Below are 227021 nucleotides of genomic sequence, written 5' to 3' on the forward strand. Positions count from 1 at the left end.
GCCGCTGTCCACCGAAAACCTGAACCGCGACGCCGAGGAATTGCGCGGGCTGCTCGCGGTGATCGCCGACGTTTTCGACGAGCTCGCCGCCAGCGGCCGCTGGCGCCTGCACGTGATCGGCGACCTGACGAAGCTGCCGCCCGACACGGCCGAACGGATCGACGCCGCGCAACGACGCACGGCCGATGCGCGCGGGCTCGACGTCAACATCGCCGTCGCGTACAGCGGCCGCCTCGACCTGCTGAATGCGATCCGGTCGCTGATCGAGGAGCACGTCGCGGCCGGCACCGTCGATCAGTTGCTCGCGCAACTCAGCCCGGAAATGATCGCGAGCCGGCTCTGTACGGCCGGCCAGCCCGAGCCGGACCTCGTGATCCGCACGTCCGGCGAGCAGCGCCTGTCGAATTTCATGCTCTGGCAAACCGCCTTCTCGGAGTTCTATTTCACGCCGACCTGCTGGCCCGATTTCGGACGCGACGATTTCGATCAGGCCATCGATGCGTACGGCAAGCGCGCGCGCCGGTTCGGCAAGTAAGCCGGACTCCCTTCACGACACCCGTTGTCACCCGCTATCCGCGAGGTACGCCATGTCCGCCGTCGAAACCGTTGCCGCCGCGTCCACGCTGGTGCTTCCGCACCTGTTTCACTCGTTCCGGACGCCCGTGCACCCCGACGCCGACCGCGCCGAAGCCGACCTGCAGGCCTGGATGAACGGTCATGGCCTGCTCGAGGATCCGCGCTGGGCCAGCGGCATCCGTCACGGCAAGATCGGCGAATACTGCGCGCGGGTCTATGCGTACTCGACCTTCGACGGCCTGTGCTCGGCGACCCGCGCGTACGGCTGGATTTTCTCGATCGACGACGGCCTGTGCAGCCTGCATGGCGTCGCCCGCTCGCCGGGCGATCTCGGGGCGCTCTACCTGTGGCTGTACGAGATGATCGCGGACTCGGCCGGTCACGATCCGGTGCCCCTGCGCGATGCGCTGGTCGCGCGCCTGCCGCACATGGCCGCGTTCCTGCCCGCGCTGCAACGCGCGACGCAGGACATCTGCACGCGCATCGCGGCCGCGTCCACGGCCGCGCAATACGCACGCTGGACGGCCGGCATGATGACGTTCCTGTTTTCGACGCTGTGGGAGGCCGGCCGCTACGCGACGGATGTCGTGCCGGGCGAGGCCGAATACCTTTCCGGCCGCACGTACAACGGATGCGGCGAAGGCGCGTTTGCACTGATCGACATCGCGGCCGGGTACGAAGCGCCCGTCGCATTCTATGCGGACGAAGAGGTCCGGCGCCTGCGCAAGCTGTCCGGCCTGATCCTGTGCCTCTGCAACGACATCTTTTCGTATCCGAAGGAAGCCGGCGAATCGAGCAGCAATCTCGTCTGCGTCCTGATGCACGAGCGCGGCCTCGCGCCGCAAGCCGCGCTCGACGCGGCGGCCGCGATCCACAACGGGTATCTGATGCGTTATCTGGAACTGGAGGCCCGCGTGCGGGCGCGCACCGACGATCGAACGTCGCTGCGCCTGCTCGAAGGCGCGCGCTCGTACATCCGCGGCAACTACGACTGGCATTTCGGTTCGCCACGCTACGGTGCGGCCAGACACTACGACCTGTCGCGCGCGCTGCGGCCCGGGGAAACGAGTGCCGCGGCGTGACAGGCACGGCGGCGGCGCGTGAAAATCCGGCAATACAAAAAAATCAGCGGACATCCACTCGGGGCCGGTGCACAGCCGCATGGATGTCCGCTCAGGGCTCCTGAATTCCCGATGGGGGTTGAGAATCCAGGATTCGCTTCCTGCGTGCCATGGACATATGTGCGTCGGAAGCGGAATCGTTGCGCGCATTTGTCGCCGCGCCATGAACTGCACTATAGGGAAACTTGCGAAACCTATCTGTCAAGCATTGTCAGACGCGCGGCGGCAGCGCATCGCACGCGTACGCCGCTTTCGCGCTAAAGTGGTCCCCGATCACCACCCTCGACCGCCCTTCCGATGCTTACGCTCTCGCCCGCCGCCGCCCGCGCGCTGCATCTCGCCGCGCAGGGCCTGCTGACGCCGCCCCGCCGCAAGGCAACCAAAACCGACGTGCTCGACACGATCCGCCGCATGGCGCAGTTGCAGATCGACACCATTCACGTCGTCGCGCGCAGCCCGTATCTCGTGTTGTTCAGCCGCCTCGGCGATTTCGCGCCGCAGTGGCTCGACGAACATCTCGCCGAAGCGCGCCTGTTCGAGTACTGGTCGCACGAGGCATGCTTCCTGCCGGTCGAGCAGTTCGGGCTGATGCGCTACAAGATGCTCGATCCGTCGGGGATGGGCTGGAAATACGCGGCCGAATGGCATGAGCGCAACCGGCCCGACATCGAGCGGCTGCTCGCGCGGATTCGCGACGAGGGCCCGGTGCGGTCGGCCGATTTCGCGCGCGAGGATGGCGCGAAGGGCAACGGATGGTGGGATCGCAAGCCGGAGAAACGGCACCTGGAGGTGCTGTTCACGACGGGTGACCTGATGGTGTCGGAACGCCGCAATTTCCAGCGCGTGTACGACGTCCGCGAACGCGTGCTGCCCGGCTGGGACGATTCACGCGACCTGCCGCCACGCGAAGCCGTGCTGCCGGCGCTGCTCGACTACACGTGCCGTGCGCTCGGCGTCGTGCGCGCGGACTGGGTCGCCGACTACTACCGGCTGCCGCGCCGCTCGTACCGCGACGAACTGGAGCAGCTCGCGGCAGCCGGCGACCTGATTCCGGTGCGGATCGACGACTGGAAGGAACCGGCCTACGTGCATCGCTCGCTCGAAGCCTGGCTGCCGGCCGCCGAGGCCGACACGCTGCGCTCGACGGTCACGACGCTGCTGTCGCCGTTCGATCCGGTCGTCTGGGACCGGCGGCGCGCGTCGACGCTGTTCGGCTTCGACTACACGATCGAGTGCTATACGCCCGAGCACAAGCGGCGCTACGGTTATTTCTGCCTGCCCGTGCTGCATCGCGGCCGGCTGGTCGGCCGCGTCGATGCGAAAGCGCATCGCACGCTGGGTACGTTCGAGCTGAAGGCGGTGCATGTCGAGCCGGGCGTGCGCGTCGGTGCGGGGCTCGCGGCCGACGTCGCGAAGGCCGTGAAGAGACTCGCGGCGTGGCACGGCACACCGGAGGTGACGGTCAGACACGCGCCGCCCGAGCTGGTGAAGGCGCTGGCCGGCGCGTGACGGATTGGCCGGTTCGCGCGGCGGCGGCGCACGCGCCGCCGGCACGGATCAGTCGCGCAGCTTGCGAAAGCGCGGCGTACCGTCCTCGAGGTTCCCGTTGAACATCGCTTCCGGGCGCACCCACAGCCCGCGCGCATGCGGCCACAGATGCTCGTACACGACCACCGATTCCTCGGTTTCGGAGTGGCGTGCAACGCCGATGTAGCGGTACAGCCCGCCCTTGTAGTGACGGTGCGTCGCGAGCTGTTCGGCTTCCTGTTCGGTCATGATGGGCTTCTCTTCGGCAAAAAACGGAAAGCGCGTATTGTATGCGCTGCGCCGCGCGTCAGCGTTTCGCGTAGATGTCGGGGCGGCGGATCTCCATCAGCCGCTCGGGATTCGCGGACGGCCCGAAGCCGACCGGCCGGTACAGTTCGTGCGCATCGGTCGTCACGAGCATGATGCGGCGCAGCCGCTGCACCATCTCCTGCGCGAACACGTGATCGATCAGCGCACGGCCGTAGCCGTTGCCGCGATCGGCCGGCAACACGAACACGTCGCACAGGTACGCGAACGTCGCATGATCGGTAACGAGCCGCGCGAACCCGACGAGCCGGTCGCCGACATACGCACCGAAGCACAGCGAACCCTCGATCGCCTTCTCGACCACGTCGCGCGGAATGCCCTGCGACCAGTACGCATCGCGATGCAGGAAGTCATGGATCGCGTCGATGTCGAGTTCGCGCTTGTCGGTGGAAAATCTCAGCGTGGCGGGGGCGGCTGCGGGCACGGCGGTTCTCCGGTCGAGGTCGGAAGGCGGAGCATCGACGATACCGCGCCGTGAAGCGGCGGACAAGGTACACCATCGATCCGCCGCGGCCGAATCGGCGACAATGTCACCCGCCCCATGAACCGGTCACGTCGCCTCATGCCCTTCCGCCTCATCGCATTCGACTTCGACGGCACCCTCGCCGATTCGCTCGACAGCTTTCTCGCGGCGCTGTCGGAAGCGTCGCGCCTGCACGGCTTCCGCGACGCGACGCCCGAACTGCGCCCCGCGCTGCGCGGCATGTCGGCACGCGACATCATTCGCGCGCTCGAGGTGCCGATGTGGAAAGTGCCGCGCGTGACGATCGACATGCGCCGCCTGATGCGGCCGCGCGTCGCGCAGGTGACGCTGTTCCCCGGCGTCGACGCAACGTTCGACGCGCTCGCCGCGCGCGGCATCCGTATCGCGATCGCCACGTCCAACACGGAAGACATCGTGCGCGACCGGCTCGGCCCGCGTGCCAGTGCCCACGTCGACACGTTCGCATGCGGCATTCCGCTGTTCGGCAAGGCGCGTCGCCTGCGCGCGCTGGTGCGCGAGGCCGGCGTACGTGCCGACGAAGTGCTGTACGTCGGCGACGAAATCCGCGACGCCGACGCAGCGCGACGCGCACGCATCGCGTTCCAGGGTGTCGCGTGGGGCTACACCGCGCCCGATGCATTGCAGGCACATTGCGCGACACCGCTGCTGCCGCGCCTCGATGCGTTGCTCGATCGCGTGTGACGCTTGCTCGCGCATCGCATGCGCGACCCGACAGCACGACGCTCAACCACCGATGACACGCGCGTGCGTCCCATGCATCGCATGCGTCACGCGCACGCAAAAATTGCCGCCGCCGCAGGGGCATCAGGTACGCACTACCTGTCCGCCGGCGCGCGCATCGTTTCGTCTTACCAACCGTTACACAAGCCACATCGCGGTTGCACCTGCTACCCGACCGCCCTCCTAGAATCAGTCGGGCCGGGAAACACTTCGACCGGCGCCGCGGCAGAGCGGTGGTCGAATCCGGTCCGGGCGCGCCCGGTCTCTCGCACAGCGACGGATCACGTGATCCGTTTTTCAACCAGAGCCCCGATTGACAGGAGGTCCTCATGAACCGCTTCCCCCCATCTCGCGCCTTGCTTTGTCTGCCGCTGGCCTGCTTCTCGTCGCCGTGACGGCGACCGCGCAAACCGCGCAACCGGCACCGGCTGCGCCGGCCGCCGCCGCGACGCGCATCCACGAAGCCGACCAGGCCTTCATCACCGACGGCACGAAGACCGTGTCGACGCAGCACGACGCGGCGCGCATCGCCGATTCGCGCACGTCGGACAGCCAGGTCAAGGCATTCGCGCAACGCGTGTCGACCGACGATGAAAAGATCATCCAGGCGATGCGCGCGGCGAGCCCGCGCGGCGTCGACGTGCCGGCCAACGACCCCGACACGGCCGTGCTGAGCAGCATCAAGAACCTGCGCGGCGCCGAGTTCGACAAGGCATACATCGAGCAGGTCGCGCTCGCGGGCCAGCAGAAGGCGATCTCGGCATTCCAGGCCGAAATCGCCTCGGGCCGCGACACGAAGCTGAAGGAAGTCGCACGCCAGTCGCTGCCGATCCTGCAGGCGCACTACGCGGACGCGCAGAAGCTCGCGCAGCGTCATCACCTCGCTTCGGCGCAGTAACGCGATACAGCGCCGCGCCTCGCGCGCGGCACACCACTTCCCCCGTCGTCGCGCTGCCGCCGCTCCCGCCGGCGGCGCGACGCACGTCACGCGTCAGCTCGCGAGCTTCGCCACCAGCCGCGCGCTCACTTCCGGCCATTCGTCGTCGATGATGCTGAAGCGCACCGAATTGCGCTTGCGGCCATCCGGCATGATCCGTTCGTGACGCACGATGCCCTCCTGTTTCGCGCCGATCCGCAGGATCGCCGCGCGCGATTTCTCGTTCAGCTCGTCGGTCGTGAACTGCACGCGCACACAGTGCAGCGTGTCGAACACATACGCCAGCAGCAGCCACTTCGCCTCGGTATTCGCACGCGTGCGCTGCGCCGATTCGCTCAACCACGTATGACCGATCTCGAGCTTGCGATTCTTGCGGTCGATCTTCCAGAAGCGCGTGCTGCCGATCACGCGGCCCGATGCGCGATCGACGATCACGAACGGCATCACGGTGCCGGCCGCGCGCCCCTGCAATGCGGTATCGATATACGCGTCGATCGTCCCCGCGCCCGGCACGACCGTGACCGTCAGGTTCCACAACTCGCCGTCGGCGGCGGCATCGAGCAGCGCCTGCCGGTCGGATGCATCGAGCGGCCGCAGGACGACGCGCTCGCCGCGGAGGGTCGGTGGTTCGAGGGAAGACGATGCGGCGGTCATGGCGAGATTCCGGGAAACGAGGACGATGGCGGCGAAACGCCCATCATACGGGGCCGCTAGCCGAGGTGCGCGGCCAGCCGCCTGCGGATGGCCTTCGCCTCGCCGCGCAGCGCATCGGCGAACGCATCGACGAGCAGATTCTTCGGCCGGTGCTCGGGCACGATCATGCTGACGCGGTACGGAAACGATCGCGTGAGCGGCCGCACGTGCAGGTCGCGCCCGACGAAATCGAGCGCGGTCAGCGGATTGACGATCGCGGCGCCGAGCCCCTGCCGCACGAATGCGCACACCGATACGGCCGACGGCGTGTCGACCACCGAGCGCGGCGCGACGCCGAGTTGCGCGAACGCCTCGTCGATCAGGATGCGGTACGGATCGTTCAGCGACAGGCTCACGAACGGTCGATCGGCGAGATCCAGCAGGTCGATCGCGTCCTGCGCGAGCAGCGGGTGACCGTCGGGCAGCACGCATACTTCATCGACTTCGAGCAGCGGCGTGAGCACGGTGCCGGCCGGCGCGACGTCGTGCTCGGTCAGCCCCAGGTCGTAACGCTGCGCGGTCAGCCACTCTTCGAGCATCGGCGATTCCTGCGTTTCGACCGACAGGCTGACACCCGCATGCGCGCCGTGAAAACGGCGGGCCGCGCCGGGCAGGATCGCGTGCGCAAACGCCGGCAGCGCGATCACCGACAGCTGGCCGTCGCGAAACTCGCGCAGGCGCGCGGCCGTCGCCGCGACGCGTTCGAGCCCCACATACGCGAGCCGCACGTCGTCGAACAGCGTGAGCGCGGCCATCGTCGGCCGCAGCCGGCCATGCGCGCGCTCGAACAGCGCGAAGCCGACGACCTGCTCCATCCGCGCGAGTTCGCGGCTGATCGTCGGCTGCGACGTGTACAGCATCTCGGCCGCGCGCGTCGTGCTGCCGGTGACCATCAGCGCGCGGAATACCTCGATGTGACGGTGCGTGAGCATGACTATCTATATCAGAACTGAATCGAATGTCGAAAAACAGGCATTTTACTGTATAGACGATCGAGTGCATCATCCACGCTATCCGTTCATTCGATCCGATTCATCCACCATATGTCACTCGATTCCCGCCAGCTCGCGACGCTCGCGCAGCAATACGGCACCCCGCTGTGGGTGTACGACGCCGACGTCATCCGCGACCGCATTGCCCAACTGCGCCAGTTCGACGTGATCCGCTACGCGCAGAAGGCGAACTCGAACGTCCATATCCTGAAGCTGATGCGCGAGGAAGGCGCGTGCGTCGACGCCGTGTCGCTCGGCGAGATCGAACGCAGCCTCGCGGCGGGCTTCAGCCCGGCCGGCGAGCCGGAAGGCGTCGTGTTCACGGCCGACCTGATCGACCGCCCGACGCTCGCGGCCGTGCTCAAGCACGGCGTAACCGTCAACGCCGGTTCGCTCGACATGCTCGCGCGCATCGGCGAGCACGCGCCGGGCCACCGCGTGTGGCTGCGCGTCAATCCCGGCTTCGGCCACGGCCACAGCAACAAGACCAACACCGGCGGCCCGCAGAGCAAGCACGGCATCTGGATCGACGACGTGCCGCGCGCGATCGAGATCGTGCGCCAGTACGGGCTGAAGCTCGTCGGCATCCACATGCACATCGGCTCGGGTGTCGACTACGGCCACCTGTCGCAGGTGTGCGATGCGATGGTCGATCTCGTCACGTCGCTCGGCCACGACATCGACGCGATCTCGGCCGGCGGCGGCCTGTCGATCCCGTATCGCGACGGCGAACCGCGCGTCGACGTCGGTCACTACTTCAGCCAGTGGGACGCCGCCCGCAAGCGGATCGAGCGGCACCTCGGCCACCCGGTGCGCATCGAGATCGAACCGGGCCGCTTCCTCGTCGCGGAAGCCGGCACGCTCGTCACCGAAGTGCAGGCCGTGAACCGCCGGCCGAAGCACGATTTCGTGCTGATCGACGCGGGCTTCAACGACCTGATGCGGCCGTCGATGTACGGCAGCTATCACGCGGTGTCCGTGCACGCGCACGACGGCACGCTGCCGGCCGGCCGCCCGGCCGTCGATCTGGCGATCGCGGGCCCGCTGTGCGAATCCGGCGACGTGTTCACGCAGGACGCGGGCGGCGTGGTCACGCACCGCAAGCTGCCGCAGCCGCAGATCGGCGACCTGCTGTTCCTGCACGATGCGGGCGCATACGGCGCGTCGATGTCCTCGAACTACAACAGCCGGCCGCTCGCGCCGGAAGTGCTCGTCGATCACGGCACGCCGCGACTGATCCGGCGCCGGCAAACGATCGAGGAACTGCTCGCACTCGAGACGTTCGAATAACGCCGCGCATCGCGGGACGGGGCGCGCGCCCGCGCGCCTCGATCACCCCGCGCGCCGCACGGGCGCCATCTTCGAGAAATACTTCGCGCCCGCCACGCAGCCGACCACGACCACCGTCACGACGATCATCGACGGCGGCACCGTTTCGTGCAGCAGGCCGGCCGCCAGCAGGAAACCGAAGAACGGCTGCAGCAACTGCAGCTGGCCGACACCGGCGATCCCGCCGAGCGCGAGCCCGCGATACCAGAACACGAAGCCGATCAGCATGCTGAACAGCGACACGTACGCGAGCCCCCACAACGCGGCGGCATCGACGGCGTCGAACGACGCGGGCCACGTGAGCCATGCGAGCGGCCCCATCAGCGGCAGGGACAGCACGAGCGCCCACGAGATCACCTGCCAGCCGCCGAGCTGGCGCGACAGGCGCGCGCCTTCCGCGTAGCCGAGCCCGCACGCGACGATCGCCGCCAGCATCAGCGCATCGCCGACGACCGACGCCTGCCCGCCGTTGCGCAGCGCAAACGCGGCCACCGCGCCGCTGCCGACGATCGAGAAGATCCAGAACGGCAACCGCGGCCGCTCGCCGCCGCGCCATACGCCGAACAACGCGGTTGCCAGCGGCAGCAGGCCGACGAACACGATCGCGTGCGCCGACGTGACATGCTTCAGCGCGAGCGCCGTCAATAACGGAAAACCGACCACGACGCCGAGCGCGACGACGGCCAGCGACACGATCTCGGCACGCGTCGGCCGCCGCTGCTTCAGCACGGCGAGCAGCAGCAGGCCGAGCGCACCGGCGATCGTCGCCCGCGCGAACGTGAGAAACAGCGGATCGAGCCCCTGCACCGCGATACGCGTCGCAGGCAGCGAGCCACTGAAGATGATCACGCCCAGCAGGCCGCTGAGCCATCCGTCGGTCGTCTTTTGCACGGGAAATCCTGAACGGGAAAAGTAGATCACCGATGATCCGCCGCCCGCGAAAAGCGCGTAAGCTACAGCCCAATACAATCCGGACGAACTGTACTGGACAACCGGCCGTACAGTTCATTTTTCGCCATGAGCCAGGTCGCCCCGTCTCCCGTTCCGCCCGCGGCGTCGCGTACACGCGTCGAAACCGTGATGGATACCTTGCACGCACGCATCGCGAGCCGCGCGCTGATGCCCGGCGCACGCGTGCCGTCGATCCGGATGATGGCCGACAGTCTGGGGGTATCGAAATCGACGGTCGTCGATGCGTACGAGCGGCTCGCGAGCGAAGGCGTGCTGATTGCGCGGCGCGGTTCGGGCTTCTACGTGTCGGGCCACGCGCCGCCGCTCGCGCTCGCCGATCTCGGCCCGCGTCTCGATCGCGAACTCGATCCGCTGTGGCTGTCGCGCCAGTCGCTCGAAGCGGCGCCGACTTCGGTGAAGCCCGGCTGCGGCTGGCTGCCGTCGTCGTGGCTGCCGGACGAGAGCCTGCGCCGTGCGCTGCGCGCCGTGTCGCGCGACGACGCCGACGCGCTGACCGACTACGCGACGCCGCTCGGCCTGCCCGCGCTGCGCCAGCAGCTCACGTGGCGGCTCGCGCAGCACGGTGTCCATGCAGAGCCCACGCAGATCATGCTGACCGACGGCGGCACGCATGCGCTCGATCTCGTGTGCCGCCTGCTGCTGGAACCCGGCGACACGGTCGTGCTCGACGATCCGTGCTACTTCAATTTCCAGGCGCTGCTGCGCGCGCACCGCGCACGGATCGTCAGCGTCCCGTACACGCCGACCGGCCCCGATCTCGGGCGCTTCGAGCAGGTGCTCGCCGAGCATCGCCCGCGCCTGTACATCACCAACGCGGCGCTGCACAACCCGACCGGCGCGACGCTCGCGCCGCCCGTCGCGCACCGGCTGCTGACGCTCGCGGCCGAGCACGGGCTGCTGATCGTCGAGGACGACATCTTCGCGGATTTCGAAAGCACGCCCGCGCCGCGCCTCGCGGCATTCGACGGGCTGTCGCGCGTCGTGTCGATCGGCAGCTTCTCGAAGACGCTGTCGGCCGCGATCCGCTGCGGCTACGTCGCCGCGCGCCCGGAATGGATCGACGCGCTCGTCGACCTGAAGCTCGCGACGTCGTTCGGCAACGCGCAGATCGGCGCGAACGTGGTGCACCGGCTGCTGATCGACGGCACGTACCGGCGCCATCTCGACAGCCTGCACGCGCGTCTCGCGGATGCGATGGGCGAAACGATCCGGCGCCTCACACGGGCCGGGCTCGGCATCTGGACGGAGCCGCGCGGCGGCCTGTTCGTGTGGGCGGAACTGCCCGACGGGCTCGATGCCGCGCGCGTGGCGCGCCACGCGCTGGATCACGACGTGGTGCTCGCGCCCGGCAACGTGTTCAGTCCGTCGCACGGCGCGACGTCGTACCTGCGCTTCAACGTATCGCGCTGCAAGGGGCCCGCCGTGTTCGATGCGCTTGCGCGGGCGATGGACGCAACGCGTTCGGCGGCGCACGCGATCGCACGGCCGGTTGCCGGCCCGCGTTGACGGCAGGCGGGCACGCTAAGGGCCGGCCGCCACGATCTCCGCGACGAAATCGACGAACGCCCGCACCTTTGCGGGCGGCAGGTGACGCGACGGATAGTAGGCAAACAGCGGAAACGACTCGCCGCGCCAATCCGCGAGCAGCTCGACGAGCCGCCCCTGCTCGATCAGGCCCGCCACCCCGCTCGCCTTGAAACGCGCGACACCCACACCGGCCAGACACGCGCCGAGCATCGTGCCGGCGTCGTTGACGAGCAGCCGGCCCGCCGTCTTGACCGGCACGCGCTTGCGCCCCAGCCGATAGACCCATTCGAGCGGCTGACCGGTCAGCGTATTGCGCATCTGGATGCACGCATGGCCGGCAAGATCGGCCGGCACCACGGGACGGCCGTGCCGCTTCACGTAAGCGGGCGAAGCGACCGTCAGTGCACGGGTTTCCAGCAGTTTGCGCGCCACCAGCGACGACGAGGGCGGCTCGCCGAACCGCACCGCCACGTCGAATCCGTCGGCGACCAGATCGCCGAGTTGCTCGCGCGCCGCCAGTTCCAGCGACAGATCGGGATGGCGCGCCAGGAACGCCGGAAGATGCGGCGCCAGCATCCGCCGCGAGAAATACGCATCGACGTTCACGCGCAACCTGCCGCGCACGGCGGCGGCCGAACCGGCGGCCAGCGTGAGCGCATCGCCGATGCCGGCAAGCAGCGGGCCGATCTCTTTGTACAGCCGGCGCCCTTCGTCCGTCAGCGTGACCGACCGCGTCGTGCGATCGAGCAGCCGCACGCCGACGCGTGCCTCGAGCCGCCCCACGGCCCGGCTGACCCCGGAGGGCGACAGGCCGAGTGCGTCGGCCGCGCGCGCGAAACTGCCGCTTTCGACGATCGCGGCCAACACGCTCACGTTCGCCAGAATGCGCCCGTCGATACCCATGATTTCACTCATGACTCAAGATCACCAATCCAATGACATGAATTCGATTCCATCAGGAATCGCCAGTCCCTATCATGCAACCCGATGCATCGCGACGGCAAGTCCGAACGCCGGATGCAGTCCCGGCGCCCGACCGAATCGGTGCGCCCGCTCCCTTCTCGATGAGGATGTCGAACCATGTATGCCATTACCGGTATCACCGGGCAGGTCGGCGGCGCGCTCGCCCGAACGCTGCTCGCCTCCGGCCAAACCGTACGCGCGGTCGCGCGCGCCGCACACCGCGCCGCACCGTGGGCCGAGCGCGGTTGCGAGGTCGCGGTTGCCGACATGACCGACGCCGCCGCGCTGACGGCGGCCTTCGCGAACACCGACGGCGTCTTCGTCCTGCTGCCGCCGTACTTCGATCCGTCTCCGGGGTTCCCCGAAACGCGCGCCGTCATCGATGCCGTCGGCACGGCGTTGCGGGCGGCGCGTCCGCGCAAGGTCGTCTGCCTGTCGACGATCGGCGCGCAGGCGACACAGGTGAATCTGCTGACGCAGTTGACGATGATCGAGCAGGCATTCGCCGATTTGCCGTTGCCCGTCGCGTTCCTGCGTCCCGCGTGGTTCCTCGAGAATGCCGCCTGGGATGTCGCGACCGCCCGGGACACCGGTGTCGTCCACAGTTTTCTCCAGCCGCTCGACAAACCGGTGCCGATGGTGGCGACCGACGACGTCGGCCGGACCGCGGCCGCGCTGATGCAGGACGAATGGACCGGCACACGCGTCGTCGAGCTCGAAGGGCCTCGCCGCGTCAGCCCGAACGACCTCGCGGCCGCATTTGCCCGCGTGCTCGGGCGCCCGGTGCACGCCGAAGCCGTGCCGCGCGACACATGGGCGGCGCTGTTCGATGCGCAGCACATGCGTTACCCCGAACCTCGCATGCGCATGCTCGACGGCTTCAACGAGGGCTGGATCGATTTCGAGTCGGCGCGCGCGGATGTCGTTCGAGGCGAAATCGACGCCGACGCCGTGCTGCGCCGGCTCGTCGCCCGCGCCGGCGAAGCGTAAACGGAGCGCCGGCGGGCGCGGCGGCCTTGCCGCGCCCGCCGTCAGTTACGCCTCGCCCGCATGCGCCCGCGCGCGCACCTCGGCAAACGTCGTATCGACGAGCAACCGCCCCGTATCGAACACGGTCTCGAGCGCGTCGTCCCACTCGCCTTCCAGCATGCGGTCGTCCCACGCGACGGGCAGCGTCACGGTCCGATACTCGCCGGTGCGCCGATTGCGCAGCAGCGTGAGCCGCCCCTGCTTCGAACGCTTGCCCCGGTCGGTGACCGGATCCTTGCGAACGTCATGCCACACGCCGCCGCGCCGGACCGCCGAGCACTTCATCGCGAAGCGCTGCGTATCGCGGTTCACCTGCTGCAACAGCGCGCCGCCCATGCCGAACACGACGTTGCCGGCCGCATAGCCCGCGTCGTCGAGCGCCGTCAGGATCGCTTCGATCGACGCCTCGTCGACACCGTCGCCCTGAATCACGCGCACGCGATTCAGCACGCGACGCCCCTTGCCGTTTACGGTCGAACCGAACGACGCGTCGAGCGCGCGCACGGTCTGCAGCACGATCGTCACGGGATCGCCCGAATCCGGCCGCACGACGAGCGTCGCCCCCGAATCGATCACGGCCTGCCGCAGTTCGCCGCCCCACAGATCGAGCGCGGCGAACAGATCGTAGGAATCCGACACGACCGACACGATTGCACCGGGCAACCCGAAGCGGCGGATCATGTTGCGATACGCATCGGCCTCGCCGTCACGGCCCCACGACGTGATCGTGCTGTGCTCGGCGGCCGGCACCGAGTACGCGGCCATCGGCTCGCGATAGAAGCGGTTCGCGGCCAGCACGCCGAGCACCGTGTCCGAGCCCATGAAGTTCACGAGGTGCGCTGCGCCGCCGATCGCGGCCGATTCCGCGCTCGATACGCCGCGCGCGCCGAAGTCGTGCAGCTTGAACGGCAGTTGCGCGAGATCGTCGTCGGCCTTTTCGAGGAAGCGGCGAATCGTCTGCCGCAGATGCCAGCTGCGCGTCGCGACCGTCACCGGATACCAGATGCGCAGCAGCATCGTCTCGAGATAGGACGCAAGCCAGAACACCTGCGGATCGTCGCATTCGACGGTCATCAGCACGTTGTGCACCGGCACCACCGCGCCCTCGGGCACCGCGCGGATCTTCACCGGCAGGTAGCCGTCGTAGCGTTCGACGATGTAACGCCACCCGGCTTCGTTGAACGGCTCGCCGTGTACCGCGAAGAAATCGCGTGCGTCGTCGATCATCGCGGGCGTGACCGGCTTGCACAGATATTCCTTCAGCAGCATCTGCAGGCCGAAGAACAGCGTGCGGTCGTATCGGCCGCCGCGCGATTCGACGTACGAGAACATCGCCGACGCATCGGGCGGATACTGCAGGAAGTGGGAAGCCTTGTAGGAATCCGTATTGAGAATCGGATTGGCGAGAACCGCGGCAAAGCCGCCGGGATCGTTTTGCATGGCTAGAGCTCCTCTAGGCCGTTGAAGTGCCGCCGCGTCTGTCGCGGCGGACGGAATGCGGGGAATCAGCGGATCACAGCTTCCCCAGGAAGTGGTACGCGATGTCGAAGTGATCCTCGAACATCACGTTGCGCATCTGCGCGAACTCGTTGAGCGGCACCCAGCGCGCCTTGTCGGCGTCGTCGCTGCCCTTCACGCGCGGCAGTTCGCCGGTCGGGAAGTTGAACAGGCATGCGTGCGTGATCGTGCGGCCGCGCAGCGAGCGCGTCGGATGATCGAATACCTGGCGATCCTTGATCGAGCCGCGCAGCACGGGCTCGGGCAGCTTGAGGCCGGTTTCCTCGCGCAGCTCGCGGATGCAGGCCGCGTCGAGCCGCTCGTCCTGGTTCACGAACCCGCCCGGCAGTGCCCACAGGCCGCGCCCCGGCTCGCTGCGGCGACGCACCAGCAGGATGTGGCCCGAGTGCACGACCACCGCGTCGACCGTCACGAACGTGACGGGATACGGTGCGGCCGCCCACGCCTTGCGATACGCGGCGATGAATTCGGCTTCCGACTTCAGCTGCGCGAATTCCGGCTGCGTGCGAAAGCGCTCGAGCCAGCCGAACACGGGTTCCGGCACGGCCCACTGCACGAAGCTGTTGGTGCGTTCGGCGAAATACTGGTCGCGGATCTCGGTGGCGGAAATGTCTTCCGTCGCATCGACGTCGACGAGCTCCCATTGCGGGAACATCCGCAGGTAATACGACGTGGCGTCCTTCTCGTGGCCGATCAGCCCGACCTTGCGCTGCGCGACATCGCCGAGCGTGACGGCCACGGCCTCCTGCACCCAGCGCACCCAGTCGCCGTCGTTGTACGTCGAATCCTGCAGCGGCGCGATCGTCACGCGGTCGCGCTCGGACGCGTCGAGCAGCGAAGCCAGCATCTGCCGGCGCTCGTCGAACGAAAACGGATCCTTGATGGTGCGGGGCTTGTCGGTCGACCCGATCAGCACGCACACGCGCTCGGCCCGGCTCAGTGCCGACTTCAGCACGTTCAGGTGACCACGATGCGGAGGCTGGAAACGACCAATGAAAACGAGCGCGTCGAAGCGCCGGTTCTGTTGCGTACTCATGAGGCTCCCTCAAGAGATTGAAACGCTCCGGGTCTGTCCCGAAGGGTTGGAATGAATCCTAGGGGAAATCCCGAGGTGCGTCAATCACACGCAGTCGAGCGCATGCTCGACTTGACGAAGTATGACGAAACGCAGGTTATTGGCGGGGTACACTCGATTGCATCCCAATCCACGCCTTCGCGCCCGCCATCATGAGGATCTCAGTCAGCCGGACCGTCGGCGTCGATCGCAGGCGCCTCTTCACGTGGTCGCAGGATTATGCGCGGCGGCTCGTGTGGGACAGCTTCCTCACCGACGCCTACCTGCTCGACGGGACCACGGCCAACGTGGGCGTCGACGCATTCTGCCGCAGCCAGTCGGGCGCGACGATGGTGTCGCGCTACATCTCGTACCGTCCGCCGCAGGTCGCCGCCGTCGAAATGGTCGAAGGGCCGAAGGTGCTCGAACGCTTCAGCGGCAGCTGGAACTTCACCGAACACACGCCCGGGTCGACCGAGGTGAAGTTCACGTACAACTTCCGCGCGCAGCCGTCCTGGCTGCGCTGGCTGCTCGAGCCGCTGATCGGTGCGTTCTATCTCGTGCAGACGCGCCGGCGTCTCGATTCGTTCAAGCGCTGGGCCGAAGCCGAAGCGCTGCCGCACTGACCGCGGGAGCCGCGCACGCGCCCTGTCACGGTATCGACACGAACACGATCCGGGGAGCCCGATATCCCGAACCGCGTGCGGCAACGTCACATGACGGCTGCGTGACAGCCGTCGGCCCACCTGATGAGGAGATGATCGTGTTCGGCATTTGCGTTGTTCTCACGCCGGCCGCGACCCTGTACCGCGTGTCGACGTCCGGTTCGACCGCTAACGCGTCACGAACGCTTCGGTGCCCGATTCGCGGCGCAACGTCACTTCCATTCCGGTCAGCCATCCTGACGATTTCAGGATCGGGCGCGCGATCGCGTACAGGCGGTCGGCGCTGGCGCCATGGAAATACAGGTAGCCGTCGTTGCCGTCGCGATGGAGCTCGGTCTCGCCGAGTTCACCGGCCCCCGCCCGCCGCACCGCGCGATCGAGCCGTTGCTCGAGCCGGTGAAGGCGTGCGTCGTCCTTCGCGTCGTAGTCGAAGTGGATCATCACGACCGGCCCGGGCGTTTTTGGCGGCGACTGCGCGGCAACGTTGCCAACGAAGCAGGCCAGGCCGATCGATGCGGTCATTCCGGTTCTTTTGAGCATGTCGATAACGGTTGGGCAACGCCCTTTCAGGTCAACGCCCCGCCACGCGCCACCTGCTGACGGACCTGCGCGTGCGTGCCGAGCGCCGCGGCGATCGCGTCGACGGCTTCGGCCGCGCGCGCCGCGCCGCACATGAACGCGTCGACGGCCGCGAAGCGATGCTCGGGCCACGTATGGATCGTGATGTGCGATTCGGCGAGCAGCACGACCCCCGTCACGCCGTGCGCGCCGCCGAAGTGATGGAAATGCGCGCCGATCACGCGCGCGCCGGCCCGTTGCGCGGCGTCGGTGAGGATCGCTTCGAGCCGTGCCGCGTCGCGCAGCAACGCCGCGTCGGCGCCGGCCAGGTCGGCCAGCACGTGCGAGCCGAGCATCGCGCGTGGCGGCTCGATCCCGTCGCGCGCGGTCATTTGTGCGACCCGTACGACGAGTAGCCGCTGCGGGCTGACGAACTGCCCCAGCCGCTGCCGCCCGACCCGCTGCCGCCGATCGATGCGCAGCTGAACAGCGTGACGACGATCAGGCCGTAAATGCCGTAGAGGATGTACCGGATCACGACTTGCCCCCGTCCGACGCAAAACCCTTCCACAGCCATTCCGGCAGCCACAGCACCAGCAGGCCGATCAGCACGTAGACGGTACGGCCGCTGAACGCGAACAGCGATCCCATGTTGAAGATCACGAGCAATGCGCTGAACACCCACGGCAGCGGCGCGAAACTGTGCGGACCTTTCCCGCCGAACAGGCCCGTCGATGCGGCCGCGCCTGAAGCGGCCGCCGCCGTCGCCAGCGCCGGCGTGCCGAAACGTTCGGCAAGCGCGCTGCCCGACAGCGGCCGTGCGCGCGACCAGACGATTTCCGCGTCGCTGCGCTCGCGCGTCAGCTTGTCCTTCTGCCAGCCATAGTCGACGATCGACGTGCGATCGCCCACCTGCACGCGCCAGTTGAACGCACCGACCACGTAGACGACCTCCGAGTCGTATGCCTCGCGCAGCCGGTAGGTCTTGCCGCCGTCGATCACGTCGGACTCGCCGCCGATCGTCGGCCATTGGTCGAGCACCTGCACGCGCTCCCAGCGCCCTTCGCTCTGCACGAGCCACAGGAAGCCGCGCTTCGGGTTCAGCAGCAGGTATTCGTCCCAGGTCTCGGCGTCGCCCGGCACGCGGCACCGCATCATGCCGATCACCGTGTACTTCACGCCGTCGAACGTGCCGATCGCGCCGAGTTCCAGCGCGCCCTTCACCGCATCGAGCTTGCGCTGCGCGGCGAACACGGTCTGCTGCTCGGCCGTGCATTGCACGCCCGCGTGGCAACTGCCGCACACGACGTAGTCGGCCACGTTCGGCAGATACGTCAGCGGCGCGCCGCAGCTCGGGCACGCGAACGGCACCATCTCCGCGCCGCGCTTCTCGCGCGTGTCGTGTTCGGTATCGCGCAGCCCGGTGAATGCGAGCGCATCGAATTCCAGCGCTTCGCCCGTATAGACGGCCGGACTGCCGCCGTTCGAATCGGCGTCGGAATAGTCGTAGGTCGCGAATGCATTGCCGGTCCGCAGGTCGACGACGCGCGCCTCCCAGCCGGCGTCGACGCGAAACGGCAATTCGCCGTCGCCGCCCGTGCAACGCGCGGTACGCACGTCGGACACGAGATACGCCCGGCCGCCGTGGTCGATCCGCATGCCCGGCTCGAGCGTGCCGAACGCGGGCCACGCGCCGCCGGATGCATCGTCGGGCTCGCGCACCGTGACCGCGTACTGGCCCGACGCATCCGACAGCCAGCCGAACGCGCCGTCGTCGAACACGACGTACCACTCGCTCCACGCGCCGGCGTCGTAGGTCATCTGGATGCGGCCGAGCACCGTGAACGCACGTTTGCCGTAGCGCCCGGCCGTACCGATCTGGATCGGCGACGCATCGTCGATCACGGTAGCCAGCTCGCCGATCCGCTCGACGTCGGCGCCGCGCTTGAGCAGCGTGCTGCGGCAGAACGCGCAGACGGCCATCACGGCCGCCGCCGAGCGAAACTCGACCGGCGCGCCGCACTGGGGGCACGAGGTACTGAACATGCGCGAGGCTTACCGGGTGAGCTTCGCGAGGATCTCGGCCTTCGCGCGCGAATATTCGTCTTCGGTCACGAGGCCCTTGTCGAACAGCGCCTTCAGCTGCTCGAGCCGCTGCACGTAGTCGGTACCCTCTGCCGGCGCGGCGGCGGGCGCGGGCGGTGCGGGCGGCGCCGGTTGCGCGGCGCCCGCGATCTGGCCGGCCATCGCCTGCCCGATCGCCGCGCCGGCGGCCAGGCCCGCACCGACCCCGGCGATGCCGCCCGGGTTTTGCGCGGCGAGCGGAATCGCCTGCGCCGTCTGGTATTGCGTGGCGCGTGCGAGATCGCCGGCCATCCCCGCGCCGATCCGCAGGTCGAGCGCCTTCTGCAGCTCGGCCGGCAGCGACACGCTTTCCACCGCGAACGCGTCGAGCGCGAGCCCGTAGCGCGTGAACACCGGCACCAGCGCCTCGGCCACGCGCTGCGACAGCAGCGACTGGTTCGCGGCCATGTCGACGAACGGCACGTCGGCCGAGCCGAACGTCGTGCTCATCGCGGTGACGACCAGGTTGCGCAACTGCTGCTCAAGATCGTCGACCGTGTACTGCGCACGCGTGCCGCTCACCTCGCGGTGGAACGCGGCCGCGTCGACGATCCGGTACGAGTAGATCCCGAACGCACGCAGTTGCACGAAGCCGAACTCGCGATCGCGGATCGTCACCGGCTGCGCGGTGCCCCAGCGACGGCCGAGCTGCAAGCGCGTGCTGAAGAAGTAGACATCGGACTTGAAAGGCGATTGAAAGAACTTGTCCCAGTTCTTCAGGTACGTCAGCACCGGCAGCGTATTCGTTTCCAGCGTGTACAACCCCGGCTGGAACACGTCGGCCACCTTGCCTTCGTTGACGAAGATCGCGACCTGCGTTTCGCGCACGGTCAGCTTGCCGCCGTACTGGATCTCCTGGTCTTCCATCGGGTAGCGCCAGGCCAGCACGCCGTCGGTGTCTTCCGTCCATTGCAGGACGTCGATGAACTGCTTGCGGATGAATGAACCCAGACTCATGTCGGTTTCCTCGGACGCGTGGCGCGTCAGGTCAGGCAGGCGGCATTGATGATGCCGACGACGAGCGACGCGGTGCCCATCAGGCCGCCCATCGCGATGTTGCGATCCTCGATTGCATGATTCATGCCGGGCATCAGGCGCGTCAGCGCCGCATAGGTGATCAGTTGCACGATCATCGCGCCGACGGCCCAGACCACGACTTCGCCAAGCGTCGAGTTGTGCGCGATGCTGGATGCGAGCGTCAGGCAGAAACCGATCAGCGCGCCGCCGAACGACAGCGTCGCGGCCGCGTTGCCGTCGCGGATCAGCGCCAGTTCGTCGAACGGGGTGACCTTCAGGTACACTGCCGCGAACACAAGAAGCAGCACGAACGCCGACAGTAAATGAACCGCATAGAGATAGGCACTATTCATTCTTTCCCTCGGATTTTGTGCTCGGTTCGCCGCCCCGTCGCCGGCCGGCCCGCGCGGGGCCAGCGGTCAAAATTCCGCGCCAGTATATCCACATTGCCGATCGCTGCACAACGGACGCGCCATGCTGCATAAGCGCGCGCTCGTCCTGTCGATTCTCGTGCTCGCGTCGTGCGGGCTCGGCTACGAACTGATCAGCAGCGCGCTGTCGAGCTACCTGCTCGGCGATTCGATCCTGCAGTTCTCGTCGGTGATCGGCTGCTACCTGTTCGCGATGGGGATCGGCTCGTGGCTCGCGAAGTTCGTCGAGGACGACGACGTGCTCGACCGCTTCGTCGATATCGAGCTGCTCGTCGGCCTGCTCGGCGGCGTGTCGGCCGCGCTGCTGTTCGCGGTATTCGCGTGGCTCGCCGCGCCGTTCCGCGCGGCGCTCTACGCGCTCGTGCTCGCGCTCGGCCTGCTGATCGGGATGGAGATCCCGCTCGTGATGCGTGCGTTCCAGCAGCGGCGCCAGGCGTTCCGTCATACCGTCAGCGAAGTGCTGACCTTCGACTACCTCGGCTCGCTCGCCGTGTCGCTGATCTTTCCGCTCGTGCTCGCGCCGCGCCTCGGCCTGCTGCGCACGAGCTTCCTGTTCGGCCTCCTGAACGCATGCGTCGCGCTGTGGACGACACACCTGTTCCGCGACGAGATCCGCAACGTGCGCGGCAAGCTGATGCGCGCGTCGCTCGTGATCGGGCTGCTCGTCGCCGGCTTCGCCCTGTCGGACCGCATCACGCACTGGGCCGAGCACGGCGTGTACGGCGACGAGACGATCTATTCGGAAACGACGCCGTACCAGCGCATCGTGCTCACGCAGTGGCACGACGACCTGCGGCTGTACCTGAACGGCAACCTGCAGTTCTCGTCGCGCGACGAGCATCGCTATCACGAAGCGCTGATCCATCCGGCGATCGAGGCGCTGCCGTGGGCGAAGCGCGTGCTCGTGCTTGGCGGCGGCGACGGGCTCGCCGTGCGCGAACTGCTCAAGCATCGCAACCTCGAACAGATCACGCTCGTCGATCTCGACCCCGCGATGACGAAACTGTTCTCGACGTCCGCGCCGCTCGTCAGGCTGAACCAGGGCTCGCTGAAGGATCCGCGCGTGCGTGTGATCAACGACGATGCGGTACGCTGGCTCGAATCGAACGCCGACGTGTACGACGCGATCGTCGTCGACTTTCCCGATCCGACCAACTTCGGGCTCGGCCGCCTGTATTCGGTGCCGGTGTTCCGCCTGCTTGCGCGCCACCTGTCGGAGAACGGCTATGCGGTGATCCAGTCGACGTCGCCGTACTTCGCGCCGCACGCGTACTGGACCATCATCGCGACCCTGCACGAAGCCGGGCTCAACACGTGGCCGTACCACTGCTACGTGCCGTCGTTCGGCGACTGGGGCTTCGTGATCGCCGGCAAGCGCCGCGACTTCACGGTGCCGACGCGTTACTCGGTGCCGACCCGCTGGCTCGATGCGCAGACGGCCGCCGAGATGTTCCACTTCCCGGCCGACATGCCGGCGCTGCCGATGTCGCCGAACGAACTCAACGACCAGCCGCTCGTGCGCCGCTTCGACGACGACTGGAAACACGTGCTGCGCTGATGGACCGCCGCACGTTCCTCCTTGCGTCGGCGGCCGCGTCGCTCGCCGCATGCGGCCGCACCGGCTGGATCGAGACGACGCCGCGCGTCGGCTACCCCGGCATGCGCGAAGGCCACGCGTTGCGCGATCATGCCGCGCTGCCGCCGCCGTCGGGCACGATCGACACGGATGTCGCGATCCTCGGTGCCGGCGCGGCCGGACTGTCGTGCGCATGGCAGCTCGCCCGCGCGGGCCACAAGCGCTTCACGGTGCTCGCGGGGCCCGAATTCGGCGGCAATGCGGCCGGCGGGCGCTTCGGCGAACTCGGCTATCCCAAAGGCGCGCACTACCTGCCGTTGCCGTCGCTCGAATCCACGCATCTGCGCGACATGCTCGCCGATCTCGGCGTGATCGAATCCGCGCCGTTCTCCGCCCGCCCGGTGTACGACGAACGCGCGCTCGTCCATGCGCCGGACGAGCGGCTCTTCATCGCCGGCCAGTGGCAGGACGGCATCGTGCCGACCGCCGGCCTCGACCCCGACGCGCTCGCGCAGCAGGCGAAGTTCTTCGCGTACACGGACGGCCTGCGGACCGCGCGCGGCGCCGACGGCCGCAAGGTGTTCTGCATCCCGCTCGCGGAATCGTCGCGCGACCCGCGCTGGCGCGCGCTCGACCGGCGTTCGTTCCGCCAGTGGCTGCTCGACGAGGGCTACACCGCGAAGGCGCTGCACTGGTACCTGAACTACTGCTGTCGCGACGACTACGGCGCGGGCTACGAGCATGTATCGGCCTGGGCCGGCCTCCACTATTTCTCGTCGCGCGGCGGCCATGCGGGCGATGCGGGCGACGGCGCGGTGCTGACCTGGCCCGACGGGCTGCACACGATGGTGACGAAGCTGGGCGATTCGATCACCGCACGCACCGGCTCGAACGCGTGGTCGCGGGAAGGGTTCGCGGTGCGCGCGACCGAGCGCGCGGGCGGCGTCGACGTACTGTGCGCGCACCTCGGCGAGCACGGCACGCTGTCGACGTTCACGCTGAAAGCGCGGCGCGTCGTCTGCGCGATGCCGCTGTTCGTCGCGGCGCGCGTGTTTCCGCAGCTTGCCGCGTATGGCTTCGAACCCGCGCGCGACCTGCCGCCGCGCGCGCCCTGGCTCGTCTCCAACTTCCTGCTCGACGGCATGCCGGCCGAAGCGGCCGGTGTGCCGCTCGCGTGGGACAACGTCGTCTACGACGGCGCGGCGCTCGGCTATGTCGTGTCGACCCACCAGCTGATCCGGATGTCGCCGCCGACGCGTTCGGTGTTCTCCGCCTATCAGGCGTTGAGTACGCAAACGCCGGACGACACGCGCCGCTGGCTTGCCGACGCCAAGCCTGATGCGTTGCGCGAACAGGCCGCGATCGACCTGCAGGCCGTCTACGGACGCGAACTCTGGAAGCATGCGACGGCGCTCGAAATCACCGTGCGCGGCCATGCGATGGCGACACCCGACGTCGGCTTCCTGAGCCGGCCGGGCCTGCTTGCGCTGCGCGACGCCGACGGCCCGGTCGTGTTCGCGCATGCCGACCTGTCCGGGCTGTCGCTGTTCGAGGAAGCGTCGTACTGGGGCATGCTCGCGGCCCGGCGCATGCTCGCCTGACCACCGTCGTCCGTCATTGCGGTACCGCCGCCAAACGCTATAATCGCGCGACATTCCGACTGCATCGAGCAGGCCGACGGTGCCGCACCGTGCGACGCACCGTATGTCCTCCGCGACAACAACAATGACGAACCGAATCCATCGACGCCTTCGCCCGTTCGTGCGCGCCGCCGCGCGCGTGCTCGCGTGCGTCCCGCTGCTCGGCGCGCCGCCCGCGCTGCATGCGGCCGGCACCGCAGGCACCACCGGCACCGAGGCGGCCTCCGGGCGCTACATCGTCGTCGACACCGGCCATACGCCCGCGCACCCCGGCTCCACGGGTGCGAGCGGCCGCGTCGAATACCTGTACAACCTCGACCTGTCCGGCGCGGTCGCCGACAGGCTCGCCGCGCACGGCGACCGCGTGCTGCGCACGTCGGCCGACGGCCGCGAGATCAAGCTCGATCAACGCTCGACGCAGGCGCCGGATGCGAACCTGTTCGTGTCGATCCATCACGACTCGATGCAGCAGCAGTTCATCGACGCGGGCCGGCAGCGCGAATTCCGCGGCTTCTCGGTGTTCGTGTCGGAACGCAATCCGCGCTACGCGGAAAGCCTGCGTTGCGCGAAGGCGATCGCCGAACGCCTGGTCGCGGCCGGCGAACGGCCGTCGCTGTATCACGCGCAGCCGATCCGCGGCGAAAACCGCCCGCTGATCGACCCGTCACTCGGCATCCACCGCTTCGACGATCTCGTCGTGCTGCGCACCGCGCCGATTCCGGCCGTGCTCGTCGAAGCCGGCGTGATCGTCAATCCGGACGAAGAGGCACGGCTCGCGCGGCGCGAGACGATCCAGCGCCTGTCCGCCGCGATCGCGGGCGGGATCGACGCGTGCACGACGCTGCAATAAATGACGGGTTCGCCCGTCGGGTTCAACGGTTTTCACCCAGCCAGGAGCATCACGATGAAAAAGAAGACGCTGTTCGCATCCTGCGCGCTGCTCGCGCTCGCCGTTCCGTTCGCCGCACAGGCGGCTGGCTGCGGGAAGCCGCGCAGCGCGTTCGACCAGGTGTACTGCACCAGCACGCAGTTCTCGCAATCCGATCGCGATCTCAACGACGAGTACGGTCGCCTGCGCAAGCAATTGAGCGGCGACCAGCAGGCCGCGCTGAAGGCCGGCCAGCTCGCGTGGCTGAAGCAGCGCGATGCGCAGTGCAGCGAAACGCGCAACAACAGCTACCTCGTGGATATCCAGTGCGCGAACGACATGACGCAGTCGCGGCTGTCGTTCCTGCGCGAGCGTGAGCGCGAATGCTCGAGCACGGGGTGCGTGACGTCGAAGCTCGGCGAGTAAGCTCGTCGGACGCGGTGTGCCGCCGTGCAGGTCGCGGCACGCCGCCTTTGGAAGACACGACGATGCGGCATGAATTCTCCGAAGTCCTCAACGACCTGATCGACTGTTTCCTCGTCGGCGATCTTCTGCTGCTGAAGCGCTACAAGGAAACACATCGGCTGCCGGATGACGTCGCGTCCGCGTTCACGACCGGCGACAGCGGCGACAACGCCGTGCTCGAAGGCGTCGTCATTCCGCTGGCCGGTATCGAGAACCATCCGTATACGGTCATCTTCACGCTGGACGACGACACGCCCGAACTGCTGAAGGCGGGAAGCCGTCTGCAGCATCGGCGCGGCGGATACGTGCTGCGCGTCGAACACCGTTCGGTGATGCTTTACACGTGGCGCATTCTCGAACGCTTCAACGACGAATCGGTGAACGCGCTGCTGGCGCGTTATCGCGAACCGGGCCGGCCCGTGATCGACCTCGACAACGGCTGGTACGACGTCGAAGTCCTCGGTGGCGAAGTGCCGCGCAACGGCTGGTTCGAACCCGCGTTCGAGTTCGTGCTGAAGAAAACCGACACGCCGAGCGACGCGTCACACGTGGATCTCGGCTACAGTTTCGCCATCGACAGCAGCCTGGATCCGGCGGAATGAATTCCGTGCAGGGCAACGCTGCGCACGGCACACGATCAGGCGAGGTACGCATGGCACCGAACACGACGACGATCGACATCCGCGCCGCCACCGCCGCCGATGCGCCCGCCATTGCCGGCATCCACGTCGCATCCTGGCAAGCGACCTACACGGACATCATGCCGGCTCCGTTCCTCGCCGGCCTGTCGATCGAAAAGCGCACGGCCGGGTGGCGTTATGCACTCGACGCAGGACGGCCGTGCGTCGCGCTTGCGCTCTCGGGAAACGCGTTGACGGGCTGGATCGCCTACGGTCCGACCCGCGACACCGACAAGGATCGCGCGTGGGGCGAAATCGAAGCGATCTATCTGAATCCGTCGCATTGCGGGCAAGGCATCGGCGCGGCGCTGGTCGATCATGCGTGCCGGTCGCTGCATGATGCCGGCCATGCCTGGGTGTCGCTGTGGGTACTGATCAAGAACCGCCGGGCCAGGGCATTCTACGAACGCGAAGGCTTCGTCGCCGAAGACGACATCAAGACGTTCGAGATCGACGGGACGCCGATCGAGGAGGTGCGCTACTGGCGCGCGCTTCCCTGACCGGCTCTAGCCGCCGGCACGGCCGTCAAAGAAACCACCGATACTCCCGCGCGCCGATTTCATTGCGAAAATCCAGCTCTTCCTGCCGCTTGTTCTCGCAATACACCATCACGAACTCGCTGCCGAGCCCTTCGCGCACGGCCGGATGATCCTGCATCGCCGCGACGGCCGACAGCATCTCCTTCGGAAAATCGATCCCGCTGCCGCGATCCTCGTTGAGCGGCGCGATCGGTTCGATCCGCGCGTCGAGCCCGTGTTCCATCCCCGACAGGATCGCCGCGAGCACCAGATACGGATTCGCATCCGCGCTCGCGAGCCGGTGTTCGATCCGCAGGTTGCGGGTATCCGACTCCGGAATCCGGATGCATGCATCGCGATCCTCGAAGCCCCAGCTTGCGCGGCTCGCCGCGTTCACCATCGACCCGTAGCGCCGGAACGCATTGTGATTCGGCGCGAACACGGGCATGCAGTGCGGCAGCAACGCGAGGCAGCCGGCCACCGCATGCCGCAACGGCCGCTGCCCGTCCGCCGCGAGCAGGTTGCGCCCCGCGTCGTCGTACAGGCTCACGTGCACGTGCATCCCGCTGCCCGGCGCATGCAGGTACGGCTTGCCCATGAAGCTCGCGCGATAGCCGTGCTGCAACGCGACGCCGCGCGTGCTGCGGCAGAACAGCGCCGACCAGTCGGCCGCGCGCAGCGCGTCGTCGGTGTGGCCGAAATTGATCTCGAACTGGCCGGGCCCGAGCTCGGCGGTGATCACCGTCGCGTCGACACCCTGCTCGCGCGCGGCATCGACCATCTCGTGCAGCACGTCGGAAAAGCGCGACAGGCGCTCGATATGCATGTTCGGCTGATCGTCGCGGTCGTCGCTCAACCGGTCGCGCGGATACTGCGGCATCCCTTCCGCGAGCTGCGCGGCGAACAGGTAGAACTCGAGCTCGAACGCGACGACAGGCCGGATGCCGCGCGCCGCGAACCGCCGCAGCACGCGCGCAAGCACCTCGCGCGGCTCGAACTCGATCGGCGCATCGGTGCCGTCGGAACTGATCAGCATCTGCGCGAGCGGCTGCCGCTCCCAGCGCACCGGCTTCAGCGTGCCGGGAATCAAGCGGCGCGGCGCGTCGGGATCGCCGTCGTTGAAGCAGTAGTCGCCGATCTTGTAGAGGCCGCCCTGCGTGCCGAGCAGCACGCAGTTCTGCGGCAGCTTAAGCAGCGAACCGGCCGCGACCTTTTCGAGCGCATCGATCGGGTAACGCTTGCCGTAGAAGTGTCCCGGCAAATCGAGGCAGATCAGGTCGACATAACGGATCTCGGGGTGCGCCTGCCGGAACGCGCGGACTTCATCGACCAGCGCGGGAACGACGTCAGCCATGTCTCATCCTTTCCATGTCCTGGTATGGCGGTGCCGCGACGCGGCGAACCGGATTCGCGCGGCACGCGTGATCCTGCACGCCGCATTTCAATCAGTACTGCAAACAGGCTGCGTGGCGCGGCGGCCCGTAACACCGCGTGCCCCGCCGACCACTCAGGTGAATACCCAGATCACGCGCGTCGGCACGTCGGTCAGGTTGGCGTAACGGAAGCGCTTGTGCGCGGGCAACTGGAATGCGTCGTTCGGGCCGAGCGTGACCGGCGTGTCGTCGCCGTCGATCCAGATCGTCAGCTCTCCTTCGAGCACGAAACCGCCCTGCTCGTCGCTGTCGTCGACCGGCCGCTCGCCGCTGCTCGCGCCCGGCGCGAGATGGCTCTCAAGGATCGAGAAGCGCGAGCGCATGTTCGGCGACACGAGAATATCGGTGATGCCGGCCGCGTAATACACGGTGCGCCTTTCGTCGGGCCGCGTGACCCACGGCACGCTGCGCGGCTTGCTCAGGCTGTAGAAGTACGTGGTCGGCACGCCGAGCGCCTCGCCGATCGCGGTGAGATCCGCGACCGTCGGGCGCGACAGCCCGCGCTCGACCTGCGACAGAAAGCCGACCGAGCGGCCGATCCGTTCAGCCAGATCGTTGAGCGTGACCTTGCGGTGCTTGCGCAGGTCGCGGATCAGGATCGCCAGACTTTCTATCTCTTCCTGTTCGTTCATGACGGGTTCCGGTGGGTCAGACGGTATCGCGCAAACGGTACCAGGCCTTGCCGATCGCTTCCAGCGGTGCGGCGAGCCGGTCGCCGCCGGGAAAACGCGGGTTGCGGATGCGCTGGTACTGCGCGAGCAGGCGTTCGTCGCCGAGCACGGCGTCGGCCACCGCGCGCGCGCCGGCCAGCGTCGGCAGCACGCCGTGCCCCGAGAAGCCCTGCAGCCAGAAACGCTGCCCGTGTCGGCCGATGTCAGGCGTGCGGCGCATGCTGATGTCGATATGGCCGCCCCATGCGTAGTCGAGCGGCACGCCGGCCAGTTGCGGGAACACGCGTTCGAGGTGCGGCCGCGTCGCCGCCGCGATATCGGCCGGAATTCCGCCGAGATACGTGCAGCCGCCGCCGAACAGCAACCGGTTGTCGGGGCTCAGGCGGAAGTAGTCGGGCACGAACTGGTTGTCGATCACGCAGCTGTTCTGCGGCAGCAGCGCACGCGCGACGTCGGGCGCGAGCGGTGCGGTCGCGACCTGGTAGGTGCCGACCGGCAGCAGGCGGCGCGCAAGCTCGCGATCGAGGCGGTCGACGTAGGCGTTGCACGCCAGCACGAGTACGTCGGCACGCACTTCGCCGCGTAACGTGCGCGCGACGTGGCCGCCGGCCGTCTCGCGGCAGTCGAGCACGCGGCTCTGCTCGAAGATACGGCCGCCCGCGCGCTCGATCGTCTGTGCGAGGCCGAGCGCGAGCTTCAGCGGATTCAGGTGGCCGGCCTCGGGATCGTGGAGCGCGGCGAGATAACGCTTGCCGCCGATCCATTCGGGCAGCTCGTCACGGCCGATCACCCGCAACCGGTCGTAGCCCCAGCGCTCGGCCGCCTCGTCGCGCGCCTGCGCAAGCATCGCGACGCGACGCGGCCGTACGGCCGCCCACAGGCTGCCCGGCCGGTAGTCGATGTCGAAACCGTGCCGCGCCGGCAGTTCGCGCACCTCGGCCGCCGCCCAGCGCATGCTGTCCCACAGCAGGCGCGCGCCGTCGCGGCCGAGCGAATCCTCGAGCGGCTGCATGTCGCACGACCAGCCGAGCAGCGCCTGCCCGCCGTTGCGCCCCGACGCCGCCCACGCGACGCGGCTCGCTTCGAGCACAACCACGCGCTTGCCGGCCAGCGCCAGGCGCAACGCCGTATGCAGCCCGCTGAAGCCCGCGCCGACGACGAGCACGTCGGCATCGATGCGTTCGTCCAGTGCGGGACGATGCGGGATCGGCGCCGGGTAGGTGCCGGCGTAGTAGCTTGCGACGTGACGGTCGGACTGCACGAACATGCGCGCTCCCGTGAAAATTACGCCGAGAAATTTCATGAAAAATTAGCACGGCAATTTCACGGAAGCAAGCGGGCGGAAACCCGGTCGGATGAACCGGCATGGCTGTCGAGATGCATCCAACTTGGAATTTTTTTCGTTCAAATCGGAACTTGCAAGGACCCACACCGGCTGCGAACGCCCGCGAATGTTCCTCAATAAAACAATAGCTTGAAGAGGTCGCCACACGCCCTCGGCGCTACAGCGTGATCGACCACCGACCGATGCACCGGCTGCTGCGCGCTGAAGTCGCGTATGGGCGACTGTTGACTGCATCAAGCCGGCGTTTCCTTACTCCACCGCCCGCTCCTGCAGTGCAGCGGTACACACCTGACCAGGAGTGCACGCGTACAGAACTCGGAATTCCCTATGGCTACCACAGACTTTTCGGCGCCATGTTAATTATGTCAAATTAATCTGACACGCTGACCTTTCATTTGATGCCAGGTTGACGATCACGCATCCGGCACTTTGTCGCGTTTATAAGACAAAGACACCGTGTCAGGGGCCTTCTTAGGCCGCTCAGGTTGCGAACACCGGCGTGTTCGCTCCAAAGCACCCACTCGACTGAAATCGGTTTCAACGAGAATTTAATTTCGATGACCGCGCTTTTTATTATCTCTAAATTTAATATTTAGCTTCTGTCGCGCGGAATAATCTCACCTATACCACCAATAAAAAATTCACAATGAATTCATTCGTGAAAATATTCTAAAAATACCTTCACTTTGCTTCGTATGAGAAATGCAGAATTCGAACTCCACGCAGGTGATTTCGAGCGTCAAATGCGGAATGCATCCGCAATCTTTCGTTAATATAACTGAAATTCTTGGCGATCGCAAGATCCCACATAGTGCGATGGGGATTGATGTAATCCGCCTGTACAGGCGAATCGCGGCGGGGACACGTGAAATAATCGACCGACAAAAAAACCATGAATGATTCCAACCTGAACAGGCGGGCCGCGTTACGTAATTTAATTGAGTCGAAATGCATATTTCGCGCACCAAAATACAAGCTTGTATCGTCAAGCGGAAAGTCCCTTAAATGGCTGATCGATTTGCGACCACTCCTTCTTTCTTCGGAAGGACTCGATACGCTTGCGGATTTATTCTGGAATCGCTATGCGGATCAACTGCCGTTTCAGGTCGGCGGCATGGAAATGGCCGCCGTCCCGCTCGTGGCTGCGATTCTTATGGCCGGCGCACGCAAAGGGCACCATCTCGGCGGCTTCATCATTCACAAAGAGCGTAAGCGTTATGGCCGGATGAACGCGATCGAAGGCGAGGTTTCGGATGCACCTATTCTGCTCGTGGATGATATTTTCAACAGCGGCGCGAGCATTGAACAATCACGCGTTGTATTAGCGGAAATTGATCGCCCCATCTGGAAAGTGTGGAGCGTGATCGACTACCAGTCCAATACGGGTGAGGGCTGGCAAAAGCGACATGGCGTTACAGTAGAGTCCGCATACGTTCTAGGTGATTTCGGCCTGAAACTGTCGGTTCCGACTAGCCATTCGACGCAGCTTTCGTTCCTCGTGCGCTGGCTCAGCAAAGCGACCTCCGCGAATCACCACTATGTCGTACCGAAATCCGCACCGCGCGCGCAAGGCGGCTTGATCTATTTCGGAACCGACAGCGGCGAAATGCGCTGCATCGATGGCGCAAGCGGCGAAACGCGCTGGAGTTTCAAGATCGAGGCGGCGCGCTCAAAAGGGATTTGGTCTACGCCGTACGTGACGCCCGGACGCGTTTTCTTCGGCGGCTACGACGGTAACCTGTACGCGTTGTGTGCCCAAAGCGGCCGGGAAATCTGGCGATACGTCGAACCCGATTGGATTGGCTCTTCACCGGCCTACGCATCAGACCTGAATCTGGTCTTTATCGGCGTTGAATACGCCAGTCCAACGCGAGGCGGCGGCATAGCCGCGATCGACGCTGAAACCGGTCACAAGGTCTGGGAATGCCCGGTCCGTTGCTACGTCCACGGCTCCCCGCTCTATGCCGCTGATGATTCGCTTGTGCTCTGCGGCACGAACGACGGTGCTCTGCTGGCGCTCGACGCACGTACCGGCGCACTCCGTTGGCAATTTCAGACGAACGGCGCGGTCAAGCATGCGCCCGCACTCGATCCCGATCGCCGGCAAGTCGTGTTCGGATCGTTCGACGGCGGCATTCGCGGCGTAAGCCTCGATAGCGGCGAACTGAAGTTCTGCATCCAGACCGGCAACGCCGTCTACACAACACCGCTGATCGACGGCGCTCGCGCCTACTGCGGCTCTACGGACAAGTACCTGTACGTGATCGATTTGGCGACCGGCGAAGGCATCGCGAAGATCGGCGCGCACTCCAAGATTTTTTCGTCTCCTGCCCGCATCGGCCCATGGATTTGGTTCGGAAGCACGAACGGGCGCGTACGTGCAATCGATCCTCAAACGTTTGCGCTCGCTGGTGTGTTTCAGCTTCCTGATGCCGTGACAACCGCCGTCGAATATGACGCGGTTAATCAGATGCTCACGGTTGCGACGACGGCCAATCGCCTGTACGGCGTGTCCGTGACGCCGCCAGTCGTGCGCGAACCAGCACAAGACGGGCAGTCGACGGTCGACGTGACCGCATTACAGCTTGCGCGGCGTGCTGTCGATGCAATTGCGAATCGCACCGCTCTGCCTGATCCGCTAGGATACAAATTGACCGGCGCTCTCCCGCAAGGTGGTGTCTTCGTGAGCCTGCGAAATCGCGCGACTTTGCAGCGCATCGGGCGCGGCGGTCAATGGACGTTCGACTCAAGCGACCTATCACCGGAATTGTCGGTCATCGTGGCGGTGACGAAGGCGTGCGCGAACCTGGCCGTCGATTCGCTTCGCGATACCGCCATTGGCGTAAGTCTGTTCGGACCGCTTGAGCAAGTCGCAGTCGATCAGTTGGATCACGAGAAATTCGGAATACTCGTGCGCGCAACGGCAGGCGGCAAGCTCGGCGGTGGGCTGCCGAACTCCCCTGAATACTGCAACGAACACGGCCAGTATCTGCACGCGCTGCGCAACGCCAAACTGACGCCCAGTGAAGGGCACACGCTTTACCGTCATACCGTTAAACGACAGACCGATGACATGTCGTGGCCGGCCTATGGCGTTCCGCTTCCATACGACGCGACGACACTGACGCGCTTCGTGTCGTGGTTGCTCGATCCGCGAAAGCAGGATGAGCTGGAAGATTCGCTCTCGGGCGTGGTAGATCGACTTTCCGCTCTGGCCGTCACTCGGTACATGGATGCAGCGTTCACAACGCAGCTTGTGCCGGCACCCAAGATGGCGAACTTGCGTGATCTGCAACAGTCCCTGCCGGACCAAGGTGCCGGTGCATCGCACATGTTCCTGTCACTGATATTCAGAGGCCGTCCTGTTGATCGCTCGCGCTGTCGCGGTCACTTCCGCATGGATCGGGATGCACTGATATGCCGAAATGGCAATCAGACGCAAGCTTTCTTGCCTGTATCGACATTGCATCGATGGACGGACGAAGAGTCGTTCATCGCGGCGCTGCCGGATATTCCGGCCTCAACCTGGGAAGTCGCTCCTTGCCTGACGTGGGCGATAGCAGACGACGCAAATCCCCTTCCAGTGCGCGGCGCATTCATCGAGCAGGCGCACACGCAACCGCCGTCGCAAGTGCTGCAACGCTCGGAATCCTGACGCACAACCTTTTCGCGTCAGCTGTTTCGACAACCGATTGTGAATCAATGGCTGCGCGGGTGCCATTGTGGATGTAGACGTCAAACCCGCATACTTCAGGAGTGAATCACATGCAAACGATTGACGATCTGGATTTGCTGCGCTACGTGGCTGGTGGTGATGGTGATGGCGGCGGTGACGGCGATGGTGATGGTGGCGGATACGGCGATGGCGATGGCGACGGGGATGGTGACGGCGACGGTGATTCCGCAGCCGATTCGGCAGTAGGCAGCGACGCGACGTCGTTGGCCGACGCAGGCTTCAACTCCGATGCCAACGATGCCATCGGGCAGGCTGAAAACAACGGTCAACTCGCGGAAGCCACGAAGGGCTTGCAGGACGAATCAATGTCCACGTGGGGCGGTGCGGCCGTTGCCGGATATGACGCCGCGCAACAGGGTCTGTCGTTAGGTCAGGCTGAAACTGCCAACCTCGGCTCCTTCCAATCTTCTCCGATTGGTTTCGCCGCAGGATACGCGGTTGGCGCTGCCGCTCACGGGCTCGGTATCGGCGGCGGCGGTCACAACCACTAAGCAACGCTCTGGTGTACAGGCTATGAACCAAGCCTGATCGATGAATGACGGCGCGCTACTGGTCCCGCGACTGGACGCGTTATCTTCATCGGTATAGCACCACACAGCGCACCGAAAATTGCGTCGCCAAAAGCAAGCAACCATTGTTTCACTCGATCATAATTCCATGAAAAATGAAGACAATATAGCGCGTGCGTTTATTGATCTTGCCAAGCTTGGCCGAACTGATTGGCGAGCAACAGCATCGACGATCCTTCTTAGCGCGATCGTCAGTATCATCGGCACGCTTGGAGTCCTGATGTTTTCAGGATGGACGCTGTATTTCAAGAATTTTGATGCCGCTCGGGCAGCTATCTCGCTGTACACCAATACAGCTAGCACCACGGGCATCATAGGCTTCTGGCTTGCATGCAAGATCGTCTTGCGACGCCCGTACCTCTCCCTGATTTCCGTCGACCTGCGTTTCCGACTTCGGCGTTGCCTGTTCGGCGCGGTTCTTTATCTTCCTGCCTTCGTGATAGCAGCCTTAGTCATGTCCATCTATACGTCGATTCGAATTGGCGCATGGACGCTTCCGTTCGGGCATCTTCAACCGCTGCAGGACATTCTAAGTTTTGGTCGGATTCTAGGGATGCTTGGCGCGTGGCTCGGCATTCTCGTTCTCGCGTTCGCCGAGGAATTGTTTTTCCGTGGGTGGTTGACGCAAACGCTCGGGCAATATGTGCGTTCCCCGCTCATCGTCGTCGCAATCGTTGCCGCCCTCTTCGCGATCTACCACACACATTACGACTGGCCCATCAAAACGACACTGTTCTTTTGCTCGCTTGGGTTTTCTGCATTGAGTTTACGCGATCGACGACTGGAACTGTCGATCGGGGCGCATACGATGATGAACATCTGCGCAATGATGCTGCCGATCCTGTTCTCCCACGCGCAGCAACATGCGCAAATTTCAACGTCCGGATTCGTAAACAATCCAGTCCTGATAGCTGACGCGGTTGTCTTTGCCATGCTCAAAGGTGTCCTGCCTTTCGCTTTGATGTACTGGTTTTTGAAGAAGACGAACGGCTGGTTTGTATCTAAAGAAGCCGCAAGCGCCATCGATGCTCAGCGCGTGTGATCATCCGCTGACAACAAGATAAGCATGAGCGAGACATCGACCGTCCCCAACGCAGAGCAGCCGGAAGAGAAACAGCCACGGCAAAGTAACCGTGCATTGCTATTCCGCCCCGCTGCGCTCGAATTTCGTCAGCATCAATGGCTCGGTGAGGTTGTGCTGACGGGTTCGGCACGCAGCCTCACGACCAGCATCGTGTTCTTCGCAATCGCGACCGCCGTCGTGTTGTTCATGATCTTCGGCGAGTACACGCGAAAGGAGGAAGTACAAGGCCGGGTCATGATCGACAACGGCGCGGCGGAGATATTCGCGCCAACGGTCGGCACGGTTATCCGCGTGCTCGTCAACGAAGGAGACGTGGTTAATGTCGGCCGGCCTTTGGTCGTCGTGTCAACAGAGCGCACTATCGCTGGCGGCAACTCGCGGCAGCAGATCGGTGTTGAACTGAATGCGCGGCGTTCCAGCCTGGAAGGCGACTCGCGGCATATACAAAGCATCGTCGAACAGAACATTGCGATGCTCAAGGCGAAGGCCATCGAACTGAGCGCGGGTATTCGGCATCTGGAGACGGAAATCACGACCCTTGAGGCGCGATCAAAGCTGGCAGAAATCGACAGTGCGCGGTTCGAACAATTGCGGCGTGACGATGTGGTGTCCCAATCCGAATTCGAGCAGCATGAGCAAAGCATGCTGATGAGTCAGGCGCAACTCGAAGACCTGCGAAAGCAACGTACGGCCTCTCAAGTGGAACTCGCGCAGGTTAAGGCTGATCTTCGAAATGCACCGCTTGATGAACAAAACCAACTGGACTCGATCCGTCGGCAAATGCTACAGGTGGACGGCGAAATCGCTGACAACGAATCCAACCGAGAAATCACGATACCGGCGCAAATCGCAGGCACCGTAACGGCTCTGCTCACTCGTCCCGGCCAGTCGGTCAACGGATCAACACCTTTGATGTCGCTACTGCCGCAAGGCGGGAGCCTCGACGTGAAACTGTTTGCGCCGAGCAAGGCAGTCGGTTTCGTCAAGATCGGCGCGCCCGTCGAATTGCGATACGAAGCGTTCCCGTATCAGAAATTTGGGGCCTACGCGGGCAAGGTCACGCAGATCGCTCGCACCGCCTTGAGCCCGTCGCAATTGCAGACCGCAACCGAAACGGGCGATGCCGACAGGTCCGAGAACCTGTATCAGATTACGGTTGCGCTCGATTCACAGACCATCAACGCCTACGGCGAGTCGATTCCCTTGCAGGACGGGATGCGCGTCGACGCAGACGTAGTGCTCGATACGCGCAAGCTGTACGAATGGGTACTGGAACCGCTGTACACGCTAACCCGCCGCTCACCCTGACCGCAGTTCACGCTTTACCCTAACCAGAGCAACCATGAACCGCCAACTTCAATTCGGATTTCGGCGTAGTGTTGACGTGCATTTGCAAACCGAAGCAACGGAATGCGGACTTGCCTGCATCAGCATGATCGCAACGTTTCATGGCTACGACACCGATCTGCCAACGTTGCGGCGACGCTTTTCGCCATCACTCAAGGGGCTTACGCTGCTCGATCTTGTCAAGATCGGCGCATCCCTCGATCTTGCCGGGCGCGCGGTTCGACTGGAGCCGGAAGAGCTTCACCTGCTGCGGCTGCCGTGCATTCTGCATTGGGATTTTCGGCATTTTGTCGTCCTCGAACGAGTTGGCCGCGATCATGTGATGTTGGTTGACCCCGCGCTCGGCGCGCGGCGCATGCCGCTCAAGGAATTGTCGCTGCATTTCGGCGGCATGGCATTGGAACTCTTGCCGACGCCGGCCTTTCAGCCTCGCCGGGACAAGCAGGAAATCGGTCTGCGTTCCCTGATGGGTCGTGCAAGTGGTGTCGGGCGCGGGCTGCTCAGAATCTTCCTGCTCGCCCTTGCGCTTGAAGTCTTCACCATCGTTGCACCTTTCTATCCCGAGTGGGTCACGGACCAAGCCATTACGACCGGCGATCGACACCTACTTCTGATTTTGGCGCTGGGTTTCGGGTTGGTGCTGGTGATCCATATCGCGACAGAGGCAATGCGATCGTGGGCTGTCACGACGTTCAGCACGCTCGTGAATGTGCAATGGTTGGCGAACGTGTTCAGACATCTGCTGAATCTGCCGCTCGACTATTTCGGCAAACGTCACATCGGCGATATCGTTTCCCGCTTCGATAGCGTCAACACGATCCAGCAAGCGCTGACGGTCGGCTTCGTTGAATCCGTGCTCGATGGTCTCATGTCGATCGGCACCATCATTATCATGATCGTCTACAACGCCCGGCTATCGCTTATCAGTGTGGTTGCCGTGGTGCTCTACGCGATCTTGCGCGCCTGTATTTATGGCGCACTGCGCATGTCGAACCAGAAGCAGATTGTTTTCGCCGCACGAGGCAAAAGTCTGCTCATGGAATCAGTCCGAGGCATTCAGAGCGTGCGCCTGTTTGGTAAGGCGGAGGACCGGCTAGCCCGCTGGCTGAATGTGATCGTAAGCGAGAAGAACGCCGATCTGCGAACGCGACGGCTTCAACTGATCGCCACCATAAGCAATCATTTCATCTTCGGGCTCGAAGCGATTCTCGTAACCTACTTCGGCGCGCTTGCCGTCATTGACCGGTCGCTCTCGCTCGGGATGCTGTTCGCCTTCCTGTCCTATCGTGGGCAGTTCACCGCACGCTTTACTGCGTTGATCGACAAAGTTTACGAGCTGCGAATTCTCAAACTTCACGCGGCGCGACTGGCGGATATCGTGCTCACGAAACGGGAGCCGGATGAAGTGATGCGAGCGCCGGACGTGGATGAATTTGTGCCGACGCTCGAAGTCAAGAAATTGTCATACAGCTATTCGAAGAACGGACCGAAGATCATCGACAACCTCGATCTGCGTGTTGAGGCCGGCGAAGCTGTTGCAATTGTCGGGCCATCTGGCCAAGGCAAAACCACGTTGCTGAAACTGCTCGCAGGCTTGTTGGCACCGTATTCTGGGGAAATTATCGCGGGCGGAATACCGATTCGGCAAATGGGGCTTGCGAACTATCGTTCCCTGATCGGCGTCGTGATGCAAGAGGATCGACTGTTCGCCGGATCGATTGCCGAGAACATCAGTTTCTTCGATCCAACGCCCGACTTCGCGTGGATCACGGAATGCGCGGAAATGGCTTCCGTCAATGCTGATATTCGTGCGATGCCGATGGGCTACTACACCTATATCGGAGACATGGGGTCTGCCCTGTCCGCAGGTCAGCGGCAACGCGTGATGCTCGCACGCGCCCTTTACCGCCGTCCGAAACTGCTCCTGCTCGATGAGGCGACGAGCCATCTTGACGTGAACAACGAGCGCGCCGTGAACGCGGCGATGCGCAAGCTGAACATCACGCGGATCATTGTCGCGCACCGTCCTGAAACCATCGCAACAGCTGATCGCGTCATCGAACTTGGGCAGGTTCGGGAAACAGCATGAGAAAGAAGAATGTCGCGCTTCAGACGCTTTCATACCGTTGTGCGCTCGTTGTTGCCTGCCTCGCGGTCGCCATGCTCGTCGTTCCGCTGACGCATGCGCAACTCGATCCTTTTTCGACGCGAAGAGGACTGGAAGACGTGTCGCCCTATTTGAACCGGATGGCACGCGCTACAGGCGCCTGTAGCGACGCGAGCCTTCATTCGCCTGTTTCCCTGTATGACGCAGTCAGCCGCGCTCTGTGCAGCGATCCGACCGTGCGCGAGAGCTGGGCGAACATGGTCTTGAACGCGGCTCAGGTGGGTGTCGCAAAATCTGCGTGGTTGCCGACGCTAGACGCCAGTGGCACACGTTCGCGTACAGTTGAAACCGAAACCCTATCTGGTCCGACACTGCCTGATGCGATGGGCCGCGCATCGGATCGTTATGGCGAGTTGCGGCTCTCGTGGGTGCTCTTCGATTTCGGAAGGCGTGACGCGAATCTGGCCTACTATAACGGTCTTCTTGAGCTTTCCAAGGCGAGCCATACCGAAGCGCTGCAATCTGTGTTCGAACAGGCCGCAGCGGCGTTTTACTCAGTCTGGACTGCACAAAGCACACTTGATGCTGCGGGCAACGCCGAGGCGAATGCCGAACGAAGCTTTCAGATTGCCCGGCATAAACACCTTGCAGGCGCCGCTACACTGAACGATGAATTGCAGGCAAAGGCCGCGTGGCAGGAAGCAATTTACACACGCGTGAACGCGACAGGTGCGCTCAAGGCAGCGCAGGGCACCTTGTGTCTACGCATGGGAATTCCCGTCGAAACCTCCATTGAAGTCGATGTGAGCGCGGGCGCTCAACCGGACGTGAATTTCACGTCTTCGATTGCTGATCTGCTGGCGCTCGCAAAAGCTGTCAACCCGAAGGTACGCGAGGCGCAAGCACTGATCGAAGCTGACGACGCGAACGCGAAACTTGCACACAGGGAGGAACTGCCCACGATTTCCTTGTCCGGCTCGTTGAGCAACGACAAGTCATTAGGCGCATTTCCACGCGACACGCGCACGTACAGCAAATATGTGGGAATTCAGATCAGCATCCCGATCTTTTCAGGGTTTGGTCAGGAGTATCACCGTCAGGCATCGGAAGCTCAAGTTGATATCGACCGCGCAAGCCTGCACAAAGCCGAACTGGAAGTCGCGTCGGCAGTATGGCGCAACTATCAGGACGTGATAACGAAGACGGCCAATCTACAGGTCGCCTCTTCGACGCAGGAAAGCGCGCAGGAAGCGTACGACGTGGCGAGCAAACGCTACAGTGCCGGCGTCGGTCCCCTGCTCGATGTTCTGAACGCCCAAACTACCCTCGCAACGGCGCGACGTCAGGTCGTGCAATCTCAGGCCGATTGGCGTGTGTCGAGGCTAGTGCTGGCATTTTCGATTGGGACGCTCGACGGCGTGCGTTGGACGCCGCACGCTGAAGCGCCATGACGATATTCGTCGTCAACAACGCTACGACGGAGATTTTTCTTGCCTTCTCTGCGACTTCTTATCCGGGCCTTGCCTGTGCCAATCACTGCATCAATGTCATCCGTTGCCGGACCGATGACCAAGACGGCCACGATGCCTGAACGTCAGCTTGTCGATACGCCAGTACCGGTCGTGCAACCAGGGCGCTTGGTCGGCGCAGGCGATCAAGCGACGCAGTCGACGCGGCTTGACGCCTCCTTCAGCATCGGATGCTCGACGCACGGCGCATCGAAGGCGGAAAGACGGACGTCCGCCGGACTGCCGCCGTCGCCGCTCATACGCGGTCGATCACCCGGCACGATCGGCACGCACCGGGAAACCGACGCTCAGTCGTAGTGCTTGTTGCGCTTCTTCTTGTGCTTGTTGCCGTGATAGTGGTCGTTGGAACGGGCGTTGTTGCGCGACACGTGGCCGCCCAGCGCCGCGCCCGCGCCGCCGCCCACGGCTGCGCCGACGAGACCGCCCGCCGTACCGCCCATCGCATTGCCCGCTGCGGCGCCCGCGCCGCCGCCCAGTGCGCCGCCGACGACCGCGCCCGTGCGCTCGCGCTTGTTCGACGTGACCGCACCGCCCGCGCCGCCGCCTACCGCACCGCCGATGACCGTGCCCGTGCTGCCGCCGATCGCATTGCCGACCGCCGCACCCGCGACGCCGCCCAACGCACCGCCCAGTGCGTTATTCGTATCGCCTGCCACGGCAGGTAACGACACCATCGCCGTCACGCCGGCCACCACTGCCATCACACCCAGTTTCTTCAGCATCTGTCCGCCCTTCTGATTTTCGAGATATCGACGGGAATTTAGCACCATTCCGTTAAGCCTATCGTAATGAAGCGTTAAATCGGGCGTGTTCCCGGCTCGAACGCCACGCGCACGGCGGCGCCTGCGCACCCGGACCGCGCTCGCACCACGAGGCGGCGAAGCACCGAAGAGCGCGATCCTGCATTACCATCGGGCGTCCACCGCGCCTGCCCGTATCCGGCAAGCGGGCCTGCCACCTCCCTCGTTGCGCTCCGATGCTCGCTCTCGTCATCCTCGCCGGCCTCTGGGCCGGCCTGCAGAACACCCTCGCCGGCGGCGGCTCGTTCGTCACGCTGCCCGCGCTGATCGTGTCGGGCATGTCGCCGCTCGCGGCGAACATCACGTCGACGGTCGCGCTGTTTCCCGCGCAGGTCTCGACCGGCTGGGCCAGCCGAAAAATGGTGCGCGGCGCGGGCAAGCTGTCGTTTCGCGCGCTGTTCGCGATCAGCGTGGTCGGCGGCGCACTCGGCGGGCTGCTGCTGCTGAAGACGCCTTCGTCGATCTTCTCGCGCCTTGTACCGTGGCTCGTGCTGTTCGCGACCATCGTGTTCGCGTGGGGCAGCTTCTTCCGGAAGCCGCGCGAAGGCGCGGCGCACCTCGGCACCGTCCCTGCCGCGATCTCGCAATTCATGATCGCGATCTACGGCGGCTACTTCGGCGGCGGACTCGGCTTCCTGATGATGGCCGTGTTGACGATGGCCGGTCTGTCGCCGCGTCACGCGATGTCGACGAAGAACGCACTCGCGGGCGTGATGAACGCATCGGCCGTCGTGCTGTTCGTGACGTCGCCGCACCTGCACTGGGGATCGGCACTCGCGCTCGGCGGCGGCGCGATCGTCGGCGGGCTGCTCGGCACGTGGGCGCTGCATCGCGTGAACGAACGCATCCTGCGGATCGGGATCGTCTGCATCGGCGTCGTGCTGACCATCGGATTGTTCGTCAAGCCGATCTGACGCACGCGCTTCCCGCCCAACGATAACGAGAGGCAGGAGAGGCGGACAACGCGTTGAGGCAAAGCCTCAAGCAACGGCACATCACGATGATCGCGCTTGGCGGCGTGATCGTGCGCGTGATGGTGTGCTACGTCGGCTCGGTGTCGATTCTGATCCTGTGCATGCCGTGGACCGACAAGGCCAACCAGAAATCGCCGCGAGTGCGCTGTTCAACATCGCGGGCTTCACGGGTGCGGCCGTCGCGATGAAGACCGTGCTGTTCGAATCGTTCATGTCGGTGATGAACTCGTTCCTGGCGAGGATGCGTTGACCGGCGGCCGGCGTGCGCGTTCAGCCGAACGGCCGCACGCCGATCAGCGGGCCGTGCAGGAACCGCGCGAACACGGCCCAGACGACGATCCCGCCCAGCACGGCGACGATGTCGCCCGACAGCGCGCCGGCCGGGTAGCGGACGCCGTCGCGGCGATCGCGCGCACGCGACACGACGAAATCGACGATCGACCACACGAAGAACGCACCGAACAGCACGACCGCATGCACGGTGCCGTTCACGAGCAGGTGCGCCACGGCCCAGACCATCACGCCGGCCAGCATCGGGTGTCCGACGAGCGTCTTGATCCGGTTGCGCGGCACGTACGACGCGGCGATCAGCACGAACGCGACCGCGGTCAGCATGCCCGTCAGGTGGCGCACGCCGACCGGCGACACCCACAGCAGCGTCGCGCCCGAGCGGGCGATCCCGTACCCCCAGACGATCAGCACGAAGCCGACGACCGACGCGATCGAATAACCGCCCTTCCAGCCCTTCTCGCCGATCCGCTCGATCGTCGTGGAGCGCCAGCCGCCGGCGACGATCCGGATCGAGTGCACACCGAGGAAGATCGCTAAACCGAGAATCAGGACGAGCATCGACTGTCTCCGTCTGGAATGATGAGTGGGGATACGTTCCGCGCGACGTACGATGCGCCGTTCGCGGAGCCGGCGGCAAGGCCGGCGCGGGCCGCGCCCGGCGGCGCAACCCGCGCCGATCATAAACGCCGGGACTGCCGTTGTGAAGCATGCAGGATGTGCGGCGCGTCAAGCTTGACGCGTTCGTACGTCCGGTCGTGCGGGCCTGCGGCCGTACGACGCACCGGTCGCCCGGTGATGGGTACGCCTGAAAGAAAGGAAAGCGAACATCGCGCGGCTGTCGCTTCGCGCGGCCGGTATTACGTCTGCTTGCGCTTCGCCGGCGGTTTCGATGCCGGTTTCGGCGCAGGTTTCGATACGCGCGCGGCTTTCGGCACGGAGAGCGGTTCGGCCGTGGATTTCGGCGCGGATTTCGCCGCCACCGTGGATGCCGTCTTCCGCGCCGGGTTCGGCGCAGGCTTGGGCGCGGATTTCAGTGCGGCTTTCGGCGCGGCTTTCGATGCCGATTTCGATGCCGATTTCGCTGCCGTCCCGGCACCCGCCTTCGACGCCGGCTTCGGCACGGCCCTCGCCTTGCGCTTCGGCGGCCCGGCCAGCAACGCCGCACGATACGCGCCGCGGCACCAGTCGAACAGCGCACCCGCATCCTCGAGCACGTCGGCCGGCGTTTCGTAGTAGCCCTCGAGCGCGACCGTACGCGTGGGCCTGGTATACGAGAACGGCCCCATGCCCGCCGCGACGAACGCCGGACGGTTCACGTCGTCGACACGCAGGAACAGCGACCCGCGCGACATGAAGCCGAACATCACGCCGTCGAGCCGCAACGCCGCGCCGCTGAAGAACCGGGCGACCGCGACCGTGCCGAGCGGCGCGAGCTGATACGCGATCTCCTCGCCGTGCGCCTTCTCCGCTTGCCAGCTCATGCGCGGGCCTCGCAGCGCCGCGTCCACGCATCGAGCTCGGCGTCGTCGAAACCGACGGCCGTCGCACTCTCGCGGATCTGCCGCCACGTCGCGCGGTCGACCGGGATGCCGGCGGCCCCGCGTGCGGCACGGCTGGCATCCTCCGGCTCGCCGGGCATCCGCACCGGCGCATCGCCGGCCTGCGGCGATGCCTTCGCCCACGCGACGAACGCATCGGCCTCGCGCTCGGCGTCGGCCGCGTCGAACGCGTTCGGGTCGATCAGCACCGACAGCATCCCGTTGACGATCGCGCTCGTTTTCTGCAGCGTATCGCCGTACGTCGTATGCCCGCCGACCAGCGCCCCGCCGAAGATCTCGCACATCGCCGCGAGCGCATACCCCTTGTGCAGCCCGAACGGCAGCAGCGCGCCGAACGGCTGCTCGTGCATCACGGCCGGATCATCGGTCGGCTGGCCGCGATGGTCGATCAGCGACCCGGCCGGCACATGCTTGCCCTGGTTGTACGCGACGCGCGTCTTGCCGTACGCGATCGCGCTCGTCGCGAAATCGAGCAGCAGCGGCGGTTTGCCCGCCCGCGGATACGCGGCGCAGAACGGGTTCGTGCCGAAGCGCGGATCGGTGCCGTGCAACGGCGCGACCAGCAGGTCGCCCGGCACGTTGACGAAATGGAACGACACGAGCCCCGAGCGGGCGCACTGCTCGGCCCAGTGCCCGATGCGGCCGAGGTGATGGACGTCGCGCAGCCCGATCGCACAGATCCCCATGCGCCGCGCACGCTCGATTCCCTCGACCATCGCCTCGAACGCGATCACCTGGCCGAAACCGCGGCCGCCGTCGATCGTCAGCACCGCGCCGCCGTCGCGCACGATCGACGCGTGCCCGTTCAGTTGCAACTGCCCTTCCCGCCACGACGCGACGTAATTCGGGATCATCCCGATCCCGTGCGAGTCGTGGCCCGCGAGATTCGCGCCGACCAGGTGATCGGCGACGAGCGCTGCCTCGCGCGCACTGCTGCCGGCCCGCTCCCAGAGTGCCGCGACGAATGCGTGCAGCGGTTCGGCGCGCATGCGCAGCGGTTCGGTAGCGGGCGTCGGCAGGACGGTCATCGGCAACACTCCATCACGTCGGATCGGGCAATCGATGCTTCGGACGCTGCGACGCTCAGCGCGCGGTCGCGATCACGTCGGCCACGGCCGCGGTCAGCTTCTTCGCGTACGGCACATGCAGGAACTCGTTCGGGCCGTGCGCGTTCGACTTCGGCCCGAGCACGCCGCACACCATGAACTGCGCGGACGGGAAGCCTTCCTGCAGCACGTTCATCAGCGGGATCGTGCCGCCGAGGCCCATGTACGCGCAGTCGGCGCCGAAGTGGCGGCGCGACGCGGCGTCGAGCGACGACGCGAGCCACGGCGCGAGATCGGGCGCGCTCCAGCCCGTCGCGGCGCCCGCGTCCGGCTTGAACGTGACCTTCGCGTTGTACGGCGGATCGAGTTCGAGCAGTTCCTTCAGCTGCTGCACGGCCTGGGCGGCATCGACGAGCGGCGGCAGGCGCAGCGACAGCTTGAACGCGGTGCGCGGACGCAGCACGTTGCCGGCATCGGCGAGCGCCGGCATGCCGGCCGCACCCGTGACCGACAGCGACGGACGCCATGTCGAATTCAGCAGCGCCTCGCGCGGATCGGTCGTGGTCGGCAGCACCGGCTTGCCGTCCGCGCCGCACGCCCACGGCAGCCCCTTCCATACGGTGTCGCCGAGAATCGCGGCGGCCGCTTCGGCCTCGCGCACGCGGCTCGACGGAATCTCGCAATGGAACACGCCCGGCAGCAGGTTGCCGTTCTTCGCATCTTCCAGGCGCTCGAACAGCTGGCGCATCACGCGGAAGCTCGACGGCGCGATGCCGCCGTAGACCCCCGAGTGGATGCCTTCTTCCAGCACCTCGACCTGCAGGTCGCCCGACACGAGGCCGCGCAGCGACGTGGTGAGCCACATCTGGTCGTAGTTGCCGGCGCCCGAATCGAGACAGACGACGAGCGACACCTGGCCGAGCCGGTCGCGCAATGCATCGACGTACGGCAGCAGGTCGTAGCTGCCCGACTCCTCGCAGGTCTCGATCAGGCCGACGCAGCGCGGCCGCTCGATGCCCTGCTCGTCGAGCGCGCCGAGCGCCGCGAGGCTCGCGTAGATCGCGTAACCGTCGTCCGCGCCGCCGCGGCCGTACAGCTTGCCGTTCTCGAACTTCGGCGTCCACGGGCCGAGGTCCGCGCGCCAGCCGTCGAATTCGGGCTGCTTGTCGAGGTGGCCGTACAGCAGGATCGTATCGGTGCTGCCCGAGCGCGTGGCGGGCGTCTCGAAGAAGATCACCGGCGTGCGGCCCGGCAGGCGCACGATTTCGAGCGTCAGGCCCTTCACGGGCTGCCGTTCGGCCCACTGCGCGGCGTCCGTGACGACGCGCTCGAGATAGCCGCGCTTCGCCCAGTCGGGGTCGAATGCGGGACTCTTCGCGGGAATCGCGATGTAGTCGGTCAGGGCATGGAGGATTTCATCGTTCCACTTGCGCTCGACGAAGGTAACGAGCTTGTCATGGTCGAGGACGGGGGTCGTGTCGACGGAAGTCATGATGGGGGGGCCTGGATCGGGCTGACGAAAACCCAGATCATACGCCGATGCTCCCCCGCCGGCGCCCCCTCCTGGCCGTTCAGACGACCTTCGGGAACGCGTCGCGCAGCCCTGCCGCGCAGGCCAGCGCGTCGTCCCACAGGCGTCGCGTCAATGTGCCGGCATCCGCCTCGCGCGCGAGCGCCGCGGCCTCGCCCGACCACAGCAGCGAGAAATCGTCGCGGCCCTGCCGCTCGAACGCGCTACGCAGCGGATCGACCGCGGCCGTCGCGAGCGGGAACGCGGGCGCAAGGGCACTCATCGGCCCCTGTTCGCGCATGAAGCGCGTCAGCAGCCCGCGCGCGGGGCGGCCGGTATACAGGTTGGTCATGCGCGTGCCGTCGTCGCGTGCCGCGCGCACCGCCGCGCGATGCTGCGCCGACCGGCCGGCCTGCGGCGTCAGCAGGTAGGCGGTACCGATCTGCACCGCACGCGCGCCGAGCGCGAACGCGGCCGCGATGCCGCGCCCGTCGGCGATCGCACCGGCCGCGATCACCGGCGCGCGCACCGCGTCGACGATCTGCGGCAGCAACGCGAACAGGCCCGGTTGCGCATGGATATCGTCGGTCAGGAACATCCCGCGGTGGCCGCCGGCCTCCGCGCCCTGCGCGACGATCGCGTCGACGCCGCGCGCATCGAGCCAGCGCGCCTCCTCGACGGTCGTCGCGGAAGAAACGACTCGCGCGCCCGTACGCCGCACGCGTTCGAGCAGCGTGTCGTCCGGCAACCCGAAATGGAAGCTCACGACGGCCGGCCGCCATTCCTCGACGACCGCGCACGTCGCATCGTCGAACGGCGCGCGGCCCGGGCCGCCCTTCACGCCGGCCGGATCGACTCCGGCTTCCGCGTAGTAGCCGGCGAGCGCCGCGCGCCAGCGCGCGTCGACCTCGGCGTCGGGCGCGGGCGGCGTGTGGCAGAAGAAGTTCACGTTGAACGGCGCGGGCGTGCGGGCGCGGATCGCCGCGATCTCGTCGCGCAACTGCTGCGGGCCGAGCGCCGCGCACGCGAGCGAACCGAGCCCGCCGGCTTCGCACACGGCGATCGCGAGCGGGCTCAGCGAACCGACCATCGGGGCCTGGATCAACGGCAAACGGGAAGGCAGTGTCGTCATCGGAATCCTTTTTCGCCATGCATGGTCGTCGCCACGCGGGTTGTTCTTCGTCTCGTCGCGCACAACCGGCCTGATGCCGCGTGCGCTACGTGCCGCCGCGATCCATGCCGCGCCGGTATGCGGCCGGGCTGGTCGCCGCGACGCGCCGGAAATGCCGGCGCAACGATTCCTCCGAGCCGAACCCCGCGCGCGCCGCGACCTGCGCGAGCGGCAGCGCGGGCTGCGCCTCGAGCATGTCCTTCGCGACGTTCACGCGCTCGCGGATCAGCCACGTGAGCGGCGACATCCCCGTCGCATCCGCGAACTGGCGCTGCAGCGTGCGCGTGCTCATCGCGGCCTGCGCGGCGAGCGATGCCAGCGTGTGCGGCTCGGCCGCATGGGCGCGCATCCAGTCGATCAGCTTCGCGAGCCGGTCGGTGCCGCCCGGCGCGACCGGGCGCGGCACGAATTGCGCCTGCCCGCCATCGCGGTGCGGCGGCAGCACGAGGCGCTGCGCGACCCGGTTCGCGATCGCGCCGCCGTGGTCGCGCCGCACCAGATGCAGCAGCATGTCGAGCCCCGCCGCCGAACCGGCCGACGTGACGATCTGCCCTTCGTCGACGTACAGCGCATCGGGATTCACGCGCAGCGCCGGATAGCGCGCCTGCAGGCGTTCCGCGTAACGCCAGTGGGTGGTCACCGTGAGCCCGTCGAGCACGCCGGCCGCCGCGAGCACGAACACGCCCGAACAGATCGAGCAGAGCCGCGCGCCGCGCCGATGCGCGGCCCGCAGCTTCTTCAGCAACGGCTCGGGCGGCCGTTCGTCCGGATCGCGCCAGCCGGGAATCACGATGGTGCCCGCGCGATCGAGCATCGCGAGCCGGTACGGCGCGGCGACCGTGATGCCGCCCGCCGCGCGCACCGGCCCAGGCTCGCTGGCGCATACCGCGAAGCGATACCAGTCGACGCCGAGTTCCGGGCGCTCGAGCGCGAACAGTTCGACCACGCAGCCGAATTCGAATGTGCAGAGGCGATCGTAGGCGAGCGCGACGACGAGATGATCATGCATGGCGCAATGTTACCGGAACTTGTCGATCGCGCCACTGCCGCAAAGCGGGCCGAACCGCGATACTGCCTCTCATCCCGGCGCGCTCCGCGCCCCTTCCACCCGGAGAACCTGCCCATGTCCTACGTCACCGACGTGCCCGCCGCCGACAGCCCCGCCGCCCTCGCCCATTTCGAGGCGTCGCTGCGATTCGAGACCGATTGCTGGGACGTGCACGACGCGCTCGCGTCCGGGGCACCCGACTTCGTGCTGCTCGACGTGCGCGGCCCCGACCAGTTCGCCGCCGGCCACGTGCCCGGCGCACGCAACCTGCCGCGCCGCAAGATCATCGAGAGCAAGCTCGCCGGCTATCCGGCCGGTACGCTGTTCGTCGTCTACTGCGCGGGCCCGCACTGCAACGGCGCCGCACGCGCGGCGATCCAGCTGGCGCGCCTCGGCCGGCCGGTCAAGCTGATGATTGGCGGCGTGACGGGCTGGCGCGACGAAGGTTTCGCGTTGAGCAACGAAGTGCAGCCGATCGGCGCCGAAGCCGACTGATCGTCATTAAAAACGCAACAATCAATTGCCAGCACACGAACGAAAAAAGCGCGACAATCAGCCACATTGCAGTTCGGACGGAGCAGCACCATGCATGATGCAGTCCTGATTCAAGTGGCCGGTTCAGTCGCCGCGATCGCGATCTATTTTCTGCCGGCCGTCATTGCCGACCGGCGCGGCCGGCACGACAAGCTGACGATCGCGATGTTCAACGCGCTGTTCGCATGGACCGGCATCGGCTGGCTGATGACGCTGTACTGGGCGTGCCAGCCGAACCCGCGTACCGACGTCGCGCAGACGATCCTCGCGAAGCGCCGCGGCGTCAGCATGCGGACGTTCTCGTCCGGCCTCGTCGAACGCGTGCAGCGCCGCGTCGCGGCCCAGGAGCAATGGGCCGAGAAGCAAGGCTGCCGTTAAGTCCCTTTTTCCCTTTCACCGTGCCGCGTCGAACTTCGGCATCCTGACGTTGGTCGACGCGCGGTAAGTCCAGTGCAGTCCCTCGTGCGGCGGCCAGCCGCCTGCGCGCAAGCACGCCCCGAACGCCCCCGCCGTCACCGCCCGCGCGATCCGCTCGCCCGGGCACGCGTGCGGCCCCGTGCCGAAGCCGAAATTCGGCCCCGCCGCGCGACCGGGCATCAGCCGGTGCGGTTCGCGATGCACGGCCGGGTCGCGGTTCGCCGCGGCGAGCACGACGAGGATCGCGTCGCCGGCTTCGACGGTCGCGCCGTCGATCGTCGTGCGCGCCGCGACGAAGCGGCGCGTGTTCTGCACCGGTGAATCGAAGCGCCCGACTTCGGCGACGAAGGCGTCGAGCGCCGTGTCGTCAGGCACGGCGCGCGCGGCGTGGGCTTCCCCGTGCCATGCCACCAGCATGTTGCCGAGCCACGCGGCCGTCGCTTCACAGGTCTGCGACAACAACCCGACGAGATTCGCCACCAGCGCGCCGCTTGCCTGCCAGCCCGACGCGCGCGCTGCCTGCTGCACGGCGGCGACGAGCGTGCCGTCGTGCGCACGCGTCTGCGCGACGCGCTCGGTCATCCGGTCGAGCAATTGCCGCGCGCCTTCGCTTGCGCGCGCCAGCGCCGCGGCATCCGACAACGGCGACAGCGCGGCGACGAAGTCGACGACCCGCGCCGCGATGTCGTCCAGCTGCGCTTCGTCGAAGCCGAGCAGATCGGCAACCGCACACACGGGCACGGTCATGCACCACGTATTCAGCGCGTCGGCGTCGCCAGGCGCCGGCAACCGTCGCGCGGCAAGCTGCGCCGCGCGAGCGCGCAGCGCCTCCGTGTCGATCGGTGCGAACGCCGCGCGCAACGCCTGCTTCGGTACGTCGTGCCGCGACGCGCCGTCGTTCATGCGCACGAGTTCGCCGAACAGCGCGCCGGCCGTCGTGCCGCGCAACGCGGGCGGCACCGGCATGTCCAGCGGGCGTACGCGGCAGGCCGGATGGCCGAGCACGGCCGTCACGGTCGACGCGCGGCTCGCGACCCACAGGCCGAGCGCGGCGTCGAACGCGAGCGGCGGCCCGTCGACGAGCGTCGCATAGTAGGGATAGGGATCGCGGTGCGTCACCGCTGCAATGGGATCGGTCGGGTTCATGCGCTCAGTATCGATGGCGTGCACCGCCGCATGTTTCGGGTTCACGTGAAATGTCGCGGCACGGGCGCCACGCGCCGCGGCCTCGCAACGCGAGGCAAGGCAACGGTCAGGCGGCCGACCGGTCGCGGTGCGACTGCATGCGCATCCGGACGCGCCCGGCCGAAATCGCGCGCGGCTCGGGCAGCACCGTGTCGTGATGGAACATTTCCTGCCGGAATTCGCCGTTTTCGTCGAACCACTGGCAGATCAGCCAGTCGCCGTCGTCGAACACGACCGGCCCCGCATAGGTGACGGTCATGCGCGGCCCGCCCGTTTTCAGCGTCACGACATCGCCGACGCGAAACCTGACGCGCTGATTTTCTCGGATCGTCATCGCTCTCTCGGATTTTATATATTGATATTCCCGGCGGCCCGCCAACCGGTCATTTGAATGTGCCGCAGATTATCAATCAAAAAAACGGCCGGCAACTGCCGCACACGAAAATACATTGATCGAGAAAATGCAACGATACGCGCCATCGACACGCGCGGCGGGCCGCCGATCGCCCGATCCGGCGCGGCCTGCACGGCGGATCGGGGCAACCGGGGGAAATGCGGAGAATAAACGATGGTTTTCGCGCCGTCATCGACGGTTAATCAAGACGCGAAATAGGTTGATTATTGTCAATCGACGTTTCCGCTGGAAACGATCCCATGTTTAATTGGCCGTCATTCTCCGAACAAAACCGGCGAATTATCGGGTGCCGCAAACCAGCGGTTGATGTCGCGCCCCGACACGGCCGCCTGTGCGAACGTAAACGTGCCGTCGCGCGCCATCTCGGTCGCGGCGCGCAGGAACGCGCCGAGCGCGGCCCGCGCCAGCGCGCCGCCGACGCTGACGCGCTTCACGCCGAGCGCCGCGAGTTCGTCCAGGCTCAGCAAGCCGCCCTGCAGCCCCATCACGACGTTCACCGGCGCGCCGACCGCCCGCGTCACGGCCGCGATTTCGTCGGCGTCGGTGATGCCCGGCGCATACAGCACGTCGGCGCCCGCGTCACGATAGGCGACGAGCCGGGCAATCGTGTCGTCGAGATCGCGGCGGTCGTGCAGGTAGTTTTCGCAGCGCGCGGTCAAGGTGAACGGAAACGGCAGCGCGCGCGCCGCGTCGACGGCCGCCGCGATGCGCTCGACCGCCGCGCCGCGCGGGTAGATCGGCGCGTCGGCGCGGCCCGTCGCGTCCTCGATCGAGCCGCCGACCGCGCCGGCCTCGGCCGCGAGCCGGATCGTTTCGGACACCGTGTCGGGTGCATCGCCGAAGCCGTTCTCGAGATCGGCGCTCACCGGCAGGCCGCCCGCGGCGACGAGATCGGCAATGTGGTCGAGCATCGCGTCGCGGTCGATCGCGTTGTCGGGCTGCCCTTTCGAAAACGCGTAGCCGGCGCTCGTCGTGGCGAGCGCCTCGAAACCGGCCATCGCCAGCAGGCGCGCGGTGCCGGCGTCCCACGGGTTCGGGATGATGAACGCGCCGGGGCGCGTGTGCAGCGAACGGAAAACTTCGGCGTGGCGCGCCTGCAGGTCGGAACGGGTCATCGTGGACTCCCGGATGGTGATGACGGGTGAGCTTACGCCGGTCGTGCGCGCGACGTTTCAGCGATGGCCGAAATGTCGTCGCGCGACCGGAAAAAAACCGACGCGCGGGACGCGCGCCGGCAGCCGGCGCTTACGTCGATGCAGCCGGCCCGCCGTCGATGCCGAGCAACACGTCGGCGACGGCCTCGGAGAACTGCATCGTGCGGCCGTCGATCAGCACGGCGTCCGGATGCGACGGATCGCGCACCGCCTGCGGCACGCCATGTGCGATCAGCACGCGTGCGCACGCTTCCCAGTCGGGTACGTCGACGCCCTCCGGTTCGTTGACGGACGCCCAGGACAACGTGCCGAGCGCGTCGCTCCCGAATCCGTGCGGCTCGCGCCAGCTTGCGCCGTGCGCGAGCAGGAACGCCAGCAGATCGGCATCGCCGCGGAACACCGCGTGATTGAGCGCGCTCGCGTCCCAGTCGCCGCCGCGCACGGCAATCGGCCAGCCCAGCTCGACCATGACCTTCACCGCGTCGCGCGACCCCCATGCGGCGGCATCCGGCAGTTGTCGCAGCCGGTCCTCGGTCAGCGCGCCGGGCAGTTCCGGATGGCGCGCCCGGATACGCCGCGCGGTGTCGGCGTCGGCACGCGCACAGGCCGCCACGAATGCGTCGTCCGGGCCGAGCGCCTCTTCCGCGCCGGCTGCGCGCAGCAGCGCCGCGACGTCGGTCAAGCCGGCCTGCATCGCCAGCCGGTACGCACTGACGCCCGCCGGCGTGCACGCGCGCGGATCGGCGCCGGCCGCCAGCAGCGCGGCGACATGGCGCGCCGAGCAGCGCACGCCGATCGCGCGCAGCAACGGCGCGCCCCAGGTCCGCGCGAGGCCCGCGCCGGGCGGCTCGTTCGCGTCGCCGCCATGCGCGAGCAGCAGTTCGAGCGCCGCCGCGTCGCGCATGTCGAACGCGCGCCGCAACGCATTCGTGCCGCCCACTTGCGCGCCGTGCTCGAGCAGCACGCGCGTGCAGGCCGGATTCTCCAGCGAGTGATACAGCGATTCGCCGTCGTTCGGGTCGGCGCCGGCTTCCAGCAACATCGCCGTGAGCGCCGGATCACGATTGACGCCCGCGGCGCCGTACAGCGCCGACAGTGGCGCCGACTCGTCGGGCTCGGCAAGCGAAGCCGGCGGAAACCGGTTGCCGATCCGCTGGTTCGGATCCGCGCCTGCATCGAGCAGATGACGCGCGCAGTCGCGCAGCCCGATGGCGAACGCCGGAATCCGCCCGAGCCGCGAATGCGTGACGGCGACCAGCGGCGGCAGCTTGAACGCACCGCCGGCGCGCGCGATCCAGCCGGGATCGGCAGCCAGCGCCGCCTTCACCGCGTCGAGATCGCCCGCCGCGCATGCGATGGCCGGATCGGCCGACACGAGATCGGGATGGTCGAGCAACAATTGCGCGGCGACACGCGGCCGGGGCGCATCGACGCCGCCGGTCACCTCACCGCCGTAGGCGAGGTGGAGCCAGCGCCGGATCAGCGCCGACCGCGGTTGCCGCGCGAGCGCGCGCATTTCGACGAACGCGCCGAGATCGGCCCACGACGCGAAGCCGTACTCGCGCGCGATGCAGGACTGCGCGTCGTGCAGGCGGAGCCCGAGCGCGCGTGTTTCGTCGTGCGTGCGGTTCGCGGCGGCGGGGAGCGACCGGACAAAGCGCGCGACGGCACCGGCGTCGCCTTGCCGGTACAGGCGCAACAATGCCTTGGCCTGCTTTTTCAGATGATCGGGATGGGCGTTGGGAGGCAGCGTGTTCATGCGGATCCTCGTGCATGGATGGCCGAAGGTCCGCAATACCGCCAGCACAAAGGATGGGGAAACCTCGAGTGGATGCGACACAGGTGGGTTCAACCCTTTCCGCGGACCCGGAAGCGACCTGCATCGCTGCCCGGTATCGTAGGCGACGGCCGGCGACATCGTCAACCTGCCGACGCTGCGCCGCTCAGCCCGCGAGCCGCTTCGTCAGGAAAATGCGCGTGTGCCCGACCGGATAGTCCGGCAGCTCGCCGAAGCGGACATAGCCGCGCTTTTCGTAGAACGGTCGCGCCTGGAAATCGAACGTGTCGAGCCACGCGCTGTGGCAGCCGCGCGCGAGCGCCTCCGCTTCGGCCAGATCCATGATGCGCGTGCCGGCGCCCTGGCCGCGCGCGGCCTCGGGCACCACGAGCAGGTCGACGTGCAGCCAGCCGAACGCCGTGCCGCCCCACAGGCCGCCGACCACCGCGCCGGCGGCGTCGGTCACGACCACGGCCAGCGGCCGGAACTCGGCCGGGCCGGCCTGGCTTTCGTTGAACCGGACGAGCGGCGCGACGATCTGCTTGCGTACGTCCGCGTCGCCCGCGTCGGTCACTTCGTAGGTGAACGTCATCGGTTGCGTCGGGTTGAATCGTGAACGGGAATTGGCTGGAGCCGCACGCACCGCGCGCGTCAGACCACGTAGGCGCCCTTCGCGTGCAGCGCCGCTTCGGTGCGCTCGAGCGCCGCGATCGCATCGCTGCCTTCGAGCGCGAGCAACTGCGCGACCAGCGCCTCGGCCATCGCATGCGCGGCCACCAGCGACGGGAAGAACGACGGGCTGTCGTGCGTGAAGATCAGTTGCGCGTCCGCGTGCAGCGCGATCGGCGCCACCGCGCTGTCGGTGATCGCGACGATCTTGCTGCCCTGCTCCTTCGCGGCCTGCGCGACGCGTGTTGCTTCCGCCGAGTACGGCGCGAAGCTGACGACCACGGTCACGCTCTGCTTCGCGATCGTCCGCAGCTCCATTTCGAGCGAACCGGCGACGCCGTTGAGCAGCGACACGGTCGGGCGGAACAGCCGGTAGCCGTACACGAACCCGAACGCGACCGGATAACACGAGCGGAACCCCGCCACGTGAACATGCGATGCCTTGCGGATCAGCCTGGCCGCGTCCGCGAGCGCGTGCTCGTTCTGCGCGGCGGTGGCCGACAGGTTGTGCTGCTGCGCGGCGAGCAGGTCATGCGCGAGCGACGCCCTCGCGTCGGGCCGCACCAGCGAGCGCGCGCGCTGCGTGAGCGGCTCGGGCCGCGCGCGCACGCGCGCGACGCACAGATCGCGCAACTCGTTCCAGCCGGGAAAACCGAATTGCTGCGCGAGCCGCACGAGCGACGCAGGCTGCACCTGCGCGCGCTGCGCGACCTTGCGCATCGACGACGTGGCGACTTCGTCGGGATGGTCGAGCAGGAAGGCGGCGCCCGCCTGGAATTGCGGGCTCAGCTCGGAAAATTGCGCCCGGATCCGGGACGCGAGTTCGTCGAAATTGGCAGCCATCGTGATGGGAACGGGAACCGGTCGCTCATGGTATCACCGGCCCCGCGCGCACCGGTCAGCGCAGCACTTCGACGTGATCGGCGTCGACCTTCACGCTGCCCGACCATTTGCGCTCGAATTCGCCGGTCACCTTCACTTCGTTCTTGTCGCTGACCGGCTGGCCGGCCGCCCACAGCTTGTGGTCGATCTCGACGCGGATCGTGCCGGTGGCGTCGGCGAACTCGTAGTCCTCGCCGCCGACGCGCTTGACGATGCGCCCTTGCAACTGCACGTGCTGATCGTCCTTGCCGTTGGCGAGCAGTTCCTTCACGGTCGTCGTGGTCAGCGCGGATGGCCCCGTGTATTGCGCATAGACGGCGGCGGGCAGCGTGGCGAGTGCAACCGCCAGGATTCTGGCCAGGTGTTTCATGATGTCGGTCCTCTTCTTGGATGTGACGCCGCGCTCCGTTGAACGCGACGGCACCAGATTACGGACCGTAAGATTAAGCAAACCTGAAGGGTGCGCCGAGGCGACACGGTGCCGCATTGGACAGGTACGAAATGGCGGCGGCGCCCTCCGCATTTAAGCTTGACCTAAGACGCGCGCGCTTATCATGGGAATCCCGGGCGTTGCCGCGCCCTGCTGAAGAGACACGAATCCATGCGCGTACTGCTCGTCGAGGACGATCCGCTGATCGGCAGCGGGCTCGAACAGGGCCTCAAACACGAAGGCTTCGCGGTTGACTGGGTGAAGGACGGCGATGCCGCGTCGCTCGCGCTGCGTTCGACCGGCTACGGCCTGCTGCTGCTCGATCTCGGGCTGCCGAACCGCGACGGCCTGTCGGTGCTCGCCGCGCTGCGCCGCCGCGACGAAAACCTGCCCGCGATCATCATCACCGCGCGCGACGGCGTGCCCGACCGCATCGCGGGCCTCGACAGCGGCGCGGACGACTATCTCGTCAAGCCGTTCGAACTCGACGAACTGCTCGCCCGCATCCGCGCGGTCAACCGCCGCCACGCGGGCCGCGCGCAGACGACACTCGCGATCGGCCCGCTGCGGCTCGATCCCGTCAAGCACCTCGTCTGGCTGGACGATGAGGAAGTGCCGCTGTCGCCGAAGGAGTTCGTGCTGCTGCACGAGCTGATGCGCGAACCGGGCGCGGTGATTTCGCGCGAGCAGTTCGAGGAGCGGCTGTACAGCTGGGGCGAGGAAATCGAGAGCAACGCGGTACAGGTGCATATCCACAACCTGCGCAAGAAGCTCGGCCACGACATGATCCGCACGGTGCGCGGCGTCGGCTACCGGATCGGTGACGGCACATGACGCACGTGCAACGCGCGATCGCACGCTGGCGCAACGCGTCGCTGCGGCGACGCCTGCTGACCTGGCTGCTGCCGGCCGCGTGCGTGATCGGCCTGGTCGCGAGCGCGGGCACCTACTGGGGTGCGTTGCGCGAGCTCGACGACCTGCTCGACGACCAGATGCGCAGCATGTCGAAGCAAATCGTCGTCGGCCCGAACGGCGAGCTGTCGTTCAGCGACCGTGCAAACGGCAAGCACGGTTTCGAGGCGAGCGATCCCGATGCGGTGCTGCTGCAGGTGTGGCGCAACGGCACGCTGGTGTATTCGACCGACCGCGATTCGAAGTTGCCGGCACCCGCGCAGAAGGGTATCGCGAGCGTCGACGTCGGCGGCCAGTCGTGGCGCACCTACGTGACCGAACGCGGCGGCACGACGATCCGGCTCGCGCAGGCGCGGCATGCCCGCTGGGAAGCGATCGCCGGGATCGCCGTGCATCTGCTGTGGCCGGTGTTCTCGATGCTGCCGCTGCTCGCGATCGGCCTGTGGTTCGGCATCGGCGCCGGGTTGCGGCCACTGCGCACGATCGCATCGGGCCTGAAACGCAGGAATGCGAACAACCTCGAGCCGGTCGACGTCGCGTCGATGCCGAACGAGGTCCGCCCGCTCGCCGAAGCGATCAACGACCTGCTTGCGCGGCTCGACCGGTCGTTCACGCTGCAGCGGCATTTCATCGCCGATGCCGCGCACGAGTTGCGCACGCCGATCATGGGGCTGTCGATCCAGTCGCAGTTGCTGCGGCGCGCGGCGACCGCCGAGGAGCGCGAGCACATTCTCGCGCAGATCCAGGCGGGCACGACGCGCCTCGGCCACCTCGCCGAGCAGCTGCTGACGCTCGCGCGCCTCGAACCCGATGCGCAGGCGGCCGCCTCGACGTCGGAGCCCGTCGATCTCGCCGCGCTGTGCCGGTCGGTGGTGTCGGACCGCGCGCGCGTCGCCGACGCGCACCGGATCGATCTCGGCGCGATCGTCGCCGCGCCCGTGATGGCCGCGGGCAATGCCGACACGCTGCGCGTGCTGCTCAACAACCTCGTCGACAACGCGATCCGCTATGCGGGCGCAGGCGCGCGCGTCGACGTGTCCGCGCGCGTCGACGGCACGACGCCCGTGCTCGAAGTCGCCGACGACGGCCCCGGTATTCCGGAAGCCGAACGCACGGACGTGTGGGAACGCTTCTATCGCGGCGAAGGCGCGCAGGCCGTCACGTCGTCGGGCAGCGGGCTCGGGCTGTCGATCGTCAAGCGAATCGCCGAACAGCATCGCGCGACGGTCGCGCTCGGCACCACGCAGGGCGGGCGCGGGCTGACCGTCACGGTGCGGTTTCCCGCACCGGTCTGATGCGCACGTGACCGGAAGCTTGTCCACAGATTATGTTGGCAAGCTTGTGGACAACCTTCCATTAACGACACCAAGCCCTTGATCGGAAAGGATTTGTCGGGCATGCGCGGCAAATGCGCCAGCCCGGGGCAGCCGCGCGCCCGTCGATCGTCGTAGACGATTCGTTTGATCCGCGCATCCAATTTGACAACCAGTTGTCTATTTTGTAAAGTGGTTGTCAATTCATGATGCGAGCGGGATATGACGAAATCCGAGAAATTGACCACCGTCGCGCTGTCCGTATTCCGCTTGAACGGGCTGCTGATCGAATGGGGCAACACCTTTTCCGGCCCGCACGGCCTGACCAGTGCGCGCTGGCAGGTGCTGGGCGCGATCTCGATGGCGCCGGACGCGCCGACCATCCCGCAGATTGCCGATGCAATGGGCATCACGCGGCAAGCCGTGCTGAAACAGGTCAACGTGCTGACCGAAGAAGGGCTCGCCCTGTCATTGCCCAACCCGGCGCACAAGCGCTCCCCTCTGTATGCGCTGACGCCGCGCGGCGAAGCGGCCTATCGGGCCGTGGCCGAGCAGTGGCAGCAGCATGTCCGCGACATCGCCGGCGACTTCAGTGCGGCCGACCTCGATGCCGCCATTCGCGTGCTGTCGGCGATGTCCCGGGCGCACGGCCAGGACGGCCACGCGTAACCCCGCCAGCCCGCCACCTCACCAGGAATTCCCATGCCCCACTTCAAGCCGATGGATCCGGCCTTTCCGATCCAGCAACAGATCGCGATCGACGCGGAGCCGGTCGTTCTCGTCAACGTGTTCACCCTGGCACCCGCCGACGAAGCGGACTTTCTCGCCGCCTGGAAGGACGACGCGGCATTCATGAAGCAGCAGCCGGGGTTCATCTCGACCCAGTTGCATCGCGCACTCGGCGACAGTCCGACCTACCTGAACTACGCGATCTGGGCATCGACCGCTACGTTTCGCGCGGCCTTCACGCATCCGGCGTTCGTCGCCAAGCTGTCGGCCTATCCGTCGTCCGCCGTCGCCAGCCCGCACCTGTTCCAGAAAGTCGGTGTCGCCGGTATCTGCACCGCGTAAGTGCGCGTGCGTCACGTGGCAACGCGTGGCATCCGCCGGTATCGCACCGGCCGATCGCGAACGCGGACTTCTCCACAGAAAATGTTGGCAAGCTTGTGGATATCCTGCGCACCGCGACGCTAAACCCTTGATCCGATGGACTTTGGCACGCGTGATGCAGACGAGGGCCGGGCGATGGCCGTCGCGCTCGCCACTTCGCCCCAGTTCGCATCACGACGCCACGACGATGCACGCAACGACCGCCGCATGCACGCCGGCCGGCTGCCGTGCCGGCCACTTACCCACAGATTGTGTTGGCAAGCTTGTGGATATCCTGAGCACGCATGCGCTAACCCGTTGATCGGCCTCAGGTTCGTGCGCGGGGTCACCGTTGCGGCAACGCGTGGCGCAAGCGTGCACGAACGATCCGGCACGACGGCTACGCTCAACCCGCGCCTTGACGCCCGCGCAGGTCACGCATCAAGATCATGCGAGCCGCACCACGACGCATCACCATCACTCCGAGGAAGACCATGGAACACTTCACCGCGTGGCAGTTGCTCGTCTCGCTCGTGCTCGTCGCCATCGTCGTCTATCCGTACGTCCGCATCGTCCGGCGCACCGGACATTCGGGCTGGTGGATCCTGACGATGTTCGTCCCGGTCCTGAACTTCATCATGTTGTGGGTATTCGCGTTCGCGCGCTGGCCCGCGGTCGACGATCGGCAGCGCTGACTATCGCGGCGACGGCCCGCGAGTTTGTCCACAGATTGTGTTGGCAAGCATGTGGATAGCCTGCGCATACCGCGACCAAGCGCTTGATCCGAAAGACTTTGTCCGCGCCGCCTCAAACGCGGCACGCAGCCGGCAAATCGCCGGTTGCGTGCCCTCGCGCGGCGTGACGCGTCGCCACCGGCGCCGGCCGGCGCGCTTGTCCACAGATTGTGTTGGCAAGCGTGTGGACAGCCTGCGCATACCGCAGCCAAGCGCTTGATCCGAAAGACTTTGTCCGCGCCGCCTCAAACAGGGCACGGCCGCGCACGCCGCGCCGAACGCGGCCGCACGCGGGCTTGTCCACAGTTTTTGTTGGCAAGCATGTGGATATCCTGAGCATGCGCGACCTAAGTCGTTGATCGCACAACGTTTGGTCGCGCGGGTCACGACTGCGGCACGGCGTGCATGCGGATCGCGTTCACGCTCGCCGCGCCGCCCGACTCAACCGAACGTCCGCGCCACGATTTGCGCGACCGACGCGATCACGCCGTCCTTCGCCCGCGCATCGGCTTGCGCCTGCGTGTAGTACACGACCAGCACGATGGGCGCGCCCGACGCCGGCCAGATGACGCCGGCATCGTTCGTCGTCCCGTAGTCGCCGGTGCCCGTCTTGTCGCCGACCGTCCACCCTGCCGGCACGCCTGCGCGGATCCGCTTGTCGCCAACCTTGTTGCCGCGCAGCCACGCGACGAGCTGCGCACGCTGCGCGGCCGGCAGCGCGTCGCCGAGTGTGAGCACGCGCATGCTCGCCGCCATCGCGGCGGGCGTCGTCGTGTCGCGCGGGTCGCCCGGCAGCGCGGTATTCAGTTCGGTCTCCCATCGATCGAGCCGGAACGTGTCGTCGCCGATCGAGCGCGCGAACGCGGTCACGGCGGACGGGCCGCCGATCAGCTTCATCAGCAGGTTCGCGGCCGAGTTGTCGCTGTACTGGATCGCGGCCTCGCACAGCGCGGCAACCGTCATGCCCGAACCGACATGCTTCCCGGACACCGGCGAATAGTTGACGAGATCGGCCTTCGTGTACGTCACGCGCTGCTGCAGCCAACCCGGGCGATCGACGCTCTGCGCGAGCACCGCCGCGCTCAGCATCGCCTTGAAGGTGCTGCAGAACGGGAAACGCTCGTCCGGGCGATGCGCGATGACCCGGCCGCTCGCGGTGTCGATCGCGCACACGCCGAGACGGCCGCCTGCGTCGCGCTCGAGATCGGCCAGCGCCGCCGCGGCCACCGCTGCCGGATCGGCCGCGTCCGCCTTCGCGGCCTGCCGCGACGCGCACGCGGTGACGGTGAGGACGAGCGGCGCCGTCGCGGCGGCCAGCAACAGGGTTCGACGTTTCGATGAGTAGGTCATGTCGGTTGTCTCGGAGTGGAATGGCGGCGAATCGAGGTTGAAACGGCGGCGCCGAGACAGCACTATCGAGACTTTACGGTTAGCCGACAAGCAACGATAATTGAGCGCTGACAAAAGAAATTCTTATGACTAAGCTCCGCCCTCATCTTCCGCTCAATGCGTTGCGCGCGTTCGAATCGTCGGCGCGCCACCTGAACTTCACGCGCGCCGGCCTCGAGCTGAGCGTGACCCAGGCCGCGGTCAGCCAGCAGGTGCGCTCGCTCGAGGAGCGGCTCGGCTGCACGCTGTTCACGCGGCTGCCGCGGGGCCTCGGGCTCACCGACGAAGGGCGGGCGTTGCTGCCCGTGCTGAGCGATGCGTTCAGCCGCATCGAGACGGTGCTCAAGCAGTTCGACGGCGGGCGCTTCCGCGAGGTACTGACACTCGGCGTCGTCGGCACCTTTGCCCTAGGCTGGCTAATGCCGCGACTGAAGCAGTTCGGCGACACGCATCCGTTCGTCGAACTGCGGCTGCGCACCAACAACAACGTCGTCGATCTCGCCGCCGAGGGCCTCGATTTCGCGATCCGCTTCGGCGAAGGCAACTGGCCGGCGACGCGCAACGAACGGCTGCTCGATGCGCCGCTCACCGCGTTGTGCGCGCCGGAGATCGCGCGGCGCCTCGCGCGGCCGGCCGATCTCGCGAACGAAACGCTGCTGCGCTCGTACCGCACCGACGAATGGCACGGCTGGTTCGACGCCGCGCAGCTCGAGCCGTGGACGGTCAACGGGCCCGTGTTCGATTCATCGCGGCTGATGGTCGAGGCCGCGATGCAGGGTGCGGGCATCGCACTCGCGCCGGCCTGCATGTTTGCACGCGAACTGCAGCTCGGCCTGCTCGCGCGACCGCTCGACATCGACGTGTGCGCGGGCGGTTACTGGCTCACGTCGCTGAAATCGAAACCGCTGACGCCCGCGATGACGCTCTTTCGCGACTGGATCGTGGCCGAGGCGGCCGACACGACACCGGACGCGTAACGCAACCGCCCTTGTCCACAGAAAGTGTTGGCAAGGATGTGGATATCCTGGGCACCCGGGACCTAAGCCCTTGATCGCGCACGAATTTGCGTTCCGACCCACACATCGGGCAGCCTTTGTGCACGCGCCTCGCGCGCATGCCGCATTCGGGCCCGATACTCAACCCATGCGACGCAATCGATGGCAAGTTGTCCACAGAATTTGTTGGCAAGCCTGTGGATATCCGCCGGATCCGGCGCGTAACATCTTGATACACAAGGGGATTCGATATCAGGACCTTGACCGGTCAATGGTGTGGCACCGCACCATCATTCGAACGGCCTCCCGGGCACACATCGGGAGCGCAGCGCACGTGCGGCCGAAGGCCGGCCGGTTCTCCACAGATTGTGTTGGCAAGCTTGTGGATATCCTGCGCATCGGGCGCCTAACTCATTGAGCGCACGGGGTTTTGTGCTTCATCCGCAGAATCGGGCAGCGCCGGCGCGGCCCGTGCGGCTCGCGTCGGCGCACGCCGTGGATCAATGCCGGTCGAGCCCGCCGCGCAATTCGCTGGCCTTGTCGCGCAACGCTTCGTAACCCGAACGCGCATGCTCGGGCAGGTCGGGATCGCCGATCAGCGCGCCGAGCGTTTCGATCAGGCTGAACAGGATGCCCTTCGCCGCGCCGACCGCGATGCTCTGCGATTCGATCGACTTGTGCAGGTGGTCGACCGCCGCCTCCAGGTTTTCGAGCTTGTGCTCGCCGTCGTCGGGCCGGTTGTCGGTCGTCATCGTCTACCTCCTCCATCGTTCAAGGGTCATGTCACGATTCTATGCCGCTGCGCACGAACGTGGCGCGACATCGCGCAACGTTCGTGCAGCACGGCGCTACAGCACCGCGACCACCTTCACCCGCCCCGGCTGCTCCGCCGCCGCGACGACCTGGCCGTCGACACGGCGGAACGTCAACGACACGGTTTCGTCGCCGACGCGCAGTGCGTCGATCCGCAGCCAGTCGACGCCCTCCGGCAGCGCCGGACGCTCGACGCGCACCTCGTGGCGCGTCGCGTCGATGCTCACACCGAGGCACGCCTGCAGCATCATGAATGGCGCACCGGCCGCCCATGCCTGCGGCAGGCAGGCCACCGGATACGCGGTCGGCGGTTCGCCGCGCCGGCGCGGGAACCCGCAGAACAGCTCCGGCAAGCGCATCTCGAAGCTCACCGCCGCCTCGAACAGCGCGCGCAACAGGTTCACCGCGGCCGTCTTGTCGCCGTAGCGCGCCAGGCCGCGCGCGATGAGCGCATTGTCGTGCGGCCATACCGACCCGTTGTGATAGGCCATCGGGTTGAAACGCGGCTGCCCGGCCGCGAGCGTGCGGATGCCCCACCCCGTCTGGAACAGCGTCGAGCCGAGCACGCCGGCCATCGCCGCGCCGCGCTCGGCATCGGGCAGCCCGAACGCGAGCAGGTGCCCCGCGTTCGACGCGAACACGCGGCACAGGTCGCCATGGCCGTCGAGCGCGATCCCGTAGAAATGGCCCTCGGGCATCCAGAACAACGCGTCGACCTGGTCGCGCAGCGCCTTCGCGCGCAACGCGTAGCGCGTCGCGTCGGCCGCGTGGCCGCGCCGGTGCGAGCACGCCGACATCGCATCGAGCGCCGCGCACGCATAGGCCTGCACTTCGACGAGCGCGATCGGCCCGTCGGGAAAACGGCCGTCCGCATGGAACACCGAATCGTGGCTGTCCTTCCAGCCCTGGTTCGCGAGGCCGCGCTCCGACGTGCGCTGGTAATCGAGCAGTCCGTAGGGATTGCGGTCGCACTTGTCGATCACCCATTGCGCGGCGCGCTCGAGCGCGGGCCACAGCTCGTCGATCAGCGCATCGTCGCCGGTGCGTTCGACATAGGCGCCGGCCAGCACGATGAACAGCGGCGTCGTGTCGACACCGCCGTAGTACAGCGCGAACGGCACTTCGCCCGTCGCGGCCATCTCGCTGCGGCGGAACTCGTGCATGATCTTGCCGGGCTCCGCGTCGCGGAAGGCGGAGGTTTCACGCGCCTGGTGCTCGGCAAGAAAACGCAGCACGCCGCGCGCGAGCGACGGCTGCAGCCACAGCATCTGCAACGACGTGATCACCGCGTCGCGGCCGAACGGCGTCGAGAACCACGGAATGCCCGCATACGGGTAGGGCCCCGTATCGAGCTGCGTCGTCAGCAGCCCGAGATCCGCGAGCGAACGATCGAGCCACGCGTCGAACAGCGGATTGCCGGTGTTCACGCGCGCCATCGACTCGCGCCGCGCACGCATCTCGCGATGCACGCCGACGAGCGCGGTGCGCAGCGCGACGCGGCCGCACCCGGGCCCTTCGCCGTGCGCCGGGCCGAGCGTCGCATCGACGGTCAGGTAGATCGACACGCAGGCCTGCGCGGCGATCGTCAGCGTGTAGTCGGCACGATCGACCGACAGCGCGTCGGGCGCCGGCGAGAAATGCACGGTCACGTTGCGCTCGACGCGGTCGAGGCCGTCGTAGCGCAGCCGCACCGCGCCGGCATCGACGCGCGGAGCAACGACCGTGCCGCGCTTCGGGCGCTGCGTGCCGCGCACCTCGAACATGTCCTTGAAATCGGCCGCGAACGACAGCGACAGCGGCACCTCGGCCTCGCTCGCGCCGTAGTTCGTCAGCGTCAGCGCTTCGTAAAGCACGTCGCCCGCGAGCACGCGCATCCGCTCGATATGGATCACGCCCTCGGGCGTCTCGTGGCCGCCGAGCGGCGGCAGCGGGCGGTTCGTCAGGTGCGCGGTGAACGACGCGTTGTCGGCGCTCGTCGCGCCCGACAGCAGCGACGGCGCGCGGCCGCCGAACGTCAGGCGCCACGTCGACAGCACGCGCATGTCGTCGACGAACAGGCCGTCGTCATGCCCGCCGATGTCGCCGAGCGCGTCGCTCACCACGAACGCGTCGCCGGATTTCAGCACGTACTGGTTGTTGCGCGCGAGCGCCTGCGGATCGGCTTCGGGCGCGATGAAGGCGGGGCCCGACGCGGCGGTCGGGGCGACGGGCGCGACTTGCGGCGCCTGCGTCGTCGTGGCTTCGGCGTGATTCGGCATCGATGCTCCTGTGTCGAGGCGCAACGCGCGGCGCGCGTCGCGTGTTTCGCACAGGATAGGCCAGAACGGGGCACGTGCGCAGCGACGAAACGGCCGCGGCGCCCGCGACGTTGCCGTCGTCGCGGGCGCCGCGTACGGGCACGTCAGTTGCCGGTCAGAACTTCCACAGGATGTTGCCGAGGATCGCGTTGTCGCGCACGCCGCTGCCATACTGGCCGCTGTACGTGAGGCCGAGCGTCAGGCGCTTCGTGATGTTCGCGTCGATGCCGGCTTCGAGCACCGCGCTGTCGCGCGCGATCGGCACGCCCGACACCTGGAACGACGTGCCGCCATTCGCGAACGTGAACGCCGACGACGGCCGCACGTTGCCGAACGCGTGGCGCCAGCCGACCGTCCCGCGCGCGGTGAACGTGCCGCTCCCGATCGCGCCGAGTTGCGACGCCGCGCGCAGGCCGAGCGTCGAGAAGCCGACGTGGGTCGTCTCGCCGCCGGCGCGCAATGCGGACGCGCCCCCGGTTTCCGTATAGCCGTCGGTATGCAGGTTCACATACGCGAGGCCCGCGAACGGTTCGATCGCGACGGGCCCGACCGGCAGCGCGTAGCCGACTTCGCCGAACACCTGCGCCGAATTCGCGTTGTAGCCGGCCGAGTCGTGATCCGAGAAACCCGCGAAGCCGGGATAACGGTCGCTGTTGATCCGGTACCACGTGTACGACGCGCCGCCGCGCACGCCGAGCGCGCCGTACTGCGCGCCGCCATACAGCGACAGGTAGTAGCTGTTCACGGCCGCCGACGAGCTCTGGTCGTTGTCGAGCGAGCTGTGCGTGACGCCTGCCGCCAGGCCCGCACGCCACTTGTCGTTGAGTGCCATGTCGGCGCCGGCGATGAAGCCCGTCATGCTGCGGTTGATCGTCGACGCGTTGCCGTCGCCGGTGAGCCGGCTGCGGCCGCCGAATGCCTGCCCCCAGACGACCGGCTGATAAGGCGTGCCGCCGTAGCAGCCCTCGCGCGAACCGATCCGGCGTTCCGGCGGCAGCATCGGGTCGACCGCGCCGGCCGTGTTGTCGCCGCACAGCGCGGCGCCGCCCGACGACAGCGCGGCAAGCGGCCCCGCCCCGGGCGCGAGGCCCTGGCGGACACGATCGGTCACCGCGTCGCGCACATAACGGCTGTCGAGCAGCAGCATGCTCTTCAGGCTCGCCTGCAGTTCGCCGTCGAGCAGCCCGTACGCGCGCCGCGCGGTGGGCGCGTCGGTCGTCAGCACCGCGTCGTACAGCGGGTTGCCGGCCCCGAGCCCGCCGAGCGCGGCCGCGACCGAACGCTGGTTCGGCGTCGTCGCGACGTCGGGCAGCGACGTGCCGTTCTCGACGAGCCGCAGGTACACATGGCCCGGATCGTAGCTGAGCGTCGGCATCAGGAACGCGTAGTTCGCGCTCACCTGGCTGAAGGTGCCCTGCACGCCCGACGCCGCCGTGAGGATCGTGTAGGTCGTGCTCGGCTGGTAGCCGCTCTGGTTCGCGATCACCTGCACGGTGCCGCCGTTCAGCGTCGCCGTGCCGCCCGCCGCGAGGCTGCCGCTTTGCTGCGGCGCCGCCGCGACCTGGAACGTCGAACCCGGCTGGAACGTGACGTTGCCGCCCACGTTCAGCGCCGCGCCCGGCTGCGAGGCGGCCGCCGTCGCGCCGCCCTGCACCACGAGGCCGCCGACCGTGCCAGTGCCCGTCAGCGTCGCGCCGCTCTGCACGGTGACGTTCGACTGGCCGAGCGAACCGTTGACGGCAAGCGTGCCCGCGCTGACCGTGGTCGGGCCGCTCAGCGTGTTCGTGCCCGTCAGCGTCAGTTGCCCGCTGCCGGCCTGCGTCAGCGAACCGGTGCCGGACAGCACGCTCGCGATCGTCACGTTGCCGGATTGATTGACGACCAGCGCCCCGTTGTCGACGACGTTGCCGGCCACGCTGCCCGACGTGCCGCCGTTGCCGAGCTGCAGCGTGCCGCCGGCCGCGATCGTGGTGCCGCCCGTGTACGTGTTGCCGCCGGTCAGCACCTGCGTGCCGCTCGCCACCGTCACGCCGCCCGAGCCGCCGATCGTGCCGCCGAACGTGCTGTTGCCGCTGCCGTTCAACGTCAGCGCGTTGCTGCCGAGGTTCACGTTCGTGCCGGCCGCGCCCGACAGCGCGCCGACCGTCTGCGCGCCCGATGCGCCGCTCGCGTCGAACGTCGCACCCGCGCCGGCGAGATTCACCGCGCCCGTCGATGCGAGGCTGCCGCCCGCACCGAGTGCGAGTGTGCTGCCTGCGTTGATCGTCGTGCCACCGGTGTACGTGTTCGCGCCCGTCAGCGTCTGCGTGCCCGCACCGGCCACCGTCACGCCGCCTGCGCCGCCGATGGTCCCGCCGAACGTGCCGCTCGCGCCGCCGTTCAGTGTCAGCGCATTCGTGCCGAGCGTCACGTTCGTGCCGGCCGCGCCGGTCAGCGTGCCGATCGTCTGCGCGCCTGTCGCGCCGCTCGCGTCGAACGTCGCACCCGCGCCGGCGAGATTCACCGCACCGGTCGATGCGAGACTGCCGCCCGCGCCGAGCGTCAGCGTGCTGCCGCCGTTGATCGTCGTGCCGCCCGTGTAGGTGTTCGCGCCCGTCAGCGTCTGTGTGCCGGTGCCGGCGAAGGTCACGCCGCCCGTGCCGCCGATCGCACCGCCGAACGTGTTGTTGCCGCCGCCGTTCAGCGTCAGCGCATTCGCGCCGAGCGTCACGTTCGTGCCGGCCGCGCCGGTCAGCGCGCCAATCGTCTGCGCGCCCGATGCGCCGCTCAGGTTGAACGTTGCACCTGCGCCCGCGAGATTCACCGTGCTGCCCGATGCGAGACTGCCGCCCGCACCCAGCGCCAACGTGCTGCCGCCGTTGATCGTCGTGCCACCCGTGTAGGTGTTCGCGCCCGTCAACGTCTGTGTGCCGGTGCCCGCGAGCGTCAGGCCGCCCGTGCCGCCGATCACGCCGCCGAACGTGCCGTTGCCGCTGCCGTTCAACGTCAGCGCGTTCGCGCCGAGGCTCACGTTCGTGCCGGCCGCGCCGGTCAACGTGCCGATCGTCTGCGCGCCCGACGCGCCGCTCAGGTTGAACGTCGCGCCGGTGCCTGCCAGATTCACCGAGCCGGTCGATGCGAGGCTGCCGCCCGTGCCGAGCGCCAGCGTGCTGCCGCCGTTGATCGTCGTGCCACCGGTGTACGTGTTCGCGCCCGTCAGCGTCTGCGTGCCCGTCCCGGCCAGCGTCACGCTGCCCGTGCCGCCGATCGCGCCGCCGAACGTGCTGTTGCCGCTGCCGTTCAGCGTCAGCGCGTTCGCGCCGAGCGTCACGTTCGTGCCAGTTGCACCGGCCAGCGAGCCGATCGTCTGCGCGCCCGATGCGCCGCTCAGGTTGAACGTCGCGCCCGTGCCGGCGAGGTTGACCGCGCCGGTCGATGCGAGACTGCCGCCCGCCCCCAGCGCCAGCGTGCTGCCGCCGTTGATCGTCGTGCCACCGGTGTACGTGTTCGCGCCCGTCAGCGTCTGCGTGCCCGTCCCGGCCAGCGTCACGCCGCCCGTGCCGCCGATCGTGCCGCCAAACGTGTTGTTGCCGCTGCCGTTCAGCGTCAGCGCATTCGCGCCGAGACTCACGTTCGTGCCGGTCGTACCGGTCAGCGCCCCGAGCGTTTGTGCGCCCGTCGCGCCGCTCACGTCGAACGTGGCCCCCGTACCCGCGAGATTCACCGCACTGCCCGATGCGAGACTGCCGCCCGCCGCCAGCGCCAGCGTGCTGCCGCCGTTGATCGTCGTGCCGCCCGTATACGTGTTCGCCCCCGTCAGCGTCTGCGTACCGGTACCGGCGAACGTCACGCCGCCCGTCCCGCCGATCGTGCCGCCAAACGTGTTGTTGCCGCTGCCGTTCAGCGTCAGCGCATTCGCGCCGAGACTCACGATGGTGCCGGCCACACCGGTGAGCGGACCAACCATCTGCGCGCCCGATGCGCCGCTCAGATTGAACGTCGCACCCGTGCCCGCGAGGTTCACGGCCCCCGTTGCCGCGAGACTGCCGCCTGCGCCGAGTGCGAGTGTGCTGCCGCCGTTGATGGTCGTGCCGCCCGTGTACGTGTTCGCGCCCGTCAGCGTCTGTGTGCCGGTGCCCGCGAGCGTCACGCCGCCCGTGCCGCCGATCGCACCGCCGAACGTGCTGTTGCCGCTGCCGTTCAGCGTCAGCGCATTCCCGCCGAGATTCACGTTCGTGCCGGTCGTGCCGGTCAGCGCCCCGAGCGTTTGTGCGCCCGTCGCGCCGCTCACGTCGAACGCGGCCCCCGTGCCCGCGAGATTCACCGTGCTGCCCGCCGCGAGGCTGCCGCCCGCGCCGAGTGCGAGCGTGCTGCCGCCGTCGATCGTCGTGCCGCCCGTGTACGTGTTCGCCCCCGTCAGCGTTTGCGTGCCGGAGCCGGCGAAGGTCACGCTGCCGGTGCCGCCGATCGCACCGCCGAACGTGTTGTTGCCGCTGCCGTTCAGCGTCAGCGCATTTCCGCCGAGGCTCACGTTCGTGCCGACCGCGCCGGTCAGCGCGCCGATCGTCTGCGCGCCCGTCGCACCGCTCACATCGAACGTCGCACCCGGGGCTGCAAGATTCACGCCCCCCGTCGCCGCGAGGCTGCCGCCCGCGCCGAGTGCGAGCGTGCTGCCGCCGCCGATCGTCGTGCCGCCCGTGTACGTGTTCGCACCCGTCAGCGTTTGCGTGCCCGCGCCGGCCAGCGTCAGGCCGCCGGTGCCGCCGATCGCGCCGCCGAACGTGTGGTTGCCCGCCCCGCTCAGCGTCAACCCGTTGCCGCCCAGGTTCACGTTCGTGCCGGCCGCACCGGTCAATGCGCCGATCGTCTGCGCGCCCGTCGCGCCGCCCAGGTTGAACGTCGCGCCCGCGCTGGCCAGATTCACCGTGCCGGTCGACGCCAGGCTGCCGCCCGCCCCGAGTGCGAGTGTGCTGCCGCCGTTGATGGTCGTGCCGCCCGTGTAGGTGTTTGCGCCCGTCAACGTCTGCGTGCCGGTGCCGGACAGCGTCACGCCGCCCGTGCCGCCGATCACGCCGCCGAACGTGCCGCTGGCGGTGCCGCCCAGCGTCAGCGCGTTACCGCCGAGGTTGAGGTGGGTCCCCGCGACGCCCGACAGTGCGCCGAGCGTTTGCGCGCCCGTCGCGGCGCTCAGATCGAGCGTCGCGCCGGCACCCGCGAGGTTCATCGCGCCGGCCGACGCGAGGCTGCCGCCCGCGCCCACCGCCAACGTGCCGGCGTTGATCGTCGTGCCGCCCGTATAGGTGTTCGCGCCGGTCAGGGTCGTCGTCGCCGCACCGTCCTTCACGAGCGCACCCGCGCCGGAAATCGTGCCGCTCAGCCCGAGCGCATTGCTGCCGCCAAGCGTCAGCGTCGCACCCGTGCCGAGATCGATCGTGTTGGCCACCGACAGGTTCGCATTCGTGTCGAGCGTCGCCGCGCCGCCAACGCTCAGCGCGCCCGTGCCGAGCGCCGTGTTGTTGCCGAGCACCAGGCCGCCGCTGTCGAGGTTCGTGCCGCCCGAATAGGTGCTCGCGCCGTTCAGCGTCTGCGTACCGGTGCCGGCGAGCGTCAGGCTGCCGGTGCCGCCGATCGCGCCGCTGAACGTGCCGCTCGCGGTGCCGCCCAGCGTCAGCGCGTTGCCGCCGAGATTGAGGTTCGTTCCCGTGACACCCGACAGCGCGCCGAGCGTCTGCCCGCCCGTCGCGGCGCTCAAGTCCAGCGTCGCGCCGGCATTCGCGAGGTTCATCGCGCCGGTCGATGCGAGACTGCCGCCCGCACCGACCGCCAGCGTGCCGGCATTGATCGTCGTGCCGCCCGTGTACGTGTTCGCGCCGGTCAGCGTCGTGGTCGCCGCGCCGTTCTTCACGAGGCCGCCCGCACCGGAAATCGCGCCGCCCAGCGTGAGGGTGTTGCTGCCGCCCAGCGTGAGTGCCGCGCCCGCGCCGAGGTTGACAGCGTTGCCGACCGACAGGCTCGCGTTCGTGTCGAGCGTCGCCGCACCGCCGACATTCAGCGTGCCGGAGCCGAGCGCCCCGTTGTTGCCGAGGACGAGGCTGCCGCTGTTCAGGTTCGTGCCGCCGGAGTATGCATTCGCGCCGTTCAGCGTCTGCGTGCCGGTGCCCGACAGCGTCAGACTGCCGGTGCCGCCGATCACGCCGCCGAACGTGCCGCTGGCGGTGCCGCCCAGCGTCAGCGCACTGCCGCCGAGACTCACGCTCGTGCCGACGCCGCCCGACAGTGCGCCGATCGACTGTGCACCGCCCGCGCTGATGTCGAGCGTGGCGCCCGGATTGACCAGGTTCACCGCGCCCGTCGACGACAGGCTGCCGCCCGCGCCGATCGCCAGCGTGCCGGCGTTGATCGTCGTGCCGCCCGTATAGGTATTCGCGCCGGTCAGGGTCGTCGTCGCCGCACCGTCCTTCACGAGCGCCCCCGTGCCGGAAATCGCGCCGCTCAGCCCGAGCGCATTGCTGCCGCCAAGCGTCAGCGTCGCACCCGTGCCGAGATCGATCGCGTTGGCCACCGACAGGTTCGCATTCGTGTCGAGCGTCGCCGCGCCGCCGACGCTCAGCGCACCCGTGCCGAGCGCCGTGTTGTTGCCGAGCACCAGGCCGCCGGCGTTCAGCGTCGTGCCGCCCGTGTAGGTGTTCGCGCCGGAAAGCGTCGTGGTCGCCGCACCGTTCTTCACGAGACCGCCGCCGCCCGAAATCGTGCCGCCCAGACCGAGCGACGTGCTGCCGCCGAGCGTCAGCGTGGTGCCCGTCGCGATGTTGACGCCGTTCGCCAGCGACACGCTGGCGGTCGCATCGAGCGACGACGAGCCGTTCACGTTCACCGCACCGCTGCCGAGCGCCGTATTGCTGCCGACGACAACGTTGCCGCCGTTCAGGTTGGTGCCGCCCGTGTACACGTTCGTGCCCGTCAGCGATTGCGTGCCCGTACCCGACAGCGTCACGCTGCCCGCACCGCCGATCGTGCCGGCATAGGTTGCATTGATGCTGCCGTTGAGCGTCAGCGAATTGCCGCCGAGGTTCACGCTCGTCCCGGCCGCCCCCGCCAGCGCGCCGATCGTCCGCGCGCCCGAGGCGCCGCTCACGTCGAGCGCCGCGCCCGCCCCGGTCAGGTTGACCGTCCCGGTCGACGCCAGGCTGCCGGCGCCGCTCAGCGCAAGCGTGCCGCCGTTGATGGTCGTGTCGCCCGTGTACGTGTTCACGCCGGTCAGCGTCGTGGTCGCCGCGCCGTTCTTCACGAGGCTGCCGTTTCCGTTGATCGCGCCGGCCAGCCCGAGATCGTTGCTGCCGCCGACCGTCAGCGCCGCACCGTTGGCGAGATTCACCGTATTGCCGAGCGTCACGTTCGCGCTCGTGTCGAGCGACGCCGATGCGTTGACGTTCAGCGCGCCCGTGCCGAGCGCCGCGTTGTTGCCGAGCACCAGGCCGCCGGCGTTCAGGTTCGTGCCGCCCGCATAGGTGTTCGCGCCCGACAGCGTCAGCGTGCCGCCATCGTTCTTCGTCAGCGCGCCGGCACCCGACACCGTGCCCGACAGCGCGAGCCCGGTCGCGCCCTGCACCGTCAGCCCGCCCGCACCGAGCGTCACGTTGTTGGAGACGTCGAGCCCCGCCGCACCTGCCTGCAGCGCGCCGCCGGTGGCCGTGACGTTACCGGTGCCGAGCGATCCATTGTTGTTGATGATCGCGACGCCGCCCGCCAGCGTCGCGTCCTGCGCGGTCGACGCGCCGTTGATCGTCCAGTTGCCGTTCTGGACGTTCAGGTGATTGAAGTTGATGTAGTTGTTGGCCGCGATCGTGCCGTTCGCGCTGGTGCCCTGCTGCAGGTTGAGCGTGTTGTTGCCGCCCGCGCCGCCATCGACGACACCCGTCGCCGCGACGCCGATCGTGACCGGGCCGACGGTGATGTTGAACGCGCCGCCGGTGCCGCCCGCCGTGTTGACCGACGAGCCCGTCACGGCATTGAACGTATTGTTGCTGTTCGCGCCCATCGACACGCCGCCGTTGATCGTGCCCGAGTTGGTAAACGTGTTGCCCTGCCCGGGAGTGCCGTTCGTGCCGAGCGACACGCGGCCGTTGATCGTGCCGCTGTTCGACATGTTGACCGTGCCGCCGCCGTACGCGGCGACCACGGGCGCATCCGCGCCGGAGAGGGTCGCGCCGACCAGCGGATTGGACCCGATCGTGCCGGTGTTCGTGATGGTCGACGTCCCGCCCGTGCCGTTCTGGACCGACAGCGCCATGCCCGTCACGCCGCTGATCGCCACGCCGGTCGTGCCGTTCATCGTGCCGTTGTTGGTGACGGTCGTGTTGCTCGCGGACGCATTGCCGACCACCGCGCCGCTCGACAGCACGCCGAGCCCCGAACCGAGCGCGGACGGGTCGATCGTGCCGTTGTTGGTCAGCGTGTTGTTGTTGCCCGTCAGCGACAACGCGGTACCGCCGACGCCGAGCAGCACGCCCACGCTCGCGCCCGGGTTGACCGTCGCGTGCAGGTTGTTCGCGCTGTTCGCATAACTGGGCGCCAGCGGATTCGCGACGCCGGAGCAGGTCACCGTCGTGCCCGCCGTGCTGCAGACCGCATGGGCAGGCACGATACCCGCGCCGGACAATGCCAGGAAAACGCCCGTGGGCAACAGCAGTCTCGGAAACGGCTCACCGGCTTTTTTCGAACGCGCAAGGTTCATGCTTTCCCTCGTTTTTAGCTTTGGTTTTTGATATGGGTATTGCGGTATTTCGGCCGCACCGGACGGCGCGCAGCAGAAAATCACGGACAAAAGCGGCCGCCCCGGCGGTCGCGATGCGACGCCGGTTTATTCATGGCTGATTTTCAATCAGCCCGGATTCGAGATTGCAGACGCAAGACTAGTCGAATGACATGATGGCGGCCCCTGTTTTTCTGCAGCGACTTTCTGGTTTATTTGATTACTACCCTGCTTTTGTCAGACAAGGCTATATCAAACTCAAACCGTTTTCCAGTCGATGTTTACCCATCAGATCAAGGGATAGCGAGCCTGTATTTTTTACCCACCGCAAGATGTCCGGCGACGACGTTACGCATGTTTTTCGTCTTTCCGATTTGATTTTTCGCAAAAATAACGGAATCACCGCATCAGTGAAAACGCTGATGCGCAACTTCGATTCAAGGTATATGAATTCCGCAGCGCAGTATTTTAATTATCGAAATTGTAGAACTGAAAATCAGCGCTTACTTAACAATCAAATAAACCCCTGATTTTCAGGCAATCGGCCAAATTGCTTCGATTTTCGCCCCTGCGTTCAAACTGCAATGCGGATCGTTATCGCTTGCCACGCGGCGAATACATCCCGTGCCGGGGGGAGAGAAAAGGACAGGAAAACCGGAAGAAAAAACGGAACCACGTGCACCCGAAGCGTTCGCCCCGCGGCGCGCGCGTTACGAAAACAGGCTCATCAGATAAAGCATCGGCCGGAACGACCGCGGCTGCGCGTCGGGATTCGCCCACAGCCGCACCGCATACATCGCGTAAGCCGGCACCTCGCGCCAGCTCGAATAGACATCGCGCCACTGGAAGCGATGCGGATACGCGGCGGAGATGTTCGCGCGCGCGATGCCGACGCGCTCGAACGCGAGCCTCGCCCGCGCGAGGTGATAGTACTGGCTGACGATCAGCACGCGCGACACGTGGTGCGCCTGCATGTAAGCGAGCGTGTGTTGCGCGGTCGCGAGCGTGTTGTCGCCCTGGTCGTCGACGGCGATCCGGCCGGCCGGCACGCCGCGCGCGACGAGATAGTCGCGCATGGCCGTCGCCTCGTTCAGCCCGGGACCGTCGATCGCGCCGCTGACCAGGAACGCCGGACACTGCCCCGCGCGGTAACAGCGCACGCCGACTTCGAGCCGGGCCGCGAGCACGGGCTTCGGCGCGCCCGTCTCGTCGAGCGCGTTGCCGAAGATCACGGCGACATCGGCCGGTTCGCCCGGCATGCGCATCCCGTACGCGACGATCGCAATGGCCGCCGCGCCCCAGAGGCACGCAAACACGGCCAGCAGGCGGCCCGCTCTGGCCGCAAGGCTCCGTCTGGTTCGATATTTCAAGGTGGTCGGTCTCTCGGGTCGTCAGGTGTATCGGCCGTTTCGGACGGCCCGGCCCTGGATGGGCGCAACGCGCCGGCACGACACGCTCGCGCATGGCCGCACGGCGAACCGATGCCGGACGATCAGCGGCCGGTCGGCACGATGACCGGCGATACGCGCCGGCAACAGGGAGATCGAAAGAATGTGACGGTCCGCACCGCGCAACGATGCCCGGGCGCCCCTGGCCCGGCTCAATCGACCGGACACATCGACAGCCGCCCCATCGCCTCGCCGGCGCCGCGCACCGCGCAGGTGGCCGGTTCGTCGGCAATCCGCGCGACCAGCCCCGTCTCGTCATACAGCAGGCGTTCGAGGTCGGCGAGCAACGCGCCGCCGCCCGTCAGCACCACGCCGCGATGCGCAATGTCGGTCACGAGTTCGGCCGGCGCGTTTTCCAGCACCGACTTCACCGCGCCGATCACCTGCTTGAGCGGCGCGGCCAGCGCGTCCGCGACGTCGTGGTTGGACAACTCGACCGAGCGCGGCAGGCCGTCGCCGATGCCGCGCCCGACCGCGCGCGTCGACGTGCGCGGCACCGCGCTGGTGGCCGAGCCGATTGTCTTCTTCACGTGCTCGGCCGTCTGCTCGCCGAGCAGCACGCCATACAGGTTACGGACATGATTGACGATCGCCGCGTCGAACTGGCTGCCGCCCACGCGGATCGCCTCGCGGTAGACGATGCCGCCGAGCGCGATCACCGCGACTTCGGTCGTCCCGCCGCCGATGTCGATGACCATCGAGCCGACCGGCTCGGTGACCGGCAGGCCGGCGCCGAGCCCGGCCGCGAGCGACTCCTCGATCAGTTCGACGTCCGATACGCCGGCCGCGAACGCGGCTTCGCGGATCGCGCGGCGCTCGACGGCCGTCGCGTCGGACGGCACGCACAGCGTGACCTCGACACGGCGGCCGAAGCGCGACCGGGTGCGCGACATGTCGATGAAGCTGCGGATCATCTGTTCGGCCGCGTGCGCGTCGGCGATCACGCCATGGCGCATCGGCCGCACGGCTTCGAGATGCCCCGGTTCGCGGCCGAGCAGCGCCTTCGCGAGTTCGCCGACGGCCTCGAGCGTCGGCCGCGCGTCGGTCGCGCCGCCCTTGCGGAAGCAGACGACCGACGGCTGGTTCAGCACCACGCCGCGCTCGTGCGTATAAATCCGCGTACTCGCCGTTCCAGGGTCGATCGCAACGGGTTGCGCAAACAACTTTCCGAACAGCGGTGTCGACATATCAAACCTTTGTGAGCGAACGGGCCGGGACAGCCGCGCCGCATTGTCGCGGCGCGTGCGTGCCGCCCCATCACGAGCTTAGCGGCAAATCGTTCCGATACTTTAGGCAATTCCGATGATTTTTTCGCGGCGAATTTGCCGAAAATGACACTTCGCGGGCATCGGACTCCGAAACGGCCGCTCGCGTTGCGCCTGTAAAACACGGTAATCTCTCGGTCTTGCCTGCTCCCGGCAGGCCTCAGACGCCCGATCACGCCAGGTATTTCCACCATGACAGCGACCGTTTCCTCCCGCTGGGCGCGGGTGCGCCCGCTCTGCACGACGCTCGTCGCCTTCTGGTGCTGCACGGTCGCCGCGCAGCCGCTGCCGGCCACCGAACCCGCCGCCGCCCCGACCGTTACCGCTGCCGCGGGCGCACCGGCGGCGCTGCCCGCCGCGCCCGCTACGCCCGCGAACGCCTGCACGGCCGACGGCGGCCCGGACGGCCGCCCGTCGGTCGGCCTCGTGCTGTCCGGCGGCGGCGCGCGCGGCTACGCGCACCTCGGCGTGCTCAAGGTGCTGGAAGACAACCGGATCCCGATCGACTGCATCGCGGGCACCAGCATGGGCGCCGTGGTCGGCGGCCTGTATGCGAGCGGGATGGCGGCCGGCGAGATGCAGAAGCGGCTGTCGGAGGTCAACCTCGCGGACATCGCGTTCGACGTGACGGACCGCGCGGACCTGCCGCAAACCAGCCGGGAAGACGAACGGCTGTACATCAACGGGCTGACGCTCGGCTTCGGCAAGAAAGGCGTGAAGGCGCCGGTCGGCCTCGTGCAGGGCAACCGGCTGCAGGCGCTGCTCGCGAACTGGACGGCCGCCGTGCCGACCAACCAGCCGTTCGACCGCCTGCCGATCCCGTACCGCGCGGTCGCCACCGACCTGCAGACGGGCCAGATGGTCGTGCTCGACCACGGCTCGCTGCCGCTCGCGATCCGCGCGAGCATGGCGATGCCGGGTCTGTTCGCACCGGCCGAGATCAACGGGCGCGCGCTCGTGGACGGCGGGCTCGTCAGCAACCTGCCCGTCGACACCGCGCGGCAGATGGGTGCGAACGTCGTGATCGCCGTCGACATCGGCTCGCAACTGCGCCCGCTCGACGCGCTTGCGTCGCCCGCCGACGTGATGCAGCAGATGGTGGGCATCCTGATCCGCCAGAACGTGACCGCGCAGCGCAAGCAGCTCGACACGCACGACGTGCTGCTCACGCCCGATCTCGGCGGGCTCGCGTTTACCGATTTCCAGAACGCGAAGCAGGCGATCGCCGCCGGCGCCGCCGCCGCGACCGCCGCGCTGCCGAAACTGCGGCGTTTCGCGCTCACGCCGGAGCAGTACGCCGCCTACCGGTCCGCGCACGCACAGCCGCTGCCGCCGCCGATCCGGATCACGCGCATCGACATCCAGACCAGCGGCGGCGTGCCGAAGCGGGTCGTCAGCAACGCGCTGCACGTGAAGCCCGGCGACACCTACGATCCGCAGACCGTCAGCCAGGACCTGCTCGGCCTCACGACGGGCGGCAATTTCGAGAGCGTCACGCAGCAGATCGTGAGCCACGGCGACGACAACGTGCTCGAGATCAACGCGCGCGAGAAGTACTGGGGGCCGAATTTCCTGCTGTTCGGGCTCGGCATGTCGAGCAGTTCGACCGACGAGGGCGGCTTCCGCCTGCACGTCGGCTACCGGCGGCCGTGGCTCACCGAATCGGGGCTGGAATTCCGCGCCGATACGACGATCGGCAGCGACCTGCAGTCGGCGCGCGTCGAATTCCGCCAGCCGCTGTCGATGGCGTACGGCGTCTACCTGTCGCCGTACGCGGAGTATCAGCGCCGCTACGCGAACCTGTACGACGACACCGGCGACGTGAAGATCACGCAGTACCTGATGCAGACGGCGCGCGCCGGGATCGATTTCGGCCTGCCGATCGCGCGGCTCGGCGATTTCCGGATCGGCATCGGTTACGTGACCGGGCACGGCTCGCCGACCTACAACCTGCCGTTCGACGACGGCAGCGGCCAGAACCTGCTGTGGCCGAGCTTCACGTCCCAGGCGCTGACCGCGCGCGCGCGGTTCGTCATCGATCAGCTCGACGATCCGATGTTCCCCCGCAAGGGCTACTTCGGCGAACTGCGCGTCGAACGCTCGCTGGTGTCGCGCAACGGCCGCTCGGCATCGGCATTCGACGACGGGATCAACAACGCGCCGTACACCGAGATCTACGGCAAGGCGATGATCGCGCAGCAGTTCGGGCGGCACAGCGTCAGCGCGACGATCGAGGGCGGCAAGAGCATCGGCGGCACCAACCTGATCAACGCGTTCAACTTCACGCTCGGCGGCTTCCAGCACCTGTCCGCGTATGCGGCCGACCAGCTGAACGGCAACGAGCTCGCGTACGGTCAGATCACCTACATGAACCAGTTGATGACGTTCAACGCGTCGCCGATCAAGGCGCTGTCGGTCGGCGCCAGCGCGGAAGTCGGCAACGTCTGGTCGAGCGGCCAGCAGATCGGCGGCGGTGCGCTCAAGCAGAGCTATACGTTCTTCACGAGCCTGTCGACCGCGTTCGGGCCCGTCTATATCGGCGTGGCGCTCGCCCCCGGCGGCCGCCGCAACTTCTACCTGCAGCTCGGCCGCACATACTGAGCGCGCGGCGGCGTATCGCTAGACCGGCCAGCTGATCTCGAAGCGCGCGCCGCCGAGCTCGACCGGATCGACGACCGCGATCCGGCCGTTGTGCGCGTGGAGCACCTGCCGCGTGATCGACAGGCCGAGCCCGTAGCCGCCCGTGCGGCGGTCGAGGCGCACGAACGCGTCGAAGATCCGTTCGCGCTCGCTCTCCGGCACGCCGGGGCCGTCGTCCTCGACGAAGATCCCGATGTTGCCGTGCACGAGCGAGAGGCCGACGACGATATGCGATTTCGCGTACTTGCTCGCGTTGCGCAGCAGGTTGCGCATCGCGTACGACATCAGCCGCCGGTCCATCTTCACGCGCAGATCCGACGCGATCGCGATGCGCGCCTCGATCGCGCGCTCCGGATACAGCAGTTGCGCGTCGTGGATCTGGTGTTCGAACCACGCGACCGGCGCGGTCATCTCGAGGTTCGACTGCAGCGAACTGTATTCGAGCCGCGCGAACGTCAGGCTCATGTCGATCAATTCCTCGAGCTCGGTCACGTCCTGCGCGATGCTCTCGAGCGCGCCCTGGTATTCCGCCGCCGAAGCCGGTTCGCGCAGCATTTCGAGCGCGAAACGCACGCGCGCGAGCGGCGTGCGCAGCTCGTGCGAAATGCCGTTCGTCAGATCGCGCTGCGCGGCGATCAGGCGCTCCATGCGCATCGCGAGCGCATTCAGCGTGCGGGCGAGCGGGCCGATGATCACGCTGTGCGATTCGCGCGCGCGCGTGTTGAACCGCCCGCCCGTGAAGTCGATCGCGCGTTCGCGCACCATCACGAGATCCGACCACACCGGCCGCATCCACCGGTACGCCGCCAGGGCGGGCGCCGCGAACACGAACGCGAGCACGATATAGATGTCGCCGGGCAGCGCGTCGAACGCATGCCACACGACCTGCGGCGACAATTCGACGCACAGCGCGAGCGCCGGCACGAGCGCGGTCAGCAGGACGAGGCCGAGCAGATGCAGATAGGTGCGCACGTAGAGGCGCGACCAGCTCGGAATGCGGTCGGCGCGCGTGTCGGTCCACGCGCGGCGGAAATGCAGCCAGCGCCATTTGACGTAGCGCAGCGTCGGCAGCGGCGGTGCATCGGGGTGCGAACGGGTTCGTCGGATCATCGCGGCTCCCGGCCAGCGGGCGCAATGCCCGCGCGGAACGTGACGGCGTCGCGCGCTGGCGGCGTCATTCCCACGCGTGCTTGCTGAATTGATAACCCTTGCTGCGGATCGTCTTGATCCGCTGCGGGTTGCTCGCGTCGTCGCGCAGCTTGCGGCGCAGCTTCGAGATGCGCCCGTCGATCGTGCGGTCGAGGCCGTCGAATTCGACGCCGCGCAGCTGCAGCATCAGGTCGTCGCGGCTGACGACTTCGCCCGCATGGCACACCAGCGCCCACAGCAGGTCGAACTCGGCCGACGTCAGGTCGGGCGTGCTGCCGTCGGGCAGCACGACAGTGCGGTCGGTACGGTCGATCGAGAACTTGCCGAACGCGTAACGCTCCGGCTGCGGCGCGGTGCCTTCGGCCGCGCGCACGGGTGCGCGGCGCAACTGGGCCTTGATCCGCGCGAGCAGGATGCGCGGCTCGACGGGCTTGTGCACGTAGTCGTCCGCGCCGAATTCGAGGCCGAGCAGCTCGTCGAACGGCTCGTCGCGCGCCGTCACCATGATGATCACGCCGTCGTATTGCTTGCGCGCCTCGCGGCAGATTTCGAAGCCGTCCTTGCCCGGCAGGTTCACGTCGAGGATCACGAGATCGGGACGAATGGACAGGATCGCCGGCACCGCGGCGTCGCCATGCAGCACAGTGTCGACCTCGTAGTCGTTCTTGCGCAGGTAGCCGGCGATCAGCGTGGACAGGCGGGTGTCGTCTTCGACGAGCAGGATACGAAAAGACATGGGCAGCGGTCGGATCATCAGGGAAGCCGCGGCGGCACCGGCCGGTGCCGGACGCCGGCCATCGGCCGAAACGTACCGCATGATACTGCGACCGCCGCTTGCCCGTTTGGCGGTCTTGAAAATAAGGGCGCGATGTCGGTTGCGCTTGACGAATCGGCGCCGGGACGGTTCCATACGGGCTCGCCGGAATCCGGGACATGCCTCTACCCGCCTGACTTGATGAATTACCAGCCGATCCTCGAACGCATCCATACCGAACTCGCCCCCTGGATTGGCCAGGGACGAGTTGCCGACTACATTCCCGAACTCGCGAAAGTGCCTGCCGACAAGTTCGGGATGGCCGTCGTGACACTCGACGGAAACGTTTACACGGTCGGCGACGCGCACGAGCGTTTCTCGATCCAGAGCATTTCGAAGCTGTTCGCCTGCACGCTCGCGTTCCAGTTGCTCGGCGACGAACTGTGGGAACGGGTCGGCCGCGAGCCGTCCGGCAACGCGTTCAATTCGCTGGTGCAGCTCGAAAGCGAGCGCGGCAAGCCGCGCAATCCGTTCATCAACGCGGGGGCGCTGGTCGTCACCGACGTGCTGTGCCGCCGCTTCGTCAAGGCCGAAACGGCGCTGGTCGAATTCGTGCGGCGGACGATCGGCGCGAACGACATCAACTACGATTCGCGCGTCGCGCTGTCGGAGTTGCAGCACGCGGAACGCAACCGCGCGATGGCGCATTTCATGGCGAGCTTCGGCAACATGCAGATGCCGCCCGATACGGTGATCGACGCGTATTGCCGCCAGTGCGCGATCACGATGAACTGCGTCGAGCTTGCCAGCGCCGCGCTGTTCCTTGCGAACGGCGGCGTCGCGCCGGTGACGGGCGAGCGGATCGTCGATCCGAGTTCCGCGAAACGGCTGTCGGCGTTGATGCTGACCTGCGGCACTTACGACGCGGCCGGCGATTTCGTGTATCGGGTCGGGTTGCCGGCGAAGAGTGGTGTCGGCGGGGGGATCGTCGCGGTGCTGCCGGGTGAAATGGCCGTGTGCGTGTGGGCGCCGGGGCTGGATGCGAACGGGAACTCGCTGGCGGGGACGCTGGCGCTGGAGTGGCTGACGACTTATACGGGAAGGTCGATTTTTTGACGAGGTGACGTTGGATGTGCCTCATCTGGCGCGACGACAGCAGATTCATATCGGCGCACGCCAGAACGCTCAATGGGGAATTCGGCCATCGGCAGCAATCGACCCATAGCGGACCGACCGCCCACCCGATAGCGGCCATTCGGCCAGTGTTTTACCGATTGTGGGCGGTAGCAACCGGCCCGAGCTTCAGGCTACGCTCGGCAACGCAGTCGATCATCGGTACGTAAGCCAACTCCAGTCCACGCCATGTGAGATGGTCAGACGACGATGACGTCTCCTTGGACGCTTGTGATCGCAATGGTCCCAGCGCCAACGACCAGCCTACCCGGCAGGTGCAAAAGGTGTCTTTGCCAGGCATTCGCTGATGAAAGCTGCAAAGGCGCGTGCTTTCGCAGTCGCCTGGCGTCCTGCTGGATAAACAGCCCAAAGATCAAGTGAGGGGAGCGTCCAATCGCGCAGAACTGTCTCAACGCGATGGAGATCGATCTCCGGCTGGAACATCCACTCCGTAGAGACAGCCAACCCCATGCCTGCAAAAACAGCCTCACGCACCCCCTCGGCTGCGGTAGTGCTGATCATGTTCTTGAGCGTCACAACTTCCGACTTCGCGCCCTTTCTAAAAGTCCATGTTTCTCCTCCACCGCCTTGCGTATAGATAACGGCAGGAAATTTGGGTAGATCACCTGGCCGTTCAGGCGTGCCATGTCGATCGAGATAGTTGGAAGTCGCGACGACCATGCGCCGGGACGTGGCAATCCGCTTTCCCGTTACGGTCATCGACTTTGGGTCTCCCATCCGCAGCGCAATGTCGATGTTCTCCCCGATCAGATCGACGCTACGGTCGTCGAGAATTGCTTCGACTGTGAGTGCAGGATGCGCCTCAAGAAAAGCGGGTAGCAGCGGCATGACGTGTAGCCGGGCAAACGTCACCGTTGCACTGAAGCGCAAGCGTCCTGTCAGTCCAGTCCCGGCTCCAGTTGCAGCGAGGTCCGCTTCGTTTGCTTCGTCAAGCGCGCGCTTCGCCCGCTCGTAAAAACCCTGACCTGCTTCAGTCGGCGTTAGCCCCCGTGTCGAGCGTGAGAGAAGTCGTGTTCCCAGTCGTTCTTCAAGCTGTGCAACAGCTTTTGATATCGACGGCTGACCAACCCTGAGTTGCCGAGCAGCTGCCGAAAAGGAACCCGTTTCAATGATGCGCACGAATGCTTCCATGGTCGCGAATCTGTCCACAGATCATTCTCCATTGGAATGAGTGTTATCAAAAATAACAGTCTACTGCTTTCTCGGGGAATAAATTAACTTACTGACTCAGCACATCAACTCGGTGAGTTTTCATGAGCAAGCTTTTCAGCCCAACCGCAATCGGTCCGTACGAGATTGCCCATCGCGTGGTTCTGGCGCCCCTGACAAGAATGCGCTCCGAGGCGGGCGACGTACCCGGAGACTTGATGGTTCATTACTACCGGCAGCGTGCGAGCAAAGGCGGCTTCATGATCGCCGAAGCATCGCCGGTCTCGAAGCGTGGGATTGCCTACGCCGGCGCACCAGGAATCTATGGCGATCATCAGATCGCGGGATGGCGCAGGGTCACAGATGCCGTACACGCGGCTGGCTCGACCGTCTTTCTGCAGCTTTGGCACAGTGGCCGGCAGTCTCACCCCGATATCATCGACGGCGAAACACCGATCGGCCCATCCGCATTACGCGCCGAAGGCGTTGGTTTCTCGAGGAATGGAGAAATCGAATTCGCGATGCCACGTGCGCTCGAACTTGACGAGATACCGGACCTCATTGGTCAATTTCGTCGGGCATCGGAGCGTGCGATGGAAGCAGGGTTCGACGGCGTCGAGCTGCACTCGGCGAACGGCTATCTTGCCGATCAATTCCTGCAGGACGGCAGCAACATCCGAACCGACGCTTACGGTGGAACAAAAGAGAATCGTGCGCGATTTCTGTTGGAAGTCGTGGAAGCAATGACATCCGTCTGGGGCGGAGACAGAACCGCCGTCCGGCTTTCTCCAAGCGGTAAATTCGGTGGAATGTTCGACAGCGATCCGAAAGCGACCTTCTCCTACGTGACGGAAGCGATGAACCGCTTCGGTCTCGCCTATCTTCACGTCATCGAGCCGCGCATCAAGGGCACCGAGGAAATCGAAGACGACGCTCAACCGATCGCCGCAGCCATGCTGCGGGAAATCTTCAGGGGTTCCGTCATGGCAGCCGGTGGTTTCGACCGCGACAGCGCCGAAGCCATCATTGAGTCCGGTGTTGCTGACACAGTCGCCTTCGGACGCTCCTTCCTCGCAAACCCCGATCTTCCGGAACGATTCCGGAGAGACCTTCCGCTCAATGCCTACGACCGCTCGACGTTCTATGGCGGAGATCACCGCGGCTATCTCGACTATCCCTTTTACGCTGATCTGCTGTCCGCGTAATTTCTTATCACTTGAAAGAGGTCTTATCATGTCACTGCAAGACAAGCTCGACGCATTCCGTGCCAACTTCGAAGCCGGCGGCCCTCCTGACCCTGAACCAGAATTAGTCCCGGTCGGAAGTGGAGATTTCCGGCTTGTGACCCTGAACCAGAATTAGTCCCGGTCGGAAGTGGAGATTTCCGGCTTGGTTGAGTTGTCAGGCGAGGCGGATTCCCTTGCCTGACGGGCGAATTCGGCGGGCGTCATCCACTGCAATGCAGAGTGGGGACGCACCTCGTTATAGTACGTGCGCCAGTCGTCGATTTTGCTCTGCGCGTCGGCCAATGACAAGAACCAATGCGCGTTCAGACATTCTTGCCGGAAGCGCCCGTTGAAGCTTTCGACCTTGGCGTTGTCAGTAGGCGTGCCCGGCCGGCTGAAATCCAGTTCGACGCCATGTTCATACGCCCAGCGATCCATTGCCTTCGAGATGAACTCGCTGCCGTTGTCGACCTTGATCGTGGCAGGGTGCCCGCGCATGGCGGTGATACGCGTCAGCGCTTCGACCACATGCTCTCCCTTCAGGCTTTGTCCAACCTCGATGGCCAGGCATTCCCGTGTGTAGTTGTCGACGACGGTCAGAGTCCGAAGGCGTCGCCCATCGAACAGTGCATCCGCAACGAAATCCATGCTCCAAATTTCGTTGATCGCGGTCACGATATGCTTGGGCTGTCGCAGCCGAGCCGATTTGTTACGTCGTGGTCGCTTATGCCGCAGTGAAAGGCCCTCCGCCCGATACAGCCTGTAGACGCGCTTGCAGTTATCTCGCCAGCCTTCCCGTCGCAGGACCACGTGAACGCGCCGATACCCATAGTGCACGCGCGTGGCGGTGATTTCCTTGATACGCATGAGCAGCGCCGACGAATCGCGCGCAACCGACTGATACCGATACAGCGAACGAGACATGCCAAACAACGCGCAAGTCTTCGTCAGGCTGGTTCGATAGCGATCACGCAATTCATCGATCAACATGCGCCGACGGGCAGGCTTCAGAGCTTTTTTGCGAGTACGTCCTGCAACATGGCCTTGTCCAGGCTCAGGTCCGCCACGAGCCGCTTCAGCTTCGCGTTTTCCTCTTCGAGCTGGCGCAAGCGGCGCAGCTCAGAAGGCCCCAACCCTCCGAATTTCTTCTTCCAGTTGTAGAAAGTCGCCTCGCTTATTCCGAGTTTGCGGCAGATCTCTTCGACCTTCGTACCCAGCTCGGCTTGCTTCAGGGCAAATGCGATCTGCTCTTCCGTAAACTTGCTCGTCTTCATGGCATGGCCTTCGTGTCCGCTTGGACACATCATGCCGAATTTCTCTACTTTTGCACCGGACTATTTCTTGGGTCAGGGTCACCGTTTGGACCTGACGATGATGTTCCGGCGCTGCTCACAGCAGAACTCAATCTGCACGCCCCTGCTGGGGCCAGGTGGGGACACAACAAGGTGAAGGCGTGGCTAGCCGACGTTGTGGTGCCGGCAATGGACGCTCACATGCTTGGCCAGATTGATCCGGCCGGGGAGATGCGCGGATGGTTGTCGGACATTGAGCTGATGCTTGCCCCGCCTCAAATACCGCAGGTCGGTTGAAGTCGCGCGAGTTCTTTGATCTTTAGAGGCCAGTTCAAAAACTCCGGAGAGGGGTTGTTTACTTCCTCGGCAAGCTGTTAACCTTGGGCATCAGAACAAGGGAAGTCCAAGGATGGAAGCGCCAATCATTGACGACGAACTGTGGATACTGATCGAACCATTGCTGCCACCTGCGAAGCTTCGCGCGAAGAGCGATCCTGGTCGTCCGCGCGTGTCCGATCGTGCGGCGCTCAACGGTATCCTGTTCGTGTTCAAAACGGGAATTCGTTGGAACCACTTGCCGACTCGTCTGGGCTTTGGCTCGGGCGCCACTTGCTGGCGGCGATTGAGCGGCTGGCAAAAGGCTGGTGTATGGGACCAACTGCACGAGTTGCTGCTCGACAAGTTGCGTGCGACCGGCCAAATCGATCTGTCATACGCTGCGGTCGATTCGTCGTCCGTGCGCGCCGTTGGGGCGGGCGAAAAACTGGCCCGAACCCCACGGATCGCGCGCGACCCGGTTCCAAGCACCACATCCTCGTAGACGCCAACGGCGTTCCTCTCGTTGCGATCCTGACTGGCGCGAACACCAACGACGTCACGCAGTTGCTGCCGCTCGTTGATGCGATCCCACCCATCCGCGGCGTTCGTGGCCGACCGCTTCAGAAGCCCGGCGTCGTCTACGCCGATCGCGGCTACGATTGCACCCGACATCGTCGCGCGTTGCGCGAACGCGGTATCAAGCCGGTGATCGCCAAGCGCCGGACCGAGCATGGCAGTGGTCTGGGCAAGTATCGTTGGGTGGTCGAACGTACGCATTCCTGGCTCCACAATTTCCGTCGCCTACGCACTCGCTTTGAGCGACGTGCCTACATTCACGAAGCATTCCTGAAACTTGGCTGCTCGCTCATCTGTTGGAACATCTTCCGACGAGCTGAGCAGGGGTTTTTGAACTGGCCTCTTAGGGACGCATCCTTGCGCGCAGTCGGGATGCCCCAATGAAGTCACGCGCGCATGACTGCTACTGGCGGACTACAGCCCGCGTTCTCATCCCGTCGGCAACCCCAACTCATGAAGAATTCGCCTTTCATAGGCGGGCCAGTCCCTCCCCGAGTTTTCAATAGCGAGCTTGGCTAACGGCAGCTCCTGAAACAAGCCGTCGGTGAGTTGGCGGTAATCATGGTACAGGGAAATCAGCCCGTCCAGTCCCACGTACCCCTTGCTCACACAGTAGGGAGCCGCCAGCTTCCAGTTGACCTGATAGTCGGTCCATTCAGGCCCTCGTTCTACGCAGACCCTTCTGATGGCTTCTTCAACGTCTTCCTGCCAGAGGTAAAGGACCAGCGGATTGAGCGGGGTAACGACCGTTGCCAGCTTCCGTATATAGCCGAAAATCAACGCGGTATCAGCCTTCATTAGGAGCAGGTGGGTCAGGTCCCCGTGGAAAAGTTGACCGTCCAATACCGGAATCTCGGCATTTGATAGCGTGTACTCAACGAAGGCGGCCCATCTCGCCAATGCGCGGCCCGCGAGATCCTCTGGTGTTGCGTCCCTCCACGGTTCAAACCAGTGTTCGAGTTCGTCCGTCGCACGCACCGGATGCGGGTCGGTCCTTTCATGGATAGGCACCGCCGGTAGTCCCGCTTCTTGTAGGTGTTTTGCGATGAACCGCATAGCCGTAGACTTGCCTGATCCCATGATGCCCTCGACGATCACCAGCCGATGCACATTAGAAGGTTCTGCGTCGCAGGATTCCGACAGGCTTGACATGGTTCACTCAAGGTCGAGGTTCGTTGAGAGAGCTAACGCCCTAATGTACGGTCCGGATTGTCGACGATTGGCGTGTGGTTGTCGAACGGCCGTTCCTGGCCGGATGCCGCCCGATGCGTTCGACTGTAGCCGACACGAAGCGGACGTTCGCCGAATCGGTGCCACGCTTAACGTGGTTTGCTTGTGCCAAGGAACTGCATCTCACTCAACAACGCGGCGCCAATGCTTGAAGTTTGCACTTCCTTGAAGCCCACCGCCTTGATCCCAGAGCGCTCCTCAGCCTGCAGCACAATGACCGCGGTCTTCTTGCCCGTAGTGCTATCAACGTGAAACGCATACTGCGGAATTTGGATGTTCAGTGGCATACCCACTGATCTTTCGGGGCCCCCAATCAAAAAGGCGGCGCATCCCTTGCTCACGTCTTCCACGCTTGCCGGCCGCTGGCTTACGAAGCACGTCTTGGGCAACTCCGGCCAATTGACATCCTCGGCTAGCGAGGAAGCGCTGGTTAGCCCGCAGGCGAGTGCGATCAATGGGACACGCAACCCGTGCAAGGAGGGCACTGGGAAAGCGACGACAAGAGGAGCAAAAACGCGCATGGCATGGACCGGATGTTGACCTGAGCGAGAGCATAGCGCAATGAACTCAAGCCCTCGTTCATCAGCTCGTTGTGGCAAAAACATCGGATGGCTGATCCTGGCCGAACCCGGTCCTCGCAAGCACCACGGCTGCCCGCCCGCACGATGGACGCCGGGACGGCATGCCGGATTATCTTGCCGGAGTCCCGGCACGTTGGCGTTGTCCGGGTTGGCGACTCGCACGATACGATCGATTTTCTGACACCCCCAGCGGTTACTGGAGAACATCAAGCATGCATCCGGACAACGCACCAGCAATCGTCACGACAGCCTGCACGAACGCCGACGCCTCCGCATCGATTCCCGCGATCGTGCCGTCCCGCACCGCACTGCTCGTCATGCATTACCAGACCGACATCCTCGGCCTCTTTCCGTCGGTCGCGTCCGAACTGCTCGCCAACACGCGCCGGTTGTGCGACGCGGCGCGGGCTGCCGGCGTCGGCGTCTGGTTCGCGAATCTCCGCTTCCGCCCCGGCTATCCGGAAGTCAGCCCGCTCAACAAGAACGGCCAGGGCATCAAGCAGCTTGGCCTGTTCATCAACGACGACGTCTGCCCGGAATTGGGCCGGCAGGCCGACGAACCGCTGATCGTCGCGCACCGCGCCAGCGTGTTCTTCGGCACGGATCTGCAGGCTCGGCTTGCCGCGCGAGGAATCGACTCGCTGATCCTGGTCGGCATCGCGTCGACCGGCGTGATGCTGTCCTCGATCGCCCATGCGAGCGACGCGGATTTCCGCCTCTATACCGTCAAGGACTGCTGCTACGACCCGGACCCGGTGGTTCACGAGCATCTGTTCGCCACCGCGTTCGAATCGCGCACGACGGTGCTGTCGCTCGCCGACGCGTTGCACCTGCTCGCGTAACAAACCGGCGCCTCACCGGGAACCGCCCGCCGCAGGCCGGCTCACTGGGCCGTTCCGATCCCCGCCAGAATGAGGTCGATGCCGACCGGAAATTGCGCGCGCTGCGCCGCGCCGTGACCGGCGGCGACGTGCGCGATCCCGCCCGCGTCGCGCCGTGCCCCGTTACCTGGCGATAAACACGCCCGACGTCGGGCACGTGCCCTGCGTGTTGCCGTCGGTCACGAGCGACGCCGCGCTCGGGAACTGCGCGGCCGCATTCGTCTTGACCGCGATCCAGGCTTCCGTGAAGTAGCTCACGCCGTTCGTCTTCGTGCACTTCAACGACACCGCGCTGCGCGTGTTGCTGCCGAACGCGCCCTCGAACGCCGACAGCAGCTGGTTACGCGTCACCGTCTTGCCCGCGTTCGCCTGCAGGAAGGCGTTGAACGACGTGTTGCCGAGCCGGCTGATCATGCCCGACGCCTGGTTCCAGTACGCGTCGGGCGTCGCCGAGTTCGAGCAGGTGCCGTGCTTGAACCATTCGTGCTTGTCGAGACACGACGCGACGCCCGGCATGTACGTCGACAGCGTGTTGCGGGTCGCGCTGCTGATCGGATAGGCGTCCATGCTGCACCACTGGTGCGCGTTGTCGAGGTCGATGTCGTTCTGCGGCACGCCGCAGTAGAACGGCTGGTTGCCGTCATAGCGGTTCGGCCAGAGCCCATGCAGCGACAGGCTCGTCGCCGCATACGAGCCGGCGAGGTTCGTGCATTCCGGCGTATCGTGCGACGCGCAGAAGCCGGGCTCCCACGAGGCGGCGAGCAACAGGTAGTCGTAGCTGGTCTGCGCGGCGGCGTGCAGTGAAACGGAAGCGACGGCGAGGGCGGCAGCGGCGCGGGCGAGCGTCTTGAGCATGGCGTGTTTCCTCGGAAAAGGCATGCGGTCGCGGGATGCGCCGCAAGGTTGTCGAATGTCTGCCCACGATTGTTGCTGTCGCAACGTGGCACGAATGTGAAGGTGGACGAAAGAACTCGCGGGTCGCCGCCCACCCTGTTACAAGCGGTACCGGTACCACCCGTTGCCTTCCGCCACGGGCGCAGCGTCGTGCGTGCGGACACGCACAAGGAAGGCCAAGGCGACGACGCAGGCATGCGGCCGCACGAGCTGCTCGAAAGCGCGCTCGCGGCGTGCGTCTGCATGTCGATCGACCTGGCCGCGCAACGCGCGGGCGTGACACTGCCCGCCTGCACGGCGGACGTGACCGTCGACCGCCTCGACCACGAAACGGGTTTCGATATCGCACTGCGCTTCGCGGCGCCGCTGTCGCCCGCACAGCAGACGCTCGTGCGCGACGCGGTGCGGACTTCTCCGGTCGCCCGGACGCTCGGCAAGCCGATACGGGTCAGGCCGGCCACGATCGCGAGCGGTTGACCGTCCCGGCATGCGCCGAACGCGGCACTATCGATGCCGGCACATCGACGGCGGCACGGCTCGCACCTGTGGCATCCGGGCGCTCACGACCCGGTGCCGAGCTGCGTGCACGCGCGGGCGGACGCTTCGGGGCCCTCGAGCGCGAGAATCTGCCACACACCGATACTGACGCGCTGGCGCGCGGCCGTCGACGCGTCGGCCAGCAACGCCTCGACACGCGGCGCGGCATCGGGCGCCTTCTGCCGCAGCGCCGCGTGATGCCGCGCGCGGGACGCCGGCTCGGATTCGTACACGTCGCAAAGACGCACCATGCCGGCGAGCCCGGCCACGTCGTCGTCCTTGTCGATCGCGCCGGGTTCGACGGGCGCGAGACCCTTGCGCTCCTCCGGCGGCAGCTTGTTGCGCGCGCCTTCGTCGATCGCCGTGGCGGACGCCGGCGGCAAGCCGCCGATCGCCGCGACGATCCGGCTGCCCGCGGCGATCATGTCGCCCTGGCACGCGATCTTCTCGGCGGCCGCGACGTTCGAGCAGAACGACACCGACGTCCGGTACACGTCGTTGCTCATGCGCGGCACTTCGTCCGAACTCGCCTGCGCGAAACCGGCGCCGGCCAGCACGAGCGCAGCGGGAATCAGGATGCGTAAAGCTCTCGTCTCGTTCATTGTTGTCGTCTGTGGGTCGTGATGGCGGGCACACTCGCCGGGTCGCGCGGTGGCGACCCAAGTGACGCCGGGCCCTCGTCCGGCGCCACGCGTTTCACTTCATCGACGCGGCCTCCGATCGGCCGGGCGACAGCGCCGCGCTGTCCTGCTCGCGCCACGCGCGGCGCGACGCCATGATCGCATTCACCGCCGAGCGCGCGACCTTCCACCACGCGAACGGCCGCGGATCGGCGAGCATGCTGAGCGCGCGCGCATAGTCGAGCGTGAGGCCGGGCGTCCACGCCATCGTCACCGCACGCTTGCGGATCTGCGCGGCCACCCACAGCTCCGGCGTCAGCAGCAGCCGCACGAACGCGCCCCACCCGGCCCGCGCCCCCTTCAGTCGCCACACCGCGCCGTCGAGCGCGGCTTCGAGCGCATTCGATACCGTGCTCGAGCAGTTGCGGTGCGTGAGGTTGTACGTGACGTTCTGCCGATACGACGACCAGAAGGCTTCGAGCTTCGCCGGATCGTAGTTGCGGATGCGTACGCGCACGGTCGACGGGCACCACGCTTTCGACTCCGTCGCATAGTCGGGCTGGAACAGGCCCGGCACGTCGTTCTCGCGCGTCGCGCGCAGGATGCGCGTGAATTCGTCCGGAGAACGATCGATTTCGACGCCCGGGTACAGGCTGATGTAGATGCCTTCGGGCGACTCCAGCGCCGCGTGCCCGGTCGAGATCACGCCGTTGACGTCCACCGCCGCGATGTAGCGGTCGATCACCGGATAACGCTGCGCTTCGGCCTTCGACGTGCCGGTCGGCGTCCACACGTGCACGGTGAGCGCGTGCTCGCCGTCGGCCGGCGGGCCGTCCCATTCGGCTTGCGCGAACCGCGGCTGCTCGCGCGCATCGTCGAGATCGGGTACGAGCGCCGGCGCGGGCGACGTCGCGAACGCGGGATTGCGCGTCAGGCGCCGCACGCGCGCGGCGAGGCTCAGCATGTGCATTCCGCCGAACATCAGCAGCAGGCCGAGGCAGTACGGCACGGTGCCGACGTAATGCGTCGGGTACGGCTGGAAGAAGAAGACCGCCAGCAGGATCTCGACGATGCCCCACGCGAAGGCCACGTTCCAGCGCCGGTAGCGCACCATCCACGCGGACGTGCACTGCAGCAGCCCGTCGACGAGGAACAGCGTGCCGAAGATCATCGACAGCAGGAAGTGGCCGTGGTGATGGCCGGCGAACACGAGCCCCGCGGCCACGACCACCACGATACCCTTCACGTAGCGCAGGATGCGCTGCCCGCCGACGCCGCTGCCGGCCATGGCGAGCGTCGCGAGCCCCTCGATCAGGAACAGCCACGCGAACAGCTCGATCGGGAAATGCAGCGCGCCGTCGAGCGCGTCGACGAAGATCCCGACGCCTGCCGCGACCCACACCCAGCCGAGCACGGTCAGCCCGCGCCAGCGGGTTCGCAGATATTCGATGCCCAGCAGCAGCAATACCAGTCGTACCATCGCGCCCTCGTGTCATTTTTCGGGATACGCGCGGCCTCGCGTGCCCTGTCATGTCGACCACGCGCCGTGCGACGCGGCGGCCGAAAGTCGGTCATCGTTGCCGGCGCGTCGTGCCGTCGACATCACCGACGGCGGCCGGCATGCGCCGCTCTCGCCGAATAATAAGATATGGCGGAGCCGGTTGAAAGCATGGCGAAAACGTTTTCGGCGGGGCACGAAGCGATCCGGCCGCCCGCTGCCATGACAGATTTCCCTTCGACAACCTGCCGCCGATACGCGAGAATCGCGCTTCCGAGGGCGCAAGCCACTGAACCGAACCGCACAGACGGGACAACAACAAATGAGCACATCGATCACGCGCCGGCGCCTGCTGGCCGCCGCCATGGCCGCGAGCAGCCTGGCGCTGTCAGGCTGTTTCACGCCGAAGCTGTACAAGGACGACGCATACAGCGAGTACGTCACCAGTTTCATGATCACCCAGGACGGCAAGAAGCTGGTCGTCCTCGGCACGCGCTACCATTACATCTTCGATCTGCCGACCCAATTGCGGCCGGTGCTGCTGTCCGGCTACCGGAAATCGCTGCATACGACGTTTGCCGACTTTCACGCGAGCGGCGGCATCACCGGCCACTACCGGATCGTGTTGCCGAAGGACGCGTCGGACGACGATCGGCAGGCTGCCCGTGCCGACGGCTTCACCGCCGCGCCGGCCGGTCTCGTGCTCGAAGGCGACATCGGCGGCAAGCGCTATTCGACGGAAGGTTTCGCCGAGCAGGACAAGGGCGCCGCGCAAGCGTTCAACGAGCAGTACCGGGTATACATCCGGGAATCGCCGTCCGTCGTCGGCATGGGCCTGCGGATCCTCGCCACGCCGATCACGGTGGCCGCCGACGGCGTGCTCGTGCTGGGCGGCATCGTGCTCGTGCCGTTCGCGGCCATCGCGATCCAGGCAAACGGCGGCATCCGGATCATGTAACGGCGCGCGCGGCACGCGCCGCCACGGGAGCATCGTCATGACCGCCTCACCGCTTCACACGCCGCCGCTCGGCCCGCAACTCAAGCGCTGGCGCGCGCTGCACCGCGTCAAGCAAAGCCATGCGGCCGAACTGTTCGGCGTCGCGCAATCGACGATCTCGCGCTGGGAAGCCGGCCGCCAGCAGATGTCGCCCGACGAGCGCGCGACGGCCGAACGGCTGCTCGCCGCGCGTCTCGATTCCGCCGGCGACCACGCGCTCGCGCGGCTGATCGCGGGCAGCGCGGGCCGCCTGCATCTCGTGTGCGACCTCACGCATCGGCTGCTCGCCTGTTCACCGGCGCGCGCGGCCGAGTTCTCGCAGCCGCTTTCGATGCTGCTCGGCACGTCGCTGTGGCGCTATGCGACGCCGGAAATCGTCCGCATGGAGGCCGCGCTCGATCCGCTCGGCTGGCACGAGCGCGCGGGGCCGCCGAGCGTCGAGTTCGACACGGGCGCAAACGCATCGCGCGTCGTGCCGATCCGCGGCAGCCGGTGCCGGTGGACGCGCATGACGCTGTCGGACGGCTCGGCCGCGCGACTCGTCGAGACGCTTTAGCGCGCGCCGCGCATATTTCATGCGTGGACGAACCGCGATCGGGCGGCGTACGCTGGACGGCTCATCGCAAGGACGCCGACCATGAACCCCGATACGATCCGCGCACGGCTCGATTTCCTGCGCGAAGCCGAACGCCTGAAGGACGTGCTGCGTAGCGGCCATACGTCGAACGGCCGCCCCGAAAGCACGGCCGAACACAGCTGGCGGCTGTGCCTGATGGCGCTCGTGTTCGCCGACGCGCTGCCCGGCATCGACATGCTGAAACTGCTGAAGCTGTGCGTCGTCCACGATCTCGGCGAGGCGCTGCACGGCGACATCCCCGCGATCGAGCAGGCCGCGCATCCCGACAAGAGCGGGCACGAACGCGACGACCTGCTGACACTGGCCGGGTCGCTCGACAATGCGCAGCGCGACGCGATCGTCGCGCTGTGGGACGAATACGAAGCGGCCGCATCGCCGGAAGCGCGCGCGGCGAAGGCGCTCGACAAGCTCGAAACGATCCTGCAGCACAACCAGGGCAGCAATCCGCCCGATTTCGACTACGCGTTCAATCTCGGCTACGGCCGGCGCTACACCGACGCCGCGCCGCTGTTCAGCGCGATCCGCGAGATCGTCGATGCCGACACGCAGCGCAGGATCGACGCGGGCAGGCAGCACGCGTAAGCTCGCGGGTTCGGGCGCACCGCACCGCGTGCCCCGCTCGCACGAGGCGCGCCGCATGACGCAGAACATCTACGACGACCCGGCCTTCTTCGAAGGTTACAGCCGCCTGAACCGCTCGATTCACGGGCTCGACGGCGCGCCCGAATGGCCCGCGCTACGCGCGCTGCTGCCGGATCTGCGCGGCCGCCACGTGCTCGATCTCGGTTGCGGCTACGGCTGGTTCAGCCGCTGGGCGGCCGATCAGGGCGCGGCCGGCGTGCTCGGCGTCGACGTGTCCGAACGCATGCTCGAACGAGCGAACTCGACCGCCGCGCATCCGGCCATCACGTACCGCCGCGCCGACCTCGAAACGCTCGTACTGCCGGACGCCGCATTCGATCTCGCCTACAGCTCGCTCGCGTTCCACTACATTGCGCACCTCGACACGCTGCTGCGCACGATCCACCGCGCGCTCGTGCCGGGCGGGCGGCTCGTGTTTTCGATCGAGCATCCGGTCTATACGGCGCCGCGCCGGCCCGGCTTCGTCATCGACGCGCAGGGTAACCGCACCTGGCCGCTCGACGGCTACCAGCGTGAAGGCGAACGCGTGACCGACTGGCTCGCGCCGGGCGTCGTCAAGCAGCACCGCACGCTCGGCACGCTCGTGAACCTGCTGATCGGCTGCGGCTTCACGCTCGCGCATCTCGGCGAATGGGGGCCGACGCCCGAGCAGGTCGACGCGATGCCCGCGCTCGACGAGGAGCGCGACCGCCCAATGATGGCCATCGTCGCTGCACATCGGTAGCGCGAACGTCGGGTCGTTCACACATCGCCACAATCACGCGGCCTGGCCCCCTTGCGACACGGCGCTCGCACAATTCAGCACAATTTCCACACGATTCGGCGCGAATTCCTCGCTTACCATGGGCGCCTGATTCGGCCCGGCACGCCCGCGCGATGCGTACGCGGATGCCGTCGCGGGCGACATGCCCGGCATGCGACGCCGGCCGGATCGTCCCGCCCGGCCGCACGCATCGCCGGCATCGCTTCATCCTCGCAGTGTTCTCATGGCCCAGAAGACCCATTGCCGCCGGCGCATCGTGCTGGCTACCCTTGCCGTCGTCGCGATCGCCACCGGCGTCACGCTGAAAGCCTGCGCGCCCGACAAGCACCCGCAGTACCTGTCCGCGCCCGTCACGCGCGGCGATCTCGAGAACGCGGTGCTCGCGACCGGCGCGCTGCAGGCGTTCAGGCAGGTCGACGTCGGCGCACAGGTGTCGGGGCAGTTGAAGACGCTGAAGGTCAAGCTCGGCGACAAGGTCACGAAGGGTCAGTGGCTCGCCGAGATCGATCCCGTGATCTCGGAAAACGCGCTGCGCCAGGCGCGCGCCAGCGAAGAAAGCCTGCGCGCGCAGCAGCAATCGGCGGCCGCGCAGCTGACGCAAGCCGAACTCGCGTTCCGCCGCCAGCAGGCGATGCTGCCCGACGACGCGACGTCGCGCGAATCGTTCGAAGCCGCGAAGGCGACGCTCGACGTGCAGCGCGCGACCCTCGCGTCGCTCGCCGCGCAGATCCGTTCGGCCCGCATCCAGATCGAGACCGCGCAGGCCAACCTCGGCTACACGCGCATTGTCGCGCCGATCGACGGCCAGGTCGTCGCGATCGTCACGCAGGAAGGCCAGACCGTGATCGCGCAGCAGCAGGCGCCGGTGATTCTGAAACTCGCGAATCTCGACACGATGACCGTGAAGGCGCAGGTGTCGGAAGCCGACGTGATCCGCGTGAGCGCCGGCCAGACCGCGTATTTCACGAGCCTCGGAGAACCGGACAAGCGTCATTACGGCAAGCTGCGCGCGATCGAACCGGCGCCGCAGAACTACGCCGACGTACAAAGCCCGCTCGGCGGAGGCGGCGCGAAACCGAATGCCGCGGTGTTCTACAACGCGCTGTTCGACGTGCCGAATCCCGAGCACCGGCTGCGCATCGCGATGACCGCGCAGGTCAGCATCGTGCTCGGCAACGCGCGCAACGCGCTGAGCATCCCGGCCGCCGCACTCGGCGAGAAACGCAAGGACGGCACCTATGCGGTGCGCGTGCTGCGCGCCGACGGCAGCACGGACACGCGCAACATCCGCCTCGGCATCAACAACAACGTTCGCGTCGAAGTGCTGGCCGGCCTGAAGGACGGCGAGCGCGTGGTGCTCGGCGAAGCGTCGGCGGACGACCACGCGCTGCTGTCGGACGCGGTGTGACGATGCGCCAGCCCCTGCTCAAACTCGCCGCCGTGACACGACGCTTTCCGGCCGGCGACAAGGACGTCGTCGTCCTGAACAACGTGAACCTGTCGATCGACGCGGGCGAGATCGTCGCGATCGTCGGCGCGTCGGGCTCCGGCAAGTCGACGCTGATGAACATCCTCGGCTGCCTCGATCATCCGAGCGAAGGCACGTACACGGTCGGCGGGCGCGACACGCACATGCTCGACAGCGACGAGCTCGCGCAATTGCGCCGCGAGCACTTCGGCTTCGTGTTCCAGCGCTACCACCTGCTGCCGCACGCCGACGCGGTCGCGAACCTCGAAATGCCCGCGATCTATGCAGGCACCCCACGCGCGGCGCGGCACGCCCGCGCACGCGAACTGCTCGCGCGCCTCGGGCTCGCCGATCGCGCGCATCATCGCCCCGGGCAGTTGTCCGGCGGCCAGCAGCAGCGCGTGAGCATCGCGCGCGCGCTGATGAACGGCGGCCAGGTGATCCTCGCCGACGAGCCGACCGGCGCACTCGACACGAAAAGCGGCCAGGAGGTGCTCCGGATCCTGCACGAGCTGAACGCGCTCGGCCACACGATCGTGATCGTCACGCACGACAAGACCGTCGCGCGCCATGCGCGGCGCATCATCGAGATCAGCGACGGCGAGATCGTCGCCGACCGGCCGAACCGGCACTACGCGGAAGCGCTCGCCGACGCCGGCATCGATACGGCCGAAGCCGCCGCAACCGCCACGGCTGCCGGCTCGTCGGCAGTCGATCGTCACGATACGGCCACGCCCGCCGACGCCAACGCCAACGCCGATACCGATCCCGCCCCGCGCGCCCCGCGCTTCGCGGCCGGCACCGGCCGCTTCGCCGAGGCATGCCGGATGGCTTGGATCGCGCTCGTGTCGCACCGGCTGCGCACGCTGCTGACGATGCTCGGCATCATCATCGGCATCACGTCGGTCGTGTCGATCGTCGCGATCGGCGAAGGCGCGAAGCGCTACATGCTCGACGAGATCGGCAGCATCGGCACCAACACGATCAACATCTATCCGGGCACCGACTGGGGCGACAGCCGCGCGGACACGATCCAGACGCTCGTGCCGGCCGACGTCGCCGCGCTCGCCGAGCAGCCGTACGTCGACAGCGCGACGCCCGAAACATCGCGCACGCTGCTGCTGCGCTACCGCAACGTCGACGTCAACGCGCTCGTGAGCGGCGTCGGCGAGCGCTACTTTCAGGCGCGCGGGATGCGTTTCGCGCTCGGCGCCGCGTTCGACGACGACGCGGTGCGCCGCCAGGCGCAGGTCGCCGTGATCGACCAGAACACGCGCCGCAAGCTGTTCGGCGCGACGCGCAACCCGGTCGGCGACGTGATCCTGGTCGACAACGTGCCGTGCGTCGTGATCGGCGTGACGGCCGACAAGAAGAGCGCGTTCGGCAGCGTGAAGAGCCTGAACGTGTGGGTGCCGTACACGACCGCGAGCGGGCACCTGTTCGGCCAGCGTTATCTCGACAGCATCACCGTGCGCGTGCGCGACGGGCAGCCGAGCGCCGCCGCCGAGAAAAGCCTCGAGAAGCTGATGATCCAGCGCCACGGCCGCAAGGACTTCTTCACGTACAACATGGACAGCGTGGTCAAGACCGTCGAGAAGACCGGCCAGTCGCTGACGCTGCTGCTGTCGCTGATCGCCGTGATCTCGCTCGTCGTCGGCGGGATCGGCGTGATGAACATCATGCTGGTGTCGGTCACCGAGCGCACGCGCGAGATCGGCATCCGGATGGCGGTCGGCGCGCGGCAATCCGACATCCTGCAGCAGTTCCTCGTCGAGGCCGTGCTCGTCTGCCTGCTCGGCGGCACGATCGGCATCGCGCTGTCGTTCGGGCTCGGCGCGCTGTTCTCGATGTTCGTCGTGCAGTGGAAGATGGTGTTCTCCGCCGGCGCGATCGTGACGGCGTTCGTGTGCTCGACGCTCACCGGTGTGATATTCGGGTTCATGCCCGCACGCAACGCGTCGCGGCTCGATCCGATCGATGCGCTCGCGCGCGATTGACGAAAGACCTGCCATGACGCATTCCTCACCGCTTCGCCGCCTCGGCGCATTCGCGTGCGCGGCCACGCTGCTCGCCGGGTGCGCGGGTGCGCGTCACGATCCGCTGCCGGCCGTCGCGATGCCCGCGCACTGGGCCGCGCCGGTCGCGGCGAACGCGCCGGCCACCACGCGCGACTGGTGGCACAGCTTCAACGATCCGCAACTCGACGCGCTGATCGACGACGCGCTGCGCGCCAACAACGACCTCGCGATCGCGGCGATCCGCGTCTATCGCGCGCAACTGCAGGCCGGTCTCGCCGATACGAACCTGACGCCCAACGTGACGGCCAGCGCGAACGGCGCCGTGTCGCGCACGCTCGATACGCACCGGACGAGCCGGTCGAGCGGCATCAACGGTTCGCTCAGCTATGAAATCGATCTGTGGGGCCGGCTGGCCGCGCTGCGCGACTCGGCGCGCTGGGAAGCCGATGCGACGGCCGCCGATCTCGAAGCCGCCCGGCTGTCGCTGATCGGCACGACCGCGTCGCTGTACTGGCAGCTCGGCTATCTGAACCGGCAGATCGCGCTCGGCGACGCGAACATCGCGTATGCGGTGCGCACGCTCGCGCTCGTCCGGTCGCGACACGCCGCCGGCGCCGTGTCGGGGCTCGATCTCGCGCAGGCCGAACAGAGCCTCGCCGCGCAACGCGCCGCGCAGACGCAGCTGATCCAGCAACGCACCGAGAACCGCCACGCGCTCGCGATCCTGTTCGACCGGCCGCCGCAGCAGCTTGCGGCCGAACCGTCGGCGCTGCCCGACGCAGCGCCGCCCGAGGTCGCGGCCGGCCTGCCCGCGAGCCTGCTGGGCCGCCGCCCCGACCTGCGCGCCGCGGAATTCCGGTTGCGCGAGTCGCTTGCGCAGGTCGACGCGACGCGCACGAGCTTCTACCCGACCTTCACGCTGACCGGCAGCGCCGGCACGACGAGCACGAGCCTCGAGCGCGTGCTGACGAACCCGGTCGGCACGCTCGGGCTCGGCCTCGCGCTGCCGTTCATCCAGTGGAACACGATGCAGTTGCAGATCAAGGTGTCGAAGTCGCAGTACCAGGAGGCGGTGGTCGGATTTCGCCAGCGGCTCTACACGGCGCTCGCGGAAGTCGAGAATGCGCTGTCGGCACGCGTGCAGCTCGAACGCGAAGCCGAACAGCGCGCGCTGTCGCTCGAACAGGCGCAGCGCGCGGAACGGCTGGCCGCCGCGCGTTTCGCGGCGGGCGCGACCGCCGTGCAGCCGTGGCTCGACCAGCAGCAGGTGCTGAGGAGCGCGCAAGGCGCCGACGAACTGACGCGCCTGAACCGGCTCAACAACCAGATGACGCTGTACCGCGCGCTCGGCGGCGGGACGTCCTGAGCGGCGGCGCGGCGCCGCGCGCGGGCCGCGTCATTCGCATACCGCTGCCCGGCGCCGCGCGGGCGCGAACGCCACCGCGCTCGCGGTCGCGAGCACGGCAACACCGGCCGCGCCGTAGACCATCACCCAGCCGAAACCGTGCACGAGCGCCGCATGCAGCGCCGCGCCGCTCGGGTCGGCCTGCGCGAGCGCGGGTGCGATCGCGTGCAGCCCGTCGGTGCGGCCCGACGCGATTTCCTGCGCGAGCCTGCGCAGCGCGGTATCGCCGATCGCGCCGGCCGCCCCGCCCTTCAGGCTCGCGACGATCCCCGCGACCAGCACGAAGCCCATCGCCGCGATGTTCAGCGCAAGCGAGATCATCCGCGCGCTCATGTCGATCCCCGATGCCATCCCGGCCCGCGAACTCGGCACCGCGCCCGTCGTCGTGTTCGTGACGGGCGTGTTCGTCAACCCGAGCCCGATGCCGGCGATCACGCAGCCGGGCAGCATCGTCAGCCAGCTCGCATGCCCGGCCGCGCTGCCGAGCCGCATCAGCGCGAAGCCGGCCGCGATCGTGAACAGGCCGCCCGGAATCACGACGCCCGGCCCGTAGCGCAGCGCGAGCCGCTCGCCGAACGGCGGCGCGACCAGCGTCGGCAGCGTGTACGCGAGCAAAGCGAGGCCGGCCGTCACGCTGTCGTAGCCGAGCGCGACCTGGAACCAGATCGGCAGGTAGATCATGAACGGCCAGAAGCTGAAGTTCATCCCCATCGAGCCGAAGATCGCGCCGGTGAACGCGCGGATCCGGAACACCGAGAAGTCGAACATCGGCCGTGCGCTGGCGCGCTCCGCGACGACGAAACCGATCAGCGCGAGCACCGTGGCCCCGAGCACGCCGAGCCCGGCCGCGCTCGCGAGCCCGAGTGCCGCGCTCTGCGTGATGTAGAACGCAAGGCCGAGCAACGCGAGCGACAGCGTGACGATGCCCGCGACGTCGATCGTGCCCGCATGCGGATCGCGCGACTCCCGCACCGCGCCGCCGATCAGCACGAGCGCGACGGCCGCGAGCGGCGCATGGACGAGGAACACCCACGGCCAGCTCGCCAGCGCGACGATCGCGCCGCCGACGATCGGCCCGAACCCGAGGCCGATTCCGAACACGATCCCCCAGATCCCGAATGCGCGGCCGCGCTCGCGGCCCTCGCGGAACTGGTGCGACAGCACGGCGATCTGGCAGATCAGCATCGCGCCGCCGCTCGCGCCCTGCAGCAGCCGGCCCGCGACGAGCACCGGCACGTTCGGCGCGAGTCCGCACAGCAGCGACGTCGCGCCGAACAGCACGGTGCCGATCACGTACACGCGCTTGCGGCCGAACCGGTCGGCGAGCGTGCCGGCCGCCATCAGCACCGTCGTGCACGCGATCGTGTATGCGTTCATGATCCACTGCATGCCGTTGAAGTCGCCATGCAGCACGTGTTCGAGCGTCGGCAGGATCACCGGTACGCTCGAAATCTCGAGGCCGAACATCAGCGACGTGAGACAGACGGCCGCGAGTGCGACCGCGTTCCTGCGGGAGTCGGATCGTGTCATGCGTATTGCGCGGCGGCCCGGCGACAGGCCGCGCGCCTCCAGGTGAGTAGGATTCGCCGCGTGCGGCCGGCAACGCACGCTGGGCGGGAATCGGTACTATAGTGAGAATTTCCCTCCCCATTGACGCATGCATTTCCACGAACTGGGGAATTTCAGGAATCAATCACGGCAACTTGCGATGACCGACAGACTCGACGGCGTGACGACCTTCGTGCAGGTAGTGGAATCGGGCAGCTTCGCGCTCGCGGCGGAACGGCTCGACATGACGCGTTCGGCGGTCGGCAAGGCGATCGCGCGGCTCGAGAAGCGGCTCGGCGCGCGGCTGCTGCAGCGCACGACGCGCAGCCAGAGCCTGACCGACGACGGCCAGGCGTACTACGACCGCTGCGTGCGCGCGCTGGCGGAACTGGAAGCGGCGGAGGCCGATCTCGATTGCGGCCGCAACGAGGCGCGCGGCAAGTTGCGGCTGAGCGTGCCGCTCGCGTTCGGGCACCACTGCGTGACGCCGATCGTGCTCGATCTCGCACGCCATTACCCGCATCTGCGGATCGACGTGTCGATCACCGACCGGTTCGTCGATCTCGTCGAGGAAGGCATCGACCTCGCGGTCCGGATCGGCGCGCTCGCGGACAGCACGAGCCTCGCGGTGCGGCGGCTCGGCACGCAATACGGCAGCCTCGGCGCCGCGCCGTCGTATCTCGCGCGCCACGGGATGCCGAAGACGCTCGACGACCTGAAGCATCACCGGACGATCGCGTATTCACGCTCGGGCGTGGTTCAACCGTGGGACTTGCGCGCGCCGGACGGCTCGACGGTGCGGATCGACATGCCGCATCAACTGAGTTTTGACGATGTGCAGGCGATCGCCGCGGCCGGCGCATCGGGGTTCGGCATCGCGTGGGTGCCGAGTTGGCTGCTCGACCATTACGTGAAGCGCGGCGAGATGGTGGTCGTGCTCGATCGCTGCTTCGTCTGCGAAGGCGACATTCACGCGATCTGGCCGAAGACGCGCTACCTGCCGCGCAAGACGCGCTGCGTGATCGACGCGCTCGCGCAGGCGATTCCGCCGATGATCGAGCGCCCCGACGAACTGCGATGAGACGGGCGGGAACCGGCGCGCCGCCGCGCGGCGCGCCGGGGCATCACGCCGCGCCGAGATCCGCGAGCGGATGCGCGAACAGCTTCCACGGCGACGTCAGGAAATGCCGCACGCGTTCGGCGCGCACCTCGACCAGCGACGCGGGCGCCCAGCGCGGCTTGCGATCCTTGTCGACCAGGTGCGCGCGCACGCCTTCGCAGAAATCGCCCTCCTCGATCGCGCGCGCCACGATGCCGAGCTCCATCCGGAACGATTCGGCGAGCGTCATCTGCCGGCCGCGCAGCAGCGCCTCGCGTGTCACCGAAAGCATCGTCGGCGAATGGCTCGCGAGCGCGTCGAGCGTCGCCTGCAGCCATTGACGGTGCTCGCGCGACAGTTCCTCGCGCGCCAGCTCCTGCGTGAGCGTCGCGACGATCCGCTCGACGGTCGAGCGCTTGTCGAAGTGACGGACGATCCACGGCATCTGGCTGTCGAGCGCCGCATGCGGCACCACGTTGCACGGCGGCTCGAACACCTTGCGCAGCAGCGGCAGCGCGTCGCCGTCCCACCTGACGCTTTCGATGCGCGTCTCGAACGTGTCGAGCCATGCGGACGGCACGCACAAGTCCGCGAGCTTCGCGCTCAGCGCGTCGGCGCCCGACAGCATCGCGCCGGTCAGCCCGACGTACAGCTCGAGTTCGACCGGCATGCGCGCCAGGAAATGCGTCGCGCCGACGTCGGGCACGAGGCCGATGCGCGTTTCCGGCATCGCGATCTTGCTGCGCTCGGTCGCGACACGCAGCGCCGCACCTTGCGCGAGCCCCATGCCGCCGCCCATCGTCACGCCGTCCATCAGCGCGACGACCGGCTTCGGGAACGTGTGGATCGCATGGTCGAGCCGGTATTCGTCGACGAAGAACGGCAGCCAGGTCTCGCGCTGCGCGACCATCCGGTACAGCGCACGCACGTCGCCGCCCGCGCAGAAGCCCTTCTCGCCCGCGCCGCGCAGCACGACCGCGACGATCTGGTCGTCGTGGCGGCAGCGCTCGAACAACGCGGCCAGCTCGCCGATCATCGCGTACGACAGCGCGTTGAGCGCGGCCGGGCGGTTCAGCGTGATCAGCGCCACGCGGTTCACCACGCGGAACAGCACCTCGGGCGCGTGCTCCGCGAACGCGTCGTGATTCGTCACCGGCGTGCTCATCGTTGCGGCTCTCCGTCGGTGTGCCATTGCGGCGCGCGCTTGCCGAGGAACGCAGCGACGCCTTCGCGCGGATCGGCCGTGTCGAACAGGTCGACGAAGCGTTCGCGCTCGACCGCGAGCGCCGCGCCGCGCGGCACGCCACGGCGCGCGAGGCCGATCAGCTCCTTGCTGTACGCGACCGCGTGCGGGCTCTGCCGCGCGACGTTGCGCGCGAGCGCCAGCGCCGCGTCGCGCGCGGCGCCGCTGTCGACCACGTCCTCGACGAGGCCGATCCGCAGCGCCGTCGCCGCGTCGACGCGCGCGCCGGTCAGGATGATCTTCTTCGCCCAGCCTTCGCCGACGAGCCAGGGCAGCGTCTGCGTGCCGAGCCCGCACGGCAGCAGACCGACCGACGGTTCGGGCAACGCCATCTGCGCATGCGTCTCGGCGATCCGCAGGTCGCACGCGAGCGCGCATTCGAGCCCGCCGCCCATCGCGTAGCCGTTGATCGCCGCGATCGTCACGACGCGCGCGTCGTGCAGCGCCTCGAACGCCGCGCCGAAGCGCGCCGCCATCGCGCGCGCGACCGCGCGGTCGCCGTCGGCGAACGTGTTGAGGTCGGCGCCCGCGCTGAAGAACTTCGGCCCGTCGCCGGTGATCACCAGCGCGCGCACGCGCGGGTTCGCATTCAGTTCGGCGACGGTTGCCTGCAGTTGCTGCAGCCCGTCGGCGGTAAAGGCGTTCGCGGGCGGACGCTTGAGCGTCGCGCACGCGATCGCGCCGTCGTCGACGTAGTCCAGTTCGATCATCACGCGTCCTTCTTCGTTGCCGGTTGGTACAGGCGGATCACCGCCGAAAAATCGAGCTGGCCGTCGCCGCGGCTGCTCATCGTCTGGTACAGCTGCTGCGCGAGCGCGCCGAGATAGACGGGCTGGCGCGCCTGCTTCGCAGCGTCGTTCGCGAGGCCGAGATCCTTCAGCATCAGGTCGGTGCCGAAGCCGCCCGTGTAGCCGCGCGACGACGGCGCGGTCTCGATCACGCCCGGGTACGGGTTGTAGGTATCCGAGCTCCAGCAGCGGCCCGTCGACGTGTTGACGATGCCGGCCAGCACCTTCGGGTCGATGCCGAGCGCGACGCCGAGCGACATCGCCTCCGACACGGCCGCCATCGAGATGCCGAGCACGAGGTTGTTGCAGACCTTCGCGACCTGCCCCATGCCGGTCGCGCCGCAATGGACGATGTTCTTGCCCATGCCGGCGAGCACGGGCTTCACGCGCTCGAAATCCGCGTCGCTGCCGCCGACCATGAAGGTCAGCGTGCCGGCCGCCGCGCCGCCGGTGCCGCCCGACACCGGCGCATCGACGAACGCGCCGCCGTGCTCGCGCACCAGCGCGCCGAACGCCTGCGCGCTGGCCGGGTCGATCGTGCTCGAATCGATCACGGTCGCGCCCGCGCCGAGGCCGGCCAGCACGCCGTTTTCGCCGGACAGCACCGACCGCACGTGCGGCGCGGCCGGCAGCATCGTGATCACGAACGTCGCCCCCGACGCCGCGTCGCGCGGCGACGCGGCCACCTGCGCGCCAGCGTCCTGCAACGCGCGCAACGCATCGGCGCTCAGGTCGAACGCATGCACGTCATGGCCGGCTTTCAGCAGGTTCAGCGCCATCGGCGCGCCCATGTGGCCGAGGCCGATAAATCCGATTTTCATGGTGGTATCCTCCGCCGCTCAGTGCAGCCGGATCGTCGTGTTCACCGGGCCGGCCGTCGCGTCGTCGTCGAACCAGCGCGCGGTGACCGTCTTGGTCTGCGTGTAGAACTGCACGACCTGCTTGCCGTACGGCCCGAGATCGCCGAGCTTCGAGCCGCGCGAACCGGTGAAGCTGAAGAACGGCACCGGCACCGGGATCGGGATGTTGATGCCGACCTGGCCGACGTCGATCTCGCTCTGGAACTTGCGCGCGGCCGCGCCGCTCTGCGTGAAGATGCCCACGCCGTTGCCCATCGGATTCGCGTTGACGAGCGCGATCGCGTCGTCGAGCGTGTCGACTTCCATCACGACCAGCACCGGCCCGAAGATTTCATGGGTGTAGACCGTCATGTCGGTCGTCACGCCGGAGAAGATCGTCGGCCCGATGAAGTTGCCATCCTCGAAGCCCGCGACCTTCACGCCGCGGCCGTCGAGTTCGAGCTTCGCGCCCTCCTTCACGCCCGCCTCGATCAGCGACAGGATGCGCGCCTTCGCGCCGCGCGACACGACCGGGCCGACGTCGGTGCCCGCTTCCGCGCCCGCGTTGACCTTCAGCGTCTTCGCCTTCGCGACGAGATCGGGCAGCCAGTCGCGTGCCTTGCCGACGAGCACCGCGACCGACGTCGCCATGCAGCGCTGGCCGGCCGCGCCGAAACCGGCACCGACGAGCGCGTTGAGCGTCTGCTCGCGATTCGCGTCGGGCAGCACGATCGCATGGTTCTTCGCGCCCATCATCGATTGCACGCGCTTGCCGTGCGCGCTGCCGAGGTTGTACACGTGCGTGCCGACCGCCGTCGAGCCGACGAACGAGATCGCCTTCACGAGCGGATGCGTGCAGATCGCGTCGACGACTTCCTTGCCGCCGTGCACGACGTTCAGCACGCCTTTCGGTACGCCGGCCTCGATCGCGAGCTCGACCAGTTCCATCGTCGACATCGGGTCCTGTTCCGACGGTTTCAGCACGAACGTATTGCCGCAGACGATCGCCATCGGGAACATCCACAGCGGAATCATCGCGGGGAAGTTGAACGGCGTGATGCCCGCGCACACGCCGAGCGGCTGGCGCAGCGTGTAGGTGTCGACGCCGCCCGCGACGTTCTCCGCGAATTCGCCGAGCTGCAGCGTGCCGATCGAGCACGCATGCTCGACGACTTCGAGGCCGCGGAAGATGTCGCCTTCGGCGTCGGGGATAGTCTTGCCCTGCTCGGCCGTCAGCGTCCTCGCGATGCGCTGCTGGTTCGCGCGCACGAGATCCTGGAACTTCAGCATGATGCGCATGCGCGCGGAGATCGGCGTGTTCTTCCACGTCGCATACGCGGCGTGCGCGGCCTGCACGGCCGCATCGACTTCCGCGACGGTCGCGAACGGCACGCGCGCGAGCACCTGCTGCGTCGCCGGGTTGACGATGTCGCGCCACTCGTTCGTGGCGGACTCGACGAAGGCGCCGTCGATCAGCAGCTTGACCGTCGGCACGTCTTGCCCCGTACGGGGCGTCGGATTCGCATTCATCGATCCTCTCTCCTTGCAGAGGGCCGCGAAGCGGCGTTCCGCCGCGCGGCCGGTTCAGTTCGGCGGCGGGCAACGGCCGCGACATGCGGCACGTGAGGCCCGCAGCCGGTCATTTCAGTTCGGCGGCGAAATCCTCTTCCCAGTATTCGCCGGGCATGCGCGCGGTCGCGTCGTCGCCGCGCTCGATTTCGCGGCGGCGCAGCTCGACGCGGCGGATCTTCCCCGAGATCGTCTTCGGCAGCTCCGCGAACTGCAGACGGCGGATGCGCTTGTACGGCGCGAGCTTCTCGCGCGAGAAGCGGAAGATCTCCAGCGCGAGCGCCGGGCTTTCCTCGTAGCCCTGCCGCAACGTGATGAACGTCTTCGGCACCGACAGCCGTACGGGGTCGGGGCTCGGCACGACGGCCGCCTCGGCGATCGCCGGATGCTCGATCAGCACGCTCTCGAGCTCGAACGGGCTCAGCCGGTAGTCGGACGACTTGAACACGTCGTCCGCGCGGCCGATGTAGACGTAGTAACCGTCGTCGCGGCGCATCGCGATGTCCGACGTGCGGTAATGGCCGTCGCGCATCGCGTGGGCCGTCGCGTCCGGGTTGTTCGCATAACCTTTCATCAGCCCGACTGGGCGCGTGACGTCGGCGCCGATCGGCAGCGCGACTTCGCCTTCGGTCACCGGCGCGCCGTCCGGATCGAGCAGCGCGATCCGGTAGCCCGGCAGCGGCCGGCCCATCGAGCCCGCGACGACCGGCTGGCCCGGCGAGTTGCCGATCAGGCAGGTCGTCTCGGTCTGGCCGTAACCGTCGCGGATCGAGATGTTCCATGCCTTCTTCACGCGCTCGATGATCTCGGGATTCAGCGGCTCGCCCGCGCCGACGATCTCGCGCAGCGTCACATCGAACGACGCGAGCGGCTGCTGCACCAGCATGCGCCAGACGGTCGGCGGCGCGCACAGCGTCGTCACCCGGTATTTGACGAGCGCATCGAGCACGACCTTCGGCTCGAAGCGCGCGTAGTTGAACGCGAACACGCAGGCCTGCGCATTCCACGGCGCGAAGAAGCAGCTCCACGCATGCTTCGCCCAGCCCGGCGAGCTGATGTTCCAGTGGATGTCGCCCGGCTGCAGGCCGACCCAATACATCGTCGACAGATGGCCGACCGGATAGGTGCGGTGCGTATGCTCGACGAGTTTCGGCTTCGACGTCGTGCCCGACGTGAAGTACAGCAGCATCGGATCGTTCGCGTGCGTGACGGCGTCCGGCTCGAATTCGGCGCTCGCCGCATAACCGTCGTTCATCGCGAGCCAGCCCGCGCGCGGCGCGCCGGCGACGATCTTCCGCGCGAGGCCGAGGTCCGGTTGTTCGAACTTGGCGGTTTCGTTCTCGTCGACGATCGCGAATTTCGCGCCGCCGATCCGCACGCGGTCGCGCACGTCGTCGGGCGACAGTTGCGTGGTGGCGGGCAGCACGATCGCGCCGAGCTTCATCGCGGCGAGCATCGCGTCCCACAGTTCGACACGGTTCGGCAGCATCAGCAGGATGCGATCGCCGCGCACGACGCCGATCGAGCGCAGCCAGTTCGCGATCCGCGACGAGCGCTCGGACATCTGCGCGAACGAATACGGATCGCCCGAGCCGGTCGCCGCGTCGACGATCCACAGCGCGGGCTGCGTGTTGCCGCGCGCCATCGGGTCGAAGTAGTCGAGCGCCCAGTTGAATGCATCGAGCACCGGCCACTCGAAATCGCGATACGCGGTTTCGTAGTCGGTGCGATGGCGCAGCAGAAAATCGCGTGCGTCCAGGAATGCCTGTACCGTCATCGTGTCGTCTCCTGTCGATCCGCGTCGACGCTTCAGCGCTTGCGTGGATCCCATGCCTCGCCGTCAACCGGTGCGCGCGCTGCAGCGTGTGCCCGGTTTCCTCTGTTGCGGCGCACGGTCACGTCGTTGCGTGCCGCGTTCACCGCGCTGCCCTCGTGCCCTGCCTGATTGCCTGTCGTATGCCGGCTCGCCGGTTCGCGTGGCGGCCGGCGGCGCGCATCGCCGCTCAAAGCTGCCGCGCGATCACCATCCGCTGCACTTCGCTGGTGCCTTCGTAGATCTGCGTGATGCGTGCGTCGCGATAGTGACGCTCGACTTCGTAATCGACCAGGTAGCCGTAGCCGCCGTGAATCTGGATCGCATCCGAGCACACGCGCTCGGCCATCTCCGACGCGAACAGCTTCGCCTGCGACGCTTCCGACAGGCACGGCAAGCCGGCCGTGCGCAGCTTCGCCGCGTGGTGCACGAGCAGGCGCGCGGCGTTGATCTGCACGGCCATGTCGGCGAGCTTCTGCTGGATCGCCTGATGCTCGGCGATCGGCTTGCCGAACTGCACGCGCTCGCCCGCATAGCGGCGCGCCTTGTCGAACGCGGCGCGCGCGATGCCGAGCGCCTGCGCGGCGATGCCGATGCGCCCGCCCTCGAGGTTCGACAGCGCGATCTTCAGCCCTTCGCCGCGGTTGCCAAGCAGGTTCTCTTCGGGAATCGCGCAATGCTCGAACGTGATCGGGCACGTATCCGATGCGCGGATGCCCAGCTTCTTCTCGGGTTTGCCGACGATGAAGCCCGGCGTGTCGGTCGGCACCAGGAATGCGGAAATGCCGCGCTTGCCGGCTTCCGGATCGGTCATGGCAAAAACGATCGCCACCCCGGCACGCTGGCCGTTGGTCACGAACTGCTTCGCGCCGTTCAGCACCCACTTGCCGTCGCGCAATTCCGCGCGGGTACGCAGGTTGTTCGCCTCGGAGCCGGCGTGCGGCTCGGTCAGGCAGAACGCGCCGATCACGCGGCCGGCCGCCATGTCGGCCAGCCAGCGATCCTTCTGCGCCGGCGTGCCGAAACCGAGGATCGGCCCGCAGCCGACCGAGTTGTGCACGCTCATCATCGTCGCGCACGCGGCGTCGCCGGCGGCGACTTCCTCCATCGCCAGCGCGTAGGCCACGTAGTCCGTATACGAGCCGCCCAGTTCCTGCGGCACGATCATCCCGAGCAGCCCCAGCTCGCCGAGCTGCGCGACGATCGCGTCGGGCAGGTGCGCGTCGTGGTCCCACTGGGCCGCGTTCGGCGCCAGCCTCTCGGTGGCGAACGCGCGCGCGGCATCGCGGATCATCCGCTGGTCTTCGGTGTAAAGCTCGTCCATGGTGCTGCTGTCTCCCGCGGCCGCCGGGCGCGACCGTCCATGCGTTTCGATGCAACAAGTGTAGGCAAGCAGGCGCGACTGTTCGATGCTCGCGTCGCTCATTTACACTGAGCGTTTTTGCCACACCGGCGACACCGATGAAGCAGGAAGACAAGGGAACCGTCGCGATCAGCCTCGTCGCGTACAGCGTCGCGCTCGCCACGCGGCGCGGCGTCGCGGCCGAGCCGCTGCTCGCGCAGGCCGGCATCGCGCCCGCGCTGCTCGCGCAGCCGCGCGCACGCGTGACCGCGCAGCAGTACGGCGCGCTGTGGAACGCGATCGCGCGCACGATGGACGACGAGTTTTTCGGGCAGGATCGCCACCCGATGCGCAGCGGCAGCTTCATCGCGATGAGCCAGTCCGCCCTGTCCGCGCGCGACGGGCTGCATGCGATGGCGCGCGCGGTGAATTTCATGCACTGCGTGCTCGACGACCTGCACGCGGAGCTCGACGCGAACCCGCAGCGCGTGCGACTGCGCTTCGTGCACCGCAACAACGGCGCGACGCCCGCGATGTTCACGTACGCGACCTATTTCATCATCGTGTACGGGCTGACCTGCTGGCTGATCGGGCGGCGCATTCCGCTGCTGCATGCGTGCTTCCGCTGCGACACGCCGCCCGCCGACCACGAATACCCGTCGATGTTCTGCGACGACATGAGGTTCAACGAGCCCGATTCGTATGTCGATTTCGATCCCGAATTCGCGACGCTGCCGGTCGTGCAGAACGCGAAGACGCTGAAAACCTTCCTGCGCAACGCACCGGCCAGCTTCATCGTCAAGTACCGCAACCCGAATGCGCTCGCGCAGCGCGTGCGCGCGGTGCTGCGCGGGATGCCGCCCGCCGCGTGGCCCGGCGCGGGCGGGATGGCCGCACGGCTGCACGTGGCCGAGGCCACGCTGCGCCGCAAGCTGCACCAGGAGGGCCAGGCCTACCAGTCGATCAAGGACACGCTGCGGCGCGACCTCGCGTTCGAGGCGCTGGCCGACCCCGCGCGCACGATCGCCGACGTCGCGGCCGCCACCGGTTTCGCGGAGCCCAGCGCGTTCTATCGCGCGTTTCGCAAATGGAGCGGCCGCAGCCCGGCCGACTACCGCGACGAAGTGCTCGCGCGCGGCGGCGGCGCGGTCTGAATCCGGCCGGCGCGGCCATGGCTTCGCGCTTTGCGCCGAAACCGCCTAATCTTTAAGCATCGGGCCCACGCCCATTCCGCGAGCCGGACGGCGCGCGGCCGCGCGCCGCCTGGACGCCCCGATGCGCTTTCACCGTCATGAGCCGCCGCCGGCGCCTGCCGCGCCCGACGGTCGGCCCCGTCACCCGCTGTCCGCGCGGGTCGCGCGCGCCGCGCTGTTCGCGGCGCTGCTCGTCGTATGTGCCGCGGTCGCCGCGCCGTCGCCCGTCGACGCGCCCGCCGCGCGCCCGGTCATCGTGATCCCCGTCAACGGCGCGATCGGCCCGGCCAGCGCCGATTTCATCGTGCGTGCGCTCGAGCGCGCCGCCCGCGAGCACGCGCCGCTCGCGATCCTGCAGCTCGACACGCCCGGCGGCCTCGATACGTCGATGCGGCAGATCATCAAGGCGATCCTCGGCTCGCCGGTGCCGGTCGCCGCGTTCGTCGCGCCGGGCGGCGCACGGGCCGCGAGCGCGGGCACCTACATCGTGTATGCGAGCCACTTCGCGGCGATGGCGCCCGGCACCAATCTCGGCGCGGCGTCGCCCGTGCAGTTCGGCATCGGCGGCGCCGCGCCGCCGGGCGGGAACCCTGCCGCGCCGCGGCCGACCGGCGCATCGGGCGCATCGGGCGCATCGGGCGCATCGGCGGCATCGGCCACGGCGGCCGCGCTGCCGACCGATACGCAATCGACCGAAATCCGCAAGGCGATGCAGGACGCCTCCGCCTACATCCGCGGCCTCGCGCAGCTGCGCGGGCGCAATGCCGAATGGGCCGAGCGCGCGGTGCGCGAAGCCGTCAGCCTGTCGGCGAACGAGGCGCGCGCGCAGCACGTGATCGACCTGATCGCGCAGGATCCGGCCGATCTCGCGCGCCAGCTCGACGGCCACGGCGCGACGACCCCCGCCGGCACGGTGCGGCTCGCGACCGCGCAGGCGCCGCTCGTCGTCGTCGAACCCGACTGGCGCAGCCGCTTCCTCGTGATCATCGCCGATCCGAACGTCGCGCTGATCCTGCTGACGATCGGCATCTACGGCCTGTTCTTCGAGTTCGCGAACCCCGGCTTCGTGCTGCCGGGCGTCGCCGGCACGATCTGCCTGCTGGTCGGGCTGTTCGCGATGCAGTTGCTGCCGATCAGCTATGCGGGCCTCGGCCTCGTGCTGCTCGGCCTCGGTTGCCTCGTCGCCGAGGCGTTCCTGCCGACCTTCGGCGTGCTCGGCTTCGGCGGAATCGTGTCGTTCACGATCGGCGCGCTGATGCTGATCGACACCGACGTGCCCGGCTACGGCATCCCGTGGCCCGTGATCGCGAGCCTCGCGCTCGGCGGCGGGCTGTTCGTCGCGGGCGCGTCGAGCGTCGCGCTGCGCGCGCGGCGGCGGCCGGTCGTGACGGGCGCCGAGGCGATGCTCGGCAGCGTCGGCGAAGTGCTCGACGACGGCCTTCATCCGGACCAGCCGCATGGCGCGGCCGGCACCGCGCCGTCCGCGGCGGGCTGGGCGCGCGTGCACGGCGAGCGCTGGCGCGTGGCGAGCAGCGCGCCGCTGGCCGCCGGCTGCCGCGTGCGCGTCACCGGCCGCCAGGGGCTGACGCTGACCGTCGCGCCGCTCTACGACATGCCTGCGCCGCCCCATCACCAGGGAGAACCTTCATGATCGGCTACACGTTCGGCTTCAGCGGCGTCCTGATCGTCTTCGTCGTCGTCCTCGTCGCGTCGTCCATCCGCATCTTCCGCGAGTACGAACGCGGCGTCGTGTTCATGCTCGGCCGGTTCTGGAAAGTGAAGGGGCCGGGGCTCGTGCTGATCATCCCGATCGTCCAGCAGGTCGTGCGGATCGACCTGCGCACCGTCGTGTTCGACGTGCCCCCGCAGGACGTGATCACGCGCGACAACGTGTCGGTGAAGGTCAACGCGGTCGTGTATTTCCGCGTCGTCGATCCGGAGAAGGCCGTGATCCAGGTCGCGCGCTTCTTCGAGGCGACGAGCCAGCTCGCGCAGACGACGCTGCGCGCGGTGCTCGGCAAGCACGAACTCGATGCGCTGCTCGCCGAGCGCGAGCAGCTGAACGCCGATATCCAGAAGACGCTCGACGCGCAGACCGATGCGTGGGGAATCAAGGTGTCGACGGTCGAGATCAAGCATGTCGACCTGAACGAGACGATGATCCGCGCGATCGCGCGGCAGGCCGAAGCCGAGCGCGAGCGGCGCGCGAAGGTGATTCACGCGGAAGGCGAACTGCAGGCGTCGGAGAAGCTGCTGCAGGCCGCGCAGCGGCTTGCATTGCAGCCGCAGGCGATGCAGCTGCGCTATCTGCAGACGCTCACGACGATCGCGGCGGACAAGAACTCGACGATCGTGTTTCCGTTGCCGATCGATCTGCTGGGGGCGTGGCTGGACCGCCTGGGCGCGCCGCGCGAGCGCTGAAACGCAGGCGGTGCGGCCCGCGTCAGGCCAGCAGCTTGCGATCGGACTTGCCGTACTTGATCGACTTCTCGTCCGGGATCATCAGGCCCGTGTGTTCGTCGCGCCCCTGCAGCAGGAAGCGCGCGTCCGGCTTTCCGATCTGCTCGGCCGCAAGCTTGCTGTCCGCGCCGATCTCGCCCTTCTTCATCCGGTTCACGATCACGCCGGCCGCGGTGTCCTTGAAGTCGCGCAGCATCCACGCGTCGCCGTCGCTGTCACCGAACACCAGCAGCGGGCCGTAACCCTTCTTCGACGCGAGGACGTTGCGGATGCCCACCGTCTTGCCGGGCCCCCAGTTGAAGTGCCAGCCGGCCGGATAGGTACTCGTGTACTGGCCGTCCTGCATGTCGAGACGCAGGCCGATCACGTTCTCGGGCTCCACGCCGTAGCCATAGTTCGGATTGCCGGCGAACACGCGCACGACGTCGTCGAGCGACGCCGTGCTGACGTACACGTCGATGCCGTTCGCGCGCAGCGTATGCATCACCGCGCGGATTTCCTCGTGAATGCGGATGCCGTGGAAATGCGTGTCGGCCACCACGCCTGCCTTGCCCGGCAGCGTCTTCGGGCTTTCGTAGCGGACCTTGCGCAGCGCGTCGCCGATGCCGTAGTTGTTCGACGCTTCCGCCATCGCCTGCAGTTCGGCGGTCGTCATGTTCTTGTAGAAATAGATGATCCACTTGTAGCCGACTTCGAGCGGATGCGTGTCGCAGATCGCGTCGTACATGAAGTACAGCTTCGCGCGGAAATCCTTGAACTGGTCGGTCTCGCGAATCTCGTCGAGGCTCTTGTCGCCGCCGAAACCCTTGTAGTTCGCATGGAGCCAGCGGTAATCGGATTCGACGTCGGCGGCGAGATCCTCCATCGTCACCGGCTTGCCGTCGACGGTCGTGTAGTCCTTCATGAACGCGCCCTTCGGCACATCCTTCCACATCACGCCGACGAATTCGTCCGGCGTCAGCTTGTACTGCAGATGGTTGATCTGGTACATCAGCAACGCCTCTTCGCAGTCGTTCATGATGCACGTGTTGTCCCAGTCGAACACCGCATACGGGCGGCGCTTTCCGTCGTAGCGGGCGCTCGCGACGCCGTGCTGGTCGAGCACCGCCTGCAGGCGCGCGGCGTTGAACGGCGACCAGCGGCCCGGGTCCAGCGCGTCCGGCGCGGTCGCGCTCTTCGCGCGGGCCGTGCCGGCCTTGAGCATCAGCGACGACGCAGCGGTCGCTGCGGCAAGGGTGTTCATGAACTGGCGGCGTTGCATGGTCTCTCTCCTGGAAATGTCGAATCGGCTCCGGCCGCTGCCCCCGGACGCTGCGCGGCGCACCGCCACCGCAAAGCCGGGACGGCTTCGAATCGGGGGCGAATGATGTGACGAAATTATTTCGGCAATTTGACAGCGTCGCGCCGCGACACGACGGAGAGTTGATCCAGCACGACATGCACGGCTGGCGGCGGAACCGCTCGTGACACCCGCTGCCGCGACGCCGATCCCGACGCGCAGGGAACGGCAGGCACGACAACCGCGAAAACCGTCATCCGTCAGCCCTGGCAAGACGCGATCCGGCGCGGCGCGGCGCCGCGTTCCGTTCTAGAGGAGGCCCTCCATTCCGCGTCTCCATTAGGACAAATCCCCACGTCCGTCGCCCCGGAACCGTCTATGATCTTTACATCGATCAATGACACATTAAATGCTGACTGAATAACCCGCGACGGCGACGCCGGCGGGCGCGTTCCGGATCAGCGCCCACACGGAGACGCACCATGGCCGATCACCATCCGCTGCCGGAAGTCCACCTCGACGAGCTGCCGCAATTCCGCGCGGTCCAGCAGCTCGCGTACCGCTGCGTCGAAACCGTCGGCGCGATGCTCTACCCCGGCATCACCGAAAAGGAAGCCGCGCGCCTGCTGACCGAATGGCTGCAGGACAACGGCGTGCACGACTGGCTGCACAAGCCGTTCGCGTGGTTCGGCGACCGCACCGCGTTCGAAGGCTTCTCCGGCCTCAAGCACATGGGCGGCTTCAATCTCGCGTTCTTCCCGAGCAATCGCCAGCTCGAAACCGACATGCCGGTGATCCTCGACGTCGCGCCGGTGCTCGACGGCATCGTCGCCGACGTCGGCTACGCGCACTGCCTCGGCCACAACCCGATCCTCGAACAGCTGCAGGACGACCTGATGGACCATCGCGACATGATCGTGCGGCTCGTGAAGGCGCGCCGTCCGATGGCCGAGGTCGCGCAGGAAGTCGACGCGCTGTGCCGCCGCCAGGGCGTCGAGCCGCGCCACAAGGCCTATCCGTTCAAGGTGCTCGCGCATCGCGTCGCGAAGATCCACAAGCTGTCGAAGCCGCGCTTCGTCGCGCGCTTCGGGCTGAACGCGACGCGCAACCTGCTGCTCGACCAGGGCCGCGCGGCGAAGCAGCAGGGCTGGTCGCCGCTGTGGTCGATCGACCGCCGCTCCGAGCATGCGCCGGTGCCGGGCCTGTGGGCCGTCGAGCCGCATCTCGGCTTCGCCGGCGTCGGCGCGAAATTCGAGGAACTGCTCGTGATCACGGACGACGACGCGTACTGGCTCGACGACGACTTGCCGCACGTGCGCCGCTGGCAGCGCCGCCAGGCCGAACGCGCGCAGGCCGTTTCGACCGTGCCGGCCGCCGCCTGACGCGGCGCCCCTCCGACTCCCTGAACGACGGACTCACGATGCAGCCTCTTTCCGACGAAGCGCCGCTGGCCCTGTTCGAATCGGTTCACAGCGAGACGGCGGTCGCCTCCGGCGACCTGACGCTCGCGGTCAGGACCTGGGGCGACCCGGCCCGCTCGCCGGTCGTGCTCGTGCACGGCTATCCCGACGACAGCAGCGTCTGGCGGCACGTCGCGCCGCTGCTCGCGCGCAAGCACTACGTGATCGCGTACGACGTGCGCGGCGCGGGCCTGTCCGGCGCGCCGAAGCGCACGGCCGACTATCACCTCGCGAAGCTGACCGACGACTTCGTCGCGGTGATCGACGCGCTCTGCCCCGGCCGCGCGGTGCACCTGATCGCGCACGACTGGGGCTCGATCCAGGGTTGGGAATTCGTCACCGATCCGCGCCTCGCCGGCCGCATCGCGTCGTACACGTCGTGCTCGGGACCGTGCCTCGACCACGTCGGCTTCTGGCTGCGCGAACGCGTGCTGCGCCCGACGCCCGCGTCGCTCGGCAAACTCGGCGGCCAGCTCGTGCGCTCGTGGTACGTGTACCTGTTCCATCTGCCGTTCGTCCCCGAACTCGGCTGGCGGCTGTGGCTCGGCCGCGCGTGGCCGCGCCTGCTGCGCCGGCTCGAGAAGACGCCGGCGATGCCGCGCCCGACGCAGGCCGACGACGGCGCGCGCGGCGTGCGCCTCTATCGCGCGAACTTCATCCGCTGCCTGTTCGCGCCGCGCGAACGCTATGCGCATGCCCCCGTGCAGACGATCGTGCCGCTCGGCGACAAGTACGTGAGCCCCGCGCTCTCGGAGAACCTGTCGCGCTGGGTGCCGCAGTACTACCGCCGCGAAGTCGCGGCCGGCCACTGGCTGCCGCTCGCCGATCCCGCGCGCTTCGCGGATCTCGCCGGGCAACTGATCGACGCGGTCGAATCGGGCACCGAGCCGCCCGCGCTCGCGAACGCGCGCCGCCGCGCCACCAGCGGCCGTTTCAGCGGCAAGGTCGCGGTCGTCACCGGCGCGGGCAGCGGCATCGGCCGCTGCGCGGCGCTCGCGTTCGCCCGCGAAGGCGCGACGGTCGTCGCATGCGACATCGATCTCGCCAGCGCCGAACGCACCGCGCTGCTGCTCGGGCTGACCGGCGCGCACGCGCATGCGAAACGCGTCGACGTCGGGTCCGCCGACGAGATGGAAGCGCTCGCGGCGTGGGTCGGCAGCGAACTCGGCGGCGCGGACATCGTGATCAACAACGCCGGCATCGGCATGGCCGGCGGCATCCTCGACACGAGCGCGCGGCACTGGGAGCGCATCCTGCACGTGAACCTGTGGGGCGTGATCCACGGCTCGCGGCTGTTCGCGCGGCAGATGGCCGCGCGCGGCACCGGCGGGCACATCGTCAATACCGCGTCGGCCGCCGCGTTCGGGCCGTCACGCGACCTGCCCGCGTATGCGACGACGAAGGCCGCGGTGCTGATGCTCAGCGAGTGCATGCGCGCGGAACTCGCGGAGCAAGGCATCGGCGTGACGGCCGTGTGCCCGGGTTTCGCGGAGACCGGAATCATGGCGTCGACGCAATACGCGGGCGCCAATGCCCAGGACGAAGCGCGGCTGCGCAAGCGCGCGACGAAGCTCTACCAGATGCGCGGCCTGAAACCGGAAACCGTCGCACAGGCGATGGTCGACGGCGTGCTGCGCAACCGCCCCGTCGTCGCGGTCGGCGGCGAGGCGCATGCGATGCGTTTCGTCGGCCGCTTCCTGCCGTGGCTCGGCCGGATGATCGCCCGCGTCAGCATGGCATCGCATTGACGGCGCATGACGCCGCAAAGGGAGACAACATGACCGATACCGCCGACTACCACAAGATCAAGGCCCGGCACGTGAAATTCGACTTCAGCGACACGCCGGTCACCTGGGTGCCGAACGATCCGGGCAGCACGCACATCATCAACACGCTGAACCTGCTGTTCCCGGAAGGCGAGCTGTGGTTCTGCCGCGTGTACAACAAGGCGCTGCCGCTGATCACCGATGCACGCCTGCGCGACGAGGCCGAAGGTTTCCTGCGCCAGGAAGCCGTGCATTCGCGCTCGCACGGCGGCGTGCTGAAGCACTACTACGACCGGCACGGGATCGACACGAAGCCGTTCACGCAAAAGCTCAACCGGCTGTTCACGCGCGTGCTCGGCGAACAACCGCTCGGGCTGAAGATCGGGCACACGCGTTTCTGGCTGCGGCAGCAGCTGGCCGTGATCGCGTCGCTGGAGCACTTCTTCGGTTATCTCGGCAACTGGGTGCTCAACGCGCACGGTCTCGACGAAGGCCGTGCCGACCCGACGATGGTCGACCTGCTGCGCTGGCACGGCGCCGAGGAAGTCGAGCACCGCACCGTCGCGTTCGACATCTACCGGCACCTGGGCGGCACCTATCCGGAGCGCTGCGTGCACATGGCGTTCGTGATCGTGCTGCTGCTCTACTACATCACGACCGGCGCGAAGTTCATGTACCGGCGCGACCCGGACGCCGGCCGCTACCCGGGCTTCGTGCTCGCGTGGTGGCAGGGTTCGCGGCGCGGGCACCTGCCGTCGTTCTGGAAGGTGATCGGCGCGGCGCTACGTTATTTCAAGCCCGGCTATACGCCGCACCACGAAGGGTCGACCGAGCAGGCGCTCGCGTATCTCGCGCGCTCGCCGGCCGCGCAGGCGGCCGCGCACGGCGGCAACTGGGGCACGGCGAAGGGCGCGTAACCGGGTTTACGGCCGGTTCGGCGGGCGGCGCGCGCCGAAATGCGTACAATCGCGGCTTCAATTTCCCGGAGGTGCCGCGATGGCCATGAAGAAAACCGATCTCGAAAAGAACAAGGCGCTCAAGCTGACGCACGCGATGAAGCAGTCGAACTCCGCGCGTTTCGGCAAGGGCGCCGACGACGCGGCCAAGCTCGACCGCCGCGCGCAGCGCAAGCTCGACCAGGAACAGGGCCTCGTGCCGTTCGCGTGCAAGCTCAACGCCGAACTCGTCGAGCAGCTGAAGGCACGTGCGGCCACGCACCCGGAAGGGATGACGGGCCTGCTGTCCGAGCTGCTCGTGAACGGCCTCGCGCAACGCGACGCGTGACCGCCACGTATCTCGAAATTTCCGTTGACATTGCCGCGCTGCCACGACACACTCGTTCGCATGCCTATGCTCAAGCCCATCGCCATCGCGCATGAAAATCGAGTGAACGCCCACACGTGGCGAGCACCGGAGGCGCTTGTGCATTAGCATCGCGATTCAGTTACGCATGTCACAAGGCCTCGCCGGATTCGGATGAGGCCTTTTTGTTTTGGTGCGCGTCATCCTGTCCGGCTCAACGGATGGAGATGACGATGGACCAAGCAAGCCTGCTGGTTGTTTGCCGCGATCGCTGCCGCACCGATACGATCGCGTTGCCGAGAGTCGAGTTGCACTTCACGGTCGCGCCGCGCACGACGCTGGCATGGCGCGCGCAGCACGATGCCGAGGTCCGCGCACACGACGCGACGCTGTGGATCACGCGGCTGGGCTGCCTCGACGATTACTGGATACAAACCGGCGACGTGCTGCGCCTGCGGCGCGGCGATCGCATCTGGATCAGCACCGACGACGAGCGGCCCGCCGCGGCGTCGATCACGACCGCGTACGTGATGAAACGCGACGCGTGGCCCGCGCGAGCGCTCGCACGAATGCGCCGCATGCTGGGCGGGAGACATCGAAGTCGCGCGTGACGCATGCATCGTCGCGCGTGCGATCCGGGCTCGCCTCGACCTCATGAAACACCGCGCACGCGCGCCATCGGCTCACCGTCGCATATCCCGAAAATAGTCGTTGACAACACCGCGGCCCGACAACAAAATCGTTCGCATGCCTACGTTCAAGCTCATCGCCGTCGCGATTCATTGCTCGATGAACATTCGAAAGAATGATTCACGGGAGGCGCTTGTGCGTTAGCAATCGAGCAGTACCGCATGTCACACGAGGCCTCACCGGAAACGGATGAGGCCTTTTTGTTCTGGTGCGCGTCATCCGTCCGGCTCACTGAATGGAGAAGACGATGGACCAGGCAAGCCCGTTGTTCGACCGTCCCGATCGGCGCCGCGCCGGCACGATCGCGTTACCGACCGTCGTGATCCGTTTCGCGGTCGCCCCGCGCACGACGATGACCTGGCGTGCGCCGCGGGATGCGGAGCTCCGCACGCAGGGCGCGGCGCTGTGGGTCACGCGCCCGCCGAACGTCGACGATTTTTGGGTGCGGCCCGGCGACATGCTGCGCATCGCGCGCGGCGAGCGCATCTGGCTCGGCACCGATGGCGACCGGTCGGCCGAAGCGACGATCACGACCGCGTACGTGCGGCGCGGCGAGCGCTTGAGGCGCATGCTCGCGCAAGTGCAACGTTGGCTCGTCGGGATAGGGAGAAGAAGCGGATGAGCGACGTGCGGTCACGCACGCGGGACGCGGAACGGCCGCGGCCGGAAACGGACGCACCCGCGGCGCAATGCGCCGCGGGTGCGCATCGAATGTCGCGGCCCGCGAGTGCGGGCCGCGAGCGATCGCACGCCGTGCGCAACAACCGGATGCAGTGCGTGCATCAGGTGCTGGCGGCGAGACGCGGGCCCGTGCTCCGGGGAGTGGAATCGACGTCGGGACGTTGCGCTGCCTGCGAGGTCACCCACGGATCGATGCCCTGCTTCTGCACCTCTTCGAGGAATGACACGCGTGTGCGCCAGTAATCCGCTTGTAATTTCGCATCGATGACGCGCTGTTCGGCTGCGAACAGTTCCATGCGCGCCGTCACGAGCATCGACGCAGCGGTTTTTTCCGGCGTGGGGGCGTGTCGCATCGCCCAACGGCTGATCCAGTTCAACATGCTGACCTCCGTGATTACGGACGAACCCGCATCGGCCAATCGCAATCGGCCGTGCCTGCCCGAACGCGCAACGGCCTTGACCGCCATTCACCGCCTGGCCTGCACGGACTGCGACTCCCCCGCGTCGGCAATTACCGGCCGGCGTGTGCATGCGCGGTGTATCTATCCTAGAAAGACTTGCCGGTTTACGCGATGGGGTCTTGCAATCTTTTACACAGAAACCACAGTCGCCCCCGCATCGCGAAATGACAGTTGCGGACGGGACGGCTTCGGCGCAGCATAGCCCGATACCTGCCACCGCCTGGGCTGACGAATGCCCGCCGCACGCCGCCGTCGTGCATTCGCACCGGCCGCGCGCGGGCGCCGCCTGCACCGTATTCGTGCAGCATGCGGGCGCGCCGTTTGCGTCGCCGGTCGTCGCGCATCCGCCATGCGCGATGCGGCCGCCGCGCCGTTGCACACGCATCGGCCGGTTTCGCCTGCCCGCCTGCCATCGTTTCCATCGTTTCCACCGTTTCCACCGTTTCCACCGTTTCCGCCATTTCTGCCGGCCCGTGCCGCGCGAACCGGTAAAATGCGCGCCTTCGTCGCGCGGCCGGGCTGCCAGACCGTTCGCGCGCAGGCAACCGATCGTGCCCTCCAACTATATCGTCCGAGCTATCCGCGCTATTACAATCCGCCGATAGCCAGGAAATAGTGGCTGGTTACATTAAGCCCGCCGCGCGCTGCCTGCACAACAATTCGGCACAACAATCAACACGACAACCCGACCGGAGAAACGCCTTCATGGAATCCATCAAGCGGTATTTCGGCTTCGCTGAAGCCGGCACCGACTTCCGCACCGAAATACTCGCGGGCGTCACCACGTTCCTGACGATGGCCTACATCATCTTCGTCAACCCCGCGATCCTCGGCGACGCCGGCATGCCGAAGGAATCCGTGTTCGTCGCGACCTGCCTCGTCGCGGCGCTGGCATCGATCATCATGGGGCTGTACGCGAACTACCCGATCGCGTGCGCGCCCGGCATGGGCCTGAACGCGTATTTCGCCTACACGGTCGTCAAGGGGATGGGCTTCACGTGGCAGGCCGCGCTCGGCGCGGTGTTCATCTCCGGCTGCCTGTTCCTGCTCGTCACGCTGTTCCGCGTGCGCGAGGCGATCGTCAACGGCATTCCGAAATCGCTGCGGATCTCGATCACCGCCGGCATCGGCCTGTTCCTCGGCATCATCTCGCTGAAGACGTCGGGCGTGATCGTCGGCAACCCGGCCACGCTCGTCACGCTCGGCGACCTGCACAAGCATGAGACGATCCTCGCGATCGTCGGCTTCTTCACGATCGTCACGCTCGACCACCTGCGCGTGCGCGGCGCGATCCTGATCGGCATCATCGGCGTCACGGTGCTGTCGTTCTTCTTCGCCGGCAACCAGTTCCACGGCGTGTTCTCCGCGCCGCCGTCGATCGATGCGACGCTGTTCAAGCTGGACATCGGCGCCGCGCTGTCGACCGGGATCATCAACGTGATCCTCGTGTTCTTCCTCGTCGAGCTGTTCGACGCAACGGGCACGCTGATGGGTGTCGCGAACCGCGCGGGCCTGCTCGTCGAAGGCAAGATGAACCGCCTGAACAAGGCGCTGCTCGCCGACAGCACCGCGATCGTCGCGGGCTCGGTGCTCGGCACGTCGTCGACCACCGCGTACATCGAAAGCGCATCGGGCGTGCAGGCCGGCGGCCGCACGGGCGTGACGGCCATCACCGTCGCGGTGCTGTTCCTCGCGTGCCTGTTCATCGCACCGCTCGCCGGCGTCGTGCCGGCCTACGCAACGGCGCCGGCGCTGCTGTACGTGTCGTGCCTGATGCTGCGCGAGATGGTCGAGGTGCCGTGGGACGATGCGACGGAAGCCGTGCCGGCCGCGCTGACCGCGCTGCTGATGCCGTTCACGTACTCGATCGCGAACGGCGTCGCGTTCGGCTTCATCGCGTACGGCGGCCTCAAGCTGCTGACGGGCCAGGCGCGCACGGTCAAGCCGATCGTCTGGATCATCGCGGCCGTGTTCCTGTTCCGCTTCTTCTATCTCGGCAGCGAGTAAGCGACACGCCGCGCCGCGGATGAAAAAACGCCACCTTCGGGTGGCGTTCTTGTTTTCGCACTTTCGCACGACTCCTTGCGCGATCCCGGCGCGTCGACGCACCGTGCCGTACATATGCGCCGGACAACCGGCGGCGCCCGCATACGAAAATGCCGCCCGGCCCGCCGAACGGCATTGCATGGCAACGTCTTCGCGTGCGCCGCGCTCGATCGCGCGCGCCGCGAGACGAGCGTCGTGTCGTCAGCGCCAGTTGGCCTCGTAGAAGCGCACGTAACCGCTGCGCAGCGTCACGCATTGCGCGCGCGTCTCCGACAGCAGGCGCCGCGCAGCCGCCTCGATACGGTCGCGGTGCTGGTCGAATGCGCCGACCATGTCCTCGAAGCGCGGTGATGCCGCACCGAAGTGGTCTTCCAGCGCCTCGGCGGTGATCTGACATTGGACGCGCTCGCCATTGACCAGTGCCGTGAACGCAAGCATCAGGTCGCGCCCCGAATACTCGGGCTTCTCGTTCGTGAAATGGATCTGCATGGGAGCCGCCTCGACCGGTAGAAAACGAATGACCGCGTCCGTCGTCCGCCACCGGCCGGACGAAATGTACGCGGGCTCGCCGGCGGAGGCCACGACCGCGGGGGATGGGGCGGCCGACGCATGCCGGTTGCTTTCCACTTTAGACGGTTTCGCGCAGGAGACAAATTTTCCCGCATGCGTCGTTCCGACGCGCCATTCCTCAGATCAGCACGGCATCGGGCACCGTTTCGGAAACGGGCTTCAGTGCGGATCGGTAGGCCAGACGTTGAGCGCGATCGCGGCGGTCGTGACGCCCACCGCAATCGCAGCCGCCCCGTATTGGACCGCATCGGCCAGATCGAACAGCAATCCGTGGATCGCCACGGCGATGCCGCCCAGCATGATGAACGTGGCGATGGCCGCCAGCACGACTCTCAGTTCCGTCCGAACCATGATGCGTCTCCCGAACGGATGCATGTCGCGTCGCATGCATGTTGCAATGCGGAACACGGCGCGTGCGTGCTCCATTTCCATCATTGCAGGCGGGCGCCTGAAAGCAAGGAGATTTTGTTCCCGGTCGCGCATCGCACGTGGCGCTTGTATGATGATGCGTACCCGGACGGACGGCTGTTGCGCCGGATGGTGCACCGCGAGCGGAGACGCACTCCGCCGCCGGTTCCGATTCGGTCGGCCCGGGCTGCCCCGGGAACAGGAGACAAGTCATGCCGCAACCCTTCGTGCTGCCCGTCACCGCGGGTCGCACCGACCTGCTCGCGCAGGCGCATGCGCGTTCGACCGCGGTCGGCCTGCGCGCGCACGAACGCCCGGATTTCACGCCGCTGTCGCGTATCGCGCTGCGCGAACTGCTCGACACGAATCACACGCTGTTCTCGCACGCGCGCCCGGTGATGGAAGACCTCCACGCGCAGATCGCCGAGACGCAGAGCCTCGTGCTGCTGACCGACGCCGACGGCGTGATCCTGCACAGCATCGGCGACGCCGACTTCATCGAAAAAGCCAACCGCGTCGCGCTGCGCACCGGCGTGTCGTGGGCCGAAGGCGCGCGCGGCACCAATGCGATCGGAACCGCGCTCGCGTCGGGCCAGGCCGTCGTCGTGCACGGTTCCGAACACTTCCTGCGCGCGAACCACATCCTCACCTGCTCGTGCGCGCCGATCGTCGATCCGTTCGGCCGCACGCTCGGCACGCTCGACGTCAGTGGCGACCCGCGCGGCTCCAGCCCGCATACGCTCGCGCTGGTGCGGATGTCCGCGCAGCTGATCGAGAACCACCTGTTCGCGAACCAGTGCGGCGAAGCGCTGCGGCTGCGCTTTCACGCGCACGAGGATTGCGTCGATTCGCTGTTCGCCGGGCTCGTCGCGTTCGGCCCCGACGGCGGGCTGATCGCCGCGAACCGCAGCGCGCAATTCCAGCTCGGCGCGTCGTTCGACGCACTGCAACATCAGGCCAGCGACGCGTTGTTCGGCATGCGCTTCGCGCAGCTCGCGCAGCAGGCCGCCCGCGCGCCGGGCGCCACGTTCCGCCTGACGCTGTCGACCGGCGTGCGCGTGCTCGCCCGCTGCGAATTCCCGGACGCGCAGAAGACGGCCGTCGCCGTCACGCCGCCCGCGCCGGCCGCGCGCGTACGCGCGCCGGACCCCGACGCGATCACGTTCGCGACGCTCGACACCGGCGACGCACGCATGGCCGCCGTGCTCGAACGCGTCGCGAAGATCCGCGGGCGCGACCTGCCGCTGCTGATCCTCGGCCAGACCGGCACCGGCAAGGAATGGCTCGCCCGCGCGCTGCACCAGGCGTCGCCGCGCGCGGACGGCCCGTTCGTCGCGGTCAACTGCGCGGCGCTGCCCGATTCGCTGATCGAGGCCGAGCTGTTCGGCTATGAAGACGGCGCGTTCACGGGCGCGCGCAAGCGCGGCAGCCCCGGCAAGATCGCGCAGGCCGACGGCGGCACGCTGTTTCTCGACGAGATCGGCGACATGCCGCTCGCGCAGCAGGTGCGGCTGATGCGCGTGCTGCAGGAGCGGGCGGTGATGCCGCTCGGCGGCGCGCGCGCGGTACCGGTCGACGTGCGCGTGGTTTGCGCGACCCATCGCGACCTGCGCGCGATGATCGCGGACGGCACGTTCCGCGAAGATTTGTTCTACCGGATCAACGGCCTCGCGGTCACGCTGCCGGCGCTGGCCGCGCGCACCGACCTGCCGGTCCTGGTCGACCGGATTCTCGCGCGGCTGGCGCGCAGCGAACCGATGCCGCGCCGCATCGCGGCCGACGTGCTCGATGCGTTCAAGCGCCACCGCTGGCCCGGCAACCTGCGGCAGATGACCAACGTGCTGCGCACGGCCGGCATGCTCGCCGAAGACGAAGCCGAAATCGCGCTCGCGCATTTGCCCGACGATTTCTGGCTCGACTGCGACGATGCATCGGCCGCGCCCGCTGCCGCCACGCCGGCCACGCCGACCGTGCCGGCCGGCACGCACGAAGGCACGACGCTGCAAAGCCGCCAGGCCGCGGTGATCGACGCCGTGCTTGCGCGGCACGGCGGCAACGTATCGGCCGCCGCGCGCGAGCTCGGCCTCGCGCGCAATACCGTGTACCGCTACCTGCGGCGGCATTGACGCCCACGGCCGGCGGACGCTGCCCGCCGGCCGGTTCGGGTATGCTTGGCGCGTTGCCGCCGACCGCCGCCCGCTTCAGTCATGACCGATCCAGACCACCCGCCCCTCGTGCGCATCGAGCCGCTCGGCGCGACCTTCGACGCGCCCGATTCGCTGACGCTGCTCGAGGCCGCCGCGTTCGCGCGCGTGTCGCTGCCGCGCTCGTGCCGCAACGGCACGTGCCGAAGCTGCCTTTGCCGGATCGTCAGCGGCAGCGTACGCTACACGATCGAATGGCCGGGCCTGAGCCGCGAGGAAAAGGCCGACGGCTATACGCTGCCGTGCGTGGCCGTCGCGACGTCGGACCTCGTGCTCGACGTGCCCGACGCGGCCATGCTCGACTAGACGCGGCGTGCGGCCACGCGCGCCGTCCTGCAACGCCCGATCCTGCGTGGAGAACGCGATGACCCAGTCAACCGATCGCATCGAGAAACAAGTCCAGCTCGCGGCCTCGCCCGACCGCGTGTGGGAAGCCGTCAGCAATTCCGGCGAATTCGGCCAGTGGTTCGGCGTCGCGTTCGACGGGCCGTTCGCGGCCGACCAGCCGCTGTTCGGCCGCATCACGCCGACGCGCGTCGACGACGACGTCGCCAAGGCACAGGAACCCTATGCGGGCACTGTGTTCGAAATCGTCGTCGATCGCATCGAGCCGCAGCAACTGTTCTCGTTTCGCTGGCATCCGTTCGCGATCGACCCGCATTTCGATTACGCGTCCGAGCCGATGACGCTCGTCACGTTCACGCTCGCCGCCCAGGCCGGCGGCACGCTGCTCACGGTCACCGAAACGGGTTTCGACCAGTTGATCGAAGCGCGCCGCGCGAAAGCGCGCGAGATGAACGACCAAGGCTGGGCCGCGCAGATGATGCTGATCACGAAATACCTGGCGAAGCACGCGTAGCGCGCCGCTTCGCCGCATGCCGCCGCCGTCCCGCGCACCGGCGTGCGTGGCATAATCCGCTCCATCGTCGCCCATACGCCGCCGCGCATCGCATGCTGAGTCGTCGCCTCCAGAAGATCGGCAGTCTGATCGGGATGCTCGCCATCCTGATGACGGCGCTCGCGCCGACGATCTCGCAGGCGCTCACCACGCAAGGGCGTGTCGACGCGCTGCTGGCCGGCTACTGCACGGCCGCGCCGGCCGCCGGCGGCCACGCGTCCGATCCGTCGACCAGTCTCCACGCGCATCTCCAGGCATGCGGCTATTGCAGCCTGCTTGCCCATACCCCCGCGCTGCCCGCCCCCGAACTGACGTTCGCGGCCCACGTACGCGTGATCCAGCATCGCGCGGCCACCCGCTTCGAAAGCCTGCGCCGCGCGCTGCCGCTCACGGCCGCGCAGCCGCGCGCCCCGCCGTTCACGTCCTGATCCGCTGTCGTTGCACGTGATGCCATCGCGCATCGCGTGGTCCGCGCACGCCGCTCGCGTGCGTGCCATGTCACGTTTCGAAGGACGCTCACCCTCATGCATACCGCCACGCTCTTTCGCGGCGCACTCGCCGCGCTCGGCTTCGTCGTCATCCAGGCTGCCCATGCGCACGCCATCCCGAAGAAGCAGGTCCCGGCCGCCGACGCCACGCGGTCGGCCGCGCCGCACGCCGTCACGATCGATTTCAGCGAAGCGCTCGAACCGGCCTTCAGCTCGATCGCCGTCACCGACGGCCATGGTCAATCGGTCACCGACGGGAAATCGGCCGTCGACGCCGGCAACCGGAAACGGATGCACGTCGCCCTGGCCAGCCTGACGGCCGGCGCGTACACGGTCGCGTGGGTCGCGGTGGCAAGCGACGGCCATCGCACGCAAGGCCGCTACACGTTCACGCTGAAGTAACGCGCACGCTGCCCCGGCCCCCCCATCAGGAGAACAAACGATGAAACACCCGATTCCGACCGCCCTGCTCGTTGCCGTGTTCGCGCTGCAAGCGCCCGCCTCGTTCGCCGCGCCGGCCGTGCAGGCCGATGCGTGCTGGATCCGCGCGATGCCGGCGACGGTGCCGTCGTCCGGCTACTTGACGCTGAAGAACGACGGCGACACGCCCGCCACGCTGACAGGCATCGACAGCCCCGCATACGGGATGGCGATGGTGCATGAAACGCAGACGAACGGCAGCACCGCGAAGATGGTTCATGTCGACTCGGTCGTCGTCCCCGCGCACGGCTCGCTGACCTTCAAGCCGAAGAGCTATCACGTGATGCTGGAGGAACCGCGCAAGGCCGTCGCGCCCGGTTCGAAGGTGCCGTTCCGGCTGCATTTCGCGGACGGCTCGACGGTGTCGGTCACCTGCGACGCGAAGGCGCCGACCTACGCCGGCCAGTAACGCACCCGGTATCCCGATCGAAGGAGACGCACATGAAAGACCGCCTGCCGCTGGCCGGCCGGATCGTCCGCTACCGGACGCCGCTGAATCTCGCCGTACTGATCGTCTGCGGGTTGTGGGCCGCGTGGATCGCGTGGATGACGCGGCCCGCCGCGATCGACACGCCGCCGTCGGTTCCCGCGTACTGCATGCGCGACACGCACTGACGCGCCGCGCCCGCACGGTTCCGGCGGCGGCCCGCGCCATTATTGGCGTGGCACCATCGCTGCATCCCGTCCGCCGGAACCGTCACCCGGAGCAACGCATGGCCCTTCAGACCTGGATGCTGTTTGCCGCAGCCTATCTCGCCACGACACTGTCGCCCGGGCCGAACGTGCTGCTCGTGATCCGCAACACGGTGCGCTACGGCACGCCCGGCACCGCCGCGACGATCGCGGGCAATCTCGTCGCACAGGGTGTGGTCGTGCTGCTCGTCGCGCTCGGCGTCGGCGCCGTACTGGCCGCGATGCCGCCGCTGTTCGTCGCGATGAAGGTCGTCGGCGCCGCCTACCTGATGGTTCTGGGTGTGCGGCAACTGCGCGGCGACCGCATGGCCGCCGCGTCGGGCGGCGCCACGCAAAGCGCCATGCCCGACCGCGCGAAGCTGTTTCGCGAAGCGCTGTTCGTATCGGGCAGCAATCCGAAGACGATGGTCTTCCTGTCGGCATTCATGCCGCAGTTCGTCGTGCACGATCGCCCGCTCGCGCTGCAGTTCGTCGTGATGTACGCGACGATCGCCTGCACCGTCGTGATCGTTCACAGCGTCTATTCGGCCGGCGTGCGCCGATTCCATCGCGATTTCGGCATGCGTCGCGCAGCACGTGCGCTCAAGCGCGCCAGCGGGCTGCTGTTCGTCGGGCTCGGGATCAAGCTGCTGACCGCACGGCAGGCGTAAGCGGGCAAGCGCGTCAGCGCATGTGCGCGGCGAGCGCCGCGGCAATCTCGCCGAACGACGGGCGGGCGTCGATATCCTCATTCAGGCAGGCCGCCGCGAGGGCATCGAGGGCATCCGAGCGCGACTCGCATCGCTCGAGCAACTCGCCGAGCAGATAGCCGAACGCGCGCACTTCGAGCCGCTCGAACCTGCCGCCACGCGTGCGGTCGTTCACGTCGTAGAGCGACGCCGCGCCGAAATCGCCCAGCAACGCGCCGCCTGCCCCGTCGTGCAGGATGTTGTGCGCATACAGGTCGCCATGCATGATGCCGCGCGCATGCAGATGGCCCGCGACCGACGCGATGCCGTGCGCGATCCGCACCGCTTCGGCCGGCGCGAAGCGCGCGTCGGCCGCATACACGTCGCGCGTGCAGGAAGCGAAGCTCGGCGGCCCGGCGAGATTCCCGAGCGCGGGATCGACCAATTCCATCACGAGGCCGTGCGTGCCGTCCGGATGCCCGCTCACCTTGCCGATCACCGGGATCAGGTCCGGGTGGCGGCCGGCGTGCAGGCACGCGGCCATTTCGCAATCGGGCAGGCCGTCGCTCGTCACCGCGCCCTTGAACAGCTTGACCGCGACCGCGCGCGACGGGTGGCCGTCCATACGCCACTGCGCCCGGTAAATGACGCCCGATGCGCCCTCGCCCAGCTTCCGCTCACACGACAGCGACGCCCAGTCGATCTGCGCGACGTCCGGCCCCGCCGCCGCCGCCGCCTCCGGCGCCGCACTGAACGGATTGCCGGCCGTGGCGAGCCACGCGAGACGCGGCAGGCGCAGCAGCCAGTCGGGCAACGCCTCCAGCCGGTTCGCCGACAGGCGCACCAGTTCGAGCGCGCGGCATGCGGCCATTTCGGCCGGCAGCGCGCGCAGCCGATTGCCCGCGAGCATAAGCTTCTGCAGCCGCGAACAGTCGCCGATGTCGGCCGGCAGCGCGTCGATCGCGTTGTCGGTGAGGATCAGCCAACGCAGCGCGCGCGGCAGTGCGCCGCGCGGCACCGTGCGAATCCGGTTCGCCTTGAAGCCGATCATGTCGAGTTGCCCGCACGCGCCGAGCACGTCGGGGAACGCGGTGAAGCGGTTGCCGGATGCAAACAGGATGCGCAGGCGATGCAGCCGCGGCAGGTCGTCCGGCAACGCGGACAGCGCATTGCCGGTCAGGTCGAGCACTTCGAGCGTATCGGCCAGATCGAGGATCTCGCGCGGAAATTCGGTCAACCCGCATGCGAGCTTGAGTTGCCGTGCGCCCGACAGTTGTCCGGCCTGCAGTTGTTCGAGGGTGTGGGTCACGGGTGAAAACGGGTTGCGGTTGCGACGGTCGCCAGACCGATCCGACGGATTCTACCGGGATCGCTGCCGTGCAAAATCATGACGTTGTCACGGCCCCTTCACAAACGCGCAATGTGACGTTAGAATTGCGCCCCTTGCAGTGCCGACGTGGTGAAATTGGTAGACACGCTATCTTGAGGGGGTAGTGGCGAAAGCTGTGCGAGTTCGAGTCTCGCCGTCGGCACCAAATGCAGCTTCAACGTTTTCCGCGTATTTTCCGAAACCCGCGACAGCAGATGGCTTCGCGGGTTTTTCGTTTTCGGCTACGCCAGCCGCAGAAAATTCCGCACCACCGCCGACGGCTCGTCGCATCGCGACACGATGGCCAGCCTGGCGCGCAGCCCGTTACCCGCGAACGGCCGGTACACGACCCCGGGCACCTGCACCTGCGTGATCGCCTTCGGCACGACCGATACGCCGAGCCCGGCCGCCACCAGCGTCACCGCGGATGCCATCTGCGGCGCCGGCTGCGCCATGCGCGGCTCGAATCCGGCGGCCTTGCACGCGGCGACGATGTCGTCGAACAACGCGCTGCCGGCCTCCCGCGGCACCTGCACGAACGACTCGTCGGCCAGTTCCGCCAGATCGATACGCCGGCGCGGCGCCAGCCGATGCGCGACGGGCAGCGCGACGAACATCGGCTCCTCGTCCCAGTCGGCGGCGCGCAACGTCGCGGCGACGCGCCGCACCGGCCGCACGATCGCCACGTCGAGGCGCCCGGCATCCAGTGCCTCGAGCAGGACACCCGACGTCGCTTCCTGCAACGTCAACTCCGCATCCGGAAACGCCTCCCGAAAGCGGCGAATCAGATCCGACACTTTCGGGTTGAACGCCGCCGTCCCGGTGAAACCGACCCGCAGATGGCCGGTTTCGCCGCGCGCGGCACGCCTGGCCGCGCGTGCCGCGCGCTCGGCATCGTCGAGCACGCGTCGCGCCTCTTCCGCGAAGACCTCGCCTGCCAGCGTCAGCCCGGCGCCACGCGCGGTCCGCTTGAACAGCTCCACGCCGAGTTCGCTTTCGAGCGCCTTGATCTGCTGGCTCAACGGCGGCTGACCAATGCCGAGCAGGTCGGCGGCCTTCGTGAAATTCGACGTGGCCGCGACGGCCAGAAAGTATCGGAGATGCCGGAGTTCCATTCGTGAGCGACCTTGCGGGAAGTCGAGGCGGCCTTCAAGCCAGTGTTAAAACATATCGCTGCGGTTCTTTTCATATATTGGACATATACATGACGATGCGCAAGAATTCGTGCATTCCCGTCGCACATCGAGTGCATCCATGTCCGCCCCCTCGATTTCCCGCTCCATGCCCGGCCCGCAGCAAACCGCGCCCGATGCCCTGCCGGCCGGCGTGTCCCCGCGCTCGGCCGCGTACAAGCGCATCGCGCTCGCGCTCTTTCTCGCCGGCTTTTCCACCTTCTCGCTGCTGTACTGCGTGCAGCCGCTGCTTCCCGCGTTCGCCCGCGAATTCAACCTCGGCGCGGCGTCGAGTTCGCTGTCGCTGTCGCTGTCGACCGGGATGCTCGCGGTGTCGATCCTGTGCGCCGGCGCACTGTCCGAACGCGTCGGACGGCGCGGGCTGATGTTCGCGTCGATGACGCTGGCCGCGCTGTTCAACCTGCTGGCCGCGCTGTCGCCGAACTGGAACCTGCTGCTGCTCTGGCGCGCGCTCGAAGGCTTCGCGCTCGGCGGCGTGCCGGCGGTTGCGATGGCCTATCTCGCGGAAGAAATCGCCGCCGACGGGCTCGGCTTCTCGATGGGCCTCTACGTCGGCGGGACCGCGTTCGGCGGCATGATCGGACGGATCGGCATGAGCGCGCTCGAAGAGCACTTCTCGTGGCGCACGGCGATGCTGACGATCGGCGTCATCGACCTGCTTGCGGCGATCGCCTTCGTGATGCTGCTGCCGACATCGCGCCGCTTCGTGAAGCGCACCGACCTGACGCTGCGTCATCACATCCGGCTGTGGCACGCGCAACTGCGTCACGTGCGTCTGCCGTTCGTGTTCGCGATCGGTTTCCTGGTGATGGGCGCGTTCGTGACGATCTACAACTACGCCGGGTTCCGGCTCATGGCCGCGCCGTTCAACCTGAGCCCGACCGCCTGCGGACTGATCTTCGGCGCCTACCTGTTCGGGATGGTGTCATCGTCGAGCGCCGGCGCGCTCGCCGACCGCCTCGGGCGAGCCCCGGTGCTCGTCAGCGGCATCGTCGTCTTCGCGGCGGGCCTCGCGCTGACGCTGTCGCACTCGCTCGTCGCGATCGTCGTCGGCATCGTGCTCGTCACGATCGGCTTCTTCGTCGCCCACTCGGTCGCGAGCGGCTGGGTCGGCAACCTCGCGGGGGCCGCGAAGGGGCATGCGGCCTCGCTCTATCTGCTGGCCTACTACGTCGGGTCGAGCGTGCTCGGCTCGATCGGCGGGACGTTCTGGCAACACGGCGCGTGGGCGAGCGTCGCCGCGTATGTCGCGGTGCTGCTCGCGCTCGCGCTGCTGGCGGCGCGACGGTTGACGCGCGGCTGAGGTGACGCAGCGCGACCGGCGCGCGCCGGACCGCGCCGCCGTCACGACGCCAGCACATCGCTCCCCTTCGCCGCATGCGCTGCCTCCCGCCGCCGCAGCGTCATCGCGATCAACGCGGCCAGCACCGCCAGCCCGACACCCGTGAGAAACCCGCCCGTATAACCGACCTTCGCGGTCAGCGACAGGATCGTCGACGACGCGATCAGCTCGCCGAGATCGCGCGTGCTCTGCACGGCCGTCACGTCGGTACCGGCCTGGTCGCTGCCGCCCGCGAAGCGCATGCCGGCCGTCATGATCGACACCGACGTGATCCCCGTCGCCAGCGAGCCGAGCACCGTGCACAGCCACGCCCACGACGGCGACACCGGTAGCCATCCGCACGCCTGCGCGAACCACAGCAACGCCGCCGCGCCCGCGCAGCTCACGCCGGCCGTGAACGCACGCCATACCCCGAGCCGCCTCACGAGCCACGCGCCGCCGCCGCAACCGAGCACGACCGTCACGACGCCGCCCGCCATCCCGAGTTTGCCGATCGCGTCGAGCGTCCAGCCCGCGTCGTTGAGAAACAGCTTCGACAGGCCGAAGCCCGATACGGCCGTCATCGCCGACAGCAGCGCGAGCGACAGCAGCGACCACGAACGCGGCCGCTTCGCGAAACGCACGAGGCTCGCGTCGTGTGCCGGCCGCGCCCGCGCACGGTCCGCATCGCGCGGCAGCACCCACAGCACGCAGACCAGGCTCGCGAGCGGCACGGCCGCCAGCGCGAGAAACGCGGCCGGCTGGCCGAACAGGCCGATCAGCGTCAGTGTGCCGGCGCCGCCGCCGAAGAAGCCAATCATCACGCCGGCAATCTGGATCGCGTTGATCCTCGCGAGCGTGTCGCCGCTGAAATGCTCGGCGGCCATGCCGTCGTTCGCGATGTCCTGCGTTGCGCTGGCAAGCGACGCGACGGCCAGCAGGCCGACCGCCCAGCCGGCCGTCGCGACCGTCATCCCGATCTGCGCGAGGCAGCCGAGACACACCACCACGAGGGTCTGCATCGGCAGCATCCAGCTGCGCCGCCGCCCGAGGCGTGGCGACCAGCGGTTGTCGACGACGGGCGCCCACAGGAATTTCACGACCCACGGCAACCCGACGAGCGGCAGGAATGCGAGTGCGTGAAGCGGCGCGCCGTCGTGGCGCAGCAGTGTCGGCATCGCATCCATCGCAATACCGATCGGGATGCCCTGCGACAGGTAAAGCAGCGTGATCGTGATGACCAGGCGGCGATGTTCGAGCAGATCGCGCATCGAAGTCTCCAGTTGCATGAGGTTAAAAAGGTTCGACGCCGGCCGGCACGCGTGCGGCCGGCATCGCATCGCGCCGCGGACGGCGGGCGGCACGCAGCAGCAACACGCCGAATACGACGAGTGCCGCGTCGATCCACCCGTACACGGGTGCGCCCGCGCCCAGCAGCGCGAGTGCGCAATGCGTCGCGCCGGCCAGCCCGTAAGCGGCGCCGGCCGCACGCATCAGCACGCGCAGCCATGCCGCCCGATCGGCCGCCCGGGCCGCGACCGCAATCGCACCGGCCCACACGGCCCAGAACAGCATCGCGAGCGCATGGTCGACGTGCACGCCGTCGGGCAACGCGCGCCCGGCAAACAGCAGGACTCCGCCCGCGAGCACGAGCCCGCCGCATGCGCCCACCGCGACGGCGGCCAGCACGCTTGCCGAGCGATCGCGCTGCGCGCGCCGCCGCTCGATCCACAGATGCAAGCCCGTCGCGCACAACACGCACGCAGCAAGCCCCATCAGGAAATGAAGCGCGCGCAGCACACCGCCCGCCGCACCGACCCAGCCGTATTGCGCGAAATGCAGCGGCTGCACCGCGATGAATGCGCGCAGCCAGAAGCCGCGACCGCGCGACGTCGCATCCGCGAGCCATTGCCCGTCCGCCGCGCGATACAGGTGACGCTCGAACACCGCCGTACTCGGCAGCCCCGCGGTCGTGCCGGCAATCTCGACGGTCGCGTTCGCGTCGCCCCAGCGATGCAGCGCGACGGCTTCGCGCCGGAAGTCCGGCCTGCGCGCCGCATCGCGCCGCAACAGCGCGTCGAGATCGGGCGCGTGCTGCCACGGGCCGCCGGCCTCGGCGGGCGGCGGCCCGCCGAGCAGTTCGGCGAACGCGCGCTGCGGCTGCCCCGGATACGCAATGCCCGCGAGCGACACCGTGCCGAGCGCGCCGAGCCCCGACAACGCGCCGGTGAACGCGAACAGCACGAGCCACGGCGTCCCCCACAGGCCGATCCACGCATGCAGGTCGAACAGCGCGACGCGCAACCCGTGGCCGCGCCGGACGCGTGCCGCATCGGGCCAGCGGCGGCGATGCACGACCACGCCCGCGACGACGAGCACGAGCAGCACGATGCCCCACAGGCTGACGAAGATGCGGCCGGGGAAACCGGCGAACAGCGTCTTGTGCAGCGTGACGATCAACCTCGCCCTTCCCGCGTCGGGCAGCGGCGCGCCCGTCGCCGGATCGAGCGCCAGCGTGCACGCCTGGCGCGCATCGCAGAACCGGATCGCCGGATCGTCCGGCCGCGGCAGCACGATGCGCACGTCGCGCAACGCAACACCGTGTGCCGCCGCGCGCGCGACGAGCGCATCGAGCGGCAACGCCGGCCGCGCGACCGCCACCGGCGGCGGCCGCCACCAGCCCTGCATCGAATCGAACGCGAGACTCCAGGTGCCGCTGAACAGCACGACGAACAGCACCGTGCCGAACAGCGCGCCGGCGCCGCGATGCAGCGCGCGCCAGCGCGAACGCGACGACGCCTCCATGTCAGCGCCCTCCCCAGAACAGCGCGCACGGCACCAGCACCGCGAGCCACACACCCGCGCGCCACACCGCCTGCCGCGGCCCGGGCGCGACGAGCATCCACAGCAGCGCGGCCACGCTCGCGGCGAACGTCAGCAACACGGCCGCATAGAGCCGGTTCAGGCCGTCGGCCGGGTAATGACGGGCCAGCGTGACCGCGAGCGCCACCGCGCCCGGCAGCACGCCGCCGATCGCGATCGCCGAGCGCGTGCCCCAGCCGGGCGCCATCAGAACTGCCCGCGCACGGTCAGCATCACGTTGCGCGGTTCTCCGTAGCGGTTGTTCCAGCCCGGCTGGCTCAGGCTCAGGTAATACTGGCGGTCGAACAGGTTGTTGACGTTGAGCGCGGCGCTCCAGTGCTTGTCGTAGCGGTAGCCGAGCCGCACGCTCGCGAGCGCGTAGCCGCCCTGGCTCATCGTCACGCCGTTGGCCTGCGCCGAGTAGCTGCTCTGCACCTGCAGGCCGCCGCCGACGCTCCAGCGCCGCTCCTGCCACGGCAGGTCATAGTTGGTCCACAGTCGGAACAGGTGGCGCGGGTTCAGCAGCGGCGCGAACGTGCCCGCGTTCGCGAGGTTGTCCGCGTAGCGCATCGTGTCGTACGTGTAGCTCGCCCACACGCTCCACCACGGCGTGATGCGGCCGTTCGCCTCGAACTCGAAGCCCTGGCTGCGCACGCTGCCGCCGTTCACGTAATAGCAGCTCGGCCCCGCGCACGGATGCGCGATGTCGACCTGCGGGTTGTTGTCGAGATCGATGCGGAACGCCGCGAGCGACACGTTGAGCTTGCCGCCGGCCAGTTCGCCCTTCACGCCCGTCTCGTAGGTGCGCCCCTTCACCGGCGTCAGGATGCCGCCGCCCCACATCAACTTGGTCTGCGGCTGGAACACTTCCGCGTAGCTCGCGTACCACGACCAGTCGCGCGCGAAATCCCAGATCAGACCGCCGTAAGGCGTGAACTGGTGACCGGTGTTGTAGTGCGCGCCGAGGCTGTCCTGGTTCCACCAGCTCATCCGGCCGCCGAGCACGAGCGTGACGGGTTCCGCGAGCTTGATGCGGCCGAGCCCGTAGACGCCCTTCTGCGAAATGTCGTTCTGCTGCGACTGCTGGTACGGCCCGATGCCGGGCTCGGGCACGCTGCCCGGGTTCCAGCGGTACACGTTCACCGGCGTACCCGACACGTTGCCGAGCAGCGGCGCCGTCATCTGCCCGCTGCTGCTGTTCGCGTAGGTGATGCCGAACAGCAGGTCGTGCGTGAGCCCGAACGCATGCACGGGGCCCTGCACGTTCGCGTCGAGGCTGCGGCTGTAGCTGCTGAACTGGTACGCGCTGCCCGTCAGCCGGCCGCCCGCGCCGGTCGCCGGATCGATCGCGCCGAACGAGCCCGCGTACTTCAGGTCCGAGCGCACGCTCTGGTACTCGCCGCTCACTTTCGCTTTCCAGCCGGCGCCGAGCTTCTGCTCGACCGACGCGAATGCGCGCGTCGTGTCCCAGTTGAAGCGGCCCCATGCGGTGTCGAGGAACGTCGAGCGCGACAGGCCGAGGCTCGACCCGTCGCGCGCCATCGGCACGCCGGACATGTCGGGAATCGACGACGTCGTCTGGTACTGCGCGCCGAACGTGAGCAGCGAGTCGCGCGTCAGGTCGACTTCCGTGACGCTGTAGATCGAACGCGTGTCCTGCTTCGCGTGGTCGTAGAAGAAGTGACGATCCTCGTATGCGGCGACGAGCCGGCTGCGTACGGTGCCGGCCGCGTTGAGCGGTCCGCCGATGTCGGCTTCCGCGCGATAGCGGTCCCAGCTGCCGATGCTCACGGACGCGTTCGCGGAGAACCGGTACTGCGGCCGCTTGCGCACCAGGTTGACCGTCGCGGCCGGATTGCCCGAGCCGTGCAGCAGCCCGTTCGCGCCACGCAGGATTTCCACGCGCTCGTACACCGACATGTCCTGCGGCGCGCTCGCCATGTCGCCGATCACGACCGGCACGCCGTCGAATTCGAACGAGTCGACCTTGAAGCCGCGCACGAAATACGCGGTGGTCAGCAACACGTACGGCTGCACGGTCACACCGGCCGACTGCTGCATCACCTCGTCGAGCGAATACAGGTTCTGCTGCTCGATCCGCTCGCGCGTCGTCACGCTGACCGACTGCGGAATCTCCCGCAATGCGAGCGGCAGCTTGCCGACCGTCGCGACCGACGGATCGTCGGCCACGCCGCGCGACGCGTTCACCGAAATTGCCTTCAGCTCGCTCGCCGCCGGCTGTGCGGCGGCCGCTTCCTTCCGGATCTCCGTGCCGGCCGGCGGCGCCGTCTCGGCGAACGCGGCCGCCGGATGCGCCGCGATCAGCAGGCCGAGATACAGCGACGGCCGCCAGCGCCGCCGCCCCGAACGGGCGACGTGCGCGCCCTTCATCACCGATCTCCCAGGTTCCCGTACCTCGTACCGCATCACGCCCCCGTATTTGATAATCATTCTCATTATCAAATAGAACCGGCAGGCGATTTTTCGATCGAGGGGCTTTTCCTATCGATTCCGGGCACGGCGGCCCGCATTGTTCACGTCAGTGTGCGGATTCGGCCGGCCGGGCTTCCTGACCTGCGCCTGCGCCTGCGCCGACATACGATGCGTCGTCGTGCGGGCGTCCCGCGCGGGCGAAGGTCGCGTACCACGCATCCGCTTCCACGAGCTGCGCATGCGTGCCGGTCGCCCGTACGCGGCCCCCCTCGAGCACGACGATCGTATCGGCGGCCGCCGCGAGCGCCGGCTGGTGCGTGACGACGATGCGCGTGCGCTGCCCGCGCAGCGCGACGAGGCTGTCGCGCACGCGCCGCGCGCCGAATTCGTCGAGGCTCGCGGTCGGCTCGTCGAACATCAGCACCGGTGCCCGCGCCAGCAACGCACGTGCGAGGCAGGCTCGCTGGCGCTGCCCGCCGGACAGCAGCTGGCCGCCGGGCCCGACGTCGGTGTCGAGCCCGTCCGGCAGCCGCTCGGCGTCGCGCAGCAGGCCGACCGCGTCCAGCGCGGCGCGCAGTTCGGCGTCGGTCGCGTCCGGACGCCCCATCCGCACGTTCCATGCAAGGCTGCCGCGAAACAGCGCGTTGTCCTGGAACACGAGGTTGCGCGTCGCCGCGAGCGTCGCTTCGCTCAGGTGCCGCACGTCGGCGCGGCCGAGCAGCACGCGCCCGGTGCCCGGATCGTCGAGCCGCGCGAGCAGGCCGAGCAGCGTGCTCTTGCCGGCGCCCGTCGGGCCGACGATCGCGACGAAACCGCCGGCCGGGCAATGGAGGTCGATGCCGTCGAGCAGCGTTGCGCCGCTGGCGGACCGGTAGCCGACACGCATCGCGTCGACGCTCGCATCGCGTACCGGCGTGCCGCGCTCGGGGCTGTCGAAACGCGGCGCGTGCAGCACCGCGAGCACCGTGTCGAGCGCGCGCCAGCCGCCGCGCAGCGCCTGGTCGAGCTGCGTGAGGTGCGCAAGCGGCTCGATGAAGCGCACGAGCAGCACGAGCACCGCGACGGCCGTCGCCGCATCGAGCCGGCCCGCCGCGACGGCCCACGTGCCGCCCAGCAGCATCGCGACGAACACGCCCTGCACCGCGCCCGCGAAACCCAGCTCGATCGGCAGCGAGCGCCGCATCAGCGCACGCGTGCGGCGATGCTGCTCGTCGAACGCGCGCTGCAACGCCGCGCGCGCGTCGCCCTCGCGGCCCGCGAAGCGCAGCAGCCCCTGATGCGCGGCGAAGGTCTGGAGCTGCACGGCCATGTCGCGCTCGCCGGCCGCGCGCGCCTGCTCGAACGCGAGCGTGCGCGTGCCGCCGCGTTCGAGCAGCGCGAACAGCAGCACGGCCGCGGCCGCGAGGCACGACGCGATGCGCCAGTCGATCCACGCGAGCCCCGCGACGACCGCGAGCGGCGTGACGACCGCGGCGATCAGCGGCCCCAGCAGGTGCGCGGGCATCCCCATTGCCTGCATGACCGGGCCGCGCAGCAGCCCGGCCGGATGACTGTCGCGCACGGCCTGCCGGGACGCGATGCGCGGCAGGTGCCGCACGAGGCGATCGACGAGCCCGGCCGCGAGCGCGCCGCCCGCGCGATAGCCGCCGCGTTGCGCGACGTACATCACGAGCGCGTGGCACAGCGTCAGCGCGCCGAGCGCGATCGTCCAGCGCAGTGCGGCCGCATGCGCGCCGGCAAACCACGCGCGGATCAGCGGCACGAGCAGCAGCCCGCAGGCGCCGTCGAGCAGCGCGGCGGCCACCGCCCAGCCGACACCGCGCCGCAGCGCGCGGCGGGTTTCGGGCGGCAGACACTGCAAACGTTTGAGCGACTTCATCATCGTGCGGCCTCCTCGCCCGCGGCATCGCGTTCGCGCCACAGCCGCGCATACAGGCCGCGCGCGGCCAGCAGCGCGGCATGCGTGCCGCGCTCGACGATGCGGCCGCGATCCATCACGAGGATCTGGTCCGCGTGCCGGATCGCGTCGAGATCGTGGCTGACGATCACGCGCGTGCGCCGGTCGCCGCGCAGCGCATTGCGCAACGCGCGCGCGGTTTGCGGATCGAGCGCCGAGCCCGGTTCGTCGAGCAGCAGCAACGGCGCGGGCGACAGCAGCGCGCGCGCGATCGACAGGCGTTGCAGTTCGCCGCCGGACAAACGCACGTCACGCCCGCACACGCAGTCGTAGCCGCCCGGCAACGCGTCGATGCGTTCGTCGAGACAGGCCGCGCGCGCGGCGGCGCGAATCGCGTCGCGATCGGCATCGGGCCGGTAGAGCGCGATGTTCGCGGCAATCGACACGTCGAGCGCGGTGGCTTGCTGGAACACCATCGCGACCTGCGCACGCCGCGTATCCGGCGCGAGCAGCCGCAGATCGGCACCGCCGAGCCGCACCGTGCCGCGATCCGGATCCATGAAGCGCGCGAGCAGCATCAGCAGCGTGCTCTTGCCCGCGCCCGACGGCCCGACGATCGCAGTGACCGCGCCGGCCGCGATCGTCGCGTCGATGTCGTGCAGGATCGGCGTGCCGTCGAGGTCGACACTCACGCCGCGCAGTTCGACCGACGCATCGCGCGGCACCTGCGCCGCGCCGTCGGCGGGCTCGGACAGGCCTGGCTGCGCGAGCAACGCAGCCAGGCGCGCGGCGGCCGCGCGCGCTTCGCGCAATGCATCGGCGCCATGGCCGAGCGCGCGCACCGGCGCCGCGACCGCCCAGATCAACAGCGCGAACGCGCACAGTTCGCCGACCGGCAACCGGCCGGCCGTCAGCCACGTCGCGCCGAACACGACCCAGGCGAGCAGAAACGGCGTGCCGAGCAGCACCTGCGTGCAGGCGCCGGGCCCGCCGACGCGGCCGACCCATGCCGAAAATGTCCGATCGAAACGCGCGGTCGACGCCAGCGCGGCCGCCTCGATGCCCGCGCCCGGATACTGCCGCACGAGCGCCGGGTTCTGCGCGAGTTGCGCATAGTCGCCCATCAGGGTTTCGAGCGCCGTGTTGCGTGCCGCGACGGCCGGCGCGAACCGCGCCGACCGCATCCAGCGGAACAGCGCGGCGCCGGCCAGAAGCGGCACCAGTGCAAACGCGAGCAGTGCGGGATTCAGGTAAAGCAGGCTCGCCAGCGCCGCGCACGGCACGACGACGAGCTGCGTGACGTCGGCCGGCGCATGCGCGACGAGCTGGTGCAGCGCGCGCACGTCCTGATCGACGTGACGCGCGACACGATCGCTGCCCGCGCGGGCGAACCAGCCGAGCGGCAAACGCTGCAGATGATCGGCGAGCCGCTTGCGCAAGCGATCGCCCAGATCGGCGTCGACGCGATGCGTCAGGTGCAGCGCGACCGTCTGGCCGCCGAGCCAGCACACGCCGGCGACCACGGCCGCGACGAGCCAGCCGCGTGCCGTCGCGTCGAGCGCCTGCGACCCGCGCCATGCGTCGGCGATCCGGGCGAGCGCGAGCCATGGCACGAGCGACGCGACACCCGCGAGCGCCTGCAACACGACCGCCGCCGCGAGCGGCACGGCAAACGGCCGCAACATCGAACGCAACGGCCCCTTCATGCGGCACGCTCCAGCAGCATGCCGAGCGTCGCCGCGCACGCATCGCCCGGCGGCTGCGCCGGGAAGCCGAGTTGCGCGGTCAACTGCTGCCAGACGCGCGTCACGTCGATGCTGCGCTGGTTATGCGCCGGCAGCCCTTCCCCGGACACGAGCCGGTCGACCGCGCGCACGGCCGCCTGCGGCCAGCAGCGCGAATGAATCTCGCCCCACGTGTCCTGCGCGTCGTCGCAGATCTGGAGGCTCGGCATGTCATCGCCCGCCGAGTCGCCGAAGATCGGGAACAGCCCGTCCTCGGCCATCGCCGGTTCGCGCAGCGCGGGCGCCCACCACAGCGGCCCGTGCGGCGAGGCGAGCGTCCAGGTGCCGGCGTCCGTCGTCAGCGTGATGCCGAACAACAGGCTCATGCGGCCGTCGTCGGCCGCCGCCATCTCGTTGTGCACGCGCAGCGATACCGGCGTTTCGGCCAGCACCATCGCGCATTCGCGCATCGACGACAGCGCCGGCCCGATCGGCTCGACCGACCAGGGCCCGACGCCCTGCAGCGCGGCCGCCAGCACGTCGAGCGCCGCGTAGCTCGCCTGCACCGAGCACACGACGTCCGCGTGCACGGGAGCACTCGTGTCGCGCAAGCGGCGCGCGACCGCGATGAAGCGCGCGACGACGGGCAGGTTCGGATAGAAGCTGTTCAGCAGGCAGCGGCGGCCGTGGCGCGACGCGGCGCGCAGCACGGTATCCCATTCGTCGGGCAGCAGCGGATGCTCGATCACGACGTCGATCCCGCGTTCGAGCAGCCGGCACGCGAGCGCGGCCCCTTCCGCGCCGCGCGCCGCGCCGCCCACCGCGACGCAGGCGACACGCACGTCGTCCGGCAGCGCCTCCGGGCAATCGAACACCGGTGCGCCGACGCGGGCGGCCAGTGCGGCGGTACGCGCGCTGCCGCGGCCGAGCAAGCCCGCGACGCGATACGAACCGGACGCCGCGAGGCCCGCCGCGTAGAACTGGCCGAAGCGGGAGCCGGCCACGACGACCGGCAGCGGGTGAACCTTCATCGTGCCTCCTTCAGGCGGGTGTCGACGAACGCGGCGTTCAGGCAGTCGAAATGACCGCCGGGGATGTCGGCGGCCGTGATGCCGCCGAGCGCCTGCGCCGTCCAGTACTCGGTGAGCGCCGCGCGCTGCTGCGGAATCAGCGGGTTGCAGCGCTCGGGCACGAACAGCCGCAATGCGCCCGCATACGGCGCATCGCCGGCCCAATGGCTCGCCTGCACGGAATGCATGAAGAGCCGGTACAGCCGTTCGCGCTCGTCGAGCAGCGGATGCGCGACGTCGTCCTGCATCGACAGGCCGGCCGCCGCGCGCAGCACGCGCCGGCGCAACTCGTCGAGCGGCTCGCAGCGATCGCCGAAGATCTCGAGCTGCGCCTGCAGGCTGCCGGGCGCGAGCCGCGTGGTGTCGGCCTTCAACGCGTCGGCGAGCGCATCGGCGAGCACGTACGTTTCCGGAAAGCCGAGCGCGTCGAGCGGCAGCCCGAGCGTCGCCGCGAAGTTGAACAGCACGAGCCGTTCGTCCTCGATCAGGTAGGGAATGCGGTAGCTCGACACGATGTCGAGCGTGCGCACCGCGACGCCGAGCTGCACCAGCGATTTCGCCATTTCGAGTGCGACGAGCCCGCCCGAGCAGTAGCCGAGCACGTCGACCTCGCGCACGCCGCTGCGCCACAGCGCATCCGCATAGCGCCGGCCGAGCGTCGCGTTCAGGTGACGCGCCGGCAGGTCGAGATAGTCCTGCGCGTCGCGCACCGCGAAGCCGAGCACCGGGCCGAGCCGCGCGAGTGCCGGCAGTGCCGGACGATAGGCATGCACGGTGCCGAGCCCTTCGTGCACGATCACGCGCGGCACGCCGTCGCCCGGCGCGAGCGGAATCGGCCGCACGTCGGCGCGCACGCGCGGCGCGGGTGCGTGGACGACGGACGACGGCTGCATCGCGCGCGGTGCGGCCGCGCCGGCCGGCGATACGGCGGCCGACGGTTGCGTCTGCGCTTCGCGCAGGCAACGGGCGAACGCCGCCGGCGTCGGCTGCGCGAGCACCCAGCGCAGCAGCCGGTCGAACGGATGCGCCTGCGCGAGCGGCTCCTCGCCACGCAGCCGCGACACGAGTTGCGCGATCAGCAGCGAATCGCCGCCGGCGGCGAAGAAATCCTGATCCGGCGTGACGTTGCGCGTATCGAGCACCGTCTCCCACCATCCGATCAATCGCGCCAGCAGCGGATCGGCGGCGGGTGTCTGCGCCGGCCGAACCGCCGCCGGTTCCGGCTCGCGAATGTCGGCAATGCCGGCCAGCGTCCGGCGGTCGATCTTGCCGTTCGCGGTCACGGGCAGTCGCTCGAGCACGCGCAGTTGCGACGGCACCATGTAGCCCGGCACGCGCTCGGCAACGAACGACAGCAGCGCATCCGGCGCGATGCGGGCCGCGCCGCGCTTCACGTGCGCGAGCAGGATGTCGTAGCCCAGCGCGTCGAGCGGCGAGCCGGCCGTCACGCAGCCGAGTGCGCGATCGCCGTCGTCCCCCTGCAGCCATTCGAGCCACTGCGCGCGCGGTACGAACAGCCGGCACGACCCGGCCCGCGCATCGCGCGGCGTCTCCATCATCAGCCCCTGGCTGATGCTGATCTCCGGATGCTCGGCCGTCAGTTCCTGGATCACCCACCATGCATCGGCCGCCGACAGCGCGCGCAATCCGGCGATCAGTGCAACCGTGTCGCGCGCGTTGTTCAGCGCGCCGGAGCTGATCGTCATGTCGATCGAATGCGGCGCGATGCCCTGCGCGTCGAGCGCTGCATTCAAGTCGAAACGCACGAACCGCATCCACGGATACGCGGCGAAGCGCTCGCGCGCGGCCGCGAGAAAGTAGCTCGACACGTCGCTGAACAGGTAGTCGATCCGCGTGCCCGCTTCGACCAGCGGCGCGAGCGCATCCACGATCGCGCGCGTCGCGGCGGCCGTTCCCGCGCCGATCTCGAGGATGCGCCACATACGGCGCGGCTCGCGCGCGACGATCTCGCGCACGGCTTGCGCCATCCCGCGATGCAGCGCATGCGCGTGTTCGCCGTTGCTGTACATCGCTTCGGCGATATGCGACGCGCCTTCGGGGAACATCAGGCCGGCCGGCGAAACCGTGCCGTCCACCTGTACGTCCAGGCAGCCCGCGCTGTCGCGGAAGTAGTCGATGAGGACCGGCGGCCACAGCTCGGGCGATGCATGCAGCGCGAACGCATCCCAGCATGCGTGCGCGTCGGCATGGCTGGCGTCGGACCGTCTACGCCAGCCGCCTTCGGCATCCGCGTGCAGCACGCCGTGCGTCACGAGCATCGCGAGCCAGTGGCGCAGCAGATGCTGCCGCGCCGGCGGCACGCGCAGCCGCTCGCACAGCGTCGCGAAACCGGTTGCGTCGTCGGCCGTCAAGCCGCCTGCCGGTACGATCCACGCGGCCAGCGACGCCACGCATGCCGTTTCGAGTTGCTCGACCGACCGCGCCACGTCCGCTTGCGCGGGCCAGCGCACGGCGTCGAACGCAGCGCGTACCGGTGCCGCGATCTCGTGAAGGGCGGGGTCGTGCGCCGACGGGTCAGGCGTCGCACCCTGCAGCGACACGAAGCTCGCCAGCCGGCGCTCGGCGCCCTCGCCGAGCACGATCGTCGCGGCCGCGCCGACCAGCGGATGCGCGGTCAGCGCCGCATCGATCTCGGCCAGCTCGATCCGGTAACCGCGGATCTTCACCTGATCGTCCTGCCGGCCGAGGAATTCGAGCGAACCGTCGGCGCGCACGCGGCCGAGATCGCCGGTGCGATAGAGCCGGCGCCCGTCGCGATGACGGATGAAACGTTCGGCCGTTCGCGCGGGATCGTTCGCATAGCCCGTCGCGAGCCCGACGCCGCCGATATGGATCTCGCCGCGCACGCCGGGCGGGCACGGCCGGCCAAGCACGTCGAGCACTTCCATCGTCTGCCCGGTCAGCGCGCGGCCGTACGGAATGCTGGCGAGCTGCGTGTCCTCCGGGCGGATCGGATGCTCGATCGACCAGATCGACGCTTCGGTCGCGCCGCCGAGACTGAACAGCGCGCTGTCGGGCCAGCGTTTCCACCAGCGGGCCGGCAGCGTCACCGGAATCCAGTCGCCCGACCACAGCACGCGGCGCGGGCCCGGCACGTCGAGCGCCGGTTCGCCCTCGAGGTAATCGATCAGCATCTGCCCTTGTGCGGGCACCGAGTTCCACACCGTCACCGCATGACGTGCCATCAACGCCGCCCAGTGCGACGGATCGTGACCGCGCGCGGGGTCGGGCAGCACGACGCACGCACCGCGCGCGGTCGCGCCGAAGAAGTCGTAGACGGACAAGTCGAAGCTCAGTTCGGCCAGGCCGAGTACCACATCGCCCGCACCGACCGCATGGCGTGCGTTGATGTCGGCGAGCGTGTTGCACACTGCCGCGTGGCTCAGCATCACGCCCTTCGGTTCGCCGGTGGAGCCCGACGTGTAGATCACGTAGGCCAGCGCCGCGCCGTCGACGTCGCACGCGGCGCGCGGCGGCCATTGCGGATCGGCGGGCAACGCATCGGCATCGATGCGCACGCATCCTTCATGCTCGAACTCCAGCGCCCGTACGCTCACGACCGCGCGCACCCGCGCATTGCGCAGGATCGCCTGCCGGCGCAACGCCGGCTGGCGGCTGTCGACCGGCACGTATGCGGCGCCCGCCTGGACGATCGCGAGCACGGCCGCGAGCTGGTGCGCGCACTTCGGCATCAGCACCGCCACCGTGTCGCCCACGCCGACGCCGGCCTGTTCGAGCGCGGTACGCAGCGCCGCCGCATGTTGCGCGACATCGCGGTACGTGCGGGCGCCCTGCGCGTCGATCACGACCGGCGCATCGGGCGTGCGCAGCGCCTGCGCGGCAAACCCGGCCGCGATATGCGTCTCCGTGTCCGGATGCACGTCGGCAACGGGCGCGGCGCACGGCAGCACGATGTCGCCCGCACGCGACCACCATCCGGCATCGTCGGCAAGCCGGCCCAGCAGCGCGACGTACGCGTCGAACATCGCGGTCGGCAAGCCTTCGGGAAACAGATCGTCCCGCACGTCCCAGCCGATCTCCAGCCCGCCGAACTGGTCGGTCACCTGGCAGTCGAGCCACACCTGCGGCGTCTGGCTGATCATGTAGCGCGGCGGTTCCGCCCGGCCCGCCTGCTCGCCGAGCAAGCGGCCGACGCTGCCGATGCCGCTCGTGAACACGACCGGCATCAGCGCCGCCTCCTTGCCGCGCCGCCGCGCGAGTTCGCGCATCACGTCGACGCCGGTGAATGCGCGATGGTCGAGATCGTCGAACATCCGCGCACCGATCGTACGCGCGCGCGCGATGAAATCGCCCCCTTGCGTCACGTCGACGGCGAGCAGGCTCAACGCGGTGAAATCGCCGAGCACCGCGTCGATGCGCGGATGCACCGGCGGACGGTTCAGCACCGTCAGGTTCAGGCAGAACGCCGGCGACTGGCTCCAGCGGCCGACGACTTCCGCGAACGCGGCCAGCGCGACGCTCGCCGCACTCAGCCCGAAACGGCTTGCATGGCCGCTCAGCGCGGCCCATTGCGCGCGGTCAAGCCGCGCATGGCGATGCGTGAAACGCGGACGGGCGTCGGTGCGCATCGCGGGCACGACCGGCAGATCGGGGCGCGCCGGCAGATCGTCGATGCGCGCGAGCCACCAGGCCTTGTCGCGCGCATGATCGGCCCCCGTGCCGGCCTGCGCCTCGTGAGCCACATAGTCGCGAAACGTCGCGTCGAGCGGCGCCGGCTGCCATTGCGGATCGTCGTAACGGCGCCGCCATTCGGCAAGCAGCAGTTGCAGGCTCGCGTAGTCGATCAGCGTGAAATCGACGGACAGGTGCAGCAGCGCGCCATCCGGCCCGAGGCTCACTTCGGGCTGCAGCACGGGCCAGCGGTCGAGCGCATGGACCGCGTGGTCGAGCCGCTCGCGTACCCGCTGCACGTGCGCGTCGAATGCGTGCGCATCGCCGTCGCGCAGGTCGTGCACCGTGAGCCGCTGCCACGGCACGTCGGGCAGCACGCGCTGCCATGCGTTGTCCTCGACGATCGCGCGCAGCATCGGATGCCGCGCCACGCACGCATTCCACGCGGCCTCGAAGCGCACGCAGTCGAGATCCTGCCGCTCGTCGTATTCGACGTACAGATGGCATGCGCTGCCGCCGAACTCGAACGACTCGTGCCGGCCGAGCACGTACGCGGCCTGTACCGGCGTCAGCGCAAACCGTTCATGCTGGCGCGCCGGATCGCCGCGCCACGCGCCGCCCCGCAGGAAGCGGACGAACGCGTCGCGTTCGGCCTTGATGCGCGCGGCCAGGTCCGCGTCGAGCGCGCCGGCCGGTGCGCGATAGCGCAGCTGACCGCCGTCGTCGCACCACAATTCGATCTGCCGTTCGCGGCAGAGATCGAGTACGTCGTCGAAGCTCACAGCACGCCCTCCTCGATCGTCGCGACCGATGCGCTGCCGTCCGCCGTGACCGCCGGCGCCACATCGTCGAGCTGGGCGGCAAGACCGGCGAGCGTCGGATCGCGGTAGAACGCGGCCATCCCGATCCGCGCGCCGAGCCGTTCGCGCAATTGCGCGAGCAGGCGCGTCGCCAGCAGACTGTCGCCGCCGAGCGCGAAGAACGTGGCGTCGCGGGCGTTCGCCCGGCAGCCGAGCGCCTGCTCCCAGCACGCGAGCAGCGTCGCATGCCGTTCGTTTGCCGGCACGAACGCGTCATGCGCGGCCGGCGCGTCGCCGAGCGCGCGCGCAAGCGCGTCGCCCACCGCGCGCCGGTCGATCTTGCCGTTCGCGTTGAGCGGCCAGCGCGGCAGGCACCACAGTGCGTCAGGGCGCATCGCGTCCGGCAGCCGGTCGCGCAGCCAGTCTGCCAGCACCGCTTGCGTCGCCGATTCGCCGACACGACGCGCGTCGAGGCATGCAAACGCGGTCGAATACCAGCTTCGGGAGTCGGGCGTGAAGCCGCTCGCCTGCGCGGCAGCGGCGATCGCCTCGGTCGTGAACGGCCGCGGCAACGAGGCATCGCCCGTCACGCTCGCGACGAGTTCGCGCAACGGCGAGTCGCGCAGCACGTCGGCGAACAGCAAACGGCCATCCCGCGCCAGCAACGCGGCCGCGATCCTGAACGTATCGCGCGGATCGTCGCGCAGGTGTGCCGCGGCGAAACTGATCACGCAGTCGAATGCGCCGAGATGACGCGCGGGCAGCAGGGCGTCCTGCAGCGCCTGAAGCGCGGGCCTCGTTCGCGTGAAGCGTGCCTGCGCGGTGTGCAGCAGACCCGGCGACACGTCGAACAGCGTCACGTCGAAACGCGGATCGTCGAGCACGTCGAGGCCCGCGTCGAACGATTGCCCGGCGCGGGCATCGAGCACCGCGACCCGCATCGCGTCCGTGCATGCAGCAGCCTGTGCATCGAGCGCGCCAGCAAACTCGCGCAGCACACGAGCGCCGTCCGGCAAGCGCGTCGCGAATGCAAGCGGCGCGACGCGCGGATCGAGCGCCACGCGCTGCGCGACGGTATCGGGATCGGCTGCGAGCGCGCGCAGCGCCGCCGTCAGGTCGTCCAGGTCGGTTGCATGCCAGCCGAGCCGATCGAGCGCGGCGTCGATCGAGATCGACGCATCGCCTGTCGCGTGCCGGCGCGCATGCAGCGACGGCGGCAGGCTCGCGCCGCCGTCGATCAGCCGATCGGCGACGACGCGTGCAACGGCCGCTTCCGCCTGAACCGTATCGGCCGTGCCCGCATCCGCGAGCGGCGACGGCGCCGCATCGGCCACGCAATCGGCCGGCACGAACGCCGCGACGATGCGCGCGACTTCGCCGTTCGCGACACTGGCACACGCGCCATCGATCCGCGGATGCGCGGCCAGTGCCGCTTCGATCTCGCCCAGTTCGATCCGGTGCCCGCGCACCTTCACCTGCCGGTCCTCGCGCCCCAGGAATTCGAGCGTCCCGTCCGGCCAGTAACGGCCGCGATCGCCGGTGCGATACCAGCGGCCCGACGCATGCTGCACGAAACGCTGCGCGGTCAGCCCGGGATCGTTGCGGTAGCCGCGCGCAAGACTGTCGCCGCCGATCAGCAGTTCGCCCGGCACGTAATCGGGGGCGTCGCGGCCGTCGGCGTCGACCACGCGCCAGGCCTGCCCCGGCAACGGCCGGCCGTATGGAATCGAGCGCCAGTGCGGCGGCACGTCGCGTACCGTCTGCACGTTCGACCAGATGCCGGCTTCGGTCGCGCCGCCGAGCGCGTGGAATGCGCATGCGTCGCCGCAGCGCTCGCGCAGGCGCGCCGGCAGGTCGAGCGCGATCCAGTCGCCGGACAGCAGCGCCGCACGCACGCTGCGGCACGCGTCTTTCGCGACCGGCACGGCCAGCGCCATTTCGAGCAGCGCGGGCGCCGAATTCCATAGCGTCACGCGATGCTGCGCAATCAGTTCGATCCAGCGCGCCGCGTCGCGCGCGTCGTCCTGCGTGGGCAGCACGAGTTCGGCACCCGCGCCCAGCACGCCGAACAGGTCGTACACCGACAGGTCGAAGTCGAGCGCCGACACCGCGAGCAACCGGTCGTCCGCACTCACGCCGAGCAGCGCGTCGATCGCATCGATCGTGTTGACCGCCGCCGCGTGCGTCATCTCGACACCCTTCGGCACGCCCGTCGAGCCGGACGTATAGATCACGTACGCCGTGGCCCGCGGCGCGACCGCGAGCGGTGCGGCCAGCGGCGCATGCCGCATCAGTGCGGCGATGCTCCAATGCGGCACCGGCGCATCCGTGCGCGCCGTGTCGCCGATCACGGCTTTCACGCCCGCCGCGCGCTCGATCAGCGCCTTGCGCGCGGCCGGCTGCGCGATGTCGAGCGGGACGTAGCACGCGCCGGCGGCCAGTACGCCGAACACGGCAGAGACCTGCGCCGGCCCGCGCGGCAGGCTGATCTCGACGGCATCGCCGTGCCCGATCCCGGCCGCGCGCAACCCGCCCGCGATCGCGAGCGCCTGCGCGGCCAGTTCGCCGCGCGTCACGACCTGCCCGCCGCACCGCAACGCGACCGCCGCCGGTTCGCGCGCGGCCCCGGCGAAGAAATCGCGATGCAGCGTGCGCGGCCGGCCGGGCGCGGGCTGCGCGTTGAGCGCCTCGCGCACCCGACGCTGCGCGGACGGCAATTCGACCGCGATCGGCAGCCGCCAGTCGCGATCGCACAGCGCCTGTACGAGCGTGACGTACGCGCCGAACATCGCGTCGACCATCCCGTCCGGAAACAGGCCGTCGACGCTGTCCCACGCGAGCAGCGCGCCGTCCGGCACGCGATAGAGCTGATGATCGAGCCACACCTGCGGCGTCTGCGAAATCATGTCGTGCAGATCGCCGAACACGCGCGCGAACGCCTCGGGCACGAACGGCGCGTCGCCGAGATTGCACGAGAACACGACGGGCGCCGCGCGCGGCGTGCCCTGCCGGCGCGCATCGCGCAGCACGTCGAGCGCCGGATACGCGGCGTGCGCGATCGCGCCGTGCAGCCGCTGCTGGAAAACGCGCACCGCATCGGCCGCGCTCGCGTCGGCCTGCACGTCGCATTCGACGAGCAGCAGCGTCGTGAAATCGGCGATCACGCGGCCGAGATCGGGTGCGTCGCCATGCCGGTCGAACAGCGGCACGTTGAGCAGGAACGCATGGCGGCCGCTCCAGCGTGCGAGCACCGCGGCAAACGCCGCGCCGAACACCGACGACAGCGTCACGCCATGCTGCGCGGCCCGCGCCTGCAGGCGCGCAAGCTCGTCCGTGCTCAGCGTGTGGGCGATGCGGCTGAAGCGCGGCGCGCGGATCGCTTCCGGCGCGCGGGCCAGCGGCAGCGCCGGCCCTTCCGGCAGCGTCGCGAGCTTTGCGTGCCATGCATCGCGCGCCGCGGCCCGCGCGTCGCGCGTATCGGCCGCGCGACGCGCGAGCCAGGCCGGGAACCACGTCGACGGCGCGTCGGGCAACGCCGACGGTTCGGCATACGCGACACCGATCTCCTGCATCAGCAGCCGCACGCTGTCCACGTCGGCCGCGAGCAGGTCGACACTCAACCACACGCGATCCTCGCCGCCGGGCATCTGCACGAGCCCCATCATGAAGACCTGCGCGTGCTCGACATCGAGACATTCGTGCGACCGGAACGCGCGCAGCGACGCCCATTCGGTTTCCGCGTCGGCGGCCGTCTTGCCGCGCCAGTCCGCATGCGCGAGCACCGGCGCGTCCGATGCCGCGAGGATCTGCTGACGACCGCCGGCGAAGCGTGCGCGCAGCATCGGATGACGCTCGCGCACACGCCGGCACGCCGCGTCGAGACGAACGGGATCGAGCGCCTGGCTGCGGAATTCCAGAAACGCGTGGCAGCTCACGTTGCCGAGCACTTCGCCGTCGCCGCGGCCGAGCCAGTACGCCTGCTGCACCGCGGACAGGTCGAACGGCGCGTGCACGTCGACATCCTCGCCCGCGACGTCGGGAGCCGGCCGCGCGACACGCGGCGCATTCGCCAGCAACGCGGCCCACGCGCCGAGCGTCGGCGTGCGCGCGAGCGCATCGAACGTCAGCGCGTAACCGAGACGGTTCACGCGCGTCTGCAGATACATCAGCCGGATCGAATCGAGGCCGCAGCTCAGCAGGTCCTCGTCATCGTCGAGCGATGCGATTTCATCGACGGATTCGTCGAGCAGCCCGGCGATCAACGCAACGAGCTGCGAGCGAAAGTCAGTGGAGGAACAACAGGAAGGATCGGAATGGTCGATACGGGAATCGACAACGGTCTGGCTCATGGGCACGCCTTGTATGGGTCGTTCGATGGCGGATCCGCGCGGTGGCGGCCACCCGTGAATGAGAATCTATCTCATTCACTCCCATGTGCCCGGTCGATTCCTTTAGGCTGCCGGTCAGTTGTTTTAGATTGCCGCGCTCGTCAGTTCGTCGTCGTCGATCGCGTTCGACGACGCGCGAATATCGCTCGGCGAAATGCCGTAGCGCTTGCGGAACGCGATCGAAAAATGCGCGGGACTGTAGCCGACGCGATACGCGACGGTCGACACGTTCGCGTCCTCCGCGCACAGCATCGCGTGCGCGGTCCGCAGCCGGTATTCCTGCAGGTACGCATACACGCTCGTGCCGAACACCTTGCGGAATCCGGCCGTCAGCTTGCGCGAATTCATCCCGACGCGGCCCGCGAGCGCGTCGAGCGTCGGCGGATGCTGGAGCTCGCGCGTCAGGATGTCGCTCGCCGCATACACGCGCTCGACATCCGACGACGTGACGCGCACGTCGGCCGGCGCGAACTGCCGCTGCGTCGCGAGCAGCTGCGCGCTCAGCGCGGTCAGCTCGAACGCCTTCGCCTTCAGGTAGTACTCGCGCACCGCGCCCTCGAACGGGCAGGTGGCGATCTGCACCGCGAGCGCCTGCAGCGCCTTCGACGCCGGGCAACTGACGATGCGCGGATCGCCGCCCGTCGGCGCGAGCATCTTTTCCGGCAGCAGGCTCAGGTTGCGGTCGAGCGCGTCGAGGCCGAGCTGCACGATCGTGTAGCGCAGCGGCACGTCGCGATCGTAGATCTGGTGCGTCGTGAACTCGCCGTCGTTGGCGATCACGCACAGGCCCGGCCCCTTGATGCACTGCTCGGGCTGGCCGGGCACGCGGCAGCGCAACTGTCCGCTCTGCACGAGGACGAGCTTCAGCCCTTTTTCGAGCGGCTCCTCGTACCAGTCGCGGCTGTCCGAGCACAGCGTGCCGCTCATGAGTTTCATGCCCGCATCGACGTGCACCACGCCCGGATGGTTGCCGGGCACGAGCACCGGCGGGTGACGTCGTGACGAAGCGAAGGAGGTCGAGCTCATCGGAGGGTCCGTTGGTTAGGCGGCACGCGCGGACCGGCGCGCGCCGGCGGCAACCGGCCGATTGTCCGGCCGGACCGCGCGGGCGCCGCGCAACGGACGCCCGATCGAATGAAATTGCCGCGATATCAAAAGAAACGACGCTATCGCGGCGCGTGTTCCAAATGATAATACCTCTCATTTACATTTTTTGACAACTTGCCGGAACCCAAGGTCTGCGCATGCAATCCTCCCTTCCCTCCCTGGCGCCGGCCGTGCCGGCCGACGCGCCCGACTGGCCCGACGACGTCGCGCGCCGCTACCGCGACGCCGGCTACTGGCAGGACACGACGTTCTTCGACGCGCTCGATGCGTGTGCGCGGCGCCATCCCGACGCGCTCGCCGTCGTTGACGGCGCCTGCCGGCTCGGTTATCGCGACCTGCTGGCGCGCATCCGGCGACTCGCGGGCGGCCTCGCTCGGCTCGGCCTGACGCGCGGCGACGCGGTCGTCGTCCATTTGCCGAACGGCGCGCGCTTCATCGAGACGTGCTTCGCGCTGTTCCAGCTCGGCGTGCGGCCGGTGCTCGCGCTGCCCGCGCACCGCCACTACGAGATCGGCGCGTTCTGCCGCTTTGCCGGCGCGCGCGCCTATCTCGGTGCGTCGCAACTCGGCGATTTCGACTGCCGCCCGCTCGCGGCCGCGTTGCAGGCCGACTGCCCGACGCTCGCGCACGTGGTGATGGCCGGCGACGATCACGCGTTCACGTCGTTCGACGCGCTGTATGACGCGCCGCCCGTACTCGAATGCGCGGCGCGCGCCGACGACATCGCCTGCTTCCAGCTGTCGGGCGGCACGACCGGCACGCCGAAACTGATTCCGCGCCGCCATCGCGAATACCTGTACAACGTGCGCGCATGCAGCGCCGCAAGCGGCTTCGGTGCCGACACCGTGTATCTCGCCGCGCTGCCGATGGCGCACAACTTCACGCTGTGCTGCCCCGGCACGATCGGTGCGCTGCTCGCGGGCGGCCGCGTGGTCACGACCGGCCGGCCCGAGCCCGAACAGAGTTTCGCGCTGATCGCGCGGGAACGCGTCACGCATACCGCGCTCGTGCCGCCGCTCGCGCTGCTGTGGCTCGACGAGCAACCGCAACGGCAGGCCGACCTGTCGAGTCTGCGCGTGCTGCAGGTCGGCGGCGCGCGGCTGATGGACCACGCGGCCGCGCGCGTGACGCCCGTGCTCGGCTGCCGGCTGCAGCAGGTGTTCGGGATGGCCGAAGGGCTCATCTGCTGCACGCGGCTCGACGATTCGCCCGAACGCATCGCGCGTACGCAGGGGCGCCCCGTATCGGATGCCGATGAAGTGCGCATCGTCGACGAAGCCGGCGAACCGGTCGCGCCCGGCGAGATCGGCGAGCTTGAGGTACGCGGCCCGTACACGATACGCGGTTATTACCGGCTCGCCGACCACGACGCAACGGCGTTCACGGCCGACGGCTTCTACCGCAGCGGCGATCGCGTGCGGCGCACCGCGGACGGCGACCTCGTCGTCGAGGGCCGCGACAAGGACCAGATCAACCGCGGCGGCGAGAAAGTGTCGGCCGAGGAAGTCGAGAACCTGCTGCTCGCGCATCCGCAGGTGCACGACGCGGCAGTCGTCGCAATGCCCGACACGCTGCTCGGCGAGCGTACGTGCGCGTTCGTCGTCGCGCGCGCGCCTGCACCGTCCAGGCTGGTGCTGAAACGCTACCTGCGCGATTGCGGACTCGCGGCCTTCAAGATTCCCGACCGTATCGAGTTCATGCCGCGTTTCCCGGAAACCGGCATCGGCAAGACCAGCAAGAAATCGCTGCGCGAGCTGCTGCGCCGCCAGTTGCAGGCGGCCGCCGCATGATCGCGCGCCCGACCGGTTCGAACTGGATCCGCGAGCTGCGGCTGTCGCCGTGCGCACGGGCGCAACTCGTGTGCTTCCCGCACGCGGGCGGCACCGCGAATTTCTTTCGCAACTGGAGCCGTGCGCTGCCGTGGGACGTCGATCTGCTCGCGCTGCAGTATCCGGGCCGCGAGGAGCGCTTCGGCGAACCGTGCCTGCAGTCGATCGAGGCACTCGCCGGCCCCGCGACCGATGCCCTGCAACGCTATGCGCACGCGCCGCTCGTGCTGTTCGGGCACAGCCTCGGCGCGGCGCTCGCGTACGAGGTCGCGTTACGGCTCGAAGCACGCGGCGCCGCGCCGCTTTACGTGGCCGTCTCCGCGCTGCCGCCGCCGCATCGCCAGCGCCTGTCGAATCTGCACCTGCAATCCGACGACGCGCTCGCAGGCGATGTCGCCCGGCTGTCCGGCGAACACGCCGCGCTGCTCGCCGATCCGGAAATGCGTGCGATCTACCTGCCGATGATCCGCGACGACTATCGCGCGATCGAGACGTACCGGCGCGACCGGCCGCCACGCATCGATGCGCCGCTCGGCGTGATGCATCCGCTCGCCGATACCGAACTCGACCGCGACGAAGCGCATGCGTGGCAGGACGTCGCGGCGCGCCCGATCCGCATCGAGACGTTCGACGGCGACCACTTCTACCTGCGGCACCAATACCCGGCGGTGATCGCGCATCTGGTCGAACGGATCGACCAGTCCCTTCGTTACGGAAAGGAGTACACATGAAAGCACCGGACGCCTGCAGGGGGCTTCCCGACATTCGCGACGCCATCGATCGCCTGGACGCCGACATCATCGACGCGCTCGGCCGGCGCATGCAATACGTGAAGGCCGCGTCGCGCTTCAAGCCCGACGAAGCGAGCATCGCCGCGCCGGAACGGGTGGCCGCGATGCTGCCCGACCGGCGCCGCTGGGCCGAACAGGCCGGCCTCGACGCCGACTACGTCGAGTCGCTGTTCGCCGGGCTGATCGCGTGGTACATCGCCCAGCAAACGCAGTACTGGCGGCAACAGCGGGGGCTCGCATGAACGCCGGCCTTCCGCTGCTGCACGACACGTTCGCGCGTGCCGCCCGACGCGCCGCCGCCACCGGCGAGCCGACGCTCGCCTCGGTGTCGGTGCCGCTGCGGCCGCTCGACTTCTTCGACCTGATCGCGGCCTGGGACGACGGCGTCACGCCGTGGTTCTTTCACGAAGCCGGCGACGCGTCCGTCACGCTGTTCGGCTGGGACCGCGCGCTCGAGCTGAACGCCACGGGCGATACGCGCTTCGCGCAGATCGACGCGCGCTGGCGCACGCTGGTTCGCGGCGCGGTGACGGCCGGCCCGCAGCCGCCGCGCGTCGTCGGCGGCTTCCGGTTCGATTCGCATGGGGCGCGCAGCGTGCACTGGGCGTCGTTTCCCGACGCGAGCATGACGGTGGCCACGCTGCTGATCGTGCGTGAAGGCGAAGCGCACTGGGCGGTCTGCCAGCACGTCGTCGCCGCGCACGACGATCCGGCCGCGCTCGCGCATGCGTGTCTTGCACGAATCGAGTCGCTCGGCGCACTCGCCGCCGCCCACGACGACGATGCATCCCACCTGCTGCACACGCAGGCACTACAGGCAAGCGAATGGCAGCGCGAAGTCCGGCGCGCGGTGGACGCGATACGCGGCGGCGCGTTCGGCAAGGTCGTGCTCGCCCGCGACGTGCTCGACCAGTACGCGCGGCCCGTCGCGATCGCGCCGCTGCTGCGCAGGCTCCGCCAACGCGACGCGCATGCCCACCTGTTCGCCATCCGTCGCGCAAATGCATGCTTCGTCGGCGCCACGCCGGAACGGCTCGCGCGGGTCGCGGCCGGCGACGTGCGCACGCATGCGCTCGCCGGGACGATCCGGCGCGGCGCCACGCCCGACGACGACCGCGCGCTCGGCGCCGCGCTGCTGGGCTCCGCGAAGGAACGGCTCGAACACGCGCTCGTCGTCGACGCGATCCGCGCCGCGCTGACGCCGCTGTCGCGCATGCTCGACGTGCCCGAGCGCCCGTCGCTGCACCGGCTGCCGAAACTGCAGCACCTGAGCACGCCGATCCGCGCCACGCTGCATGCGGACGCAACGCTGCTCCAGGTCGTCGCGGCGCTGCACCCGACGCCCGCCGTCGCCGGCCATCCGCGCGCGCCGGCACTCGACCATATCCGCGCACATGAAGGCTTCGATCGCGGCTGGTACGCGGCACCGATCGGCTGGATCGATGCGCACGGCAACGGCGACTTCATCGTCGCGCTGCGTTCGGCGCTGATCGAAGGCGGCGCGTGCCGGCTGTTCGCGGGCTGCGGCATCGTCGCCGACTCCGATCCTGTCAACGAGTATCAGGAAACCGAACTGAAGCTGTCCGGCATGCAGGCGGCGATCCGCGTGCGCGATGCGGCGGATGCCCACGGCCGCGCGCGCATGTCGTCGACGGTCGATTGAAGCTTGCCGTGGCCGCCGCTCGCTTCACGGCATCGGCGGCCCATTCCCACGCCGCATGCGTTCGGCAGGCGGCGCCGTCCGTGGCAACGACGATTTCTCCGTGAAAATGTCGGGTGCTCCAGCCATGCCGGCGCGGCCGCTGCGCGGCCGCATGTAACCGATTGCGCACTGCCGAGGCACAATCCAATGCAACCCCGTTCGAATCCAAACCGGCGATTCTCAATTACATCTGTAGTCCTGAGTAACTTTTCAGATTACGTCAAAAAATACCGCGTATTTCGACACCGCAACGACTATGCTGATGTAACGGGAATACGCGTCTGTGCCGGGCGCGCCGATACGCCCCGCTGCCGTGCGCAGCGATCTTGGTGGACGCATATGCAGTCGCGAGACCGGATTGCCTCGGAACAGGTCAGGATCGTCTACGACGTCGTGATGCCCTACGCCGTCGGCAGCACGCTGCTTGCCCTCTTCGCGACCCTTTCGATCGGCTGGCTCGGCCGTCCTGCCCCCGCATCGGGCCTTGCGTGGCCGCTCTACATCGCCGTGTGCTCGACCGGCCAGATCGTGCTGTCGCGTCTGTATCGGCGATCGCCGTCGTCCGCGAGCCGCTGGCAGTGCTGGGCGCTGGGGCTCTCCGCCTTCAGCACGGCCACCGGCATGGGCTGGGGATGGGCGTCGATTCATCTCGCGGCGCACGCGGATTTCGAAATCGCGAGCCTCGTGGTCATCGCGACGACCGGCGTCGTGGCCGGTGCCATCCCGGTGCTCGGCACGTACTTTCCGGCGTTCATCGCCTTTCTGTTGCCGGCCACCCTCCCGTATATCGGCGCCGCGCTCCTGTCGACGAACGCGCTCCAGCGCACGACCGCGCCGATGATGCTGCTGATCGCCTGCGTGATCGGCTATCTCGGGCTGCTGGCGAACCGTGCGGCCACGCGGAACATCCGCCTGCGCTTCAAGGCCGAACGGTACGCAGTCGATCTGCAGGCGCAGAACGCACGGATCGAACGACTCGCCGTCGACCTCGACTGCCAGCGACACATCGCCGACCAGGCCAATCTCGCCAAATCGCAATTCCTCGCGGCGGCCAGCCACGACCTGCGCCAGTCCGCGCATGCGCTGAATCTGCTGATCGGCGCGCTGCACGGCATCCCGATGCCGCCGGACGGGCGCCAGCTCGTCGAGCGCATCGAGCGCTCGTCCGACGCGCTCAGCCGGCTCTTCGGCGCGCTGCTCGATCTTTCGCGGCTCGACGCCGGCAGCGTCGACGTGCAGCGCCGGCCGTTTGCCGTCGACGCGGTGCTCGAATACGTGTGCAACGACTGCCTGCTCGACGCGCAAGCGAAAGGCGTCGCGCTGTCGCGCGTGCCGTGCCGCGCGGTGGTGCAATCGGATCCGCTGCTGGTCGAACGCATCGTGCGCAATCTCGTCTCCAACGCGGTGCGCTACACCGCGCGCGGAAGAATCGTCGTCGGCTGCCGGCGCCGCGGCACCCGCCTCGCGATCCAGGTCTGGGACACGGGCTGCGGGATTCCCGATCACCTGCAGAAGCTCGTGTTCCACGAGTACTACCAGGTCGGCAATGCCGAACGCGATCACGAGAAAGGCTTCGGGCTCGGGCTCGCGATCGTGCGGCGGCTGGCCGCCCTGCTCGATGGCCGGCTGGCCGTGCACTCGACGCCCGGCCGCGGTTCGTGCTTCGAAGTCGCGATCGCGCTTGCCGCCTGCCCGCCCGATCCGCTCGACCTGCCGATCGCCGGTCACGACGACGTGCCCGGCACGACAGGGCGCGTCGTCGTGATCGACGGCAATCGCGCGACCCGCACCGGGTTGTCCGCACTGCTGGCGACGTGGGGCTACGAGACGATCGCGGTACGCTCGGGCAAGGAGGCGCTCGACCGGCTGTCGGCCGGCGCGCGGCAACCCGACCTGCTGATCTGCGATTACCTGCCGCCGCGCGGTGAAAACGGCATCGCGGTCATCGAGCGGCTGCGCCGGGCGCTCGACGCCGCCGTGCCCGCCTTGCTGATCAGCGGCGATACGACCGACGAACAACGGGCCGCGGCGCATGCGCGCGGGCTGGTTCTGCTGCACCGTCCGCTGCCGAACGGCAAACTGCGCACGGCGGTCGGTCATCTCGTCGCCGCCGGTGCGCGGCGGCGCTCGATGGCCGACGCGGACGCCCGCGGCGTCGCGATCTAGCGGCACCGCGCGTGTCCGCCGGCGCTTGCCGGGTCAAGCCGGATCCGCGCGTTCGTGCCGCACGCGCTTCCGGCGGACGGCTCCGGCTTCACGTGGCCGGCGCGCTTGCCGGCCCGTGCCGGCGGCCGGCAGGCGACACAGACGCGATTGGGGCGCAGGTCGTGACGATGGATCACGAATACGGCATGGCACCGGACGCAGCGCGCCGTCGACAGCACGCCGCCGTCGACGAAGCGCACCAGCATCCACGCGCGCGTCAGGTCGAGCAGCGGATCGCAGTGCGCGACACGACATCGCCCCGCATACAGCCCGTACGCCTTCACCAGCGCGTCGAGTCGCGAACACCGCGCGTCGATCCGCAGGAAGCGGTAGATGTTGTGGAACAGCGACGCATGGATGTTGGCCATCCAGGTCATGTACCAGTCGCTGGAAAACGGCAGCAGGCCCTTTGGCGGCGCCACGCCGCGCACCTCGCGATACAGGCGGACCAAGCGCTCGTGCGGCAGCGCCAGCTCGATCTCGAGCATCTGCGGGCGCGCACCGAGCCGGATCAGCGTGACGGCATCGAGCACGAGCCGCGCGTGATCGGCAAGACTCGCCGCATGCGCGGCATCGGCGGCGCCGTTCACGGCATATCCTGGTCGAACGCCCCCATACTGGAGAACGCCAGCGCGACGTGCAGCGGCGCGACTTCGTCCGACGGCGCGTGCCGCGCGAGCGCGTCGACCGTATCGCGTCGGTTCAGTCGCAGCACGCAGATCAATTGGCCCGACGATGCCAGGTTCAGCATCGATCGCATCGACAGGCTTTCCAGTGCCTCCGCCATATCCGGCGTCGCGCCGAGACGAAACATGCCGGTCGCACGATCCGTCCGCAGCAACCGCTGCGCCAGCCACAGATAAGACATGTTCAGGTCGCGAATTAAATCCTCTTCATTGATAGTTTCCATATTGCACCTTGATTGATATCGAATCAGGCCGATGGAGACGTCCGTCAAATCCGTGCAAAGGAACATGTCTGGTTTTACGGTGTGAATCGCCCGCCTCGGCGTCAATTGCCTGATTTTCAGAAGGCAATCAATTGAAATAATCAGCGCACCCCGTATTGGCACGTTCGGTTCTTTTTATCGTATAGTCTGCACCCGGGTTCGATCGCACCCCGAAAACTCTCGGCTTCCGCAGCTTGCCCGAGCCCTTGCCATCGCGATCTTCGTGACGCTCGTTGTGCGTCCCAGCGCACCGAAAACCGCGACGATTCAGTGTCAAACACGCTTGACCGGATGTAAATCCGACGTTAGCCCATGGAAAAACGGCGTCGCATACGACCAAAGTATTAAGACTTTTCGAAAACCCCGGATTCCCTATGAGCGAAAGAGATCTGCCTCCGACTTTATTTTTATTTTCATGAAAATACTCATTGTCGATGATCATCCGGTTCTGCGAGACGGCGTGGCGACGTTGTTGCGCCAGGACAATGGCGGGATGATCGACATTCAGGCGGGCAACGCCGACGACGCGTTGCGGCTGCTCGAGCTGCACACCGACCTCGACGTCATCGTCCTGGATCTGAAAATGAGCGGCATGGACGGTTTCGCCGCGATTGACGGGATCACGCAGCTGCGGCCCGAGTTGCCGATCGTCGTGCTGTCTTCGTCCGAGGACCCGCAGGACGTACGCGCGGCATTCACGCGCGGCGCGCTCGGCTACGTCCCCAAGTCCGCCACCGCGCACACGCTGCTGTCGGCCATCAAGATGGTGATGAACGGCGAGCGGTACGTGCCGCCGCTGCTGCTCGACATGCAATCGGCGCATCGCGACCCGCCGTCCGCGCACGAACCCGACAGCCCGCGCCTGACGTTGCGCCAGCTCGACGTGCTGCGCCTGATCGCGGAAGGCGTGCCGAACAAGCTCATCGCCGACCGGCTCGGCCTGTCCGAGAAAACCGTGAAAGCCCATATCACCGCCATCTTCAAGGCATTGCACGTGCGCAATCGCACCCAGGCCGCGGCCGCGGGCCAGCGCCTGGGGCTCCTCTGATCGTCGTCGCGACGTCATCGTGCGGCGCCGGCCGCCGGCGCCGCACTGCCCGACGACTGCATCAGGCCGGTGCGCACCTGCGGCATCGCCGTCGTCGCCGCGCCCGCGGCCGCGATCGTGCCCGACGACGATGCGCCGACCGGCGGCACCAGTGCGACGCCATCCAGCGTATTGCCGCTGGCGACGATCCGGCTGGCCGTGCATCCGCTCGACAGCAACGACACCGCGCTACCCGCGATCGCTGCGAACGTGTTGCCCGCGACCTCGAAGTCGCATACGTTGCCCAGCGCCCGGAATCCCGCATAGCCCGATCCCGTCACGCGATTGCGCGTGACCGTCACGGTCGACACCGTGCCCGACCACGTGTCCAGTTCGAGCGCCGCCTGCTGCGTCGGCTGCAACCCGTTGTTCACGGTCGAATTCTGGACGTTGGTCACCACGTTGCCGTCGATCACGACGTTCGACACGCCGTAGGTCTTCCAGCTATCCTCCTGCGCCAGCAGGATGCCCGCCGCCTTCTGCACGCCGTCGACCGTGTTGTTCGAGATCGTCACGGCCTGTCCGCCGACCACCGCAATACCGCGCCCCCACGCGTTTCCCGACACGGTGTTGCGATCGATCAGCACGTTGCTGCTGACGCGGCCGTCTCCCAGATAGCTGACGACGGCGATCAGGTCGTCGCCGGTCCCCTTCACCGTATTGTTCTGCACGAGCACGTTGGTCGAGCCGTAGGTCGTATGGATGCCGTCGGCCAGCGTGGCGCTCACCGTATTGCCGACGATCGCGACGTTGCTGCCGCCGAACACGAAGATCCCGGCGCTGGCGCCGCCCTGGATCGTCACGCCGAGCACCTGGACACCCGTGCCCGTCACCTCGACCTTGGTCGACGCCGGCGTCGTGAGCCGCGTGGTGCCGGTACCGACCAGCGTCACGCCCACCAGCGTCGAGCCGGCGCCGCTCATCACGATCGTCTGGTCGGACGGGTTGGTCGCGACGAGCGTCGCGCCGTAGCCCGACACCACGACGCCCGACGTCGCCACCGACAACGAGCGGCTGACCGTGTAGCGTCCCGGCGCGAGGATCAGCGTCTGCCCGGCCTGCAACGCGTTGAGCGCGGCCTGCAACGCATCGGTCTGGTCGCTGCCGTCGCTTGCCGCCCGGACCGTCACGGCCGCCGGCACGGCCCGTACCGCCGGACGCGCCCGCGCGGCATGGCGCGGCGCCGTGTACTCCGTGAGCGTCGCGGCGCAAACCTGAACCGGAAAGCTGGCAACGGCGCACGCCCATGCGACAACCGCGGCGCCGACGATACGAAATGACGTGGTCATGATGACCCCCTCGATAGGCATTCGCCCGACGCGGCGCACGATGCGACGGCATCCGGTCGCACGGCATCGACGGTCGGCCGGCGCACCGGCACGACGTGTGTCGACCCTCTGGGCGTAACGATTTGGTCCGGATCCGGTCCGGAAACAGTCGGGCAACGCCCGTGTCAGGCGATTGCCCCTCGTCTGCCGATACAGGCGGGCCGCTCCCCCAAGAGCGGTCGACGTCGACGGTGCCGGCAGCGTGCGACCGTCGGGCGACATGCCGAAGCGCTTGCGCGAGCGACGCGGGCCGGTCGGCTTCGTGTTCCGTCCCGTACGATCATGTCGCTCGATTGGAAGTCTATTTCGCCGTCGGCGCGCGTAAATCCGACAGAAGCCCCGCGACCGTCGTAGGACGGGTCCCGAGCCTGTATCGCCACGGAGAACAAGACGGCGTACGACTCGTCAGGCCGGCACGCGTGCGTGGTGCGGCATCGAGCGGAACGTCGGGAGAGAGGGGACGGGCCGCAACCGGGATCGAAATCCCGATCGGGCAGGTGCGGGCATCAGACGCTGGGGATGTGCCTGATATTCAGGACTACGTTTGAATTCAGACTTTCCGATCCCGCACGGGACCGGACACGGACGACGTGCGCAGACGCATGATTCGGCGTCTGCGCGCGGAAGATGACACGGCCGCTCAGGCGCCGGCGGTCTGCTTGTTCGACGCGGCCAGCTCCGCGTCCATGAGCGCGGCGTGCGCCTGCGCATCGCTCTCCGACAGCAGTTCGCCCTCCCACTTGGCCACCACCGCACTGGCGATCGAGTTGCCGACCGCATTGGTGGCCGAGCGCCCCATGTCGAGAAACGTGTCGACACCGAGGATCAGCAGCAGGCCGGCTTCCGGGATGTTGAACTGGTGCAGCGTCGCCGCGATCACGACGAGCGATGCGCGCGGCACGCCCGCCATGCCCTTCGAGGTCAGCATCAGCACGAGCAGCATCGACACCTGCGTGCCGAGCGACAGGTGAATGCCGTAGGCTTGCGCGATGAACAGCGACGCGAACGTACAGTACATCATCGAGCCGTCGAGATTGAACGAGTAGCCCAGCGGCATCACGAAGCTCGAGATCTTGCGCTTCACGCCGAAACGGTCGAGCGCGTCGAGGATCTTCGGATAAGCGGCCTCCGAGCTCGCGGTCGCGAACGACAGCATGAACGCTTCCTTGATCAGCACCAGCAGCTTGAATACGCGCGGGCCGATGAACAGCAGCCCGGCCAGCACCAGCAAGGTCCAGAGCAACGTCAGGCTCAGGTAGAAGTCGGCCATGAACACGGCGAACTTGTACAGGATCGACAGGCCGTTGACCGCGACCGTCGCCGCCATCGCGGCCATCACCGCGAGCGGCGCAAGCTTCATCACGTAGCCGGTGATCTTCAGCATCATGTGCGACGTCTGTTCGATCACGGCCACGAGCGCCGCGGCCCGTTCGCCGAGCGAAGCCAGCGCCACCCCGCAGAACATCGAGAACACGACGATCTGCAGGATCTCATTGTTGGCCATCGATTCCGCGAAGGATTTCGGCACCATGTGCCCGATGAAATCCTTCAGCGTGAACTTCGCCGTCGCGAGATTCGCCGTCGCGCCGATATCGGGCAGCGGCAGGCCGAGGTTCTCGCCGGGCCGCAGGAGGTTCGACATCAGCAAGCCGAGCAGCAGCGACAGCAGCGACGCCGTCACGAACCAGCCCAGCGCCTTCGTGAACACGCGTCCGACCGACGCCGCATCGCCCATGTGCGCGATGCCGACCACCAGTGTCGAAAACACCAGCGGGCCGATCACCATCTTGATCAGGCGCAGGAACACGTCGGACACCAGCGAGATATAACCGGCGATCTCGGTCGCGGCCTTCTTGTCCGGAAAATTGGTGTAAATCATGTAGCCGATGATGATCCCCATCACCATGGCGGCCAGGATCCAGACGGCCGCGCCTCCCCTTCTCTTCATGATAAGGATTCCTTTTCATCAGGAACGAGTGAACCTCGTCGAAATTGATTGGCCGACCCGCCGCGATCCAGCGCCACGGGGGCGCTTCGATCCGTCTCCGCCGAATCGGGCCGGTCGCACCGGCGCCTTACAGATCGCTTCCGTACCTGCGTGGAAGGCACCGCCTGCTTCGCCGGATACCCGATCCTCCCGTTTCATATTCCGGCGCACAAGGCGCGCTGACATTCATTGACAATCCATCCGCAGACGGACCGAATCGATCCGGAAATCCATTCTCGAAAACCCGCGGACATCGCGCGTCACAACAGCGGCAACGCATTCCGGATGTGCTCGGCAAACGCTGCCGTCAGATGCGACGGCCGTTTCCGGTCGAACTTCAGCGTAATGCCGACAGCCGGCAGCGGCGGCAGCCGCAGGCCGCCGACGACGATCGCGAGGTCGGCCGGCACGGCCGTCTGCGTCATCACCGCAAACGCCTGCCCCGAGCGCACCAGCGCGATCAACCCCGCGAGGCTGCTGCTCGCATACGCGACGCGGTAATCGCGGCCGACGCGATCCAGCGCGTCGCACGCCGCGATGTGATCGAGCGTGTCGCGATCGGACAGCGCGAGCGGCAGCGGATCGAAATGCTCGGGCTCCAGCCCCGGATAACCGATCCACACGAGTTGCTCGCGGCGAATGATGTCGGCGTGCGCGCCGTCGTCCGGCAGCGAAATCATCGCGAGATCGACCGCGCGTTTCTCCAGCTGTTCGAGCAACCGCGGCGTCGGCCCGCACACGACCTCGACGATCGCCTGCGGATGCTGGCTCGAAAACTGCCGCAGCAGCGACGGCAGCCAGACCGCCGCGTAATCGTCCGGGCACCCGAACCGGATCGACCCCGACAACCCCGTGCCGCACAGGTCGGCCATCGCCTCGTCGTGCAGCCGCAGGATGCGCTGCGCGTGCACGAGCAGCCGCTCGCCCGGATGCGTCAGCACCACGCCGCGGCCGGTGCGCTGGAACAGCGGCTGGTCGACGACTTCCTCGAGCCGCTTCATCTGCTGGCTGAGCGCGGACTGGGTCCGGCCGACGCGCGCCGCCGCGCGGCTGAGCGCGCGCACCTCGGCGATCACGACGAACGACCGCAGCAGGTCGATTTCAAGCGAAAGTCCCAAGGTATTAGCTCCTTTTCTACCTTGCATAAGAACTATTCGTTTCCATCAAACCAGACGCGCGCCTAGACTGCAAGCGATCCCAGCCCTTTTTGCGCGGAGACGCCCGATGTCCCTGAACGACGACGCAACCTTCTGGCGCAACGCCAGGCAGCACCTGGTCCGCTACGGCGGCACGTTCGAGCCGATGATCATCGAGCGCGCGAAAGGCAGCTTCGTCTACGACGCCGACGGCCGCGCGATCCTCGATTTCACGTCGGGCCAGATGAGCGCGGTGCTCGGCCACTGCAATCCGGAGATCGTGTCGGTGATCAGCGACTACGCGGGCAAGCTCGACCACCTGTTCAGCGGCATGCTGTCGCGGCCGGTCGTCGATCTCGCGACGCGCCTCGCCGACGTCACGCCGCCCGGGCTCGACCGCGCGCTGCTGCTCAGCACCGGCGCGGAATCGAACGAAGCGGCGATCCGGATGGCGAAGCTCGTCACCGGCAAGTACGAGATCGTCGGCTTCGCGCAGTCTTGGCACGGGATGACGGGCGCGGCCGCGTCGGCCACGTACAGCGCGGGCCGCAAGGGTGTCGGCCCGGCGTCGGTCGGGTCGTTCGCGATTCCGGCGCCGTTCGCGTACCGGCCGCGCTTCGAGCGCAACGGCGCGTACGACCCGCTCGCCGAACTCGACTACGCATTCGACCTGATCGACCGCCAGTCGAGCGGCAACCTCGCCGCGTTCATCGCGGAGCCGATCCTCAGCTCGGGCGGGATCATCGAGCTGCCGGAAGGCTATATGGCGGCGCTCAAGCGCAAGTGCGAGCAGCGCGGGATGCTGCTGATCCTCGACGAGGCGCAGACGGGCGTCGGCCGCACCGGCACGATGTTCGCGTGCCAGCGCGACGGCGTGACGCCCGACATCCTGACGCTGTCGAAGACGCTCGGCGCGGGCCTGCCGCTCGCGGCGATCGTCACGTCCGCGGCCATCGAGGAGCGTGCGCACGCACTCGGCTACCTGTTCTACACGACGCACGTATCCGACCCGCTGCCGGCGGCCGTCGGCCTGCGCGTGCTCGACGTGGTGCAGCGCGACGGGCTCGTCGCGCGCGCCAACACGATGGGCGACCGGCTCCGGCGCGGGCTGCTCGACCTGATGGAGCGGTTCGACTGCATCGGCGACGTGCGCGGGCGCGGGCTGCTGCTCGGCGTCGAGATCGTCAAGGATCGCCGCACGAAGGAGCCGGCGGACGGGCTCGGCGCGAAAATCACGCGCGAGTGCATGAACCTCGGGCTCAGCATGAACATCGTGCAGTTGCCCGGCATGGGCGGCGTGTTCCGGATCGCGCCGCCGCTGACCGTCAGCGAGGCGGAGATCGACCTCGGCCTGTCGCTGCTGGAGCAGGCGATCACGCGCGCGCTGTAACGCGCGTCCCCGCCTCTCGCGAACCGTCGTGCCGGGTTGCCCGACCGGCACGACGGACGCCCGCCCGATCGATCAGCCTGCTTCCGCCGCCCACGCGTGCGCATCGGCACCGGCCGGCATGTGCAGCGGGCTCGACGGATCGGTCGCCGCACGCCATACGGCTTCGGCGACATCCTGCGCATGGGTGATCGGCCCCGTCGCATCGAGCATCCGCGCGACGGCCTTCCCGACGAATTCCGCATACGCCTCGTGCTCGAAACCGTGCATGTTCGCGCGTGCGTTGTCGCCGAAACGCGTGTCGGGCGCACGGCCCGGCAGCACGAGATGCGTGCGCACGCCGAACGGCGCAAGTTCGACCGCCATCGATTCGGTGAACGCATTGACCGCCGCCTTGCTCGCGCGGTAAGCGCTGACCAGCGGCAGCGCCTTCAGCGTGACGCTCGACGTGACGTTCACGACCACGCCGGCGCCGCGCTGGCGAAACTGCGGCAGCACGGCCTGCGTGAGCGCGATCGTGCCGATCGTGTTGGTCTCGAACAGCGCGCGCACCGTGTCGAGCGGCGTCAGTTCGGCCGGTGCGGCCGCGCCGAAGCCGGCGTTGTTGACGAGTACGTCGATCGGGCCGGCCGCGTCGATCGCGGCGCGGATGCTGTCCGCGTTCGTCACGTCGAGCGGCAGCACGCGCAGGTTAGCCGACGGCGGCAGCACGTCCTCGCGCGGCGTGCGCATCGTCGCGACGACCCGCCAGTCGCGGGCCAGGAAATGGCGCGCGATCTCGAGGCCGAAGCCGGAGGAACAGCCGGTGATCAATACGGTCTTCATGCAAACTCCTGTGACGGGTGGGGCAGGTGTTCGTACGATAGATGGCTGGATCCGTATTCGCTACAATCTAAAATCCGCTTTTCATTTGCGAGAGTCCGGCGATGATCGACCCGCTGACCGAAGTCGTGACGCTGCTGCAACCGGGCGCGCGGCACTCGAAGTACGTGCGCGGCGCGAGCCCGTGGGCGATCAGCCGCACGGTCGCCGGCGAGCCGTTCTACTGCGCGATCCTCGACGGCGGGTGCCGGATCGCGATCGACGGGCATGCGCCGATCGAGCTGCTGCCCGGCGATTTCATGCTGATTCCGGCCGCGCACGGCGTCGCGATGTCCAGCCTCGAACCGCCGGCGCCGGGCGTCGAGACCGCATCGCCCGTCGCGCTCGAGCACGGCGAATACCGGATCGGCGATCCGGCCAACCCGGTCGACACGCGGATGATGGCGGGCAACTGCAGCTTCGGTTCGCCCGATGCCTCGCTGCTAGTGTCGCTGCTGCCCCGCTTCGTGCACGTGCGCGGCGAACCGCGGCTGACCACGCTCGTGCAACTGGTGCGGGACGAATCGCGCGCGCAGCGGCCTGCCCGCGAGATCGTGCTCGCGCGCCTGCTCGAAGTGCTGCTGATCGAGGCGCTGCGCTTCACGTCCGGCACGAACGCGTCGCCGGGCCTCGTGCGCGGCCTTGCCGACAACCGCCTGGCCGCGGCACTCCGCCAGATGCACGAACGCCCCGCGCACCCGTGGACGATCGTCGAACTCGCGAAGGAAGCCGCGCTGTCGCGCTCGACGTTCTTCGAACGCTTCAGCCGCGCGGTCGGCGTCGCGCCGATGGAATACCTGCTGACGTGGCGCATGGCGCTCGCGAAGGACCTGCTCCGCCGCAACGAGGGCCGCATCGCGGAGGTCGCGGGGCGCGTCGGCTACAGCTCGGCCAGCACGTTCAGCGTCGCCTTCACGCGGCACGTCGGCCGGCCGCCCGCGCAATATGCGCGTGAAGCACAGGCGGCGGCGAACGACGCATGAGCCGCGCCCGCCGCCGCCATCCCGCGACCTGCGTACACTATCCGTCACGCAACGACCACGCGCGAGGCATCCGATGACGACAACCGCCACGACCGACCATTGGCTCGTCGCACGGCGCGATGCGGAAACCGGCATCGAAAGCCTGCACGCGCATTTCAACGGCCACGCGTACGACGCGCACGATCACGACGACATGCTGGTCGGCTTCACCGAACAGGGCGTGCAGCGCTTCCAGTGCCACCGGTCGCTGCATACCAGCGTGCCGGGCCGCGCGATCCTGATCGAGCCGGGCGCGATGCACGACGGCCACGCGCCCGAGGCCGGCGGCTTCACCTACGGCATGCTGTACCTGCCGCAAGCGTGGGTCGAGCGCGCCGCGCGCCGGTTGGACCTGCCGGGCCTCGGCGGCGTCGAAGCCACGTTCGGCCATACGCTCGTCGACGACCGCAGCCTCGTCGACGCGATCCGCAACGCATTCTTCGCGATCCACGACAACGAAGGCCGGCTCGCCCGCGACCAGACGCTCGACCGCCTGCTGACGCGGCTCGGCGGCGAACTGCGCGGCCCGCCCGCGCTGGAAAGCGGCGTCGTGCCGCCCGCGATCGCCCGCGTGCGCGACCTGCTGCATGCACACATGGATGGCAATATCGGCCTCGATGAACTGGCGGGCGTCGCCGGCATCGACCGGTTCCGGCTGACGCGGATGTTCCAGCGCGCCTTCGGCACGTCGCCGCACGCCTACCTCGTCCGCCTGCGGCTGCGCGCCGCGCGCCGGCTGCTGGCGGCCGGCCGCACGCCCGCGCAGGCGGCCGCGGACGTCGGGTTTGCCGACCAGAGCCATCTGGGCCGCTGGTTCCGCCGCGCGTACCGGATCACGCCGGCCGCGTACCGGCAACTCTGCACAAACGTTCCAGACTGATCGCGCGCGGCATCCGATCATGGACGCTCCAACCAGGAGCAAGCATGTTCGATACGAAAGTAGCGCTGATCGTGCGCGACGATCTCGCCGCATGGCAAAAACTCAACGTGGTCGCGTTTCTCGCGACGGGGGTCGCGGCCGGCGCGCCCGACGCGCTCGGCGAACCTTACGAGGATGCGGCCGGCCGCCGCTACGGCCGGATGCTCGGCCAGCCGATGCTGGTATTCGCGGCCGACCTGAACGGGTTGCAGGCCGCGCACCGGCAGGCGCTATCGCGCGAACTGACGATCGTGCCCTACGTGCGCGCGATGTTTTCGACCGGCCACGACGCAGCCAACCGCGCGGCGTTTCGCGCCGAGGATGCGGCCAATCCCGATCTGGTCGGTCTGGCGCTGCACGGGCCGAAGAAGGCCGTGGACAAGGCGGTGAAGGGGCTGGCGTTGCATGCCTGAACGTCGCCGCGCGGAAGCTTGCCCGACGCGTCGGGTCAGCGATGCGCGAGCACGTTGACGAGCTTGCCGAACGGATCGCGCACGTAGAAGCGCCGCACGCCCCACGGCTCGTCGGCCGGCCCGTATTCGACGGGAATGCCGGCCGCGCGAACCCGTTCGAGCGCTTCGTCGACGTCGTCGACCTCGATCGACAGATCGGGGGTCGGCGTGCCCGATCCGCCCTGCGACGCGAAGCTGATCTGTACGTCCATCTGCTCGGCATTGCCGTAAGTCGCGATCCAGCCGTGATCCATCAGCAGGTCGAGACCGAAGATCTGCCGGTAGAAACGCGTTGCGTCGTCGACCGACCGTGTGTCGATGTTGGCGACGATCCGTTTGACTTTCATCGGGTTCCTTCGCGAGTCGGGTTGTCTCGCGACGCTACACCGGAATCGCCCGCGCGGCCAGCCCGTCAGCGCCCGGCCGCCTTCATCTCCGCCCGCCGCGCCCGCGGGGGCCGCTCGACGTGCCTGCCGGCCAGCCACACACCGATCGCGACGACGACGATGCCGAGATAGGTCGTCACCTCGATCCGGTCGCCGAACATCCATGCGGCCCACAACAGCGTCACCGGCGGCTCGAGATAGACGAGGGTCGCCACGCGCGTCGCAGGCATGCGCTTGAGCAGCGCCCACAGCGACAGGTACGCGATGAAGGTCGAGAACACCGTCAGCCACACGACCGACACCCATACGTTCGGCTGTGTCGGCACATGCAGGTTGCCCGTGACGATCCCGCACGCGGCGAACAGCACGAGGCTCACGCACCCTTGCACGAACAGCGGCAGGAACAGCCCGTCCTCGTTGCTGCGCGCGGCCGTCAGCGCGCGCCGCCGCTGATAGATCGTCGCGATCGACAGCCCCAGCGCGGACACCAGCGGCAACAGGTACATGACGATCCCGACCGACCCGGCCGGCAACGCATATTGCCCGCCGATCACGATGCCCACGCCGACGAACCCGACGACGAGCCCGGCCCACTGGCGCGCCCCGCTGCGCTCGCTGCCCTCGAGCGACGTCATCGCGGCCGTGATGAGCGGCTGCAACGCGGCGACGATCGCGGCGATGCCCGGCGGCAGCCCATGCTGAATCGCGATGTACACGCAGGTCAGGTAAAGAAACTGCGACAGGAAGCCGATCACCGCGTGATAGCGGATTTTTTCGAGCGTCAGGCGCCCCAGCCGCCGGTTGAGGACGACCGCCAGGCACAGCGTGACGAGCAGGAACCGCCAGAACAGCAGGTTGAACGCACCGGCCGTCTCCGCGCCGAGCTTCGCGCCGATGAAACCGGAACTCCACGACAACACGAAAACGAGCTGAAGCAGGAATAGCTGCATGGGGCGACGGCTCTCAGAAGGGGGCCGGGGACAGGCGCTGGTCGTCCAGGTCTTCGGGGCGAATCGGTTCGAGCCCCAGGCGGCGGTACTGCAATTCGGCGTCGTCCCGGAGGGCGCGCTGCAGCGCCAGCCAGTTGACGATCGTGCGGGGAATGCCGTCGTCCGACGCGAGATGCCAGAACCCGTTGTCGTCCTCGCGCGTGTACGGGCAATGAAACGACAGCACCAGCGACATGCGGCGTCCGGCCTCGACCGGCTCGACGCCATGGAACAGCTTGCTGCCGTAGATGAGCAGCGCGTCGCCCGCGCGGTCCAGGTTCGCGGTCTTCACATGCCGGCGTTCCTTGTCGTGACGATCGAACGTTTCCGCGGTCGATTCGTAGAACAGAAAGTTGCCGCCCTCGTAATCGGCGCGATCCGACAGCACGACATTCAGCACGAAACTCGTGCCGTCGGTATGCCACATGCCGAGCGGCGCGTTGCCGCCTTCGCGCGAGTCCGTCGGATAGTAGTAATTGAACTGCGACCGCGCATTGACCATCGGATACGGAATCAGCGGGGCGCCGGCAAGACGCGACACCCGCATCAGGAACGCGCGGTCGCGCATCATGTCGTCGATGAAGCGCGACCGGTTCGTCACCGCGCGCACGCGCTTCGAGATGATCCAGTTGCTGCTCGACGCGCTGCGCTCCAGCGCGCGGCCGATCTCGCGCAACGCGCTCACCGCCTCGTCGGAGAACAGCCCGCGCAGATGGCACACCGCGTTCAGCGAATCGGAACGCGTGCCGCGCATCGGCACCTCGCGATAGCCGAGATCGTCGAGGTTGCGGCGGTATCGCACCTCGTAACCGTCGCGCAGGCACGCGCTCGTCCAGCGCATCGGTTCCGTCGCTGCGTCCAGCGTGCCGTCGACGTTCACGCCGGCCGACAGCGACGTCCGCAACGCGAGCCTCACCCGGTCGAACCCGCGCGCAAACACCGGCAATGCATTTCCCTTGTTCATCGCGTGCCTCGCTGTCGGCATTCCGGTATTCAGCCCTTGAACTGCGCGATCTGGTAGACGACGCTGCCGTCCCCGCTGCGCAGCTCCTCGATCACGCGGCAATTGCCGTGGCTCAGGCGCACGTTGCGGAATTGCTCCGGCGTGTACTTCAGGCAGACGTTGGTGATCAGATGCCCGTCGGCGCCCGCCCTCGACACCGGTTGCAGCGTGACCGCGACGTGAAACTGGTCGCCGAGCAGATTGAGCCGCACGATCGACACATGATGCTCGCCGAGCGGCTCGAAGCCCTGCTGCCGGCTGACGATTTCGGAGAACCGCACCATGTTCTCGTTGCGGTAGAAGTTGTAGATCGGCTCTTCGCGCCCCTCCACAAGCAACTGCATCTCCGATACGACGTAGGTCGACTTCCCGCCGAGCGTGCGGATCAGCCGGCCGATCGTCACCGGCAACTCGTTGCCCTCCTGGAACCCGAGCATCGTGATGAACGTCACGTCCTGGCCCAAGTGGATGTGGTTCCACTGCACGTTCCGGTAATCGTCGGCGATGTAGTTGAAACAGCCGGGCGTTTTCAGGAACGGCATGATCGCGTGCCGCATCGCGTCTTCCGACGACTCGTTGATGTCGACGGCCGTGTAGCGCAGATGGTCCGGCCCGCCGCCGCTGACGGCCCTCATCAGCTCGGTCGTCTTGACCGGCTCGGGCCCGAGCTCGATGTAGTGGACATCGCGGCCGCGCGACAACGTGGCCAGCCGCTCGCTCAACGCGCCGATCGCTTCGCGCAACGAACCGTTGCCGTCGCGATCCGCACACAGCGCCGGGCTCCGCACGCCCAGCTCGTTCAGGTTTCGCATCAGCGAGAAGACTTCGCGCCCCGCTGCCCTGCGCCGCGCATCATCGTCCGTGCGCTTCAGCGTCGAATACTTTTCGTGATTCTCGACCGTCCATACCGACTCCGCCTTCAGCTTCCTGTCCCGCACCAATGCATCTACGACAAAATCATTGATCGACATGAATCGTTCCCCGGATGCGTGCAACGCCCGACCGGCTGCCTGCCGTTGTCTGCCTGTTGACCCGAGAATATGGGATGCCCAATAATTCCGTCAATCGACATTACCTGAATCACTGATTCGGAAAAACCAAATCATGCCGCGCACCCTGGACGTCGACCTGCTGCGAACCTTCCACGCCGTCGCGAAGCTCGGCCGCTTCAAGGATGCGGCCGCTCACGTGAACCGCAGCCCGTCGTCGGTCACCGCGCAGATTCAGAAGCTGGAGGAAATGGTCGCGCAGCGCCTGTTCACGCGCAACAACCAGGCCGTCGAACTCACGCAGTTCGGCCACAAGCTGCTGAGCGACACCACCGAGTTCCTGCTGAGCCACGACCGGCTCGTCGAATCGCTGTCGCCGCAGATGTTGACCGGCAAGCTGCGGCTCGGTATCCCGGATTCGTACGCGGCGCACTTCATGGCGGAATTCCTGCCGCGCTTCGCCGCCGACCGGCCGCTGCTCGAACTGACCGTCGAGGCGCGCTCCAGCGAAGAATTGCAGCAGCTGTTCGCGCGCGGCCAGCTCGACATCACGATCGCCGTCGTGTCGAAAGCGCCGCCGCACGCCGAGCTGCTCAGCAAGACCCATCCGGTGTGGGTCGCCGCGCGCACGTTCAAGTTCAATCCCGATGCGCCGCTGCCGATCGCGGTGCAACTGCAGGGCTGCCCGTATCGCGACACCGCGCTGAACGCGCTGAAGAAGGCGAAGATCGCGCACCGGATGCTGCTCGAGAGCGCCAGCTCGCCCGCGGTCGAAGCCTGCATCGCGAACGGCCTCGCGGTCGGGCTGATCGAGCACGATCGCGTGTCGGGCAACCTGACGAGCCATGTCGCCGGGATCGTGCTGCCCGATCTGCCGCCGCATCTGATCACGATCCTGACGGACGACAGCAATCGCGCCGCGCTGCATCTGCGCGACGTACTGAAAAGCACGTTCAGGATCGGGTAGGAAAAGCAAGGCCGGGAACCGGCCCTGCATGCGGAAACGTCGAGAGCCGGACACCGCCGGCCCGTTGCAGGCCGGCGGCTTCCCGTCGCTCAGCCGCCGAGATACGCCTGCTTGATACGGTCGTTCGCGAGCAGGTTCGCGCCCGTGTCCGCCAGCACCACGCGCCCCGTTTCGAGCACGTAGCCGCGATCGGCCACACCGAGCGCCTTGTTCGCGTTCTGCTCGACGAGAAACACCGTGACGCCTTCGTCGCGGATCGTCCGGATGATGTCGAAGATCTGCGCGATCACGAGCGGCGCGAGACCGAGCGTCGGCTCGTCGAGCAGCAGCAGGCGCGGCTTGCTCATCAGCGCGCGGCCGATCGCGAGCATCTGCTGCTCGCCGCCCGACATCGTGCCGGCCCGCTGCGCCGCGCGCTCCTTCAGGCGCGGAAACAGCTTGAACACGTGCTCGATGCCGTCGTCGATCTCGTGGCGGCTCGCGAAGAAGCCGCCCATCTTCAGGTTTTCGAGCACCGTCAGGCTCGGGAACACGCGCCGCCCTTCCGGCGAGATCGCCATCCCCTGCCGCATGATCTGGTGCGTCGACATCGCGGTGATGTCGTTGCCCTCGAACAGCACGCGGCCCGACGAGGCGCGCGGCGTGCCGCACACGGTCATCATCAGCGTCGTCTTGCCGGCGCCGTTGCTGCCGATCAGCGTGACGATCTCGCCCTTGTTCACCTCGATCGACACGCCCGCGAGCGCCTCGACCGCGCCGTAGTGCGTATGGACCTGTTCCAGCTTCAGCATCACTCTTCCCCCAGATACGCCTTGATCACGCGCGGGTCGTTGCGGACCGCTTCCGGCGTGCCGATCACGATCGGCCGGCCGTGCTCCATCACGAGGATGCGGTCGGACACGCCCATCACGAGGCTCATGTCGTGTTCGATCAGCAGCACCGATACGCCGAATTCACGGCGCAGCGTGTCGATCAGGTGCTGCAGCTCGATCTTTTCCTGCGGGTTGAGGCCGGCTGCCGGCTCGTCGAGCATCAAAAGCCGCGGATCGGTGATCATGCAGCGCGCGATCTCCAAACGCCGCTGGTGCCCGTACGACAGCGTGCCGGCCGGGCGGTTGGCGACCGATGTCAGCCCCATCCGGTCGAGCCACACGGCCGCGCGCTCGAGCGCCGCCTTCTCCGCGTGACGATACGCGGGCGTCGCGAACAGCCCGTGCAGCAACCCCGCCTTCACCTTGCGATGCTGCGCGACGAGCAGGTTCTCGACGACGGTCAGCGACTTGAACAGACGGATGTTCTGGAACGTCCGCACGAGGCCCTTCAGCGCGATCTTGTGGCTCGGCAGCCCGGCGATCGGGTGGCCGTCGAGTTCGACCGCGCCGCCGGTCGGCCTGTAGAAGCCGCCGACGCAGTTGAACACCGTGGTCTTGCCCGCGCCGTTCGGCCCGATGATCGCGAACACCTCGTCGCGGCGCACGTCGAAATCGATGCCGTCCACCGCGAGCAATCCGCCGAAGCGCATCTGCAGCCCGGCGACCTTCAACAGTTCCGTATTCACGCTCATCGCGGCAGCTCCACGTGGGGACGGCTCGCGGGCAGCAGGCCCTGCGGACGCCACATCATCATCAACACCATCACGAGACCGAAGATCAGCATCCGGTACTCGGCGAACCCGCGCGCGACCTCCGGCAGCACGGTCAGCAGGATCGCCGCGAGAATCACGCCGAGCTGCGACCCCATCCCGCCGAGCACGACGATCGCGAGGATCAGCGCCGATTCGATGAAGGTGAACGATTCCGGATTCACGAGGCCCTGGCGCGCCGCGAAGAACGCGCCGCCGATCCCCGCGAACGCCGCGCCGAGCGTGAATGCCGACAGCTTGATGCGCGTCGGGTTCAGGCCGAGCGAACGGCACGCGATCTCGTCGTCGCGCAGCGCTTCCCACGCGCGGCCCATCGGCATGCGGATCAGGCGGCTCGTCACGAACAGCGTGAAGCCGACCAGCACCAGCGCGATCAGGTACAGGAAGATCACCATGTGCTCGCCGCTGTATTCCAGCCCGATCAGTTCATGGAAGGTCTTCGCGCCTTCGACGCTCGCCGAGCGCGCCATCTCGAAGCCGAACACCGTCGGCTTCGGAATGCCCGAGATGCCGTCCGGGCCGCCGGTGAGGCTCGTCAGGTTGTTCGCGAGCAGGCGGATGATTTCGCCGAAGCCGAGCGTGACGATCGCGAGATAGTCGCCGCGCAGGCGCAGCACCGGGAAGCCGAGCAGGAAGCCGAACGTCGCCGCGGCGATCGCCGCGATCGGCAGGCACGCCCAGAACGACAGCCCGAAATACTGGTTCAGCATCGCGTACGTATAACCGCCGACCGCGTAGAACCCGACATAGCCGAGATCGAGCAGGCCCGCGAAACCGACCACGATGTTCAGCCCGAGGCCGAGGATCACGTAGATCAGCGCAAGCGTCGCGACGTCCACCGCACCGCGCGAGCCGAAGAACGGCCACACGAGCCCGACCGCGAGCAGCACCCAGATGATCGCGCGCTGCTGCCGCGCGCCCATCGCGGGTGCCGCCGGCAGCTTCACGGCCGCTTTCGCGCGCACGAGCCACGGCTTGAACAACTGGAACAGGAACACGGCCGCGACCGCGATCCACACCGGCCGCCAATGCGGCGTCAGCACGACCTGGTAGCCGTCGAGCTTCAGCTGCAGGCCAAGCACCGGGATCGTGAGGATCGCCGTCAGCAACGCGGCGGCCACGGCATTTTTCAGCGCCTGGCCGAGCGAAGCGTCGGCGGCCGGGCGGCGAACGGAAATGACTTGACTCATCTGCGTCTCCCTCAGACCTTTTCGATGTCCGACTTGCCGAGCAGGCCGGTCGGGCGGAAGAGCAGGATCAGCACGAGCAGCCCGAACGCGACGACGTCCTTGTACTCGGCCGGCATGTAGCCCGCGGCGAAGGTTTCGGCAAGGCCGAGCAGCACGCCGCCGAGCATCGCGCCCGGGATGCTGCCGATCCCGCCGAGCACCGCGGCGGTGAACGCCTTGATGCCCGCGACGAAACCGATATACGGATTCAGCTTGCCGATCGTCAGCCCGATCAGCACGCCGCCGACGGCCGCCAGCATCGCGCCGAGCACGAACGTGAACGAGATCACGCGGTTCGTGTCGATGCCGAGCAGGTTCGCCATCTTCATGTCCTCGGCGCATGCGCGGCACGCGCGGCCCATCCGCGAATGCGAGATGAACAGCGTGAGCGCGATCATCAGCACGAGCGTCACGCAGACGATCATCAAGCGCGAATACGGGACGGTCACGTCGAAGTCGCCGCCGAGATGGATGTCGAACGCGCCGGAGATCAGCACGGGCACGGACACGTCGCGCGCACCCTGGCCGATCTGCACGTAGTTCTGCAGGAAGATCGACATGCCGATCGCGGAGATCAGCGGCACGAGGCGCGGGCCGCCGCGCAGCGGGCGGTACGCGACGCGCTCGACCGCGAAACCGTACAGGCCGGTGACGATCACCGACACGATCAGTGCGGCGCCGAGCACGAGCGGCAGCGGATAACCGGCGGAAATGCCGATGGCCGTGAGGGTCACGAGGCCCACGTACGCACCGATCATGTAGATCTCGCCGTGGGCGAAGTTGATCATGCCGATGATGCCGTAGACCATCGAGTAGCCGATGGCGATCAACGCATAGATCGCACCCAGCGTCAGGCCGTTGACCAGCTGCTGGGCGAATTGCGGAAAGAAGTCAGTCATGTGCGGGAAGCTCCCGTTGGCGCTGGGTCGCCTGCCGCCGCCGGATCACGGCGTTCGGCCGCGCGCAACGCACGGTGTCGTCTCGGGCCGCCCGTTGGCCGCGCGATGGGCCGATGCGCGGCCAATACGCGCCCGCCCCGTCCGGGTCTCGGACAGGGCGGGCGCGCGGGCGGGTACGCCGTATTACTTGGCGGCGGTCTTCGTCGCGTCCTTGTGCCACGTGTAGACGACGAACTTGAACGCCTTCAGGTCGCCCTGCGCGTCGTACGCGACCTTGCCGATCGGCGTGTCGAACGTCGTCTTGTGCATGTACGCGGCGACCTTCGTCGGGTCGGTCGTCTTCGCTCCCGCGATCGAGTCGGCGATGATCTTCACCGCTGCGTACGACGGCATCTGGAACGGACCGTTCGGGTCGCGCTTCTTGTCCGCGAACGCCTTCACGAGCGCCGCGTTGGCCGGGTCCGCGGAGAAGTCGGCCGGCAGCGTGACGAGCATGCCTTCCGAGGCCGGGCCGGCGATCGCCGTCACGTCCTTGTTGCCCACGCCTTCAGGCCCCATGAACGTGGCCTTCACGCCCTGCTCGCGCGCCTGGCGCATCAGCAGGCCCATTTCCGGGTGGTAGCCGCCGAAGTAGACGAAATCGACGCCCTGCGACTTCAGCTTCGTGATGATCGCCGAGTAGTCCGAATCGCCGGCGTTGATGCCTTCGAACAGCACGACCGGGATCTTCGCGGCCTCGAGGTCCTTCTTCACCGACGACGCGATGCCCTGGCCGTACGACTGCTTGTCGTGCAGGACGGCGACCTTCTTCGGCTTCACGTTGTTGATGATGTAGTGCGCGGCGGCCGGCCCTTGCTGGTCGTCGCGGCCGATCGTGCGGAAGATGAAGTGGCGCTTCTTGCCTTCGGTCAGCTGCGGCGCGGTCGCCGACGGCGTGACCATCACGATGCCTTCGTTCTCGTAGATGTCCGAGGCCGGGATCGTCGAACCCGAGCACACGTGGCCGATCACGTACTTGATCTTCTGGCTGACGATCTTGTTGGCGACGGCGACGGCCTGCTTCGGTTCGCACGCGTCGTCCATCATCACCACTTCGAACTTGTTGCCGCCCGCACCGCCAGCCGCGTTGATCTGTTCGATCGCGGTCAGCGCGCCGGCCTTCACCATGTCGCCATACTGGGCGACCGAGCCGCTCATCGGACCAGCAATGGCGATCTTCACGGTTTCCGCTTGCGCGGCGGCGGCGCCGGCGGCGAACAGCACGGCGGCAACGGAAATGGACGTAAGACGGGACAGCGTCATCTGGGAGCTCCTCGATGTTGTTTAGTCATACGGGCAAAGGCGGCATGACTTGCGCAATCGAACAGCACCCGGGGCGAGGACATGGGACACGCCCGAGACACATAGAAGACGGAACTCCAGCGGAATGTTGCGTAGCGGGGCCCGGCTCTTGCAGTCCCCGGAGGGGGACGTCTGGTTCGGAAAGACATCGTGATGCGTCTTGCATTGCGCAAGCGTTTCGCCTGCCCCGCTTGCCAGATCGCTGGTTCGGAGGGATGGTCCGACAGCCATTGGCAAGGCAGTCGAAATTATATGGGCGTTTTTAAATCGTCTGTCAAAAATGCCTGTCGACTGAGGGAAAACACGTAGGGTTTGGGTGTTGTACGGTGGCGACGAGGGCGCAACCCCGACGGGGCGAGAGCGTTTGCATGGGGTGCAATCGGGTTGCGATAGCAGGTGGCGGGATAGATCGGTGCCTTGTCGCGCAAGGGCTTGGGCGATTCGGCGCCGAGTCCGGCACGATCGGAGGGTGCCAGGAGGCCGATCGCGAAAAATCAATCAACTGACGATTGGGGCAGCAAGCACCAATGAGGGGCGTTCGCGCGAAGCGGTAAAACCTTCCGTTCGCCGACGATTTCATCGTCACAGAAAGCAAATTGTTATTTTCATGAAATAATACGAACTCGCTTCTGCAATCCAGCCAGCCTTCCCGCGAACCGCGCCACCGCGCGCTTCGCCGCGTCGCTTCAGGGCCGCACCAACGCCCGTCCGTCGTTCAGTCTCGCCAGCCAGTGATCTGCCGTTTTTCTCCATGCACATCACCTGATTGGGATCGCTGATGAGTCACGCTCTTCGCTTGTCTTTCGCCGCTGCGTTCGTGTGGACGCTTTCCGTTTCCGTAGCCGATGCCTCGGAGCGCGGCACGCTGGCCGATCGGTCGGCCGGCGCCAATGTGTTTCGCTCGGAGCGTCGTGCTGCCGGTCGCGACGAGGTGCGTGCGCGGCGCGTCACTCGACGCGCGCAGTATGCCGCGCCCGCGGAACGCAGCCCGTTCGATACGCCCGATACGCGGCCGTTGCGAGTGTCCGGCAATACGCTCGAAGCGAAAACGCCGTCCGGACACGCATCCGGCTTCGTCTTGCCTGCGAATCGCGTCGCGCTCGGCGAGGGCGGCAGCGACAGCCTCGGGCGCGCGTTGCCCGGATCCGAACAGCGCGCACGGAACTGGAACGAATACCTGCGGGACAACGGTTCGAAACCGGTCGGCAGCGGCGGTGCGTATGCGCCGACGCGGCCGTACGATGCCGCACGCGGTCCGCACGGGACGCCGAATCCGTACGATCCGTCCGTACCGCAACCGGAAACACGGACGTTTTTCGACAACGGCGCGGGCACGCATTGCACGGCTACCGGAGGCGCGGGGACGTCGTGGTCGTCCTGCAATATTGCCTGGTGACGCAGGGTGGTAACGCTGCGCGGCGCGTCAATCCAAGTCCGCGCATGCGCGCCCGTTCGCGACCTCATCCTGTCCGCGCTATGCAAACCCGTACAGCTTCGCGGGGTTCGCAACGAATATCAGCTGCTGCCAGTCCGGACGCCCGATCCAGCCGGCGATCACGTCCAGCAGGCTCGCGTCGTCCGGCTTGTCCGTCTTCTGCGTCGGGTGCGGCCAGTCGGTGCCCCAGAGCATGCGCTCCGGCGCCATGCCGATCAGCGCCTTCGCGACCGGGGCGACGTCCTCGTAGGCAGGCGCGCCCGTCTTGCTGTCGACGTACGGGCCGGACAACGTGATCCACGTATGGCCCTTGTCGACGAGGCGTTGCGCGGTACGAAGCGCGGCCGACGCCAGCCCGCCGGGCTGCGGCACGTGCGCGATATGGTCGATGACGAGCGGACAAGGCAGCGCCGCGAGATGCGGCTCCAGCTCCGGCAGCCGCGCGCCCTGCACCACCAGCTCGATGTGCCATCCGAGGTTCGCGATACGCGCGGCGAGCGGCGCCAGCATGTCGAGCGTCGTCGCGCCCGGATAGCTCAGGTTGAACCGGATCGCCCGGATGCCGCCGCGATCGAGCACCCGGAGTTCGTCGTCGCTCACGGTGCCGTCGACGACGGCGACACCGCGCGCGTCGCCGCCGAACTGCGCGATCGCCGCGAGCGTGCAGCGATTGTCCGTCCCGTACGTCGACGGCGTCACGACCACGTTGCGCTTCACGCCGATCCGCGTCTGCACGCGCCGGTATTGCGCGACGGTCGCATTCGGCGGTCGCAGCGTCGTGCCCGGCGCGACCGGGAACCGGTCGTCGTAGATGTGCATGTGACAGTCGATCGCCCCGTCGGGCAGCCGGAACGCCGGCGGCTCGATGCCGCTCGACCACGTTTCGTCGGCGGCGGCCGGCCTCGGCAATGCAGCCGAAGCCAGCGTCGCGCCGGCGATCCGGAGGAATTCACGCCTCGCCATGCGTGCCATGATCAGATGGTCCCCGTCTTGCCGACCAGCTTGCCGGCCGCATGATTGCGCGTGAGCAGCAGCAGCGTCGCGACGCTCACGAGCGTGAGGATCGCGAGCGGCATCAAGGCGAGCGCGTAGCTGCCCGTCGCGGCCTTCACCCACCCGTACACGTTCACCATCAGCCCGCCGCCGAGCAGGTTCGCGATCGCATTGACCGTCGCGAGCCCGGCCGCCACGGTGCTGTTGGACAGCATGTCGGTCGCGAGCGCCCAGAACGGCCCCTTGAACGAATACGCGCCGACCAGCACCGCGCAGAGCATGCAGACCGTCGGCAGCAGCGAGCCGCTCAGCGACGTCGCGAACAGGCCCACGCCGATCAGCAGCATCGGCACGGCCGTGTGCCAGCGCCGTTCGCCGACACGGTCCGAGCGCCGGCCCCAGTAAACCATCAGCACGGAGGCCACCGCGTACGGCACCGCGTTCAGCAGGCCGGTCTGCATGACGGTCAGGCCGAACGACTTGAGCAGCTGCGGCTGCCACACGGACAGCGTGCTGCCCGCCGCGGACGCACACGTGTCCACGAGCGCGAGGCACAGCACGTAGCGGTTGCGGAACAGCTGCGTGAGCGGCAGCGACGGCACCTTCTTGCGGGTCTTGTGGCCGGCGGCAAGCGCGCCCGAGAGCCACGCGCGCTCGTCGTCGTCGAGCCACCTCGCGTTCTCCGGCTTGTTCGTCAGCATGAACAGGCATGCGATGCCGAGCAGCACGGTCGGAATGCCTTCGAGGATGAACAGCCAGTGCCATCCGCGCAGCCCCCAGACGCCGTCCATCTGCAACAGCAGCGCGGAGATCGGCGAGCCGATGAAGCTCGCGGCCGGAATCGCGACCATGAACGTCGCGACGATGCGCGCACGATACTGCGCGGGAATCCAGTACGACAAATAAAGCAGCACGCCCGGGAAGAAGCCGGCTTCGGCCGCGCCCAGCAGGAAACGCAGCACGTAGAACGTCGTCGCGTTGTGCACGAGCGCGGTCGCCGCCGACACGATGCCCCACGTGATCATGATCCGGGCGATCCAGATCCGCGCGCCGTATTTCTGCAGCGCGAGATTGCTCGGCACTTCGAAAAAGAAGTAGGAAATGAAGAACAGGCTGCTGCCGAAGCCGAAGACCGTCGCCGACATCCCGAGGTCGTGGTTCATCTGCAGCGATGCCATCCCCACGTTGCCCCGGTCGATAAAGGCAAGCAGGTAGCAGATCATCAAAAAGGGAATGAGTCGCCAGACGACCTTTCGTATGGTCCGGCGCTCGATCGCGGACGCTTCCATGAACCCGGTTTGCATGTTGTCTCCGTTTATTGTGCGCCTGGGCGCGTTCCTGTGAACCGTTGCCACGCGATGACCGCCATGACGCCGCACGCGAGCACGGCGGCCATTGCCGCGAAGGTGTGCCGCACGCCGAGCGCCTCGGATGCGCTGCCGACGAGCAGGTAACCGAACGGCATCGTGCCGTTGTAGGCCATGCCGTACATCCCGACGAGCCCGCCGCGCACGTGATCCGGGCACTGGCGCTGAATGGTCGCGTTCGTCGACGTGGCTGCGAACGTGAGGCTGAAGCCGAGCGCATAAAACGCGGGAATCGATCCGGCCGCATCGGTCGTCGCGGCCAGCACGGCGAGCGCGCCGACCGCCGTCCACGGTGCATACGCGATGAACCGGTGCGACGCGCGCGGCCCGAATGCCGACGACAGCAGCACCGCCGCGCTCAACGAGCCGGCGCCGGCGCACGCGAAGAACACGCCGGTAAAGCGCGCCGCATCGTGAAAGCCCTGGTCCGCGAGCAGCGGCACGAGCGTCTGGTAGCTGCCGGCGAACAGGCCGATGCACGCGAGAATCGGCAGATAGCGGGCCGAGAACGCATCGGACAGGACATAGCCGACCGCATCGCGCAGGCCGCTCTCCGCGCGCGACGGGCGACCCGCCGACGCGGTCCGGATCGACCGCACGCACGCCGCCATGAAGCACAGCGCGAGCGCATAGATCGCAAACGACGTCCTTGGCCCCAGCGTCGGATAGACGAATCCGGCGATGGTCGGGCCGACCATGCGCCCGACGTTGTAGACCATCGTGTTCATCGCGACCGCGTTGGAGGTGTGCGTCGCGTCCTGCAGGCTCGTCAGCAGCAGCACCTGCCGCGCGGGCGTTTCCACCGCGCTCGACACGCCGATCGCGAGCGCATGCGCGAGGATCAGCTTCACGCCGAGCAGGCCGAGCAGCGACAACGTGAAGAGGCTGCCGGTCAGCAGCAGCGACGCCGTCAGCACGCAGAGCGTCACGCGGCGCGCGTTGGCCGAGCCGATGCGGGAGCCCGCCACCGGCGCGACGATCAACTGCGGCCCGTACAGCAGAAAGTTCAGCAGCGCGAGGATCGCCCCCGAGCCGGACAGGTGATAGACCAGCAGATTCAGCGTGACGTTCTGCGTCCAGCTGCCGAGTACCGACGCGACCTGCCCGCTCAGATAGCGCCGCAGCGACGCCTCGGACAGCGCCGGAAACAGCGTGCTCACCCACCCCGCTCGCGTTGCCACGCTCATGACAGCGCCTTTCCGCGCGTTTCGGGCGCGAACAGCACGACCGCGGCCGCGGCGACGAACGCGACGATCGTCGTCGCGAGCCCGAGCACGAAACCGCCCGACGTCGACGCCAGCGCACCGATGATCAACGGCGCGATGAAGCCGCCGAGCCTGCCGCCGTTGTACGCGAGGCCCATGAAGAACCCGCGCGATGCCGTGTTGCCGATGATCTCCGCGAGGAACGGGCCGGCGCCCGCGAAGATGCCGTTCACGCTGAAGCCGGTCAGGAAGATCGCGGTCATCAGCAGCCACGGATTCGCCGACACGATGTACACGCCCACGGCCATCGCGCCGACCAGCAGATAGGCCAGGAACATCGGCCGCCGGCCGAGCCGGTCGACCCATGCCGAGAACAGCAGAAACCCGGCAATCGCGCCGAACTGCAGCGCAAGCACGAACTTGAGGCTATGCACGAAGTCGAGGTGCTTCACCGTGACGAGGAACGTCGGCGTCCACGTGAATACGCCCCAGTAGAGGTACTGCAGGAAGAAGATGAAGCAGAAGGCGGTGAGCAGGCCGCGCACGTTCAGCTTCTCGTGACTGGCCGTGTCGAGCTTGCGGGCGTGCGGCTTCGCGTGCCGGCGTTCGAGCCAGATCGGCGATTCCGGCGTCTTGCGCGCGACCCAGAACAGGATGAAGAACGGCGACGCGCCGATCAGGAACAGCAGACGCCAGCTGTCGCCGGCCAATCCGCCATGCGCGGCGCCGACGATGCCCGAGATCACGATCGCGAGGATCGCGCCGACCGGCAAGCCCATCTGCATCAGCGCGCCGCCCTTGCCGCGCCGGCTCGGATGCCAGGTCTCCGCGATGAGCGCCGCGCCGGCGGTCCAGGTGCCGCCCATGCCGAGCGCGCCGAAAAAGCGCAACGCGGCGAACGAATGCGCGTCGGGCGCAAATGCGATCAGGCCGGAAAACAGCGAGTAGATGCCGACGCACAGCAGCGCGGTGCGCACGCGCCCGATCCGGTCCGACACGAAGCCGAACAGAATGCCGCCGACGATCTGTCCGGCCGCCGTGACGCTCGTGAACAAACCGAGCTGCGCCTTGCTCAGCCCGAACTGCAGCGCGAGCGTCGGCAGCAGCAGCGAAAGCAGGAACGAGTCGTAGCTCTCGAAGGTCCAGCCGAGCCCCGCGAGCGTCAGCGAACGCCGCTCGATACGGGTCATGCGCGTACCGCCTTTTTCCGCGGCAGCGGACGCCCTCTCCTGCGTCGCCACGGTTGCACTCGTCTTCATGGGTTGTCTCCGGGAATTGCGATGCGATACGTCGATGCGGCCGTCCGGCTGAACAGCGCGGCCTTTTCATCGGCCGACATCGCCGACGCGAGTCGTTTGAAGGCGTTCCACAGCACGCGATAGCCGAACATCCCCTTGTCGACGGGGAAGTTGCTCTCGAACATGCAGCGATCGACGCCGAAGCATTCGACGCAGGTATCGAAATACGGCTGCCACGCGGCCGCCAGTTCCTGCGACGACGGCGGCAGGTCGCGCACGGCGAAATCGAAACCGAACACGCTCATGCCCGCGCCGCCGAGCTTCATGCGCGTGTTCGGCAGCGCGGCGAGACGCGCGAGTTGCCGCTGCCATTGCGCACGGACTTCCGCATGCCGGCCGGCATGCGGGCCCACGCCGACCGGGCCGCCGAAATGGTCGATGACCACGACGACGTCCTCGCACGCGCGCGCGAGTTCGTACAGGTCGTCGAGCTGCGTGTGATAGACCCAGGCGTCGAGCGACAATCCGTAGCGAGCGAGCGTCGTCACGCCCCGCCGGAAAGCCGGATCCGACATCCGGTCGCGCGGCGGCGTGACCGGGCTCGATCGCACGTCGGGGCTCGCATGCCACGCGAGCGGATTGCGGATCCCGCGCAGTCGTCCGCCGGACACCTGCAGCATCGTGTCGAGCACCGCATCGAGCGCCGCGCCGAGCGACAGATCGGCGCCGCCTACGATGGCCTCGCAGCACCGCGCGGGGCCGTATGCGCCGCTTTCGAACATCGCGGCGATGCCGCTCGCGAATTGCACTTCGCCGACCGGCTTGAGCGCATCCGGCCCGCTGGCACGCAACATCGAGCGACACTGCACGTAGACCGTCGACACGACCCGATGCCCGCTGCGCACATCCGCGCCGAATTCGTCCGCGAGATAGCGCCCGGTCTGGCGGTCCCACAGGTGATGATGGGCGTCGACGATGGCAAGCTCGGGTTCGAGCACCGGCTCGTCGCGCAATGCGAGCCACTCGGGCCTGACGGGCAGATGGGGCGCGTGAACGGTCTGCATCGCAATCGCCTTAGAATTTCTGGCGCATGCCGATCACCACGCCCGTCTGGTTGTGATCGGGTGCGACCGTGCCGTAGCCGTTCACGCCAAGCGCGGAGCCGCCCTTGTTGCGCGCGAAACCGGCCGTCGCGTAGACATCGGTGCGCTTCGACAGCAGATAGTCCGCACAGAGCACGGCGAGCCACGGATCGGCACTGGTCGAATGCACGTCCTGGTAATACGCCGTTGCCGTGACCACGAACGCCGGCGACACCGCGTATTGCGCGCCGGCCCAGTACAGGTTCGCCGCGCTGGCTTCGGACCCGTTCGCGACACGAATCGGGTTCGCCGGCAGGAACGCGTTCGACGCATGCAGGTAGCGATAACCGGCGAATCCCTTCACCGGTCCGATCGCATACGACGCGGCGGCCGTCGCGCGACGCTCGGTGCCCGTGTTCGTCGCGACGGTGTTGCTGTTGCGTTGCTCGTACGACACGCTCGCGGCGAGCGGCCCCTGCGCGAAACTCAACGCGCCGCTGAAGAAGCGGCCGGTGAGCTGCGCGCCCGGCACCTCGGCGCCGTATCCGGTGTCATAGCGGGTGCTGTACATCGCTTGCGCCGTCAGCGGACCGAACACGCCGGTGTATTTCGCCGAATTGTCGATACGCGCGGCCGCCGCGTAGTCGAGCGACAGCACCGAATAGCGCGACGACGCGCCCATCGGGTCGAACGCCACGGCCTGTTCGTAGAAGAGCGAGTTCTGGCGGCCGAACGTCAGTTGCTGCCCTCGATAAGACAGCCCCACCCACGCCTGCCGGCCGAAAATCCGCGACGTCGTGGCGGCGTTCGCACCGAGGCCTTTCGTCGACTGCGCGGTCGTGCCGTCATTGATGTTGAAGCCGTCTTCCAGCTGGAAAATGGCCTTCATGCCGCCGCCGAGTTCCTCGACGCCCTTCAATCCCCAGCGCGAACCGGACAGGTTGCCCGACGCTTCGCGCGTCTGCGCGCCGCCGGTGCTCGTATTGTTGATGTGTTCGATCCCGACGTCGGCAATGCCGTACAGCGTGACGCTGCTTTGCGCATGCGCGGCACCGCCCCCCAACGCCGCGCTCGCGACGGTGACGGCGCCGAGCACGAAGCGGGATTTCGGTCGGACATTCTGGCTGGCCTGATTCGACAACATGGAGTCTCCAAACTGTTTTTTGTGGGTGGGTCTGACGAAGAAGCATTCACGTGCTGCGGGCGGCGGGCGCTTCGCCGGCGCCCGAGCCCGGATCGCCGAGCCATGAAATGGTCAGCGCACCAAACAGCAGCACGGCCGACACGGCGACGAGCGGCATGGTGAAGCCGCCGGAGAATTGCTTGAGCGCACCGATCAGCGACGGTCCGACGAAGCCGCCGAGGTTGCCGACCGACACGATCAGCGCGAGGCCGCCGGCGGCGGCCCGGCCGGTCAGGAATCCGGACGGGATCGCCCAGTAGGTCGCCTGAAACGCGAGGATCCCGCTCACCGTGACGCACAGCGCGATCAGCTTGAAAACCGGCGCATGAATGAAGGCGCTCGCGCACAACGCCACGGCGGCGACGGCCAGTGCGCCGGCGACATACGGAATGCGGTTGGCCGCACGATTGGCGACCCGCGCCCACCACAGCATCGCGACGGCACCGATTGCATACGGAATGGCCGTCAGCCAGCCGACCACCGCGTGTTCGACGCCGAACTGCTTGATGATCTGCGGCATCCACAGGCCGACGCCAAGCGAGCCGACGATCCCGCAGAAGTTGATGAACGCAAGCACGAACACGCGCCAGTTCGTCATGGCATCGCGCAGGTTGCTGCCGTGCTTCGCGCCGATGTCGCGCTGCTCGAACGCGAGGCGCTTCGCGAGCGATGCCTTCTCTTCGTCACTGAGCCACGCGGCTTTCTCGGGACGGTCGGCCAGCACGAACAGGCACGCGATGCCGAGCATCACGGCCGGCACGCCTTCGATCAGCAACAGCCACTGCCAGCTGCGCAGCCCGTGCAGGCCGCCGAGTTCGAGCAGCGCGCCGGAAACCGGCGAGCCGATCATGTTCGCGACCGGAATGCCGACGAGGAACGCGGCCGTCACCTTCGCGCGCCACTTGCCGGGAAACCAGTGCGTGAAATACAGATAGATGCCGGGCGTGAACCCCGCCTCGGCGAGCCCGAGCAGAAAACGCGCCGCCGCAAAGCTCTTCGGTCCGACGACGAACGCCGTCGCCATCGAGAACAGGCCCCACGTGATCATGATTCTCGCGATCCACACGCGCGCGCCGACCTTCTGCATGATCAGGTTGCTCGGAATCTCGAACAGGAAATAGCCGATGAAGAACAGGCCGGCGCCGATGCCGAACTGCTCGGCCGTGAGACCGAGATCCTTGTTCATCGTCAGCGCGGCAAAACCGACGTTGGTCCTGTCGAGATAACTGATCACGTAGCAGACGAAAATGAACGGCAGAATGCGCCGGAACGCCTTGGCGAGCGTGCGCTCGCTGGCCGCGTAATCGTCGGCGGCCAGACGCTCCGCGGCTTGCGCGGCGGCGCGCGGTGCGTCCTCGCCGGCATGCAACACGTGCGAAATGGTCATGCTTGTCTCCTTCGTCGCGCGGCTGGCGGCGCGATCTTTCGGCATGCGGGCGGGAAGCCGACGCGCGGCTTCCCGGCTCGTGGTCTCAGTCCTGCTTCGCTGCCTGTTTCGGCAGCGGGCCGGCAACGGTCATGTCCGCTTTCAGGATGGAACCCGACGTCGCTTCGGTGATGAAAAGCGTCTTCATGTCCGGGCCGCCGAAGCACACGCTCGTGAGCGACGCGCCTTTCGGTCCGGTCAGGATCTCGACGGGCTCCGCGCAGTGGTTGAGCACCCACACGCGGCCGAGCCCCGGATTCGCGACGAACAGGCGGCCGTCGAGATCGACGGTGAGGCCGTCGGGGCCGCTCGGTCCGTAGGACGTGAAGAACTGGCTGACCTTCGTGACCGAGCCGTCGGCCTGCAGCGGCATGCGCCACACGGCATTGCCGCGCGTCATCGCGACGAACAGCACCTTCTCGTCGCGCGACAGGACGAGCCCGTTCGGGCTCGGGCAGGTATCGAGCAGCATGTCGAGCTTGCCGTCGGGCGACAGCCGGTACACGCGGCCCGTCGGATCGTGCAGTCCGGTCTGCCCCTGGTCGGTGAAATAGAGGTTGCCGGCCGAGTCGAACGTCAGGTCGTTCACGCCCTTGAAGCGCTCGGTGTTGCGGCGCTCGAGATACGGGCGGACTTCACCGCGCTCGATATCGAGCAGCATCACGCCGTTCCGGTAGTCGGTGATGATCAGATGCGATGCATCGAAGCGCTTCATCCCGTTGGGCTCGCCGTCGTATTCGGCGACGAGTTCCCAGTCACCTGACGGTGAAATGCGGAAGATGCGCCCGTGCGGAATGTCGGTAACGAACAGGTAACCGTCCGGATCCCAGACCGGCCCTTCGAGAAAGGAATCCGTGACCATTCCGCCGCGATTCGCGCGCGCCCATTCCGTGCGGACGTCCGGCTTGCGAAACTTCTCCGGCATGCGCGTGAAGACTTCGGCCTCGCGCACGTCGGGATTCGTCAGATAAAACATGCGTACCTCGATGTCCAGGGTTCAAGCCGCGCTGTGCGCGCGTTCGTCCAGCACCGCGAGGAGGTTGGCGGCCGCGCCCTTGCCCATGTTCACGTACGCGGCATCGCTCACGCCGCCGATATGCGGAGACAGAATCGCGTTGGGGATCTGCTGGAACGGGTGCGGCACCGCCATCGGTTCCACGTCGAAGCTGTCGAGCCCGGCCGCGCGCAAGTGACCGCTCGTCAGTGCGTCGGCAAGCGCGGCTTCGTCGATCAAGCCGCCGCGGGCGGTATTGACGAGGATCGCGCCGCGCTTGAAACGCGCGAGCGTGTCGCGGTCGAGCATCCGGCGGTTGTCGGCCGTCAACGGACAATGCAGCGACACGACGTCCGACTCCGCGTACAGCGTGTCGAGCGGCACCCGCTTCACACCGGCGGGCACTTCCTTCGCGAACGGATCGAACGCGACAACCTTCATGCCGAACGCCGCGCCGATCGCGGCCACGCGCCGGCCGATCGCGCCGAGCCCGACGAGGCCGAGCGTGCGGCCGTCGAGTTCGACGGACTTGTGCGTCGACTTGTCCCAATGGCCTTCGCGCATGCGGGAATCGAGCTGCGGAACCGACTTCGCACACGCGAGCAGCAGCGCCCATGCGTGCTCGGCGACGGCGGCCGCATTCGCGCCGACCGCGGCACGCACCGCGATGCCGCGTGCGGCGGCGGCGTCCTGATCGATCACGTCGATGCCGCTGCCGTGCTTCGAAATCACCTGCAGGTTTTCGGCGGCGTCCATGATGCGCGCGTTGATCTTGCCGTACCGGACGATGATCGCGACCGGCTTGTGCGCGATGCAGAGCGCGACGATGTCGTCTTCGGTCGGCTGCTTGCCGGCGAACACGACGTCGAACTGCGTGAGCATGTCGAGCGCTTGAGCCGCAAGGTCGGCGGCGGTCACGAGGACGACGGGCTTATGCGAAGCGGTCTGCATCACAGCGCCTCGCCTTCGGCCAGCATGCCGGCTGCGCGCAGTTCCTTCTCGATCCAGCCCGGACGAACGTCGCCCTTGTGGATCGCCGCGATACGCGCCGTTTCGGCATCGAGCTTTTTCTGCGCCAGATCGACGATGCGCGCGACGTCGGCGCGCGCAACGACGACGACGCCGTCGGCGTCGCCGACCACCAGGTCGCCCGGATTGACCGCCGTGCCGCCCAGCGAGATCGGCGCATTCACGCGCCCCGCGACACTTTTGGTCGGGCCGCACGGATTGAGGCCGGCCGAGAAGATCGGATAGTCGCCGTTGGCCAGTTCATGCGCATCGCGCACCGCGCCGTCGATGATGATGCCGGCGATGCCGCTCGCCTTCGCCTGCGCCGCCATGATTTCGCCGAGCAGCGCGCACGAGATGTCGCCCTTGCCGTCGACCACGACGACGTCGCCCGGCTTCGCGACGGCGAGCGCCGCATGGATCGCCAGGTTGTCGCCCACGCGGACTTCGACCGTGATCGCGGGGCCGGCGACCTTCATCTTCGGCGACAGCGGCCGCACGCGGCCATGCACGGTGCCGCGGCGGCCGGCGACGTCGGCCAGGATCGCCGCTTGATAGCGGGCGGCGGCCTGAACGAGTTCGGGCGACACGCGTTCGATGTCGCGAATGATCGGGGAAGTGCTGACGGGTGGCTTGCTCATGATTCGACCTCGGGTTGTGCGTTGTACTCTGTACAACAGTGGTGTACATCGTGAAATCACTATAACCAGAGGGCGAGCATCATGGCACTGGCGTTTACCCTTTTACGTGGTAAACCATCGTTTTACTCTGTACAATCCCTGTTGCATGTCGACAGGAGAGAAGAGATGGGAAATGAAGGGGTCGTTGCCGTGGAAAAGGCGCTTTCGCTGCTGGACTGCTTCAAGCCGGGTGCCGAATCGCAGTCACTCGCGATGCTGTCGCAGGCATCCGGCATGCACAAGACGACGGTCTATCGGCTGATGAACTCGCTGGAGCGAATGGGCTATGTCGTGCGCGCGCAATCCGGCAACTATTCGCTGGGACATCGTGTGCTGTACCTCGGCAAGCTGTACGAGCAGTCGTTCCATCTGTCCACGGTGGTTGAACCGGCGCTGCACGCGCTGGCCGCGCTGACGAAGGAAAGCGCATCGTACTACGTGCACGACAGCGGGCAGCGGCTTTGCCTGTTTCGGGCCGAGCCGTCCGAAGGCCTGCGTGAAACGCGGCTCGCGGGGACGATGCTGCCGCTCGACGACACGGCCATCAGCCAGGTGATCCGCTTCTGGGGACTCGGCGAACCGATCTATGACAAGCCGCCTGCGCTGCCCCTCTTCACCGCGGGTGCGCGCGACGTGCACACGGCAGCGTTCGCGGTGCCGATCTTCGGCGCCGGCGACAAGTTCATGGCGGCACTGACGCTTTCCGGTCCTGCGTCTCGTCTCAGCGCCGCATACGAGTCGGGCGAGTTGGATCGACCGCAACTGGATGCGGCCGCCGATCTGTCCCGGAAGCTGGGCGCGAGTGTCGCGCTCTGCGAAAACATCTACGGCACCTGATCCTCGCGGCGACCAACGCATGGTTCAGGTCGGCGCTGAAGCAACAGCGGTTGCCCAAGTCGCCGCGCGCTGGTTCGAGCTGACGACTGGAACTGGCGATACAGCGCCATTCCGCTACGCGTGCGTAGCGTGCCAACGCGGACTGTCTTGCCTGCCGGCATCGCGCTTCACGCAGAACAACGATGCCCGTCACCTCGGCGAAATCACAATCGCCGCCCGCCGATTCTGCGCCCGCCCGGCCGGCGTCCGGTTATCCCCTACCGGATCACGCTTCCCTTTCCCCGCGATCGCGATCTGCTTCGCATCCAGCCCGACGTCGACCAGCTCGGCGGCCACCACCTCCGCCCGCCGCTTCGACAACTCGAGATCGTATTTCTCCGTCCCGCTGTCATCCGAGTAGCCATACACCCGCACGCCGTTGATCCCCGACGACCGCAGCGTCCGCCCGATCCGTTCGACGATCCGCCGCACGTCCGGCTTGAGGTTGTACCGGTCGAAATCAAACAGAATGGGCCCGGTGGACCCGAACTCGAACCCCTGTCCAGTCTCCTGGAACCCGGCTGATTTCAGCGCCGTGACCTGCGTCTGCGTCAGCCCGCGATGAAGCGGCGGCGGCGGCGGCGGCGTCTTGCAGCCCCCCAGCAGCATGCCCAGCAGCAATGCGCTTCCCACGCACAGCCGCTCCATGCTTACAGGAAACGAGTGGTTCATTTCGCATCCCCTTCGAGTGCGCCCTTGTTGAACGCGCTTCTTGTCAATCGCTGCCGCGGCCTCGCCCGCGGCGCGAAACGTTCATCCTCAAGCCGATCCGACCACCCCCTCCGCCAATTGCCAGGAGCCGGGCCGCGCACGCTTGGCGCGGTACATCGCGGCATCCGCCGCCCGCAGCAGGCCGCTCGCGTCCGACGCGTGATCGGGATACAGCGCAACGCCGGCACTCATCATGGTGGCCACCATGCGGCCGTCGGACAGCTCGATCGACGGCGCCATGCCGGACAAAATCCCGTCGGCGATCCGGCATACGCTGCCCGCTTCGGGCACCGCCGCCAGCATCACCGCAAATTCGTCGCCGCCCAGACGGGCGACGAGATCGGCCTCGCGCACCTGCGTACGCAGCCGCGACGCGATGCCGACCAGCACCGCGTCGCCGGCATCGTGGCCGAGACAATCGTTGATTTCCTTGAAGCGGTCGCAGTCGAGATACAGGACGGCAACCCGCTGCCCCGTCAAAGTCGCGTCGCACAGCGCAAGCGCGAGGCGCGATTCGAACTGCGCGCGGTTGGGCAGCCCCGTGAGCGCATCGTGCGTTGCCTTGTGCTCGAGCGACGCGTTCTCGTCGCGCAGCGTGTTCTGCCAGTCCTCGAATTCGTCGAGCAATGCATTGAAGTCGTCGCCGAGCTGGTTCAGTTCGGCGATCGCCACCGGTTCGACGCGCCGCGCAAAGGCGCGCTCGCGCCGCACCGCGTGAGCGACGCCCGCCAGCGCGCGCAGCGGCGAAACGATGTTGCGCAGCAGACGCTTCGAGCTGACATACGCGCCGAACACGCTGACGGCCAGGCAGCCGAGAATGCCGCCCACGCCGCCAAGCAGGAAGCCGAAGAACTGATGGCCGCGCCCGCGCACGACGACGTGTCCGACAATGATGCCGTCGTGCAGCACCGGGACGGTCACCGGCCCGGGCAGCGCCACATCCGCCACGGCGCGTTCGAGCCGCGCGATGCCGTTGCCGGCAGGCAATTGCCACGTCGCGAACAGTTGCCCCTTGCTGTCCGTGACGACCACCTGTGCGACATCCTCGTCGCTGGCGATCAATCCGATCGCCTCGTTCGCCGCAACGCGATCGCCGAACACGAGCGCCGCCTCGACCGTGTAACCGAGCGAGCGCGCGAGCAGGTTCAGGTTGTTGCCCGCGTACGCGCGCAACGCGATCACGGCGACGACGATCAACGACACGGCCGCCATCGTCACCGCGATGAACGCGAGGCGCAGGTGCGCCCGACGCAGCACGCTTTGCAGCGTCGGGCGCGGCATGCGGGAAGCGGAAACGGGGAGCGCGGACCGTGTCATAGCGTCACCGGCCGCCGGGCGAGGTTGAGCACGTTCGGGTGCACGCGCACGCCGCTGCGCGCGACGGCGTCGAGATTGATGTCGAACGACACGCGATCGCCGTCGACACTCAGGCAGAACATGCCGCCCGCGGTGCAGGACGGATCGTGTTCCGAGATCGTCAGCACCGGATGACCGGCCACCGCGGTTCTCACCCGCGCGCGTTCGTCATTGTTCAGCGTGCCGAGGTAGACGATGTCGCATGCGATGCCGAGCGCCGGATCGTCGGGACGTACGCGCTGCACGTCGACCAGCGTCGAGCCGGCCTCCAGCGTGTCGGTCAGGCCGCGCGCGTAGTCGGGCCGGCCCGTGACGCACAGATGCAGGCGAACGGGCGTGGTCGGCCAGCGCGTGAAGCTGACGATGCCGAGCACGACCTGGCGCACGGCGGAGTCGTGTGAGGAATGGGCCGGGTCGGCGTGATCGACATGATCGGCAGGGCTTGCGGCGGCGGCGAGGTGCATGGGATCGACCGGAACGTCGGTATCGACGGGCGCCCCTGCGAGCACGGCGGGTGCCGCGCCCAACCAGCAAACGATTGCGAACAGCGCGTGGCGCAGCGAAGCGGCTCGGCCGAGACGGCCGGACACCGTCCGCGCGGCGATGGGCGCCGCGCCCGCTGACGTCGCTGCAGTCGCGAGACCGACAGCCGACGCGCACACTTTCGCATCCATGATGGCAACATCCGCTGGCGTCGCTCCGGCGCTGCCCCTCGCCTCTTCCCATGCGCGTGCAGGCACCGAATTACGCGCATGATGGCTTCATCTTAGGTAAAAATTCGGATGACCAAGCAGTGGGAAACACCCGATAAAACGTCGGAAAGTATGCGGAATCGGTACTGCGTCACGACGATGCGAGCGAAGGCGATGACCGGCGTCGATCCGGTGTCGACGCCGGTAGATTGGTCAGCGGATTGGATGCCCGCGGGCGGCAAACTTCATACGTTCATGCGCGCTATGCGATCGCCGACAAATCGAACGGCGTCTCCCGCTGGCGCGTCCCCGTCAGCCTGAACCCCGCATTCGCAATCGCCGGCGTCACCGCCGGGCTCGACAGTTCGCCGACGCCGCCCGGCACGATGTGAATGTCGGTCTCTGGCATGTCGCTCATCCGCATCACGCGATACGTATCGAAGTTCGACTGCAGCACGCGGCCGTGCCGGAAATCGATGCGATCGACCGTCGCATGGCCGAGCCCCCACATCAGCCCGCCGTACCATTACTCGTCGCCCCCGGCCGGCGACACCGCGCTCCCGCAGTCGGCCACGCACGTGAGCCTCTCCATCTTCACCGCGCCGTCCTTGCGACTGTTCATCAGCTTCACGGGCTTGCCCGCCTTCACCGCACACCATGTCGCGTCGAGCAGCCAGTACGTCGATTCGCGCGCACCGAAGCTGCCGCCCGACACGCGTTCGTGCAGCGTCACGCAATGCGCGGGAGTGCCGCCGTTACGCGCGAACACGGTGACGTTGATCGGCTCCGGCGGATTCGTGGCCTTGTGCGGCATCGAATACGACGCCTCGATCGTACGTGCACGGGCCGCTTTCGCCTTCGCGGAATCGCCGTCGGCAATCGCCGGCACGACACGCGCGGCCGGGTCGTCGACCCATGCTGCCCGCCTCGCCGCGACGATCGCGAATCATCGTGCACGGGCCACGTTCCGCGTATCGGCACCGCCGCCGGCTTGGTCCTTCACGCCGCGGCGAGTATGCTTGTACGTCGAACGTTCTCCAACACGCGGCGGCACGACGATCGCGACACCACGCCCCCTGCCCCGCCAACCGCCCTTCACCATCGATGGATTTCGACGTAATCGTTCTCGGCGCCGGCATCGTCGGCGTGTCCGCCGCGCTGCATCTGCAGGATCGCGGACGCAAGGTTGCCCTTGTCGATCGCGGCGCGCCCGGCGAAGGCACGAGCTTCGGCAACGCCGGGCTGATCGAACGCTCGTCGGTCGAGCCGTATCCGTTCCCGCGCAGCCCGTTCACGCTCATGCGTTATGCGCTGAACCGCTCGACCGATCTCTACTGGCACAGCGCATCGCTGCCCGCGTTCGCGCCATGGCTCGCGCGGTTCTGGTGGGAATCGGCGCCGCTGCGCCACGCGGCCGCTTCGCGCGACATGCTGCCGCTGATCGAGCGCTGCATCGTCGAGCACGACGCGCTGATCGCGCGGGCCGGCGCCGGCGAACTGATCCGCGCGACCGGCTGGCTGGAAGCGTTCCGCACGCCGGCCGCCTTCGAACGCGGCGTGGCCGAGGCCGGCCTCACCGCGCGCCGCCACGGGCTCGGCATCACGCCGCTCGACGCGGCCGCGCTGCACGCGCACGAGCCGACCCTCGCACCCGGCTTCTGCGGCGCGCTGCACTGGCTCGATCCGAAAAGCGTCGTCGATCCGTCCGCGCTCGTCAAAGCGTATGCGCAACTGTTCGTGCAGGGCGGCGGCACGCTGCTCGGCGGCGACGCCGCCAGCCTCGACGCACTGTCGCCCGGCTGGCAGGTTCACACGCAGGACGGCCCGGCCGCCGCACCGGCCGTCGTCGTCGCGCTCGGCCCGTGGTCCGACATCGTGTTCGGCAAGTTCGGCTACAAGATCCCGCTGCGCGAGAAGCGCGGCTATCACATGCACTACGCGCCGTCCGCGCGCGGCGTGCCGTCGGCGCCGATCGTCGATCGCGAATACGGCTACGTGATCGCGCCGATGCGGCGCGGGCTGCGGCTGACGACGGGGGTCGAGATCGCGCGGCGCCGCGTGCCGCCGACCGGCGTGCAGCTCGAACGCGCGGAACGCGTCGCGCGGCCCGTGTTCGGTTTCGGCGAACGGCTCGACCCGCAGCCGTGGCTCGGCTTCCGGCCGTGCACGCCGGACATGCGCCCGGTGATCGGCCCCGCGCCCGCGCATCGCGGCCTGTGGTTCGCGTTCGGCCACAACCACCATGGGCTCACGCTCGGCCCCGTCACCGGCCGCCTGCTGGCCGAGATGATGACGGGCGAAGCGCCGTTCACCGATCCGGCGCCGTATCGCGCCGATCGTTTCTGAACAGGTGATCCGTCACCGCGCGCTCAGTCGAGCGCGCGGCCGAAGATCCGGATGACTTCGTCGAGGTGCTCGGCCATCGCGCGGCGCGCGGCGTCGGGATCGCGCGCACGGATCGCGTCGAGGATCGCGCGGTGTTCCAGCTCCGAGCGGTGCGGCATGTCGTTCGGCATGTACAGCGACTGCAGCCGCTGGAACATCAGGTCGTACTTGTGCGCGAGCAGCTGCTTGATCATCAGCGCATACGCGGCGTTGTCGCTCGCTTCCGCGATGCGGATATGGAACAGCCGGTCGCCCGGGTGCGTGAGCGAGCCGCTGCGGTTGTCTTCCTGGTTGCGCAGGAACGCTTCGTGAATCCCTTCGATCTGCGCGTCCGAGCCGTGCTTTGCCGCGAGCGACGCCGCTTCCGGTTCGATCAGCCGGCGCGCCTGCAACAGCGCGAACGGCGGGATCTCGGTATCGAGGTCGAGCGCGATGCCGAGTTCGGGATCGATCTCGACGATCGAAAACGGCGCGACCGTCGCACGGGATACGGGTTCGGGCGCGGGCTCCGGCGCCGCGGCCGCTTCGGGATGACGCACCTTCACGCCGTCGCCGACGCGCACGCTGACGAGCCCGCTCACTTCGAGCGCGATCAGCGCCTCGCGCACCGACGTGCGCGACACGCCGAACTGCTCGGCCAGTTCGCGCTCGGGCGGCAGATAGCTGCCCGGCGGAAAATCGCCGGACTCGATCATCGCGCTGAGCTTGTCGGCGATCTGCTGGTAGAGGCGGCGGTTCTGAATCGGCTGGATGGACATACGTTGACGCTGGTAATCGGTTTCGTTCCGGACGGTCTGACGAATCGCACAGACCGTTCGCGCCTATTTTATATGCCGCGCCTCACATCGCCCGGCACCGCGTAACAACGCGCGGCCGTGCCGCCCCACAGCGCGTTGCGCTCGGCCGCCGACAGCCGCGATTCGGCCCAGCGTTCGACGAGCGACGCCACTTCGTCATACGAGGCCGCCAGCAGGCACACGGGCCAGTCCGACCCGAACATCAGCCGCTGCGGCCCGAACGCGTCGAGCGCCGCGTCGAGGCACTGCTCGATGTGCCGGATGTCCCGCGCGCGCAGGCCGCGCCGCCAGTCCGCCTCGGTCACGAGCCCCGACAGCTTGCATGCCACGTGCGGCAACGCGCCCAGCTCGCGCAGCGACGCGCGCCAGCGTGCGAGCGCCGTGTCGTCGCGCTCGAACTCGGTGAGCGCCGGCTTGCCGGCATGATCGAGCACGAGCCAGTGCGCATCGTGCGTCGCGCAGAACGCGCGCACGTCCGGCAACTGGCGCTCGAACACGAGCACGTCGTACACGTAACCATTCGCCTGCAGCCACGCGATGCCCCGATTGAAACCGGGATCGGCGACGAATGCGGCCACGTCGGCTTCGTCCTGCACCTGATGACGAAAGCCGCGCAGCTTCGCGCTGCCCCACGCGGCGACCCGCTCGGCCAGCCCGGGCGCGCCGAGATCCTCCCAGCCGACCACCGCCGCGATGCGGGCGTCGTCGCGCGCGAGATCGAGCAGGAACGCCGTCTCGTCGCGCCCGGCGCGCGCCTGCACCGCGATCGACGCGCCGAGCGCCTGCGCATGCATCTGCGGCCACAGCACGTCGGGCAGGTAGTCGCGCGCGAGCACGCCCATCCCGGGGCCGATCCACGGATAGTCGGCCGCGCGATAACGCCAGAAATGCTGATGGGAATCGATGCGCACTGCGCCCATGGTGCCCTCGTGTTCAGTCGCCGCTGTCGCGGCGGCGCGCGTCATCGCCGCCGCTCGCGCGCAACGCTCAGTCGTACAACACCGCCGCGATCTTCGGATCGTCGATATTGGTCTTGTCGTACCAGTAGAAACCGGTGTCGATGACCTTCGGCAGCTTCTCGCCCTTGATCGCCTTCACGGCCGCCTCGACGGTCTTGTAGCCGATCCCGATCGGGTTCTGCGTGATCGCGCCGGCCATCAGCCCGCTGCGGATCGCGTCCTTCTGCTGCTTGCCGGAATCGTAGCCGACGATCACGACCTTGCGCTTCATCTCGCGCACGCCGTTGACCACGCCGATCGCCGAGCCTTCGTTGGTGCCGAACAGCCCCTTGAGCTTCGGATACGCCTGCAGGATCGACTTCGTCACCTCGGTCGACTTCAGCTGGTCGCCTTCGCCGTACTGCACGGTCACGACCTGCACCTTCGGGTGCGCCGCCTTCATCCGCTCGAGAAAACCGTCGCGGCGGTCGATGCCGGTACGGCTCGTCTGGTCGTGCGCGACCACGGCCACCTCGCCTTCGTCGCCGATCAGCGCGGCGAGCTTGTCGGCGGCGAGCGCGGCGGCCGCCTTGTTGTTGGTCGCGGCGGTCGTCACCGGGATGTCGCTGTCGACGCCCGAGTCGAACGCGATCACCGGGATCTTCTCGGCCTGCGCCTTCTTCAGCAGCGGCAGCGCGGCCTTGCTGTCGAGCGCCGCGAAGCCGAGCGCGGCCGGCTTCTTCGCGATCGCGGCCGACAGCATGTCGATCTGCTTGTCGACCATCGCCTCGGTTTCCGGCCCCTCGAACGTCACCTTCACCTTGTAGTCCTTCGCGGCCTGCACGGCGCCCGACTTCACGGCCTGCCAGAACTGATGCTGGAAGCCTTTCGAGATCAGCGGGATATAGGCTTCCTGCGCCTGCGCGCCGGCCGTGACGCCGACGGCGAACGTCAGCCCGACGATCGCGTTCAACACCTTGCTCCTGATCACTTCGCGTCTCCTTGGTTGGATTCTTCTGGATGCCGGCCGGGCCGGCGGTGAAGCGGATGCCTGCGTGCAGGCGTGCGTCAGCGGCGGCGCCGGCGCAGGATGTCGACGTACACGGCGAGGATGATGATCACGCCGGTCACGACCGTCTGCCACTCCTGCGCGACCGACATGATGCGCAGGCCGTTGGTCAGCACGCTCATGATGAACGCGCCGATGATGGTGCCGACGATGCTGCCCGCGCCGCCCGACAGCGACGTGCCGCCGATCACGACGGCCGCGATCGCATCGAGCTCGTAACCCTGCCCGAGCGCCGGCTGCGCGGAGTTCAGCCGCGACGCGATCAGCAGGCCGGCGATCCCGCACACCGCGCCGCTGAACGTGTAGACGGCGATCTTCCACGCATCGACGTTCACGCCGGACAGCCGCAGCGCTTCCTCGTTGCTGCCGAGCGCGAACGTGTAGCGGCCGAAGATCGTCCGGTTCAGCACGATCGACGCGCCGATCGCGACGAGAAACAGGATCAGCACCGCATTCGGAATCGGCAGCGCGGGGATCAGGTTGCCGATCAGCGAGTCCTGCGCGATCGACGTGAAGCCCGGCGTGTCGTTGAAGTAGATCGGCCGCGTGCCCGAGATCACGAGCGACAGGCCCTTGAGCAGCATCATCATGCCGAGCGTCGCGATGAACGGCGGCACCTTCATCTTCGCGATCACGAAGCCCGACACGCAGCCCGACAACGCGCCGAAGCACAACGCGGCCAGGATGCCGAACGGCAGCGGCATCTCCCATTTCGTCAGCACGACGCCGGCCATCACCGCGCAGAACGTCATCAGCGTGCCGACCGACAGGTCGATGCCCGACGTGATGATCACGTACGTGCAGGCGACGGCAAGCACGCCATTGACCGCGGTGGCCTGCAGGATCGACACGAGGTTGTCGACTTCGAGAAAGTTCGGCGAACCGAAGCTGAAGAACACGATCAGCAGCACGAGGCTCGCGAACGCGAGCAGTTTCTGGCGCGCGGCGGGGTTGAAGAAGCGCGCGCGAAAACCGGGCGCGGCGGCCGGCGTGTCGCCGGAAGCGAGGGGCGGGACAGGATGCGTATCGTTGGACATGGTAAGCGTCTGAATCAGGACAATACGGTCGACTCGCGCTGCGTCGCGAGCTGCATGATCTTCTCCTGCGTGGCGTCGGCCGCACGCAATTCGCCGGTCACGCGCCCTTCGCACATCACGAGAATCCGGTGGCTCGATGCGCAGCACCTCGGGCAGTTCCGACGAGATCATCACGATCGCCTTGCCGTCGGCGGCGAGCGCGTCGAGCAGCTTGTAGATCTCGCTTTTCGCGCCGACGTCGATGCCGCGCGTCGGCTCGTCGAAGAACAGGATGTCGCAGTCGCGCAGCAGCCATTTCGCGATCACGATCTTCTGCTGGTTGCCGCCCGACAGCAGCCGCGCGGGCTGCGTGACCGACGGCGTGCGGATCGCGAGCCGCCGCACGTACGACTGCGCGGTGTCGCGCATCTTGCGCGCATCCAGGAACGCACCGCGATGCAAGAAGCGGCGCATGCTCGCCAGCGCGACGTTGTTCTGCACGTCCATGCCGACCGCGAGCCCGAAGTGCTTGCGATCCTCGGACAGGTAGCCGATCCCGTGCCTCACCGCGTCGGCCGGCGTGCGGATCGTCACGGTGCGGCCGTGCACGCGAATTTCACCGGCATCGATCGGGTCCGCGCCGAACACCGCGCGCGCGACCTCGGTGCGGCCCGCGCCCATCAGCCCCGCGAAGCCGAGGATCTCGCCGCGCCGCAGCGTGAAGCCGACCTCGCGGATCGCACGCCCGCGCGACAGCCCGCGCACCTCGAGCGCCACGTCGTTCGACGACGTATCGGGCGGCGTGCGGGTTTCCGTTTCGAGCTGGCGTCCGACCATCATCGAAATGATCGTCTCCATCGACGTGCCGGCCATCGGCACGGTCGCGACGTACTTGCCGTCGCGCATCACGGTCACGCGATCGGCGATCTGGCGCAGTTCGTCCATCTTGTGCGAGATGTAGACGATGCCGACGCCGTTCGCCCGCAGGTCGCGGATGATGCGGAACAACTCGCCGATCTCCGCGTTGTTCAGCGCGGCGGTCGGCTCGTCCATGATCAGCACGCGCGAATCGAACGACAGCGCCTTCGCGATCTCGACCATCTGCTGCTTCGCGACCGTCAGCCGGCCGACCGGCGTGCGCGGATCGAGATCGAGCCGCATCCGCCGGAAGATCGCGGCGGCATCGCGATTCAGCTTGTCTTCGTCGACGAACACGCCGAGACGGCCGCGCGGCTCGCGGCCGATGAAGATGTTCTGCGCGACGCTCAGGTGATTCATCAGGTTCAGTTCCTGATGAATGATGCCGATCCCGAGCGCCTGCGCGGCGCGCGGATCGGCGATCTCGACCGGATGGCCGTCCATCCGGATCTCGCCGTCGTCGCGCGGGTACACGCCCGCGAGGATCTTCATCAGCGTCGACTTGCCGGCGCCGTTCTCGCCCATCAGCGCATGCACTTCGCCCGCGCGCAGGTCGAAGCGGCAATCATCGAGCGCCTGCACGCCCGGGAAGCGCTTGCCGATGCCGGTCAATGCAATCAGCGGCGGCGCGAGGTTCGGGTGGAGGTCGGGTTGCATCGCTCGCGGCCCTCAGCTGATCGCACGGTCGAGATGCGTATAGCCGCCGTCGACGAACAGCCACTGGCCCGTCGTGTGCGACGCGCGCTCCGACAGCAGGAACACCGTCGTGTCGGCGATCTCGTCGGCCGTCGTGAAGCGCCGGCCGAGCGGCACCTTGCCCGCGATCGCCGCGAGCTTCGGCTCCGGATCGTCGAAGCCGTCGATCCATTTCCGGTACAGCGGCGTCATCACCTCGGCCGGGATCACCGCGTTCACGCGCACGCCGTCGTCGCGCAACGCGACGGCCCATTCGCGCGTCAGCGCGAGCTGCGCGCCCTTCGACGCGCAGTAGCCGCTCGTGTTGCCCTGCCCGGTCACGGCCGTCTTCGACGAGATGTTGACGATCGCGCCGCGCGCCGCCTTCAGGTGCGGCACGCAGTAATGCGCCATCACGTAGTAGTGGACCAGATTGCGTTCGAGCGACGCGACGAACGCGTCGCGCCCCGCATCGAGCCCGACGCTGTCGTTGACGCCGGCATTGTTGACGAGCCCGTCGAGCCGGCCGAAACGCGCGACGGTCCGCGCGACCGCGTCGCGGCACTGCGCATCGTCCTGCAATTCGACCGACACGCACGCGGCGTTCGGCTGCTCGCGCGTGAGCGCGCGCCAGAACGCGTCGTCGGGCGCGTGCCGCGCGAACACCACCGGTATCGCGCCTTCGCCGGCCAGCCGCATCGAGATCGCGGCGCCGATGCCCGACGCACCGCCGGTCACGATCACGACCTTGTCCTGCAGATTCAGATCCACTTCGCGTCTCCGTCGTTCATGTTGTCGGCACGCTCGATGCGTGTCAGCCGCGGAACCGGTACTGCTCCAGCGATTCGGGCTTCATCTCGATCGAGAAGCCGGGTGCCGTCGGCGGCAGGTACGCCGCGCCGCGCACGATGCACGGCTCGACGAAATGCTCGTGCAGGTGATCGACGTACTCGGTCACGCGCCCCTCCTTCGTGCCGGAAATGCACACGTAGTCGATCATCGACAGGTGCTGCACGTACTCGCACAGCCCGACGCCGCCCGCATGCGGGCATACGGGCAGCCCGTACTTCGCGGCCATCAGCATCACCGCGAGAATCTCGTTCACGCCGCCGAGACGGCACGCGTCGATCTGCACGACGTCGATCGCGCCGCGCGCGATGAACTGCTTGAACAGCACGCGGTTCTGGCACATCTCGCCGGTCGCGACCTGCACGGGCGCGATCGCCTTGCGGATCTTGCGATGCCCTTCGACGTCGTCGGGGCTGGTCGGCTCCTCGATGAACCACGGCCGCGCGAACGCGAGCTCGCGCACCCAGTCGATCGCCTCGTCGACTTCCCACACCTGGTTCGCGTCGATCATCAGCTTGCGATCGGGTCCGATCACTTCGCGCGCGATCGTCACGCGGCGGATGTCGTCCTCGAGGTTCGCGCCGACCTTCAGCTTCACATGGTCGAAACCGGCGTCCACCGCCTCGCGGCACAGCCGGCGCAGCTTGTCGTCGCTGTAGCCGAGCCAGCCGGCCGACGTCGTGTAGCACGGGTAGCCATCGCGCTCGAGCGCCGCGATCCGCGCGGCCTTGCCGGGCGCCTGCCGGCGCAGCAGTTCGAGCGCTTCATCCGGCGTCAGGCAGTCGGTCAGGTAGCGGAAGTCGATCGTGCGTACCAGTTCCTCGGGGCTCATGTCGGCGACGAGCCGCCACAGCGGCTTGCCGACGGCCTTCGCCCACAGATCCCACACCGCATTGACGACGGCGCCGGTCGCGAGGTGGATCGCGCCCTTGTCGGGGCCGATCCAGCGCAACTGGCTGTCCGACGTCACGTGACGCCAGAAGCGGCCCATGTCTTCGCGAATCCAGTCGAGGTCGAGGCCGACGACGAGGTGACGCATCGCGTCGATCGCCGCGCAGCAGATTTCGTTGCCGCGCCCGATGGTGAACGTGAGCCCGTGCCCCTCGAGCCCGTCGCGATCGGTTTCGAGGACGACGTAGGCCGCCGAATAATCGGGGTCCGGATTCATCGCATCGGAACCGTCGAGCTGGCGCGAGGTCGGGAAGCGCACGTCGAGGACGCGCATCGATCGAATGATAGGCATGACGAACCGTCCGTAAAAGGAGATCAGGCCTGCACGGTGCGCTGGCGCTGCTCGCCGAGCCCGTCGATGCCGAGCGTGATCACCTGTCCGGCGCGCAGATAGACGGGCGGCTTCTGCCCGAGGCCGACGCCCGGCGGCGTGCCGGTCGAGATCACGTCGCCCGGCTGCAGGCTCATGAAGCGGCTCAGGTAGCTGATCAGGTGCGGCACGCGGAACACCATCGTCGCGGTCGTACCGTTCTGGTAGCGGTGGCCGTCGACGTCGAGCCACAGCCGCAGCGCGTGCGGATCGGGCACTTCGTCGGCCGTCACGAGCCACGGCCCAAGCGGGCCGAACGTGTCGTTGCCCTTGCCCTTGTCCCACGTGCCGCCGCGTTCGAGCTGGTATTCGCGTTCCGACACGTCGTTCACGACGCAGTAGCCGGCCACGTGCGACAGCGCATCGGCTTCGTCGATGTAGCGGCCGCCCTGGCCGATCACCACGCCGAGCTCGACTTCCCAGTCGGTCTTCCGCGAGCCGCGCGGGATCTCGACGTCATCGTTCGGGCCCGAGATCGCGCTCGTCCACTTGCCGAACACGACGGGCTCCTTCGGCACCTCCATGCCCGACTCGGCCGCGTGGTCCGAATAGTTGAGCCCGATGCAGATGAACTTGCCGACGCGGCCGACGCACGCGCCGATCCGCGGCGCGCCCTCGACGCGCGGCAGCGACGACGGCGGAATGTCGCGCAGCCGCGCGAGCGACGCGGGGGTCAGCGCATCGCCGGCGATGTCGTCGATCACGCCGGACAGGTCGCGAAGGTGGCCCTGCGCATCGAGCAGGCCCGGTTTTTCATGGTGTTTGTCGCCAAATCTGAGCAGTTTCATAGCGTCGTCGGAACGGAAACGGAAAGTGAATGGGAAGGCGCGGTCAGTTTGACCAGCCGCCGTCGATCAGGTGGATCGCGCCGGTCGTGAACGACGCTTCGTCGGACGCGAGGTACAGCGCGAGCGCGGCCACTTCGTCGGCACGGCCGATGCGGCCGATCGGCTGGCGCGCGACGAATGCCTGGCGCACCTCGTCGGTCGACACGTGGCGCGTGCGCGCCTGGTCCGCGATGCGCTGCTCCAGCGACGGCGATTCGATCGTGCCCGGGCAGATCGCGTTGCAGCGGATGCCGCGCTCGACGAAATCGGCGGCGACCGCCTTGGTCAGCCCGATCACGGCCGCCTTGGACGTGCCGTAGACGAAGCGGTTCGGCACGCCCTTCACGCTCGACGCGGCCGAGGCCATGTTGATGATCGACGCGCCGCCGGCTTCAAGCATCGCGGGCAGCAGCGCGCGAATCAGCCGGTACATCGACGTGACGTTCAGGTTCATCGAGAACGCCCACGCGTCGTCGTCGCAGTCGAGGATCGAGCCGTGGTGCACGTAGCCCGCGCAGTTGAACAGCACGTCGAACGCGCGTTCGCCCGCGGCTAGCGCCGCGACGTCGTTCGCATCGGTGACGTCGAGCCGCCGCGTGGCCAGCCGGGCGCCCGCGCGTTCGGCGTCGGCCTCGAGCCGCACGAGCGCGGCTTCGTTGATGTCGGTCGCCAGCACGTCGGCGCCCTCGCTCGCGAACCGCAGCGCGGTCGCGCGGCCAATGCCCTGCCCGGCCGCCGTCACCAGCGCGCGTTTGCCCTGCAATCTCATGAGCACGTCTCCCGAAAAAGCCGGCCACCCGTCGGCCGATTGGCACAAAGGACTAAAGGTCCAACCAATCATAGAAAGCAATAGCGCGTTTGTCACGAAATCGGGATTCAGTATTTACCCGGGCGGAGAAATCGGGCGGACGAAGAAAAATCCGGCGAAGGACAAGTCCTAAAAATCCCTTCCGTAAATCGTACAAACCCAATGCTGACAGGCCTCTCAGCCGAATCTTCGGGCTCGTCCCGCGCAGCCACTTCGCCAAACTGACAAAAAAGTCATGTTCGCGTCAGGGTCTCAACGGGATCAGCACGCCATCATGGCGTTGCCGGACCGCGCTTTTCACCCATCGCCTCTCCGCCCGCCTTCGATCCCTGCGGGCACTCCGTCCCCCGGCGATGGACACCGTGACTGGGCGAGCAGACACGGTGCGCGGGCCGATTTTCCGCCCCGGACTTCCCGTCCGGGGCGTTTTTGTCTGTGGTTTCCACGAAAATAAGCGTGGATTGTTTCTAAATCGGCAAAAGGTAATTTGAGCCAGACAGGATGTTTTTTCCGGTCACAGACGCTTACATTTAGCGCACCACTCATGGAAACCGCTACGGATTCGCCATCGGGTAGTGACATCCACTGCCAAGGCCGAAACCGCACGAGCTTTAGGAAACGGCAAAATGAAGGCCTCCAAATCCCTGCCTGTGCTCGATCCCGCCGACGTCCACGTCGAAATCCTCGAACGTTCCGATACGCTGCTCGTCGTCCGCTGGGTCGAGCCCGGCCGCTGTCACTACGGTGAACAGCGCTGGCGCCGCCGCTTCGCGCAACGCACCGGCACCTGCGCGCTGTCGCGCCAGGTCATCCATCGCGGCGACGAAGTGTTCCGCCCGGCCGAACGCCCGGCACCCGCGAATGCGGCCGCGATGATCTCCGCCGCCGAGGTGCTCGCGCTGGCCGGAAGCAGGTAAAACCTGCCGGCCGCGCGCCGGGGCTGGCCGCGCCACGCACTGCGCCCGCCCTAGAAGCGCCGGTCTAATTCCCCCGCTTGTCTGTCACGCCCGCCCGCACTATCGTTACACCACGCAATGTAACGATTACGTGCCGCGGCCGGTCGGCCGTGCCGATGGAGACAGACATGCATGCATGGAGCGCGCGCCACGTCCCGGCGCAGGGCGGCAAGGTCGCGGTCGTGACCGGTGCCAACAGCGGTCTCGGCTGGCAGCTCGCGGAAACGCTGGCCGCGAAAGGCGCGACGGTCGTGATGGGCTGCCGCGACGCCGCGCGCGCCGCCCGGGCGGCCGACGCGATCCGCCGGCTCCATCCCGACGCCCGCGTCGAGGTCGATCCGCTCGACCTTGCCGATCTCGCCTCGATCGCCCGCTTCGCGGGCGACGTCTCCGAACGCCACGGCCGCGTCGACATCCTCTGCAACAACGCCGGCGTGATGTTCCTGCCGCTGCGACATACGCACGACGGCTTCGAAATGCAGTTCGGCACCAACCACCTCGGCCATTTCGCGCTGACCGGCCATCTGTTGCCCGCGTTGCGCGCCGCGCGACGGGCGCGCGTCGTGACGATGTCGAGCGGCTTCAACCGCGGCGGCCGGATTCGCGTCGACGACCTGCGTGCCGAGCATCGTTACAACCGTTATCTCGCCTATTGCGACAGCAAGCTCGCGAACCTCGTGTTCGCGATCGAGCTGCAGCGCCGTTTCGAGCGCGCGGCGTTCGCGGGAATCAGCGTGGCCGCGCACCCCGGCTATGCGGCGACCAACCTGCAGTTCGCGGGCCCCGCGATGGACCGTTCGCCCGCGCGCGCCGCGCTGATGCGCGCGGCGAACCGTTATCTCGCGCAACCGGCCGACCAGGGCGCGCTGCCCGCGATCCATGCCGCCACGTCGCCCGATCTCGCGGGCGGCGCATACATCGGGCCGTCCGGCTGGTTCGAGTCGCGCGGGCTGCCGGCGCCCGCGAGCGTGCCGCGCGCGGCGCGCGACGTCGCCTCGGCGGCGCTGCTGTGGGAAGCGTCGGAAGCCGCGACGGGCGTGCGCTTCCTCAGTTCGGGCGCGCCCGCCGGACGCGTGCCCGGCCGGCCGCTCGACACGGCGGCCGAAGCGCGCTGAACCGCACGACGCTACCCGCCATATTCTTCATACTTATTGCGCAAGCCGAAAAGAAAGCCTGTTGAAAGACTGATTCATCGCGCCACTGTTACCGCGCCGGAAACAATCTATCGTCAAAATCAGCGTTTACCCTGAACACGCCGGTGACTAAGATTTGATCAATCGCTCAAGACATGGTGTCGAGAGCGAACTCAATAAAACACCGGAGGTCACCATGAAATCGCTCGTTTCCGCAGTCGTCGCCGCTGTCGCCCTGTCCGCTTCGTTCGGCGCATTCGCTCAAAGCACCGTGACCCGCGCCCAGGTGCGTGGCGAACTGGTCCAGCTCGAACAAGCCGGCTACAAGCCGGGCGTGTCGAGCCCGTACTACCCGAACGACATCCAGAGCGCCGAAGCGCGTATTCATGGTGCCGACACCAGCGGCTACGGCGCCCAGCCGGCTCCGCTCGTCCACTCGGGCGCCCCGGCAGCCGCATCGTCGAACGCACGCGACTCGATCTTCTTCGGCCAGTAAGCCGATGCGCCCCCGGCGGGCGCCGCGCGTCGCGCGATGAAGCAACGCAGTCCGGACGAGCCCCTTCGCGGGGCTCGTCTTGTTTGTGAAACGCATACCTCCGCCGCCCGGCAGCGGGTGGCTTCGCCCGGGCGCCTGGCGTCCGGGTGCTTTTTCCCTTCCCGGCGGGCAGGCGAAAAGAAACCGCGTGCGCCGATCAGCGCGCCGCAACGACGGCAGGCACCGAGCGCGACAGTACGCGCCAACGCGACAGCAACTCGTCCCGATCGACGTAGCAGCCCTGCAGGTGCCGGCGGCCGGTCGACGGATCGAACGCCGTGCGCGCATGCAGCACGCGCCGGTTGTCGAACGCCCACATGTCGCCCGCCCGCAGCCGGCGGTGTACGCGGAAGCGCGGCTCGCGCGCGAGCGCGAGGAACCGCCGGTACGCGCGATAGACGGCCGCGACCGAGCCGGCCGGCGCATCGAGCGGCCCGCGCAGGAAGTTCGCGACGCGCACCTCCGTCACGTTGCCGCGCGCATCGAGCCCGATCACCGGCGCCGAACAGCGGTAGTCGCTGTTCGCACTCTTGTTCCAGAACTCGAACGGCGTCGACGCCAGTCGTTCGAAATCGGCCGGATGCTCGCGCCGCAGCGCATCGGCGAGCGCGAAGCCGTCGAGAAAGATGCTGTCGCCGCCCGTCGCTTCGTTGGCCAGGCAATGCAGGAACTGCACGCCCGGCTGCAGTTCGCGTGTCGGCAGGTCGGTATGCGGCGGCAGGTTCAGCGACGTGTACGCATTGCTGTCCGGGCGCGGTTTCGATTCGACGTCGAACAGCACGCCGAAATTGCTTTCGCGGATCAGGCCGACGCGACGCGCGATCTCGTCCACGCGGCCGCGCTCGGCCGGCACGCCTTCGACGAGCGTCAGCCCCGTGCGCCGCAGCGCGGCGAGCCACGCGAGCAGCGCACCGTCGTCCTCCATCACGTCGCGCCACGCGAACAGGCCGATCGCCGTCGCGTCGTCGCCGGCCCAGATGTGCCGCTCGTGCGCGGCCAGCCGCTCGGCGCGCGACGCATCGTCGTATGCATGCGCCCGCAACCAGCCCGGCGACCACGCGCTGCGATGCCCGTCGTTCCACTCGACATGCAGCGCACCATCGGGTTCGACGTGCACGGCGAGCGCCGACAGATCGTCGCGCGCATCGGCAATCTCGAACACCTGTTCACGCGTGAGCGCATGCACGCATGCGGAACACGCGCAATTGTCGCGCAGCCAGTCGAAATGGAACGGCGATCGTCGCGCGTCGCGCCATTCGACCTCGACCGCCCCCTCGCCGATCGTCGCCGCCGCGATGGCCGCGTCGGCCGAAAACGTCCGCCAGTCCTCGATACGGTGTTGCGCTGCTGCCTGCATCGTTGCCTCCCGGAAACGCCCGCTACGCGTGTGGTGCGAGCAAAAATCCGCCGACCATCCGGTGCATGCGCGCGGCCTGCGGGCTCGTCCCGAGCGCGCGCCAGCAGCCGTGCACCAGCCCCTGTCCCATCCAGTCGCGCGCGACCCCGCCGGCCGCGCGAATCCGTTCGACGTACACGCGCGCGTCGTCGCGCAGCGGATCGTGTTCCGCGCCGATCGCGAGCACCGGCGGCAAGCCGTCGAAACGCGCCGCTTCGAGCGGCACCGACGCGCGCAACAGCGGGTCGCCGCCCCGCAGCACGTCGGACACGTTCCCATCCCAGTACAGCGCGCGATAGCGATGCACGTCGTCGAGCGTCAGCATCGGCGCCCGCGCTTCGATCTCGCGCGCGGGCGATTGCGGTTCGAAGCCGAGCATCGGATAAACGAGCGCGATGCCGTCGACGTTGCGTTCGCCCGCATCGCGCAGCGCGGTGGCGACGGCCGCCGCGAGCATCCCGCCCGCGCTGTCGCCCGCGAGCGTCAGCGGATGCGCGCACGCGCCGAACGGCCAGCGGGCATCGCACGCGGCGCGCGTGACGTCCAGGCAATCCTCGAGCGCGGCCGGCGCGCGGTGTTCGGGCGCCAGACGATAGTCGACGGCGATCACGTCGAGCCCCGTGTCGGCCGCGAGTTGCGCGGTGATCAGCGCATGGCTGTCGAGCGAGCCGACGACGAAGCCGCCGCCATGAAAAAACAGCACCGTGCCGCGCGATGCGCCGCGCGCGGACGTGTAGCGCCGCAGCGCGATCGCGCGCCCGTCCGCCGCGCGCCACACGGCGTCCTGCCGCACGATGCCGGGCGGCAGCGCGGCCGGCGTCCACGCGGCCGCGAAGCGGTCGTAGAGGCGGCGCTGCTCGTCGGGCGAGCGCGCCGCCGCATCGGCCGGATACCACGCGTCGACGGCTGCGACGAACGCCGCGATTTCCGGTTCGAGCATCGTGCGCGCTCCGCGATCGAACGTTGAAGGACGCAAGTCGCCGCTAGCGGCGCGGCGGCAAGCCGATCACGCGGCCCGCATACGCAGGCGCCGCGCAATCGCGCTGCAACGCATGCAAGTCGGCCACGCGCGCGGCCACGTCGTCGTCGAACGGCGCCGATTTCGCACCGTCGCGCGTGTCGACGTGCAGCAGCATCTGCTCGCTCGCCGATACCGGATCGTCATGCCCTGGCGCGAACAGTTCGAGATACAGGTGCAGGCGCTTCGCGTCGTGCGCGAGCACGCGCGCATCGACGCGCACCGGCGTGCCTTCCTTGATCTCGTGCAGGTAGTTCACGTGCGCTTCGAGCGTGTAGACCGAGCGCCCCCGCTCGCGGCGCGCGGCGTCGTCGAGCCCGATGCGATCCAGCAATGCATCGGTCGCGAAGCTGAAGATCAGCAGGTAGAACGCATCGCGCAGGTGGCCGTTGTAGTCGACCCATTCGGGCCGCACCACGTCGCGGTAAATCGTCAGCGGGGTATCGCCCGTCATCGCCTGTCCTTTAGTCCTCGAATCGCATGCCGTGCCGCGCCTTCACCGCGGCGATCGCTTTCAGCACCTCGGTGATGCACTCGTCGCGATAGCGTTCGAGTTCCTTGATGCTGCGCGTGCCCTGCTGTTCGGTCGTGCCTTCGACGACGCTGTCGATCAGCGCGTCGGTCAGGGTCGGCGCAACCAGCTTCGTCCACGGCAGTTCGAGCGCGGGGCCGAACTGCTGCATGAAGTGTCGCATGCCCGCATCGCCGCCGGCCAGCGTGTAGGTCAGGAACGTGCCCATGAACGACCAGCGGATGCCCGCGCCGAAGCGGATCGCATCGTCGATCTCGCCGGTCGTCGCGACGCCTTCGTTGACCAGGTGCAGCGCCTCGCGCCACAGTGCCTCGAGCAGGCGATCGGCGATGAAGCCCGGCACCTCCTTGCGCACATGCAGCGGCCGCATGCCGAGCTTGCGGTAGACCTCCATCGCGCCCTCGACGGCTTCCAGCGACGTGCGCGCGCCGCCGAGCACCTCGACGAGCGGCAGCAGATAGACGGGATTGAACGGGTGGCCGACCACGCAGCGTTCCGGATGCGCCGCCCGCGCGTAGAAATCGGTGGGCAGCAGCCCCGACGTCGACGACGCGATGATCGCGTCGGGCTTCGCCGCGCGGCTGATCTGCTCGTGCAGCTCGAGCTTCAGCGCCTCGCGCTCGGGCGCGCTTTCCTGGATGAAATCGGCGTCGGCGACGCATGCCTCGATCGTCGGGACGAAACGCAGCCGCGCGGGATCGGCGCCCGGCGCGAGGCCGACGCGTTCGAGCGCGGGCCACGCGTTCGCGACGTTCGCGCGCAACCGCTCCTCCGCGCCCGGCGCCGGGTCCCACACGACCACGTCGAGACCGTGCGCGAGCGCGCGGGAAATCCAGCCACTGCCGATCACGCCGGTGCCGATGGCGGCGAACGTCTTGATGTCGGTCTTCACAGCCATGTCAACGCATCCTTCAAATCAGGGGAAATCGGTGGGCAGCCGCGCTTGGGTGCGCGCCGCCGTGTCAGTCGGTTTGCAAGAAAACTCAAGCGAATTCGGCGATCGCACGACGTTCGAGCAGACGCTCGCCGCGCGCCGGCAGGCCGAGCTTGCGGCGGCCCTCGGCCGGCGTCAGCACGCGGCCGCCGAGCCGTTCGACGATCTCGCGGGCGCGCTCGACCAGCGTGCCGTTGGTCGCATGCACGCCGCGGTCGAGCCAGATGTTGTCTTCGAGGCCGACGCGCACGTGACCGCCGAGCAGCATCGCCTGCGCGACCATCGGCATCTGCATGCGGCCGATCCCGAAACCGGCCCAATGCGCACCCGGCGGCAGGTTGTCGACCATCGCCTTCATCGTGCCCGTATCGGCCGGCGCACCCCACGGAATGCCGAGGCAGAGCTGGAACAGCGGCGGATCGTCGAGCAGCCCTTCCTTCAGCAACTGCTTCGCGAACCACAGATGGCCCGTGTCGAAGATCTCCAGTTCCGGCTTCACGCCGAGTGCCTGGATGCGCTTCGCGCCGGCGCGCAACTGCGCGGGCGTCGACACGTAGATGTAGTCGCCGTCGCCGAAATTCAGCGTGCCGCAATCGAGCGTGCAGATCTCGGGCAGCAGTTCCTCGACGTGCGCGAGGCGCGTGAGGCCGCCGACCAGGTCGGTGCCCTTGCCGAAGCGCATCGGGTCTTCGCCGGGGCCGATCTCGAGATCGCCGCCCATGCCGGCCGTCAGGTTGATGATCACGTCGACGTCGGCCGAGCGGATGCGGTCCACCACTTCGCGGTACAGGTTCGGGTCGCGGCTGCCGCGGCCCGTCTGCGGATCGCGCACGTGGCAGTGCGCGACCGTCGCACCGGCCTTCGCGGCTTCGATCGCGGCTGCCGCGATCTCCTTCGGCGTGACCGGAATCGCCGGATGCTTGCCGACCGTATCGCCCGCGCCGGTGACGGCGCAGGTGATGATGACTTCATGGTTCATGCTGGGTGCCTCGCTTGATTCAAGTTGTGTCGCATTGCGGGGGTGGCGCGGGCGCCGGCCGTCACAGGCCGAGATACGCCTTCACGGCGGGCAGGCCGTCCTTGCCGTCGAACGTCTTGACGCCCGCGAGCCACGGATCGAGCACCTGCGGATTCTTCTTCAGGTAGGCCTTCGCGGCCTCGGCCGGCTTCGTCTTGTTCATCACCGACTGCATCAGCTGGTTCTCGAGCTGCGTCGAGAAGCGCAGGTTCGTCACGAGCTTGCCCGCGTTCGGGCAGCGTGCGATGAAGTCGGGCGCCGTCAGCGTGTACACGCGCGCTTCGCCGTAGTTCGGCCCGAACGCCGCGTCGCCGCCGGACAGGTAGTTCATGCTGAGCTGGATGTTCATCGGGTGCGGCTCCCAGCCGAGGAACACGACCCACTTCTTCTCGCGGATCGCGCGCTCGACCGTCACCAGCATCCCGGCCTCGCTCGATTCGACGAGCTTGAAGCCGCCGAGCCCGTACTGGTTCGTGTCGATCATCTTCTGGATCGTCGCGTTCGCGCTGCTGCCCGGCTCGATCCCGTAGATCTTGCCGTCGAGTTCCGCGCGGTGCTTCGCGATGTCCTCGAAGGTCTTCAGGCCGGCCTGGTATTCGTAGCTCGGCACCGCGAGCGTCGCCTTCGCGCCGGACAGGTTCGGCGGCTCGACGACGTTGATCGACTTGCTGTCGAGGAACGGCTGGAGCTGCTTCTGCTGCACCGGCCACCAGTAGCCGAGCGACACGTCGAGCTGCTTGCTCTTGAGGCCCGCGAACGAGATCGGCACCGACGCGATCGTCGTGGTCGGCTTGTAGCCGAGCGCCTCGAACACGGTCGACGCGAGCGCCGTGGTCGACGTGATGTCGGTCCAGCCGATATCCGCGAAACGCACGGTGCGGCAGGTCGCGGCCTCGGTCTCGGCCAGCGCCGCGTTCGTGAACGCGCCGGTCGCCAGCACGGCCGCGGCAAGCGCGGCGATCTTCGTCGACTTCATGGTTCGGTTCTCCCGGTTGGTCTCGCGGCAGCCGGTGCGCGGAGTGGCGCCGGCCTGCATCGTGGGAGTAAAAGTAACGAGCCATATTCGCCGCGAGAAGACCGCCGGCGACCTGTTCTTGACTGTTTGCGACTATGAGTGGAAACCACTATGTTTTGCCCAAGGCTTGGTGGGCGGGTGTTTGACGCGGATTCGGGGCGAAACCGGGTTGCCCCGATGCGGCGTGCGGCTTTCGATTCGGCGCTGGCGACGCTGACAGATTTCCGACACCTCGCCGGGTGCCGTGGATCGGCTCTATGCTGGTGCCGTCAGCGTGTCCGGCCACTCAGGAACCCCATGATCCTTACCGCTCTTTTCGTCGTGGCCGCTTTCGCCATCGTTGCGGTCATGCACCGCGCCGTGCTCGTCAAGGCCGACACGCGGCTGCGCGCGCGGCTCGACGCGGAAGGCCCGCGCAGTGATGCCTCGCGCCGGTTGATGCGTGAATCGGGATACCGCGTCTGAGCCCGCGCTGGCCGTCACGGTGGCGACGTGCCGCGCTCAGCCGGCCGTCACCACTCGCACGAACGCCGCCGCCAGCACCGTCGGCTCGACCGGCAGCAGCAGCGCGCACGCCGATCTCGCGTCTTCGTCCGACATCGGCACGAACACGACGCCGTCGATCCCGAGACTCGCCATCCGCTCCGGCACGATCGCCACGCCGTGCCCCGCCGCGACGAGATTCAGCATCGACGTCTTCGGCGATACGATCCGCGCCGCGGCCGGCACGAAGCCCCGCTTCAGGCACAGATCGATCACGACGCGCGCGAGCCCGCCTCGCTCCCGATACACCGCCGACACGAACGGCTCGCGCCGCAACCGCGAGATCGCGACGCGCTTGCGGCCCGCGAGCGGATGATCGGCGGGCACCGCCACGCACAGGCGTTCCGCGGCCCATTCGACGAAGCGCACACGCGCGTCGCGCCGCAGCACCGGCAAGCGGACGATCCCGATGTCGGCATGGCCGCTCGCGATTTCCGATACCTGATCCTCGGACGACGCGCGATCGAGATCGATGCGCGCGCCCGGGCAATCGCTCATGAAACGCTCGAGATCGGGCATCAGGCTGCTGACGGGAACGGTGCTGGAATGCAGAAGCCGCAGCACGCCGGCCGCTCCGCGCGACAGCTGCGAACCCTCTTCGGCCGCGGCCGTCAGCGCGGCCGGGATCGATGCCACGCGTTCACGATAGATCGCGCCGGCGGGCGTGAGCCGCACGCCTCTCGGCTCCCGGTCGAACAGCAGGAAACCGAGTTCCTCCTCGAGCTGCCCGATCTGCCGGCTGAGCGCCGACTGCGCGACATGGAGCGCGCCCGCGGCCGGCGTGAAGCCGCCGAGATCGGCCACGGTCAGGAAATACTGGATTTGCCGGAGTGATGGCATGCCGAAACAAGATGGATACGCGCCGAATTCGATATTTGTGTTATACCGGCGCGCTCCGCAGAATGAAAGCCTTCCGTGCCGGCATCCCCATTCCGGCCGTTGATACGGAGCGTTCATCGACGTGACTACCCTCCTGTCCTATCTGCTGGTCGTGGCGGCCGGCATCAGCGTCGCGTTGCAGCAAGTGCTCAACGCGAACCTCCGCGCGCAGCTCGGCTCGCCGTGGTGGGCCGGGTCGGTCAGCTACCTTGTCGGCCTGGCCGCGATGCTGGCCGTCGCGCTGCTGTCGCCGCATCCGCGCCTGAGCGGCCCCTTCCCCGGCGCCGGCACGTGGTTCAGCTGGACCGGCGGATTCTTCGGCGCGCTATTCGTCGGCATCGCGATATTGATGGTGCCGCGACTGGGCGCGGCCACGACGCTCGCGCTGATCGTCGTCGGGCAGATGACGGGCGCGCTCGTGTTCGACCACTTCGGCGTGCTCAGCATCGAACGGCATTCGGCCAGCCCGGTCCGCATGGCCGGCGCGGCGTGCCTGATCCTCGGGGTCGTGCTGATCCGCGCGTGAACGCAAGGCCGTCGGCGCGCGCGTGCGTGCCGACCCGCCGGCCACGCACGCGCACGTTACGACGCTCACGCGTAGTTCATCATCACCGACTTGCTTTCCGTGTACTGGTCGATCACGGCGCGGCCGAGTTCGCGGCCGAAGCCCGACTGCTTCATCCCGCCGAACGGCAATGCGTTGTCGAGCAGCGAATGGCAGTTGACCCACACCGTGCCGGCCGCGATACGCGGGATCAGCTTGTGGATCGCCGACAGATCGTTCGACCAGATGCTCGCGCCGAGGCCGTACGGCGTGTCGTTCGCGAGTTGCACGGCCGTATCGGGATCGTCGAACGGCATCGCGACGAGCACCGGCCCGAAGATCTCCTCGCGCACGACGCGCATCGCCTGCGTCGCATCGACCAGCACGGTCGGTTCGACGAAGAAGCCGGGGCCGTCGATCGCGCGGCCGCCCGCCGCCGCGCGCGCCCCTTCGCCGAACCCCGAATCGATGTAACCGCACACGCGTTCGCGCTGCTTCGCGGAGACGAGCGGGCCGATCTGCGTCGACGGGTCCATCCCCGGGCCGATCTTCAGGCTCGCGGCGATCTGCGCGACGCGCTCGATCACGCCGTCGAACACCTTCGAGTGGATATACGCACGCGAACCGGCCGTGCACACCTGCCCCTGGTTGAAGAAGATCGCGTTCGCGACGCCCAGCGCGGCCTTGTCGAGATCGACGTCGGGCAGCACGATCACCGGCGACTTGCCGCCGAGTTCGAGCGACATCCGCGTCATGTTGTCGAGCGCCGCGTGGCCGATCGTCTTGCCCGTCTGCGTCGAACCCGTGAATGCGATCTTGTCGATGCGCGGATCGCGCGACAATGCCGCGCCGGCCGTGCGGCCGTCGCCCGTGACGAGATTGACGACGCCGTCCGGGAACCCGGCCGCCTGGATCAGTTCGCCCAGTCGCAGCGCGCTCAGCGGCGTGTCTTCGGCGGGCTTCAGCACGACCGTGCAACCGGTCGCGAGTGCCGGCGCAATCTTCCACGCCGCCATCAGCAGCGGGAAATTCCACGGGATGATCGCGCCGACCACGCCGACGGGCTCCTTGCGCGTATAGGTAAAGATCTCGCTGTCCGGCAGGTACGGCATGCCGGCGTCGATCACGCTGCCTTCGATCTTCGTCGCCCAGCCGGCCATGTAGCGGAAGCACTGCGCGGCCATCGCGACATCGAGCCCCTGCGCGACCGTGACCGGCTTGCCGTTGTCGAGCGACTCGATCTCGGCAAGCTCGCGCGCGTTCGCTTCGATCAGGTCGGCGAGCACGAGCAGCAGGCGCTCGCGGTCGGTGGTCTTCGCGGTGCGCCACGGGCCCGCATCGAATGCGCGCCGCGCGGCGGCCACCGCCTGCTGCACGTCGCGCTCGTCCGCTGCGGGCACGCGCGCGATCACGGTGCCATCGGCCGGGTTCACGACATCGAGCTGGCGGCCCGACGCGGCATCGCGCCACTCCGCGCCGATCAGCATCTTCTTCGGCTTCGCGAGAAATGCGCGCGTCGCGTCGAGCAACGCAAAGGTTTCGTTCGTCTCCATGTCCACGTTTCCTTGATTCGTCGAATGAGCCGGTCAGTAACGGTCCGTGACGCCGTCGATCCCGCGCGCCTGCAACGCACGGACCAGTCCGGTGCGCACGGTCGCGACGTCGGCGAAGGCGGGGCGGCGATGTGCGGCGACTTCGGCGGCCGTATAGGGCCGGAAGTCGCGCGGCAGCGCATCGCGGTTCATCGTCACGAGCACCCAGTTGAGCACGTCGGCCAGATCCTGGTCCGACAGCGCCGAATTCGAGGCGCCGGGCACGCGCATCACGTACTCGCGCCCGGCCGGCAGATGCGTGAAATAGCCGAGCGAATTCGCGAGTGGCGGCACCTTGCCGGGAATGCCGCCGCCCGTCGCCGTATGGCAGCCCATGCAGTTGAGCACCCAGTGCTGTCGCGCGAGCGTCGCGTCGGCCGCGCCGTCGGCATGCGCGGGCGGTGCGACCGCCGACGCGACGGCACCCGCCAGCAGCAGCCACGACGACAGGCGACGCGATACCCCGCCGAGCCGCGCCGACGCGCCCCGCCTTCCCGGGGCACCGGCGTGCGCGCGGGACGCGTCGGCGCCGTTCACAGGCCGAGCCCCTTGATCACCACCGCGCGTTGCGCATGCACGGCCGTGCCGTCCATCTGCTTCGCCCGCGCCGCGCGGATATCCGCCGCCGTGAACGGCTTCGCGTCGCCGTGCTGCGCGTTGAGGTCGAACACGACGTAGTTGAGCAGGTGCGCGATGTCGTCGTCGCTCGCGCTTGCGAACGACGGCATCTTGAAGTTGTAGCGCTTGTCGTGCACCGTGATCTCGCCGAACATCCCGTGCAGCAGCGTCGCGATCAGTTGCGCACGCCCCGGCTCGGCCGCCGCGTACTTGCCCGGATACTCGGTCAGCGGCGGCGCGAGGCCGTCCTGCCCTTTCCCGCCGGCCTGGTGGCACACCGCGCACTGGGCATCGAACAGGCTTTTCCCGGCCGGGTCATGCACGGCTTCCTGCGCGCCGGCCGCACCCGGCAGCGCGAAGGCCGCCATCGCGGTCATGCATGTCAAGACGATCTTTCCTGCCTGCATCACGTTCATTGTTTTGCCGCTCCCAGCAGAACCGAAACCGAACAGTGGTAATTCGAATTGCCATTCGCCATGCACCAGTTGATGTCGTTGTTCAGCGACAGCTTGTACAGCGGCTTCTCGCGCTCGTTGCGGTTGCAGAAGCACTTGCCGCACGACGTCTTGCCGCAGCAGTCGTTGTACGACACGATGTAGTCCGAACCGTCGTGCGGGTTGCGACAGGTGCCGATCCACGTGATCGGCGAAGGCGTCGTGCCGGGCGGGCAGCTGCTCGACGTGCCGCCGCAGCAACTGCAGAGCCAGCCGTCGATCGCGCAGTATTTCCAGTAGTCGCAGCTCATCGGGTCGTCGCTCGCCCACGCGGCGGCGCCTGACGCGCCCGATGCCGCATCGGCCGCGTACGCGGTGCGGTCGACCGGCAGCAACGGCAGCAGCGCCGATCCCACCAGCACCTTGCCGAGCTTCGCCATCGCGCTGCGCCGCGAACTGTGCTGCGCGACGCCGCGCGCCGACCGCTCGAACCATGAATCAAACAGGGCCATGTCGTTGTTCTCCCATGACGTTGTAAGTGGGTCGGCCGGTCATGCGTGCTGCGCATGCGCGTCGTGGCTGTGATCGCCGTGCACGAACGCCTGCAGCGACGCGACGCCGCGCTCTTTCGCCTCGAACAGGCTCTCGAGATGCTCGCGTGTGTTGACGAGCCCCTTCGCGCGCACCGTGCCGGTTTCGTCGAGCAGCACCGCGTACGGCAGCTTGCCGATCTGGTAGGCGAGTCCGAGTTCCTGCGACAGCACGTACGGGAAGCGTCCGAGGTCGTGCTTGCGCGCGAAGCGCGCGTGTTCGTCGACGTCGCCGTCGCTCGCGAGCACGATGTTCACCGGCGTCGCTTCGCTTGCCTGCAGCGACGGCAGCAGCGGCAGCAGCTTCTTGCAGACCGGGCACGTCGGCGACAGGAAGAACAGCAGCGTCGCCTTGCCGGCCGCATCGAAGCCGCCGACCTTCACCTGCGCGCCGCGAATGTCGGTCAGTTCGAATGTCGGCGCGATCGCGCCGACCGCCGGCCCCTTGTCGATCATCAGCGCGCCGGCCGGCATGATGCGTTCGTACAGGATGCCGATCTGGCGCACCAGCGCGAGGCAGATCGCGCCGAGCGCGAGGACGGCCACCCACAGCAGGGCGGTGGAAACGGTGAGAGCGGTTTGCATCATGAATTCCTCAAGTGGACAAGGCGCGGGACGTTGGCGAGCAGCACGTCGACGGTGAGCAGCGCGCAGACGATCAGCAGCGCGGAGAAGAACAGCGTCAGGTAGTCGAACCACACGACGGCGCGCGTGCCCGGTTCGACGAACGCGGTCGCGGCCAGCGCGGCGAGCAGCAGCACGCGGCCGACATGCAGCCAGCCGATGCCGCGCGGCGCGTCCGCGCGCGCGGCGGTGAAGCCGGAACAGCCGCAGTCGATGTCGGTATGGCCGCGCAGCAGGTTGATCGCGAGCCCGGCCGCGAAGGCCAGCAGCAGCGCGATCAGGCCGAGCGCACCGGCCATGCGCGTATCGGGAAACAGCAGCGCCGCAGCGCCGATCGCTTCCGCGAGCGGAATCGCGAACGCGACGGGCGCGGTCAGCGTATCGGGCAACAGCCGGTAGCCGGCGAGCGCCCGACGGAACGCGGCGGGCCGGCGCATCTTCGCGAAGGCGCCGAGCAGCACGACGACGGCCGCGCCGGCTTGCGCGCTGGTGGCGAGTACGGGATCGAGGGTCATCGCGGCCTCACGGGTTGACGAGCAGCGACGACGTATTGCCGATCTGCTTCTCGACGTGCTGCAGCTTGCCGGTGCGCGCATCCATCACGACGAGGTCGGACGTCGCCGTCAGCCCGTAGAACAGCGGCTTGTCGTCCTCGCTGACCTGGATCGACACGAGCGGGTCGACCTTCTGCTGCGCGAGATCCCAGCGCGCGACACGCTGCTTCGATTTCAGGTCGTACACCCACACCTGCGTGCCGGGATCCTTGTGCGAGCCGTCGGCGCCCTTGTGCATCAGCACGTAGTAGCGGTTCTGCCTCGCCTGCACGGCCGTCTGCTGCATGCCGCCGGGGCGCCAGCCTTCGGTACGCTCGGCGTCCGTCAGCAACGGCCACGGCTTGCCGAACGCCGGCTGGTCGCCGCCGAAATCCGCGCTGCGCACGTTGCCGCCGTATGTCGTGAACAGATAGCCGCCGTTGTACCGCGACGCGTTCACGAAGGCCGGATCCTTGTCGACGTCGATGAACGCGTCCGACATCGTGCGCTTCGTTTCCTTGCCGTTCGCGTCGAGCGTGACGCTCAGCGCCTTGCCGCTCTCGCACAGCGCGGTGAAGCGGTCGTTGCCCGACGGATACGCGAGCACGCAGGCGGCCGTGTCGATCTCCGACAGCACCTTCTTCGTGACGGCGTCGATCACCGTCACCGACGCGGCCGGCGTGATGTTCGCGACGTACAGCCGCTTGCCGTCGGCGCTGAACGCGGTGTTGTACGGCGACGGCACATGCTGCGCATGCTTGGCCGGAATCACGATCTCGCCCGCGTGATCGAGCGTCGTGTTGTCGGTCATCTCGACGACGTCGGTGCGCGTGCCGTGCGAGCCACGCGAGAAGTAGGTCGTCGCGACGAAGCTCGTCTTGTGGTCCGGCGAGATCGCGAGGC

At 67.8% G+C, this 227021-nt stretch carries 203 protein-coding genes, 1 tRNA gene and 3 pseudogenes (2 of these 207 cut by a window edge); 85 read left to right on the forward strand and 122 right to left on the reverse strand.

Translation table 11 applies throughout. The features are described 5' to 3' along the window. The 3 genes from uppS to VXM69_RS11710 form a co-directional block, all read left to right on the forward strand. Positions 1 to 535, forward strand: partial view of a polyprenyl diphosphate synthase gene (gene uppS / locus VXM69_RS11700; RefSeq protein ID WP_367188638.1) — the 3' portion only. 236 nt of this gene lie to the left of the window's left edge; only the last 535 of its 771 coding nucleotides appear in the window; its start codon lies off the left edge, out of view; it ends in the stop codon at positions 533 to 535. Positions 536 to 587: 52 nt separating this feature from the next. Next, positions 588 to 1658 (forward strand): terpene synthase, encoded by a 1071-nt coding sequence (locus VXM69_RS11705; protein WP_367188639.1) that lies wholly within the window; start codon positions 588 to 590, stop codon positions 1656 to 1658. Between the two features lie 336 nt (positions 1659 to 1994). After that, the gene (locus VXM69_RS11710) at positions 1995 to 3206 is read left to right on the forward strand and encodes a winged helix-turn-helix domain-containing protein (RefSeq protein ID WP_367188640.1); all 1212 of its coding nucleotides are present in this window, start codon (positions 1995 to 1997) and stop codon (positions 3204 to 3206) included. 48 nt (positions 3207 to 3254) lie between these two features. On the opposite strand, the gene VXM69_RS11715 is transcribed toward VXM69_RS11710, so the two are convergent. Both VXM69_RS11715 and VXM69_RS11720 read right to left on the reverse strand, forming a co-directional pair. Further along, positions 3255 to 3473 carry a DUF1653 domain-containing protein gene (locus VXM69_RS11715; protein ID WP_006480837.1) on the reverse strand — a complete coding sequence of 73 codons (219 nt, stop codon included), beginning with the start codon at positions 3471 to 3473 and terminating at the stop codon, positions 3255 to 3257. Positions 3474 to 3531: 58 nt separating this feature from the next. Then, the gene (locus tag VXM69_RS11720) at positions 3532 to 3975 is read right to left on the reverse strand and encodes a GNAT family N-acetyltransferase (protein WP_034189386.1); all 444 of its coding nucleotides are present in this window, start codon (positions 3973 to 3975) and stop codon (positions 3532 to 3534) included. 138 nt (positions 3976 to 4113) lie between these two features. Between VXM69_RS11720 and VXM69_RS11725 the strand changes: the two genes are divergently transcribed. Both VXM69_RS11725 and VXM69_RS11730 read left to right on the forward strand, forming a co-directional pair. Next, a complete protein-coding gene (locus VXM69_RS11725) occupies positions 4114 to 4737 on the forward strand; it encodes an HAD hydrolase-like protein (RefSeq protein ID WP_124670275.1) in 624 nt (207 codons plus the stop codon). Between the two features lie 352 nt (positions 4738 to 5089). After that, a complete protein-coding gene (locus VXM69_RS11730) occupies positions 5090 to 5674 on the forward strand; it encodes a DUF4142 domain-containing protein (protein ID WP_367188641.1) in 585 nt (194 codons plus the stop codon). Positions 5675 to 5767: 93 nt separating this feature from the next. Here the strand turns inward: VXM69_RS11730 and VXM69_RS11735 are convergent, their stop codons facing one another. Then, positions 5768 to 6367, reverse strand: a complete 600-nt coding sequence (locus VXM69_RS11735; RefSeq protein WP_367188642.1) for a GNAT family N-acetyltransferase — start codon at positions 6365 to 6367, stop codon at positions 5768 to 5770. Positions 6368 to 6423: 56 nt separating this feature from the next. Continuing rightward, positions 6424 to 7338, reverse strand: a complete 915-nt coding sequence (locus VXM69_RS11740; RefSeq protein ID WP_059556801.1) for a LysR family transcriptional regulator — start codon at positions 7336 to 7338, stop codon at positions 6424 to 6426. 111 nt (positions 7339 to 7449) lie between these two features. On the opposite strand from VXM69_RS11740, the gene lysA reads away from it, so the two are divergent. Beyond that, positions 7450 to 8688 carry a diaminopimelate decarboxylase gene (lysA, locus tag VXM69_RS11745; RefSeq protein WP_034189381.1) on the forward strand — a complete coding sequence of 413 codons (1239 nt, stop codon included), beginning with the start codon at positions 7450 to 7452 and terminating at the stop codon, positions 8686 to 8688. Positions 8689 to 8730: 42 nt separating this feature from the next. Here the strand turns inward: lysA and VXM69_RS11750 are convergent, their stop codons facing one another. Continuing rightward, positions 8731 to 9618: a DMT family transporter gene (locus VXM69_RS11750; RefSeq protein WP_367188643.1), complete on the reverse strand. Its 888-nt coding sequence runs from the start codon at positions 9616 to 9618 to the stop codon at positions 8731 to 8733. 126 nt (positions 9619 to 9744) lie between these two features. Here VXM69_RS11750 and VXM69_RS11755 point away from each other — a divergent pair, with 126 nt between their 5' ends. Then, complete coding sequence (locus tag VXM69_RS11755; RefSeq protein WP_034189379.1) at positions 9745 to 11205, forward strand: PLP-dependent aminotransferase family protein; 1461 nt, start codon at positions 9745 to 9747, stop codon at positions 11203 to 11205. Positions 11206 to 11220: 15 nt separating this feature from the next. Here VXM69_RS11755 and VXM69_RS11760 read toward each other — a convergent pair whose 3' ends face one another. Continuing rightward, positions 11221 to 12129: a LysR family transcriptional regulator gene (locus VXM69_RS11760; RefSeq protein ID WP_367189239.1), complete on the reverse strand. Its 909-nt coding sequence runs from the start codon at positions 12127 to 12129 to the stop codon at positions 11221 to 11223. Positions 12130 to 12306: 177 nt separating this feature from the next. Here VXM69_RS11760 and VXM69_RS11765 point away from each other — a divergent pair, with 177 nt between their 5' ends. Beyond that, positions 12307 to 13179: an NmrA family NAD(P)-binding protein gene (locus VXM69_RS11765; RefSeq protein WP_367188644.1), complete on the forward strand. Its 873-nt coding sequence runs from the start codon at positions 12307 to 12309 to the stop codon at positions 13177 to 13179. A gap of 45 nt (positions 13180 to 13224) precedes the next feature. On the opposite strand, the gene VXM69_RS11770 is transcribed toward VXM69_RS11765, so the two are convergent. Both VXM69_RS11770 and VXM69_RS11775 read right to left on the reverse strand, forming a co-directional pair. Further along, positions 13225 to 14658, reverse strand: coding sequence for a nicotinate phosphoribosyltransferase (locus tag VXM69_RS11770; RefSeq protein ID WP_367188645.1), 1434 nt, complete (start codon positions 14656 to 14658; stop codon positions 13225 to 13227). Positions 14659 to 14731: 73 nt separating this feature from the next. Further along, on the reverse strand, positions 14732 to 15772 hold the full coding sequence (locus tag VXM69_RS11775) for a bifunctional nicotinamide-nucleotide adenylyltransferase/Nudix hydroxylase (RefSeq protein WP_034189376.1): 1041 nt from the start codon (positions 15770 to 15772) through the stop codon (positions 14732 to 14734). A 191-nt stretch (positions 15773 to 15963) separates the two neighbouring features. On the opposite strand from VXM69_RS11775, the gene VXM69_RS11780 reads away from it, so the two are divergent. Next, on the forward strand, positions 15964 to 16416 hold the full coding sequence (locus VXM69_RS11780; protein ID WP_034189375.1) for an SRPBCC family protein: 453 nt from the start codon (positions 15964 to 15966) through the stop codon (positions 16414 to 16416). A 207-nt stretch (positions 16417 to 16623) separates the two neighbouring features. Here VXM69_RS11780 and VXM69_RS11785 read toward each other — a convergent pair whose 3' ends face one another. Genes VXM69_RS11785 through VXM69_RS11810 form a run of 6 tightly spaced genes read right to left on the reverse strand, consistent with a single transcriptional unit; the run spans position 16624 to position 20507 of the window. Then, complete coding sequence (locus VXM69_RS11785) at positions 16624 to 16977, reverse strand: hypothetical protein (RefSeq protein ID WP_245169483.1); 354 nt, start codon at positions 16975 to 16977, stop codon at positions 16624 to 16626. A 44-nt stretch (positions 16978 to 17021) separates the two neighbouring features. Continuing rightward, a complete protein-coding gene (speD, locus tag VXM69_RS11790) occupies positions 17022 to 17405 on the reverse strand; it encodes an adenosylmethionine decarboxylase (RefSeq protein ID WP_367188646.1) in 384 nt (127 codons plus the stop codon). Next, on the reverse strand, positions 17402 to 17551 hold the full coding sequence (locus VXM69_RS11795) for a hypothetical protein (protein ID WP_155291822.1): 150 nt from the start codon (positions 17549 to 17551) through the stop codon (positions 17402 to 17404). Before VXM69_RS11795 ends, speD begins: the two co-directional genes overlap by 4 nt. Next, the gene (locus VXM69_RS11800; RefSeq protein WP_367188647.1) at positions 17548 to 19059 is read right to left on the reverse strand and encodes a DUF4178 domain-containing protein; all 1512 of its coding nucleotides are present in this window, start codon (positions 19057 to 19059) and stop codon (positions 17548 to 17550) included. The genes VXM69_RS11795 and VXM69_RS11800 overlap by 4 nt, the downstream gene beginning before the upstream one ends. Before the next feature lie 9 nt (positions 19060 to 19068). Continuing rightward, positions 19069 to 20094, reverse strand: coding sequence for an SPFH domain-containing protein (locus VXM69_RS11805; RefSeq protein ID WP_069706815.1), 1026 nt, complete (start codon positions 20092 to 20094; stop codon positions 19069 to 19071). Positions 20095 to 20120: 26 nt separating this feature from the next. Further along, the gene (locus VXM69_RS11810) at positions 20121 to 20507 is read right to left on the reverse strand and encodes a DUF350 domain-containing protein (RefSeq protein WP_034189370.1); all 387 of its coding nucleotides are present in this window, start codon (positions 20505 to 20507) and stop codon (positions 20121 to 20123) included. A 121-nt stretch (positions 20508 to 20628) separates the two neighbouring features. Here VXM69_RS11810 and VXM69_RS11815 point away from each other — a divergent pair, with 121 nt between their 5' ends. From VXM69_RS11815 to VXM69_RS11840, 6 genes are all read left to right on the forward strand, one after another. Next, entirely contained in the window at positions 20629 to 22143 is a 1515-nt protein-coding gene (locus VXM69_RS11815; RefSeq protein WP_049033466.1) for a polyamine aminopropyltransferase, read from the forward strand. Beyond that, positions 22143 to 23762 carry an FAD-dependent oxidoreductase gene (locus VXM69_RS11820; RefSeq protein ID WP_367188648.1) on the forward strand — a complete coding sequence of 540 codons (1620 nt, stop codon included), beginning with the start codon at positions 22143 to 22145 and terminating at the stop codon, positions 23760 to 23762. Before VXM69_RS11815 ends, VXM69_RS11820 begins: the two co-directional genes overlap by 1 nt. A 124-nt stretch (positions 23763 to 23886) precedes the next feature. Then, entirely contained in the window at positions 23887 to 24651 is a 765-nt protein-coding gene (locus VXM69_RS11825) for an N-acetylmuramoyl-L-alanine amidase (RefSeq protein ID WP_034189367.1), read from the forward strand. Between the two features lie 54 nt (positions 24652 to 24705). After that, a complete protein-coding gene (locus VXM69_RS11830) occupies positions 24706 to 25095 on the forward strand; it encodes a lysozyme inhibitor LprI family protein (protein WP_034189366.1) in 390 nt (129 codons plus the stop codon). Between the two features lie 62 nt (positions 25096 to 25157). Then, a complete protein-coding gene (locus tag VXM69_RS11835; RefSeq protein WP_124607770.1) occupies positions 25158 to 25736 on the forward strand; it encodes a hypothetical protein in 579 nt (192 codons plus the stop codon). 50 nt (positions 25737 to 25786) lie between these two features. Then, a complete protein-coding gene (locus tag VXM69_RS11840) occupies positions 25787 to 26314 on the forward strand; it encodes an N-acetyltransferase (protein ID WP_124670265.1) in 528 nt (175 codons plus the stop codon). Between the two features lie 25 nt (positions 26315 to 26339). Here VXM69_RS11840 and VXM69_RS11845 read toward each other — a convergent pair whose 3' ends face one another. From VXM69_RS11845 to VXM69_RS11855, 3 genes are all read right to left on the reverse strand, one after another. After that, positions 26340 to 27686 (reverse strand): glutamine synthetase family protein, encoded by a 1347-nt coding sequence (locus VXM69_RS11845; protein ID WP_124607681.1) that lies wholly within the window; start codon positions 27684 to 27686, stop codon positions 26340 to 26342. A 153-nt stretch (positions 27687 to 27839) separates the two neighbouring features. Next, positions 27840 to 28397, reverse strand: coding sequence for a helix-turn-helix domain-containing protein (locus VXM69_RS11850; protein ID WP_034189364.1), 558 nt, complete (start codon positions 28395 to 28397; stop codon positions 27840 to 27842). 16 nt (positions 28398 to 28413) lie between these two features. Then, complete coding sequence (locus VXM69_RS11855; protein ID WP_049035438.1) at positions 28414 to 29703, reverse strand: FAD-binding oxidoreductase; 1290 nt, start codon at positions 29701 to 29703, stop codon at positions 28414 to 28416. A 970-nt stretch (positions 29704 to 30673) separates the two neighbouring features. Between VXM69_RS11855 and VXM69_RS11860 the strand changes: the two genes are divergently transcribed. The 6 genes from VXM69_RS11860 to VXM69_RS11885 all read left to right on the forward strand — a co-directional run bounded on the left by VXM69_RS11860 (position 30674) and on the right by VXM69_RS11885 (position 40075). Next, positions 30674 to 33436, forward strand: a complete 2763-nt coding sequence (locus VXM69_RS11860; protein ID WP_082744638.1) for a PQQ-binding-like beta-propeller repeat protein — start codon at positions 30674 to 30676, stop codon at positions 33434 to 33436. 110 nt (positions 33437 to 33546) lie between these two features. Then, entirely contained in the window at positions 33547 to 34008 is a 462-nt protein-coding gene (locus tag VXM69_RS11865; RefSeq protein ID WP_141727538.1) for a hypothetical protein, read from the forward strand. 166 nt (positions 34009 to 34174) lie between these two features. Continuing rightward, the gene (locus VXM69_RS11870) at positions 34175 to 35128 is read left to right on the forward strand and encodes a CPBP family intramembrane glutamic endopeptidase (protein ID WP_226252653.1); all 954 of its coding nucleotides are present in this window, start codon (positions 34175 to 34177) and stop codon (positions 35126 to 35128) included. A 24-nt stretch (positions 35129 to 35152) separates the two neighbouring features. Beyond that, complete coding sequence (locus VXM69_RS11875; protein ID WP_083286646.1) at positions 35153 to 36478, forward strand: HlyD family efflux transporter periplasmic adaptor subunit; 1326 nt, start codon at positions 35153 to 35155, stop codon at positions 36476 to 36478. Positions 36479 to 36512: 34 nt separating this feature from the next. Further along, positions 36513 to 38606 carry a peptidase domain-containing ABC transporter gene (locus VXM69_RS11880; RefSeq protein ID WP_367188649.1) on the forward strand — a complete coding sequence of 698 codons (2094 nt, stop codon included), beginning with the start codon at positions 36513 to 36515 and terminating at the stop codon, positions 38604 to 38606. Further along, complete coding sequence (locus tag VXM69_RS11885; RefSeq protein WP_367188650.1) at positions 38603 to 40075, forward strand: TolC family protein; 1473 nt, start codon at positions 38603 to 38605, stop codon at positions 40073 to 40075. Before VXM69_RS11880 ends, VXM69_RS11885 begins: the two co-directional genes overlap by 4 nt. 365 nt (positions 40076 to 40440) lie before the next feature. On the opposite strand, the gene VXM69_RS11890 is transcribed toward VXM69_RS11885, so the two are convergent. After that, positions 40441 to 40875: a hypothetical protein gene (locus VXM69_RS11890; RefSeq protein WP_034189357.1), complete on the reverse strand. Its 435-nt coding sequence runs from the start codon at positions 40873 to 40875 to the stop codon at positions 40441 to 40443. A gap of 254 nt (positions 40876 to 41129) precedes the next feature. Here VXM69_RS11890 and VXM69_RS11895 point away from each other — a divergent pair, with 254 nt between their 5' ends. Then, entirely contained in the window at positions 41130 to 41867 is a 738-nt protein-coding gene (locus VXM69_RS11895) for a sulfite exporter TauE/SafE family protein (protein ID WP_367188651.1), read from the forward strand. Positions 41868 to 41959: 92 nt separating this feature from the next. Then, positions 41960 to 42162, forward strand: a pseudogene (locus tag VXM69_RS11900) (GABA permease); the annotation flags it as partial. Between the two features lie 35 nt (positions 42163 to 42197). Here VXM69_RS11900 and VXM69_RS11905 read toward each other — a convergent pair. The 6 genes from VXM69_RS11905 to ftrA all read right to left on the reverse strand — a co-directional run bounded on the left by VXM69_RS11905 (position 42198) and on the right by ftrA (position 48513). Beyond that, complete coding sequence (locus VXM69_RS11905; RefSeq protein ID WP_059556818.1) at positions 42198 to 42776, reverse strand: NnrU family protein; 579 nt, start codon at positions 42774 to 42776, stop codon at positions 42198 to 42200. A 299-nt stretch (positions 42777 to 43075) separates the two neighbouring features. Next, entirely contained in the window at positions 43076 to 43699 is a 624-nt protein-coding gene (locus VXM69_RS11910) for a TfoX/Sxy family protein (RefSeq protein ID WP_049028510.1), read from the reverse strand. Further along, on the reverse strand, positions 43696 to 44805 hold the full coding sequence (locus VXM69_RS11915; RefSeq protein ID WP_069706805.1) for a malate/lactate/ureidoglycolate dehydrogenase: 1110 nt from the start codon (positions 44803 to 44805) through the stop codon (positions 43696 to 43698). The genes VXM69_RS11910 and VXM69_RS11915 overlap by 4 nt, the downstream gene beginning before the upstream one ends. 55 nt (positions 44806 to 44860) lie before the next feature. Continuing rightward, positions 44861 to 46315: a M20 family metallopeptidase gene (locus VXM69_RS11920; protein WP_059556820.1), complete on the reverse strand. Its 1455-nt coding sequence runs from the start codon at positions 46313 to 46315 to the stop codon at positions 44861 to 44863. 79 nt (positions 46316 to 46394) lie between these two features. Then, positions 46395 to 47465, reverse strand: a complete 1071-nt coding sequence (locus VXM69_RS11925) for an NAD(P)H-dependent flavin oxidoreductase (protein WP_367188652.1) — start codon at positions 47463 to 47465, stop codon at positions 46395 to 46397. Positions 47466 to 47550: 85 nt separating this feature from the next. Beyond that, positions 47551 to 48513, reverse strand: a complete 963-nt coding sequence (gene ftrA / locus VXM69_RS11930) for a transcriptional regulator FtrA (protein ID WP_367188653.1) — start codon at positions 48511 to 48513, stop codon at positions 47551 to 47553. Positions 48514 to 48627: 114 nt separating this feature from the next. Here ftrA and VXM69_RS11935 point away from each other — a divergent pair, with 114 nt between their 5' ends. Beyond that, a complete protein-coding gene (locus VXM69_RS11935) occupies positions 48628 to 49047 on the forward strand; it encodes a rhodanese-like domain-containing protein (RefSeq protein WP_049032816.1) in 420 nt (139 codons plus the stop codon). Positions 49048 to 49137: 90 nt separating this feature from the next. Continuing rightward, positions 49138 to 49464, forward strand: a complete 327-nt coding sequence (locus tag VXM69_RS11940; RefSeq protein WP_034189349.1) for a superinfection immunity protein — start codon at positions 49138 to 49140, stop codon at positions 49462 to 49464. A 15-nt stretch (positions 49465 to 49479) separates the two neighbouring features. On the opposite strand, the gene VXM69_RS11945 is transcribed toward VXM69_RS11940, so the two are convergent. The 7 genes from VXM69_RS11945 to VXM69_RS11975 form a co-directional block, all read right to left on the reverse strand. Then, positions 49480 to 50649 (reverse strand): cytochrome P450, encoded by a 1170-nt coding sequence (locus VXM69_RS11945; protein ID WP_367188654.1) that lies wholly within the window; start codon positions 50647 to 50649, stop codon positions 49480 to 49482. Positions 50650 to 50755: 106 nt separating this feature from the next. Then, entirely contained in the window at positions 50756 to 51022 is a 267-nt protein-coding gene (locus VXM69_RS11950; RefSeq protein WP_049032821.1) for a YodC family protein, read from the reverse strand. A 335-nt stretch (positions 51023 to 51357) separates the two neighbouring features. Beyond that, the gene (locus VXM69_RS11955; protein ID WP_367188655.1) at positions 51358 to 52218 is read right to left on the reverse strand and encodes an oxaloacetate decarboxylase; all 861 of its coding nucleotides are present in this window, start codon (positions 52216 to 52218) and stop codon (positions 51358 to 51360) included. A gap of 130 nt (positions 52219 to 52348) precedes the next feature. Next, the gene (locus VXM69_RS11960; RefSeq protein ID WP_367188656.1) at positions 52349 to 54016 is read right to left on the reverse strand and encodes a hypothetical protein; all 1668 of its coding nucleotides are present in this window, start codon (positions 54014 to 54016) and stop codon (positions 52349 to 52351) included. A gap of 184 nt (positions 54017 to 54200) precedes the next feature. Further along, positions 54201 to 54626, reverse strand: coding sequence for an N-acetyltransferase (locus VXM69_RS11965; protein ID WP_069245977.1), 426 nt, complete (start codon positions 54624 to 54626; stop codon positions 54201 to 54203). Between the two features lie 59 nt (positions 54627 to 54685). Then, positions 54686 to 55546, reverse strand: a complete 861-nt coding sequence (locus tag VXM69_RS11970) for a MurR/RpiR family transcriptional regulator (protein WP_049032225.1) — start codon at positions 55544 to 55546, stop codon at positions 54686 to 54688. Between the two features lie 55 nt (positions 55547 to 55601). Continuing rightward, positions 55602 to 55955, reverse strand: a complete 354-nt coding sequence (locus tag VXM69_RS11975; protein ID WP_124670257.1) for a YgiW/YdeI family stress tolerance OB fold protein — start codon at positions 55953 to 55955, stop codon at positions 55602 to 55604. Positions 55956 to 56186: 231 nt separating this feature from the next. Here VXM69_RS11975 and VXM69_RS11980 point away from each other — a divergent pair, with 231 nt between their 5' ends. The 5 genes from VXM69_RS11980 (at position 56187) to VXM69_RS12000 (ending at position 60024) form a co-directional block, all read left to right on the forward strand. After that, positions 56187 to 56849, forward strand: a complete 663-nt coding sequence (locus tag VXM69_RS11980) for a response regulator (RefSeq protein WP_367188657.1) — start codon at positions 56187 to 56189, stop codon at positions 56847 to 56849. After that, positions 56846 to 58222: an ATP-binding protein gene (locus VXM69_RS11985; protein WP_059556826.1), complete on the forward strand. Its 1377-nt coding sequence runs from the start codon at positions 56846 to 56848 to the stop codon at positions 58220 to 58222. Before VXM69_RS11980 ends, VXM69_RS11985 begins: the two co-directional genes overlap by 4 nt. Before the next feature lie 240 nt (positions 58223 to 58462). Next, positions 58463 to 58909 (forward strand): MarR family winged helix-turn-helix transcriptional regulator, encoded by a 447-nt coding sequence (locus VXM69_RS11990; RefSeq protein ID WP_124607672.1) that lies wholly within the window; start codon positions 58463 to 58465, stop codon positions 58907 to 58909. A gap of 33 nt (positions 58910 to 58942) precedes the next feature. Then, complete coding sequence (locus VXM69_RS11995; RefSeq protein ID WP_034189338.1) at positions 58943 to 59311, forward strand: antibiotic biosynthesis monooxygenase; 369 nt, start codon at positions 58943 to 58945, stop codon at positions 59309 to 59311. 512 nt (positions 59312 to 59823) lie between these two features. Next, positions 59824 to 60024, forward strand: coding sequence for a membrane protein (locus VXM69_RS12000; RefSeq protein ID WP_034189337.1), 201 nt, complete (start codon positions 59824 to 59826; stop codon positions 60022 to 60024). A 480-nt stretch (positions 60025 to 60504) separates the two neighbouring features. Here VXM69_RS12000 and blaPEN-bcc read toward each other — a convergent pair whose 3' ends face one another. Further along, the gene (blaPEN-bcc, locus tag VXM69_RS12005) at positions 60505 to 61413 is read right to left on the reverse strand and encodes a PEN family class A beta-lactamase, Bcc-type (RefSeq protein WP_049031232.1); all 909 of its coding nucleotides are present in this window, start codon (positions 61411 to 61413) and stop codon (positions 60505 to 60507) included. A gap of 125 nt (positions 61414 to 61538) precedes the next feature. Here blaPEN-bcc and penR point away from each other — a divergent pair, with 125 nt between their 5' ends. After that, positions 61539 to 62429, forward strand: a complete 891-nt coding sequence (penR, locus tag VXM69_RS12010; RefSeq protein ID WP_034189335.1) for a beta-lactamase transcriptional regulator PenR — start codon at positions 61539 to 61541, stop codon at positions 62427 to 62429. 518 nt (positions 62430 to 62947) lie between these two features. Here the strand turns inward: penR and VXM69_RS12015 are convergent. The 3 genes from VXM69_RS12015 to VXM69_RS12025 form a co-directional block, all read right to left on the reverse strand. Further along, a complete protein-coding gene (locus VXM69_RS12015; RefSeq protein ID WP_006482135.1) occupies positions 62948 to 63199 on the reverse strand; it encodes a hypothetical protein in 252 nt (83 codons plus the stop codon). Between the two features lie 96 nt (positions 63200 to 63295). Beyond that, positions 63296 to 65518: an amylo-alpha-1,6-glucosidase gene (locus tag VXM69_RS12020; protein ID WP_124670254.1), complete on the reverse strand. Its 2223-nt coding sequence runs from the start codon at positions 65516 to 65518 to the stop codon at positions 63296 to 63298. 154 nt (positions 65519 to 65672) lie between these two features. Next, a complete protein-coding gene (locus VXM69_RS12025) occupies positions 65673 to 74219 on the reverse strand; it encodes an autotransporter-associated beta strand repeat-containing protein (protein WP_367188658.1) in 8547 nt (2848 codons plus the stop codon). Between the two features lie 242 nt (positions 74220 to 74461). Between VXM69_RS12025 and VXM69_RS12030 the strand changes: the two genes are divergently transcribed. Continuing rightward, on the forward strand, positions 74462 to 74818 hold the full coding sequence (locus tag VXM69_RS12030) for a hypothetical protein (protein ID WP_367188659.1): 357 nt from the start codon (positions 74462 to 74464) through the stop codon (positions 74816 to 74818). Positions 74819 to 74998: 180 nt separating this feature from the next. On the opposite strand, the gene VXM69_RS12035 is transcribed toward VXM69_RS12030, so the two are convergent. Both VXM69_RS12035 and VXM69_RS12040 read right to left on the reverse strand, forming a co-directional pair. Beyond that, positions 74999 to 75658, reverse strand: a complete 660-nt coding sequence (locus VXM69_RS12035) for a YdcF family protein (protein ID WP_367188660.1) — start codon at positions 75656 to 75658, stop codon at positions 74999 to 75001. A 230-nt stretch (positions 75659 to 75888) separates the two neighbouring features. Next, positions 75889 to 76923: a rod shape-determining protein gene (locus tag VXM69_RS12040; RefSeq protein ID WP_034189331.1), complete on the reverse strand. Its 1035-nt coding sequence runs from the start codon at positions 76921 to 76923 to the stop codon at positions 75889 to 75891. A 270-nt stretch (positions 76924 to 77193) separates the two neighbouring features. Between VXM69_RS12040 and VXM69_RS12045 the strand changes: the two genes are divergently transcribed. Further along, positions 77194 to 79602 (forward strand): patatin-like phospholipase family protein, encoded by a 2409-nt coding sequence (locus VXM69_RS12045; protein WP_175868121.1) that lies wholly within the window; start codon positions 77194 to 77196, stop codon positions 79600 to 79602. Positions 79603 to 79620: 18 nt separating this feature from the next. On the opposite strand, the gene VXM69_RS12050 is transcribed toward VXM69_RS12045, so the two are convergent. Beyond that, the gene (locus tag VXM69_RS12050; RefSeq protein ID WP_034189329.1) at positions 79621 to 80751 is read right to left on the reverse strand and encodes an ATP-binding protein; all 1131 of its coding nucleotides are present in this window, start codon (positions 80749 to 80751) and stop codon (positions 79621 to 79623) included. A 64-nt stretch (positions 80752 to 80815) separates the two neighbouring features. Beyond that, positions 80816 to 81526 carry a response regulator gene (locus tag VXM69_RS12055; protein WP_034189512.1) on the reverse strand — a complete coding sequence of 237 codons (711 nt, stop codon included), beginning with the start codon at positions 81524 to 81526 and terminating at the stop codon, positions 80816 to 80818. A 219-nt stretch (positions 81527 to 81745) separates the two neighbouring features. On the opposite strand from VXM69_RS12055, the gene VXM69_RS12060 reads away from it, so the two are divergent. Then, positions 81746 to 82660, forward strand: coding sequence for a glutaminase (locus VXM69_RS12060; RefSeq protein WP_059556833.1), 915 nt, complete (start codon positions 81746 to 81748; stop codon positions 82658 to 82660). A gap of 321 nt (positions 82661 to 82981) precedes the next feature. Here VXM69_RS12060 and VXM69_RS12065 read toward each other — a convergent pair whose 3' ends face one another. Next, positions 82982 to 83869, reverse strand: a complete 888-nt coding sequence (locus tag VXM69_RS12065) for a LysR family transcriptional regulator (RefSeq protein ID WP_338152885.1) — start codon at positions 83867 to 83869, stop codon at positions 82982 to 82984. A 122-nt stretch (positions 83870 to 83991) separates the two neighbouring features. Here VXM69_RS12065 and VXM69_RS12070 point away from each other — a divergent pair, with 122 nt between their 5' ends. Beyond that, positions 83992 to 85092, forward strand: coding sequence for an alkene reductase (locus tag VXM69_RS12070; protein WP_367188661.1), 1101 nt, complete (start codon positions 83992 to 83994; stop codon positions 85090 to 85092). 153 nt (positions 85093 to 85245) lie between these two features. Here the strand turns inward: VXM69_RS12070 and VXM69_RS12075 are convergent. Further along, positions 85246 to 86387 (reverse strand): IS3 family transposase gene (locus VXM69_RS12075; protein ID WP_088578745.1). Its coding sequence is split into 2 segments (ribosomal slippage): positions 85246 to 86135 and positions 86135 to 86387, totalling 1143 coding nucleotides; the frame shifts between segments, so codons are not numbered across the junction. A gap of 427 nt (positions 86388 to 86814) precedes the next feature. On the opposite strand from VXM69_RS12075, the gene VXM69_RS12080 reads away from it, so the two are divergent. Further along, positions 86815 to 87683, forward strand: a protein-coding gene (locus tag VXM69_RS12080; protein ID WP_367188662.1) for an IS5 family transposase whose coding sequence is annotated in 2 segments (ribosomal slippage) — positions 86815 to 87163 and positions 87163 to 87683 — 870 coding nt in all. Because the reading frame shifts where the segments join, the coding sequence is not laid out codon by codon here. A gap of 45 nt (positions 87684 to 87728) precedes the next feature. On the opposite strand, the gene VXM69_RS12085 is transcribed toward VXM69_RS12080, so the two are convergent. Further along, positions 87729 to 88451, reverse strand: coding sequence for a hypothetical protein (locus VXM69_RS12085; protein WP_226226876.1), 723 nt, complete (start codon positions 88449 to 88451; stop codon positions 87729 to 87731). Between the two features lie 167 nt (positions 88452 to 88618). Then, the gene (locus VXM69_RS12090) at positions 88619 to 89134 is read right to left on the reverse strand and encodes a hypothetical protein (protein WP_367188663.1); all 516 of its coding nucleotides are present in this window, start codon (positions 89132 to 89134) and stop codon (positions 88619 to 88621) included. Between the two features lie 188 nt (positions 89135 to 89322). Between VXM69_RS12090 and VXM69_RS12095 the strand changes: the two genes are divergently transcribed. Next, positions 89323 to 89952, forward strand: coding sequence for an isochorismatase family cysteine hydrolase (locus VXM69_RS12095; protein WP_367188664.1), 630 nt, complete (start codon positions 89323 to 89325; stop codon positions 89950 to 89952). A 162-nt stretch (positions 89953 to 90114) separates the two neighbouring features. Here the strand turns inward: VXM69_RS12095 and VXM69_RS12100 are convergent, their stop codons facing one another. Next, positions 90115 to 90846, reverse strand: a complete 732-nt coding sequence (locus VXM69_RS12100; RefSeq protein ID WP_034189320.1) for a ribonuclease T2 — start codon at positions 90844 to 90846, stop codon at positions 90115 to 90117. A 102-nt stretch (positions 90847 to 90948) separates the two neighbouring features. Between VXM69_RS12100 and VXM69_RS12105 the strand changes: the two genes are divergently transcribed. Further along, entirely contained in the window at positions 90949 to 91362 is a 414-nt protein-coding gene (locus VXM69_RS12105; protein ID WP_367188665.1) for an OsmC family protein, read from the forward strand. 83 nt (positions 91363 to 91445) lie between these two features. On the opposite strand, the gene VXM69_RS12110 is transcribed toward VXM69_RS12105, so the two are convergent. Together VXM69_RS12110 and VXM69_RS12115 are read right to left on the reverse strand one after the other, a co-directional pair. Next, a complete protein-coding gene (locus tag VXM69_RS12110) occupies positions 91446 to 92024 on the reverse strand; it encodes a hypothetical protein (protein ID WP_034189318.1) in 579 nt (192 codons plus the stop codon). 94 nt (positions 92025 to 92118) lie between these two features. Further along, entirely contained in the window at positions 92119 to 93522 is a 1404-nt protein-coding gene (locus VXM69_RS12115; protein WP_367188666.1) for an HdeD family acid-resistance protein, read from the reverse strand. A 340-nt stretch (positions 93523 to 93862) separates the two neighbouring features. Between VXM69_RS12115 and VXM69_RS12120 the strand changes: the two genes are divergently transcribed. The 7 genes from VXM69_RS12120 (at position 93863) to VXM69_RS12150 (ending at position 101431) form a co-directional block, all read left to right on the forward strand. After that, on the forward strand, positions 93863 to 94498 hold the full coding sequence (locus tag VXM69_RS12120) for a hypothetical protein (RefSeq protein ID WP_367188667.1): 636 nt from the start codon (positions 93863 to 93865) through the stop codon (positions 94496 to 94498). Positions 94499 to 94535: 37 nt separating this feature from the next. Next, positions 94536 to 95093, forward strand: coding sequence for a helix-turn-helix transcriptional regulator (locus tag VXM69_RS12125; protein ID WP_069706738.1), 558 nt, complete (start codon positions 94536 to 94538; stop codon positions 95091 to 95093). 81 nt (positions 95094 to 95174) lie between these two features. After that, positions 95175 to 95756: an HD domain-containing protein gene (locus tag VXM69_RS12130; protein ID WP_200086340.1), complete on the forward strand. Its 582-nt coding sequence runs from the start codon at positions 95175 to 95177 to the stop codon at positions 95754 to 95756. Positions 95757 to 95811: 55 nt separating this feature from the next. Beyond that, a complete protein-coding gene (locus tag VXM69_RS12135; RefSeq protein WP_049028328.1) occupies positions 95812 to 96540 on the forward strand; it encodes a bifunctional 2-polyprenyl-6-hydroxyphenol methylase/3-demethylubiquinol 3-O-methyltransferase UbiG in 729 nt (242 codons plus the stop codon). A 262-nt stretch (positions 96541 to 96802) separates the two neighbouring features. Next, complete coding sequence (macA, locus tag VXM69_RS12140; protein ID WP_367188668.1) at positions 96803 to 97987, forward strand: macrolide transporter subunit MacA; 1185 nt, start codon at positions 96803 to 96805, stop codon at positions 97985 to 97987. 2 nt (positions 97988 to 97989) lie between these two features. Further along, positions 97990 to 100044 (forward strand): MacB family efflux pump subunit, encoded by a 2055-nt coding sequence (locus VXM69_RS12145; RefSeq protein WP_367188669.1) that lies wholly within the window; start codon positions 97990 to 97992, stop codon positions 100042 to 100044. 13 nt (positions 100045 to 100057) lie between these two features. Then, entirely contained in the window at positions 100058 to 101431 is a 1374-nt protein-coding gene (locus VXM69_RS12150) for an efflux transporter outer membrane subunit (RefSeq protein WP_367188670.1), read from the forward strand. A gap of 30 nt (positions 101432 to 101461) precedes the next feature. Here the strand turns inward: VXM69_RS12150 and VXM69_RS12155 are convergent, their stop codons facing one another. Beyond that, positions 101462 to 103000 (reverse strand): MFS transporter, encoded by a 1539-nt coding sequence (locus VXM69_RS12155; RefSeq protein ID WP_367188671.1) that lies wholly within the window; start codon positions 102998 to 103000, stop codon positions 101462 to 101464. Positions 103001 to 103178: 178 nt separating this feature from the next. Here VXM69_RS12155 and VXM69_RS12160 point away from each other — a divergent pair, with 178 nt between their 5' ends. After that, positions 103179 to 104099, forward strand: coding sequence for a LysR family transcriptional regulator (locus VXM69_RS12160; RefSeq protein WP_059556845.1), 921 nt, complete (start codon positions 103179 to 103181; stop codon positions 104097 to 104099). Between the two features lie 43 nt (positions 104100 to 104142). On the opposite strand, the gene VXM69_RS12165 is transcribed toward VXM69_RS12160, so the two are convergent. From VXM69_RS12165 to VXM69_RS12190, 6 genes are all read right to left on the reverse strand, one after another. Next, positions 104143 to 105282, reverse strand: coding sequence for an enoyl-CoA hydratase/isomerase family protein (locus VXM69_RS12165; protein ID WP_069706732.1), 1140 nt, complete (start codon positions 105280 to 105282; stop codon positions 104143 to 104145). Further along, positions 105279 to 106070, reverse strand: a complete 792-nt coding sequence (locus VXM69_RS12170; RefSeq protein WP_049031013.1) for an enoyl-CoA hydratase — start codon at positions 106068 to 106070, stop codon at positions 105279 to 105281. The genes VXM69_RS12165 and VXM69_RS12170 overlap by 4 nt, the downstream gene beginning before the upstream one ends. After that, positions 106070 to 106969 (reverse strand): 3-hydroxyisobutyrate dehydrogenase, encoded by a 900-nt coding sequence (gene mmsB, locus VXM69_RS12175; protein WP_049031012.1) that lies wholly within the window; start codon positions 106967 to 106969, stop codon positions 106070 to 106072. The genes VXM69_RS12170 and mmsB overlap by 1 nt, the downstream gene beginning before the upstream one ends. Positions 106970 to 106987: 18 nt before the next feature. Then, positions 106988 to 108517 (reverse strand): CoA-acylating methylmalonate-semialdehyde dehydrogenase, encoded by a 1530-nt coding sequence (locus VXM69_RS12180; RefSeq protein WP_367188672.1) that lies wholly within the window; start codon positions 108515 to 108517, stop codon positions 106988 to 106990. A 109-nt stretch (positions 108518 to 108626) separates the two neighbouring features. Beyond that, the gene (locus tag VXM69_RS12185; protein WP_034189304.1) at positions 108627 to 110333 is read right to left on the reverse strand and encodes an AMP-binding protein; all 1707 of its coding nucleotides are present in this window, start codon (positions 110331 to 110333) and stop codon (positions 108627 to 108629) included. 226 nt (positions 110334 to 110559) lie between these two features. Continuing rightward, on the reverse strand, positions 110560 to 111693 hold the full coding sequence (locus VXM69_RS12190; RefSeq protein WP_034189303.1) for an acyl-CoA dehydrogenase family protein: 1134 nt from the start codon (positions 111691 to 111693) through the stop codon (positions 110560 to 110562). 137 nt (positions 111694 to 111830) lie between these two features. Between VXM69_RS12190 and VXM69_RS12195 the strand changes: the two genes are divergently transcribed. The 3 genes from VXM69_RS12195 (at position 111831) to VXM69_RS12205 (ending at position 115325) form a co-directional block, all read left to right on the forward strand. Beyond that, positions 111831 to 112865, forward strand: coding sequence for an AraC family transcriptional regulator (locus VXM69_RS12195; RefSeq protein ID WP_059556849.1), 1035 nt, complete (start codon positions 111831 to 111833; stop codon positions 112863 to 112865). A gap of 121 nt (positions 112866 to 112986) precedes the next feature. After that, entirely contained in the window at positions 112987 to 114555 is a 1569-nt protein-coding gene (locus tag VXM69_RS12200) for a nodulation protein NfeD (RefSeq protein WP_367188673.1), read from the forward strand. Next, on the forward strand, positions 114552 to 115325 hold the full coding sequence (locus VXM69_RS12205; RefSeq protein ID WP_034186196.1) for a slipin family protein: 774 nt from the start codon (positions 114552 to 114554) through the stop codon (positions 115323 to 115325). The genes VXM69_RS12200 and VXM69_RS12205 overlap by 4 nt, the downstream gene beginning before the upstream one ends. A 22-nt stretch (positions 115326 to 115347) precedes the next feature. Here VXM69_RS12205 and VXM69_RS12210 read toward each other — a convergent pair whose 3' ends face one another. Further along, on the reverse strand, positions 115348 to 116625 hold the full coding sequence (locus VXM69_RS12210; protein ID WP_367188674.1) for a haloacid dehalogenase-like hydrolase: 1278 nt from the start codon (positions 116623 to 116625) through the stop codon (positions 115348 to 115350). 500 nt (positions 116626 to 117125) lie between these two features. On the opposite strand from VXM69_RS12210, the gene VXM69_RS12215 reads away from it, so the two are divergent. The 6 genes from VXM69_RS12215 (at position 117126) to VXM69_RS12240 (ending at position 122483) form a co-directional block, all read left to right on the forward strand. Beyond that, positions 117126 to 118025, forward strand: a complete 900-nt coding sequence (locus tag VXM69_RS12215) for a M24 family metallopeptidase (protein WP_034186194.1) — start codon at positions 117126 to 117128, stop codon at positions 118023 to 118025. Positions 118026 to 118063: 38 nt separating this feature from the next. After that, positions 118064 to 119851: an SDR family oxidoreductase gene (locus VXM69_RS12220; RefSeq protein ID WP_200086328.1), complete on the forward strand. Its 1788-nt coding sequence runs from the start codon at positions 118064 to 118066 to the stop codon at positions 119849 to 119851. Between the two features lie 29 nt (positions 119852 to 119880). Further along, positions 119881 to 120786 carry a metal-dependent hydrolase gene (locus tag VXM69_RS12225; protein ID WP_034186192.1) on the forward strand — a complete coding sequence of 302 codons (906 nt, stop codon included), beginning with the start codon at positions 119881 to 119883 and terminating at the stop codon, positions 120784 to 120786. Positions 120787 to 120865: 79 nt separating this feature from the next. Then, entirely contained in the window at positions 120866 to 121153 is a 288-nt protein-coding gene (locus VXM69_RS12230; protein ID WP_034186191.1) for a hypothetical protein, read from the forward strand. A 251-nt stretch (positions 121154 to 121404) separates the two neighbouring features. After that, complete coding sequence (locus VXM69_RS12235) at positions 121405 to 121782, forward strand: DUF2917 domain-containing protein (RefSeq protein ID WP_367188675.1); 378 nt, start codon at positions 121405 to 121407, stop codon at positions 121780 to 121782. Between the two features lie 326 nt (positions 121783 to 122108). Next, a complete protein-coding gene (locus VXM69_RS12240; RefSeq protein WP_069705530.1) occupies positions 122109 to 122483 on the forward strand; it encodes a DUF2917 domain-containing protein in 375 nt (124 codons plus the stop codon). Positions 122484 to 122643: 160 nt separating this feature from the next. Here VXM69_RS12240 and VXM69_RS12245 read toward each other — a convergent pair whose 3' ends face one another. Then, a complete protein-coding gene (locus VXM69_RS12245; protein WP_034186190.1) occupies positions 122644 to 122922 on the reverse strand; it encodes a hypothetical protein in 279 nt (92 codons plus the stop codon). Positions 122923 to 123708: 786 nt separating this feature from the next. On the opposite strand from VXM69_RS12245, the gene VXM69_RS12250 reads away from it, so the two are divergent. Continuing rightward, positions 123709 to 125010 (forward strand): NCS2 family permease, encoded by a 1302-nt coding sequence (locus VXM69_RS12250; RefSeq protein WP_034186189.1) that lies wholly within the window; start codon positions 123709 to 123711, stop codon positions 125008 to 125010. 240 nt (positions 125011 to 125250) lie between these two features. Here VXM69_RS12250 and VXM69_RS12255 read toward each other — a convergent pair whose 3' ends face one another. Together VXM69_RS12255 and VXM69_RS12260 are read right to left on the reverse strand one after the other, a co-directional pair. Further along, positions 125251 to 125538, reverse strand: a complete 288-nt coding sequence (locus VXM69_RS12255; RefSeq protein WP_011354308.1) for a DUF1488 domain-containing protein — start codon at positions 125536 to 125538, stop codon at positions 125251 to 125253. A gap of 240 nt (positions 125539 to 125778) precedes the next feature. Continuing rightward, on the reverse strand, positions 125779 to 126054 hold the full coding sequence (locus tag VXM69_RS12260; protein WP_226103934.1) for a DUF2964 family protein: 276 nt from the start codon (positions 126052 to 126054) through the stop codon (positions 125779 to 125781). 185 nt (positions 126055 to 126239) lie between these two features. On the opposite strand from VXM69_RS12260, the gene VXM69_RS12265 reads away from it, so the two are divergent. The 8 genes from VXM69_RS12265 to VXM69_RS12300 all read left to right on the forward strand — a co-directional run bounded on the left by VXM69_RS12265 (position 126240) and on the right by VXM69_RS12300 (position 131440). Then, positions 126240 to 128153, forward strand: coding sequence for a sigma-54-dependent Fis family transcriptional regulator (locus tag VXM69_RS12265; RefSeq protein WP_034186188.1), 1914 nt, complete (start codon positions 126240 to 126242; stop codon positions 128151 to 128153). Positions 128154 to 128234: 81 nt separating this feature from the next. After that, positions 128235 to 128537, forward strand: coding sequence for a 2Fe-2S iron-sulfur cluster-binding protein (locus VXM69_RS12270; protein ID WP_049031263.1), 303 nt, complete (start codon positions 128235 to 128237; stop codon positions 128535 to 128537). 58 nt (positions 128538 to 128595) lie between these two features. Continuing rightward, complete coding sequence (locus tag VXM69_RS12275; RefSeq protein ID WP_034186224.1) at positions 128596 to 129090, forward strand: SRPBCC family protein; 495 nt, start codon at positions 128596 to 128598, stop codon at positions 129088 to 129090. A gap of 92 nt (positions 129091 to 129182) precedes the next feature. Continuing rightward, positions 129183 to 129557, forward strand: coding sequence for a DUF2946 domain-containing protein (locus tag VXM69_RS12280; RefSeq protein ID WP_367188676.1), 375 nt, complete (start codon positions 129183 to 129185; stop codon positions 129555 to 129557). 96 nt (positions 129558 to 129653) lie between these two features. Further along, a complete protein-coding gene (copC, locus tag VXM69_RS12285) occupies positions 129654 to 130019 on the forward strand; it encodes a copper homeostasis periplasmic binding protein CopC (protein WP_367188677.1) in 366 nt (121 codons plus the stop codon). Between the two features lie 40 nt (positions 130020 to 130059). Beyond that, on the forward strand, positions 130060 to 130506 hold the full coding sequence (locus VXM69_RS12290; protein ID WP_034186185.1) for a copper chaperone PCu(A)C: 447 nt from the start codon (positions 130060 to 130062) through the stop codon (positions 130504 to 130506). 32 nt (positions 130507 to 130538) lie between these two features. Continuing rightward, positions 130539 to 130712 carry a hypothetical protein gene (locus VXM69_RS12295; RefSeq protein WP_367188678.1) on the forward strand — a complete coding sequence of 58 codons (174 nt, stop codon included), beginning with the start codon at positions 130539 to 130541 and terminating at the stop codon, positions 130710 to 130712. A gap of 98 nt (positions 130713 to 130810) precedes the next feature. After that, positions 130811 to 131440 (forward strand): LysE family translocator, encoded by a 630-nt coding sequence (locus VXM69_RS12300; protein WP_367188679.1) that lies wholly within the window; start codon positions 130811 to 130813, stop codon positions 131438 to 131440. Between the two features lie 13 nt (positions 131441 to 131453). On the opposite strand, the gene VXM69_RS12305 is transcribed toward VXM69_RS12300, so the two are convergent. Beyond that, positions 131454 to 132767 carry a leucine-rich repeat-containing protein kinase family protein gene (locus VXM69_RS12305; protein WP_049031260.1) on the reverse strand — a complete coding sequence of 438 codons (1314 nt, stop codon included), beginning with the start codon at positions 132765 to 132767 and terminating at the stop codon, positions 131454 to 131456. A 141-nt stretch (positions 132768 to 132908) separates the two neighbouring features. Between VXM69_RS12305 and VXM69_RS12310 the strand changes: the two genes are divergently transcribed. Next, positions 132909 to 132993: transfer RNA gene (locus tag VXM69_RS12310), tRNA-Leu, on the forward strand. Positions 132994 to 133069: 76 nt separating this feature from the next. Here VXM69_RS12310 and VXM69_RS12315 read toward each other — a convergent pair. Continuing rightward, entirely contained in the window at positions 133070 to 133942 is an 873-nt protein-coding gene (locus tag VXM69_RS12315; protein WP_034186182.1) for a LysR family transcriptional regulator, read from the reverse strand. A 139-nt stretch (positions 133943 to 134081) separates the two neighbouring features. On the opposite strand from VXM69_RS12315, the gene VXM69_RS12320 reads away from it, so the two are divergent. Then, entirely contained in the window at positions 134082 to 135323 is a 1242-nt protein-coding gene (locus tag VXM69_RS12320; protein ID WP_034186181.1) for an MFS transporter, read from the forward strand. Positions 135324 to 135364: 41 nt separating this feature from the next. Here the strand turns inward: VXM69_RS12320 and VXM69_RS12325 are convergent, their stop codons facing one another. The 10 genes from VXM69_RS12325 to VXM69_RS12370 all read right to left on the reverse strand — a co-directional run bounded on the left by VXM69_RS12325 (position 135365) and on the right by VXM69_RS12370 (position 156194). Continuing rightward, positions 135365 to 136612: a RhtX/FptX family siderophore transporter gene (locus tag VXM69_RS12325; protein WP_034186223.1), complete on the reverse strand. Its 1248-nt coding sequence runs from the start codon at positions 136610 to 136612 to the stop codon at positions 135365 to 135367. Between the two features lie 22 nt (positions 136613 to 136634). Then, entirely contained in the window at positions 136635 to 138146 is a 1512-nt protein-coding gene (locus tag VXM69_RS12330; RefSeq protein ID WP_367188680.1) for a PepSY-associated TM helix domain-containing protein, read from the reverse strand. Position 138147: 1 nt separating this feature from the next. Next, positions 138148 to 138411 carry a hypothetical protein gene (locus tag VXM69_RS12335; RefSeq protein WP_124607646.1) on the reverse strand — a complete coding sequence of 88 codons (264 nt, stop codon included), beginning with the start codon at positions 138409 to 138411 and terminating at the stop codon, positions 138148 to 138150. After that, on the reverse strand, positions 138411 to 140531 hold the full coding sequence (locus VXM69_RS12340; protein WP_367189240.1) for a TonB-dependent siderophore receptor: 2121 nt from the start codon (positions 140529 to 140531) through the stop codon (positions 138411 to 138413). Before VXM69_RS12340 ends, VXM69_RS12335 begins: the two co-directional genes overlap by 1 nt. 211 nt (positions 140532 to 140742) lie before the next feature. Continuing rightward, on the reverse strand, positions 140743 to 142518 hold the full coding sequence (locus VXM69_RS12345; protein WP_367188681.1) for an ABC transporter ATP-binding protein: 1776 nt from the start codon (positions 142516 to 142518) through the stop codon (positions 140743 to 140745). Next, complete coding sequence (locus VXM69_RS12350) at positions 142515 to 144239, reverse strand: ABC transporter ATP-binding protein (protein ID WP_367188682.1); 1725 nt, start codon at positions 144237 to 144239, stop codon at positions 142515 to 142517. The genes VXM69_RS12345 and VXM69_RS12350 overlap by 4 nt, the downstream gene beginning before the upstream one ends. Further along, a complete protein-coding gene (locus VXM69_RS12355) occupies positions 144236 to 145288 on the reverse strand; it encodes a Gfo/Idh/MocA family oxidoreductase (RefSeq protein WP_059556864.1) in 1053 nt (350 codons plus the stop codon). Before VXM69_RS12355 ends, VXM69_RS12350 begins: the two co-directional genes overlap by 4 nt. After that, positions 145285 to 150762, reverse strand: a complete 5478-nt coding sequence (locus VXM69_RS12360) for an amino acid adenylation domain-containing protein (RefSeq protein ID WP_367188683.1) — start codon at positions 150760 to 150762, stop codon at positions 145285 to 145287. Before VXM69_RS12360 ends, VXM69_RS12355 begins: the two co-directional genes overlap by 4 nt. Then, the gene (locus tag VXM69_RS12365; protein WP_367188684.1) at positions 150759 to 155129 is read right to left on the reverse strand and encodes an amino acid adenylation domain-containing protein; all 4371 of its coding nucleotides are present in this window, start codon (positions 155127 to 155129) and stop codon (positions 150759 to 150761) included. The genes VXM69_RS12360 and VXM69_RS12365 overlap by 4 nt, the downstream gene beginning before the upstream one ends. 123 nt (positions 155130 to 155252) lie before the next feature. Next, positions 155253 to 156194, reverse strand: coding sequence for a helix-turn-helix transcriptional regulator (locus VXM69_RS12370; protein WP_367188685.1), 942 nt, complete (start codon positions 156192 to 156194; stop codon positions 155253 to 155255). 218 nt (positions 156195 to 156412) lie between these two features. Between VXM69_RS12370 and VXM69_RS12375 the strand changes: the two genes are divergently transcribed. The 5 genes from VXM69_RS12375 (at position 156413) to VXM69_RS12395 (ending at position 162763) form a co-directional block, all read left to right on the forward strand. After that, positions 156413 to 158065: a (2,3-dihydroxybenzoyl)adenylate synthase gene (locus VXM69_RS12375; RefSeq protein ID WP_069705455.1), complete on the forward strand. Its 1653-nt coding sequence runs from the start codon at positions 156413 to 156415 to the stop codon at positions 158063 to 158065. Next, positions 158062 to 158835: an alpha/beta fold hydrolase gene (locus VXM69_RS12380; protein ID WP_034186170.1), complete on the forward strand. Its 774-nt coding sequence runs from the start codon at positions 158062 to 158064 to the stop codon at positions 158833 to 158835. Before VXM69_RS12375 ends, VXM69_RS12380 begins: the two co-directional genes overlap by 4 nt. Beyond that, a complete protein-coding gene (locus VXM69_RS12385; protein ID WP_367188686.1) occupies positions 158832 to 159137 on the forward strand; it encodes an isochorismate lyase in 306 nt (101 codons plus the stop codon). Before VXM69_RS12380 ends, VXM69_RS12385 begins: the two co-directional genes overlap by 4 nt. Beyond that, entirely contained in the window at positions 159134 to 160558 is a 1425-nt protein-coding gene (locus VXM69_RS12390; protein WP_124607639.1) for an isochorismate synthase, read from the forward strand. The genes VXM69_RS12385 and VXM69_RS12390 overlap by 4 nt, the downstream gene beginning before the upstream one ends. 378 nt (positions 160559 to 160936) lie before the next feature. After that, positions 160937 to 162763 (forward strand): hybrid sensor histidine kinase/response regulator, encoded by a 1827-nt coding sequence (locus VXM69_RS12395; RefSeq protein WP_124669646.1) that lies wholly within the window; start codon positions 160937 to 160939, stop codon positions 162761 to 162763. Here the strand turns inward: VXM69_RS12395 and flhC are convergent. Both flhC and VXM69_RS12405 read right to left on the reverse strand, forming a co-directional pair. After that, on the reverse strand, positions 162760 to 163392 hold the full coding sequence (gene flhC / locus VXM69_RS12400; protein ID WP_367188687.1) for a flagellar transcriptional regulator FlhC: 633 nt from the start codon (positions 163390 to 163392) through the stop codon (positions 162760 to 162762). The genes VXM69_RS12395 and flhC overlap by 4 nt on opposite strands. Next, positions 163389 to 163778, reverse strand: coding sequence for a flagellar transcriptional regulator FlhD (locus VXM69_RS12405; RefSeq protein ID WP_083286533.1), 390 nt, complete (start codon positions 163776 to 163778; stop codon positions 163389 to 163391). Before VXM69_RS12405 ends, flhC begins: the two co-directional genes overlap by 4 nt. Positions 163779 to 163974: 196 nt before the next feature. Here VXM69_RS12405 and VXM69_RS12410 point away from each other — a divergent pair, with 196 nt between their 5' ends. Then, positions 163975 to 164799 (forward strand): response regulator transcription factor, encoded by an 825-nt coding sequence (locus VXM69_RS12410; protein ID WP_226252690.1) that lies wholly within the window; start codon positions 163975 to 163977, stop codon positions 164797 to 164799. A gap of 14 nt (positions 164800 to 164813) precedes the next feature. On the opposite strand, the gene VXM69_RS12415 is transcribed toward VXM69_RS12410, so the two are convergent. The 3 genes from VXM69_RS12415 to VXM69_RS12425 form a co-directional block, all read right to left on the reverse strand. Continuing rightward, on the reverse strand, positions 164814 to 166127 hold the full coding sequence (locus tag VXM69_RS12415; protein ID WP_082744645.1) for a nitrous oxide reductase family maturation protein NosD: 1314 nt from the start codon (positions 166125 to 166127) through the stop codon (positions 164814 to 164816). A 679-nt stretch (positions 166128 to 166806) separates the two neighbouring features. Beyond that, positions 166807 to 168114 carry a dicarboxylate/amino acid:cation symporter gene (locus VXM69_RS12420; protein ID WP_059556871.1) on the reverse strand — a complete coding sequence of 436 codons (1308 nt, stop codon included), beginning with the start codon at positions 168112 to 168114 and terminating at the stop codon, positions 166807 to 166809. A gap of 299 nt (positions 168115 to 168413) precedes the next feature. Next, positions 168414 to 169298, reverse strand: a complete 885-nt coding sequence (locus VXM69_RS12425; RefSeq protein ID WP_367188688.1) for a LysR family transcriptional regulator — start codon at positions 169296 to 169298, stop codon at positions 168414 to 168416. Between the two features lie 79 nt (positions 169299 to 169377). Between VXM69_RS12425 and VXM69_RS12430 the strand changes: the two genes are divergently transcribed. Continuing rightward, positions 169378 to 170679 (forward strand): aspartate aminotransferase family protein, encoded by a 1302-nt coding sequence (locus tag VXM69_RS12430; protein WP_367188689.1) that lies wholly within the window; start codon positions 169378 to 169380, stop codon positions 170677 to 170679. Between the two features lie 72 nt (positions 170680 to 170751). Here the strand turns inward: VXM69_RS12430 and VXM69_RS12435 are convergent, their stop codons facing one another. After that, a complete protein-coding gene (locus VXM69_RS12435; RefSeq protein ID WP_034186161.1) occupies positions 170752 to 171501 on the reverse strand; it encodes an SDR family oxidoreductase in 750 nt (249 codons plus the stop codon). Between the two features lie 101 nt (positions 171502 to 171602). On the opposite strand from VXM69_RS12435, the gene VXM69_RS12440 reads away from it, so the two are divergent. From VXM69_RS12440 to VXM69_RS12450, 3 genes are all read left to right on the forward strand, one after another. Beyond that, positions 171603 to 172520 carry an AraC family transcriptional regulator gene (locus VXM69_RS12440; RefSeq protein WP_059556873.1) on the forward strand — a complete coding sequence of 306 codons (918 nt, stop codon included), beginning with the start codon at positions 171603 to 171605 and terminating at the stop codon, positions 172518 to 172520. Between the two features lie 73 nt (positions 172521 to 172593). Then, positions 172594 to 173439, forward strand: a complete 846-nt coding sequence (locus tag VXM69_RS12445) for an AraC family transcriptional regulator (protein ID WP_059556874.1) — start codon at positions 172594 to 172596, stop codon at positions 173437 to 173439. A 44-nt stretch (positions 173440 to 173483) separates the two neighbouring features. Further along, entirely contained in the window at positions 173484 to 173891 is a 408-nt protein-coding gene (locus VXM69_RS12450) for a DUF2000 domain-containing protein (RefSeq protein ID WP_034186158.1), read from the forward strand. A 35-nt stretch (positions 173892 to 173926) separates the two neighbouring features. On the opposite strand, the gene VXM69_RS12455 is transcribed toward VXM69_RS12450, so the two are convergent. The 4 genes from VXM69_RS12455 to VXM69_RS12470 form a co-directional block, all read right to left on the reverse strand. Beyond that, positions 173927 to 174277: a VOC family protein gene (locus VXM69_RS12455; protein ID WP_034186157.1), complete on the reverse strand. Its 351-nt coding sequence runs from the start codon at positions 174275 to 174277 to the stop codon at positions 173927 to 173929. 65 nt (positions 174278 to 174342) lie between these two features. Next, positions 174343 to 175266: a DMT family transporter gene (locus tag VXM69_RS12460; RefSeq protein ID WP_034186156.1), complete on the reverse strand. Its 924-nt coding sequence runs from the start codon at positions 175264 to 175266 to the stop codon at positions 174343 to 174345. A gap of 13 nt (positions 175267 to 175279) precedes the next feature. Beyond that, positions 175280 to 176269: a 2OG-Fe(II) oxygenase gene (locus VXM69_RS12465; RefSeq protein WP_034186220.1), complete on the reverse strand. Its 990-nt coding sequence runs from the start codon at positions 176267 to 176269 to the stop codon at positions 175280 to 175282. Positions 176270 to 176298: 29 nt separating this feature from the next. Beyond that, on the reverse strand, positions 176299 to 177279 hold the full coding sequence (locus VXM69_RS12470; RefSeq protein WP_069245987.1) for a hypothetical protein: 981 nt from the start codon (positions 177277 to 177279) through the stop codon (positions 176299 to 176301). 133 nt (positions 177280 to 177412) lie between these two features. Here VXM69_RS12470 and VXM69_RS12475 point away from each other — a divergent pair, with 133 nt between their 5' ends. Next, positions 177413 to 178264, forward strand: a complete 852-nt coding sequence (locus VXM69_RS12475; RefSeq protein ID WP_034186154.1) for a LysR substrate-binding domain-containing protein — start codon at positions 177413 to 177415, stop codon at positions 178262 to 178264. Between the two features lie 89 nt (positions 178265 to 178353). On the opposite strand, the gene VXM69_RS12480 is transcribed toward VXM69_RS12475, so the two are convergent. The 6 genes from VXM69_RS12480 to VXM69_RS12505 form a co-directional block, all read right to left on the reverse strand. Beyond that, the gene (locus tag VXM69_RS12480) at positions 178354 to 179055 is read right to left on the reverse strand and encodes an ABC transporter ATP-binding protein (RefSeq protein ID WP_006484776.1); all 702 of its coding nucleotides are present in this window, start codon (positions 179053 to 179055) and stop codon (positions 178354 to 178356) included. After that, positions 179055 to 179828 (reverse strand): high-affinity branched-chain amino acid ABC transporter ATP-binding protein LivG, encoded by a 774-nt coding sequence (gene livG / locus VXM69_RS12485; protein WP_034186153.1) that lies wholly within the window; start codon positions 179826 to 179828, stop codon positions 179055 to 179057. Before livG ends, VXM69_RS12480 begins: the two co-directional genes overlap by 1 nt. Next, positions 179825 to 181096, reverse strand: coding sequence for a high-affinity branched-chain amino acid ABC transporter permease LivM (locus VXM69_RS12490; protein ID WP_049035043.1), 1272 nt, complete (start codon positions 181094 to 181096; stop codon positions 179825 to 179827). The genes livG and VXM69_RS12490 overlap by 4 nt, the downstream gene beginning before the upstream one ends. An 11-nt stretch (positions 181097 to 181107) precedes the next feature. Next, a complete protein-coding gene (livH, locus tag VXM69_RS12495) occupies positions 181108 to 182034 on the reverse strand; it encodes a high-affinity branched-chain amino acid ABC transporter permease LivH (protein WP_034186151.1) in 927 nt (308 codons plus the stop codon). Between the two features lie 183 nt (positions 182035 to 182217). Next, complete coding sequence (locus VXM69_RS12500) at positions 182218 to 183336, reverse strand: branched-chain amino acid ABC transporter substrate-binding protein (RefSeq protein WP_006484706.1); 1119 nt, start codon at positions 183334 to 183336, stop codon at positions 182218 to 182220. 621 nt (positions 183337 to 183957) lie between these two features. Continuing rightward, positions 183958 to 184128 (reverse strand): hypothetical protein, encoded by a 171-nt coding sequence (locus VXM69_RS12505; protein ID WP_367188690.1) that lies wholly within the window; start codon positions 184126 to 184128, stop codon positions 183958 to 183960. A gap of 25 nt (positions 184129 to 184153) precedes the next feature. On the opposite strand from VXM69_RS12505, the gene VXM69_RS12510 reads away from it, so the two are divergent. Next, positions 184154 to 184771: a hypothetical protein gene (locus tag VXM69_RS12510; protein ID WP_367188691.1), complete on the forward strand. Its 618-nt coding sequence runs from the start codon at positions 184154 to 184156 to the stop codon at positions 184769 to 184771. 78 nt (positions 184772 to 184849) lie between these two features. Here the strand turns inward: VXM69_RS12510 and VXM69_RS12515 are convergent, their stop codons facing one another. From VXM69_RS12515 to VXM69_RS12560, 10 genes are all read right to left on the reverse strand, one after another. Continuing rightward, positions 184850 to 185782 carry an amidohydrolase gene (locus VXM69_RS12515; RefSeq protein WP_367188692.1) on the reverse strand — a complete coding sequence of 311 codons (933 nt, stop codon included), beginning with the start codon at positions 185780 to 185782 and terminating at the stop codon, positions 184850 to 184852. 2 nt (positions 185783 to 185784) lie between these two features. Beyond that, entirely contained in the window at positions 185785 to 187107 is a 1323-nt protein-coding gene (locus VXM69_RS12520) for an MFS transporter (RefSeq protein WP_034186147.1), read from the reverse strand. A gap of 11 nt (positions 187108 to 187118) precedes the next feature. Next, positions 187119 to 188357: an MFS transporter gene (locus VXM69_RS12525; RefSeq protein ID WP_124669636.1), complete on the reverse strand. Its 1239-nt coding sequence runs from the start codon at positions 188355 to 188357 to the stop codon at positions 187119 to 187121. Next, complete coding sequence (locus VXM69_RS12530; protein ID WP_367188693.1) at positions 188354 to 189634, reverse strand: MFS transporter; 1281 nt, start codon at positions 189632 to 189634, stop codon at positions 188354 to 188356. Before VXM69_RS12530 ends, VXM69_RS12525 begins: the two co-directional genes overlap by 4 nt. Next, complete coding sequence (locus tag VXM69_RS12535; RefSeq protein WP_226252696.1) at positions 189631 to 190677, reverse strand: amidohydrolase; 1047 nt, start codon at positions 190675 to 190677, stop codon at positions 189631 to 189633. Before VXM69_RS12535 ends, VXM69_RS12530 begins: the two co-directional genes overlap by 4 nt. A gap of 10 nt (positions 190678 to 190687) precedes the next feature. Then, complete coding sequence (locus tag VXM69_RS12540) at positions 190688 to 191839, reverse strand: porin (protein ID WP_200096649.1); 1152 nt, start codon at positions 191837 to 191839, stop codon at positions 190688 to 190690. Between the two features lie 46 nt (positions 191840 to 191885). Continuing rightward, positions 191886 to 193265: an MFS transporter gene (locus VXM69_RS12545; protein WP_367188694.1), complete on the reverse strand. Its 1380-nt coding sequence runs from the start codon at positions 193263 to 193265 to the stop codon at positions 191886 to 191888. A gap of 85 nt (positions 193266 to 193350) precedes the next feature. Continuing rightward, positions 193351 to 194280, reverse strand: coding sequence for an SMP-30/gluconolactonase/LRE family protein (locus VXM69_RS12550; protein WP_034186142.1), 930 nt, complete (start codon positions 194278 to 194280; stop codon positions 193351 to 193353). A 21-nt stretch (positions 194281 to 194301) separates the two neighbouring features. Beyond that, positions 194302 to 195249, reverse strand: coding sequence for a hydroxyacid dehydrogenase (locus VXM69_RS12555; RefSeq protein ID WP_034186218.1), 948 nt, complete (start codon positions 195247 to 195249; stop codon positions 194302 to 194304). Further along, the gene (locus tag VXM69_RS12560) at positions 195249 to 195947 is read right to left on the reverse strand and encodes a diguanylate cyclase (RefSeq protein ID WP_034186141.1); all 699 of its coding nucleotides are present in this window, start codon (positions 195945 to 195947) and stop codon (positions 195249 to 195251) included. The genes VXM69_RS12555 and VXM69_RS12560 overlap by 1 nt, the downstream gene beginning before the upstream one ends. A gap of 165 nt (positions 195948 to 196112) precedes the next feature. On the opposite strand from VXM69_RS12560, the gene VXM69_RS12565 reads away from it, so the two are divergent. Further along, positions 196113 to 196823, forward strand: coding sequence for an IclR family transcriptional regulator (locus tag VXM69_RS12565; protein WP_034186140.1), 711 nt, complete (start codon positions 196113 to 196115; stop codon positions 196821 to 196823). A 189-nt stretch (positions 196824 to 197012) separates the two neighbouring features. Here VXM69_RS12565 and VXM69_RS12570 read toward each other — a convergent pair whose 3' ends face one another. The 4 genes and pseudogenes from VXM69_RS12570 to VXM69_RS12585 all read right to left on the reverse strand — a co-directional run. Then, positions 197013 to 197534, reverse strand: a complete 522-nt coding sequence (locus VXM69_RS12570) for an OmpA family protein (protein ID WP_226252700.1) — start codon at positions 197532 to 197534, stop codon at positions 197013 to 197015. Between the two features lie 87 nt (positions 197535 to 197621). Beyond that, the gene (locus VXM69_RS12575) at positions 197622 to 198890 is read right to left on the reverse strand and encodes a diguanylate cyclase (RefSeq protein WP_124607625.1); all 1269 of its coding nucleotides are present in this window, start codon (positions 198888 to 198890) and stop codon (positions 197622 to 197624) included. Continuing rightward, positions 198887 to 199603 carry a YfiR family protein gene (locus tag VXM69_RS12580; protein WP_367188695.1) on the reverse strand — a complete coding sequence of 239 codons (717 nt, stop codon included), beginning with the start codon at positions 199601 to 199603 and terminating at the stop codon, positions 198887 to 198889. The genes VXM69_RS12575 and VXM69_RS12580 overlap by 4 nt, the downstream gene beginning before the upstream one ends. Before the next feature lie 280 nt (positions 199604 to 199883). Beyond that, positions 199884 to 200564, reverse strand: a pseudogene (locus tag VXM69_RS12585) (molybdopterin cofactor-binding domain-containing protein); the annotation flags it as partial. 161 nt (positions 200565 to 200725) lie between these two features. Between VXM69_RS12585 and VXM69_RS12590 the strand changes: the two are divergent. Continuing rightward, positions 200726 to 201967, forward strand: a complete 1242-nt coding sequence (locus VXM69_RS12590) for an FAD-binding oxidoreductase (protein WP_034186134.1) — start codon at positions 200726 to 200728, stop codon at positions 201965 to 201967. Positions 201968 to 201990: 23 nt separating this feature from the next. Here the strand turns inward: VXM69_RS12590 and VXM69_RS12595 are convergent, their stop codons facing one another. The 9 genes and pseudogenes from VXM69_RS12595 to VXM69_RS12635 form a co-directional block, all read right to left on the reverse strand. Next, positions 201991 to 202764, reverse strand: coding sequence for a FadR/GntR family transcriptional regulator (locus tag VXM69_RS12595; protein WP_034186133.1), 774 nt, complete (start codon positions 202762 to 202764; stop codon positions 201991 to 201993). A 68-nt stretch (positions 202765 to 202832) separates the two neighbouring features. Then, positions 202833 to 203723 carry an amidohydrolase gene (locus VXM69_RS12600; protein ID WP_175026779.1) on the reverse strand — a complete coding sequence of 297 codons (891 nt, stop codon included), beginning with the start codon at positions 203721 to 203723 and terminating at the stop codon, positions 202833 to 202835. 67 nt (positions 203724 to 203790) lie between these two features. After that, the gene (locus VXM69_RS12605) at positions 203791 to 204732 is read right to left on the reverse strand and encodes an ABC transporter substrate-binding protein (RefSeq protein ID WP_049029304.1); all 942 of its coding nucleotides are present in this window, start codon (positions 204730 to 204732) and stop codon (positions 203791 to 203793) included. Positions 204733 to 204809: 77 nt separating this feature from the next. Further along, positions 204810 to 205847 carry an ABC transporter permease gene (locus VXM69_RS12610; RefSeq protein ID WP_367188696.1) on the reverse strand — a complete coding sequence of 346 codons (1038 nt, stop codon included), beginning with the start codon at positions 205845 to 205847 and terminating at the stop codon, positions 204810 to 204812. 14 nt (positions 205848 to 205861) lie between these two features. Then, positions 205862 to 207401: pseudogene (locus VXM69_RS12615) on the reverse strand (sugar ABC transporter ATP-binding protein). A 12-nt stretch (positions 207402 to 207413) separates the two neighbouring features. Then, a complete protein-coding gene (locus VXM69_RS12620; RefSeq protein ID WP_367188697.1) occupies positions 207414 to 208190 on the reverse strand; it encodes an SDR family oxidoreductase in 777 nt (258 codons plus the stop codon). 43 nt (positions 208191 to 208233) lie between these two features. Next, complete coding sequence (locus tag VXM69_RS12625) at positions 208234 to 209511, reverse strand: L-fuconate dehydratase (protein ID WP_049028840.1); 1278 nt, start codon at positions 209509 to 209511, stop codon at positions 208234 to 208236. A gap of 23 nt (positions 209512 to 209534) precedes the next feature. Next, positions 209535 to 210377, reverse strand: a complete 843-nt coding sequence (locus VXM69_RS12630) for an ureidoglycolate lyase (protein WP_034186127.1) — start codon at positions 210375 to 210377, stop codon at positions 209535 to 209537. A 43-nt stretch (positions 210378 to 210420) separates the two neighbouring features. After that, on the reverse strand, positions 210421 to 211185 hold the full coding sequence (locus VXM69_RS12635; protein ID WP_034186126.1) for an SDR family oxidoreductase: 765 nt from the start codon (positions 211183 to 211185) through the stop codon (positions 210421 to 210423). A 665-nt stretch (positions 211186 to 211850) separates the two neighbouring features. On the opposite strand from VXM69_RS12635, the gene VXM69_RS12640 reads away from it, so the two are divergent. The 3 genes from VXM69_RS12640 to VXM69_RS12650 all read left to right on the forward strand — a co-directional run bounded on the left by VXM69_RS12640 (position 211851) and on the right by VXM69_RS12650 (position 213809). Continuing rightward, positions 211851 to 212141, forward strand: a complete 291-nt coding sequence (locus VXM69_RS12640) for a DUF3331 domain-containing protein (protein ID WP_034186125.1) — start codon at positions 211851 to 211853, stop codon at positions 212139 to 212141. A gap of 167 nt (positions 212142 to 212308) precedes the next feature. Then, a complete protein-coding gene (locus VXM69_RS12645) occupies positions 212309 to 213295 on the forward strand; it encodes an oxidoreductase (protein WP_124607618.1) in 987 nt (328 codons plus the stop codon). Positions 213296 to 213509: 214 nt separating this feature from the next. Beyond that, the gene (locus tag VXM69_RS12650; RefSeq protein WP_034186124.1) at positions 213510 to 213809 is read left to right on the forward strand and encodes a DUF4148 domain-containing protein; all 300 of its coding nucleotides are present in this window, start codon (positions 213510 to 213512) and stop codon (positions 213807 to 213809) included. Positions 213810 to 214005: 196 nt separating this feature from the next. On the opposite strand, the gene VXM69_RS12655 is transcribed toward VXM69_RS12650, so the two are convergent. The 6 genes from VXM69_RS12655 to VXM69_RS12680 form a co-directional block, all read right to left on the reverse strand. Continuing rightward, a complete protein-coding gene (locus tag VXM69_RS12655; protein ID WP_034186123.1) occupies positions 214006 to 215205 on the reverse strand; it encodes a TauD/TfdA family dioxygenase in 1200 nt (399 codons plus the stop codon). 22 nt (positions 215206 to 215227) lie between these two features. Then, a complete protein-coding gene (locus VXM69_RS12660) occupies positions 215228 to 216184 on the reverse strand; it encodes an alpha/beta hydrolase (RefSeq protein WP_343727907.1) in 957 nt (318 codons plus the stop codon). A 43-nt stretch (positions 216185 to 216227) separates the two neighbouring features. Next, the gene (locus VXM69_RS12665) at positions 216228 to 216716 is read right to left on the reverse strand and encodes a thioesterase family protein (RefSeq protein WP_034186121.1); all 489 of its coding nucleotides are present in this window, start codon (positions 216714 to 216716) and stop codon (positions 216228 to 216230) included. Positions 216717 to 216726: 10 nt separating this feature from the next. Continuing rightward, positions 216727 to 217692: an L-carnitine dehydrogenase gene (locus tag VXM69_RS12670; protein WP_367188698.1), complete on the reverse strand. Its 966-nt coding sequence runs from the start codon at positions 217690 to 217692 to the stop codon at positions 216727 to 216729. 85 nt (positions 217693 to 217777) lie between these two features. Continuing rightward, positions 217778 to 218707 carry a 3-keto-5-aminohexanoate cleavage protein gene (locus VXM69_RS12675; RefSeq protein ID WP_034186119.1) on the reverse strand — a complete coding sequence of 310 codons (930 nt, stop codon included), beginning with the start codon at positions 218705 to 218707 and terminating at the stop codon, positions 217778 to 217780. A gap of 61 nt (positions 218708 to 218768) precedes the next feature. Beyond that, complete coding sequence (locus tag VXM69_RS12680) at positions 218769 to 219722, reverse strand: choline ABC transporter substrate-binding protein (RefSeq protein ID WP_034186118.1); 954 nt, start codon at positions 219720 to 219722, stop codon at positions 218769 to 218771. Between the two features lie 336 nt (positions 219723 to 220058). Between VXM69_RS12680 and VXM69_RS12685 the strand changes: the two genes are divergently transcribed. After that, positions 220059 to 220226, forward strand: a complete 168-nt coding sequence (locus VXM69_RS12685) for a hypothetical protein (protein WP_367188699.1) — start codon at positions 220059 to 220061, stop codon at positions 220224 to 220226. A gap of 36 nt (positions 220227 to 220262) precedes the next feature. Here the strand turns inward: VXM69_RS12685 and VXM69_RS12690 are convergent, their stop codons facing one another. Further along, entirely contained in the window at positions 220263 to 221261 is a 999-nt protein-coding gene (locus tag VXM69_RS12690; protein WP_367188700.1) for a LysR family transcriptional regulator, read from the reverse strand. A gap of 4 nt (positions 221262 to 221265) precedes the next feature. Here VXM69_RS12690 and VXM69_RS12695 point away from each other — a divergent pair, with 4 nt between their 5' ends. Next, positions 221266 to 221709 carry a DMT family transporter gene (locus VXM69_RS12695; RefSeq protein ID WP_367188701.1) on the forward strand — a complete coding sequence of 148 codons (444 nt, stop codon included), beginning with the start codon at positions 221266 to 221268 and terminating at the stop codon, positions 221707 to 221709. 65 nt (positions 221710 to 221774) lie between these two features. On the opposite strand, the gene VXM69_RS12700 is transcribed toward VXM69_RS12695, so the two are convergent. The 7 genes in view from VXM69_RS12700 to VXM69_RS12730 are tightly spaced (at most 39 nt apart) and all read right to left on the reverse strand, a layout consistent with a single transcriptional unit that may run on beyond the window. Beyond that, positions 221775 to 223280 carry an aldehyde dehydrogenase family protein gene (locus VXM69_RS12700; protein ID WP_124607611.1) on the reverse strand — a complete coding sequence of 502 codons (1506 nt, stop codon included), beginning with the start codon at positions 223278 to 223280 and terminating at the stop codon, positions 221775 to 221777. 33 nt (positions 223281 to 223313) lie between these two features. Continuing rightward, positions 223314 to 223856 (reverse strand): cytochrome c, encoded by a 543-nt coding sequence (locus VXM69_RS12705; RefSeq protein WP_367188702.1) that lies wholly within the window; start codon positions 223854 to 223856, stop codon positions 223314 to 223316. Next, complete coding sequence (locus VXM69_RS12710; RefSeq protein ID WP_226227869.1) at positions 223853 to 224353, reverse strand: cytochrome c; 501 nt, start codon at positions 224351 to 224353, stop codon at positions 223853 to 223855. Before VXM69_RS12710 ends, VXM69_RS12705 begins: the two co-directional genes overlap by 4 nt. Further along, positions 224350 to 224883, reverse strand: a complete 534-nt coding sequence (locus VXM69_RS12715; protein WP_367188703.1) for a methylamine dehydrogenase light chain — start codon at positions 224881 to 224883, stop codon at positions 224350 to 224352. Before VXM69_RS12715 ends, VXM69_RS12710 begins: the two co-directional genes overlap by 4 nt. Positions 224884 to 224922: 39 nt before the next feature. After that, positions 224923 to 225549, reverse strand: a complete 627-nt coding sequence (gene mauD / locus VXM69_RS12720) for a methylamine dehydrogenase accessory protein MauD (RefSeq protein ID WP_059556895.1) — start codon at positions 225547 to 225549, stop codon at positions 224923 to 224925. Further along, complete coding sequence (locus VXM69_RS12725; protein ID WP_049029089.1) at positions 225546 to 226100, reverse strand: MauE/DoxX family redox-associated membrane protein; 555 nt, start codon at positions 226098 to 226100, stop codon at positions 225546 to 225548. The genes mauD and VXM69_RS12725 overlap by 4 nt, the downstream gene beginning before the upstream one ends. A 7-nt stretch (positions 226101 to 226107) precedes the next feature. Further along, on the reverse strand, positions 226108 to 227021 hold the 3' portion of the coding sequence (locus VXM69_RS12730; RefSeq protein WP_059556896.1) for an amine dehydrogenase large subunit. 244 nt of this gene lie beyond the right edge of the window; only the last 914 of its 1158 coding nucleotides appear in the window; its start codon lies beyond the right edge, outside the window; it ends in the stop codon at positions 226108 to 226110.

It is taken from the genome of Burkholderia sp. Ed8 (assembly GCF_040761425.1).
Classification (GTDB): Bacteria; Pseudomonadota; Gammaproteobacteria; order Burkholderiales; family Burkholderiaceae; genus Burkholderia; species Burkholderia seminalis.

What these genes read in the sequence shown, in the direction of transcription:
- VXM69_RS11705 (WP_367188639.1), top strand. Translation starts at nt 588, where the DNA reads ATGTCCGCCGTCGAAACCGTTGCCGCCGCGTCCACGCTGGTGCTTCCG.
- VXM69_RS11710 (WP_367188640.1), top strand. Translation starts at nt 1,995, where the DNA reads ATGCTTACGCTCTCGCCCGCCGCCGCCCGCGCGCTGCATCTCGCCGCG.
- VXM69_RS11715 (WP_006480837.1), bottom strand. Translation starts at nt 3,473, where the DNA reads ATGACCGAACAGGAAGCCGAACAGCTCGCGACGCACCGTCACTACAAG.
- VXM69_RS11725 (WP_124670275.1), top strand. Translation starts at nt 4,114, where the DNA reads ATGCCCTTCCGCCTCATCGCATTCGACTTCGACGGCACCCTCGCCGAT.
- VXM69_RS11735 (WP_367188642.1), bottom strand. Translation starts at nt 6,367, where the DNA reads ATGACCGCCGCATCGTCTTCCCTCGAACCACCGACCCTCCGCGGCGAG.
- VXM69_RS11740 (WP_059556801.1), bottom strand. Translation starts at nt 7,338, where the DNA reads ATGCTCACGCACCGTCACATCGAGGTATTCCGCGCGCTGATGGTCACC.
- lysA (WP_034189381.1), top strand. Translation starts at nt 7,450, where the DNA reads ATGTCACTCGATTCCCGCCAGCTCGCGACGCTCGCGCAGCAATACGGC.
- VXM69_RS11755 (WP_034189379.1), top strand. Translation starts at nt 9,745, where the DNA reads ATGAGCCAGGTCGCCCCGTCTCCCGTTCCGCCCGCGGCGTCGCGTACA.
- VXM69_RS11760 (WP_367189239.1), bottom strand. Translation starts at nt 12,129, where the DNA reads ATGGGTATCGACGGGCGCATTCTGGCGAACGTGAGCGTGTTGGCCGCG.
- VXM69_RS11765 (WP_367188644.1), top strand. Translation starts at nt 12,307, where the DNA reads ATGTATGCCATTACCGGTATCACCGGGCAGGTCGGCGGCGCGCTCGCC.
- VXM69_RS11770 (WP_367188645.1), bottom strand. Translation starts at nt 14,658, where the DNA reads ATGCAAAACGATCCCGGCGGCTTTGCCGCGGTTCTCGCCAATCCGATT.
- VXM69_RS11775 (WP_034189376.1), bottom strand. Translation starts at nt 15,772, where the DNA reads ATGAGTACGCAACAGAACCGGCGCTTCGACGCGCTCGTTTTCATTGGT.
- VXM69_RS11780 (WP_034189375.1), top strand. Translation starts at nt 15,964, where the DNA reads ATGAGGATCTCAGTCAGCCGGACCGTCGGCGTCGATCGCAGGCGCCTC.
- VXM69_RS11785 (WP_245169483.1), bottom strand. Translation starts at nt 16,977, where the DNA reads ATGACCGCATCGATCGGCCTGGCCTGCTTCGTTGGCAACGTTGCCGCG.
- speD (WP_367188646.1), bottom strand. Translation starts at nt 17,405, where the DNA reads ATGACCGCGCGCGACGGGATCGAGCCGCCACGCGCGATGCTCGGCTCG.
- VXM69_RS11800 (WP_367188647.1), bottom strand. Translation starts at nt 19,059, where the DNA reads ATGTTCAGTACCTCGTGCCCCCAGTGCGGCGCGCCGGTCGAGTTTCGC.
- VXM69_RS11805 (WP_069706815.1), bottom strand. Translation starts at nt 20,094, where the DNA reads ATGAGTCTGGGTTCATTCATCCGCAAGCAGTTCATCGACGTCCTGCAA.
- VXM69_RS11810 (WP_034189370.1), bottom strand. Translation starts at nt 20,507, where the DNA reads ATGAATAGTGCCTATCTCTATGCGGTTCATTTACTGTCGGCGTTCGTG.
- VXM69_RS11815 (WP_049033466.1), top strand. Translation starts at nt 20,629, where the DNA reads ATGCTGCATAAGCGCGCGCTCGTCCTGTCGATTCTCGTGCTCGCGTCG.
- VXM69_RS11820 (WP_367188648.1), top strand. Translation starts at nt 22,143, where the DNA reads ATGGACCGCCGCACGTTCCTCCTTGCGTCGGCGGCCGCGTCGCTCGCC.
- VXM69_RS11825 (WP_034189367.1), top strand. Translation starts at nt 23,887, where the DNA reads ATGACGAACCGAATCCATCGACGCCTTCGCCCGTTCGTGCGCGCCGCC.
- VXM69_RS11830 (WP_034189366.1), top strand. Translation starts at nt 24,706, where the DNA reads ATGAAAAAGAAGACGCTGTTCGCATCCTGCGCGCTGCTCGCGCTCGCC.
- VXM69_RS11835 (WP_124607770.1), top strand. Translation starts at nt 25,158, where the DNA reads ATGCGGCATGAATTCTCCGAAGTCCTCAACGACCTGATCGACTGTTTC.
- VXM69_RS11840 (WP_124670265.1), top strand. Translation starts at nt 25,787, where the DNA reads ATGGCACCGAACACGACGACGATCGACATCCGCGCCGCCACCGCCGCC.
- VXM69_RS11845 (WP_124607681.1), bottom strand. Translation starts at nt 27,686, where the DNA reads ATGGCTGACGTCGTTCCCGCGCTGGTCGATGAAGTCCGCGCGTTCCGG.
- VXM69_RS11850 (WP_034189364.1), bottom strand. Translation starts at nt 28,397, where the DNA reads ATGAACGAACAGGAAGAGATAGAAAGTCTGGCGATCCTGATCCGCGAC.
- VXM69_RS11855 (WP_049035438.1), bottom strand. Translation starts at nt 29,703, where the DNA reads ATGTTCGTGCAGTCCGACCGTCACGTCGCAAGCTACTACGCCGGCACC.
- VXM69_RS11860 (WP_082744638.1), top strand. Translation starts at nt 30,674, where the DNA reads ATGAATGATTCCAACCTGAACAGGCGGGCCGCGTTACGTAATTTAATT.
- VXM69_RS11865 (WP_141727538.1), top strand. Translation starts at nt 33,547, where the DNA reads ATGCAAACGATTGACGATCTGGATTTGCTGCGCTACGTGGCTGGTGGT.
- VXM69_RS11870 (WP_226252653.1), top strand. Translation starts at nt 34,175, where the DNA reads ATGAAAAATGAAGACAATATAGCGCGTGCGTTTATTGATCTTGCCAAG.
- VXM69_RS11875 (WP_083286646.1), top strand. Translation starts at nt 35,153, where the DNA reads ATGAGCGAGACATCGACCGTCCCCAACGCAGAGCAGCCGGAAGAGAAA.
- VXM69_RS11880 (WP_367188649.1), top strand. Translation starts at nt 36,513, where the DNA reads ATGAACCGCCAACTTCAATTCGGATTTCGGCGTAGTGTTGACGTGCAT.
- VXM69_RS11885 (WP_367188650.1), top strand. Translation starts at nt 38,603, where the DNA reads ATGAGAAAGAAGAATGTCGCGCTTCAGACGCTTTCATACCGTTGTGCG.
- VXM69_RS11890 (WP_034189357.1), bottom strand. Translation starts at nt 40,875, where the DNA reads ATGCTGAAGAAACTGGGTGTGATGGCAGTGGTGGCCGGCGTGACGGCG.
- VXM69_RS11895 (WP_367188651.1), top strand. Translation starts at nt 41,130, where the DNA reads ATGCTCGCTCTCGTCATCCTCGCCGGCCTCTGGGCCGGCCTGCAGAAC.
- VXM69_RS11905 (WP_059556818.1), bottom strand. Translation starts at nt 42,776, where the DNA reads ATGCTCGTCCTGATTCTCGGTTTAGCGATCTTCCTCGGTGTGCACTCG.
- VXM69_RS11910 (WP_049028510.1), bottom strand. Translation starts at nt 43,699, where the DNA reads ATGAGCTGGCAAGCGGAGAAGGCGCACGGCGAGGAGATCGCGTATCAG.
- VXM69_RS11915 (WP_069706805.1), bottom strand. Translation starts at nt 44,805, where the DNA reads ATGACCGTCCTGCCGACGCCCGCTACCGAACCGCTGCGCATGCGCGCC.
- VXM69_RS11920 (WP_059556820.1), bottom strand. Translation starts at nt 46,315, where the DNA reads ATGACTTCCGTCGACACGACCCCCGTCCTCGACCATGACAAGCTCGTT.
- VXM69_RS11925 (WP_367188652.1), bottom strand. Translation starts at nt 47,465, where the DNA reads ATGACGACACTGCCTTCCCGTTTGCCGTTGATCCAGGCCCCGATGGTC.
- ftrA (WP_367188653.1), bottom strand. Translation starts at nt 48,513, where the DNA reads ATGCATGATCATCTCGTCGTCGCGCTCGCCTACGATCGCCTCTGCACA.
- VXM69_RS11935 (WP_049032816.1), top strand. Translation starts at nt 48,628, where the DNA reads ATGTCCTACGTCACCGACGTGCCCGCCGCCGACAGCCCCGCCGCCCTC.
- VXM69_RS11940 (WP_034189349.1), top strand. Translation starts at nt 49,138, where the DNA reads ATGCATGATGCAGTCCTGATTCAAGTGGCCGGTTCAGTCGCCGCGATC.
- VXM69_RS11945 (WP_367188654.1), bottom strand. Translation starts at nt 50,649, where the DNA reads ATGAACCCGACCGATCCCATTGCAGCGGTGACGCACCGCGATCCCTAT.
- VXM69_RS11950 (WP_049032821.1), bottom strand. Translation starts at nt 51,022, where the DNA reads ATGACGATCCGAGAAAATCAGCGCGTCAGGTTTCGCGTCGGCGATGTC.
- VXM69_RS11955 (WP_367188655.1), bottom strand. Translation starts at nt 52,218, where the DNA reads ATGACCCGTTCCGACCTGCAGGCGCGCCACGCCGAAGTTTTCCGTTCG.
- VXM69_RS11960 (WP_367188656.1), bottom strand. Translation starts at nt 54,016, where the DNA reads ATGAACACGCTGCCTCCCAACGCCCATCCCGATCATCTGAAAAAGCAG.
- VXM69_RS11965 (WP_069245977.1), bottom strand. Translation starts at nt 54,626, where the DNA reads ATGACGTTCACCTACGAAGTGACCGACGCGGGCGACGCGGACGTACGC.
- VXM69_RS11970 (WP_049032225.1), bottom strand. Translation starts at nt 55,546, where the DNA reads ATGGCTGCCAATTTCGACGAACTCGCGTCCCGGATCCGGGCGCAATTT.
- VXM69_RS11975 (WP_124670257.1), bottom strand. Translation starts at nt 55,955, where the DNA reads ATGAAACACCTGGCCAGAATCCTGGCGGTTGCACTCGCCACGCTGCCC.
- VXM69_RS11980 (WP_367188657.1), top strand. Translation starts at nt 56,187, where the DNA reads ATGCGCGTACTGCTCGTCGAGGACGATCCGCTGATCGGCAGCGGGCTC.
- VXM69_RS11985 (WP_059556826.1), top strand. Translation starts at nt 56,846, where the DNA reads ATGACGCACGTGCAACGCGCGATCGCACGCTGGCGCAACGCGTCGCTG.
- VXM69_RS11990 (WP_124607672.1), top strand. Translation starts at nt 58,463, where the DNA reads ATGACGAAATCCGAGAAATTGACCACCGTCGCGCTGTCCGTATTCCGC.
- VXM69_RS11995 (WP_034189338.1), top strand. Translation starts at nt 58,943, where the DNA reads ATGCCCCACTTCAAGCCGATGGATCCGGCCTTTCCGATCCAGCAACAG.
- VXM69_RS12000 (WP_034189337.1), top strand. Translation starts at nt 59,824, where the DNA reads ATGGAACACTTCACCGCGTGGCAGTTGCTCGTCTCGCTCGTGCTCGTC.
- blaPEN-bcc (WP_049031232.1), bottom strand. Translation starts at nt 61,413, where the DNA reads ATGACCTACTCATCGAAACGTCGAACCCTGTTGCTGGCCGCCGCGACG.
- penR (WP_034189335.1), top strand. Translation starts at nt 61,539, where the DNA reads ATGACTAAGCTCCGCCCTCATCTTCCGCTCAATGCGTTGCGCGCGTTC.
- VXM69_RS12015 (WP_006482135.1), bottom strand. Translation starts at nt 63,199, where the DNA reads ATGACGACCGACAACCGGCCCGACGACGGCGAGCACAAGCTCGAAAAC.
- VXM69_RS12020 (WP_124670254.1), bottom strand. Translation starts at nt 65,518, where the DNA reads ATGCCGAATCACGCCGAAGCCACGACGACGCAGGCGCCGCAAGTCGCG.
- VXM69_RS12030 (WP_367188659.1), top strand. Translation starts at nt 74,462, where the DNA reads ATGATGGCGGCCCCTGTTTTTCTGCAGCGACTTTCTGGTTTATTTGAT.
- VXM69_RS12040 (WP_034189331.1), bottom strand. Translation starts at nt 76,923, where the DNA reads ATGTCGACACCGCTGTTCGGAAAGTTGTTTGCGCAACCCGTTGCGATC.
- VXM69_RS12045 (WP_175868121.1), top strand. Translation starts at nt 77,194, where the DNA reads ATGACAGCGACCGTTTCCTCCCGCTGGGCGCGGGTGCGCCCGCTCTGC.
- VXM69_RS12050 (WP_034189329.1), bottom strand. Translation starts at nt 80,751, where the DNA reads ATGATCCGACGAACCCGTTCGCACCCCGATGCACCGCCGCTGCCGACG.
- VXM69_RS12055 (WP_034189512.1), bottom strand. Translation starts at nt 81,526, where the DNA reads ATGTCTTTTCGTATCCTGCTCGTCGAAGACGACACCCGCCTGTCCACG.
- VXM69_RS12060 (WP_059556833.1), top strand. Translation starts at nt 81,746, where the DNA reads ATGAATTACCAGCCGATCCTCGAACGCATCCATACCGAACTCGCCCCC.
- VXM69_RS12065 (WP_338152885.1), bottom strand. Translation starts at nt 83,869, where the DNA reads ATGGAAGCATTCGTGCGCATCATTGAAACGGGTTCCTTTTCGGCAGCT.
- VXM69_RS12070 (WP_367188661.1), top strand. Translation starts at nt 83,992, where the DNA reads ATGAGCAAGCTTTTCAGCCCAACCGCAATCGGTCCGTACGAGATTGCC.
- VXM69_RS12085 (WP_226226876.1), bottom strand. Translation starts at nt 88,451, where the DNA reads ATGTCAAGCCTGTCGGAATCCTGCGACGCAGAACCTTCTAATGTGCAT.
- VXM69_RS12090 (WP_367188663.1), bottom strand. Translation starts at nt 89,134, where the DNA reads ATGTTTTTGCCACAACGAGCTGATGAACGAGGGCTTGAGTTCATTGCG.
- VXM69_RS12095 (WP_367188664.1), top strand. Translation starts at nt 89,323, where the DNA reads ATGCATCCGGACAACGCACCAGCAATCGTCACGACAGCCTGCACGAAC.
- VXM69_RS12100 (WP_034189320.1), bottom strand. Translation starts at nt 90,846, where the DNA reads ATGCTCAAGACGCTCGCCCGCGCCGCTGCCGCCCTCGCCGTCGCTTCC.
- VXM69_RS12110 (WP_034189318.1), bottom strand. Translation starts at nt 92,024, where the DNA reads ATGAACGAGACGAGAGCTTTACGCATCCTGATTCCCGCTGCGCTCGTG.
- VXM69_RS12115 (WP_367188666.1), bottom strand. Translation starts at nt 93,522, where the DNA reads ATGGTACGACTGGTATTGCTGCTGCTGGGCATCGAATATCTGCGAACC.
- VXM69_RS12120 (WP_367188667.1), top strand. Translation starts at nt 93,863, where the DNA reads ATGAGCACATCGATCACGCGCCGGCGCCTGCTGGCCGCCGCCATGGCC.
- VXM69_RS12125 (WP_069706738.1), top strand. Translation starts at nt 94,536, where the DNA reads ATGACCGCCTCACCGCTTCACACGCCGCCGCTCGGCCCGCAACTCAAG.
- VXM69_RS12130 (WP_200086340.1), top strand. Translation starts at nt 95,175, where the DNA reads ATGAACCCCGATACGATCCGCGCACGGCTCGATTTCCTGCGCGAAGCC.
- VXM69_RS12135 (WP_049028328.1), top strand. Translation starts at nt 95,812, where the DNA reads ATGACGCAGAACATCTACGACGACCCGGCCTTCTTCGAAGGTTACAGC.
- macA (WP_367188668.1), top strand. Translation starts at nt 96,803, where the DNA reads ATGGCCCAGAAGACCCATTGCCGCCGGCGCATCGTGCTGGCTACCCTT.
- VXM69_RS12145 (WP_367188669.1), top strand. Translation starts at nt 97,990, where the DNA reads ATGCGCCAGCCCCTGCTCAAACTCGCCGCCGTGACACGACGCTTTCCG.
- VXM69_RS12150 (WP_367188670.1), top strand. Translation starts at nt 100,058, where the DNA reads ATGACGCATTCCTCACCGCTTCGCCGCCTCGGCGCATTCGCGTGCGCG.
- VXM69_RS12155 (WP_367188671.1), bottom strand. Translation starts at nt 103,000, where the DNA reads ATGACACGATCCGACTCCCGCAGGAACGCGGTCGCACTCGCGGCCGTC.
- VXM69_RS12160 (WP_059556845.1), top strand. Translation starts at nt 103,179, where the DNA reads ATGACCGACAGACTCGACGGCGTGACGACCTTCGTGCAGGTAGTGGAA.
- VXM69_RS12165 (WP_069706732.1), bottom strand. Translation starts at nt 105,282, where the DNA reads ATGAGCACGCCGGTGACGAATCACGACGCGTTCGCGGAGCACGCGCCC.
- VXM69_RS12170 (WP_049031013.1), bottom strand. Translation starts at nt 106,070, where the DNA reads ATGATCGAACTGGACTACGTCGACGACGGCGCGATCGCGTGCGCGACG.
- mmsB (WP_049031012.1), bottom strand. Translation starts at nt 106,969, where the DNA reads ATGAAAATCGGATTTATCGGCCTCGGCCACATGGGCGCGCCGATGGCG.
- VXM69_RS12180 (WP_367188672.1), bottom strand. Translation starts at nt 108,517, where the DNA reads ATGAATGCGAATCCGACGCCCCGTACGGGGCAAGACGTGCCGACGGTC.
- VXM69_RS12185 (WP_034189304.1), bottom strand. Translation starts at nt 110,333, where the DNA reads ATGACGGTACAGGCATTCCTGGACGCACGCGATTTTCTGCTGCGCCAT.
- VXM69_RS12190 (WP_034189303.1), bottom strand. Translation starts at nt 111,693, where the DNA reads ATGGACGAGCTTTACACCGAAGACCAGCGGATGATCCGCGATGCCGCG.
- VXM69_RS12195 (WP_059556849.1), top strand. Translation starts at nt 111,831, where the DNA reads ATGAAGCAGGAAGACAAGGGAACCGTCGCGATCAGCCTCGTCGCGTAC.
- VXM69_RS12200 (WP_367188673.1), top strand. Translation starts at nt 112,987, where the DNA reads ATGCGCTTTCACCGTCATGAGCCGCCGCCGGCGCCTGCCGCGCCCGAC.
- VXM69_RS12205 (WP_034186196.1), top strand. Translation starts at nt 114,552, where the DNA reads ATGATCGGCTACACGTTCGGCTTCAGCGGCGTCCTGATCGTCTTCGTC.
- VXM69_RS12210 (WP_367188674.1), bottom strand. Translation starts at nt 116,625, where the DNA reads ATGCAACGCCGCCAGTTCATGAACACCCTTGCCGCAGCGACCGCTGCG.
- VXM69_RS12215 (WP_034186194.1), top strand. Translation starts at nt 117,126, where the DNA reads ATGGCCGATCACCATCCGCTGCCGGAAGTCCACCTCGACGAGCTGCCG.
- VXM69_RS12220 (WP_200086328.1), top strand. Translation starts at nt 118,064, where the DNA reads ATGCAGCCTCTTTCCGACGAAGCGCCGCTGGCCCTGTTCGAATCGGTT.
- VXM69_RS12225 (WP_034186192.1), top strand. Translation starts at nt 119,881, where the DNA reads ATGACCGATACCGCCGACTACCACAAGATCAAGGCCCGGCACGTGAAA.
- VXM69_RS12230 (WP_034186191.1), top strand. Translation starts at nt 120,866, where the DNA reads ATGGCCATGAAGAAAACCGATCTCGAAAAGAACAAGGCGCTCAAGCTG.
- VXM69_RS12235 (WP_367188675.1), top strand. Translation starts at nt 121,405, where the DNA reads ATGGACCAAGCAAGCCTGCTGGTTGTTTGCCGCGATCGCTGCCGCACC.
- VXM69_RS12240 (WP_069705530.1), top strand. Translation starts at nt 122,109, where the DNA reads ATGGACCAGGCAAGCCCGTTGTTCGACCGTCCCGATCGGCGCCGCGCC.
- VXM69_RS12245 (WP_034186190.1), bottom strand. Translation starts at nt 122,922, where the DNA reads ATGTTGAACTGGATCAGCCGTTGGGCGATGCGACACGCCCCCACGCCG.
- VXM69_RS12250 (WP_034186189.1), top strand. Translation starts at nt 123,709, where the DNA reads ATGGAATCCATCAAGCGGTATTTCGGCTTCGCTGAAGCCGGCACCGAC.
- VXM69_RS12255 (WP_011354308.1), bottom strand. Translation starts at nt 125,538, where the DNA reads ATGCAGATCCATTTCACGAACGAGAAGCCCGAGTATTCGGGGCGCGAC.
- VXM69_RS12260 (WP_226103934.1), bottom strand. Translation starts at nt 126,054, where the DNA reads ATGATGGAAATGGAGCACGCACGCGCCGTGTTCCGCATTGCAACATGC.
- VXM69_RS12265 (WP_034186188.1), top strand. Translation starts at nt 126,240, where the DNA reads ATGCCGCAACCCTTCGTGCTGCCCGTCACCGCGGGTCGCACCGACCTG.
- VXM69_RS12270 (WP_049031263.1), top strand. Translation starts at nt 128,235, where the DNA reads ATGACCGATCCAGACCACCCGCCCCTCGTGCGCATCGAGCCGCTCGGC.
- VXM69_RS12275 (WP_034186224.1), top strand. Translation starts at nt 128,596, where the DNA reads ATGACCCAGTCAACCGATCGCATCGAGAAACAAGTCCAGCTCGCGGCC.
- VXM69_RS12280 (WP_367188676.1), top strand. Translation starts at nt 129,183, where the DNA reads ATGCTGAGTCGTCGCCTCCAGAAGATCGGCAGTCTGATCGGGATGCTC.
- copC (WP_367188677.1), top strand. Translation starts at nt 129,654, where the DNA reads ATGCATACCGCCACGCTCTTTCGCGGCGCACTCGCCGCGCTCGGCTTC.
- VXM69_RS12290 (WP_034186185.1), top strand. Translation starts at nt 130,060, where the DNA reads ATGAAACACCCGATTCCGACCGCCCTGCTCGTTGCCGTGTTCGCGCTG.
- VXM69_RS12295 (WP_367188678.1), top strand. Translation starts at nt 130,539, where the DNA reads ATGAAAGACCGCCTGCCGCTGGCCGGCCGGATCGTCCGCTACCGGACG.
- VXM69_RS12300 (WP_367188679.1), top strand. Translation starts at nt 130,811, where the DNA reads ATGGCCCTTCAGACCTGGATGCTGTTTGCCGCAGCCTATCTCGCCACG.
- VXM69_RS12315 (WP_034186182.1), bottom strand. Translation starts at nt 133,942, where the DNA reads ATGGAACTCCGGCATCTCCGATACTTTCTGGCCGTCGCGGCCACGTCG.
- VXM69_RS12320 (WP_034186181.1), top strand. Translation starts at nt 134,082, where the DNA reads ATGTCCGCCCCCTCGATTTCCCGCTCCATGCCCGGCCCGCAGCAAACC.
- VXM69_RS12325 (WP_034186223.1), bottom strand. Translation starts at nt 136,612, where the DNA reads ATGCGCGATCTGCTCGAACATCGCCGCCTGGTCATCACGATCACGCTG.
- VXM69_RS12330 (WP_367188680.1), bottom strand. Translation starts at nt 138,146, where the DNA reads ATGGAGGCGTCGTCGCGTTCGCGCTGGCGCGCGCTGCATCGCGGCGCC.
- VXM69_RS12335 (WP_124607646.1), bottom strand. Translation starts at nt 138,411, where the DNA reads ATGGCGCCCGGCTGGGGCACGCGCTCGGCGATCGCGATCGGCGGCGTG.
- VXM69_RS12345 (WP_367188681.1), bottom strand. Translation starts at nt 142,518, where the DNA reads ATGATGAAGTCGCTCAAACGTTTGCAGTGTCTGCCGCCCGAAACCCGC.
- VXM69_RS12350 (WP_367188682.1), bottom strand. Translation starts at nt 144,239, where the DNA reads ATGAAGGGGCCGTTGCGTTCGATGTTGCGGCCGTTTGCCGTGCCGCTC.
- VXM69_RS12355 (WP_059556864.1), bottom strand. Translation starts at nt 145,288, where the DNA reads ATGAAGGTTCACCCGCTGCCGGTCGTCGTGGCCGGCTCCCGCTTCGGC.
- VXM69_RS12365 (WP_367188684.1), bottom strand. Translation starts at nt 155,129, where the DNA reads ATGAGCCAGACCGTTGTCGATTCCCGTATCGACCATTCCGATCCTTCC.
- VXM69_RS12370 (WP_367188685.1), bottom strand. Translation starts at nt 156,194, where the DNA reads ATGAGCTCGACCTCCTTCGCTTCGTCACGACGTCACCCGCCGGTGCTC.
- VXM69_RS12375 (WP_069705455.1), top strand. Translation starts at nt 156,413, where the DNA reads ATGCAATCCTCCCTTCCCTCCCTGGCGCCGGCCGTGCCGGCCGACGCG.
- VXM69_RS12380 (WP_034186170.1), top strand. Translation starts at nt 158,062, where the DNA reads ATGATCGCGCGCCCGACCGGTTCGAACTGGATCCGCGAGCTGCGGCTG.
- VXM69_RS12385 (WP_367188686.1), top strand. Translation starts at nt 158,832, where the DNA reads ATGAAAGCACCGGACGCCTGCAGGGGGCTTCCCGACATTCGCGACGCC.
- VXM69_RS12390 (WP_124607639.1), top strand. Translation starts at nt 159,134, where the DNA reads ATGAACGCCGGCCTTCCGCTGCTGCACGACACGTTCGCGCGTGCCGCC.
- VXM69_RS12395 (WP_124669646.1), top strand. Translation starts at nt 160,937, where the DNA reads ATGCAGTCGCGAGACCGGATTGCCTCGGAACAGGTCAGGATCGTCTAC.
- VXM69_RS12405 (WP_083286533.1), bottom strand. Translation starts at nt 163,778, where the DNA reads ATGTTCCTTTGCACGGATTTGACGGACGTCTCCATCGGCCTGATTCGA.
- VXM69_RS12415 (WP_082744645.1), bottom strand. Translation starts at nt 166,127, where the DNA reads ATGACCACGTCATTTCGTATCGTCGGCGCCGCGGTTGTCGCATGGGCG.
- VXM69_RS12420 (WP_059556871.1), bottom strand. Translation starts at nt 168,114, where the DNA reads ATGAAGAGAAGGGGAGGCGCGGCCGTCTGGATCCTGGCCGCCATGGTG.
- VXM69_RS12425 (WP_367188688.1), bottom strand. Translation starts at nt 169,298, where the DNA reads ATGCAAGGTAGAAAAGGAGCTAATACCTTGGGACTTTCGCTTGAAATC.
- VXM69_RS12430 (WP_367188689.1), top strand. Translation starts at nt 169,378, where the DNA reads ATGTCCCTGAACGACGACGCAACCTTCTGGCGCAACGCCAGGCAGCAC.
- VXM69_RS12435 (WP_034186161.1), bottom strand. Translation starts at nt 171,501, where the DNA reads ATGAAGACCGTATTGATCACCGGCTGTTCCTCCGGCTTCGGCCTCGAG.
- VXM69_RS12440 (WP_059556873.1), top strand. Translation starts at nt 171,603, where the DNA reads ATGATCGACCCGCTGACCGAAGTCGTGACGCTGCTGCAACCGGGCGCG.
- VXM69_RS12445 (WP_059556874.1), top strand. Translation starts at nt 172,594, where the DNA reads ATGACGACAACCGCCACGACCGACCATTGGCTCGTCGCACGGCGCGAT.
- VXM69_RS12450 (WP_034186158.1), top strand. Translation starts at nt 173,484, where the DNA reads ATGTTCGATACGAAAGTAGCGCTGATCGTGCGCGACGATCTCGCCGCA.
- VXM69_RS12455 (WP_034186157.1), bottom strand. Translation starts at nt 174,277, where the DNA reads ATGAAAGTCAAACGGATCGTCGCCAACATCGACACACGGTCGGTCGAC.
- VXM69_RS12460 (WP_034186156.1), bottom strand. Translation starts at nt 175,266, where the DNA reads ATGCAGCTATTCCTGCTTCAGCTCGTTTTCGTGTTGTCGTGGAGTTCC.
- VXM69_RS12465 (WP_034186220.1), bottom strand. Translation starts at nt 176,269, where the DNA reads ATGAACAAGGGAAATGCATTGCCGGTGTTTGCGCGCGGGTTCGACCGG.
- VXM69_RS12470 (WP_069245987.1), bottom strand. Translation starts at nt 177,279, where the DNA reads ATGTCGATCAATGATTTTGTCGTAGATGCATTGGTGCGGGACAGGAAG.
- VXM69_RS12475 (WP_034186154.1), top strand. Translation starts at nt 177,413, where the DNA reads ATGCCGCGCACCCTGGACGTCGACCTGCTGCGAACCTTCCACGCCGTC.
- VXM69_RS12480 (WP_006484776.1), bottom strand. Translation starts at nt 179,055, where the DNA reads ATGCTGAAGCTGGAACAGGTCCATACGCACTACGGCGCGGTCGAGGCG.
- livG (WP_034186153.1), bottom strand. Translation starts at nt 179,828, where the DNA reads ATGAGCGTGAATACGGAACTGTTGAAGGTCGCCGGGCTGCAGATGCGC.
- VXM69_RS12490 (WP_049035043.1), bottom strand. Translation starts at nt 181,096, where the DNA reads ATGAGTCAAGTCATTTCCGTTCGCCGCCCGGCCGCCGACGCTTCGCTC.
- livH (WP_034186151.1), bottom strand. Translation starts at nt 182,034, where the DNA reads ATGACTGACTTCTTTCCGCAATTCGCCCAGCAGCTGGTCAACGGCCTG.
- VXM69_RS12500 (WP_006484706.1), bottom strand. Translation starts at nt 183,336, where the DNA reads ATGACGCTGTCCCGTCTTACGTCCATTTCCGTTGCCGCCGTGCTGTTC.
- VXM69_RS12505 (WP_367188690.1), bottom strand. Translation starts at nt 184,128, where the DNA reads ATGGAGAAAAACGGCAGATCACTGGCTGGCGAGACTGAACGACGGACG.
- VXM69_RS12510 (WP_367188691.1), top strand. Translation starts at nt 184,154, where the DNA reads ATGAGTCACGCTCTTCGCTTGTCTTTCGCCGCTGCGTTCGTGTGGACG.
- VXM69_RS12515 (WP_367188692.1), bottom strand. Translation starts at nt 185,782, where the DNA reads ATGGCACGCATGGCGAGGCGTGAATTCCTCCGGATCGCCGGCGCGACG.
- VXM69_RS12520 (WP_034186147.1), bottom strand. Translation starts at nt 187,107, where the DNA reads ATGCAAACCGGGTTCATGGAAGCGTCCGCGATCGAGCGCCGGACCATA.
- VXM69_RS12525 (WP_124669636.1), bottom strand. Translation starts at nt 188,357, where the DNA reads ATGAGCGTGGCAACGCGAGCGGGGTGGGTGAGCACGCTGTTTCCGGCG.
- VXM69_RS12530 (WP_367188693.1), bottom strand. Translation starts at nt 189,634, where the DNA reads ATGAAGACGAGTGCAACCGTGGCGACGCAGGAGAGGGCGTCCGCTGCC.
- VXM69_RS12535 (WP_226252696.1), bottom strand. Translation starts at nt 190,677, where the DNA reads ATGCAGACCGTTCACGCGCCCCATCTGCCCGTCAGGCCCGAGTGGCTC.
- VXM69_RS12540 (WP_200096649.1), bottom strand. Translation starts at nt 191,839, where the DNA reads ATGTTGTCGAATCAGGCCAGCCAGAATGTCCGACCGAAATCCCGCTTC.
- VXM69_RS12545 (WP_367188694.1), bottom strand. Translation starts at nt 193,265, where the DNA reads ATGACCATTTCGCACGTGTTGCATGCCGGCGAGGACGCACCGCGCGCC.
- VXM69_RS12550 (WP_034186142.1), bottom strand. Translation starts at nt 194,280, where the DNA reads ATGTTTTATCTGACGAATCCCGACGTGCGCGAGGCCGAAGTCTTCACG.
- VXM69_RS12555 (WP_034186218.1), bottom strand. Translation starts at nt 195,249, where the DNA reads ATGCAGACCGCTTCGCATAAGCCCGTCGTCCTCGTGACCGCCGCCGAC.
- VXM69_RS12560 (WP_034186141.1), bottom strand. Translation starts at nt 195,947, where the DNA reads ATGAGCAAGCCACCCGTCAGCACTTCCCCGATCATTCGCGACATCGAA.
- VXM69_RS12565 (WP_034186140.1), top strand. Translation starts at nt 196,113, where the DNA reads ATGGGAAATGAAGGGGTCGTTGCCGTGGAAAAGGCGCTTTCGCTGCTG.
- VXM69_RS12570 (WP_226252700.1), bottom strand. Translation starts at nt 197,534, where the DNA reads ATGAACCACTCGTTTCCTGTAAGCATGGAGCGGCTGTGCGTGGGAAGC.
- VXM69_RS12575 (WP_124607625.1), bottom strand. Translation starts at nt 198,890, where the DNA reads ATGACACGGTCCGCGCTCCCCGTTTCCGCTTCCCGCATGCCGCGCCCG.
- VXM69_RS12580 (WP_367188695.1), bottom strand. Translation starts at nt 199,603, where the DNA reads ATGGATGCGAAAGTGTGCGCGTCGGCTGTCGGTCTCGCGACTGCAGCG.
- VXM69_RS12590 (WP_034186134.1), top strand. Translation starts at nt 200,726, where the DNA reads ATGGATTTCGACGTAATCGTTCTCGGCGCCGGCATCGTCGGCGTGTCC.
- VXM69_RS12595 (WP_034186133.1), bottom strand. Translation starts at nt 202,764, where the DNA reads ATGTCCATCCAGCCGATTCAGAACCGCCGCCTCTACCAGCAGATCGCC.
- VXM69_RS12600 (WP_175026779.1), bottom strand. Translation starts at nt 203,723, where the DNA reads ATGGGCGCAGTGCGCATCGATTCCCATCAGCATTTCTGGCGTTATCGC.
- VXM69_RS12610 (WP_367188696.1), bottom strand. Translation starts at nt 205,847, where the DNA reads ATGTCCAACGATACGCATCCTGTCCCGCCCCTCGCTTCCGGCGACACG.
- VXM69_RS12625 (WP_049028840.1), bottom strand. Translation starts at nt 209,511, where the DNA reads ATGCCTATCATTCGATCGATGCGCGTCCTCGACGTGCGCTTCCCGACC.
- VXM69_RS12630 (WP_034186127.1), bottom strand. Translation starts at nt 210,377, where the DNA reads ATGAAACTGCTCAGATTTGGCGACAAACACCATGAAAAACCGGGCCTG.
- VXM69_RS12635 (WP_034186126.1), bottom strand. Translation starts at nt 211,185, where the DNA reads ATGAGATTGCAGGGCAAACGCGCGCTGGTGACGGCGGCCGGGCAGGGC.
- VXM69_RS12640 (WP_034186125.1), top strand. Translation starts at nt 211,851, where the DNA reads ATGAAGGCCTCCAAATCCCTGCCTGTGCTCGATCCCGCCGACGTCCAC.
- VXM69_RS12645 (WP_124607618.1), top strand. Translation starts at nt 212,309, where the DNA reads ATGCATGCATGGAGCGCGCGCCACGTCCCGGCGCAGGGCGGCAAGGTC.
- VXM69_RS12650 (WP_034186124.1), top strand. Translation starts at nt 213,510, where the DNA reads ATGAAATCGCTCGTTTCCGCAGTCGTCGCCGCTGTCGCCCTGTCCGCT.
- VXM69_RS12655 (WP_034186123.1), bottom strand. Translation starts at nt 215,205, where the DNA reads ATGCAGGCAGCAGCGCAACACCGTATCGAGGACTGGCGGACGTTTTCG.
- VXM69_RS12660 (WP_343727907.1), bottom strand. Translation starts at nt 216,184, where the DNA reads ATGCTCGAACCGGAAATCGCGGCGTTCGTCGCAGCCGTCGACGCGTGG.
- VXM69_RS12665 (WP_034186121.1), bottom strand. Translation starts at nt 216,716, where the DNA reads ATGACGGGCGATACCCCGCTGACGATTTACCGCGACGTGGTGCGGCCC.
- VXM69_RS12670 (WP_367188698.1), bottom strand. Translation starts at nt 217,692, where the DNA reads ATGGCTGTGAAGACCGACATCAAGACGTTCGCCGCCATCGGCACCGGC.
- VXM69_RS12675 (WP_034186119.1), bottom strand. Translation starts at nt 218,707, where the DNA reads ATGAACCATGAAGTCATCATCACCTGCGCCGTCACCGGCGCGGGCGAT.
- VXM69_RS12680 (WP_034186118.1), bottom strand. Translation starts at nt 219,722, where the DNA reads ATGAAGTCGACGAAGATCGCCGCGCTTGCCGCGGCCGTGCTGGCGACC.
- VXM69_RS12685 (WP_367188699.1), top strand. Translation starts at nt 220,059, where the DNA reads ATGATCCTTACCGCTCTTTTCGTCGTGGCCGCTTTCGCCATCGTTGCG.
- VXM69_RS12690 (WP_367188700.1), bottom strand. Translation starts at nt 221,261, where the DNA reads ATGAACGCTCCGTATCAACGGCCGGAATGGGGATGCCGGCACGGAAGG.
- VXM69_RS12700 (WP_124607611.1), bottom strand. Translation starts at nt 223,280, where the DNA reads ATGGAGACGAACGAAACCTTTGCGTTGCTCGACGCGACGCGCGCATTT.
- VXM69_RS12710 (WP_226227869.1), bottom strand. Translation starts at nt 224,353, where the DNA reads ATGAACGTGATGCAGGCAGGAAAGATCGTCTTGACATGCATGACCGCG.
- VXM69_RS12715 (WP_367188703.1), bottom strand. Translation starts at nt 224,883, where the DNA reads ATGGCCCTGTTTGATTCATGGTTCGAGCGGTCGGCGCGCGGCGTCGCG.
- mauD (WP_059556895.1), bottom strand. Translation starts at nt 225,549, where the DNA reads ATGATGCAAACCGCTCTCACCGTTTCCACCGCCCTGCTGTGGGTGGCC.
- VXM69_RS12725 (WP_049029089.1), bottom strand. Translation starts at nt 226,100, where the DNA reads ATGACCCTCGATCCCGTACTCGCCACCAGCGCGCAAGCCGGCGCGGCC.